213 protein-coding genes, 3 tRNA genes, 1 other RNA gene and 1 riboswitch (2 of these 218 cut by a window edge) are annotated in these 229,187 nt (G+C 70.8%); of the genes, 84 read left to right on the forward strand and 133 right to left on the reverse strand.

Going from position 1 to position 229,187, the window contains the following annotated elements:
- Positions 1-825: the 5' portion of a D-alanyl-D-alanine carboxypeptidase/D-alanyl-D-alanine endopeptidase gene (gene dacB / locus H036_RS21620; RefSeq protein ID WP_017933224.1), read on the reverse strand. The gene continues 516 nt to the left of window position 1, outside the view; 825 of the gene's 1,341 nt are visible here — the first part of the coding sequence; the start codon lies at positions 823-825; the stop codon falls past the left edge of the window.
- 164 nt (positions 826-989) lie between these two features.
- Between dacB and H036_RS0102660 the strand changes: the two genes are divergently transcribed.
- The gene (locus tag H036_RS0102660) at positions 990-1,481 is read left to right on the forward strand and encodes an inorganic diphosphatase (protein WP_017933225.1); all 492 of its coding nucleotides are present in this window, start codon (positions 990-992) and stop codon (positions 1,479-1,481) included.
- Between the two features lie 101 nt (positions 1,482-1,582).
- On the opposite strand, the gene H036_RS21625 is transcribed toward H036_RS0102660, so the two are convergent.
- The 9 genes from H036_RS21625 to H036_RS0102705 form a co-directional block, all read right to left on the reverse strand.
- The gene (locus tag H036_RS21625) at positions 1,583-2,161 is read right to left on the reverse strand and encodes a hypothetical protein (RefSeq protein WP_017933226.1); all 579 of its coding nucleotides are present in this window, start codon (positions 2,159-2,161) and stop codon (positions 1,583-1,585) included.
- Positions 2,161-4,086 (reverse strand): acyl-CoA dehydrogenase family protein, encoded by a 1,926-nt coding sequence (locus H036_RS0102670; RefSeq protein WP_017933227.1) that lies wholly within the window; start codon positions 4,084-4,086, stop codon positions 2,161-2,163. The genes H036_RS21625 and H036_RS0102670 overlap by 1 nt, the downstream gene beginning before the upstream one ends.
- A 48-nt stretch (positions 4,087-4,134) precedes the next feature.
- Entirely contained in the window at positions 4,135-5,469 is a 1,335-nt protein-coding gene (locus tag H036_RS0102675; protein WP_157416949.1) for a C40 family peptidase, read from the reverse strand.
- A 425-nt stretch (positions 5,470-5,894) separates the two neighbouring features.
- Positions 5,895-6,953: a phosphatase PAP2 family protein gene (locus H036_RS0102680; protein ID WP_017933229.1), complete on the reverse strand. Its 1,059-nt coding sequence runs from the start codon at positions 6,951-6,953 to the stop codon at positions 5,895-5,897.
- 10 nt (positions 6,954-6,963) lie between these two features.
- Positions 6,964-7,956, reverse strand: coding sequence for an ABC transporter ATP-binding protein (locus H036_RS0102685; protein WP_017933230.1), 993 nt, complete (start codon positions 7,954-7,956; stop codon positions 6,964-6,966).
- Entirely contained in the window at positions 7,953-9,623 is a 1,671-nt protein-coding gene (locus tag H036_RS0102690) for an ABC transporter permease (RefSeq protein WP_017933231.1), read from the reverse strand. The genes H036_RS0102685 and H036_RS0102690 overlap by 4 nt, the downstream gene beginning before the upstream one ends.
- Positions 9,599-10,696 (reverse strand): thiamine ABC transporter substrate-binding protein, encoded by a 1,098-nt coding sequence (locus H036_RS0102695; protein ID WP_026145732.1) that lies wholly within the window; start codon positions 10,694-10,696, stop codon positions 9,599-9,601. The genes H036_RS0102690 and H036_RS0102695 overlap by 25 nt, the downstream gene beginning before the upstream one ends.
- Positions 10,687-10,795: riboswitch (TPP riboswitch) on the reverse strand. Its footprint overlaps the gene before it by 10 nt.
- Before the next feature lie 66 nt (positions 10,796-10,861).
- A complete protein-coding gene (locus H036_RS24175) occupies positions 10,862-12,094 on the reverse strand; it encodes an HNH endonuclease signature motif containing protein (RefSeq protein ID WP_232421784.1) in 1,233 nt (410 codons plus the stop codon).
- Between the two features lie 341 nt (positions 12,095-12,435).
- Complete coding sequence (locus H036_RS0102705) at positions 12,436-12,864, reverse strand: hypothetical protein (protein WP_017933234.1); 429 nt, start codon at positions 12,862-12,864, stop codon at positions 12,436-12,438.
- A 114-nt stretch (positions 12,865-12,978) separates the two neighbouring features.
- Here H036_RS0102705 and H036_RS0102710 point away from each other — a divergent pair, with 114 nt between their 5' ends.
- Positions 12,979-13,413: a GNAT family N-acetyltransferase gene (locus H036_RS0102710; protein WP_017933235.1), complete on the forward strand. Its 435-nt coding sequence runs from the start codon at positions 12,979-12,981 to the stop codon at positions 13,411-13,413.
- Here H036_RS0102710 and H036_RS0102715 read toward each other — a convergent pair.
- The 3 genes from H036_RS0102715 to H036_RS0102725 are packed head-to-tail and all read right to left on the reverse strand — an operon-like array spanning position 13,400 to position 15,239.
- On the reverse strand, positions 13,400-14,440 hold the full coding sequence (locus tag H036_RS0102715) for an MBL fold metallo-hydrolase (protein WP_017933236.1): 1,041 nt from the start codon (positions 14,438-14,440) through the stop codon (positions 13,400-13,402). The genes H036_RS0102710 and H036_RS0102715 overlap by 14 nt on opposite strands.
- Complete coding sequence (locus H036_RS0102720; RefSeq protein ID WP_017933237.1) at positions 14,437-14,883, reverse strand: hypothetical protein; 447 nt, start codon at positions 14,881-14,883, stop codon at positions 14,437-14,439. Before H036_RS0102720 ends, H036_RS0102715 begins: the two co-directional genes overlap by 4 nt.
- Positions 14,880-15,239 carry a hypothetical protein gene (locus H036_RS0102725; RefSeq protein ID WP_017933238.1) on the reverse strand — a complete coding sequence of 120 codons (360 nt, stop codon included), beginning with the start codon at positions 15,237-15,239 and terminating at the stop codon, positions 14,880-14,882. The genes H036_RS0102720 and H036_RS0102725 overlap by 4 nt, the downstream gene beginning before the upstream one ends.
- A gap of 16 nt (positions 15,240-15,255) precedes the next feature.
- Here H036_RS0102725 and H036_RS0102730 point away from each other — a divergent pair, with 16 nt between their 5' ends.
- Positions 15,256-16,050: a putative protein N(5)-glutamine methyltransferase gene (locus H036_RS0102730; RefSeq protein WP_026145733.1), complete on the forward strand. Its 795-nt coding sequence runs from the start codon at positions 15,256-15,258 to the stop codon at positions 16,048-16,050.
- A 130-nt stretch (positions 16,051-16,180) separates the two neighbouring features.
- Here H036_RS0102730 and H036_RS0102735 read toward each other — a convergent pair whose 3' ends face one another.
- Positions 16,181-17,275, reverse strand: a complete 1,095-nt coding sequence (locus H036_RS0102735) for a PLP-dependent cysteine synthase family protein (RefSeq protein ID WP_017933240.1) — start codon at positions 17,273-17,275, stop codon at positions 16,181-16,183.
- Positions 17,276-17,542: 267 nt separating this feature from the next.
- Here H036_RS0102735 and H036_RS21635 point away from each other — a divergent pair, with 267 nt between their 5' ends.
- On the forward strand, positions 17,543-17,887 hold the full coding sequence (locus tag H036_RS21635; RefSeq protein ID WP_017933241.1) for a hypothetical protein: 345 nt from the start codon (positions 17,543-17,545) through the stop codon (positions 17,885-17,887).
- 69 nt (positions 17,888-17,956) lie between these two features.
- Here the strand turns inward: H036_RS21635 and H036_RS0102745 are convergent, their stop codons facing one another.
- Together H036_RS0102745 and H036_RS0102750 are read right to left on the reverse strand one after the other, a co-directional pair.
- Positions 17,957-19,597 (reverse strand): AMP-binding protein, encoded by a 1,641-nt coding sequence (locus H036_RS0102745; protein WP_017933242.1) that lies wholly within the window; start codon positions 19,595-19,597, stop codon positions 17,957-17,959.
- 5 nt (positions 19,598-19,602) lie between these two features.
- Positions 19,603-21,327 carry an AMP-binding protein gene (locus tag H036_RS0102750; protein ID WP_017933243.1) on the reverse strand — a complete coding sequence of 575 codons (1,725 nt, stop codon included), beginning with the start codon at positions 21,325-21,327 and terminating at the stop codon, positions 19,603-19,605.
- Positions 21,328-21,433: 106 nt separating this feature from the next.
- Here H036_RS0102750 and mqo point away from each other — a divergent pair, with 106 nt between their 5' ends.
- Positions 21,434-22,915: a malate dehydrogenase (quinone) gene (mqo, locus tag H036_RS0102755; RefSeq protein ID WP_017933244.1), complete on the forward strand. Its 1,482-nt coding sequence runs from the start codon at positions 21,434-21,436 to the stop codon at positions 22,913-22,915.
- Positions 22,916-23,019: 104 nt separating this feature from the next.
- Here mqo and H036_RS0102760 read toward each other — a convergent pair whose 3' ends face one another.
- The 3 genes from H036_RS0102760 to H036_RS0102770 all read right to left on the reverse strand — a co-directional run bounded on the left by H036_RS0102760 (position 23,020) and on the right by H036_RS0102770 (position 26,209).
- Positions 23,020-24,405: an FAD/NAD(P)-binding protein gene (locus H036_RS0102760; RefSeq protein ID WP_017933245.1), complete on the reverse strand. Its 1,386-nt coding sequence runs from the start codon at positions 24,403-24,405 to the stop codon at positions 23,020-23,022.
- A gap of 84 nt (positions 24,406-24,489) precedes the next feature.
- The gene (locus H036_RS0102765; RefSeq protein WP_017933246.1) at positions 24,490-25,278 is read right to left on the reverse strand and encodes a sigma-70 family RNA polymerase sigma factor; all 789 of its coding nucleotides are present in this window, start codon (positions 25,276-25,278) and stop codon (positions 24,490-24,492) included.
- 328 nt (positions 25,279-25,606) lie between these two features.
- On the reverse strand, positions 25,607-26,209 hold the full coding sequence (locus H036_RS0102770; protein ID WP_017933247.1) for a response regulator transcription factor: 603 nt from the start codon (positions 26,207-26,209) through the stop codon (positions 25,607-25,609).
- A gap of 99 nt (positions 26,210-26,308) precedes the next feature.
- Between H036_RS0102770 and purU the strand changes: the two genes are divergently transcribed.
- Positions 26,309-27,154 carry a formyltetrahydrofolate deformylase gene (purU, locus tag H036_RS0102775; protein ID WP_026145734.1) on the forward strand — a complete coding sequence of 282 codons (846 nt, stop codon included), beginning with the start codon at positions 26,309-26,311 and terminating at the stop codon, positions 27,152-27,154.
- A 159-nt stretch (positions 27,155-27,313) separates the two neighbouring features.
- Positions 27,314-28,132: an alpha/beta fold hydrolase gene (locus H036_RS21640; protein WP_017933249.1), complete on the forward strand. Its 819-nt coding sequence runs from the start codon at positions 27,314-27,316 to the stop codon at positions 28,130-28,132.
- Positions 28,133-28,165: 33 nt separating this feature from the next.
- Here H036_RS21640 and H036_RS0102785 read toward each other — a convergent pair whose 3' ends face one another.
- From H036_RS0102785 to topA, 10 genes are all read right to left on the reverse strand, one after another.
- On the reverse strand, positions 28,166-28,642 hold the full coding sequence (locus H036_RS0102785; RefSeq protein WP_017933250.1) for an SRPBCC family protein: 477 nt from the start codon (positions 28,640-28,642) through the stop codon (positions 28,166-28,168).
- Positions 28,643-29,040: 398 nt separating this feature from the next.
- On the reverse strand, positions 29,041-29,667 hold the full coding sequence (locus tag H036_RS0102790; protein ID WP_017933251.1) for an RES family NAD+ phosphorylase: 627 nt from the start codon (positions 29,665-29,667) through the stop codon (positions 29,041-29,043).
- Positions 29,664-30,185 carry a hypothetical protein gene (locus tag H036_RS25230; RefSeq protein ID WP_017933252.1) on the reverse strand — a complete coding sequence of 174 codons (522 nt, stop codon included), beginning with the start codon at positions 30,183-30,185 and terminating at the stop codon, positions 29,664-29,666. The genes H036_RS0102790 and H036_RS25230 overlap by 4 nt, the downstream gene beginning before the upstream one ends.
- Positions 30,186-30,187: 2 nt before the next feature.
- A complete protein-coding gene (locus H036_RS24180) occupies positions 30,188-30,481 on the reverse strand; it encodes a hypothetical protein (RefSeq protein ID WP_017933253.1) in 294 nt (97 codons plus the stop codon).
- A gap of 551 nt (positions 30,482-31,032) precedes the next feature.
- Positions 31,033-31,108, reverse strand: a tRNA-Thr gene (locus H036_RS0102805).
- Between the two features lie 103 nt (positions 31,109-31,211).
- On the reverse strand, positions 31,212-32,777 hold the full coding sequence (locus H036_RS0102810) for an alpha/beta hydrolase (protein ID WP_017933254.1): 1,566 nt from the start codon (positions 32,775-32,777) through the stop codon (positions 31,212-31,214).
- Positions 32,774-33,904: a DNA polymerase III subunit delta' gene (locus H036_RS0102815; protein WP_017933255.1), complete on the reverse strand. Its 1,131-nt coding sequence runs from the start codon at positions 33,902-33,904 to the stop codon at positions 32,774-32,776. The genes H036_RS0102810 and H036_RS0102815 overlap by 4 nt, the downstream gene beginning before the upstream one ends.
- A gap of 74 nt (positions 33,905-33,978) precedes the next feature.
- Positions 33,979-34,626, reverse strand: coding sequence for a dTMP kinase (gene tmk, locus H036_RS0102820; RefSeq protein ID WP_017933256.1), 648 nt, complete (start codon positions 34,624-34,626; stop codon positions 33,979-33,981).
- Between the two features lie 9 nt (positions 34,627-34,635).
- Positions 34,636-35,481, reverse strand: a complete 846-nt coding sequence (locus H036_RS21650) for an alpha/beta hydrolase family protein (RefSeq protein ID WP_017933257.1) — start codon at positions 35,479-35,481, stop codon at positions 34,636-34,638.
- Entirely contained in the window at positions 35,478-38,159 is a 2,682-nt protein-coding gene (gene topA / locus H036_RS0102830; protein ID WP_017933258.1) for a type I DNA topoisomerase, read from the reverse strand. Before topA ends, H036_RS21650 begins: the two co-directional genes overlap by 4 nt.
- A 246-nt stretch (positions 38,160-38,405) precedes the next feature.
- On the opposite strand from topA, the gene H036_RS0102835 reads away from it, so the two are divergent.
- Positions 38,406-39,092, forward strand: a complete 687-nt coding sequence (locus H036_RS0102835; protein WP_017933259.1) for a hypothetical protein — start codon at positions 38,406-38,408, stop codon at positions 39,090-39,092.
- 6 nt (positions 39,093-39,098) lie between these two features.
- On the opposite strand, the gene H036_RS0102840 is transcribed toward H036_RS0102835, so the two are convergent.
- Entirely contained in the window at positions 39,099-40,607 is a 1,509-nt protein-coding gene (locus tag H036_RS0102840; RefSeq protein WP_017933260.1) for a DUF7059 domain-containing protein, read from the reverse strand.
- A 194-nt stretch (positions 40,608-40,801) separates the two neighbouring features.
- Positions 40,802-41,140, reverse strand: a complete 339-nt coding sequence (locus H036_RS0102845; RefSeq protein ID WP_017933261.1) for an anti-sigma factor antagonist — start codon at positions 41,138-41,140, stop codon at positions 40,802-40,804.
- 207 nt (positions 41,141-41,347) lie between these two features.
- Here H036_RS0102845 and H036_RS0102850 point away from each other — a divergent pair, with 207 nt between their 5' ends.
- Positions 41,348-43,642: a DEAD/DEAH box helicase gene (locus H036_RS0102850; protein WP_017933262.1), complete on the forward strand. Its 2,295-nt coding sequence runs from the start codon at positions 41,348-41,350 to the stop codon at positions 43,640-43,642.
- A 10-nt stretch (positions 43,643-43,652) separates the two neighbouring features.
- Positions 43,653-43,946, forward strand: a complete 294-nt coding sequence (locus H036_RS0102855) for a hypothetical protein (protein ID WP_157416950.1) — start codon at positions 43,653-43,655, stop codon at positions 43,944-43,946.
- Positions 43,947-43,964: 18 nt separating this feature from the next.
- On the opposite strand, the gene H036_RS0102860 is transcribed toward H036_RS0102855, so the two are convergent.
- The 9 genes from H036_RS0102860 to ssd form a co-directional block, all read right to left on the reverse strand.
- Positions 43,965-44,363, reverse strand: a complete 399-nt coding sequence (locus tag H036_RS0102860) for an Rv3654c family TadE-like protein (protein ID WP_198289874.1) — start codon at positions 44,361-44,363, stop codon at positions 43,965-43,967.
- 8 nt (positions 44,364-44,371) lie between these two features.
- Positions 44,372-44,773, reverse strand: a complete 402-nt coding sequence (locus H036_RS0102865) for a TadE family type IV pilus minor pilin (RefSeq protein WP_017933265.1) — start codon at positions 44,771-44,773, stop codon at positions 44,372-44,374.
- Positions 44,773-44,979: a DUF4244 domain-containing protein gene (locus H036_RS0102870; protein WP_017933266.1), complete on the reverse strand. Its 207-nt coding sequence runs from the start codon at positions 44,977-44,979 to the stop codon at positions 44,773-44,775. The genes H036_RS0102865 and H036_RS0102870 overlap by 1 nt, the downstream gene beginning before the upstream one ends.
- A 219-nt stretch (positions 44,980-45,198) precedes the next feature.
- A complete protein-coding gene (locus tag H036_RS21655; protein WP_232421798.1) occupies positions 45,199-50,661 on the reverse strand; it encodes a glycoside hydrolase family 3 N-terminal domain-containing protein in 5,463 nt (1,820 codons plus the stop codon).
- A gap of 125 nt (positions 50,662-50,786) precedes the next feature.
- Positions 50,787-51,881, reverse strand: coding sequence for an ROK family transcriptional regulator (locus tag H036_RS0102885; protein ID WP_198289875.1), 1,095 nt, complete (start codon positions 51,879-51,881; stop codon positions 50,787-50,789).
- Positions 51,882-51,972: 91 nt separating this feature from the next.
- Positions 51,973-52,713 carry a type II secretion system F family protein gene (locus H036_RS0102890; protein WP_232421785.1) on the reverse strand — a complete coding sequence of 247 codons (741 nt, stop codon included), beginning with the start codon at positions 52,711-52,713 and terminating at the stop codon, positions 51,973-51,975.
- On the reverse strand, positions 52,710-53,474 hold the full coding sequence (locus tag H036_RS21660) for a type II secretion system F family protein (protein ID WP_017933270.1): 765 nt from the start codon (positions 53,472-53,474) through the stop codon (positions 52,710-52,712). The genes H036_RS0102890 and H036_RS21660 overlap by 4 nt, the downstream gene beginning before the upstream one ends.
- Positions 53,471-54,634 (reverse strand): TadA family conjugal transfer-associated ATPase, encoded by a 1,164-nt coding sequence (locus H036_RS0102900; protein ID WP_017933271.1) that lies wholly within the window; start codon positions 54,632-54,634, stop codon positions 53,471-53,473. Before H036_RS0102900 ends, H036_RS21660 begins: the two co-directional genes overlap by 4 nt.
- Positions 54,631-55,704 carry a septum site-determining protein Ssd gene (ssd, locus tag H036_RS0102905; protein WP_017933272.1) on the reverse strand — a complete coding sequence of 358 codons (1,074 nt, stop codon included), beginning with the start codon at positions 55,702-55,704 and terminating at the stop codon, positions 54,631-54,633. The genes H036_RS0102900 and ssd overlap by 4 nt, the downstream gene beginning before the upstream one ends.
- Positions 55,705-55,826: 122 nt before the next feature.
- Between ssd and H036_RS0102910 the strand changes: the two genes are divergently transcribed.
- The gene (locus H036_RS0102910) at positions 55,827-56,639 is read left to right on the forward strand and encodes an HAD family hydrolase (RefSeq protein WP_017933273.1); all 813 of its coding nucleotides are present in this window, start codon (positions 55,827-55,829) and stop codon (positions 56,637-56,639) included.
- A gap of 301 nt (positions 56,640-56,940) precedes the next feature.
- Here the strand turns inward: H036_RS0102910 and H036_RS0102915 are convergent, their stop codons facing one another.
- Entirely contained in the window at positions 56,941-57,669 is a 729-nt protein-coding gene (locus tag H036_RS0102915) for a hypothetical protein (protein ID WP_017933275.1), read from the reverse strand.
- A 35-nt stretch (positions 57,670-57,704) separates the two neighbouring features.
- Between H036_RS0102915 and H036_RS21665 the strand changes: the two genes are divergently transcribed.
- Positions 57,705-58,625, forward strand: a complete 921-nt coding sequence (locus H036_RS21665) for a class I SAM-dependent methyltransferase (RefSeq protein WP_017933276.1) — start codon at positions 57,705-57,707, stop codon at positions 58,623-58,625.
- A 5-nt stretch (positions 58,626-58,630) separates the two neighbouring features.
- Here H036_RS21665 and H036_RS0102925 read toward each other — a convergent pair whose 3' ends face one another.
- Both H036_RS0102925 and H036_RS21670 read right to left on the reverse strand, forming a co-directional pair.
- Positions 58,631-60,157: a class F sortase gene (locus H036_RS0102925; RefSeq protein WP_017933277.1), complete on the reverse strand. Its 1,527-nt coding sequence runs from the start codon at positions 60,155-60,157 to the stop codon at positions 58,631-58,633.
- 173 nt (positions 60,158-60,330) lie between these two features.
- Positions 60,331-61,119 (reverse strand): SDR family oxidoreductase, encoded by a 789-nt coding sequence (locus H036_RS21670; RefSeq protein ID WP_017933278.1) that lies wholly within the window; start codon positions 61,117-61,119, stop codon positions 60,331-60,333.
- 201 nt (positions 61,120-61,320) lie between these two features.
- Between H036_RS21670 and H036_RS0102935 the strand changes: the two genes are divergently transcribed.
- From H036_RS0102935 to acs, 6 genes are all read left to right on the forward strand, one after another.
- A complete protein-coding gene (locus tag H036_RS0102935) occupies positions 61,321-62,439 on the forward strand; it encodes a sensor histidine kinase (RefSeq protein WP_017933279.1) in 1,119 nt (372 codons plus the stop codon).
- Positions 62,436-63,152 carry a LytR/AlgR family response regulator transcription factor gene (locus H036_RS0102940; protein WP_017933280.1) on the forward strand — a complete coding sequence of 239 codons (717 nt, stop codon included), beginning with the start codon at positions 62,436-62,438 and terminating at the stop codon, positions 63,150-63,152. Before H036_RS0102935 ends, H036_RS0102940 begins: the two co-directional genes overlap by 4 nt.
- Complete coding sequence (locus H036_RS0102945) at positions 63,149-63,520, forward strand: DUF4212 domain-containing protein (protein WP_017933281.1); 372 nt, start codon at positions 63,149-63,151, stop codon at positions 63,518-63,520. Before H036_RS0102940 ends, H036_RS0102945 begins: the two co-directional genes overlap by 4 nt.
- A 7-nt stretch (positions 63,521-63,527) precedes the next feature.
- Positions 63,528-65,039, forward strand: coding sequence for a sodium/solute symporter (locus H036_RS0102950; protein WP_017933282.1), 1,512 nt, complete (start codon positions 63,528-63,530; stop codon positions 65,037-65,039).
- Between the two features lie 179 nt (positions 65,040-65,218).
- Positions 65,219-65,845, forward strand: a complete 627-nt coding sequence (locus tag H036_RS0102955; RefSeq protein WP_026145737.1) for an acetate uptake transporter — start codon at positions 65,219-65,221, stop codon at positions 65,843-65,845.
- Positions 65,846-65,967: 122 nt separating this feature from the next.
- Positions 65,968-67,962 (forward strand): acetate--CoA ligase, encoded by a 1,995-nt coding sequence (acs, locus tag H036_RS0102960; protein ID WP_017933284.1) that lies wholly within the window; start codon positions 65,968-65,970, stop codon positions 67,960-67,962.
- A 111-nt stretch (positions 67,963-68,073) separates the two neighbouring features.
- On the opposite strand, the gene H036_RS0102965 is transcribed toward acs, so the two are convergent.
- Complete coding sequence (locus H036_RS0102965) at positions 68,074-69,072, reverse strand: agmatine deiminase family protein (protein ID WP_017933285.1); 999 nt, start codon at positions 69,070-69,072, stop codon at positions 68,074-68,076.
- Positions 69,073-69,086: 14 nt separating this feature from the next.
- Here H036_RS0102965 and H036_RS0102970 point away from each other — a divergent pair, with 14 nt between their 5' ends.
- The 5 genes from H036_RS0102970 to H036_RS0102990 all read left to right on the forward strand — a co-directional run bounded on the left by H036_RS0102970 (position 69,087) and on the right by H036_RS0102990 (position 74,711).
- Positions 69,087-70,781, forward strand: coding sequence for an amidase (locus tag H036_RS0102970; protein WP_017933286.1), 1,695 nt, complete (start codon positions 69,087-69,089; stop codon positions 70,779-70,781).
- A 192-nt stretch (positions 70,782-70,973) separates the two neighbouring features.
- Positions 70,974-72,491, forward strand: coding sequence for a sulfatase-like hydrolase/transferase (locus H036_RS0102975; RefSeq protein ID WP_017933287.1), 1,518 nt, complete (start codon positions 70,974-70,976; stop codon positions 72,489-72,491).
- 32 nt (positions 72,492-72,523) lie between these two features.
- Positions 72,524-72,955 carry a DUF1707 SHOCT-like domain-containing protein gene (locus H036_RS25100; RefSeq protein ID WP_017933288.1) on the forward strand — a complete coding sequence of 144 codons (432 nt, stop codon included), beginning with the start codon at positions 72,524-72,526 and terminating at the stop codon, positions 72,953-72,955.
- Positions 72,956-73,020: 65 nt separating this feature from the next.
- Positions 73,021-74,322 (forward strand): Na+/H+ antiporter NhaA, encoded by a 1,302-nt coding sequence (nhaA, locus tag H036_RS0102985; protein ID WP_017933289.1) that lies wholly within the window; start codon positions 73,021-73,023, stop codon positions 74,320-74,322.
- Positions 74,304-74,711, forward strand: coding sequence for a phage holin family protein (locus H036_RS0102990; protein WP_017933290.1), 408 nt, complete (start codon positions 74,304-74,306; stop codon positions 74,709-74,711). Before nhaA ends, H036_RS0102990 begins: the two co-directional genes overlap by 19 nt.
- 43 nt (positions 74,712-74,754) lie before the next feature.
- Here the strand turns inward: H036_RS0102990 and H036_RS0102995 are convergent, their stop codons facing one another.
- From H036_RS0102995 to nth, 4 genes are read right to left on the reverse strand one after another with little or no spacing between them, the layout of a single operon-like run.
- Positions 74,755-75,930 (reverse strand): MarP family serine protease, encoded by a 1,176-nt coding sequence (locus H036_RS0102995; RefSeq protein WP_017933291.1) that lies wholly within the window; start codon positions 75,928-75,930, stop codon positions 74,755-74,757.
- Entirely contained in the window at positions 75,917-76,591 is a 675-nt protein-coding gene (locus H036_RS0103000) for an NUDIX hydrolase (protein WP_017933292.1), read from the reverse strand. The genes H036_RS0102995 and H036_RS0103000 overlap by 14 nt, the downstream gene beginning before the upstream one ends.
- The gene (locus tag H036_RS24190) at positions 76,588-77,190 is read right to left on the reverse strand and encodes a TlpA family protein disulfide reductase (protein ID WP_017933293.1); all 603 of its coding nucleotides are present in this window, start codon (positions 77,188-77,190) and stop codon (positions 76,588-76,590) included. The genes H036_RS0103000 and H036_RS24190 overlap by 4 nt, the downstream gene beginning before the upstream one ends.
- Positions 77,187-77,942, reverse strand: a complete 756-nt coding sequence (gene nth / locus H036_RS0103010) for an endonuclease III (protein ID WP_017933294.1) — start codon at positions 77,940-77,942, stop codon at positions 77,187-77,189. Before nth ends, H036_RS24190 begins: the two co-directional genes overlap by 4 nt.
- Before the next feature lie 122 nt (positions 77,943-78,064).
- Here nth and H036_RS0103015 point away from each other — a divergent pair, with 122 nt between their 5' ends.
- Positions 78,065-78,742: a Crp/Fnr family transcriptional regulator gene (locus H036_RS0103015; protein WP_017933295.1), complete on the forward strand. Its 678-nt coding sequence runs from the start codon at positions 78,065-78,067 to the stop codon at positions 78,740-78,742.
- Positions 78,743-78,794: 52 nt separating this feature from the next.
- On the opposite strand, the gene H036_RS0103020 is transcribed toward H036_RS0103015, so the two are convergent.
- The 5 genes from H036_RS0103020 to H036_RS25235 form a co-directional block, all read right to left on the reverse strand.
- Entirely contained in the window at positions 78,795-79,721 is a 927-nt protein-coding gene (locus tag H036_RS0103020) for a DUF559 domain-containing protein (protein WP_017933296.1), read from the reverse strand.
- A gap of 164 nt (positions 79,722-79,885) precedes the next feature.
- Positions 79,886-80,704: an MBL fold metallo-hydrolase gene (locus H036_RS25105; RefSeq protein WP_017933297.1), complete on the reverse strand. Its 819-nt coding sequence runs from the start codon at positions 80,702-80,704 to the stop codon at positions 79,886-79,888.
- The gene (locus H036_RS25110; protein ID WP_017933298.1) at positions 80,701-81,558 is read right to left on the reverse strand and encodes an NUDIX hydrolase; all 858 of its coding nucleotides are present in this window, start codon (positions 81,556-81,558) and stop codon (positions 80,701-80,703) included. Before H036_RS25110 ends, H036_RS25105 begins: the two co-directional genes overlap by 4 nt.
- Position 81,559: 1 nt before the next feature.
- Complete coding sequence (locus H036_RS0103035; RefSeq protein ID WP_017933299.1) at positions 81,560-82,021, reverse strand: RidA family protein; 462 nt, start codon at positions 82,019-82,021, stop codon at positions 81,560-81,562.
- The gene (locus tag H036_RS25235; RefSeq protein ID WP_017933300.1) at positions 82,021-82,173 is read right to left on the reverse strand and encodes a DUF4177 domain-containing protein; all 153 of its coding nucleotides are present in this window, start codon (positions 82,171-82,173) and stop codon (positions 82,021-82,023) included. Before H036_RS25235 ends, H036_RS0103035 begins: the two co-directional genes overlap by 1 nt.
- A gap of 32 nt (positions 82,174-82,205) precedes the next feature.
- Between H036_RS25235 and H036_RS0103045 the strand changes: the two genes are divergently transcribed.
- Entirely contained in the window at positions 82,206-83,378 is a 1,173-nt protein-coding gene (locus H036_RS0103045; RefSeq protein ID WP_017933301.1) for a hypothetical protein, read from the forward strand.
- Positions 83,379-83,387: 9 nt separating this feature from the next.
- The gene (locus tag H036_RS0103050; RefSeq protein WP_017933302.1) at positions 83,388-84,194 is read left to right on the forward strand and encodes a maleylpyruvate isomerase family mycothiol-dependent enzyme; all 807 of its coding nucleotides are present in this window, start codon (positions 83,388-83,390) and stop codon (positions 84,192-84,194) included.
- Positions 84,195-84,202: 8 nt separating this feature from the next.
- On the opposite strand, the gene H036_RS21685 is transcribed toward H036_RS0103050, so the two are convergent.
- From H036_RS21685 to H036_RS0103065, 3 genes are read right to left on the reverse strand one after another with little or no spacing between them, the layout of a single operon-like run.
- Positions 84,203-84,697 carry an SHOCT domain-containing protein gene (locus H036_RS21685; protein ID WP_017933303.1) on the reverse strand — a complete coding sequence of 165 codons (495 nt, stop codon included), beginning with the start codon at positions 84,695-84,697 and terminating at the stop codon, positions 84,203-84,205.
- Between the two features lie 54 nt (positions 84,698-84,751).
- Positions 84,752-85,345, reverse strand: a complete 594-nt coding sequence (locus H036_RS0103060) for a YdeI/OmpD-associated family protein (protein ID WP_017933304.1) — start codon at positions 85,343-85,345, stop codon at positions 84,752-84,754.
- Positions 85,345-86,013, reverse strand: coding sequence for a VOC family protein (locus H036_RS0103065; RefSeq protein WP_017933305.1), 669 nt, complete (start codon positions 86,011-86,013; stop codon positions 85,345-85,347). The genes H036_RS0103060 and H036_RS0103065 overlap by 1 nt, the downstream gene beginning before the upstream one ends.
- A gap of 84 nt (positions 86,014-86,097) precedes the next feature.
- Between H036_RS0103065 and H036_RS0103070 the strand changes: the two genes are divergently transcribed.
- Positions 86,098-87,135, forward strand: a complete 1,038-nt coding sequence (locus H036_RS0103070) for an ArsA-related P-loop ATPase (RefSeq protein ID WP_442852432.1) — start codon at positions 86,098-86,100, stop codon at positions 87,133-87,135.
- The gene (locus tag H036_RS0103075) at positions 87,132-88,259 is read left to right on the forward strand and encodes an ArsA family ATPase (protein ID WP_017933307.1); all 1,128 of its coding nucleotides are present in this window, start codon (positions 87,132-87,134) and stop codon (positions 88,257-88,259) included. Before H036_RS0103070 ends, H036_RS0103075 begins: the two co-directional genes overlap by 4 nt.
- An 8-nt stretch (positions 88,260-88,267) precedes the next feature.
- On the opposite strand, the gene H036_RS0103080 is transcribed toward H036_RS0103075, so the two are convergent.
- On the reverse strand, positions 88,268-88,546 hold the full coding sequence (locus tag H036_RS0103080; protein ID WP_017933308.1) for a WhiB family transcriptional regulator: 279 nt from the start codon (positions 88,544-88,546) through the stop codon (positions 88,268-88,270).
- 225 nt (positions 88,547-88,771) lie between these two features.
- On the opposite strand from H036_RS0103080, the gene H036_RS21690 reads away from it, so the two are divergent.
- Complete coding sequence (locus H036_RS21690; protein WP_157416952.1) at positions 88,772-91,159, forward strand: transglycosylase domain-containing protein; 2,388 nt, start codon at positions 88,772-88,774, stop codon at positions 91,157-91,159.
- Between the two features lie 62 nt (positions 91,160-91,221).
- Here the strand turns inward: H036_RS21690 and H036_RS0103090 are convergent, their stop codons facing one another.
- Positions 91,222-91,683, reverse strand: coding sequence for a GatB/YqeY domain-containing protein (locus tag H036_RS0103090; RefSeq protein WP_017933310.1), 462 nt, complete (start codon positions 91,681-91,683; stop codon positions 91,222-91,224).
- Between the two features lie 17 nt (positions 91,684-91,700).
- Here H036_RS0103090 and H036_RS0103095 point away from each other — a divergent pair, with 17 nt between their 5' ends.
- Positions 91,701-92,618 (forward strand): metallophosphoesterase, encoded by a 918-nt coding sequence (locus tag H036_RS0103095; protein WP_017933311.1) that lies wholly within the window; start codon positions 91,701-91,703, stop codon positions 92,616-92,618.
- 57 nt (positions 92,619-92,675) lie between these two features.
- A tRNA-Pro gene (locus tag H036_RS0103100) sits at positions 92,676-92,749 on the forward strand.
- A gap of 233 nt (positions 92,750-92,982) precedes the next feature.
- Here the strand turns inward: H036_RS0103100 and H036_RS0103105 are convergent.
- A complete protein-coding gene (locus H036_RS0103105) occupies positions 92,983-93,567 on the reverse strand; it encodes a TIGR00730 family Rossman fold protein (protein WP_017933312.1) in 585 nt (194 codons plus the stop codon).
- A gap of 166 nt (positions 93,568-93,733) precedes the next feature.
- Between H036_RS0103105 and H036_RS24195 the strand changes: the two genes are divergently transcribed.
- Both H036_RS24195 and H036_RS25240 read left to right on the forward strand, forming a co-directional pair.
- A complete protein-coding gene (locus tag H036_RS24195) occupies positions 93,734-94,909 on the forward strand; it encodes a glycoside hydrolase family 6 protein (RefSeq protein ID WP_017933313.1) in 1,176 nt (391 codons plus the stop codon).
- Between the two features lie 22 nt (positions 94,910-94,931).
- Positions 94,932-95,615 (forward strand): hypothetical protein, encoded by a 684-nt coding sequence (locus H036_RS25240; protein WP_157416958.1) that lies wholly within the window; start codon positions 94,932-94,934, stop codon positions 95,613-95,615.
- A gap of 74 nt (positions 95,616-95,689) precedes the next feature.
- Here the strand turns inward: H036_RS25240 and H036_RS0103120 are convergent, their stop codons facing one another.
- The 15 genes from H036_RS0103120 to H036_RS0103185 all read right to left on the reverse strand — a co-directional run bounded on the left by H036_RS0103120 (position 95,690) and on the right by H036_RS0103185 (position 110,913).
- The gene (locus H036_RS0103120; RefSeq protein ID WP_017933315.1) at positions 95,690-96,745 is read right to left on the reverse strand and encodes an aspartate-semialdehyde dehydrogenase; all 1,056 of its coding nucleotides are present in this window, start codon (positions 96,743-96,745) and stop codon (positions 95,690-95,692) included.
- Positions 96,742-98,034 (reverse strand): aspartate kinase, encoded by a 1,293-nt coding sequence (locus tag H036_RS0103125; protein ID WP_017933316.1) that lies wholly within the window; start codon positions 98,032-98,034, stop codon positions 96,742-96,744. The genes H036_RS0103120 and H036_RS0103125 overlap by 4 nt, the downstream gene beginning before the upstream one ends.
- Positions 98,035-98,078: 44 nt before the next feature.
- Positions 98,079-98,675 carry a DUF5063 domain-containing protein gene (locus H036_RS0103130; RefSeq protein ID WP_017933317.1) on the reverse strand — a complete coding sequence of 199 codons (597 nt, stop codon included), beginning with the start codon at positions 98,673-98,675 and terminating at the stop codon, positions 98,079-98,081.
- Between the two features lie 67 nt (positions 98,676-98,742).
- Positions 98,743-99,339: a recombination mediator RecR gene (gene recR / locus H036_RS0103135; protein WP_017933318.1), complete on the reverse strand. Its 597-nt coding sequence runs from the start codon at positions 99,337-99,339 to the stop codon at positions 98,743-98,745.
- Positions 99,340-99,357: 18 nt separating this feature from the next.
- Positions 99,358-99,732 (reverse strand): YbaB/EbfC family nucleoid-associated protein, encoded by a 375-nt coding sequence (locus H036_RS0103140; protein ID WP_017933319.1) that lies wholly within the window; start codon positions 99,730-99,732, stop codon positions 99,358-99,360.
- 21 nt (positions 99,733-99,753) lie between these two features.
- Positions 99,754-102,000 carry a DNA polymerase III subunit gamma and tau gene (locus tag H036_RS0103145; protein ID WP_017933320.1) on the reverse strand — a complete coding sequence of 749 codons (2,247 nt, stop codon included), beginning with the start codon at positions 101,998-102,000 and terminating at the stop codon, positions 99,754-99,756.
- A gap of 150 nt (positions 102,001-102,150) precedes the next feature.
- Positions 102,151-102,702 (reverse strand): helix-turn-helix domain-containing protein, encoded by a 552-nt coding sequence (locus H036_RS0103150; RefSeq protein ID WP_017933321.1) that lies wholly within the window; start codon positions 102,700-102,702, stop codon positions 102,151-102,153.
- Positions 102,703-102,728: 26 nt separating this feature from the next.
- Positions 102,729-103,802, reverse strand: coding sequence for a peptidase C39 family protein (locus tag H036_RS0103155; protein WP_017933322.1), 1,074 nt, complete (start codon positions 103,800-103,802; stop codon positions 102,729-102,731).
- Between the two features lies 1 nt (position 103,803).
- A complete protein-coding gene (locus H036_RS0103160) occupies positions 103,804-105,561 on the reverse strand; it encodes a dipeptide ABC transporter ATP-binding protein (protein WP_017933323.1) in 1,758 nt (585 codons plus the stop codon).
- Positions 105,558-106,442 (reverse strand): ABC transporter permease, encoded by an 885-nt coding sequence (locus tag H036_RS0103165; RefSeq protein WP_198289877.1) that lies wholly within the window; start codon positions 106,440-106,442, stop codon positions 105,558-105,560. Before H036_RS0103165 ends, H036_RS0103160 begins: the two co-directional genes overlap by 4 nt.
- Positions 106,439-107,410: an ABC transporter permease gene (locus tag H036_RS0103170; protein WP_017933325.1), complete on the reverse strand. Its 972-nt coding sequence runs from the start codon at positions 107,408-107,410 to the stop codon at positions 106,439-106,441. The genes H036_RS0103165 and H036_RS0103170 overlap by 4 nt, the downstream gene beginning before the upstream one ends.
- Before the next feature lie 7 nt (positions 107,411-107,417).
- The gene (locus H036_RS0103175; protein WP_017933326.1) at positions 107,418-109,058 is read right to left on the reverse strand and encodes an ABC transporter substrate-binding protein; all 1,641 of its coding nucleotides are present in this window, start codon (positions 109,056-109,058) and stop codon (positions 107,418-107,420) included.
- A gap of 115 nt (positions 109,059-109,173) precedes the next feature.
- Positions 109,174-110,310 (reverse strand): cation:proton antiporter, encoded by a 1,137-nt coding sequence (locus tag H036_RS0103180; RefSeq protein ID WP_017933327.1) that lies wholly within the window; start codon positions 110,308-110,310, stop codon positions 109,174-109,176.
- Positions 110,311-110,393: 83 nt separating this feature from the next.
- Positions 110,394-110,483: signal recognition particle sRNA small type (gene ffs / locus H036_RS24780), an RNA gene on the reverse strand.
- A 91-nt stretch (positions 110,484-110,574) separates the two neighbouring features.
- A complete protein-coding gene (locus H036_RS0103185) occupies positions 110,575-110,913 on the reverse strand; it encodes a hypothetical protein (RefSeq protein WP_017933328.1) in 339 nt (112 codons plus the stop codon).
- 38 nt (positions 110,914-110,951) lie between these two features.
- On the opposite strand from H036_RS0103185, the gene H036_RS0103190 reads away from it, so the two are divergent.
- The gene (locus tag H036_RS0103190; RefSeq protein WP_157416960.1) at positions 110,952-111,416 is read left to right on the forward strand and encodes a MarR family winged helix-turn-helix transcriptional regulator; all 465 of its coding nucleotides are present in this window, start codon (positions 110,952-110,954) and stop codon (positions 111,414-111,416) included.
- Between the two features lie 82 nt (positions 111,417-111,498).
- A tRNA-Ser gene (locus H036_RS0103195) sits at positions 111,499-111,586 on the forward strand.
- A 108-nt stretch (positions 111,587-111,694) separates the two neighbouring features.
- Here H036_RS0103195 and H036_RS0103200 read toward each other — a convergent pair.
- From H036_RS0103200 to H036_RS25840, 6 genes are all read right to left on the reverse strand, one after another.
- On the reverse strand, positions 111,695-112,909 hold the full coding sequence (locus H036_RS0103200; protein ID WP_157416962.1) for a S8 family serine peptidase: 1,215 nt from the start codon (positions 112,907-112,909) through the stop codon (positions 111,695-111,697).
- Positions 112,900-114,330 carry a type VII secretion protein EccB gene (eccB, locus tag H036_RS0103205; RefSeq protein ID WP_017933331.1) on the reverse strand — a complete coding sequence of 477 codons (1,431 nt, stop codon included), beginning with the start codon at positions 114,328-114,330 and terminating at the stop codon, positions 112,900-112,902. The genes H036_RS0103200 and eccB overlap by 10 nt, the downstream gene beginning before the upstream one ends.
- Positions 114,331-114,342: 12 nt before the next feature.
- The gene (gene eccD, locus H036_RS0103210; RefSeq protein ID WP_036487154.1) at positions 114,343-115,713 is read right to left on the reverse strand and encodes a type VII secretion integral membrane protein EccD; all 1,371 of its coding nucleotides are present in this window, start codon (positions 115,711-115,713) and stop codon (positions 114,343-114,345) included.
- 16 nt (positions 115,714-115,729) lie between these two features.
- Complete coding sequence (locus H036_RS0103215; protein ID WP_017933333.1) at positions 115,730-116,023, reverse strand: WXG100 family type VII secretion target; 294 nt, start codon at positions 116,021-116,023, stop codon at positions 115,730-115,732.
- A 26-nt stretch (positions 116,024-116,049) separates the two neighbouring features.
- Positions 116,050-116,376, reverse strand: a complete 327-nt coding sequence (locus tag H036_RS0103220; protein ID WP_017933334.1) for a WXG100 family type VII secretion target — start codon at positions 116,374-116,376, stop codon at positions 116,050-116,052.
- Between the two features lie 100 nt (positions 116,377-116,476).
- The gene (locus tag H036_RS25840; RefSeq protein WP_017933335.1) at positions 116,477-117,847 is read right to left on the reverse strand and encodes a hypothetical protein; all 1,371 of its coding nucleotides are present in this window, start codon (positions 117,845-117,847) and stop codon (positions 116,477-116,479) included.
- A 51-nt stretch (positions 117,848-117,898) separates the two neighbouring features.
- Between H036_RS25840 and H036_RS0103230 the strand changes: the two genes are divergently transcribed.
- The 4 genes from H036_RS0103230 (at position 117,899) to H036_RS0103245 (ending at position 123,317) form a co-directional block, all read left to right on the forward strand.
- On the forward strand, positions 117,899-121,972 hold the full coding sequence (locus H036_RS0103230; protein ID WP_017933336.1) for a type VII secretion protein EccC: 4,074 nt from the start codon (positions 117,899-117,901) through the stop codon (positions 121,970-121,972).
- A 141-nt stretch (positions 121,973-122,113) separates the two neighbouring features.
- On the forward strand, positions 122,114-122,293 hold the full coding sequence (locus H036_RS0103235; protein ID WP_017933337.1) for a hypothetical protein: 180 nt from the start codon (positions 122,114-122,116) through the stop codon (positions 122,291-122,293).
- Between the two features lie 190 nt (positions 122,294-122,483).
- Entirely contained in the window at positions 122,484-122,804 is a 321-nt protein-coding gene (locus H036_RS0103240; protein WP_017933338.1) for a type II toxin-antitoxin system VapB family antitoxin, read from the forward strand.
- 9 nt (positions 122,805-122,813) lie between these two features.
- Positions 122,814-123,317 (forward strand): LytR C-terminal domain-containing protein, encoded by a 504-nt coding sequence (locus H036_RS0103245; RefSeq protein WP_017933339.1) that lies wholly within the window; start codon positions 122,814-122,816, stop codon positions 123,315-123,317.
- A 7-nt stretch (positions 123,318-123,324) separates the two neighbouring features.
- Here H036_RS0103245 and H036_RS0103250 read toward each other — a convergent pair whose 3' ends face one another.
- On the reverse strand, positions 123,325-124,815 hold the full coding sequence (locus tag H036_RS0103250) for a potassium/proton antiporter (RefSeq protein ID WP_017933340.1): 1,491 nt from the start codon (positions 124,813-124,815) through the stop codon (positions 123,325-123,327).
- 84 nt (positions 124,816-124,899) lie between these two features.
- Here H036_RS0103250 and H036_RS0103255 point away from each other — a divergent pair, with 84 nt between their 5' ends.
- From H036_RS0103255 to H036_RS0103280, 6 genes are all read left to right on the forward strand, one after another.
- On the forward strand, positions 124,900-126,090 hold the full coding sequence (locus H036_RS0103255; protein ID WP_017933341.1) for a pyridoxal phosphate-dependent aminotransferase: 1,191 nt from the start codon (positions 124,900-124,902) through the stop codon (positions 126,088-126,090).
- A gap of 63 nt (positions 126,091-126,153) precedes the next feature.
- Positions 126,154-126,456 carry a WXG100-like domain-containing protein gene (locus H036_RS0103260; protein ID WP_017933342.1) on the forward strand — a complete coding sequence of 101 codons (303 nt, stop codon included), beginning with the start codon at positions 126,154-126,156 and terminating at the stop codon, positions 126,454-126,456.
- Positions 126,453-127,718 carry a hypothetical protein gene (locus H036_RS0103265; RefSeq protein WP_026145739.1) on the forward strand — a complete coding sequence of 422 codons (1,266 nt, stop codon included), beginning with the start codon at positions 126,453-126,455 and terminating at the stop codon, positions 127,716-127,718. The genes H036_RS0103260 and H036_RS0103265 overlap by 4 nt, the downstream gene beginning before the upstream one ends.
- Before the next feature lie 85 nt (positions 127,719-127,803).
- Positions 127,804-128,163 carry a hypothetical protein gene (locus H036_RS0103270; RefSeq protein WP_017933343.1) on the forward strand — a complete coding sequence of 120 codons (360 nt, stop codon included), beginning with the start codon at positions 127,804-127,806 and terminating at the stop codon, positions 128,161-128,163.
- The gene (locus tag H036_RS0103275) at positions 128,163-129,113 is read left to right on the forward strand and encodes a hypothetical protein (RefSeq protein WP_017933344.1); all 951 of its coding nucleotides are present in this window, start codon (positions 128,163-128,165) and stop codon (positions 129,111-129,113) included. The genes H036_RS0103270 and H036_RS0103275 overlap by 1 nt, the downstream gene beginning before the upstream one ends.
- Positions 129,113-130,393, forward strand: coding sequence for a hypothetical protein (locus H036_RS0103280; RefSeq protein ID WP_017933345.1), 1,281 nt, complete (start codon positions 129,113-129,115; stop codon positions 130,391-130,393). Before H036_RS0103275 ends, H036_RS0103280 begins: the two co-directional genes overlap by 1 nt.
- Positions 130,394-130,423: 30 nt before the next feature.
- Here H036_RS0103280 and H036_RS0103285 read toward each other — a convergent pair whose 3' ends face one another.
- Entirely contained in the window at positions 130,424-131,800 is a 1,377-nt protein-coding gene (locus tag H036_RS0103285; RefSeq protein WP_017933346.1) for a vWA domain-containing protein, read from the reverse strand.
- Between the two features lie 67 nt (positions 131,801-131,867).
- Complete coding sequence (locus tag H036_RS0103290; protein ID WP_017933347.1) at positions 131,868-132,800, reverse strand: AAA family ATPase; 933 nt, start codon at positions 132,798-132,800, stop codon at positions 131,868-131,870.
- Between the two features lie 132 nt (positions 132,801-132,932).
- On the opposite strand from H036_RS0103290, the gene H036_RS0103295 reads away from it, so the two are divergent.
- Genes H036_RS0103295 through H036_RS25115 form a run of 4 tightly spaced genes read left to right on the forward strand, consistent with a single transcriptional unit; the run spans position 132,933 to position 136,012 of the window.
- Positions 132,933-133,256 carry a hypothetical protein gene (locus tag H036_RS0103295; protein ID WP_017933348.1) on the forward strand — a complete coding sequence of 108 codons (324 nt, stop codon included), beginning with the start codon at positions 132,933-132,935 and terminating at the stop codon, positions 133,254-133,256.
- 55 nt (positions 133,257-133,311) lie between these two features.
- Positions 133,312-134,004: a response regulator transcription factor gene (locus H036_RS0103300; protein WP_017933349.1), complete on the forward strand. Its 693-nt coding sequence runs from the start codon at positions 133,312-133,314 to the stop codon at positions 134,002-134,004.
- A complete protein-coding gene (locus tag H036_RS0103305; protein ID WP_017933350.1) occupies positions 134,001-135,410 on the forward strand; it encodes a HAMP domain-containing sensor histidine kinase in 1,410 nt (469 codons plus the stop codon). The genes H036_RS0103300 and H036_RS0103305 overlap by 4 nt, the downstream gene beginning before the upstream one ends.
- 11 nt (positions 135,411-135,421) lie before the next feature.
- The gene (locus tag H036_RS25115) at positions 135,422-136,012 is read left to right on the forward strand and encodes a DUF3558 domain-containing protein (RefSeq protein ID WP_157416964.1); all 591 of its coding nucleotides are present in this window, start codon (positions 135,422-135,424) and stop codon (positions 136,010-136,012) included.
- A 101-nt stretch (positions 136,013-136,113) separates the two neighbouring features.
- On the opposite strand, the gene zwf is transcribed toward H036_RS25115, so the two are convergent.
- From zwf to H036_RS0103350, 8 genes are all read right to left on the reverse strand, one after another.
- A complete protein-coding gene (gene zwf / locus H036_RS0103315) occupies positions 136,114-137,568 on the reverse strand; it encodes a glucose-6-phosphate dehydrogenase (RefSeq protein WP_017933352.1) in 1,455 nt (484 codons plus the stop codon).
- A gap of 64 nt (positions 137,569-137,632) precedes the next feature.
- Complete coding sequence (locus tag H036_RS0103320; protein WP_017933353.1) at positions 137,633-138,043, reverse strand: VOC family protein; 411 nt, start codon at positions 138,041-138,043, stop codon at positions 137,633-137,635.
- A gap of 13 nt (positions 138,044-138,056) precedes the next feature.
- On the reverse strand, positions 138,057-139,250 hold the full coding sequence (locus H036_RS21700) for an anthranilate synthase component I family protein (RefSeq protein ID WP_017933354.1): 1,194 nt from the start codon (positions 139,248-139,250) through the stop codon (positions 138,057-138,059).
- Positions 139,247-139,804 carry an anthranilate synthase component II gene (locus H036_RS0103330; protein WP_232421786.1) on the reverse strand — a complete coding sequence of 186 codons (558 nt, stop codon included), beginning with the start codon at positions 139,802-139,804 and terminating at the stop codon, positions 139,247-139,249. Before H036_RS0103330 ends, H036_RS21700 begins: the two co-directional genes overlap by 4 nt.
- A 4-nt stretch (positions 139,805-139,808) precedes the next feature.
- Complete coding sequence (locus tag H036_RS0103335; RefSeq protein WP_017933356.1) at positions 139,809-141,746, reverse strand: phenazine-specific anthranilate synthase component I; 1,938 nt, start codon at positions 141,744-141,746, stop codon at positions 139,809-139,811.
- 53 nt (positions 141,747-141,799) lie between these two features.
- Entirely contained in the window at positions 141,800-143,983 is a 2,184-nt protein-coding gene (locus H036_RS0103340) for a HelD family protein (protein ID WP_017933357.1), read from the reverse strand.
- Between the two features lie 111 nt (positions 143,984-144,094).
- The gene (locus tag H036_RS0103345) at positions 144,095-144,874 is read right to left on the reverse strand and encodes an enoyl-CoA hydratase family protein (protein ID WP_017933358.1); all 780 of its coding nucleotides are present in this window, start codon (positions 144,872-144,874) and stop codon (positions 144,095-144,097) included.
- Positions 144,875-144,896: 22 nt separating this feature from the next.
- Positions 144,897-145,997 (reverse strand): YihY/virulence factor BrkB family protein, encoded by a 1,101-nt coding sequence (locus tag H036_RS0103350; RefSeq protein ID WP_232421787.1) that lies wholly within the window; start codon positions 145,995-145,997, stop codon positions 144,897-144,899.
- Positions 145,998-146,137: 140 nt separating this feature from the next.
- Between H036_RS0103350 and H036_RS21705 the strand changes: the two genes are divergently transcribed.
- On the forward strand, positions 146,138-146,719 hold the full coding sequence (locus H036_RS21705) for an RDD family protein (RefSeq protein ID WP_017933360.1): 582 nt from the start codon (positions 146,138-146,140) through the stop codon (positions 146,717-146,719).
- A gap of 71 nt (positions 146,720-146,790) precedes the next feature.
- A complete protein-coding gene (locus tag H036_RS0103360; protein ID WP_026145740.1) occupies positions 146,791-147,801 on the forward strand; it encodes a matrixin family metalloprotease in 1,011 nt (336 codons plus the stop codon).
- A 38-nt stretch (positions 147,802-147,839) separates the two neighbouring features.
- Here H036_RS0103360 and H036_RS24200 read toward each other — a convergent pair whose 3' ends face one another.
- The 15 genes from H036_RS24200 to H036_RS0103430 all read right to left on the reverse strand — a co-directional run bounded on the left by H036_RS24200 (position 147,840) and on the right by H036_RS0103430 (position 164,733).
- Entirely contained in the window at positions 147,840-148,559 is a 720-nt protein-coding gene (locus H036_RS24200) for a class E sortase (protein WP_017933361.1), read from the reverse strand.
- The gene (locus H036_RS0103370; protein WP_017933362.1) at positions 148,556-149,437 is read right to left on the reverse strand and encodes a class C sortase; all 882 of its coding nucleotides are present in this window, start codon (positions 149,435-149,437) and stop codon (positions 148,556-148,558) included. The genes H036_RS24200 and H036_RS0103370 overlap by 4 nt, the downstream gene beginning before the upstream one ends.
- A gap of 198 nt (positions 149,438-149,635) precedes the next feature.
- Positions 149,636-151,129, reverse strand: coding sequence for a SpaH/EbpB family LPXTG-anchored major pilin (locus H036_RS0103375; RefSeq protein WP_017933363.1), 1,494 nt, complete (start codon positions 151,127-151,129; stop codon positions 149,636-149,638).
- A gap of 81 nt (positions 151,130-151,210) precedes the next feature.
- Positions 151,211-153,787, reverse strand: coding sequence for a prealbumin-like fold domain-containing protein (locus tag H036_RS24205; protein WP_017933364.1), 2,577 nt, complete (start codon positions 153,785-153,787; stop codon positions 151,211-151,213).
- 151 nt (positions 153,788-153,938) lie between these two features.
- A complete protein-coding gene (locus H036_RS0103385) occupies positions 153,939-155,114 on the reverse strand; it encodes an acyl-CoA dehydrogenase family protein (protein ID WP_017933365.1) in 1,176 nt (391 codons plus the stop codon).
- Positions 155,111-157,216, reverse strand: coding sequence for an ATP-binding protein (locus H036_RS0103390; protein ID WP_026145741.1), 2,106 nt, complete (start codon positions 157,214-157,216; stop codon positions 155,111-155,113). The genes H036_RS0103385 and H036_RS0103390 overlap by 4 nt, the downstream gene beginning before the upstream one ends.
- Before the next feature lie 8 nt (positions 157,217-157,224).
- Complete coding sequence (locus H036_RS0103395; RefSeq protein WP_017933367.1) at positions 157,225-158,811, reverse strand: acyl-CoA carboxylase subunit beta; 1,587 nt, start codon at positions 158,809-158,811, stop codon at positions 157,225-157,227.
- The gene (locus H036_RS0103400; protein WP_026145742.1) at positions 158,811-159,974 is read right to left on the reverse strand and encodes an acyl-CoA dehydrogenase family protein; all 1,164 of its coding nucleotides are present in this window, start codon (positions 159,972-159,974) and stop codon (positions 158,811-158,813) included. Before H036_RS0103400 ends, H036_RS0103395 begins: the two co-directional genes overlap by 1 nt.
- Positions 159,974-160,336 (reverse strand): AtuA-related protein, encoded by a 363-nt coding sequence (locus H036_RS25845; protein ID WP_017933369.1) that lies wholly within the window; start codon positions 160,334-160,336, stop codon positions 159,974-159,976. The genes H036_RS0103400 and H036_RS25845 overlap by 1 nt, the downstream gene beginning before the upstream one ends.
- Entirely contained in the window at positions 160,333-161,637 is a 1,305-nt protein-coding gene (locus tag H036_RS21720; protein WP_017933370.1) for an acyclic terpene utilization AtuA family protein, read from the reverse strand. Before H036_RS21720 ends, H036_RS25845 begins: the two co-directional genes overlap by 4 nt.
- Positions 161,630-162,403 carry a TIGR03084 family metal-binding protein gene (locus H036_RS0103410; RefSeq protein ID WP_017933371.1) on the reverse strand — a complete coding sequence of 258 codons (774 nt, stop codon included), beginning with the start codon at positions 162,401-162,403 and terminating at the stop codon, positions 161,630-161,632. The genes H036_RS21720 and H036_RS0103410 overlap by 8 nt, the downstream gene beginning before the upstream one ends.
- Positions 162,393-162,998: a TetR/AcrR family transcriptional regulator gene (locus H036_RS0103415; protein WP_036487160.1), complete on the reverse strand. Its 606-nt coding sequence runs from the start codon at positions 162,996-162,998 to the stop codon at positions 162,393-162,395. Before H036_RS0103415 ends, H036_RS0103410 begins: the two co-directional genes overlap by 11 nt.
- Before the next feature lie 51 nt (positions 162,999-163,049).
- Positions 163,050-163,376: a hypothetical protein gene (locus H036_RS0103420; RefSeq protein WP_157416968.1), complete on the reverse strand. Its 327-nt coding sequence runs from the start codon at positions 163,374-163,376 to the stop codon at positions 163,050-163,052.
- 66 nt (positions 163,377-163,442) lie between these two features.
- On the reverse strand, positions 163,443-163,856 hold the full coding sequence (locus tag H036_RS0103425) for a hypothetical protein (RefSeq protein WP_017933374.1): 414 nt from the start codon (positions 163,854-163,856) through the stop codon (positions 163,443-163,445).
- A 172-nt stretch (positions 163,857-164,028) separates the two neighbouring features.
- Positions 164,029-164,733, reverse strand: a complete 705-nt coding sequence (locus H036_RS0103430; protein WP_017933375.1) for a TetR/AcrR family transcriptional regulator — start codon at positions 164,731-164,733, stop codon at positions 164,029-164,031.
- 129 nt (positions 164,734-164,862) lie between these two features.
- Here H036_RS0103430 and H036_RS0103435 point away from each other — a divergent pair, with 129 nt between their 5' ends.
- Complete coding sequence (locus H036_RS0103435; RefSeq protein ID WP_017933376.1) at positions 164,863-165,789, forward strand: NAD-dependent epimerase/dehydratase family protein; 927 nt, start codon at positions 164,863-164,865, stop codon at positions 165,787-165,789.
- 33 nt (positions 165,790-165,822) lie between these two features.
- Here the strand turns inward: H036_RS0103435 and H036_RS0103440 are convergent, their stop codons facing one another.
- The 5 genes from H036_RS0103440 to H036_RS0103460 all read right to left on the reverse strand — a co-directional run bounded on the left by H036_RS0103440 (position 165,823) and on the right by H036_RS0103460 (position 171,155).
- On the reverse strand, positions 165,823-167,367 hold the full coding sequence (locus H036_RS0103440) for a hypothetical protein (RefSeq protein ID WP_017933377.1): 1,545 nt from the start codon (positions 167,365-167,367) through the stop codon (positions 165,823-165,825).
- Positions 167,342-168,055 carry an ABC transporter ATP-binding protein gene (locus tag H036_RS0103445; protein ID WP_017933378.1) on the reverse strand — a complete coding sequence of 238 codons (714 nt, stop codon included), beginning with the start codon at positions 168,053-168,055 and terminating at the stop codon, positions 167,342-167,344. The genes H036_RS0103440 and H036_RS0103445 overlap by 26 nt, the downstream gene beginning before the upstream one ends.
- 155 nt (positions 168,056-168,210) lie before the next feature.
- On the reverse strand, positions 168,211-169,257 hold the full coding sequence (locus H036_RS0103450) for a transporter substrate-binding domain-containing protein (RefSeq protein ID WP_017933379.1): 1,047 nt from the start codon (positions 169,255-169,257) through the stop codon (positions 168,211-168,213).
- 105 nt (positions 169,258-169,362) lie between these two features.
- Positions 169,363-170,148, reverse strand: a complete 786-nt coding sequence (locus H036_RS0103455; protein WP_017933380.1) for an amino acid ABC transporter ATP-binding protein — start codon at positions 170,146-170,148, stop codon at positions 169,363-169,365.
- Positions 170,145-171,155, reverse strand: coding sequence for an amino acid ABC transporter permease (locus tag H036_RS0103460; protein WP_017933381.1), 1,011 nt, complete (start codon positions 171,153-171,155; stop codon positions 170,145-170,147). Before H036_RS0103460 ends, H036_RS0103455 begins: the two co-directional genes overlap by 4 nt.
- A gap of 108 nt (positions 171,156-171,263) precedes the next feature.
- Here H036_RS0103460 and H036_RS0103465 point away from each other — a divergent pair, with 108 nt between their 5' ends.
- The 8 genes from H036_RS0103465 (at position 171,264) to H036_RS0103500 (ending at position 180,393) form a co-directional block, all read left to right on the forward strand.
- On the forward strand, positions 171,264-172,040 hold the full coding sequence (locus H036_RS0103465) for a GNAT family N-acetyltransferase (protein ID WP_017933382.1): 777 nt from the start codon (positions 171,264-171,266) through the stop codon (positions 172,038-172,040).
- 23 nt (positions 172,041-172,063) lie between these two features.
- Positions 172,064-173,281: an LLM class flavin-dependent oxidoreductase gene (locus tag H036_RS0103470; protein ID WP_017933383.1), complete on the forward strand. Its 1,218-nt coding sequence runs from the start codon at positions 172,064-172,066 to the stop codon at positions 173,279-173,281.
- Between the two features lie 19 nt (positions 173,282-173,300).
- On the forward strand, positions 173,301-174,683 hold the full coding sequence (locus H036_RS0103475) for an NtaA/DmoA family FMN-dependent monooxygenase (protein WP_017933384.1): 1,383 nt from the start codon (positions 173,301-173,303) through the stop codon (positions 174,681-174,683).
- A complete protein-coding gene (locus H036_RS0103480; RefSeq protein WP_017933385.1) occupies positions 174,680-175,792 on the forward strand; it encodes an LLM class flavin-dependent oxidoreductase in 1,113 nt (370 codons plus the stop codon). The genes H036_RS0103475 and H036_RS0103480 overlap by 4 nt, the downstream gene beginning before the upstream one ends.
- Before the next feature lie 27 nt (positions 175,793-175,819).
- Positions 175,820-176,938 (forward strand): LLM class flavin-dependent oxidoreductase, encoded by a 1,119-nt coding sequence (locus H036_RS0103485; protein ID WP_017933386.1) that lies wholly within the window; start codon positions 175,820-175,822, stop codon positions 176,936-176,938.
- A 49-nt stretch (positions 176,939-176,987) separates the two neighbouring features.
- Complete coding sequence (locus H036_RS0103490) at positions 176,988-178,496, forward strand: flavin-containing monooxygenase (protein WP_017933387.1); 1,509 nt, start codon at positions 176,988-176,990, stop codon at positions 178,494-178,496.
- A 136-nt stretch (positions 178,497-178,632) separates the two neighbouring features.
- On the forward strand, positions 178,633-179,664 hold the full coding sequence (locus H036_RS0103495) for an AurF N-oxygenase family protein (protein ID WP_017933388.1): 1,032 nt from the start codon (positions 178,633-178,635) through the stop codon (positions 179,662-179,664).
- Positions 179,665-179,697: 33 nt separating this feature from the next.
- Positions 179,698-180,393 (forward strand): TetR/AcrR family transcriptional regulator, encoded by a 696-nt coding sequence (locus tag H036_RS0103500; protein WP_017933389.1) that lies wholly within the window; start codon positions 179,698-179,700, stop codon positions 180,391-180,393.
- A gap of 43 nt (positions 180,394-180,436) precedes the next feature.
- Here the strand turns inward: H036_RS0103500 and H036_RS0103505 are convergent, their stop codons facing one another.
- Both H036_RS0103505 and H036_RS0103510 read right to left on the reverse strand, forming a co-directional pair.
- Positions 180,437-180,931, reverse strand: a complete 495-nt coding sequence (locus tag H036_RS0103505; protein ID WP_017933390.1) for a hypothetical protein — start codon at positions 180,929-180,931, stop codon at positions 180,437-180,439.
- A 123-nt stretch (positions 180,932-181,054) separates the two neighbouring features.
- The gene (locus H036_RS0103510) at positions 181,055-182,203 is read right to left on the reverse strand and encodes an acyl-CoA dehydrogenase family protein (RefSeq protein ID WP_017933391.1); all 1,149 of its coding nucleotides are present in this window, start codon (positions 182,201-182,203) and stop codon (positions 181,055-181,057) included.
- Positions 182,204-182,290: 87 nt separating this feature from the next.
- Between H036_RS0103510 and H036_RS0103515 the strand changes: the two genes are divergently transcribed.
- Genes H036_RS0103515 through H036_RS0103525 form a run of 3 tightly spaced genes read left to right on the forward strand, consistent with a single transcriptional unit; the run spans position 182,291 to position 186,424 of the window.
- Positions 182,291-182,953 (forward strand): MerR family transcriptional regulator, encoded by a 663-nt coding sequence (locus H036_RS0103515; RefSeq protein ID WP_017933392.1) that lies wholly within the window; start codon positions 182,291-182,293, stop codon positions 182,951-182,953.
- Positions 182,954-183,008: 55 nt separating this feature from the next.
- Positions 183,009-184,220, forward strand: coding sequence for an acetyl-CoA C-acetyltransferase (locus H036_RS0103520; protein WP_017933393.1), 1,212 nt, complete (start codon positions 183,009-183,011; stop codon positions 184,218-184,220).
- A gap of 26 nt (positions 184,221-184,246) precedes the next feature.
- The gene (locus H036_RS0103525; protein ID WP_017933394.1) at positions 184,247-186,424 is read left to right on the forward strand and encodes a 3-hydroxyacyl-CoA dehydrogenase NAD-binding domain-containing protein; all 2,178 of its coding nucleotides are present in this window, start codon (positions 184,247-184,249) and stop codon (positions 186,422-186,424) included.
- Between the two features lie 198 nt (positions 186,425-186,622).
- Here the strand turns inward: H036_RS0103525 and H036_RS0103530 are convergent, their stop codons facing one another.
- From H036_RS0103530 to H036_RS0103540, 3 genes are read right to left on the reverse strand one after another with little or no spacing between them, the layout of a single operon-like run.
- A complete protein-coding gene (locus H036_RS0103530; protein ID WP_017933395.1) occupies positions 186,623-187,378 on the reverse strand; it encodes an amino acid ABC transporter ATP-binding protein in 756 nt (251 codons plus the stop codon).
- Positions 187,375-188,256 carry an amino acid ABC transporter permease gene (locus H036_RS0103535; protein ID WP_017933396.1) on the reverse strand — a complete coding sequence of 294 codons (882 nt, stop codon included), beginning with the start codon at positions 188,254-188,256 and terminating at the stop codon, positions 187,375-187,377. Before H036_RS0103535 ends, H036_RS0103530 begins: the two co-directional genes overlap by 4 nt.
- Positions 188,253-189,134, reverse strand: a complete 882-nt coding sequence (locus H036_RS0103540; protein ID WP_017933397.1) for an ABC transporter substrate-binding protein — start codon at positions 189,132-189,134, stop codon at positions 188,253-188,255. Before H036_RS0103540 ends, H036_RS0103535 begins: the two co-directional genes overlap by 4 nt.
- A gap of 113 nt (positions 189,135-189,247) precedes the next feature.
- Here H036_RS0103540 and H036_RS0103545 point away from each other — a divergent pair, with 113 nt between their 5' ends.
- Positions 189,248-191,254 (forward strand): NADPH-dependent 2,4-dienoyl-CoA reductase, encoded by a 2,007-nt coding sequence (locus tag H036_RS0103545; RefSeq protein ID WP_017933398.1) that lies wholly within the window; start codon positions 189,248-189,250, stop codon positions 191,252-191,254.
- Positions 191,255-191,324: 70 nt separating this feature from the next.
- Entirely contained in the window at positions 191,325-191,738 is a 414-nt protein-coding gene (locus tag H036_RS0103550; RefSeq protein WP_017933399.1) for an HIT family protein, read from the forward strand.
- Between the two features lie 53 nt (positions 191,739-191,791).
- On the opposite strand, the gene H036_RS0103555 is transcribed toward H036_RS0103550, so the two are convergent.
- On the reverse strand, positions 191,792-193,141 hold the full coding sequence (locus H036_RS0103555) for a glycoside hydrolase family 1 protein (RefSeq protein WP_017933400.1): 1,350 nt from the start codon (positions 193,139-193,141) through the stop codon (positions 191,792-191,794).
- 16 nt (positions 193,142-193,157) lie between these two features.
- Between H036_RS0103555 and H036_RS21725 the strand changes: the two genes are divergently transcribed.
- Together H036_RS21725 and H036_RS0103565 are read left to right on the forward strand one after the other, a co-directional pair.
- A complete protein-coding gene (locus H036_RS21725; protein ID WP_017933401.1) occupies positions 193,158-193,829 on the forward strand; it encodes a pirin family protein in 672 nt (223 codons plus the stop codon).
- A 97-nt stretch (positions 193,830-193,926) separates the two neighbouring features.
- On the forward strand, positions 193,927-194,943 hold the full coding sequence (locus tag H036_RS0103565; RefSeq protein WP_157416972.1) for a helix-turn-helix transcriptional regulator: 1,017 nt from the start codon (positions 193,927-193,929) through the stop codon (positions 194,941-194,943).
- Positions 194,944-194,968: 25 nt separating this feature from the next.
- Here the strand turns inward: H036_RS0103565 and H036_RS0103570 are convergent, their stop codons facing one another.
- The 4 genes from H036_RS0103570 to H036_RS0103585 all read right to left on the reverse strand — a co-directional run bounded on the left by H036_RS0103570 (position 194,969) and on the right by H036_RS0103585 (position 201,413).
- Entirely contained in the window at positions 194,969-195,973 is a 1,005-nt protein-coding gene (locus H036_RS0103570) for a DUF2332 domain-containing protein (protein WP_017933403.1), read from the reverse strand.
- A 78-nt stretch (positions 195,974-196,051) separates the two neighbouring features.
- Positions 196,052-197,503 carry an aldehyde dehydrogenase family protein gene (locus tag H036_RS0103575; protein WP_017933404.1) on the reverse strand — a complete coding sequence of 484 codons (1,452 nt, stop codon included), beginning with the start codon at positions 197,501-197,503 and terminating at the stop codon, positions 196,052-196,054.
- A 164-nt stretch (positions 197,504-197,667) separates the two neighbouring features.
- The gene (locus H036_RS0103580) at positions 197,668-199,530 is read right to left on the reverse strand and encodes a penicillin-binding transpeptidase domain-containing protein (RefSeq protein WP_017933405.1); all 1,863 of its coding nucleotides are present in this window, start codon (positions 199,528-199,530) and stop codon (positions 197,668-197,670) included.
- Positions 199,531-199,592: 62 nt separating this feature from the next.
- A complete protein-coding gene (locus tag H036_RS0103585; protein WP_017933406.1) occupies positions 199,593-201,413 on the reverse strand; it encodes a DEAD/DEAH box helicase in 1,821 nt (606 codons plus the stop codon).
- 297 nt (positions 201,414-201,710) lie between these two features.
- On the opposite strand from H036_RS0103585, the gene H036_RS25245 reads away from it, so the two are divergent.
- The 4 genes from H036_RS25245 to mctP all read left to right on the forward strand — a co-directional run bounded on the left by H036_RS25245 (position 201,711) and on the right by mctP (position 204,733).
- On the forward strand, positions 201,711-201,848 hold the full coding sequence (locus tag H036_RS25245) for a hypothetical protein (RefSeq protein ID WP_017933407.1): 138 nt from the start codon (positions 201,711-201,713) through the stop codon (positions 201,846-201,848).
- Positions 201,849-202,058: 210 nt separating this feature from the next.
- Positions 202,059-202,658 carry a YceI family protein gene (locus H036_RS0103595; RefSeq protein WP_017933408.1) on the forward strand — a complete coding sequence of 200 codons (600 nt, stop codon included), beginning with the start codon at positions 202,059-202,061 and terminating at the stop codon, positions 202,656-202,658.
- 180 nt (positions 202,659-202,838) lie between these two features.
- Positions 202,839-203,117, forward strand: a complete 279-nt coding sequence (locus H036_RS0103600; RefSeq protein ID WP_017933409.1) for a DUF3311 domain-containing protein — start codon at positions 202,839-202,841, stop codon at positions 203,115-203,117.
- Positions 203,114-204,733 carry a monocarboxylate uptake permease MctP gene (gene mctP / locus H036_RS0103605; RefSeq protein ID WP_017933410.1) on the forward strand — a complete coding sequence of 540 codons (1,620 nt, stop codon included), beginning with the start codon at positions 203,114-203,116 and terminating at the stop codon, positions 204,731-204,733. The genes H036_RS0103600 and mctP overlap by 4 nt, the downstream gene beginning before the upstream one ends.
- 85 nt (positions 204,734-204,818) lie before the next feature.
- Here mctP and H036_RS0103610 read toward each other — a convergent pair whose 3' ends face one another.
- On the reverse strand, positions 204,819-206,756 hold the full coding sequence (locus H036_RS0103610; RefSeq protein ID WP_017933411.1) for a M3 family metallopeptidase: 1,938 nt from the start codon (positions 206,754-206,756) through the stop codon (positions 204,819-204,821).
- Positions 206,757-206,853: 97 nt separating this feature from the next.
- Between H036_RS0103610 and H036_RS0103615 the strand changes: the two genes are divergently transcribed.
- Positions 206,854-208,140 carry an MFS transporter gene (locus tag H036_RS0103615; RefSeq protein ID WP_017933412.1) on the forward strand — a complete coding sequence of 429 codons (1,287 nt, stop codon included), beginning with the start codon at positions 206,854-206,856 and terminating at the stop codon, positions 208,138-208,140.
- 9 nt (positions 208,141-208,149) lie between these two features.
- On the opposite strand, the gene H036_RS0103620 is transcribed toward H036_RS0103615, so the two are convergent.
- Entirely contained in the window at positions 208,150-208,662 is a 513-nt protein-coding gene (locus H036_RS0103620) for a mycothiol transferase (RefSeq protein ID WP_017933413.1), read from the reverse strand.
- Positions 208,663-208,696: 34 nt separating this feature from the next.
- Between H036_RS0103620 and H036_RS0103625 the strand changes: the two genes are divergently transcribed.
- A complete protein-coding gene (locus H036_RS0103625; protein WP_017933414.1) occupies positions 208,697-209,686 on the forward strand; it encodes a TIGR03557 family F420-dependent LLM class oxidoreductase in 990 nt (329 codons plus the stop codon).
- Between the two features lie 64 nt (positions 209,687-209,750).
- Positions 209,751-210,638, forward strand: a complete 888-nt coding sequence (locus H036_RS21730) for a sigma-70 family RNA polymerase sigma factor (RefSeq protein ID WP_081615436.1) — start codon at positions 209,751-209,753, stop codon at positions 210,636-210,638.
- 4 nt (positions 210,639-210,642) lie between these two features.
- On the opposite strand, the gene H036_RS0103635 is transcribed toward H036_RS21730, so the two are convergent.
- The 3 genes from H036_RS0103635 to H036_RS0103645 are packed head-to-tail and all read right to left on the reverse strand — an operon-like array spanning position 210,643 to position 213,051.
- Entirely contained in the window at positions 210,643-211,554 is a 912-nt protein-coding gene (locus H036_RS0103635) for a pseudouridine-5'-phosphate glycosidase (RefSeq protein WP_017933416.1), read from the reverse strand.
- Positions 211,551-212,471: a carbohydrate kinase family protein gene (locus tag H036_RS0103640; protein WP_017933417.1), complete on the reverse strand. Its 921-nt coding sequence runs from the start codon at positions 212,469-212,471 to the stop codon at positions 211,551-211,553. Before H036_RS0103640 ends, H036_RS0103635 begins: the two co-directional genes overlap by 4 nt.
- The gene (locus H036_RS0103645) at positions 212,464-213,051 is read right to left on the reverse strand and encodes a TetR/AcrR family transcriptional regulator (protein ID WP_017933418.1); all 588 of its coding nucleotides are present in this window, start codon (positions 213,049-213,051) and stop codon (positions 212,464-212,466) included. The genes H036_RS0103640 and H036_RS0103645 overlap by 8 nt, the downstream gene beginning before the upstream one ends.
- A gap of 89 nt (positions 213,052-213,140) precedes the next feature.
- Here H036_RS0103645 and H036_RS0103650 point away from each other — a divergent pair, with 89 nt between their 5' ends.
- Positions 213,141-214,556, forward strand: coding sequence for an MFS transporter (locus tag H036_RS0103650; RefSeq protein WP_017933419.1), 1,416 nt, complete (start codon positions 213,141-213,143; stop codon positions 214,554-214,556).
- Between the two features lie 94 nt (positions 214,557-214,650).
- Here the strand turns inward: H036_RS0103650 and H036_RS0103655 are convergent, their stop codons facing one another.
- From H036_RS0103655 to H036_RS0103665, 3 genes are all read right to left on the reverse strand, one after another.
- Positions 214,651-215,805, reverse strand: coding sequence for a YibE/F family protein (locus H036_RS0103655; protein ID WP_017933420.1), 1,155 nt, complete (start codon positions 215,803-215,805; stop codon positions 214,651-214,653).
- Positions 215,806-216,008: 203 nt separating this feature from the next.
- Positions 216,009-217,346, reverse strand: coding sequence for an alpha-hydroxy-acid oxidizing protein (locus tag H036_RS0103660; protein ID WP_017933421.1), 1,338 nt, complete (start codon positions 217,344-217,346; stop codon positions 216,009-216,011).
- Between the two features lie 16 nt (positions 217,347-217,362).
- Positions 217,363-217,989, reverse strand: coding sequence for a TetR/AcrR family transcriptional regulator (locus tag H036_RS0103665; protein ID WP_017933422.1), 627 nt, complete (start codon positions 217,987-217,989; stop codon positions 217,363-217,365).
- Positions 217,990-218,072: 83 nt separating this feature from the next.
- Here H036_RS0103665 and H036_RS0103670 point away from each other — a divergent pair, with 83 nt between their 5' ends.
- Genes H036_RS0103670 through H036_RS0103685 form a run of 4 tightly spaced genes read left to right on the forward strand, consistent with a single transcriptional unit; the run spans position 218,073 to position 222,469 of the window.
- Complete coding sequence (locus H036_RS0103670; RefSeq protein WP_232421800.1) at positions 218,073-218,978, forward strand: sterol desaturase family protein; 906 nt, start codon at positions 218,073-218,075, stop codon at positions 218,976-218,978.
- Between the two features lie 23 nt (positions 218,979-219,001).
- The gene (locus H036_RS0103675) at positions 219,002-220,108 is read left to right on the forward strand and encodes a hypothetical protein (RefSeq protein ID WP_017933424.1); all 1,107 of its coding nucleotides are present in this window, start codon (positions 219,002-219,004) and stop codon (positions 220,106-220,108) included.
- Entirely contained in the window at positions 220,105-221,247 is a 1,143-nt protein-coding gene (locus H036_RS0103680) for a hypothetical protein (protein WP_017933425.1), read from the forward strand. The genes H036_RS0103675 and H036_RS0103680 overlap by 4 nt, the downstream gene beginning before the upstream one ends.
- Positions 221,240-222,469 (forward strand): hypothetical protein, encoded by a 1,230-nt coding sequence (locus H036_RS0103685; protein WP_017933426.1) that lies wholly within the window; start codon positions 221,240-221,242, stop codon positions 222,467-222,469. Before H036_RS0103680 ends, H036_RS0103685 begins: the two co-directional genes overlap by 8 nt.
- Here H036_RS0103685 and H036_RS0103690 read toward each other — a convergent pair.
- Positions 222,433-223,119 carry an EcsC family protein gene (locus H036_RS0103690; RefSeq protein ID WP_017933427.1) on the reverse strand — a complete coding sequence of 229 codons (687 nt, stop codon included), beginning with the start codon at positions 223,117-223,119 and terminating at the stop codon, positions 222,433-222,435. The genes H036_RS0103685 and H036_RS0103690 overlap by 37 nt on opposite strands.
- 60 nt (positions 223,120-223,179) lie before the next feature.
- Between H036_RS0103690 and aat the strand changes: the two genes are divergently transcribed.
- A complete protein-coding gene (aat, locus tag H036_RS0103695) occupies positions 223,180-223,869 on the forward strand; it encodes a leucyl/phenylalanyl-tRNA--protein transferase (RefSeq protein ID WP_017933428.1) in 690 nt (229 codons plus the stop codon).
- Between the two features lie 113 nt (positions 223,870-223,982).
- On the opposite strand, the gene H036_RS0103700 is transcribed toward aat, so the two are convergent.
- Positions 223,983-224,309: a rhodanese-like domain-containing protein gene (locus H036_RS0103700; protein WP_017933429.1), complete on the reverse strand. Its 327-nt coding sequence runs from the start codon at positions 224,307-224,309 to the stop codon at positions 223,983-223,985.
- Positions 224,310-224,321: 12 nt separating this feature from the next.
- The gene (locus H036_RS0103705; RefSeq protein ID WP_017933430.1) at positions 224,322-225,188 is read right to left on the reverse strand and encodes an Fpg/Nei family DNA glycosylase; all 867 of its coding nucleotides are present in this window, start codon (positions 225,186-225,188) and stop codon (positions 224,322-224,324) included.
- Between the two features lie 52 nt (positions 225,189-225,240).
- Between H036_RS0103705 and H036_RS0103710 the strand changes: the two genes are divergently transcribed.
- Entirely contained in the window at positions 225,241-225,492 is a 252-nt protein-coding gene (locus H036_RS0103710) for a hypothetical protein (RefSeq protein ID WP_017933431.1), read from the forward strand.
- Between the two features lie 31 nt (positions 225,493-225,523).
- Positions 225,524-226,300 carry a glycerophosphodiester phosphodiesterase gene (locus H036_RS0103715; RefSeq protein ID WP_017933432.1) on the forward strand — a complete coding sequence of 259 codons (777 nt, stop codon included), beginning with the start codon at positions 225,524-225,526 and terminating at the stop codon, positions 226,298-226,300.
- Positions 226,301-226,318: 18 nt separating this feature from the next.
- Here the strand turns inward: H036_RS0103715 and H036_RS0103720 are convergent, their stop codons facing one another.
- Positions 226,319-227,257: a TIGR03619 family F420-dependent LLM class oxidoreductase gene (locus tag H036_RS0103720; RefSeq protein ID WP_036487171.1), complete on the reverse strand. Its 939-nt coding sequence runs from the start codon at positions 227,255-227,257 to the stop codon at positions 226,319-226,321.
- 172 nt (positions 227,258-227,429) lie between these two features.
- Between H036_RS0103720 and H036_RS0103725 the strand changes: the two genes are divergently transcribed.
- Together H036_RS0103725 and H036_RS0103730 are read left to right on the forward strand one after the other, a co-directional pair.
- Entirely contained in the window at positions 227,430-228,359 is a 930-nt protein-coding gene (locus tag H036_RS0103725; protein ID WP_017933434.1) for a DUF5926 family protein, read from the forward strand.
- A gap of 113 nt (positions 228,360-228,472) precedes the next feature.
- Positions 228,473-229,187: the 5' portion of a hypothetical protein gene (locus H036_RS0103730; protein WP_017933435.1), read on the forward strand. The gene runs 305 nt beyond the window's last position; 715 of the gene's 1,020 nt are visible here — the first part of the coding sequence; the start codon lies at positions 228,473-228,475; its stop codon lies beyond the right edge, outside the window.

The following is a 229,187-nucleotide window of genomic DNA, read 5'->3' on the forward strand; positions in this document are numbered from 1 at the left end:
GTCGACGATCTCGCGCAGCGGCGGGCTCTGCACCTGGGCCAGCGCCGTCGCGCCGCCGGGCGCGGGCGCCGCGGCGGGCGAGCCGATGACGGTGATCCCAGCGGCGGCGAGAGCGTGGGCGAAGGTCTCGGCGGCATCCGCGGCAGGATCGGCGACGCGGCCGTTCCCGCCGTCGGTGCGGCCCTCGTCGGCCCACAGCGCAGTGATCGGCGAGACCACCCCCTCGGTGATGTAGCTCTTCGGCCAGGAGGGGTTGACGGCCGGGCCGGTGAAGAGGCCGGCGTCGTACTGGACCCGGACGCGGTGGGTGCCCCGCTGCTTCAGCGCGGTCGCGGTCTGCTGGGCGAGCGTGGTCAGGTCGGCGCCCCTCGGGTAGCCGCTGTCGGGCTTGGCGGCCAGCAGCGGGTCCCCGCCGCCGACCAGCACGACCCTGCGTCCGCCGCCGGAGACGACCTGGGTGGCGAACCGCTTCTCGGGGCCGTCCAGCGCCAGCACGGTGGCGGCGGTGAGCAGCTTGTTGGTCGAGGCAGGTACGGCGACGCCGGCGCCCTCGGTCGCGACGGCAGCGCCCGACGTGTTCGCCACCGCCGCGAGGACGTGGTTGCCGAGCGCATCGGTCAGGCCGTGCCGCAGGACGCGGCGTACCTTGCCCGGTGCGAGCGTGCCGCTGGCCGGCTCGGCGACGGGACTCGCCGGGTCGACCGACGGCGGATCGACGCTCAGCGGCTGCGGCGCCGGCGTGGCCGCGACCCGGTCGTGGCCCCGCCAGTGATCGACCCAGCCGAGGCTCCACGTCGCCCCGCCGACGGCCAGCAAGAGCACCATGAGCGCGATCGAACCGATCCGCGGGAGCCTTCGGCGCTGGCCCGAACGTGACACTGGAGACCTCCTGGGAACCTGGGCCTGATCGTGCCAGGAACCAGGGCTGATGCGGATGCGAGCGCCATTGTGGTGGAGAATGACGCGACACAACACCTGTGGAGGCCCCCATGACGCTGACGTTCGACGTCCTCATCGAGATCCCGAAGGGGTCGCGCAACAAGTACGAGGTCGACCACGAGAGCGGCAAGATCCGCCTCGACCGCGTGCTGTTCACCTCGATGGTCTACCCGACCGACTACGGCTACATCGAGGAAACCCTCGGTGGCGACGGCGACCCGCTCGACGCTCTCGTGCTGCTGCCGTTCCCGGTCTACCCCGGCGTGGTGGTCGAGTGCCGACCCGTCGCCATGTACGTGATGGAGGACGAGAAGGGCCAGGACGAGAAGGTCCTCTGCGTCCCCAACGACCCCCGCTTCGACGACATCCAGGACATCGACGACGTCGCCAAGTGGGACCTCGACGAGATCAAGCACTTCTTCGAGCGCTACAAGGACCTCGAGCCGGGAAAGTCCGTCAAGGGCTCGGACTGGGTCGGCCGTGACCTGGCGATCAAGGAGATCGAGGCCTCCTACGAGCGGGCGAAGTCCGCGGGGTACTGAGCCTGCTGCGGCTGCAGCTGCGGTTGTGACCCCTGGGGGTCAGTTCCGCACGTTGATGGGCAAAGCATTGCCCGGTGAGGTGCGGTTGTGACCCCTGGGGGTCATTCCATTTCGCCCAGCCAGCGTCCGAAGACCCGGATGAACTCCGCGTGGGCGGTGGCGGTCGCGTTCCTACCCGTGACGTTCAGCGAGTGATCCGCGCCGGGCAGCTCCAGCACCTCGGCTCCCTGACCCGCGAGCCGCTGCGCGATCGCGGAGTCCCAGGCCTCGTCCGCCGTACCGCCGACGAGGAGCTGGCGCGCGTCGTTGCTCGCGATCCCCTCGGCGACGTCGTCGCGGCCGAGCAGCGGTGTCAGCCAGCAGGACGGGTACGCCGCCCGCGCGGCCTCGGGCGCCGCCAGGCTGCCCAGCGACTTGGCCAGCAGCCGCACCGGCCCGTCGTGGTCGCCGACCGCCGCCGCCAGCTCCGCGCCCGCCCAGTCGACATCCGCCGCGTCGGGCGCCTGCCACCACACCTGGCGCACCCGCCAACCCTGGTCGACGGCGAGCTGGGTGGCGACCGCCAGCAACGGCTTGTCCGGGTGGTAGCCGCGCCCCGGCAGCACGACCAGCAGGCCGGTCTCGTCGCGGTCGGGCCCGAGGTCGACGTACCTGGTGGTGACGGGTTCGGTGTCGCTCATCAGCCGATCAGCTCCTCGGCGCGGAGCAGCTCGCGCGGCACCCCGAATGCGTCTACCAACGTGACGGCTGAGCCGCGCAGCTCGCGACACAGCGCGCCGACCTCGCGCGAGATCGCCTTCGACCGCGCGACGCTCAGCCTGCCGTGCTCGAGGAACCACGCCCTGTCGCTCTCGATCTCGCTCAGTGCGTGCAGCGTGCACACCCGCGTCAGCAGGTCCTTGGCATCGCCCTCGGGCAGCGCGTCCAGCTTGGCGACGAACGCCTCGAGTACCAGCCGCTCCACGTGCGCCCGAGCCGACGCGATGACGTGGTCCTGCACCGCGGAGAAGACCTCGCCCGGATCACCGCCCGCGTCGACGCCGCGCTTGAGCCGCCGGGCCACACCGCCGAGCATGTGCTCCTCGCGGAAGCGCAGCATCGCCAGGTGGTACTCAGGGTCGCGCAGCTCGGCCTCCTGGTCCCAGGCGTCACCGCCCGGCAGCAGGTCGCGGACCCGCTCCAGCAGCTTGTGCGCGGCGGTCCGCTCCAGGACGGTGTCGACGGCCATCGCGGTCACGAAACGGACCGTGCCGAACTGGTCGAGGTCCTCGAACTCGCTCGCGTAGTCGGTCAGCAGACCCTTGGCGACCAGCTGCAGCAGCACCGTGTTGTCGCCCTCGAAGGTGGTGAACACGTCCGTGTCGGCCTTCAGAGCAGCGAACCGGTTGGCGGCCAGGTAACCGGCGCCGCCACACGCCTCACGACACTCCTCGATGGCGCGGGTGGCGTGCCAGGTCGCCAGCGCCTTGGTCCCGGCGGCTCGCGACTCCAGCTCCCGCCGGGCCTGGGTCTCGACCTCCTCGGCAGGCGTGCTGAAGACCTGGTGCAATTGCTCGCGCAGCACCTCCTGGGCGAAGTTCAGCGCGTAGGTGCGGGCGATCAGCGGGATCAGCCGCCGCTGGTGCTGGCCGTAGTCGAGCAGCAGCATCTCCTCGGCGTCACCTGTCCCGAACTGGCGGCGGCGATCGGCGTACCTGGTGGCGATCGTCAGCGCGGACTTGGCCGCGCTGAGCGCCGCGCCACCGACGCTGACCCGGCCCTGCACCAGGGTGCCGAGCATGGTGAAGAAGCGGCGGTTGGGGTTCTCGATCGAGCTCTCGTAGCGGCCGTCGTCGGTGATGTCGGCGAACCGGTTGAGGAGGTTGCCGCGCGGCACCCGCACGCCGTCGAACCAGAGCCGGCCGTTGTCGACGCCGTTGAGACCCATCTTCGGGCCGTCGTCCTCGATCCGTACGCCGGGAGCCGGCTGGCCGTCGACCCGGATCGGAACGAGCACCGCGTGCACGCCGTGCCGCTCCTCGGCGACGACCAGGTTGGCGAAGACCACTGCCAGCTCGCCGTGCCTGGCGGCATTGCCGATGTAGTCCTTGTAGGCGTCCGGAGCGTTGGTGGTCACCACCAGCTCGTCGGTCTCGGCGTCATAGGTGGCGGTGGTGCCGAGCTCGGCGACGTTGGAACCGTGCCCGTGCTCGGTCATCGCGAAGCAGCCGAGCAGCCGGCCGGCGACCACGTCGGCGAGGTAGGCGTCGTGGTGCCGCTCCGTGCCCAGCTGCAGGATCGCCCCGCCGAAGAGGCCGAACTGCACGCCTGACTTCACCAGCACCGACAGGTCGCCCAGCGCCAGGGTCTCGAAGGCCGCGATGGAGGCGCCGACGTCCGCTCCTCCGCCGTACTCCTTGGGGAAGCCGAGCCCGGTGAGACCGGATCGGGTCATCTCCAGCAGCAGGTCACGGACCCGCTCGCGGTAGGCCTCTCGGGGCAGCTCGTCGGCTTCCTGCAGCAGGCCCGCGTGCGGGACCAGCTGGTTGCGGACCTGCTGGCGGACGGAGGCGTCGCGGCCGTCGAGGACGGCAGCCAGATCCGAGGTCACGGCATCGGTGGTCATGCCCCCGAAGGTATCCCGCGACCTGGCAGCGTGAACCCCCGTCGAGGGCTACGGGCGGGCGAAGAAGTTGGGCGCCGTCCAGGAGTACATCGAGACCTCGTCGACGTTCGCGCCGGTGTGCGGCGCCTGGATGATCATGCCGTTGCCCGCGTAGAGCGCGACGTGGTGGATCGAGCTCGGGCTGTCCGTGGTGCCCCAGAAGACCAGGTCGCCCGGCCGCAGGTCGCCGAAGCTGATCGGCGTGGACTCCTCGTACTGAGCCACCGAGTAGTGCGGCAGGTCGATCCCGCCCTGCGCCCAGGCCCGCATGACCAGGCCGGAGCAGTCCCAGCTGCTCGGACCGGCGGCACCCCACACGTACGGCTCGCCGATCTGCGCCCGGGCGAACGCGAGCGCCGAGGCGACGCCGGCCGAGCTGGTGGAGGGGGCCCTGGTGGGCGCGAGGTCATCCGAGGCGCTCGACGAGCCGCTCGATGAATTGCTCGACGAACCGCTCGGCAGGGCGCCGGTCTGCGCGCCCTTCTGCGCGGCCCGCTGTTGAGCGGCCTTGGTTGCTGCCTCCGCAGCTGCCTGCTTCGCAGCCGCCTCGGCGGCCGCCTTCGCGGCGGCGGCCGCGGCGGCGCGCTCCTCGGCCCGCTCCTCGAGCGCCGCCTGCCGCTTGGCCGCGATCGCCACGCTGACGTGCTTGAGCCGAGCGAGCTGCTTGATCAGCTTCGTCTTCTGTACGGCGATCCCGGCCGCCTCGTTCTGCGCCTGCTGCGCAGCGGCCGCGGCCGCGTCCCGCTTCTGCTTGGCGTCGGCCTCGGCCGACGTCGCCTTGGTCTCGGTGTCGGTGGCCTGCGCCGCGGTGACCTTGGCCAGCGAAGCCGCCGCCTGGAGCCGCCCGTACTGAGCGTTGAGGGCGTCCTGCGAGGTATGCATCGCCTGGGTCTGCTGCTGGATCTGGTCGATGCCATCGGCCTTGGCCATGCCGGCCAGCGAGGTCAGCTCGGGGGCGGCCTGGTAGTTGCCCACGACGCTCTGCGCGTAGGCCTTGCGCTGCGTCTGCTGCGCGGCCTGGGCCTGCTTGGCAGCGGTGCGGGCCTGGTCGGCGGCCTTGCGGGCCTGGTCTGCCGCCCACTGAGCACCGTTGTAGGCCTCCGCGGCGATCTCGGCGGTGTCGCCGGCCTGCTGGAGGCGAACGTTGGCGCTGGCGAGCTCGGCGCGGATCTGCCCGACCTCGCCGCGCTTGCTGGTCACCGCCTGCTGGGCCTGCGCCACATCCTGCTTGCTCGGGACCGGCTGCTGCGGCTCCGCCAGGGCCGAGGTCGCCATCAGGCAGGCCGAAGCCAGACCGAGCGACAGCACGGCCGCAGTTCCGAGGGTCCGCTTCGAGGTAGGCACGATGCATGACCGTAGTGCCTCATCAGTCACACGAGCAACAAAAACCCCAACTTTCACAGGAACCATCGGCGTGTCGGATTGACAATCACATCAATGTGATTCCCGAACTACACGGGTGTCATTCGGCCCCCGGCGGCTCCGAGCGGGCAGGGATGCGGCCGCGTGACCCACCGGCAGACACGCACGGTCGAGGCGACGCGCGGCGAACGGCGGGCGGCGAACGGCGGGCGGCGTCGAGGCGCTGCCGGACGACGCGCCGGCGACGAAGGAGCCGTGGCGCGGCGGTAGGCCTGCCTCGCCGGTGCCCGGCGGGCGCCGGGTGGCACCCCAGCAGGCGCTCAGCCGCATGATGACCCGACTCGCCCCGGACGGAAGCCCGACTCAACCCGGACAAAGTCCCGACTCAACCCGGACAGAGACCGGAATCAACCTCGCGCGAGCGCTTCCTTCGCGTGGATCTTCGCGCCCTCAGCCTCCAGGTCGCGCGTGCCCTTGCGCTCGAACTTGTGCCCCGCAGCCAGCCCGCCGACGTAGAAGGAGACCAACGCGATCATGATGCCGGCAACGTCGTCGGAGAGGCTGTGCCAGCCGAAATAGAGCGTCGCCAGCGCAGTGACACCGAAGTTGCACCAGAAGAAGATCCGCAGGAAGCGGTTGTTGACTGTGTGCTGGACCATCAGCGCGGTCAGCATCGTGATGGCGCAGTGCAGCGATGCGAAGCCGGCCACCGACTGCACGGCATCGACCACGCCGTCGCTCCAGACGATGTTCTGCCGCCCATGCACGAGCGCGTTCATCAACTGCCCGGCCGGCGTGTCCGGCTCGCCCTGGTAGATGTACGGGTAGGCGATGCCCGGGCCGACGGTCGGCAGCGCGTAGTAGGAGATCGTGCCCAGCGTCCAGGCGATGCACTGCGAGCCGACGAACCAGTAGCCGTAGGCCAGGTTGCGCGACCAGACGATCCAGATCGTGACGGCGATCGGCACCAGCGGCAGGAACCACAGGTAGACGTACGAGAAGCCGTAGGCCAGGATCCCGTCACCGAAGATGTTCTGCATCACCGCGCCGGGGTGGTGGCCGAACAGGATCGCGGTGTCGATCAGCTCGAGGTCGTGGTCGTACTTCGTGTGGATGATGAACGGCAGCGCCGACTTCATGTTCCGGTAGCCGACGTAGACGATGTAGAAGCAGACCACGCCCAGTCCCACGAGCGTCAGCCGATCGCGGGTCCAGTGCGTGCGCAGCCGCTCCCGGAAGATGTGCGGCATCGCCTTCGGCTTGAACCGCGAGAGCCACAGCGTGCGCGGGATCAGGTCGATGCCGATCGCCGCTCCGAGCAGGATCGGCAGCCGCGCCCAGGAGGGGCCGAGGAAGCTGCCGTCGGGGTCGACCAGGTGGTGGCCGCTGTAGCTCGCCAGCACGATCGCTCCGACGCCGACCAGGAGAGCTGTCCCGATGAGGAGGAGCTGAGCACGGCGATACATGGCCCGCAGTTTACGGAACGATGCTGAGACGGGCCTGTTCGGCGCGAAGGCGTACCCGCTCCCCCGGCCCCGGATGTGCGGTCGTTCCCGCGACCGCGTCCACCTCGCCCACGCCCTCGACGTCGACCACCAGCCGCAGCTGGTCAGGGGTCACTCGTGCCGAGACCACCACGCCCGACAGCGGCCCGTCCTCGGCGAGGACCAGCGCGCTGCGCCGTACGGCGACGGCCACGGGCCCGTCCGTCGCCACACCGGCGGCTGCGCAGACCGCCGCTGCGGCGGCACCGGTCAGCACCCGGGCGTAACCCAGGAAGAGCGCCGTCGCGGCGTCCGCCGGCTGGCGCCACACCTCGGCGACGGGGCCCTCCTGCACGAGGTGCCCGTCGCGGACGACCGCGAGCCGGTCGGCGACGGCGTACGCCTCCTCCTGGTCGTGGGTGACCAGCAGCGCCGTGGTGCCGGCGGCGACGAGGATCGCGCGCAGGTCGGCCGCCAGCCGCTCGCGCAGTCCGGCGTCGAGGGCGGAGAGCGGTTCGTCGAGCAGGAGCAGCCGCGGTTCCACGGCGAGCGCCCGGGCGAGCGCCACGCGCTGTCGCTCGCCGCCCGACAGCGTGCCGGGGAGCCGACCGTCGTAGCCCTCCAGGCCGACCAGGGTGAGCAGCTCGGCGACGCGGCGCTGCCGCTCGGCTCGCGGCGTCCGGCGCAGCTTCAGCGGATAGGCGACGTTGGCGGCCACGCTCAGGTGGGCGAAGAGCTGGCCGTCCTGGAACATCAGCGCGAAGCCGCGCTTGTGCGTCGGCACACCGCCGAGGTCGCGCCCGTCCCAGGCGATGGTGCCTTTCGCAGGCTCCAGTCCGGCGATCGCGCGCAACAGCGTGGACTTGCCCGAGCCGGACGGGCCGAGCACGGCCAGCACCTGACCGTCGGGCAGATCCAGGGAGACCTCTCGGATCGCCTCGACGCCGTCGTAGGCGACCGCGACGTCGCGCAGGGAGAGCGTCACAGCACCCCCAGGCTGGGCACGCGCAGCCGCTCCACGATCAGCATCACCACAGCCGTGGTGGCGGCCAGGACGCAGGAGGCGGCGAGCGCCATGCCGTAGTTCATTGAGCCGGGGTGACCGATGAGGCGGTAGATGACGACGGGGACGGTGGCATTCTCGTCGCGCGCCAGGAAGCTGGTCGCCCCGAACTCGCCCAGCGAGACCGCGAACGCGAAGCCGGCCGAGGCCAGCAGCGGCCGCCAGAGCACGGGTACGTCGACCACGAGCATCCGGCGCAGCGGCCCCGCACCGAGCGATGCCGCCGCCTGCCGCTGGCGGTCGTCGATCCCGGCCAGCGCCGGAACGAGCGTCCGCACCACCAGCGGCAGCGCGACCAGCGCCTGTGCGATCGGCACCAGCCACGGCGAGTCCCGCAGGTCCAGAGGCGGCCGGTCGAGGGTGACCAGGAAGCCGAAGCCGAGCGTCACCGCGGAGACGCCGAGCGGCAGCATGAAGAACGCGTCGAGGGTGCCGCGCACGCGCCGCTCCGCACGGCCCTCGCGGTGGCCCGTCCCCCGCCGGGACACCGACAGGGCGACCAGCAGGCCGAGCACCAGCGCGAACGAGGTGGCGTCGACGGCGATCCGCAGCGAGAGGTCGAGCGCGGTGGTCACCGGTTCGAGCAGCGCCTGGTGGGATCCGGTCGAGGTCAGGGCACGGTAGTTGGCCAGGGTCCAGTGGCCCTCCGTCCGCAGGCTGCCGACCAGGAGCGCGGCCAGCGGCGCGGCCACGAAGATCAGCAGCAGCGCCGTCACCGTCAGCTGCGGCAGGTCCGCGAGCCGGGGACGGCGCGGGCGACTCGGTGCTCGCTGCGTGCTCGCGCGCTGCGGCCGGAGCCGGGCGCCGATGCCCAGGAGCGTGACGACCACCGTCAGCTGCAGCAGCGACAGCGCGGCCGCCCCCTGCAGGTCCAGCAGGTTGGTGGTGAGCAGATAGATCTCGGTCTCGACGCTGGCGTAGCGCAGGCCGCCGAGGGTAAGGACCACCCCGAACGACGTCGCGCAGAACAGGAAGACCACCGATGCCGCGCCGACGATCGAGGGCCGTAGCGCGGGCAGGGTCACGGTGCGAAAGACCGTGAAGGGACCTGCCCCCAGGGCCGCCGCGGCCTCGGCCGGTCGCACGTCCAGCCCCTCCCACGCCGCGCCCACGGCACGGATCACCACGGCGACGTTGAAGAAGACGAGTCCGGCGATGATCGCGGTCGGCGTACCGTCGATCGACAGCCAGCTCAGCGGCCCCGTCAGCAGCTCGCGGAACGCGACGCCGACCACCACCGTCGGCAGCACGAAGGGCACCAGCAGCGCCGCCCGCACCACGCCGCGCAGCGGCAGCGCCAGCCGATGCAGCACGTACGCCGCGGGCAGTCCGAGCGCCAGCGTGAAGGCCGTCGCGACCGTCGAGCTCCACAGCGTGAACCACAGCACCCGGTGCACCCGCGGTCGCCGCAGCACCTCCAGCACGCCGCCGACGTCCCAGTGCCCCTCGGGCCTGAACCCGCGGCCCACCATGCCGATCACCGGCAGCACGAAGAACACCGCCAGCACCGCGACAGGCACGGCGGCCAGCGCCAGCAGGGTGGCGTAGCGGCCCGCGGAGGGGCTCAGCGAGAGGTGACGTCGCTCCACTGCTGGAGCCACTCCTCGCGGTGGGTGTCGATCTCGGTGGGGCTGACCGTCAGCGGCTTGGGCGACTGGATCGCGAACTTCGCCCACTCGGCCGGCAGCGCCGTGCCCGCGACGACCGGGTAGACGTACATCGAGTCGGGGAGCTTGGCCTGCACCTGCGGGGAGAGCAGCCAGTCGACGAATGCCTCAGCTCCGGGGACGTTCTTGGCGCCGTTGAGCACCCCGGCGTACTCGACCTCGCTGAAGCAGGTGTCGAGTAGCGCCTTGGTGGAGGTCTGGCCGTCCTTGACGGTGAAGGCCGGGTCGGAGTCGTAGGAGAGGACGATCGGCCGCTTGCCGTTGCCGCCACCCTGGGTGAACTCCACCTCGTAGGCCTGGTCCCAACCGTCGGTGATCTGCGCGCCGTTGGCCATCAGCTTGGTCCAGTAGTCCTGCCAGCCATCGCCGTACTGCGCGATCGTCGCGAGCAGGAAGGCCATGCCGGGCGAGGACGTGGTCGCGCCCGGCGTGACGAAGAGGTTCTTGTACGCCGGCTTCAGCAGGTCGTCGAGGGACTGCGGTGCCGGGATCTTGTGCGACGCGAACCAGGTGGTGTCGACGTTGACGCACACCCCCGAGTGGTCGACCGGTGTCAGGTGCTGGCCGTCGTCGCCCGCGACGTCGTAGCTGCTGACGCCCGCCGGCAGCGTCGAGGGTGTGTACGGCGCGAACACGTCCGCCTTGAGTGCCCGCGTCGCGAAGGTGTTGTCCACGCCGAAGGAGACGTCGCCGTCGGGGTTCCCCTGGGTGAGGACCAGCTTGTTGGTGAGCTTGCCGGCGTCGCCGCTGGCCCGCACGACGAGGTGGTAGCCGGTCTGCTGCTCCCATTGGGCGACGAGCTTCTTGGGCAGGTTCCACGAGTCGTGGGTGACCAGCACGACATCGCTGATCTTGGGCGCCGTCGAACCACCGCTCTGGCTGGCCTGGTTGGACGGCGTTCCGGCGGGGGTGCTGTCCTCCTTCGCCGAGACCGAACAGCCGGTCGTGGCAAGTAGGACGGCGGTCCCCACCGTCGCGAGCGCGCGCATACGCATTGTTGACTCCCTTCGCCGGTGCTAGCCGGAGCAGGTTCGGAGGGTCTGCGACTCTGCCGTCGCACTCTCAGCCCTTGTCGGGCTCCCCTGTCTGTGTGCGGTAAGCGTAGGCCACCGGGTCGACGCACCTGGTCCGGGCCCGCTCCTCGGCCGCCGCGGAGGGGCTCACCGGCGGCCGTGGAGGGGTGTCTGGATCTTGCGTCGGAAGCGGTAGTCGCCGGTGGCGAGTCTGATAGTTTCGCAGGTCGGGTCGTGGGCTTTGTGGTGGTGGTGGCCGCAGAGGAGGGCCGCGTTGGTGAGGTCGGTGGGTCCGCCTCGGCTCCAGGGATTTTCGTGGTGGGCGTCGCACCAGGTGGCGGGCACGGTGCAGCCCTCGGCGCGGCAGTGCTGGTCGCGGATCTTGAGGGCCTTGCGTTGCGCTGGCGAGAAGAGGCGTCTTGCTCGGCCGAGGTCCAAGGGCTCGGATTGGCCGCCGAGGACGGTGGGGATGATCGCGGCGGTGCAGGCCAGGCGTCGGGTCTCGCCTGCGCTGATGGGGGTGTTGCCGAGGGTGGCGGTGCCGAGGTCGCTGCGCAGCTGGTCCAGCGGGATGGTCACGAGGATGGCGGTGGCGTCCCCGCCGTGAGCCGGGAGACCCTCGCTGCCCACGCACTCGAGGAGCTGGGCGAAGGCGTCGGCGAAGAGCCGGTTGCGTGGCCGGACGCGTCCGTCGGCCTCCAGAGCGGCGACCCTTGGTTGGGCGAAGGCCTCCAGGAGCGTGCGGAGTCGTTCGCCGACGGCTTCGGGGATGATCGCGTGGATCCGGCTCATGCCGTTGCCGTGGTCACTGATCGTCAGGGTCGCCTTCGCCTGCGCCTGATCTTCCAGTCGGCGGATCGCTTCGGCCTCGGCGGCTTCCGCGACCTCCGGTGCGACCACCTCCAACAGATGCGCCGCCAGCTGGCGGAGGTCCTTGGGGCGGTGCTGGGTGGCGAGGTCGCACAGGTGCGCCTCCGCGCGTTCGATCACACCAGCCGGTAGGTCCTCGGGCAGCGCGGCGAGCCCGTCGAGGATGACCCGGGCATGCTCGAGACTGAACCGCCCGTCGGCCAAGGCGGCCCGCACCGCCGGCCGCTGCTCCAGGCCGCCCGCGAGGGCCAGCGCCGCGTGCGCGGCCCGGCTGTCGGCGACCTCTTGGGCGACCAGCCAAGACGCCACATCCCGTGCACCGATCTCCTCGGCCACGTCCTGAGCGCTGGCGAGGACCCGGAGTTCGAGCTCTTCGAGGCGGGCCCGGAGGCGGCGCAGGGCGAGGATGGTGGCGGCTTTGTCGGTGGTGGAGAGGAAGATCGGATTCGCATCCGCAGCCTCACTCAGGGCAGCATCGATCGCGACCACTGTGGTCTGGATCTGATGCATGGTCACCACCCGAGAGAATCGCTTCGAACACGTATTCGAACACTATCAACTCAGATGAGGCCGCACAACCCTCTTTTGAGGGCATGCCGCACGAAATCCTCGCCGTACCCGATCACAAGCGTGGTGGCCCGACGCAACCGATACGAACCCACCCAACCCAGCCAAGACACGTGACCACGCTGGTACCGGCCCACGCTTCTCGTTTGTCTTCAAGGCCCCCGCCAACCGCAGCGCCTCGACAAGCTCGGCGGACGTTGCTCGGCGGGCGGTGTTCGGCGTACGTGGGCGAATCAACGCGCGAAAACTGACCCCTCAACCCGCAGAAACTGACCTCTCGACGGTCACCACGCCACTTCGCGGTCGTCAGGCATCCGCCCGCGCCGCAGGAACACCGCAAGCGCTTCCTCACCGGCCGCGCGGAGGTTTCGCCAGATCGGCAGCAGCTGGACGTCGGCCAGCAGGGGGAAGTCGTGCGGCAGGTGCTCGGCGGCGCGTTCCCAGACCGGTTCGAACATCTGCAGCGCCTCGCCCTCGGCGGCGTCGAGGACGGGCAGCGCGGCCAGACTCGCGAACAGGTCGTTGCCGACGCGGTCCTCCCACTGGTTGATCACCTCATAGGGCACATAGGCGATCGGAACGTCCAGCTCGAAGGCCAGCTGCTGCTCGAAGGAGGAGACCAGCCCCAGGTAGTCGATGATGCGGTTGCGGGCGCGCTGCTGCCCCAGCCGATCACCCCGCGCCTCGCCAGGAGACGCGTCCAGCGCAGTCATGGACCCCATAGTGGCCGAGGGACCGCGCGCTGGATAGCGAAGCGGGCACCTTGCGGCGAATCTTTAGCCATCTCCCAGACAGGGCGGTGGCACGCGTGTGGCACGCTGGCCGGCGTGCTCGTCCTCGCCGTACCGTTCCCCGACCTCGATCCCCGGCACGCGTACGCCGCCTGGCAGCTTCGCCAACGGGTGTTCGTCCTGGAGCAGGCGTGCCTCTATCCCGACCTCGACGGCCGCGACACCGAGCCCGGGACGACGCACGTGCTGCTGCTGACCGACGACGACACCCTCGCGGGCTATGCGCGCGTGCTCGACGACGGCTCGCACTGGCGGATCGGCCGGGTCGTGCTCGACCCGGCCCACCGCGGCCAGGGGCTGGCGGACCGGCTGATGCGGGCAGCGATCGAGGCGGCCGCTGGCAGGGATGTGGTGCTCGACGCGCAGTCACCGCTGGCCGGCTGGTATGCCACCCTCGGCTTCGCCGTCGATGGGCCGGAGTTCGTCGAGGACGACATCGCGCACACCCCGATGCGGCTCACGCGGCGCTGAAGAGGTCTCCCTCGGCAGCGGTGGTCCGGGTCGCCAGCCCACGCGCCACGATTACGTCGAGGTGCGCGAGCGTCTCCAGCACGGCCAGGGAACCGTTGAACATGTCGAGAGTGTCGAACCGGTGCTCGTGGCGGGTCCAGGGCAGCTCGCCGGCCACCTGGTAGGCGGTGGACGGGTTGGCCCGGATGGCCTCCAGCGAGAGCGCGAGCCGATGCTCGTGGTGCTCGAGCAGCTCGTCGACGCGGGCATGCACCGACGGCGCCACCGGGCCGTGAGCGGGCAGCAGTCGCAGGTCGGGCAGCGCACGCATCCGGGTCAGGGACGCCATGAAGTCACGCAGCGGCGTGGCCGTGCTGGCGGGCTCGAAGCCGATGGACGGCGTGATCGTGGGCAGCACGTGGTCGCCGGAGAAGAGCAGCCCGGCGTCGTGGTCGGCGTACACGTAATGACCCTGGGTGTGCCCGGGCGTGTGGATCGCCGCGAGCGAGCGCTCGCCCACCGTGATCGTGGTGTCGCCCTCCAGCCAGATGTCCGGATCGCGCCAGTGGCTCGGGTCCTGCACCGGCCGACCGACGTCGCCCCACCTCTCGATCAGCGCCTGGGCGCCGGAGACCTGCAGGTTGTGCAGCATCGCGCCCTCCTCGCCGCGCTGCACGAGCTCCAGGGTGGCCCGCTCACCCGAGCCGAGCCTGACCGTCGCGCCGACCTCCGTCCCGAGGACGGCCGCGAGCGAGTAGTGGTCGCGATGGACGTGGGTGACCAGGAAGTCGGTGATGTCTCCGACGCCGGCGCCGAGCAGGGCCAGCCCCTTCTCCAGCGCCTCCCGGCCCTCGGGGACCGCCCAACCGCCGTCCATCAGGGTCAGTCCCGAGGGCGTCTCGACGGCGTAGACGTTGACCGCCTTGAGGCCGTCCATCGGCAGCGGCAGCGGGATCCGGTGGATCCCCTCGGCGACCTTCCAGGCGCCCGGCTCGGCCCAGTGCTCCCCGGAGTCCGGCGACACCGCCTTCGACGTCGGCACGCTCATGCCGCGCCCCCTTGGTTCGGTGGAGTCTTCTCGTGTGTCCGATGCAGCCACAGCAACGCGGCGATCGGCAGCGCAGCCGGAACCCAGCCGTAGCCGCCGCCGTAGTCCGACCACACCGACGCGTCCGGGAACCAGTCCTTCTTTACCAGAGACAGCGTCCCGATCACCACGACCCCGGCGAGCTCGACCCACAGCATCACCTCTGCGAGCCGAGGCTTGCCGTGCGCGGCGCGGCGGATCGCGAACCAGCCGACGATGTAGGTGACGGCAGCGACCGCGGACAGGGTGTAGGCCAGCGGCGCGACATGGAACTTCGTCGAGATCTGCACCGCCGCCCGGCTGCCCGAAGCGAGGATGAACAGCGCGTAGAGCGCCATCAGGACCAGGTGCGGACCGCGTTTGGGGCGCAAGGTGCTGCTGGTCGTCGTCATGGCGGTGCTCACCGGGTCATCATCAACCGTACGGCGACCACGGCCGTCGCCAGGGCCGCGACCACGACCACGCCCGAGGACCACGACTCACGCTCCTCGCGCATCGAGCCGAGTGCCACGGGCATGATGCAGACCAGCGCAGCCAGGTAGCCGACGTGGGTCGACATCGACTCCGGCCGATGCCCCTGCAACAGCGAGCCGAGCGCGCCCAGGCCGAGCACGACGCACAGCACCTCCAGGATCCAGGCCATCTGGTCTAGCCAACGCGGCCGGGGAGCACGCAGTGCCAGGCCGAGCCCGGCAGCGAGCGCGACGATGACGGCGTACCCGACGACGATCCAGGCGATCGGTGCGAGCGAGCCGTGCATGGGAGCATCCTTCCCGATGACACACCCGTTCCCCGAACCCGCCGCCACCGCCGCGCTCGTCGCCCGGCTGCGCGCGGCCGGCTGCGTCTTCGCCGAGGACGAGGCCGCTGCGCTTCTGGACGCGGCCGGCACGCCTGACGAGCTCGCGTCGATGGCCGTACGCCGCATCGGCGGGGAGCCGCTGGAGCAGGTCATCGGCTGGGCCGCGTTCGACGGGATCCGCGTGCGGGTGCTGCCCGGGGTCTTCGTGCCGCGGCTGCGCACCACCCTGCTGGTGCGGATCGCGGCCGCGTCCGCCGCTCGGTCCGTCGATTCAGCCGCAACGCGGATCTTCGACATCGGCTGCGGCAGCGGCGGGATCGGCGCCGCGGTGGCGACGCGAGTGCCGGGGGTGGAGGTGTGGGCGGTCGACGTGGACCCGGACGCGGTCGCCTGCGCCCGGCTCAACCTGCCGCCGGAGCGGGTACTGCTCGGCGACCTCTACGCGCCGCTTCCCGACGGGCTCCGCGCCCAGGTGATCTGTGCCAATGCGCCCTACGTCCCCACCGACGCGATCGCGCTGATGCCCCCGGAAGCGCGCGACCACGAGCACCGGGTCGCACTCGACGGCGGGCCGGACGGTCTGACCGTGCAGCGCCGGGTGATCGCCGGGGCCGGTACGCGTCTGGTGGAGGGCGGCTCGCTGCTGATCGAGACCAGCAGGGCGCAGGCGGCGCTGACGGCCGCGGCGGCGACGGCTGCGGGACTCATCGTCACGATCCACACCGACGACGACGTGGAGGGCACCGTGGTCGAGGCCCGCCTGGCGTGAGCTGCGATGAGCAGAAGACGGGAGGTCGTCCACCCCCCACCGGTGGACGACCTCCCGTCGTTGATGAAACGAGCGAGCCTCGGAGCCATGACGCGATTTCGCAGCTTCGCCCAAAAAGCTGCTCAGTGGTCTAGACAAGCGTCAAGAAACCGGTGCTCTCAAAGCGGCCCAGCGCGACGAGGTACGGCGCCAGATCGATGCCGCGGCCGGCGAGCCAGGTGTCGTCGTAGTAGCTCGACAGATACCGCTCCCCGCCGTCGCACAGCAGCGTGACCACACTGCCCGGCTCGGCACGCCGGTGCATGTCGCTGATCACGCCGAGCGCCGCCCACACGTTGGTCCCGGTCGAGGGTCCGACCCGGCGACCGAGTCGCTCGGAGACCCAGCGCATGGTGGCGATCGAGGCGGCATCGGGCACCTGCACCATGTCGTCGACGACCCCGCCGACGAACGACGGCTCCACCCGCGGGCGGCCGATGCCCTCGATCCGCGAACCCGGCGCGGTCGGTGCGACGGAGTCGTCCAGCCAGCCCTGGTAGAACGCCGAGCCCTCCGGATCGGCCACCAGCAGCCGACTGGGCAGCCGCTTGTAGCGCAGGTAGCGCCCGATGGTCGCCGACGTACCGCCGGTGCCGGCGCTCACCACGATCCAGGCCGGGATCGGATGCGGCTCGTGCGACATCTGCTCGAAGATCGACTCCGCGATGTTGTTGTTGCCGCGCCAGTCGGTCGCCCGCTCGGCGAAGGTGAACTGGTCGATGTAGTGCCCGTCGACCTCAGCGGCCAGCGCCCGGGCGGCCTCGTAGACCTGGCCCGGCTCGTCCACGAAGTGGCAGCGTCCGCCGTACCACTCGATGAGCTCGATCTTCTCCGGCGAGGTCGTCGCGGTCATGACCGCGACGAACGGCAGCCCGATCAGGCGGGCGAAGTAGGCCTCCGAGACGGCCGTCGAGCCCGAGGACGCCTCCACCACCGTCGAGCCGGCGTGCAACCAGCCGTTGCACAGCGCGTAGAGGAACAGCGAGCGGGCGAGCCGGTGCTTGAGCGAGCCGGTCGGATGCACCGACTCGTCCTTGAGGTAGAGATCGACGCCGCCGGTCAGGCCTGGCGACCCCGGCAGCGGGAAGTGGTGCAGGTGGGTGTCTGCCGAGCGCTGCGCGTCCGCCTCGACCCGTCGGACGGCCTCGTCGATCCAGGCCCGGTGCTCGTGCGTCTGCTGCGGCATGCCAGCAGCGTAGATCTGACTCCGGCTGAGGGAAGACATAGGTTGCCGGCCGCACGGACGGGAAGGGACAGCGGGCGGGCGTCATCGACGAGGCCGGAGCTCCGTCTCATAAGCGTGAGAAAGAGTCGATGACCCATCTCGCGGGTAGAGACAGCCCAGCTGACCCCACATCCAGCAGCCAGCAGCCAGCACCGGCAACAGCACAGAAGGGAGGGAGCGGCGCTTCCCGCCTCGGATCCGATCCGAGGATCTCGCGCCGCGACTTCAATGACCGACATCGATGGCATCGTCTTCTCCCAGACCCAGATCGCCCGCGGAATGCGCCCGCTGGCCCAGCACGGGACCGTCGTCGTGGGCGCGAACAAGTCCTTCTCCTTGTACGGCACCCAGGGTGACCTGATCGCGCAGGCCCCCGTCGATCAGGTCACCGCGAAGCGCGGGGTCTGGCCGTGGCGCAACATGGTGTTCCTCAACGTCGCGGGCCAGAAGTACAACTGCACGCCGGGCTGGGGCGAGAACCGCTGGAACGGCGCTGTCGGCGTGATGCGGACCAGCGCCGCCAAGGGTCTGGTCGATGCGATCGACTCCGGAGGCCGGCGGACGGCGACATGATCCGTTCCAGGACGAATGGCACCAGCGAGACCTGTTGATGCTCGGTCGGGTCGCTGACGATCGACGCCGTCAGCTCCCGATGCCCAGCAGCTGGGCGCTGCGCTCGCGCATCTCCACCTTGCGGACCTTCCCAGTCACTGTCATCGGGAACTCCTCGACGATCAGCACGTACCGTGGGATCTTGTACGACGCCAGCTTGCCGGTCGCGAACTCCCGCACGGCATCGGCATCGAGCCGGGCGGCACCCGCGCGCAGCCGGACCCAGGCGCAGAGCTCCTCGCCGTACCTCTCGTCGGGGACACCCACGACCTGCACGTCCTCGACGTCGGGATGGGTGTAGAGGAACTCCTCGATCTCGCGCGGATAGATGTTCTCCCCGCCGCGGATGACCATGTCCTTGATCCGGCCGACGATGTTGCAGTAGCCGTCCTCGCGCATCACCGCCAGGTCGCCGGTGTGCATCCAGCCGTCGGCGTCGATCGCCTCGGCGGTCTTCGCCGGGTCGCTCCAGTAGCCCAGCATCACCGAGTAGCCGCGGGTGCAGAACTCTCCCGGCTCGCCGCGCTCCACCGTGTGTCCGGTCACCGGGTCGATCACCTTGATCTCGACGTGCGGATGCACCCGCCCGATCGTCGCCGTACGCCGCTCCAGGTCGTCCTCGACCCTGGTCTGGCAGGAGACCGGCGAGGTCTCGGTCATGCCGTAGGCGATCGACACCTCGCTCATGTGCATGTCGTTGACGCAGCGCTTCATCACCTCGACCGGGCAGATCGAGCCGGCCATGATCCCGCTGCGCAGGCTGCTGACGTCGTACGTGGCGGAGCCGGGGCCGTCCGGGAGCAGCAGCGCCTGCATCGCGATGAACATCGTCGGCACGCCGTAGAGGACGGTGCAGCGCTCGTCCTGCACGGCCTGCAGCGTTGCGGCCGGGTCGAACGCGGGCGCCGGGATCACCATCGTGGCGCCGTGGCTGGTGCAGCCGAGGTTGGCCATCACCATCCCGAAGCAGTGGTAGAACGGCACCGGGATGCAGAGCCGGTCGGCGCCGGTGAGCCTGATCGTCTCGGTGGTCATGTAGCCGTTGTTGAGGATGTTGCGGTGGGAGAGCGTCGCTCCCTTGGGGAAGCCGGTCGTGCCCGAGGTGTACTGGATGTTGATCGCGTCCTCGGGGCGCAGCGTCGCCCCACGGTCCGCGAGCGCGTCCTCCGGGAGCTCGCCGCCCGCGTCGATGAGCTCGGCCCAGTCCGGGCCGTCGAGGTAGATGACCCGCTCCAGCGCGCCCGCCTCGCGGGTCCCCAGCAGCTGCTCGACCATGCCGCGGTAGTCGGAGGTCTTGAAGGACGTGGCCGAGAGCAGCACCCGCATCCCGCTCTGGTCGACCACGTAGGCCAGCTCATGGGTGCGGTAGGCCGGGTTGAGGTTGACCAGCACGATCCCGGCCTTGGCGGTCGCGTACTGGGCGATCGTCCACTCCGCGCAGTTCGGTGCCCAGATGCCGACCCGGTCGCCCTTGGCCAGCCCGAGGCCGATCAGTCCCCTAGCCACCTCGTTCACGGCGTCGTCGAGCTCGCGCCAGGTCCAGCGCCTGTCGCTGGCCACCTCCACCAGCGCATCGCCGTCCGGGTCACGGGCGACGGTCTCCTCCAGGTTCGCGCCGATCGTCTGCTCCAGCAGCGCGGGCTCGGTCTCGCCCCTGGCGTAGGACTCCATCGCCCTCATCCCCTCAGCCCGAAGTCGTCGTCCCGGTACTCGCCGACGGGGCGATCACCTGCCACCTCCTGCTCACGCTGGCGCAGCTCGACGCGGCGGATCTTGCCGCTGATCGTCTTGGGCAGCTCGAAGAACTCCAACCGACGCACCCGCAGGTACGGCGGCAGCTTCTCGCGCGCGAACGCGAGGATGTCGCGCGCCGTCTCCGGGCTGGCGGTGCGGCCCGGCACGAGGACGACGTACGCCTTGGGGACGGCGAGGCGGACCGGGTCCGGGGCCGGCACCACCGCGGCCTCGGCGACCGCGGGGTGCTCGATCAGCACCGACTCCAGCTCGAAGGGACTGACCTTGTAGTCGGAGGCCTTGAACACGTCGTCGGTGCGGCCGATGTAGGTGATGTAGCCGTGCTCGTCGCGGCTGGCGACGTCGCCGGTGTGGTAGTTGCCGCCGGCCATCGCCAGCTCGTTGCGCTCCTCGTCGCCCTGGTAGCCGGTCATCAGTGTCATCGGACGGCCGGTCGGGCCGTCCAGCGCGAGGCAGATCTCACCCTCGCCCGGGCCGTCGACCAGCTCGTCGGTGGCCGGGTCGACGAGCACGACGGGGACGCCCGGAAGCGGCCGGCCCATCGAGCCGGGCACCACCGGCTGGCCCGGGGTGTTGCCCACCGACGCGGTGCACTCGGTCTGGCCGAAGCCGTCGCGGATCGTCAGACCCCAGTGTCGCTCGACCTGGCTGATCACCTCCGGGTTGAGCGGCTCGCCGGCGCCGATCGCCTCGCGCAGCGCTGTCGGGCGCGCCGCGGACAGGTCGGCGTTGATCAACATCCGCCACACCGTCGGCGGCGCGCAGAACGTGGTGACCTGCTCCTGCGCCAGCACCTCCAGCAAGGCGGCGGCGTCGAGCCGGTCGTAGTTGTAGACGAAGACCGTCGCCTCGGCCAGCCACGGCGCGAAGAAGTTGGACCAGGCGTGCTTGGCCCACCCCGGTGAGGAGATGTTGAGATGCACGTCGCCGGGCAGCAGCCCCAGCCAGTACATCGTCGAGAGGTGGCCGACCGGGTAGGAGACGTGGGTGTGCTCGACCAGCTTGGGCCGCGACGTGGTGCCGCTGGTGAAGTAGAGCAGCATCCGGTCGGTGGAGGCGTTGCCCGGGTGCTCGAGCGGGACGTCCGGCAGACGGTAGGCCACCGAGTAGTCCTGCCAACCCGGCGGCGTCGCCTCCGGTACGCCGACAGCGACCCGCAGGTAGTGCCCCGGCACCTGGTCGAACTTCTCGGCGTCCTCGGCGTTGCAGATGACCGCCTTGGCCTGTCCGCGCCCGATCCGGTCGACCAGCTCGGCCGGTCCGACGGCCGTGGTGGTCGGCATGACGACCGCGCCGACCTTGATGATCGCGAGCATCGACTCCCACAGCTCGACCTGGTTGCCGAGCATGACGATGACGCTGTCGCCCTGCTCCACGCCGGACCCGAGCAGGTGCGCGGCGACCTGGTCCGAGCGGCGGGCCAGCTCGTCGAAGGAGTACGCCGCCCGCGAGCCGTCCTCCTCCCGGATCACCAGACCCGGCTGCTGGTTCCCGCGGGCGAACGCGTCGAACCAGTCGTGGCCGAAGTTGAACGTCGGACCCACGTCGGGCCAGCTGAACGAGGCCACCGCCTCGTCGTAGGAGGTGCGCAACCGGAGGAGCTCGTCGCGCGCGTCGCGCAACCGATCAGTGGGCGTGCTGGACATGCCTCATCACTACACCATCGGTGATGCTGGTCACAGCGATCCGTCTGGAACGTTCAGATCGGGGCCCGCAAATGGCCTTGCGGCGCGACAGCCACATAATGAAGAGGTGGACACGCAAGCGGAGACCCGTGACATCGTCCTGATCGGCGGCGGCATCATGTCCGCCACCCTCGGGGTATTGCTGCAGGAGCTCGAGCCGACCTGGCGCATCCGCGTGCTGGAGCGCCTCGACGCGCTCGCCGAGGAGTCCTCCGGCCCGTGGAACAACGCCGGCACCGGCCACTCCGCGCTCTGCGAGCTCAACTACACGCCGGCCAAGCCGGACGGCACGATCGAGATCGCCAAGGCGGTCCAGGTCAACGAGCAGTTCCAGGTCTCGCGCCAGCTGTGGTCCTTCCTGGTCGAGAACGGCCGGATCCCGGACGCGTCCGCGTTCATCCGCACCACCCCGCACATGAGCTTCGTCTGGGGCGAGGCCAATGTCGCCTACCTCAAGGCGCGCCACGAGGCGCTCAAGGACCACCCGCTCTTCGCCGGGCTCGAGTTCAGCGACGACCCCGCGCAGATCAAGCAGTGGGCGCCACTGCTGCTCGAGGGCCGCACCGGCAACGAGCCGATCGCCGCGACGTACCACGCGGCCGGCACGGACGTGGACTTCGGCGCCCTGACCCGCGTGCTGACCGACAACCTCCTGGCCAAGGGTGCGACCGTCGAGTTCGGCGCGGACGTCAGCGACGTGCACAAGACCAACGACGGCACCTGGCACGTCCAGGGCCGTGGCCGCGAGGGCCGATTCCACTACACCGCCGACTTCGTCTTCGTCGGCGCCGGCGGCCGCGCGCTGCCGTTGCTGCAGAAGTCGCGGATCCGCGAGATCCAGGGCTTCGGCGGCTTCCCCGTCTCGGGCGAGTTCCTGCGCACCGACAAGCCCGAGCTGGTCGACCGACACATGGCCAAGGTCTACGGCAAGGCCGCCGTGGGCGCCCCGCCGATGTCGGTGCCCCACCTCGACACCCGCGTGGTCGGCGGCCGGTCCTACCTCATGTTCGGCCCCTACGCCGGCTGGAGCCCCAAGTTCCTCAAGAGGGGCTCCTGGCTGGACCTGTTCCGCTCCATCCGGCCGCACAACCTGCGGCCGATGCTCAAGACCGCCGTGCACAACGTGCCGCTGACGATGTACCTGATCCAGCAGGTGCTGGCCAGCGCGAGCAAGAAGTTCAAGGACCTGCTCGACTTCTACCCCGACGCCCAGCAGGGCGACTGGGAGAAGATCACCGCCGGTCAGCGTGTGCAGGTGATCCGCCCCGACGGCACCCTGCAGTTCGGCACCGAGGTGATCACCTCGCGCGAGGGCATCGCCGGCCTGCTGGGCGCCTCACCGGGCGCCTCCACCGCGACGCCGATCATGCTCGAGGTGCTGGAGCGCTGCTTCGCCGACCGCTGGGCCGACTGGCAGCCGACGCTGACCACCATGATCCCGAGCTTCGGTACGTCGCTGGCCGCCGACCCGGCGCAGGCCGTCGCCACCATGACCCGCACCGCCGGGGCACTGGGCATCGTCGCGCCGCCGAGCAACGTTCACGCCTGACCCTCAAGACAACAGCAGACGCCCTGGCCGCTTGAGCGGCCAGGGCGTCTGTTGTCAGTGGCTCTGTGTCAGTGGCTCTGTGTCGGTGGCTCTGTGTCGGTGGGTCAGGCGGTCGCCCGGCTGCGCGGCCCGCGCAGGTGTGCGGCGACCTCCGCCGCCTGCACTCGGATCTCAGGGATCGCAGTGGTCTCGTACAGCGTGCCCTTGCGCGGCGGGCCGACTGTGAGCAGGCCGGGCACGATCTGCCCGACCGCGTCGAGCAGCTCACCCTGAGGGGTGCAGGACAGGCCGAGCCGCAGCTCGTCGGGGGCAGCCAGTCCGCGGCGCAGCAGGGCGCTCAGCACGGGGTTGGCACTCCGGGTGACGTCGGTCTGCGGGCCGGTGCAGTTGACCACGGCATGCGCCGCCACCTCGGCCTCGCCGATCCGCACCAGCGGGTACGGCGAAGCCTCCTCGATCCCGGTGATCCCACCGCTGCTGACCCGGAGGCGGCCCTCGGCCTGGAACGCGTCGAGCCGAGCCGCGATCTGCGGCGCCATCCGGTGCCGGCGTACCTCCCAGGCGCGGGCGTAGACAGCGAGGAAGCGCTCCCGCTCGGCCAGCGGGAGGCGCGCCCAGATCGACTGGGTCGGTCCGCGGAAGCCGTCCACGACGTGGTGCCAGTTCACCCCGTGCTCGGCGGCCGCCTCGACCTGCTGCTGGTAGAGGTCGGCGAGCTGGTCGGCGGTCAAAGGCCCCGACGGCAGGGCGCTGACCCAGGCCACGCACTGACAATCGATGTGCGCCTGCGGCAGCAGACCGTGCCGGCTCACCATCACGACACTGCGCTGCGGGGCGCCGTCCAGCACGCTGATCGCGGTGTCGATGGCGGTCAGCCCGGTGCCGACGACCACGACCGTGGCGTCGGGCGCGAGCGCCTCGATCCAGGACAGGTTCCACGGGTCCGCGACGTGCCACGGCGCCTCCGGCAGCGGGGTACCGCCGATCGCCAGGTGCCCAGGCGCCTCGTTGCCGTGCGCCAGCACCACGGACGCCGACACGGCAGCCGCGCCGGCGTGGCCACGGACCTCGTAGCCACCCGGCACGGGCGTGATCTCCTCGACCCGCTCCGCGATCACCCGCAGACGGCGGCCGGCGGTGTCGGCGAGACGGTCGCGGAGATACTCGCCGTACTCGCGCCGGGGCAGGAAGTCGGTGGCGCTCAGCTCGCGGCCGGTCTGCTCGGCCCAGGTGAGCAGGTCACCGGGCTCCTGCGGGAAGGCGCTCATGTTGCCCGCCCTGACGTTGAGCAGGTGGCGCGCATCGGTGGTGCCGTAGGCGACACCGGAGCCCAGCCGGCCGGTGGGCTCGAAGACCGTGACGTGCACTCGCGGGTCGGTGCGCAGGAGGTTGAGCGCGGTCAAGGTGCCGCTCGCGCCGCCGCCGATGATCACGACACGGTCGGCGACAGCGGCTGAGGACGCGGGGCGGAGCTCGGCTGCGACAGTCACAGACCTAAGTCTAGTGACTTTATCTGCTTAATCCCAAACATGCCGCTGCCCGGGCGGTTCGCCCGGGCAGCGGAAGTGAAGCCGTCAGGCCGAGACGGCGAGGTCCTGGTCGACGCCCAGCTGCTCGCGCAGCTTCGTCATCACCTTCTTGAGCAGCCGCGAGACCTGCATCTGGGTGACGCCGATCCGCTCCCCGATCTCCTCCTGCGTGAGATCCTCCACGAAACGCAACCGGACGATGAGGCGTTCGCGATCCGTCAGGGAGTGCAGAGCAGGCGCCAGCATCAGCCGAGCCTCGGACGCCGAGTGGTCGGGGTCCTCGCCAGCCAGCAGCTCGCCCAGAGAGGCAGCATCGGACTCGGCGTTGACCGGGGCGTCCAGCGAGAGCGGGGAGAAGCAGCCCTTGAGCATCTGGGCCTCCTGCACCTCGGCCTCGGTGACCCCCAGCGTCTGGGCCAGCTCGGCAGCGTCAGTCGTCTCCTCGCTCATCCGCATCACGTCGGCCTGAAGCTCCTGGACGCGGCGCGGCGGGCGCACCGTCCAGCCGTGATCGCGGAAGTAGCGCTTCACCTCGCCGCGGATGGTGGGCACCGCGTAGACGAGGAAGTCCTCGGCAAGACGGCCGTCGAACTTGTGCGCGGCCCGCACCAGAGCGACGTAGGCGACCTGCTCGAGGTCTTCGAGGGCGATGCCACGATTGGCGTAGCGGGAGGCGATGGCACGGGCGACCGACGTGTTGATCACGATCACCTCGTCGATGATCGCGTTGCGCTCGTCACCGGTCGCGTCGGCAGCCTCAAGGAGGAGTCGGGTGGTCTCACGCCGCCGGGTCTCGCGCGGCAGATCCTGGAGAAGCGTCGCGTTCGTACTCATGGACCCACCCTGCCCGCGCCCTCTCACGACGTAACAGGGCGAGGTCCAAATTCCCCCTCAGGGGTCATGCATGTCGCCCTAAACGCCACCCCTAGGGGTGATGGGGGCCTGGAGAGTGCCGAGCCGCCGCCCCAGCCGAGCCAGCCGGAGACCGGGCTGGCCGGGACGGCGACATCAGGATCAGTGCGGTGTGTCCTGACCTGGTCCCCCCAGGTCACCCGACCGAGCCTGACACCCACCTCAGGTACCACCTGCACCGGTCGGTATTCATCCTGTGGCGGGAGCCACCCGCCACCACCGGGGCGTCGTACGCCGCCGGCGGGTGCCGTCAGGTCCGATCGGGCGGGGCGAAGCCGTTCTGCAGGGCCCATGCCACCGCCTGCGCGCGCGAGCTCGCGCCGATCTTGCGGTAGGCCTGCCTGATGTGGCTCTTGAGCGTGTTGGCACTCAGGTGCAGCCGCTCAGCGACCTCCTGGTTGGAGAAGCCCTGGGCGATCAGCGCGATGGTCTCGACCTCGCGAGGAGAGAGCCCCGCCTCCAGACCGAGCCGCTCCTCCTGGTCGGGCAGCGACTCGCCGGCCGCGGCCAGCTCGATCGCCTCGACCAGCTCCTTGGCCCGGATCGACATCGACACCCAGGCCCTGCAGCCCTTGGCCAGGGCGCGGGCGCGCAGGTCCGGCCTCATGTCGCGGCTGAAGATGACCACCTTCGCGCGGGTGTGGTGGAGCAGGTGCTCGAGGTCGGCGCCCTCGTTCTCGTAGAGCCCGTAGGTGTCGTAGAGCACCACCTCAACCCCGGCCGCCGTGGTCCAGACGCTCGGCAACGCCGTCACGATGACCCGGTCCGGGTAGTCGGCGAGCATGGCGGTCAAGCCGCGAGCCACCACCTCCTGGCGGCTCACGATCGCGAGCCGAACCGGCTGTTCACGCATCGGCGGCATCCATGGTCAGATCGTGCCAGATCGCCACGCCTGACGCGGTGACCAGGGGCCGTTTGGCAAAGCCGACGGGCGCCCCTCATCCTTCTCCCTATGAAGCGCTATGTGATGACCCTGCGCTGCCCCGACCAGCCGGGCATCATCCGGGCGTTCGCCGAAGGCGTGGTCAACGCTTCGGGCAACATCGTCGACAACCAGCAGTTCTCCGACCCGGACTCCGGCACGTTCTGCATGCGCACCGAGTTCGACTCCCCCCTCGAGTCATCCGACGAGGTGGAGCAGCACCTGCTCGCGACGCTGGCGCCGTTCGAGCCGAGCCTGACGCTGCGCCCCGAGTCACTGCGCCGCCGGATGCTGGTGATGGTCTCCAAGTTCGACCACTGCCTGGTCGACCTGCTCTACCGGCACGAGACCGGCGAGCTCCCCGTGGACATCCCGCTGGTCGTCAGCAATCACCCCGACCTGCAGGCCCTGGTCGAGCACCACGGCATCACCTTCGTGCACCTCCCGGTGACCCGGGAGAACAAGGCGGCGGCAGAGGCCGAGCTGCTGGCGCTGGTCGAGGAGCACGACGTCGACTTCGTCGTACTGGCGCGCTACATGCAGGTCCTCTCCGACGACCTGTGCCGCTCCCTCGAGGGACGGGTGATCAACATCCACCACTCGTTCCTCCCCGGCTTCAAGGGCGCCAAGCCCTACCACCAGGCCTACGAGCGCGGTGTGAAGCTGATCGGCGCCACCGCGCACTACGTCACCGCGGCGCTCGACGAGGGCCCGATCATCGAGCAGGAGGTCACGCGGGTGACCCACGCCGCCTCCCCCGAGGCGCTGGTGGCACTGGGTCGCGACACCGAGCGACTCGTCCTCTCCCGTGCGGTGCGCCAGCACGCCGAAGACCGGGTCCTCCTGATCGGACCGCGGACGGTCGTCTTCTCCTGATCCGTTGAGTCGTGGATTTGTCGGCATCGAGTCGTGGATCCATCCGGCCCGAGTAGTCCCGTAGGGCTTCGCCGCGGTCGTGGCCCCGCGTGGTACGCCCTTGTACCAACTCTGGGTTACTGATACAACGTGTATCGGTAACTTTCGAGAGGGATCGACGTGCTCGCTTACGAACGCTTCGGCAGCGGTGAGCCGCTGGTGCTGATCCACGGCATCGGACACCGCCGACAGACGTGGTACCCGGTGGTGCGCAGGCTCGCCCGCGAGTTCGACGTGATCATCCCCGACCTGCCCGGGCACGGTACGACGCCGATGCCGCTGGACACCTCGGTGCCCGCACGCGACGCTCTGCGCAGCGCCTTCCTAGAGTTCTTCAGCAAGCTCGGGCTCGAACGCCCGCACGTGGCCGGCAACTCGTTGGGCGGCCTGATCGCGCTCGAGCTGGGCGAGGACGACCTGGCGCGATCCGTCACCGCACTCTCCCCGGCCGGCTTCTGGGCCGGTCGGCGCGACTTCGCCTACGTGCGCACGCTGTTCGGCTCGGTGCTGGCCGGCGCGCAGCTGGCCCGACCGTTCGCCGGCCCGCTCTCACGCTCGGTCACCGGCCGGATGGCGCTGATGGGTTGGCTCTACGCCCACCCGCAGAACCTCGCGCCCGACATGGCGCTGGGCGACCTGGAGAACCTGGTGCGTGCGCGTTCGACCGTGCGCCACCTGCTCAAGCAGCCCTACACGTTCACTCCCGGTGAGCCGCGCGGCATTCCCGTGACCATCGCCTGGGCGGACCACGACAAGGTGCTGCTGCCCTACCAGGCCCGGCGCGCGCGGCAGATCATGCCGCACGCCACCCATGTCTGGCTGGACCACTGCGGCCACGTCCCGATGCCCGATGATCCCGAGCTCGTCGCCGAGATGATCATCGCCGGAGCGCGCTGCGGCGTACCGAACGATGCCCAGGTGCCCCCGGTCATGTCGTGACCGGAGGCGCCTGTTGGGGATCAATGGTGCGACTCAGGGCCGCGGCCCCGTGTGATCGGCCGGGCTCACCTCGCCGCGCCAGGCCCCAGTGGCGCCGTTCTGCGCCTCGATGAAGTCCTTGAACCTCTCCAGATCGCGCGTCACGCGGTGATCGACCAGATGCAGTACGTCGCCGGCCTTCTCCACGATGCCTTCCGGCTCGAACTCCAGCCGCAGCGTCACCCTGCTTGTGGCGGCATCTGTCGCCGCGAAGGAGACGGTGCCGGCGTTCGTGGTGCCGTCGACAGCTCGCCAGGTGATGCGCTCGTCGGGTGTCTGATCCACGATCTCGGCATCCCACTCCCGGGTGATGCCCGCGATGGTGGCCTTCCAGTGCAGTCGCTTGTCGTCGAGCTGACGCACCTCCTGCACTCCGTCCATGAACTTCGGGAAGCTCTCGAACTGCGTCCACTGGTCATAGGCGGTGCGGACCGGGACATCGACGGTGACGGACTTCTCGATGGTGCTCATCTGCTTCCTCTCGTCGTCGGATGCTTCGCCGGACCGTTACCCCGCATCACAGGGTCACAACACGGGGTCAGGCGCGCGATCGATGTCACATCGACGCGATCCGGGATGCGACAGCCGCGCAGACCAGGCCGCGCGTTTGGGAGGTCAGCGGCACTATCGCGCGCCGTCGAGGTCGCTCCAGACTGCGCGTCGCCGTTCACAGTCATCGATCGGGCATCCATGGCCGAACCCCTTCGTGTCGCGGCCCAGGTTTTCGATCGCTTCGCCGGGAACGTCTAAGGCGCACCGGTCATGTAGGTGGTCGTCGCGTTGAACCCACGACGCGTCTGCCGATCGGCAGGTGCCGCCCGGTGATCACCAAGCGGCGGGTTGGGGTCGCCAATCCGATCTGGAAGGGTTCAGGCCGGCGGCGGGAGAACGTCCACGCCGAGCGGTGCGCACATGTCGATGAGCCACAGCAGGTCGTTCCCGGTGGCGAAGATCCGGGCAAACGTGGGGTCGCGGTCGAACGCGCCCTCGCAGCGGTCGCCGAAGAAGGCGTACGCCAACGTGTCGTTGCACTGCCGCGACATCCAGACCAGGCCGTCAAGACCGGCCCGGTGGGCAGCCTTGGCCCACAGCACCGTCCGGTCGTAGGTCGAGGCGGCGGAGGCGGTCACCTGCTCGGCCGTGACGCGGAGGGCACGCAACCCGAGCCCGTGGAGAGCCCCCAGCCGAAGAGGTCGGCTGGTGGAGAGCCGGCTCATCACCCTTGGCGCGTAGGTGTCATACGGCATCAGCCCGCCGGTAGCCGGGATGTCGTGCAGCAGGCTCTCTGCGACCGCTGCAGGCTGCCCCGCGGCGGCGTAGAGGATCGGCACCGTCGCACCATGCTCGTCGGCGAAGAAGGCGAAGCGGGTGGGTGCACCCTTGCCGGGGTTGAACTCGTACGGGCCGAAGTTGTTGCTGTGCACCCGGTACAGCAGAGCGCCGGACGCCAGGGTCTCGATCTCAGCGTTGAACGGGTGAGGCGGGTTAGGCGTCACCACTCGATATCCCAGGCTCGAGCAGCCACGTCGACCACGATGGCAGGGTCGCTGACCAGCAGGTCGACCGGTCGGCGAGCGTCCTGGCTCTCCCCCGACAGGTAGGTGGTCGGAGCGCAGAGCCACTGGACGATGCCGGTCTCGGAGCGACGGTGCTTCTGGGCGAGATCGTGCAACTGCTCGATCACCGGCAGCGGTTGCCCGTCGGCGTCGAACTGGAAGCCGGGGTAGAAGTTGTTGTTGCCGCGCCGGATCGCCAGGAGGCGTCCGGCGCTACGGGCCGCGGAGGCCAGGTTCCGAGGTGCGCTGGAACGTGACCCCATGCCGCGGCCGACCTCGGTGGCCGTGAACAGACCGAACTCGGCCTGGATGCGGTCGTAGAGGTTGTGCTCCGCCTGGACGGCCCGAGTCAGGGACGGCGCGGCGTAGCCCGGAACGGCCAGCAGCGCGACACCCAGCGCCTCTGCGCTGTCTCGGATGATCTGGTCACTGTGCCGCAGCTCTTCGATCGTGGCCATGGCTACTCCATTTCCGTGCGATTCGTGCACATCCAGAGTAGCGCATGAACCGCACGCCTACGACGAGCCAAGACTGTGCCGCAGCTCTTCGAGGATGAACCCGCCAGCGGTTCCTCGGCGTCGATACCGGTCGGGAAGTCCCGGCCCCGCTTCATCAGACCGATCAGCAAGATGAGGGGTGTCAACGCGAACGCGACGACCATGATCCACATCGTCGAACGAAGTCCGAGCTCGTTGCCGAGCACCCCTCCGATGAGGGCACCCACCGGGATAGTCGCGTAGTTGAGGAACTGCATGCTCACGACCGCGCGGCCCAGCAGGGCTCAAGGCGTGTAGGTCTGGCGAAAGCTGACCTTGAGCACGTTCCCACCGACGAGCGGAAGGGCGACGCGGGTGCCATTGCTGCCGATCGCACTGACCGTCTCTCCGTTCCAAAACAAGCGGAAGCCACGTTGGCGCAGTAGGTGCCTGCGTAGGCGTCGTTCCTCGCTCACGGGTGCGCTGGAAAGCCGTAGCCCACCGACTGCCGAAGTCATCGTCGGCGTGGTCAGGCGGCCGCCACCCACACAGCAACCTCGCTGCTGCCTTCGCGTCGAGGAGGGATTCGATTCCGCCCACGCGATGCGGCCCGACAACGGTCCCGTAGATGCGCACTGCGGTCCTGGCGACGCAGGCCGGTGCTTGCGGGGACCTCGGGGACGAGCGGCTGGAAACGATTGTCCGAGGTCGTCCGAGAATCATCGCCGCTTGGGCCCGTGCCGTCCGCCCGCGATTTCGCCATGCCTAGCGCCACCACTCAACGGCGAAGGGCCCCTCCCCCGGAGGTATCCGAGGTGAGAGGCCCTTGTGGAGCCGTCTGTCGGAATCGAACCGACGACCTGCTCATTACGAGTGAGCTGCTCTACCGACTGAGCTAAGACGGCCTGTCACCCGACGGATCAGGCAACGCCGGAAGTGTAGCGATGCCCGACCTGACTGGCGAAACCGGCGTCGTACCGGTCGCGGGCAGGCGTGGCGTGCCGGCGCTCAGCAGGAGAGGTTGTCCTTCGGGACCTTGCCATCGACCAGGTAGTCCTCGACGGCACTGTTCACACACGAGTTGCCGGCGTTGTAGCCGGTGTGGCCGTCGCCGTCCCGGGTGACCAGCACGCCGGACTCGAGGAGGGTGGCCAGATGCTGGGCCCACTGCAGCGGAGTGGCAGGGTCGCGGGTGGTGCCGATGACCACGATCGGGTCGGCGCCGGGGGCGCCCACCGGCGGGGCGGGGTCATCTGACCTGTCCTTGAAGTGGGAACAGCCGGTCAGGCCCCACGCGAAGACGTCGCCGAAGGTGGGCGAGGCCTTCTCGAACTCAGGCAGCACCGAGGAGACCTTCGCCGTCGAGATCGAGGACGGGTCGTCGAGGCAGGTGACGGCGGGGAGCGCCTCCATCGAGTTGTCGGTGTAGGAGCCGTCGGCTGCGCGGCTGGTGTAGGCGTCAGAGAGCTGGAGCAGCACCGAGCCGTCGCCGGCGAACGCCTGTTTCAGCGCTTGGGTGAGATAGATCCAGTAGTCGCGGTTGTAGAGCGTCACAGCGATGCCGTAGAAGGCGTTGCCTCCCTCCAGCTTGCGGTTGCCGCTGCCCGGCAACGGCTGCTGCTCGACCTGGGTGAGCAGCGCCTTGATCTTGGCCAGGCCGGCGTCGACGCTCGACCCGAGGAAGCAGCTCTGCGAGGTGCTCACGCAGTTCTGGACGTAGGAACGCAGTGCAGTCTCGAAACCTGCGGCCTGCTGGACGCTCAGCTGCTCGTTGTCGAGCGTCGGGTCGACGGCGCCGTCGAGCACGAACCGGCCGACGCGCTTGGGGAAGAGGTCGGCGTACGTCGTGCCGAGCTCGGTGCCGTAGGAGGCGCCGAAGTAGGCGAGCTTGCTCTCCCCCAGCGCCGCGCGCAACACGTCGATGTCGCGGGCCGCGTCGACGGTGGAGATGTGGGCTCCGACAGGGCTCTTGTCGCAGCCGTCGGCAAGGGTCTGGTTCCACTGATCGTAGGTGTGCACCTGGGCGGGCGTGCTCGGCGCCGGGTCCTGGGCAAGGTAGGCATCGAGCTGGGCGTCGGAGAGGCAGTCGATCGGGTCGCTCTCGCCGACGCCGCGCGGGTCGAACCCGACGATGTCGTAGTGATCGCGCAGCGGCGCGCGGAAGGAGTCGCTGGCCGAGGCGGCGTAGTCGATGCCGGAGCCACCTGGGCCACCCGGGTTGACCACCAGCGACCCGATCCGCTCGCTCTTGTCGGCCGCCGGCACCTTCAGCACGGCGAGCTTGATCGTCGCTCCCTCGGGGTGGCGGTAGTCCAGCGGGACGGTGAGCGAGCTGCACTGATCCTTGGAACGACAGCTGGACCACGACAGCCGCTGGTCGTAGAACTTCGCCAGTGCGGGGTCCGGCGGGGTGGTGGCATCGGAGCCGCCAGCCGTGCTCGACGATGACGTGCCCGACGCGGCCCCTGATGCGGACGACTCTGCGGACGGAGAGGAGCCGCCGCACGCGCTCAGCAGGCCGGCCACGAGCACGCCGACAGCTGCCAGGCCGACGAAGCTGCTCGAGCGGCTCATGACGTGCTCCCCAGCGCGACCATCATCGACTCCAGGGCGAGTGCCGGCGGCACGTTGAACTCCATCAGCTGCTCCCTGGCCTCGAAGATCCAGCCGATCCGTCGCAGGTTGAGCTCGGGGGTCGAGGACTCGACGAGCGCGACGACGTCCGTACGGATCTCCTCGTTGACCAGCTGCCCGGGCGCACCGGAGGCCAGCGCGATCGCGTCGCGATAGACGCTGACCAGGTCCATCAGGCCGCGGTCGATCACGTCGCGGTGACGTCGGGTCGCTCGGCGCTTCTGGTCGCGCTCCATCGCCGCCAGGGCAGGCGCATACTCCCGAGGTCGGCGGCCGCGCTCGACCACTCCGTAGGCGGCGTCGAGATCGGCCTTCTCCCGGGCGTCGAGCTCGGAGGTGACGGCATCGGCCTCCTCCTTGGTCACCTCGGTGAGCTGCTGGGCCGCGCGCATGCAGGCGCCAAGCGAGGTCAGCCGACCCGGGAGGGCGACCACCTCGCTGCGCCGGTTGCGGGTGGCCGCGTCGCGGGCGAGGGCCTTGGCCCGGCCGATGTGGCCCTGGCTGGCCCGGGCGGCGTACGACGCGAGCGCCGGCTCCACGCCCTGGCTGGCGACCAGGAACCGGGCCACGTCCTCGGTGGCGGGCGTGGCCAGCGTGACCAGCCGACAGCGGCTGCGGATGGTGGGCAGCACGTCCTCGACCGTGGGCGCGCAGAGCATCCACACGGTCCGCGCGCCAGGCTCCTCGATCGCCTTGAGCAGGGCGTTGTTGGCCTGCTCGGTGAGTCGGTCGGCATCCTCGACGATGAGGATCTGCCAGCGTGCGCCGACCGGGCTGAGGGCCGCCGTGCGGACCAGCTCGCGGACGTCGTCGACGCCGAGCGTGAGCTTCTCGGTGCGGACCACCTTGACGTCGGCGTGGCTGCCGGCGAGCACGGTGTGGCACTCGTGACAGACACCGCAGCCACCCTGGCTGCACTGCAGCGCGGCGGCGAACGCGATCGCCGCGTTGGAGCGGCCCGATCCGGGCGGTCCGACGAAGAGCCAGGACTGGGTCATCCCGTGCCCGTTGACGGCGTTGCTCAGCGAGTCGATGACGTGCCGCTGGCCCACCAGCGAGTCCCACACCGCTCCGTGCTGAGCCTGTCGAAGTGCGCCGTGATGAGCCTGTCGGAGGGGTCCGTCCGGAGCCTGTCGACCGGTCATCGGCGGGCCTGTGCGAGCAGCGGCGTCAGCCGGGCCCGGATCTGCTCATGGATCTCCTGGATCGGAGCGCGGGCGTCGAGCACCAGGTAGTGATCGGGGTCGTCCTTGGCCATCGCCACGAACGCCTCCCGCACTCGTTGGTGGAACTCCAGCGACTCCCCCTCGATCCGGTCCCGACCCTCGAACCTGCCGAGCCCGGCAGCCGGCTCCAGGTCGAGCACGATCGTCAGGTGGGGGCGCAGGTCGCCGGTGGCCCAGCGAGCGACCTCCTCGACCTCGCCGACGTCGAGCGCCCGCCCAGCGCCCTGGTAGGCCAGGGTGGAGTCGACGTAGCGGTCGGTGACCACGATCTCGCCGCGGGCGAGCGCCGGCAGGACCAGCGTCTCGACGTGCTCAGCCTTGTCGGCGGCGTAGAGCAGCGCCTCGGTCTTGTCGGCCAGCGCACCCGTCTCGGGGCTGAGCACGATCCGGCGCAGCTCCTTGCCGACCGCGGTATCGCCCGGCTCGAACGTGAGCACGACGGTGTAGCCCTCGGCGCCCAGCGCCTCGCGCAACAGCTTGGACTGCGTGGACTTGCCCGAGCCCTCGCCGCCCTCGAGGCACACGAAGACCCCACGCTCGGCGTAGACCCCGCGATGACTCATGGCACGACCCTACGGGGTCGCACCGACAGCGCTGAGCCAACCCGTGATCAGGGGGAGGACCGGCTCGTCCTGCCGCGCCCAGCGGAAGTGGTCGATGCCATCCTGCTCGACGTGCACCCGGCTCACGGTGGCCGCCGGCAGCTTGGCGACCAGCGCGTCGACGGCAGCCACCGGACCGAGCCAGTCGCCCTCGATCGACACCGCCAGCACCGGGAGGTCCGTCTCGGCCAGGCCGCTCTCACCGCTGACGAACCGACCGGTGCGCGCCAGCCGGCCCCAGTCGCGCATCACGCCCCGGGCCTCCCGGCCGGCGAACCTCAGCTGCGCGCCCGGGAAGTGGCCGACCACGCGTGCGGCCAGCGGGAAGAGGTACGACGCGGCCAGCAGCCGCGGACCCCAGTGCCGCCAGTGCGGCGTGCTGGCAGCGACCAGGATGATGCCCGCGAGCTCGCCGGGGTGCAGGGCGGCGTACATGACGGCGAGCTGGCCGCCGAGGCTGTGACCGAGCAGGTACGCCGGTGCACCGGGGAACTGCGTGCGCACCATCGTCATCGCTGACTCGAGGTCGTCGAGGAGCTCGGCGTACCCGAAGTCGTAGTCACGCCCGGGGAGACGCCCACCCTCGGCCTCGTGACCGCGCTGTTCGACCACAACGGCGTGGACCCCCGCCGCGGCCAGCGCGGCCGCGAAGGGGCCGTAGTAGCGGGCCCTCATCCCCATCGCCGGTTGCAGCACGACCACGGGGGCGGTAGACGCGCCCGAAGTCGACCGGGCGAGGGTGAGCCTGAAGCTGGTGCCCTCGGCCCGAGTCACCCGCACGTGGTCCAGAGCCGGGGCGACGGGACCGAGGCTCACTTCTTCGTGGCCGTCTTCTTCGCTGTGGTCTTCTTCGCCGCCGCCTTCTTGGTGGTCTTCTTCGCAGGGGTCTTCTTCGCGGTCTTCTTGGCCGGACCCTTCGCGCGCTTCTCGGCCAGCAGCTCGGCCGCCCGCTCGGTCGTGATCGTCTCGATCGCGTCGTCCTTGCGCAGCGTGGCGTTGTACTCGCCGTCAGTGACGTAGGCGCCGAACCGGCCGTCCTTGATCACCATCGGCTTGCCCGAGACCGGGTCGTTCCCGAGCTCCTTGAGCGGCGCGCTCGCGGCCGCCCGGCCGCGGGTCTTGGGCTGGGCGTAGATCTTCAGCGCTTCGTCGAGACCGATCGTCAGCAGCTGGTCCTCGGTGACCAGCGACCGCGAGTCGGTGCCCTTCTTGAGGTAGGGCCCGTAGCGGCCGTTCTGGGCGGTGATCTCCTCGCCGTCCTCGGCCACCCCCACCACGCGCGGCAGGCTGAGCAGCTTCACCGCGTCGTCCAGCGTGATGGTGTCGAGCGTCATCGACTTGAACAGCGAGCCGGTCCGCGCCTTGGCCTTCTTGGGAGCGTCCTCGGGCAGCACCTCGGTCACGTAGGGGCCGTAGCGGCCCGACTTCGCGACGACCTCGAGGCCGCTCTCCGGGTGCTTGCCGAGGTGGATCTCCTCGCCGGCCGGGTTGGCGAACAGCTCCTTGGCCTTCTCCAGGGTCAGCTCGTCGGGCGGCAGGTCGTCGGGCACGTTCGCCCGCTTGCCGGCGGGAGCCCCGTCGTCGCCCGGGCCCTCGATGTAGGGGCCGTAGCGGCCGACGCGCAGCTGGACGCCGCTGTCCGGGCCACCGATCGGGAAGGTGGCCAGCTCGCGGGCATCGATGTCACCGAGCTCGTCGACGAGGGTCTTGAGGCCCGCGATCTTGTCCGAGCCGTAGTAGAACTCCTGCAGCTCGCTGACCCGGCCCTTCTCGCCGCGCGCGATCTCGTCGAGGGTGTCCTCGAGCAGCGCGGTGAAGTCGTAGTCGATGAGCCGGTTGAAGTGCTCCTGGAGCAGCCGCACCACGCTGAAGGCGATCCAGGCCGGCACCAGCGCGGTGCCCTTCTTGTAGACGTAGCCGCGGTTGAGGATCGTGCCGATGATGCTCGCGTACGTCGAGGGTCGCCCGATCTCGCGCTCCTCCAGCTCACGGATGAGCGTGGCCTCGGTGTAGCGCGCCGGCGGGCGGGTCTCGTGGCCCTCGGCGCTGAGGCTGGCCGCGTTGACGGCATCGCCCTGCTCGAGGTTGGGGAGGCGGGTCTCGGCGTCGTCGCTGGCCTGGTCGGCCGCGTCGGTGCCCTCGACGTACGCCTTGAGGAAGCCGTGGAACGTGATCACGCGGCCACTGGCGGAGAAGACGACGTCCTCGCCACTGCTTGCGCCACCGCCGAGACGGATGGTGACCGACTGGCCGACCGCGTCCTTCATCTGGGAGGCGATGGTGCGCATCCAGATCAGCTCGTAGAGGCGGAACTGCTCGCCCGTCAGCCCGGTCTGCGCCGGGGTGCGGAACGTGTCGCCCGCAGGCCGGATCGCCTCGTGCGCCTCCTGGGCGTTCTTGACCTTGCTGGCGTAGGTGCGCGGCGCATCGGGCACGTACTCGGCGCCGTAGAGCTCGCGGACCTGGCTGCGGGCGGCACCGACAGCGGATTCCGACAGCGTGGTGCTGTCGGTACGCATGTAGGTGATGTAGCCGTTCTCGTAGAGCCGCTGCGCCACGCTCATCGTCACGCTGGCGGACATGCCGAGCTTGCGGCTGGCCTCCTGCTGCAGCGTGGTGGTGCGGAAGGGCGCGTACGGCGAGCGTCGATAGGGCTTGGCCTCCACCGAGCGGACGTCGTACGTCGTCTCGCCGAGCGCTGCGACCAGCGCCTCCGCGCGCTGCCGGTCGAGGTGGACCACGCCGCTGGCCTTGAGGGCCCCGGTGTTGTCGAAGTCGCTGCCGCGGGCGATGCGGGCGCCGTCGATGCTGTGCAGCTTCGCCGGGAACATCCGCTGGTCGTGCTTGCTGCCGGCGTCGAAGGTGCCCTCGAGGTCCCAGTAGCTGGCGGCGTGGAACGCGATCCGCTCCCGCTCCCGGTCGACGACCAGGCGGGTGGCGACGGACTGGACTCGGCCCGCGGAGAGGCCGGACATGACCTTCTTCCACAGCACCGGGGAGACCTCGTAGCCGTAGAGGCGGTCCAGGATGCGGCGTGCCTCCTGGGCCTCGACCAGGTCCATGTCGAGCTCGCGCGGGTTGGCCGCAGCGGCCAGGATCGCGGGCTCGGTGATCTCGTGGAAGACCATCCGCCGGACCGGCATGCCCTTCTTCGGCTTGAGCTCGTCGAGCAGGTGCCAGGCGATCGCCTCGCCCTCGCGGTCCTCATCGGTGGCGAGGAAGAGCTCGTCGGCGTCCTTCAGCAGCGACTTGAGCTTGGTCATGTGGCTCTTCTTGTCGCGCGGCACGACGTAGTAGGGCTCGAAGCCGTTGTCCACGTCCACGCCGAGGCGACCCCACGGCTTGTCCTTGATCTTCGCCGGGGTGTCCGCGGCGCTCTGCGGCAGGTCGCGAATGTGGCCGATAGAGGCCTCGACGACATAGCCCGGGCCGAGGTACCCGCCGATCTTGCGGGCCTTCGCCGGGGACTCGACGATCACCAACTTGTGTGCCACTGAGCCTTGCTCCGTCTCCAAGCCGTCCTGCTGCTGCGCTGTCGGTGGACACGGTGTGTTCTGCCCACGGCGAGACACGGTAGCGCGTCTGCCGCAATACCGTGCCCCGCGGTGGTGGACGTGAGCGTCCTCCCGGCACCGGCTGTGACCCGACGCACGTGCGCCCTCCTGCACTGTCAGTGCCCTCTGGCACAGTTCCTCGTGGACGGCGAGACCCACCGATCAAGCACGACTGGAGGTCTTGCCATGCACTACTACGACTGCCCCTGCGACGACTGCCGCAGGCCCGATGGCGATGCGCTCTACCAGCGCGTCCTGAGCGTGATCGAGCGTCTCGAGCAGGAGCTCGAGCGCCCGAAGGTGAAGGAGCACGACAAGGCCCTGCAGTGGCTCCAGGCCGTCTGTGGCGGTCCGGCGGCGGTGCACGCCCTCGACACCGCTCCCCTGCAGGGGCCGGTGTCGCTGCCCGACGATCCGCGCGTCGCCGAGGTCAGCGCGCTGCTGCGCAGCGTCGCGGGGGGCTACTTCGACGCCGAGGCCGAGGTGGCGTTCCTGCGCGGGCTGGCCCGGGTGTGGTCGGTCGACCCGGGTCTGGTCACCGCGCCGGTCACCCCGGCGTACGTCGCTTCCGGGGTCGCCTGGACGATCGGCGAGGCCAACGGCCTGGTCGGGCCCGACCGCCGGGTGACCTCGTCGCGGCTGAAGTACGCGTTGGAGACACCCGGCTCGCCGGTCACCTATGCGCGGCCGATCCGGACCGCGCTCAAGGGCCTGTGGGACTGGCACATCGAGCGGACGTGGCCGGGACCGGCGCTTCCCGCGCTGGGGACGCTCGGCCACCTCGACCTGCTCACCTCGCGCACCCGGGCGCAGCTCCTTCGGGTGCGCGAGCACGCCCTCGCCGCCCGGGCCGAAGAGCGGGCGGCGGCGTGATGCAGGTCAGTCCTCGGTCAAGAAGCCCTCGCGGACCAGCTCCTGTGCGACCGGGAGATAGGTCGCGCGGGTCTCCTCGACGCCTCGGTCCAGGAGCTGGGCGAGCGCGTCCAGGATCTGCCCGAGCGTGAGGTCGCCGTCGCTGGCACCGACGAGGGCCGCCTCGACGGTGTCGGCCTGGCGAGCTCGGCGCAGGCCGCGCTGCTGCCGCAGGACCACCGCACTGGGGTCCTCGGCGCCCGGCGCGCCCAGCGTCTCCTGCTGGATGTCGTCCGGGCGCACCAGGCGGTCGTCGAGTCCGACCTCGGCGTGCGCGGCCTCGCCCCAGGCGGCGATCGCCGGTCCGATCGGCTGCTCGACGTCGTAGGGCCACTCCAAGAACTCGTGACGCGGAGCCTGGCCGCTGCGGTGCAGGTTGATCCAGCCGAATCCGACCGATTCGATCCCCTGCTCCTCGAACCAGTTGAGCCAGGTGTCGTAGCGGTGCCGGTAGTCGTCGATGTGCGCGCCACCGGTCGAGGGGTGGTGACCCGCGTCCTTGAGCCAGAGCTCGACGTAGGCCGCCGGGTCCAGCACCTCTCGCTGGACCACGAAGGCGTCGACCTCCTCCTCCGGCGTGTTGCCCGCAAGCCAGCCGGCCAGACGCTCGTCCCAGGGCGTCCCGTCGTTGATCACCCAGTTGGCCAGGATCTGGCACCAGCCGCCCTCGGCCAGCAGGCCGGGTGCCGCGCGGACGATATCCTCGACGACCCTGTCGCCCGGAAGGCCGGAGTCCCGGTAGACCAGCCGCTCGCCGGTGGCCGGGGAGATCACGAACGGCGGATTGGTCGCGATCAGGTCGAAGCGCTCCCCCGCCACCGGCTCGAAGAACGATCCGTCGCGGACGTCGACCTTGTCGGCCACGCCGTTCAGCGCGGCGTTGAAGCGGGTCACCCACAGGGCGCGCCGGTTGACGTCGGTGGCGACGACCTGGTCGCTGTGGGTAGCCAGGTGAAGCGCCTGGACGCCACAACCGGTGCCCAGATCGAGCGAACGACCGACCTTATGACGCATGGTCAGCTGCGCAAGCGAGGTCGAGGCCGGGCTGATCCCCAGCACGTGGTCGGACCCGACTCGCTGCGGCAGTCCGTCCAGGCCGGGGGTGAGGTCGGAGACGACCCACAGGTTCGCCACGTCCCCGGGCCCGGCGTCTGCCGCATAGGGCCGTACGTCGAGGCGCGCGGCGACCTCGCCCACGGATTGCGCCAGGATGCCCTCGACCGCGAGCTGGTCGACCAGGCCAGGGAGCGCGGCCTCGGCCTGCTCGTGGCTCACCGGCGCCTGCAGGAGGAAGAGCCGCACCAGCGTCTCGAGCGGCGACCCGCCGCGCGTGCGCCGCAGACCCGGCATCGTCTCGTTGCGTCCGAGGGCGGCGTGGGCCAGCGGACCGAGCAGCTCGGCGACGCCGTCGTAGGTGAACCCGGCACGCTCGAGCGTCTCGCGCAGACGGAAGGGAAGGTCGGTCAGGTCGCTCACCCGGCCGAGCCTAGGCGAAGCGAGCGAGGCCCAGCGAGCTTGCTCGTTCGGGCCGAGCGAGCAAGCCCTGTGCGCGAAGCGCGAGGCGACCAAGTGAGCGGCAGCGCGAGCGAGGCACGAGCTCTGGCGCTGGCCGCGAGCCCAGCGCGCTCCGCGCGCTGACGGTGGGCTCCGGGTACGGTCGCGGTCCGGTGTCAGCCGGCCGTCACGGCGGCGTCGGCGGTCTCGTGGATGTCGAAGACCTTGGCGAGGCCGGTGATCCGGAAGATCTTGAGCAGCCGGTCCTGGGTGCACACCAGCCGGAGCGTGCCGTCGTGAGCACGTACCTTCTTGAGGCCGCCCACGAGCACGCCGAGACCGGTGGAGTCGAGGAACTCGACCGCCTCGAGGTCGACCACCAGCTGGTAGACGCCCGCACCGACGAGCTCGGTGATCTTGTCGCGGAGCTTGGGCGCCGTGTAAACGTCGATCTCGCCCCCAACGGCGACGACGGTCGTCGCCCCGACCTCCCGGGTGGCAAGCGTCAGATCCACGTGAGCACTCCTCGATGACGTGTGGCGGGCACGAGCTCAGCAACAGGATGCGCCCGGCGCCCGCGGCCGAAGGCTATGTAATCACGCAACGGCGATACGCGGGTAAGGGTACGGAATACTGCTCGGTAAGCAGCAGGAACCGCCATTGTCAGTGCCGTTTGCCACAATCGATGAGTGGCATCCCTCTCTGCACTGCGCACCCATCAGATGGGCGATCTCGTGCACCGGCTGGCCTCCGCGCCCGGCCGCGATGGCCGCCTGACCCATGTCGAGGTGCTGCCGCCACGCGAGGCAGTGGTCGCGGCGTGGCCCTCGTGGGCGGCCAGCGACGTGGTCGAGGCGTTCGCTCATCAGGGCATCACCCAGCCCTGGCGGCACCAGGTCGCCGCTGCCGACGCGGCCCACCAGGGCCGGCACGTGGTGCTGGCGACAGGCACCGCCTCTGGCAAGTCACTGGGTTACCAGCTGCCGGCTCTCACTGCCATCCGCGATGGCCGGGGGCGCCGTGGCGAGCGCGGTGCGACGGTCCTCTACATCGCGCCGACCAAGGCGCTCGCCCAGGACCAGTTCAGCCGGATCCGCGCCTTGGGGCTCGACGTCCGGGTGACGACGCACGACGGCGACAGCAGCCGCGAGCAGCGCGACTGGACCCGCGACCACGGTGAGTTCGTGCTGACCAACCCCGACATGCTGCACCGCTCGCTACTCCCGGCCCACGAACGGTGGGCGAGCTTCTTCGCGACGCTGCGCTATGTCGTCATCGACGAGTGCCACCACTACCGCGGCGTCTTCGGTGCCCACGTCGCGCACGTGCTGCGTCGCCTGCGACGGATCTGCGCCTCCTACGGCGCTGACCCGACCTTCGTGCTGGCCTCGGCGACCGTGGCCGACCCCGAGATCGCCGGCCAGCGGCTGACCGGCGTGCCGGTGCTGCCGATCACTGCTGACGACTCGCCGCGCGGCACGATCAGCCTCGCGCTGTGGCAGCCACCCCTGACCAGCCACGCCGGGGAGAACGGCGCGCCCGTGCGCCGGGCCGCCTCCTCCGAGGCCGCCGACCTGCTGGCCGACCTGGTCTCCAGCGACATCCGCACCCTCGTCTTCGTCCGCTCCCGCGTCGGCGCTGAGCAGGTCGCGATGACCGCGGCGTCGTTGCTCGCCGAGGTCGATCCCTCACTCCCGGGCCGAATCGCCTCCTACCGCGGCGGCTACCTGCCCGAGGAGCGGCGCGACATCGAGGCCCGGCTGCGCCGCGGCGACCTGCTGGGGTTGGCGGCCACCAACGCGCTCGAGCTCGGCATCGACATCAGCGGCCTCGATGCGGTGGTGATGGCGGGCTATCCGGGTCGCCGGGCGGCGCTGTGGCAGCAGGTGGGCCGCGCCGGCCGAGGCGCCGGCGACGCGCTCGGTGTGATGGTGGCCCGCGACGACCCGCTGGACACCTACCTGGTCACCCACCCGGACTCCCTGCTCGGTACTCCGGTCGAGGCCACCGTGTTCGACCCCGACAACCCCTACGTGCTCGCACCGCAGCTGTGCGCCGCCGCACAGGAGATCCCGCTGACAGAGGCCGACCTGCCGGCGTTCGGCCCCTCGGCACGCGACGTGGTCACGTCGCTCACCGAGAGCGGCCTGTTGCGCAAGCGACCCCGCGGGTGGTACTGGACCGATCGCCGGCGCGCCGCCGACCTGGCCGACATCCGCTCCGCGGGCGGCTCCCCCGTCCAGCTCATCGAGGTCGAGACCGGCCGCGTCGTCGGCACCGTGGACGCCGCCAGCGCCCACGGCACCGCACATCGCGGCGCGGTCTACGTGCATCGCGGCGAGACCTACCTGGTCCAGGAGCTCGACCTCGACGAGCACGTCGCCGTGATCGGTCGCGCCGATCCCGGCTACACCACCTCCGCCCGCGAGGTCACCGACATCAGCATCGTCGCCGAGCACCGGCAGCAGCGCTGGGGCGAGAGCCGGCTCTTCTTCGGCGAGGTCGACGTCAGCCATCAGGTGGTGGCCTTCCTCCGTCGCCGCCAGCCAGGCGGTGAGGTCATCGGTGAGGAGCCGCTGGACCTGCCCGAGCGCACGCTGCGCACCCGCGCGGTCTGGTGGACGGTCCCCGATGCCGCCCTCGAGGACGCCGGTCTGAGCGCTGCCGACCTCCCGGGGGCCGCACACGCCGCCGAGCACTGCTCGATCGGTCTGCTCCCTCTGATCGCCACCTGCGACAGATGGGACATCGGCGGCGTCAGCACCGCCCGTCATCCCGATACCGGAGTGCTCACGGTCTTCGTCTACGACGGCCATCCGGGCGGTGCCGGCTTCGCCGAGCGCGGCTATGAGGCCGCCAGGGAGTGGCTCACCGCAACGCTGGAGACGATCGAGGCCTGCGAGTGCGACGAGGGCTGCCCCTCCTGCATCCAATCGCCGAAGTGCGGTAACCAGAACAACCCGCTCGACAAGCATGCTGCGGCACGCCTGCTGCGGCTGCTGCTCGCTGCGCCGTAGCCTCGCCGTCATGTTGGTCCTCGGCCTGGTTCTGCTCACTGCCGGCGCCCTCGTACTTCTGGCCGGGGTCTTCACCGCAGGCGACTCCGGCAACGCCAGCCTGGTCGGCATCCACCTCGGAGCGACGGCCGTCTTCCTGCTGGGCGTGTTCTCCGGGGTCGCGATCCTCTGGGGCCTCTCGCTAGCCCGGTACGGCGGCAGGCGACAGCTGCGCCAGCGCAAGGAACAGCGTCGTCTGCAGGGGCTCGCCGCCAAGTTGGAGAGGCTCGAGGGCGAGCAGCGCGAAGAGCCCAAGGACGAGTGAACTGAACGCGAGCAACCCTCAGCCTGCAGCCGCCGACGAATCGGGCCCCGCTCGCGCCTGAGCCGACAGGTCGCCATGCGCGCCGAGCCAGGCCGGCCCCGCCACCCGGACGGTGACGACGACATCGCCGCCATCGGCGCGGCACTGGTCGAGCAGCGCGCCGTTGGCCCCGGCGATGGCCGACGCCGCGGCGCAGCCGTCGCGGCCGCGTTGGATAGCCTGCGCCCCGGCCAGCGCCGAGAGGTCGGCCGCCGACTGGGCCCGCCGATGGGCGGCGAACATCGCCTCGACGACACCGAAGGCCGCGGTCAGCAGGAGCAGCAACCCGAGCAGAGCGAGCGCGAGCACGGTGATCGCACCCCGCTCCTCCGGATGCCCACGCCCGGCACCCCGCCCGCCCTGTCCGGCCCGCCTCACGTGAGACCTCACGAGACGCCGCCGGTGCCCTCGGCGGCGGCCACCGCTGTCGCGTGCAGGCGAACGCCCGGCAGGAATCCGAGGAGGCCACCAGGTCCGTGCACCTCGACGCTGGCCTTTGCCCGGACCTGGTCAGCAAGCTCATCGACCGTGATCGAGGTGCCGGCGGGGCCGATCCGCTGGCCTCGACCGATGGCGGTCGCGGGCGCGTCGCCTCGCGCAAGCGCTCGAGCGGTCTCCCGGGCGGCATCGACGGTGCGGACCTGGGCGACGCCGAGGCTCAGCAGCCAGACCAAGCCCAGCACGACGGCGACCAGCACCGGCAGCACCGCCACCAGCTCGGCCGTTGCAGCACCTCGTTCGGCGCGCCGCGTCGCCCACCGGCCGCCGGCACCTCGACCGCCGCGCATCAGATCCCGAGCAACGACATGACGTGGTCGAAGAGCTTGTGCAGCAGCTCATCGCCGAGGCCACCCGTCAGCAGCTTGTAGAGCAGGCCCGCCAGACCGGCACCCGCTGCGGTGCCGACGGCGTACTCGGCGGTGGTGATGCCTCTGTCAGAGCGCTGGTGCCGGCGTGGGCGGCCGGGCAGCCGTGGGGCCTGAGGGTGGATCATCTCGTCCTCCTGGGTTCGGGCCGCGGCGCGGCGTGAGAGGTCCAGATTCGGCGAGTGGGAGCGCTGCCGCGACCACCCATCGAGCGGTTGTGGAGACCGCTTCCCGCGGGGTCGCCTGTGGAGGAGAAACGCCTGCGACTGCCTCCCGGGGAAACGGCAGTGGCCGCCCCGGGCCAGGCCCGGGGCGGCCACCGATCACACGGTCGACCGGTCAAGGATTCAGGGGCGCTTGACCTTCCCGGTCGCCTTCGAGGTCGCCGACGCCGACGCGTAGCCGGTGTGGGAGACGGTGACCTTGACGGTGATCCTCTTGCCCGCCTGGGCCCTGCGGAGGGTCAGCTTCGACCCGGTGGCGCCCTTGATCCGCTTGCCCGAGGCGTACCACTGATACCGCACGGTCACGCCCGGCACCGACCAGGTGCCGGAAGCGGCGGTGAGGCGCTTGCCCACCTTCGCGTTGCCCTTGATCGACGGCGCATGCACCAGCCGGATCACGCCGGCAGCGACCGGCGATGTCATGGCCGAGGTCGCCTTGCCGTCGCCGTACCCGCTCTTGCGGGCCGTGACCGTCACCGTCAGTCGCTTACCCACGTCGGCCGCGCTCGGCGTGTACACCGCTCGCGTCGCTCGGGCGATCGGTCGCCCGGACACCAGCCACTGGTAGGTCACACTGGCTCCGGCGACGTTCCACGAACCCGGCGTTGCGGTCAGCGCGACCCCCACCCGCGGCGTGCCCGCGATCCTCGGCGCCCCCGTGCTGATGAGCGCCGGCGTCGCCGCCGCGATCACCGGCAAGGTGGCCAGCGAGGTGACGGCATCGCTGTCGGCATAGCCGGCCTTGCTCACCGTCACGGTCACTGTGATCGCCTTGCCGAGCACGTCGGGGGTCGGGACGTAGGTCGCCCCGGTCGCACCCTCGATGGCGGCGCCGTCGGCGTTCCACTGGTAGGACGGCGTCACGCCCTGGACCGACCAGGAGCCGTCGTCCGCGGTCAGCGTGGCGCCCACCTGGGGGGTGCCGCTGATCGACGGCAGCGTGCTGTTGGTCGGCGCCGGCGCCTCGGCGGCGGTCACGTCGACCCTCGCCACGCTCGCCAGCAGCTTGACCGCGTCGTAGGCATCGCCCGACTCGAGGTCGTGCTCGGCGTCCGCAGTGGCGGAGACGTCGGCGGCTGCCGGGTCCGCGCCCTGGGCCACGATCGCGCTCTGGGCGAGGTCGCGGGCCAGCGATACGACGGTGTCGGCCTGCTGCAGCTTCGCCGGGCTCAGCGGGTTCTGCTGGGCGGTCTCCACCGAGACGGCATCCACCACCGACTGGTTGACCTGGCTCAGCGCCTGAGCGGCGTTCGCCACCAGCCGCAGCCCGACCTCGTGGTCGGACAGCGAGCCGTCGGAGCCCCAAACATCGGCATCCAGCAGCGCTTGCACGGCCGTCTTGGCCTGACCGGTGAGGTCATCGACCAACCCGGTCAGCCGCTGGCGAGCTGTGTCGGTGCGCAGGCCCCAGCCGTAGGGGAACTCGGGGTCGTAGTTCGCGTCCCCGACGTTGACCGGGATCTGGCTCATGCTGCCGGGCCAGCTCAGCGAGAGCCGTCCGGTGAAGGGCTTGTCGCCGAGCAGCACCGAGGCCACTCCCTCGCCCTCGGAGCCGGGCAGGAAGCCGGCCACGACCGCATCGGCGTTAGGCACGATCGAGCTGATGATCTGCGGGCGACCGGAGACCACCAGCACGACGCACTTCATCACCCCGCAGACGGTGTTGATCGCCTGGGTGTCCGCCGCGGACAGGTTGAGCGTGTGGTTGTTGTTGCCCACATCGCCCTGGCCTTCGGCGTACGGCGTCTCACCGACGACGACCAGACCCTCGTCATAGCCGGTGGTGGAAGCGGAGGCCGTCTTGGAGTAGGTGACGTCGAGGTTGGGCGCATCTGCCTTGATCCCCTCGAGGATCGTGGTGCCGGCGGTCATGCCCTTGCCCGAGCCGCCCTGCCACGAGAGGGTCCAGCCACCCATCTGGTTGCCCAGATCGTCGGCGTTGGAGCCCGCGACGTAGAGGCTCCCGGTCTTGGCCAGCGGCAGCGCGTCGCGGGTGTTCTTCAACAGCACTTGCGACTCCGCTGCCGCCTGCGCGGCGGTTGCCCGGTGAGCGGCGCCCCCGAACTCGTCGCGCTGGCTGGTATTCGTGAACGGCTTCTCGAACAAGCCGAGCTCGAACTTCTGCGTCAGGATGCGGGAGACCGCGTCGTCGATCCGGCTCTGGTCGATCTGCCCGCTCGTGACGCCGTCGGTGATGGCGCTGATGAAGCTGGCGTAGTTCGTCGGCTCCATCGCCATGTCGAGCCCGGCGTTGACCGCCGTGACGGCCTTGGCCGCGTAGGTGGCATCCGGGAGCTGTCCGATCGCCTGCCAGTCGGAGATCAGGAACCCGCTGAAGCCCATCTTCTGCTTGAGCAGGTCGGTGTCGAGCGACTTGTTGGCGGTCATCTTGATCGGCGTCGAGCCGTTGATCGACAGCGAGGAGTAGGACGGCATGATCGTGCCGATCCCCGCGTTGATCGCCGGCACGTACGGCGTGGCAAACAGCGACTCGAACTGCTGCTCCGAAGTCACGTTCGTGACGCCCTGGTCGATCGGGTAGGCACCCGTGCCGGCCTTCGAGGCGTCGTACGTCGTGCCGCCGTCTCCAGCCCAGTGCTTCGCACTGGCCAGCACCTCGTCGGGAGCCGACTTGTCGGTCGGGTCGGAACCCTGGAGACCCTTGACCACGTCGCCCGCGAACGAGGAGACCAATGCCGGGTCCTCGCCGTAGGACTCATAGGTGCGGCCCCAGCGCTCGTCGCGGCTGACGCACAGGCACGGCGCGAACGCCCAGGTCACGCCCGTGGTGCGGGTCTCGGAGGCGGTCTGCTCGCCGATCTGCTCCACCAGCGCGGGGTCGCGGGTCGCGCCCAGGCCGACGTTGTGCGGGTAGATCGTCGCGTTCTTGACGTTGGAGTGCCCGTGCACGGCATCGGCGCCGTAGACCAGCGGGATCTGCAGCGGTGCGGCCAGGGCCTCGCGCTGGAAGTCGTCGATCATGCTGGCCCAGCCGTCGGGAGTGTTGCTCGACGGCAGCGAGCCGCCACCGGACAGCAGCGAGCCCAGTCCGAGCTGGCTGATCTGGCGCGGGTTGGTCATCGAGCCGCGCTCGGCCTGCGTCATCTGACCGACCTTGTCGGCCAGACTCATCCGGCTCATCAGGTCCTGCACGCGTGTCGCGATCGGCAGCGACTTGTCGAGGTAGGGAAAGCCGTGCGCGTCGATCACCACCAGCGGTGCGGTCAGCGGGAGCGTGATCGCGGGGTTCGTGACGGTCATCGGGATCTGCAGCGCCTGCGCCTGCGATGCACCGGGCAGGGTCGGGACGTCGCAGGCCATCGTCGTACCCGACGTCGTGCCGGAGGGGAACGTGACAGTGGTGTTCACGCTCGTGTAGTCCGTGCCGTTGACCGCCGCGGTGGTGCCGGTTGCGCACTTGACCGCGGTGGCGGTGGTGGTCGGGTTGCCCGAAGCGGTGGTGAGCGTGAGTGCCACGTGGGCGGTGTCACCAGCGTTGACCAACGTGATGTCCGGAACGCTCACGCTGACGTCGGTGAACTGCTGCGGCGTTCCGTAGAGGCCGACGTCGTCGACCGAGTACGGCGTCGCGACGGTGCCGGTCGGCAGGTCGAGCGAGATGCCCCAGGTGTTGTTGAGGTCGAGCACGCCGTCACGGGTCGTGTCGCTGCCGTGCTGGAGGGCGTCGTCGGCCAGGGTGAAGTCGGAGAACGGCAGCTGGACGAGCTTCCAGCGACTGCCGCTGCTCCAGTTGTCGCGGAATGTCGCGGTCCAGACCTCGGCGTGGGCCGCATCGGGGCCGCCGTCCTTGATCTCGACCGGGATGACCGCGCCGGTCTCGGCCGTCGCCGGCTCCGTCGACTGGGAGGCGTACCACCAGAACTGGATACCTCGGAAGCTCCTCCAATCCTGCGAGTAGGCCAGGTTGTCGGTCAGCCCGCCGGTGGCACCGGCGCTGCGCTGGTAGCTGCCGGTCAGGACGTGGTTGTTGCTCACCTCGCCACGGTCCTGCGAGCCGACGCCAACGCTGATGCCGTCGTCGGTGCTGAACCAGCCGGTCTGCGCCTGGGCATCACCGACCGCGAACGGCGGCTCGAAGTCGTCGAGCAATGCTCCGCGGGAGTAGAGGCTGAAGTCGTCGAAGCTGTAGTCGCCGGTCGCGCCGAACCCGGTCAGGGTGACGGCGAAGCCGGTGGAGATCGACGGGTTGAACCGGGTCAGGGTGTTACCGCTCTTGGCCTTGAGGTCCTGGAAGAGCACCGTGATCTTGCGCCAGCCGGCGACGTTGTCGACCACGTTGGAGGTGAAGCCCTGCTCGGTGTTGCTGGCGTTGCGGTTGTGCAGCTCGAAGCTGAACGTCTTGCCGGTGTTCTTGCCGTTGAACCAGAAGCTGAACCCGTCGTAGGCCGACCAGTCCATCAGGATGTTGGTGCCGTCGCCGTTCTTCGGCTCATAGGTGAAGCCGAAGTAGCTGCTCGTCTTGGCCACCGTGGCGACCAGGGCGTGGTTGTCGTCGGAGTCACCGGGCACGGTGGCGGTCTGCGCGGACAGCACCGGGTTGTTCGCCGAGCCGTTCGCCCAGACGGCGTACGTCGTCGCCACACCACTCTCGAAGTCGTCGAGCACCTTGGTCTGGCCGGTGTTGGTCAGCGTGCCGCTAGGCGCGATGCTCACCGTCGCACGGGCCAGCGCAGGGGCCACCTCGAGCCCGGCCGAAGGCGCGGAGAGCGCCAGCTGCAGCGTGCGCGTGGGGGCGAGCGGTCCCTCGGCTGTGGTCGGGACGCTCACGTTCGCCGAGGTCGATCCGGCCGGGATCGTGATGTCCTGGTCGACGGCCGGGTAGTCCACGCCGGCCGTCGCCGTACCGTCCGTGGAGCTGACGTGGACCGTCACGTCGTGGTCCAGCGGTGCGGAGAGGATCAGCGGGACCGTCGCCGCAGTGCCCGCCGTGGTGGTGTTGGACAGCGACGCGAACTCGACCTGCGGGGTGTCGAAGGAGCCCCAGATCGAGAACGTGTAGATCGAGTAGCCGTAGTAGTGGCTGCCCCCGACCGCCGCACGGGTGTCGAGGTCCAGACGCACGTAACGGGCCTCGACCGGCGCAGCGAAGGTCGCCTGGTCGTTGCTACCGCCAGTGCCGGTCGTGGTGGTGTAGACAGTGGTCCAGCTGGCCGGGTCGTCCGGGGCCGCAGTGGCGACCTCGATGTGATAGCCCGACGCGTACGCGGCCTCCCACTTGATCGTGGTGCCGCTGATCGTCGCCGGCGCGCCGAGGTCCTCGGTGATGGCAGCGGTCCAGGTGGAGGCAGCGCTGTCGGTCCCGTTGCCGCTCGCCCAGCGGGTGTTGGTGTCGTCGCCGTCGATCATGTTCGACGCCGGGAAGTAGCCGCCGTTGGTGGTGCCGGGGTCGTTCTGGACCTTGTCGGCCGAGATCGTGCCGAACCTCGCCAGGTCGGGTGCCGGTGTATCGGCCGAGGCGGACGGCAGCGTCGCCACGACACCGCTGATCGCCAGGGTGGTGCTCGCCACCAGGGCGGTCATCCCCCGGCGCCAGCGTGCCGCGCGCGCTTGCGTCCTGTGCGTCATCGATCGCACGTGTGTCTCCTTCGTCAACCGCTGTGGGCGCGCGCAACCGATCGGCAGACACGCTTCGGCGCAGTCGACACCAGGTATTTGTCCGGCGCCAGGACAGAGTCCCGTCCGTGGCCGCCTCAGCGGGCCAAGGCGTACGCCGACGGGCTGGCCAAGGCGTTCCAGGCTTGGCAGAGCGCTCGGTCGAGGGCGCCCTGGAGCTCGGAGCGGCGGCCGAGAACGGCTGCCCGCAGGGGTGCGTGGTGGATCCGAGAAGCCAGCGCGTTGTAGCCGGCCGCGATCCGCTCGGCGAAGGGTCCGGGGTCACTGCCGACGCTGCCGCCCAGGACGACCACGTCAGGGTCGACGAAACTGGCAAGCTGGGCGAGCACGCCGCCGAGCGCAGCTCCGGCGGCGTCGATCTCCTCGGCCGAGGCTGCAGGGTCGACCGCCCGGGTGACGACCGCGTCGAGGCACCCGACTCCACCGCAGCGACATGGAAGCCGTGATCCCGGCACCAGCACGTGCCCGATCTCGCCGGCCATGTGGTGGGCGCCGCCGAAGACCTGACCGCCGACGGCCAGCGCCGACCCGAGCCCTTCGCCGACCTTGACGAAGAGCAGCGAGCGGGCGGTATCGTCCTGCATCAGCTCGCCCCACGCGCCGGCGTCGGCATCGTTGTCGACGACGAGCAGAGTGCCGGGCTCGAGTCGCAGCAGGTCGTGCGGGCGGGCGCCGTCCCAGCCGGGCACGTACCCCACCGGCGCGACGACTCGATCGGCGCCGACCACCGGGAACGGCAGTGAGACGCCGGCCGCGACCAAGCGCCGGCCGCGCAGACCGGCACGAGCGATCGCGTCGCCGAGCAGCCTGCGCGCCATCCGGAAGGTGGCCGAAGAGTCGACATCCACGTCGAAATCGATTTCTTGATCGCGTACGACCTCGCCGTCGAGCTCGCTGAGCATCACCGCGATGTGACGGTGGCTCACGTCGATCCCGGCAGCGAACCCCTGCTGCGGCGCCAGCTGCACACGCGATGTCGGGCGACCGCGCCTCACCGGGCCGGAGATTCGGCGTTCGACCAACAACCCCTCGGCGACGAGCTCGGAGACGACCTGCGCCACGACACTGCGGGAGAGGCCGGTGACCTGACCGAGATCACCACGCGTCGAGGCCCCTCCTCGGCGGACCGACTCCAGCAGGGTGAGCCGGGTCGGCGGTTGTGGAGTGGACATGCGGGTGAACAGCTCCGTCGGCTGGAGGCGGTGGAGGTAAAGTGAACCGGTCATGGCCCTGTGACGTCAATCACCATGCCGGGCCAGGCCCTCACCACTGCAGCGTCGTCAGCAGGCCGCCGACCAGCGGCACGATGCCGATCAGCAGGAACGACGGCAGCAGGCACAGGCCCAGGGGCGCAGCGGCCTTCACGCCGACCGCACGGGCCCTCCGCTCCACGTCGGCGCGTGCCTGGCGGGCGAGGTCGTCCGCCAATCGGCCCACGGCGGCGGCGACCGACATTCCGCCCTCCTGAGCGCGGGCCAGGGTGCGGCCCAGCGGGGCGAGCGCGGGATCCCGGCCGAGCGCCGCCCAGCCTGCTGCGGGATCAATACCGAGTCGCATTCTCACCGCGACAGGCCGGAGACGATCGGCGGCCGGACCGGGCAGCGCGTCGGCGACGATCTCCAGCGCTTGGGCGGGCGGTGCGCCTGAGTCGAGGGCCAGCCCCAACAGCCGGACGACATGGGGCAGCTCACTGGCAGCCCTCTCGCGAGCACGTCTGACCGGCATCGGCTCGACCCGTCCGATGCTCGTCCAGGTCAGTGCCGCTGCGACCGGCGCGGCGGCAGCTCCGAGGGGGCCACCGAGGAAGGCGTAGGCGCCTGCACCTGCCGAGCTGGCCAGGAGCCACCGCCAGCGGTGCATCCAGCCGACGTCAGGTGCCGGCTCTCGCGCGTCAATCGGCTCCCGGTCGATGCGGGCCCCACCCGGCGGGCGCAGCGCCAACATGACTGCGCATGCCAGGCACGCCCCCGCGCCCCACACCTGCCACGGTGCGGCGCCAGTCACGGGTTCACCCCGGCCGCGATCCGTTCGATCCAGGCCAGCCCGACCCAGCCGATCAGCAATCCGAGGGTCAGCGCGGCCAGCCCGACCGGCGTGCCGAGCAGGAACGCCCACGGCCGGCCACCGACGCCCGAGCCCATCAGCAGCGCCGCGACCGGCAGCAGTCCGACCAGCCGCGCGGTCGCCCTGGCCGAGGCCAGTTCGCCGATGACCACCTGCCGGGTTGCTGCCCCAGCGCGCAGGTCCAGGGCCACCCGTTCCACCGCTTCCGCCAATCCCTGGCCGGTCCGATGCGAGACCTCCCAAGCTGCGGCAACCATGCGCAGCTCACCGGCGCCAGGCAGGCGTCCGGCGACCTGCCGCAACGCGGCCGGGACGTCGGCGCCCATCCTGAACGCCTCCGCGACAGGACGCAGCTCGGCCCAGTCGCTTGCACACCGGTCCAACGCGGACCCCGGCGGCTGACCGGACGACAGCTCCGCGGCCAGCTGTTCGCAGAACTCGACCAGGCGGGTCGCCACCATCGCGGCGGCCGCCCGACGACCACGCGCACGCCACAACAGCCAGCCGCCCAGCACGACGCCCGCGGCGATGCCCACGAGCGGCCACCACTGTGCCGGCAAGACGAGCACCAGGCCCACCGAGGCCGCCACCCAGAGCCAGTGCGGCTGAATGCTTCTCGCGCCGTCGGGCGCGGGCGGCACCTCGACGAGCAGGGCCGCGGCTGCTGCGGCCGTCAGACCGGCCGCAACGTCCGGGCTCATGAGAACAGCCTGGCGAGCGCCTCGGCAGCCGGTCCCTCGCGCAGCCCGTCGGGCCCCCACGCGACCGCCAGCTCCATCACCACCAGGCCGGCCGGCTCGCGTCGCGGCAGCGCGATCTCCTTGAGTCGGCGTCGACCCTCGTCACGGCCGAGATGCAACACCACGTCGAAGGCGGACGCCAGCTGGCTGTGCGCTGCCTCCCGGCCGAGTCCGGCCGCGAGCGCCAGCGCCTCGATCCGAGCCGGCACGTCGATCGCGGAGTTGGCGTGCAACGTGCCGCAGCCGCCCTCGTGGCCGGTGTTGAGCGCGGCCAGAAGATCGACGACCTCGGCACCGCGGACCTCTCCCACCACGAGCCGGTCTGGCCGCATCCGCAGCGCCTGACGCACGAGCGCGCTGACCTCTACCCGACCGGCCCCCTCGATGTTGGCCGGACGACCCTCGAGACCGATGACGTGCGGGTGCCGGGGACGAAGCTCGGAGGAGTCCTCGACGATGACCAGCCGCTCGGCGGGGTCGGCGAGGGACAACAACGCGGCCAGGAGGGTGGTCTTCCCGCTGCCTGTGCCGCCGGTGATGAGGAAGGCGCGTCGGCTCGCCACCAACCGCCGCAGGAGGTCGGCGCCGGGCGCGGTGACCATGCCGCGCTCGACCAGCTCAGCTAGGTCGAAGGCACGCTGCTGCGGCACCCGCAACGAGATCGCGGTGCCAGGACGCGCCAGAGGCGCGAGGACGGCATGGAATCGGGTCCCATCGGCCAGCCGGACGTCCGCGTACGGCGCCGCGTCGTCCAGCCGCCGGCCCGCGGTGGCAGCCAGTCGCTGCGCGAGGCGGCGTACGGAGGACTCGTCGGGGAACCTCACCGCGGCCGCTTCCAGCCCGGCGCCCCGGTCCAGGAAGACCTGGTCGGGGCCGTTGACCAGTACGTCGGTCACCCCCGGCAGCCGCAGCAGCGGCTCGAGCGGACCGGCTCCCACCACATCCCGGCGCAGCGTCTCGTAGACGGCCAGCACCGTCGCATCGCCGACCGGACGACCCGCAGCTCGCAATGCGTCGGCCACCCGGTGCGGGGTCAGGGGACCGGGGCTGTGCGCCAGCCACTCGCGCACCCTGTCGACCACCTCCGGAGCCAGGTCGAGCCCGGCGCCCGAGAAGCTCATGCCGCCACCGCCCGCACCCGGCAGAGACTCAGAGCCTCCGCCGTCGCCCGCGCCAGCGGACCCCGTCGCGAGCGCAGCGGCCCGAGGCCCAGATCGATCGCCTCGGCCAGACCACGCTGGTCGGTCATCGTGGCTCGCACCGGAAGTCCAACGGTCCGAGCGATGGCATCGGGGCTCACGCCCGTCCCACGTACGACGAGGGCGATCTGCCCGCTGTCCGCACCGAGACCGCCGCCGCGATCCACCAGACTGTCGACCAGTCGCGCCGCAGAGGCGATGCCGGTGATCGAGGGCGTCACCACCACCAGCACCTCGTCGCAGCGACCGATCAACTCGGCGCTGCCAGCGCCCCGCGGCAGGTCGAGCACCACTGTCTGGTGGCCGCGCGCCGCTGCGGAGAGCACTTCGCGCACCGCCACCGGATCGGGCATCGCCGCGCGACCGGCTGCGCCAGGCGCCCAGGACAGCGCACCAAGGGCACCTCGGCGTGGCAACGCCTCGCGCAGCGACCTCGAGCCGAGCCGGCCGGCGGTGTGGGCCAGGTCGGGCCAGCGGACGCCGGGCTTCTCCTCCATGCCGAGCACCCGGTCGACGCCCGGCCCCAGCGGGTCCGCATCGACGACCAGCGCCGGACCGATGTCCGCGGCTGCCTGTCCGAGCGCGCACGCGAAGGTCGTTGCCCCGGCACCACCCGACCCGCTCAGCACGCCGAGAGTGAGGCCGCGACCACCGGGATCATCGCCCAGGTCGGTGAGCAGCGTCGTCAGCCACGATGCGCCGTCGGGCAACTCGACGACGTGCTCGGCGCCGACCGCGAGGCCTGCCCGGAAGACGTCCTCACCGGCCGAACCCCACCCGACGACATGCACCGCGTCCCGCCTCGGCGGCCCCATCCGGGCCAGGCCGACCAGCAGATCGGCACCGACCACCACGGCCGGTGCTCGCGACCACGCCCGCAGGGCGGTCGAGAGGTCACGGGCCACTTCGGGAGCGGCGCCGGCTGCTGCGGCCAGCCGCAGCAGCTCGTCGAGGAGCAGGTCGTCGGCGGTGATCAGGAGCAGTGCTGTCATGTTTGGGAGCGTGCCCGGGACCCCCGACGTACCGAACTCGGGAGGAAGGTCCCTGTGGATCAGGACGCTCGAAGCCGTGATTGTGGACCGAAACTGACCGAGGCGGCACCTACGATGGAGACATGGACCTGGGAAGAACGGCGCCACCGCGCGAGGCCGCGTTCTTCGATCTCGACAAGACGATCATCGCCAAGTCGAGCGCACTGGCGTTCAGCAAGCCCTTCCTGGCCGGGGGGCTGATCTCTCGCAAGGCCATGCTGCGCAGCGTCTACACCCAGTTCGTCTACGTGATCGGCGGCGCCGACCACGACCAGATGGAGAAGATGCGCCAGATGATGTCCGAGCTGGTCACCGGCTGGGACGTCAACACGGTCCGGGAGATCGTCGCCGACACCCTGCACAACGTCGTCGACCCGTTGGTCTACGACGAGGCGGTGCAGCTGATCGAGCAGCACCATGCCGAGGGCCGCGACGTGGTCATCGTGAGCGCCAGCGGCACCGAGGTGGTCGAGCCGATCGGCGCCCTGCTCGGCGCCGACCACGTGGTCGCCACCCGCATGGAGGAGAGCGACGGCCACTACACCGGCACCATCGCCTTCTACGCCTACGCCGAGCACAAGGCCGAGGCGATCCGGGAGCTCGCCCGCACCCGCGGCTACGACCTGAGCCGCAGCTACGCCTACTCCGACTCGATGACGGACCTGCCGATGCTCGAGGAGGTCGGCCACCCGTTCGCGGTCAACCCCGACAAGGACCTGCGTCGGGCCGCCAAGGAGCGCGACTGGCCGGTGCTGGTCTTCACCAAGCCGGTCGCGCTGCGCACCTCGCTCCCTCCCGCCGGCCCCACCCTGGCCGCCCTCGCCGTGGGCGGCGTGGTGGCCATCGGCGGAGTGCTCTGGGCCGGCGCACGGGCACGTCGGCGCCTCGGCGCCTGACGCGCCGTCCGCAACCAGCTTCACCAGCGCATCACCGCGCGTGGCTCATCCCCCGGAACGGGTGGAAGTCAACCCTTGAAGCGCCGGGCAATGCGGCGTAGAACAGAGTCAAGAACAACTTGATACCCACACGTGACCGGGGTACCCACGCGGCGATCTACCCTTCCTACAGGGCGCCATGCCGAGCCGGGAACCAGTCCCGCGGCAGCAGTTGATGATGCACGCTTGGTAGCCCAGGGTCCCGTGTTCGCGGTGGCACTCGATCAGTCGGTCGGGTGCCACCAGCTTGTCTCGGATCGATTCACAACGCCTCACGGCGCAGCGGCGATGCCTCCGCACCGGCGGTGAAGGCTTCTGCGGCGTACAGCAGCCAGGAGTGGATGCCCGTGCGCTGGCCCGACGCGTAGCCGCGCAGGTTGGACTCGTAGGCCTCGCGCAGCGCCAGGTGACCTGCCTCCGGCACCACCAACGAGGTCGGGTCGACGCCGCGCGCCACCAGGACCAGCCGCTCGGCGGCGCGGGCGACGATCCCGTTGTGCGAACCGAACGGAGCCACCGTGGCCAGGTCGGCGTGCGCGATCGAGGCGATGATCAGCGCCGGGGTCGTCTTGTCGGTGGTCAACAGCTCGGCGAGCCCGCGCAGGCGCTCGACCTCGTGCGCCCCGCGTGGTCGGCCCAGCTCCCCGTCCGGAAGCGTGCCGGCGGCAGCGAGGGCGTGCAGCCGGGCGAAGGCCTGCAGCGGCGTCTGGCGCAGCACCGGCACCAGCGAGAGCAGCTCGGCCGAGAACCGTACGGCGTCGCGGGCGATCGCATCTCCCCCGGACTCGCGGACCTCGGCCAGCGTCGAGGCCGAACCCTCGAGCACCGCCGACGCGTGCGCTCCGCGCAGCAACGACTCCCCCGTGATGTCCGGCGCCGTACGCCGAAGGCCCCGATCGCGCAGCATCACGTCGATGCCGTCGCGCGCTCCGGCGAAGGCGGCGGCGACGCCCTCGAGCGACACGAGCCAGGCCAGCGGTTCGTCAGTCACGAGCCCAGACCCTACGCGGCGCTACCCTGAGCAGGATGACCGATCCCGCCCTCTCGTTCGGAACCGCAGCCGCCGCCTATGACCGTGGCCGGCCGCCCTATCCGCGCGAGGCGGTGGCGTGGGCGCTGGGCACGACGCCGCTGCGGGTGCTCGAGCTAGGTGCCGGGACCGGCAAGCTCACCGAGGTCCTCCTCGACCTCGGCCACGACGTGTTCGCCACCGAGCCCGACGAGAAGATGCTCGACGTGCTCTCGACGAAGCTGCCGGACCTCCGCGCCACGGTCGGCACCGCCGAGCAGATCCCCGCCGGCGACCAGCAGTACGACGTCGTCGTCGCCGGGCAGGCGTTCCATTGGTTCGACCCGATCGCCGCGCTGCCTGAGATCAGTCGGGTGCTCGCGCCGGGCGGTCGGCTGGTGCTGCTGTGGAACGAACGCGACGATCGCATCCCGTGGGTGCGCCGCCTCGGCAAGCTGATCGGCCGCCCCGAGCGCGACGTCGATCCCACCGGTGTCATCGACGACTCGGCGATGTTCAGCGCCGTGGAGGAGCAGCAGTTCCGGTTCTGGCAGGTCGTCAACCGCGAGACCATCCAGGACCTGGTGCTCTCCCGCTCCAACGTCACCGTGCTCCCCGAGGAGGACCGCGAGGCCAAACGGGTCGAGGTGCTGGCCTTCTATGACGACTACGGCCGCGGTATGGACGGGATGCAGCTGCCCTACACCTGCCGGGTCTTCCGGTCGGCCGTGCTGGAGCACGCCCGGCCCGCCCCGGCACCCGCCACCTCGCCGATCCTGTTCAGCGAGCCGCCGACGACGGCCCCACCGTCCGGGCCGCCGCCCTCCATGACCGACACCGCCCACCGCCTGCCGCGCGTCGTCGTCAACGGCGTCGGCGCGCACGGCAGGGGTGAGAACGATGGCGGCGACGACCTGATCCTGATCGACTTCCGCTGAGATCCTTACCGGACCGGCACCGCCACGACCACCAGGTTCTGGCGGTAGTGGAAGTGGCCGCCCGGCTCGCTGACGCGTCCAGCGCAGGTCACCAGTTCCAGCCGGTGCGCGCCGGTCGTTCGGAAGAGGCTCGCCGGCAGCCTGTTCCGGTCGTACGCCGTGCGTGAGACCACCTTGAACCGCAGGGTTCGTCCGCCGGCCGTGACCGAGACGATCTGACCGGGCTTGGCGTTGCGCAGGTTCCAGAACGCCCCGGGACGGTCCGACCGGTCCGAGACGTGACCGGCGATCACCGTCGTACCGATGAGCTCGTCGATCGCGGCCGAGGACCTGAGCCACCCGGCGGCGCGAGCGCCCTCGGGCACCGTCATCGAGCCGCGGGAGGAGCCGACGGTCTGCAGCGAGTCGTGGATGCCGACTGCCGGGACCGACACCGCGGACAGGGCGGCACGGCGAGCGTCGACGGGGACCTCTCCGGCGAACCCTGTCGGGATCCGGTCGACGTCAGGGCGCGGACGGTGGGCCGTCACCGGCGAGCAGCGCTTCGCATTGCCGTTCGAGGTGACGACCCAGGCGTAGTAGCCGGGCCTCGTCACCTGCAGCGCCCTCGTTCGGACGGTGCCGTTGCCGCTGGTGAAGCTCACCGCGCCGACCCTCGGCACAGTGGCGCGCACCGGCCGGTGTGCGGTCGGGCCGTAGAGGGTCGCGGAGCCTGAGACGGTCGCGCCGCGAGGCAGACCGGAGACCCGGATGACATCGCGCAGCGAGGTGGCGTGCAGGGTCCCGTCGTGACGCACCCGGAGGGTCACCGTCTGCCTGCTCGGCCCACACGCGAGGTGTGCGTGGGGGCTCGCCGGGAGGACGTCGTCCTTCGGCGGAGCCGTCTGGGGCGGAACGCAGGCCGTGCTGTCGTGCACGCTGCGCCGGTCGATCAGGGTCCACGGCGCCGCCGGCTTGTCGGTCGTCCAGTTCGCGGCGGTCAGGTCGGTCGAGGTGGCCCCGCCGGTCAGGTAGTACACGGTGGTGGCGGGGGTCGCGGCGCTGTCCACGATCACCCGGGAGTCGACGTCCGTGGTGGCGGTCGCAGCACCCGGATCGTGCGTCGACCAGGCGCTCCAGGGACCCCACGCGGTGTACCCGGCGGTCGTGGTGATCTTGGTGGCGTTGTATGCCACGATCACGTTCGGGCCGCCGTACGCGGCCAGCGAGATCGTGCCCTGGCCGAGGTAGGCCGCCGGGACGCCCGAGGGCCCCCACACGATGTTGATGATCACCGCCGGGATGACGTACCAGGTCCCGCTGTCGGCCTTCACCCACTGGCCGGCGACCGCTTGGCCGCGGACGTAGGTGGTCCCGCCGTCCACGAAGTTCCAGCCCCGGATGCTCTTGATCTCCTCCGAGCCGTAGAGGGGCGTGCGCGCCCGCGTCCGGTACTCGGGATGCGACACGGCAGCCACGCCCGGAACGACCTTCTCGTAGCGGAACTCCTCGTGATCGGTCGCGCACGTGCCACCGGTGATGGCAGCGTGCACAGGAGCGACTCCGAGAAGCGCTCCGACAATCCCCATGATGAGGCCAAGCCCCATTGCCAACTGCTTGTTCATTTATTTTCCCCACGTCGAGTGCTTCGAGGTGAGTCTTTGCAGCAGTTGGGCTCGGATCGGCCAGGGGTGCGGCGTTGTACCCCAAAGTGGGGTCGAGCCGCTCAGACGCTGCGCCAGTCCTCCGACTGCAGGTCGTGCCCGTGCGCGGCCATCAGCATCAGGCCCCCGTCGACGACGTACGAGGCACCGGTGACGTACGCCGCGCGCGGGCTCGCCAGGAACCCGATCACCGAAGCCACCTCGTTCACGTGGCCGGGCCGACCGGTCGGGTTGCCCGGCCGGGAGGTCGCGTAGGCGTCCTGCTCCTCGGTGCCGGTCATCTCGGTGGCGATCTCACCCGGAGCCACGGCGTTGACGGTCACGCCGTGCTCGGCCAGCTCCAGCGCCATCACCTTGGTCAGGCCGCCCAATCCGGCCTTGGCCGAGCAGTAGGCGGCTGCCCCGTAGCGCGGGACGTGCTCGTGCACGCTGGTGACGTTGACGATCCGGCCACCGCGACCGGCGTCGACCATCCGCTGCGCCGCCCGCTGGGCAACCAGGAAAGGGCCGTCGAGGTCGGTCGCCAGCACCTGGCGCCAGCGCTCGTAGGACAGGTCGAGGACCCGATCGTTGTGCCCGGTACCGGCCACGTTGACCACGACGCCGAGGCCGCCGAGGCGGTCGGCGAGGCTGTCGACGACATCACCGGCGTGAGGACTGGCGGCGTCGTACGGCTCGACGAAGGCGCGCTGTCCACGCTCCTCGACCGCGCGCACGGTCGCCAGCAGGGCCTGCTCGTCATGGTGGAAGGTGAGGCCGACGTCGTATCCCTCGGAGGCGAGCAGCGCAGCGGTAGCGGCGCCGATACCCGAGTCGCTGCCGGTCACGATCGCGAGTTGCGGATGGCTCATGCAAGCCCGGTAACCGCGGCCCTGCGGGGTTAACGACGCTCGATGGGACCGGTCGGTGTCGTCGGGCGACTTCTCGGGCGCCTCGACAAGCTCGGCGTACGTAGCTCGGCGGGCGCGGCCCGGCGAACCTGACCCCTCAACCCGCAGAAAGTGACCTCTCGACGCCGGGAACGCGACGAGGTCTCAACTAGCCTGTGATCCATGACACGCTGGAGGCGGCGCCACGGCCACCTCGGCACCGAGGCGGACAGGGCGACATTCCGGACGCTGCACACCGCCTCGCTGATGACCAGCGCCCTACGTGAGGGCCTGACCCTCACCTCAGCGGCAGACTCCGTCAAGCACCTACGCTCCCTCGTCGCCGCGCCCGCGGTCGCGCTGACGGACACCGAGGCGCTGCTGGCGTGGGACGGCGGGGCGGTGCAGCACGAGCAGCACGCCGCCCAGCTCGCCCGCGACGGCATCGCGGACGGGTCGACGACGGTGCGCGACCACCGGGAGTTCCGGTGCGGCAACCCGGCCTGCGACATCCGGCACGCTGTGGTCTCGCCGCTGACGGTGGAGGACCGGGTCGTCGGCACGCTGCAGGTCTTCACCGCGCGCACCTCCGCGATCCTGGTCCGAGCCACCGACGAGCTCGCGCACTGGGTCAGCGGGCAGCTCGAGCTCGGCCAGCTCGACGTCTCCCGGTCACGCCTGATGGAGGCCGAGGTCCGGGCGCTGCGGGCACAGATCAGCCCGCACTTCGTCTACAACAGCCTGACCGCGATCGCGAGCTTCGTCCGGACCGATCCCGACCGCGCCCGCGAGCTGCTGCTCGACTTCGCCGACTTCACCCGCTACTCCTTCCGCCGGCTCGGCGACTACACCACGCTCGCTGAGGAGCTGCAGTCGATCGAGCGCTACCTCGTCCTGGAGCAGGCCCGGTTCGGCGATCGGCTCGGCGTGACCCTCCGTGTCGCCCCCGAGGTGCTCCCCGTGACCATCCCGGTGCTGAGCCTGCAGCCGCTGGTGGAGAACGCCGTACGTCACGGGTTAGCGCCGCGACCCGACGGCGGCACCGTGCAGATCGTGGCCCGCGACCTGGACCGGGAGGCGGTGATCACCATCGAGGACGACGGCGTCGGTGGCGATCCCGAGCGGATCCGGCGCGTCCTGGCCGGGGACGCCAGCCTCGACTCGGTCGGGCTCTTCAACGTCGACGAGCGGCTGCGATCGACCTTCGGCGACGACTACGGCCTCGTCGTGGAGACCGCCCCGGGGGCCGGCACGAAGGTGACGGTGCGGGTCCCCAAGTACGCCCACGGAGTCCGCCCATGAGCCTGCGCGTCCTGATCGTCGACGACGAGCGCCCCGTCCGCGACGAGCTCACCTACCTGCTCGAGCGCGACGACCGGATCGCGTCGGTGACCGCCGCCGACTCCGGCACCGAGGCGCTCCGGCTGCTGCGCGAGCATGACGTCGACGCGGTCTTCCTCGACATCGCCATGCCCGGACTCTCCGGCCTCGACCTGGCCGCGGTGCTCGCCCGCTTCCGCACCCCGCCGCGGATCGTCTTCGTGACCGCGCACGCCGAGCACGCGGTCGACGCCTTCGACCTGCACGCCGTGGACTACCTGCTCAAGCCGGTGCGCGAGGAGCGCCTGCGCGAGGCGGTACGCCGGATCACCGACGTCGGGGGGACCGCGCCCCAGGACGACACGATCGCGGTCGAGCTCGGCGGCGTCACCCGGCTGGTGGCCCGCTCGACGGTCGTCTACGTGGAGGCCCAGGGCGACTACAGCCGGCTGCACACCGCCAGCGGCAGCCACCTCGTGCGCCTGCCGATCTCCAGTCTGGAGGAGCGCTGGCGCGACACCGGATTCATCCGGATCCACCGCTCGCTGCTGGTCTCGCTGCGCCACGTCGACGAGATCCGCGAGGACGACGGCCACGTCGCCGTCATCGTCGACGGCCGCGAGCTGCAGGTCAGCCGGCGACACACGCCGGCACTGCGCGAGCAGCTGCGGCGTACCCGTCGAGGTGACGCGTGAGCAACACCAACCCGGCTCCTCGGGTTCGCGTGACCGCACCGGCCGCCGGCCGGCCGCGGCGAACCACCGTGGCCCGTGAGATCGATGCGCAGAGCCCGGTCGGCGAGGTCTACATGCGCTCGCTGGTGCGCAGCCAGCTACGGCTCGCCCTCGGGCTGCTGTTCGTGCTCGTGCTGACGGTGGGCGCTCTGCCCCTGCTCTTCGTGTTCGTGCCGTGGCTGCAGCACGGCCGGGTCCTCGGCGTACCCCTGGCGTGGCTGCTGCTCGGCGGCGGCTGCTACCCGGTGATCATCGCCCTGGCGGTCGTCTACGTACGCCGCGCCGAACGCAACGAGCGCGCGTTCCAGGACCTGGTCGGGCCCCGGTGACCACCCGGTGAGCGCGAACGCCATCGCCGCCCTGGCGGCGCTGCTGGTCTCGGCGCTGACGCTCGCCGTCGGCGCGTTCGGTCTGCGGCTGGCTCGCACCACCAGCGACTTCTACGTCGCCTCGCGCGCCGTCGGGCCGGCGACCAACGCCGCCGCGATCAGCGGGGAGTACCTCTCCGCCGCGTCGTTCCTCGGGGTCGCCGGGCTGGTGATGGCGAGGGGCGTCGACATGCTCTGGTACCCGGTCGGCTGGACCGCCGGGTATCTCGTGCTGCTGCTCTTCGTGGCCGCTCCGCTGCGCCGCTCGCGTGCCTACACGCTGCCGGACTTCGCGGAGTTCCGGCTGGAGTCGCAGCGCGCCCGCACCCTGGCCAGCGCACTCGGCGTACTGATCGCGGTGCTCTACCTGATCCCGCAGTTCCAGGGCGCCGGACTGACGGTGCACGCGCTGACCGGTGCGCCGGCCTGGATCGGGTCGACCGCCGTCGCGGTGGTCGTGCTGGCCAGCGTGGTCGGCGGCGGGATGCGCAGCATCACCTTGGTGCAGGCGGTCCAGTACTGGCTCAAGCTGGCCGCGCTCCTCGTCCCGCTGGCGTTCCTGCTCACCACCCGCCACGGCGGAGCGCCCGGGGCCGCGGCCCGCTTGCACAGCACCGACTGGCTGGAGCCGATGCGTGGCCCGCACAGCCTCTACCTGACCTACTCGCTGATCGTGGCGACCTTCCTCGGCACGATGGGGCTGCCGCACGTGGTGGTCCGCTTCTACACCAACCGGGACGGCTTCGCGGCCCGCCGCACCACCGTCACGGTGCTGGGCCTACTGAGCGTCTTCTACCTGCTGCCGCCCGTGTACGGCGTGCTCGGGAGGCACTACCTACCCAGCCTCAGTGCGACCGACGCGACCGACACCGCGGTCCTCGACCTACCGGGCAGCGTCTTCGGCGGGACCACCGCCGACCTGCTCACCGCGGTGCTCGCGGCCGGCGCGTTCGCGGCGTTCCTCTCCACCTCCTCGGGGCTGGTCCTCTCCATCGCGGGCGTGCTCGGGCAGGACGTCCTGGGCCACCGGTTCGGCGGGGTCGCCGCCTTCCGGATCGCCGCCACCATCGGGGCGCTGACCACACTCGCGCTGACCTTGCTCTCCCCCGGCCTGGCGGTGGCGCACGCGGTCGAGCTCGCCTTCGCCGTGGCCGCCTCGACGTTCGCGCCGATGCTGCTGCTCGGCATCTGGTGGCCGCGCCTCACCGCGGCCGGCGCCATCTCGGGGATGGCCGTCGGCGGAGCGCTCTCCACCGCCGCCGTGGCGATCGGGTTGAGCGGGCGCAGCTACGGCGGGCTGGGCGGCGCCATACTCTCTCAACCGGCGCTGGTCACCGTGCCGCTCGCCTTCGCCACCATGGTCTGCGTCTCGCTGGCCACCGCGCGACCGTTGCACGTGGCCCGGACGATGGTGCGGCTGCACACGCCGGAAGCCGTGATGGTGGACCGCGGCGGATTCCGGGCGCGCGGCGCCGACTGAGCCGCCGCTCGTCGCAACGAAGACACCGCTCGTCCCGTGTGACGCAGCGCACACCGCAGGCTCGGCACCGTCCGGCGATGCCGGCACCCGCACCTGTAGTCGCGGCCGCCACGACCTCATAGCGTCGTGATGCCCGGGCATCCGGGATGGTCCAGTCCTGCATCTCGAAGGAGCACGACATGTCCAGCAACTTCAGCACCGAGCACCCGGCGGAGGCGCCCGTCTCGCGGCCCCTCCCGGGCGCTCACATCGCAGATCCCGCTCCGCTCGGGCTGGCTGCGTTCGCCCTCACGACCTTCGTCCTCAGCTGCGTCAACGCCAACATCGTTCCGCAGGCCCTCGTCGGCGGCGCACTCGGTCTCGCGCTCGCCTACGGCGGCATCTGCCAGTTCACCGCCGGGGTCTGGGAGTTCGCGAAGGGCAACACCTTCGGCGCCACCGCGTTCTGTTCCTACGGTGGCTTCTGGGTCTCCTTCTGGTGGCTGGCCGAGAAGGACCTGGCCAAGCTCGGCCCCGACGGCTACAAGGTCGTCGGCGTCTTCCTCCTCGGCTGGGCGATCTTCACGGCCTACATGACAGTCGCCGCGACCCGGGTCTCCGGTGCGGTGCTCGGTGTATTCGCGCTGCTGACCGTGACCTTCGCGGTCTTGGCGATCGGTTGGTTCGACAAGGAGTCGTCGAGCTGGATCAAGGTCGGCGGTTACCTCGGCATCGTGACAGCGGCCGTCGCCTGGTACACCTCCTTCGCCGGTGTCACCGCCTTCACCTTCAAGCGCCAGGTCCTTCCGGTGGGACCGCGCGCCTGAGCCGGCACCCGCACACCGCGACCCGCCTCTTCGTCCACCGCCGGTCCGCCTACGCCACCTTGGATCTTCGGGCCTAATGTGGCGTAGGCCACCTCTACCGACCCGCACCGGGAAGTGATCACGTGAGTACTGCTTCATCAGACGCTGGGAACCTGTCCAACCTGCTCCACGAGAACCGGCGCTTCGATCCGCCGGCCGAGCTCGCCGCGAGCGCGAACGTCAAGGCGGAGGCGTACGACGAGGCCAGCGCTGACCGCGACGCGTTCTGGGCCAAGGCCGCCGACCGGCTGACCTGGGCGCAGAAGTGGGACCGGGTGCTGGACTGGGACAACGCGCCGTTCGCGAAGTGGTTCGTCGGCGGCCGGCTCAATGCCGCCTACAACTGCGTCGACCGGCACGTCGAAGCCGGCAACGGCGAGCGGGTCGCGATCGACTGGGTCGGCGAGCCGGTGGGCGATGAGCGCACCATCACCTACGCCCAGCTCAAGGACGAGGTCTCCCAGGCAGCCAACGCGCTGACGGCCCTCGGCGTCGAGACCGGCGACCGGGTGGCGATCTACATGCCGATGATCCCCGAGGCGATCGTCACCATGCTGGCCTGCGCCAGGCTCGGCGCCCCGCACACGGTGGTCTTCGGCGGCTTCTCGGCCGAGGCACTCGCCAGCCGGATCGAGGACTGCCAGGCAAAGGTCGTGGTCACCGCCGACGGCGGCTACCGTCGCGGCGCTGCGTCCGCGCTCAAGCCTGCGGTCGACGAGGCCCGCGAGATCGCGGCCCGCGCCGGGCACGAGGTCGCCAAGGTGCTCGTGGTCCGGCGTACGGGGCAGGAGGTCGCGTGGGACGGACCCGAGACCGGCGGCCCCGACGTGTGGTGGCACGAGACCGTCGCAACCGCCTCGACCGATCACACCCCGGAGGCGTTCGACGCCGAGCACCCGCTCTACGTCATGTACACCTCCGGCACCACCGGCAAGCCCAAGGGCATCCTGCACACCACCGGTGGCTACCTGACGCAGGCGGCGTTCACGCACTGGGAGGTCTTCGACCTGAAGCCCGAGACCGACGTCTACTGGTGCACCGCCGACATCGGCTGGGTCACCGGCCACTCCTACATCGTCTACGGGCCGCTCGCGAACGGTGCGACCCAGGTCCTCTACGAGGGCACTCCCGACTTCCCCGAGCGCGGCCGCTGGTGGCAGATCATCGAGGAGAAGAAGGTGACGCTCTTCTACACCGCCCCGACCGCGATCCGCTCGTTCATGAAGCAGGGTCACGACATCCCCGACCAGCACGACATGTCGAGCCTGCGGATCCTCGGCTCGGTCGGTGAGCCGATCAACCCCGAGGCCTACGTCTGGTACCGCCACGTCATCGGCGGCGACCGCACGCCGGTCGTGGACACCTGGTGGCAGACCGAGACCGGCGCCATGATGATCAGCCCGCTGCCAGGGGTCACGCACGGAAAGCCCGGCTCGGCGATGACGGCACTGCCGGGCGTGGGCGCCGACGTCGTCGACGACGAAGGTCACCCCGTGGCCAACGGCTCAGGCGGCTACCTTGTGCTCACCGAGCCGTGGCCTTCGATGCTGCGCACGATCTGGGGCGACGACCAGCGCTACGTCGACACCTACTGGGCGCGCTTCAAGGACCAGGGCTACTACTTCGCCGGTGACGGCGCCAAGAAGGACGAGGACGGCGACCTGTGGGTGCTGGGCCGCGTCGACGACGTCATGAACGTGTCCGGCCACCGCCTCTCCACCACCGAGATCGAGTCGGCCCTGGTCTCGCACCCCTACGTCGCCGAGGCGGCCGTCGTGGGCGCCACCGACGAGGACACCGGCCAGGCGGTCGTCGCCTACGTCATCCTGCGCGAGGGTGCACCCGAGAACTGCGAGAAGGAGCTCTCCGACCACGTCCGCAAGGAGATCGGCCCGATCGCCAAGCCCAAGCGGATCATGGTGGTGCCCGAGCTGCCCAAGACCCGGTCGGGCAAGATCATGCGGCGCCTGCTGCGCGACCTCGCCGAGGGCCGCGGCGTCGGGGACACCACCACGCTGGCCGACTCCTCGATCATGGAGCTGATCGCGGCGGGACAGGCCCAGGCCACCGACGACTGACACGTCGAGAGGTCACCTTCCGCACCTCGAGAGGTCACCTTCCGCACGTCGAGTGTCCACCTCGCAGGTGGTCGCCCGGTACGCCGCCGACCACCCGCGAGGTGCTCGCCCTCAGCGCGGCGAGGGCTGCTGCTGGGTGATGCAGTGGATCCCGCCGCCACGGTCGAACAGCGGACGGGCATCGACCGTGACGACGTCGCGGCCCGGGTAGGCCTCCCGGAGCACGGCGAGGGCGTCGGCGTCCCGGGCGTCGTCGAACGAGCAGGCGATGACGCCGCCGTTGACCACCAGGTGGTTGACGTAGGACCAGTCCACCCAGCCCTCGGCATCGCGCAGCGTGCTCGGGGCGGGCAGCTCCACCACCTCGAAGCGCTCGGCCAGGAGTGCGTGCAGCGACCGGCTCACCTCGTGGTCGGGGTGGGCGGGGTCCTGCTGGGCGTGGAGCAGGACGCGGCCCGGTGCGGTGAACGTCGCGACGATGTCGACATGGCCGCGGGTGCCGTACCGCTCGTAGTCGCGGGTCAGCCCGCGCGGGAGCCAGAAGACCTCGCTCGCGCCGATGGTCCGGGTGAGCTCGGCCTCGACCTGCTCCTTGGTCCAGTCCTCGTTGCGGCCCTGACCGAGCTGCACGGTCTCGGTGACGAGCACGACGCCGGTGCCGTCGACGTGGATCGCGCCACCCTCGTTGACCATCGTCGAGCCGATCCGCGGCACGGCCGCCGCCTCGCAGACCCGGGCGCCGATCAGCTCGTCGCGGTCCCAGGTCGCCCAGTCGCACTGGCCCCAGCCGTTGAAGACCCAGTCCACCCCTGCCACCGAGCCGTCGGCCTGGTGCACGAACGTCGGGCCGATGTCGCGCATCCAGGCGTCGTTGAGCGGCGCCTCAAGGATCTCGATCTCCGGCGCGAGCAGCCTTCGGGCGGCGGCGGCCTCACCGGGGTCGACCACGACCGAGACCGGCTCGAACGCGGCGGCCGCGTTGGCGACGGCCGCCCACGTCGACCGTGCCTCCTCGGCATCCTCGGCGGTCTCGCCGAGCGAGTAGCCGGGGGCCGGGAAGGCCATCCAGATCCGGTCCTGAGGCGCCCATTCGGGAGGCATGATGCTCATGGCACCATCCTCCTATGTTCGATGTCGTCGAAGCGACCATCCCCCACCTGCGCGGCGCTCTCGAGGCCGGCGAGGTCACCGCCGTCGAGCTGGTCGAGGCCTATCAGGCCCGCATCGCGGCGTACGACGCCTCCGGGCCACGCCTCAACGCAGTCGTCGTCGCCAACCCGACCGCGCTCGAGGAGGCCCGCGCCTCCGACGAACGGCGGGCGCAGGGTGCGGTCCTCGGGCCGCTGGACGGCATCCCCTACACGGCCAAGGACTCCTACTTGGTGCGCGGGCTGACCGCCGCTGCCGGCAGCCCCGCCTTCGAGCACCTCCTCGCCCAGCGCGATGCCTTCACCATCGAGCGGCTCCGCGGTGCCGGCGCGATCTGCCTGGGTCTGACGAACATGCCGCCGATGGCCAACGGCGGCATGCAGCGCGGCGTCTACGGTCGCGCCGAGAGCCCCTACAACGCCGACTTCCTCACCGCGCCCTTCGGCTCCGGCTCCTCCAACGGGTCGGGGACGGCGACCGCGGCCAGCTTCGGCGCCTTCGGCCTGGGCGAGGAGACCTGGTCCAGCGGCCGGGGTCCGGCGTCCAACAACGCGCTGTGCGCCTACACCCCGTCGTGGGGCGTCATCTCGGTGCGCGGCAACTGGCCGCTGGTGCCGACGATGGACGTGGTGGTTCCGCAGACCCGCACGATGGTGGACCTGCTCGAGGTGCTCGACGTGGTGGTCACCGACGACGCCGAGACCCGTGGCGACTTCTGGCGCGTCCAGCCCTGGGTCGAGATCCCCGCGGCGAGCGCGCTGCGCCCCTCGTCGTACGCCGCCCTCGCGGAGGGCCGCGACCTCGCCGGCGTCCGCCTCGGGGTGCCGCGGATGTACATCAACGCCGACGAGGCTCCCGACGGCGTCGGCATCGGCGGTCCGACCGGGCGCCGGATCGAGACGCGACCCTCGGTGATCGCGCTGTGGGAGGCCGTTCGTGCCGACCTCGAGGCGGCCGGCGCCACGGTCGTCGAGGTCGACTTCCCGGTGGTCAGCAACTACGAGGGCGACCGGCCGGGTGCACCGACGATCAAGACCCGAGGCCTGGTCAGCCCGGAGTACCTCCGGAGAGAGATCGTCGACCTGTCCGCATGGGCGTGGGACGACTTCCTCGCCGCCAACGGCGACCCGGCGCTCGACTCGCTCACCCAGGTCGAAGGCGCGACGATCTTCCCGCACCCCGAGGGTGCGCTGCCCGATCGCTACACCGGCTTCGACGACGACATCGCCACCTATCCCGAGCAGGTCCGCGCGCATCCCTACGCGGCGCTGACCGACATCCCCGAGCTCGAGTCGGGGGTGCACGCGCTGGCCGAGACCCGACGGGTCGACCTTGAGGAGTGGCTCGACGGGCTGGGTCTCGACGCGGTGCTCTTCCCGGCGGTCGCGGACGTCGGCCCGGCCAACATGGACGTCGACCCCGACTCCGCCGACCTCGGCTGGCGCAACGGCGTCTGGGTGGCCAACGGCAACCTGGTCATCCGCCACCTCGGCATCCCGACCGTGACGGTGCCGATGGGCACGATGTCCGACATCGGCATGCCGGTCGGGCTCACCATCGCCGGCCGTGCGTACGACGACACCGCGCTGCTGCGCCTCGGCGTCGCGATCGAGGCGACCGGCCAGCGGCGTACCGAGCCGTCCCGGGCGCCTCGACTTCTCGCCCCCTGACCACCCCGAGAGGTCACCTTCCGCAGGTTGAAAGGTCACTTCCACGCGGCGAGAGGTCACATTCCGCGCTGGACGTGACCACTCGACCCCGAGAAAGTGACCTCTCGACTTTGGTGGCGAAGGCTGAGCGGTCGCTGTCCATTTCCTGTTACACTAGTAATTCAGTCTTGTTATAAGTATACGGGGGAACGGGTGAGGTCGCGCGCAACACTGGCCACGCTGGCCGTCGGCGCGTTGGCCGTGAGCGGCCTCTTCGGGCACACCGCCCGCAAGCCGCAGCCGGTCGCGGCCTCCCCCTCACCCAACATCCTGCTCATCACCGCCGACGACCTCGCGGTGCATGACCTGGACTACATGCCCAACACCCGACGGCTGCTTGCCGATGAAGGCGTCACATTCAGCGACGGCATCGCCCCCACGCCGTTGTGCGTCCCGGCTCGGGCGAGCCTGCTCAGCGGGCAGTATGCGCACAATCACGGCGCCCGCACGATCTCGGGCCCGTACGGCGGCTACCAATCCTTCGACGACCACGACACCATCGCCACCGCCCTGCAGGAGGCGGGCTACCGGACGATGTTCGCCGGCAAGTACCTCAACGGCTACGGCAAGGACGGCACCGAGTTGGTGCAGCCGACCGGCTGGAACCAGTGGCGGGCGACGGTGGACCCCTCCACCTACCGCTTCGTCGACCCCAAGATGAACATCGACGGGGTACTGAAGCGCGAGAGCGGCTACACCACTGATGTGATGACCCGGCAGTCCGACAGCATGATCGGAGGCGCCGCCAAGGTCCGGAAGAAGACCGGGCAGCCGTGGTTCGAATGGCTCAACTACGTCGCGCCGCACGTCGGCGGCCCGGCCGGGCCCGATGACCCGGTCAAGCGCTATGCGGGCACCGATGCGGCGTACAGGGTGACGGTCCCGGCCGCCCGCGACCGGAACACGCTGCGCGACGTCCGGCTGCCGACGACACCCGACATGTTCCCGGAGGACACCCATGACCTGCCGCCGGGATCGCCGCGGCACAAGCGGTTCACCCAGCAGCAGAAGGACGCGCTGCGGATGGTCTACCAGCGCCGGCTCGAGACGGTGCTCAGCCTGGACCGCGCGGTCGGTCACGACGTCGCCACCCTGCGCCGCACCGGCCAGTTGGCGAGCACGCTGATCATCTTCACCTCCGACAACGGCTACACCGTCGGCAGCAGCAACATCAACGGCAAGCTGTGGCACTACGACCCGATCATCAGCATCCCGGTGCTGATGCGCGGGCCGGGCGTCCCGCGGGGCACCACCACGCGGACGCCGATCACCAACCCGGACATCGCCGCGACGATCCTGGCGGCCGCCCACGCGACGCCGCCGCGTCCGCTGGACGGCGTCGACCTGTTGCCATGGCTGGACCGGCCGGCGCAGCTGCGCGTCATCCCGATCGAGGCGTGGAAGCTCGCCGACGGGTCCCAGCAGCTCTACTGGGGCGTGCGGGCGGGCGCCTGGACCTATGCCCGGCTGCGGGGTGGCAACGAGCTCTTCGACCGGAGCACCGACCCCTACGAGCTGCGCAACCTGGCCGCCGATCCCGCCTACCACGTCACGCTCGTGCGGTTGCGCGAGCTGGCTCGGCGCTACCGCACCTGTGCTGGCGACACCTGCCCGAAGACCTTCACCCCGCTCAAGACTCCGGACCAGCTCCCGCAGCAGGGGGCGACGTGAGCGTGTGGCACGAACTGAGTCACGATCCCCGCGTGGCCGGGGCCGCCGCGCTGCGCGCCAGCGACGCGGACCGCGACGTCGTACAGACCCTGCTCAGCAACGCGTACGCCGATGGCCGTCTCACGCCGGTCGAGCACGGCCAGCGCGCCGCCGCGCTGGCGCGATCCAGGACGCTCGGTGACCTGCGCGGGCTCGTGGTCGACCTGGTGCCGGAGTGGGAGGACGATGCGGATGACCACGTCGACACGGTTGCCGGTGCGGGCTCCGACAGGGGTGCGGAAGCTCCGCCGAGCCCCGACCGATCCTCGCGGTGGCGTCGGCTGCCCGGGTTCCTGGTGCCGTCCGCCGCCTGCGTCCTGCTGTGGCGCTTCGCTGCGCACGGGCTGTTCTGGCCGCTGTGGGTGATCCTCTACACCGGCCTGCCGCTGCTGTGGCCGAGCGGGATGCGGCTGCGGCGCCGGTAGGCTGGGCATCGGTGTGCCGGGAAGTCTGGTCGGCGGTCAGCCGTCGCACGCCCGAAGGAGCCACGTTGCCCGCAACCCGACCTCGCAACCTCTTCGCCCGAGGCAGCTGGCTGGAGTCCTCGCGCGCGGCCGAGATCCTGCGTGCGGAATCCACTGGCGGGCTGCTGCTGATCGCGGCGGCGACGCTCGCACTGATCTGGGCGAACAGCCCCTGGCACAGCTCCTACTTCCGGTTGCACGACTTCGCCGTCGGCCCGCACGTGCTCCACCTCCACCTGACCCTGAACGAGTGGGCCGGTGACGGCCTGCTCGCGATCTTCTTCTTCGTGGCCGGCCTGGAGCTGAAGCGCGAGTTCGTGGCGGGCGACCTGCGCGACCCGCGGCGGGCGGCCCTCCCGGTGGTCGCGGCGGTCGGCGGGATGGTGGTGCCCGGGCTCATCTACGTCGCGATCAACCTCGTGCACCCCGACGGCGCACCGGTCGGGTGGGCGATCCCGACCGCCACCGACATCGCCTTCGCGGTCGCGGTGCTGGCAGCGATCTCGACCCACCTGCCGAGCGGACTGCGGACGTTCCTGCTCACCCTGGCGGTGGTCGACGACCTGCTCGCGATCGTGGTGATCGCCGTCTTCTACAGCTCGTCGCTGCGCCTGGGCTGGCTGGTGGTCGCGCTGGTGCCGCTCGTCGCCTTCGGCGTGCTCGTCCAGCGCCGGATCTGGAACGACTTCCTGCTGGTACCTCTGGCCGCCGCAGCCTGGGTCTGCGTCCACGCCAGCGGCATCCACCCGACGGTCGCCGGCGTGCTGCTGGCCTTCACCGTGCCGGTCCGGCGCCGCGACGGGACCGACGGCATGGGGCTGGCCGAGCACCTCGAGCACATCAACCGGCCGATCAGTGCGGGCTTCGCCGTACCCGTGTTCGCGTTCTTCGCCTCCGGCGTCGCCGTGGGCGGCTGGCACGGGATCACCGAGGCGTTGCAGGACCCGGTGACGCTCGGGGTCGTGCTGGGCCTGGTCGTCGGCAAGTGCGTCGGGATCACGCTGGCGACGTGGCTGTTGGCGCGGTTCACCTCCGCCAAGCTCGATGACGAGCTGGCGTGGATCGACGTGATCGGGATCGCGATGCTCGGCGGCATCGGCTTCACCGTCTCGCTGCTCATCGGCGAGCTCGCTTTCGGACGCTCGGTGCAGGGTGAGCACGTCAAGGTCGGGGTACTGCTCGGGTCTCTGATCGCCGCCGCGCTGGCAAGCATCCTGCTGCGGGCCCGCAACCGGGTCTATCGCCGTATAGGGTCAGCAGAGCAATCAGAAGAGCAGGCGAACCACCGCACCGAGCCCGAAGGAAGCGCATGGCCACCGAACCCGTGAAGGCAGCAACCGAGGAGCCCACCATCGGCCGGCTGGTGGCCGACGCCAGCCGCGACATCTCCACCCTGGTCTCCAAGGAGATCGAGCTGGCGAAGTCGGAGCTCAAGGTCAGCCTGACCGCGGGTGGGGTCGGCATGGGCCTCTTCGCCGGCGCTGCGTTCATCCTCGTGCTCGCCATCATCATGTTCTCGATCGCGCTGGCCTACTTCATCAACTGGAACGGCAAGGGCCTGGCGCTGCACTGGGCGTTCCTGATCGTCTTCGCCCTCTACGTGCTGCTCGCCGCGCTGCTCGGCTTCCTCGGGGTGCGGAGCGTGAAGAAGGTCAAGGCGCCCGAGCGGGCGATCGCGCAGGGCAAGCAGATCCCGCGAGCACTCAAGGGCAAGTGACCCCGACTTCGTAGAAATGGCCGCCGAGCCTGCGAAGTCGGAGTCAGCTGGCGCAGCCGCCGGTCGAGACGTGGTCCGTGAGCCCGACGGAGTTCGCGGCGGTCGCCTTCACCTGGCCCGCGGTCAGCGCATAGCCGGTGTCGGGGTCGGTCACCGAGGCGGCGAAGACCACGCCGGCGACCTTCCCGTCGGCATCGATGATCGGGCCGCCCGAGTTGCCCGGCCGGATCAGGCCGCGCAAGGAGTAGACCTCGCGGATGACCGTGCCGCTGCCGTAGATGTTGGGCGAGCGCAGCCGCTGCTCGGCTCGCAACCGGCCCGCCTCGAGGTCGAAGGGACCGTCCTGCGGATAGCCCAGGATCGCCACGCCCTGGTGGGCCTTGAGCCCGTCGTCGAAGGACAGCGCGGGGAGGTCACCGCTGTCGAAGCGGAGCACGGCGAGGTCGAGCTCCGGGTTGTAGGTGACCACGGTGGCGTTCTGCGTCGTACCGCCGACGAGCACCGTCGGGTGCGACACACCTGCGACCACGTGCGCGTTGGTCATCAGGTAGCCCGGCGAGATCAGGAAGCCGCTGCCCTCCACGCCGCGGCCACACGAGCTGGCGCCGCGCACCTTGAGCACGCTGGCACCTGCCTTGATCACGTCCGGGTCGTTGCGCAGCTTGCTCGGGACGGGGCCGACCTTGACGATCCGCTCGGGGGCGAACGGCTCCAGGTAGCGCGGGAAGAAGCTGGTGCCGACGACGTTGTTGAAGGTCTGCAGACCCTTGCTCGCCTCCTGCGGCAGGACGCCGTTGACGTGGCTCAGCACGGTGGAGGTGCGGACCAGGTTCGTCAGGCCGTTGATCCGCGTGCCGGTGACAGCGACGCCGAGCGCCCAGGCGACCAGCAGCACCGCCGCGGCCGAGAGCATCGCCCCACCGAGCGCGTCGACCACTCGGACCGGCCGCCAGGTGATCTTGTCGCGGACACGGGAGCCTGCGTACTGGAAGAGGCCCTGGCCGATCGAGGCGGCCAGGATCACGATGAACAGGGCCCCGAGGGAGACCCACATCGACGGGTTGGCGTTGCCGAGCGCCTTGGGCGCCAGCCACACCCCGATGAGGCCGCCGAGCAGCAGCCCGGCGGTCGCGAAGGCACCCGTGACGAAGCCCTGCCAGTAGCCGGAGAGCGCGTAGGCCAGGACCAGGACGATCAGCAGCCAGTCAAGGACGTTCACGGCCGGTCCTCCCCTGCAGCATGTAGTCCGGCAGGTCGACGACCGGCGCGTCCGGGAGGTCGCCGAGCCAGCCGACGTACTCGAAGAGCCGGGCCACGATCCCGCCGGTGAAGCCCCACAGGATGACGTCCTTGTCCGGGCCGATCATGAAGCCGGGGCCGACCACGTCGGGGTTGCGCGGTGAGCGCACCCGGATCCGGTGGGTGGGGTCGAGCAGCTCCGAGATCGGCACCCGGTAGACCGCGTGCACCTCCTCCAGGCTGCGCACGCTGACCGGCGAGGGGTCACGCCACCAGCCCACCACGGGCGTCACCACGTTGTTCGACGGCGGGAGCCAGAGCTCGGGCAGGTCGCCGAGGATCTGTACGCCGGAGGGCAGCAGGCCGGTCTCCTCGTAGGCCTCCCGCAGTGCGGCCTCGTGCGCCCCCTCCCCCTCGTCCAGGCCGCCGCCGGGGAAGGAGACCTGGCCCGGGTGGGAGCGCATGGTGTGAGCGCGCTCGGTGAGCAGCAGGTCCGGGCCCGACTCGCCCTCGCCGAAGAGGATGAGCACCGCCGACTGGCGGGCGTCGTGGTCCTCCGGTGGCAGGAAGCCGGTCAGGTCGGAGCCGTCGATCGTATCCAGGGCGTGCTTGATCGGGTCGAGCCAGGAGGGCGGGTTCACAGAGTGATCCCGAGCTGCTTCTGGATCATCGCCTTGACCTCGTCGACCGAGTTCAGACCGCCCACGATCGGGCCGGTGAGCTTGCCGTCGGCGGAGAGGAAGAAGAACGACGGATAGTTGTGGATGCTCATGTCGGTGCCCTGCAGATCCCCACCCGGGTCGGCGAGCAGCGGGTAGGTCACGCCCCACTTGATCGCCTTGCGCAGGGCCACGCCGGGGTAGACGTCGGTGGAGTCGATGCCGAGGAGCGGCACCTGGTCGCCGTACTGCTTGTAGAAGGCGGCCAGCGCCGGCATCTCCTCGCGGCACGGCACGCACCCGGCGTACCACAGGTTGATCACGAGTGGGCCCTTGAGCGTCGACAGGTCGACGCTGGTGCCACCGCCGAGGCACTTGAGCGTGACGTTCGCCAGCGTGCCGCCCCGCGTCTGCGGCTTGGGGCAGTCCGCCATGTCGGACTTGGCCTTCATCGCGACCATGTCAGGGGCTGCCACATCCACCTTGGACGGCGGCGGCGCCGTCAACTTGGGTGCCCCGCAGGCGGAGAGGAGCACGACGGAGAGCACGGCCACCAGGGCCGCGGCGAGCGAGCGCTTCAATTGCGGCCCTCGGTCCGGACCAGCGCCGCCGCCACGATCGGGTCGGTGGGCCCCGCGCCGTACGCCGGGCACAGCTTCGCGACCGGGCAGGCACCGCAGGCCGGCTTCTGCGCGTGGCAGCGCCGGCGCCCATGCCAGATCAGGTGGTGGGAGAGCATCGTCCAGTCGCGCTTCGGGAAGAGTGCGCCGACCTCGTGCTCCACCTTCACCGGGTCGGTGTGCTCGGTCCAGCCGAAGCGCCGCGCGAGCCGCCCGAAGTGGGTGTCGACCGTGATCCCAGGGACGCCGAACGCGTTGCCGAGCACCACGTTGGCGGTCTTGCGGCCCACCCCGGGCAGCTTGACCAGATCCTCCAGCCTGCCGGGGACCTCTCCGGCGTACTCCTCCACGAGGGCGGCCGATAGCCGCAGCAGGCTGTCGGTCTTGGCCCGGAAGAACCCGAGCGGACCCACGATCTGCTCGAGGTGTGCCCGGTCAGCCGCTGCCATCGCCTTGGCGTCGGGGTAGGCGGCGAAGAGGGTCGGGCGCACGGCGTTGACGCGCTTGTCGGTGGTCTGCGCCGACAGGACGGTCACGACCAGGCACTCGAAGGCGTTGTCGAAATCGAGCTCGGCCCTGGCGTCGGGATAGGTCTCGGCGAGGATCCGGTCGATCTTGCGGGCACGCCGGACAAGGCTGGTGGGGGGCGGCGGGAGGATCGGCGCGGCAGGCACGTTGGCAAGAGTACGGCGCGCCACCGACAGCCCGCTCATCTGCAGGCGCGTTCACACCGGTAGGCTGTCCGCGAGCAGACTTCCACTTAATGTGACAGATTCCATCGATACGATGCGCAATGACGCACACCGGCTCGTGGGGGACCAATAAGGAGATTGGCGTGGACAACGACGTACTCCGGCAGGCGCCGCTGTTCAGCGCACTCGACGACGAGTCGATGGAGGCGCTGCACGCTTCGATGTCGGAGACCAGGCTCCGCCGAGGCGAGGTGCTGTTCCACGAGGGCGACGCGGGCGACAAGCTCTACGTCGTGCTCGAGGGCAAGGTGAAGCTCGGTCGCACCTCCTCCGACGGCCGGGAGAACCTCCTCGCGATCATGGGCCCCGGCCAGATGTTCGGTGAGCTCTCGCTCTTCGACCCGGGCCCGCGCTCGGCGACCGTCACCGCCGTCACCGATGCCAGCTTCGCCTCGCTGTCCCACGAGGACCTGCTCAAGTGGCTCGACGGCCGCCCGGTCGTCGCCCGTGGCCTGCTGGCCCAGCTGGCCGGCCGGCTGCGCAAGGCCAACGACGTGGTCGCCGACCTGGTCTTCTCCGACGTGCCCGGCCGCGTGGCCAAGGCGCTGCTCGACCTGGCCGACCGCTTCGGCCGCACCGCCGACGACGGTGTGCACGTGCACCACGACCTCACCCAGGAGGAGCTCGCCCAGCTGGTCGGCGCCTCCCGCGAGACGGTCAACAAGGCGCTCGCCGACTTCGCCGCCCGCGGCTGGCTGCGGCTCGAGCCGCGCTCGGTCGTGATCATGGATGTTGAGCGGATGGCGCGCCGGGCGCGTTGATTCGGGGGATTCGCAGCGTCGAGTCGGGGATTTTCCAGGCTTGATTCGGTTATCAGAACCGCCGATTCCTGTACGCCGGAGCCAGCGCTCGCCTGAGACAGCCGAGCCACGTTTCTAGCGCTGCGCCGGTGAAGTCTCCGGTGCGCACCACGATGACGGTCCAGCCGCGGTCGCGGAGCCAGGCGCGGCGCTCTTCGTCGTACGCGCGTTGCTCGGCCGTCATGTCGTGGAAGTCGACGCCGTCGTACTCGACGCAGACCTTCGAGAGCCGGTAGCCGAAGTCGAGCCGGTAGGTCGGCACCCCGCCGACCTCGATCCACACCTGTGGCTCGGGCAGCGGCAGCCCCGCGTCGTGGATCGCGAGATAGGTCCACGACTCCCGAGCCGACTCGATCCGCGGATCGACGAGCCGGACAAGCTGGCGCAGCTGTCGCACCCCTCGGCGCCGCCGGAACCTCAGGATCTCGGTCTCGAGGTCGGCTGGATCGAGCTCATGCAGTCGGGCGAAGGCGTTGAGCGCGGCGTATGCCTCGCGACGGCGGAGATGGCAGCCCAGATCGAGTGCTGTGCGCAGGGGCGTCGTCACCTGCACGCCATGGACGATCATGACATCCTCCGGCGCGAGATCCCGTGTACGGCCGTCGACGCCCGAGCGGACGCTCGGCTCGTGCCCGCGCAGTGCACACACCTCCACCGCAGGCAGGATCTCGTGCTCCTGGTAGAGCAAGGTGTCGACGCCATGGAGCCAGGCTGCGGTCCGGTCGCAGACGATGTGGTCGGAACCGAGCACGAGGGCCACCGCGGCCGCGCGGAGCTCGATGGAGTCGGCCACGTGTGCTCCGATCGCGACGCCCGCCACGATGCGCCGCAATGACCCGTCCGCGACGCCCTCGACAAGGCCGTGCCGGGTCAGACCGATCCGCGTGAGGTCGCAGGTCCGGAAGGGCTCGCCGAGCGAGTCATGCTCCATCTCCGTCATGACTCGAGCCTGGCTCCGCGGGGCCCTCGCCGCCACGGCGCCAGGACGACCTGTGGACGGGGCACATTCGGAGACGTCCTGTGGATGGGTTACGCATGCCGCCTCAGACAAATCCCCGATCCGACACTGCGGAAATCACGATTCGGACCTACGAAAGTCACGAATCAGCGGCGGAGGTAGACCAGCTGCGCCCGCACCGACAGCTCCGCGGCGCCCCACAGCACCGGGTCGACATCGGCGTACACGATCTCCACCACCCGGCGCGGGAGGTCGTCTTCGCCCACCTCGGCAGGCAGTACGCCGAGGGCAGCCTCGACCTGCTCGAGCCGCGAGCGGCGGTGCGCGATGTAGTAGTCCAGGGCCGCGAGCGCATCGCCGATGACCGGGCCGTGGCCGGGCCAGATCGTGGAGACCTCCCGCGAGGCCGCGAGCGCGTGCAGCCGATCGAGCGAGTCCAGGTAGGCGCCGAGCGCGCCGTCGGGGTGCGCGACCACGGTGGTGCCGCGCCCGAGCACGGTGTCGCCGGTCAGGACCGCACCGTCGGCCGGCACCCAGAACGACAGCGAGTCGGCGGTGTGGCCCGGGGTCCCCACGACGCGGACCTCCAGGCCGTCGACCTCGATCACGTCGCCCTCCCCCAGACCCTCCGAGCCCAGCCGGAAGGACGGATCCAGGGCGCGCACCGGCGCGCCGACCCGCTCGGCGAGCTCGCGCGCGCCCTCGGCGTGGTCGGAGTGGTGGTGGGTGAGCAGCACGACTGCCACCTCCCCCGCAGCCTCGACCACCGCATCCAGGTGGACGGCGTCGGAGGGCCCCGGGTCGACCACGACCGAGCGGCGACCGCCCGGCTCGCGCAGCACCCAGGTGTTGGTGCCGTCCAACGTCATGATGCCGGGGTTGGGCGCCAGCAGGCAGCGGCCGCGCTCGCCGTACGAGCCTCCCGACCAAGCGCCCAGGTTGCCCTCGTCGCCGGCAGCGCTCACAGCCGGCCCCGCGCCTGCAGCAGCTCCCGGTGGCGGGGCATCATGGAGAGCCGCTCGCCCTCGACGGTGGGCGTGAACATCTCGATACGGCGTGTCGCCGCCTCGGCGAGCAGCTCGGCAGGGTCGGCGTGCTGCGCCACGTCCAGGCAGGTCAGGTACGTCGGCGGCATCATCGCCAGCGTGCCTTCCTCGGCGGCCGCGACAGCGGCGCCGGCGGACATCCAGCGCACCGAGACCGACTCGGAGGAGACGTCGCGGGTCACCTGACCGGCAGGCAGCGCCGCGACGAAGAACCACGTGCGGTAGCGCCGTGCCTCGAAGACCGGCGTCGTCCAGGCGGCCCACGCGCCCAGCAGGTCCGAGCGCAGCACCAGGCCGCGGCGCTCCAGCAGCTCCGAGAGCGACCGCGAACGCTCCTCCAGGGCCACCCGGTCGGCCTCCCAGTCGTCGCCGCTGACGTCGGCAACGACGTCCGATGCGGACGTGCCGGCCAGCAGGACGCCGCACTCCTCGAACGTCTCCCGCACCGCAGCGCACACGAGCGCGCGCGCCTTCGCCTCCTCGCAGCCCAGCCGCTCGGCCCAGACCGCTGGCGAGGGGCCCGCCCATGGCGTCTCCTCGGCCGCGTCGCGGGGATCGACCCCACCACCGGGGAAGACCGACATCCCGGCGGCGAACGACATCGACCGCTGGCGGTTGAGCAGGTACACCTCCGACCCGCCCGCGCCGGGACGTGCCAGCACGACGGTGGCGGCATCGCGAGGCTCGACAGGCGTACGGCGCCCGTCGGCGTACTCCGCCGCCTTCAGCACCGCCTCTGGCGGCAACGCCACCGGCGGCAGCGGGATCGCCACCTCAGCCGACCTCGACCAGGATCTCGACCTCGACCGGGGCATCCAGCGGCAGGACCGGGGCGGCGACCGCGGAGCGCGCGTGCACGCCGGCGTCACCGAACGCCTTGCCGAGCAGCTCGGAGGCGCCGTTGGCGACACCCGGCTGACCGGTGAAGTCGGGCGTCGAGGCCACGAACGCGACCACCTTGACCACCCGCTTGACCTTGGACAGGTCACCGATCTCGGCCTTCACCGCCGCGATCGCGTTGAGCGCGCACTGCTGGGCACACTCGTAGGCCTCATCCGGCGTGACCTCGGCGCCGACCTTGCCGGTCGCCATCAGGGCACCGTCGCGCATCGGCAGCTGGCCGGAGGTGAAGACGTAGTTGCCGGTGCGCACGGCCGGCACGTAGACAGCGACCGGCGGCGCGACCGGCGGCACTGTCAGGCCCAGCTCCGCGAGCCTCTCCTCGGGGGTCGTCATCACTGCGCCGGACGCTTGAAGTAGCCGACCAGGTTGCCCGAGCCGTTGTCGGTGATGGTGACGAGCTCCCAGCCGTCCTGGCCGAAGTTGTTGAGGATCTGCGCGGCGGCGTGGTTGAGGATCGGCGCCACCTGGTACTCCCACTTGGTCATGTCTGGCACCTTACTGCTCTAGGGTTCCCGACGTGACCGGCCCCGCGCCCGCCCCCGACGAGCTGCCGCCGGAGCGCACCGACGACGAGACCGCACCTGCCGCGGTCGTCGCCGTGCTGATGCCGCTGGTGCTCGCCTTCGACACCGTCCGGGCGCTCGTCCTGACGCTTCGTCGAGCGATCGTGGCGGGCGGTAGCCGGGTCCTGCGTCCCCTGGCGCGCTCGCTGGTGGCCGTACGACGCCGGCTCGGACTCGCTCTCCGCAGGATCGCCCACGCACTGGGCGGCACCGGCCGCTGGGTCGGCCGTTGGATGGCCCACGGCCTCGCCACGACGTGGCGCTGGCTCTCCTCGGCGTACCGCCTCGTCGCGGAGGCATGGTGGTTCGTGGTCGATCAGCTGGTGGTGGCGGTGACAGCGGTCGGCCGCGTGATCGCAGCAATGCTGCGCCGGCCCGCGCGGCTCCTCGGCCAGGTGGTCCGGGCGACCCTCGCTGCGGCCCTGGCCGCCTTCCGCGTCGTCTGCCGCTTCGCCGCCGCGGCCGGTCGCGCGCTGCGCCTGATCGGCCCAGGTCTGCTGAACCTCATCCGCCTCCTCACCCACATCGTCGCGCGCCTCGTCGTACGCCCGGTCGGCCTCGGTCTCACGATGATCTGGCGGCTCCTGCTGATCCCGCTGCGCGGGATCGCTCGCCTTCTGCGCGCAGCCGGCCGTGCGGTGGCTGGCGCGATCACCGGGCTAGGTCGTCACCTCGCGCTCCTCGCGCGCCTCGGCGCCGTGATCCTGGCGCGTCTCGCCCGTGCCATCGGCCGCCTGCTCTCGCTCCTCCTCGGCTGGATCCCGGCCGCCCTCGCGGCTGCAGGTCTGCTGCTCGGCACGATCGTCGCGGCCGTCGCCTCCGTCCTCGCCCGAAGCATCCGGGTGGCTCGTCGCGCGCTGAAGCGGCTGCTGTGGCCGCCGGTGCGGTGGTTCCTGACGGGTGTTCGGGCACTCATCCGGCTCCTCACCCAGCTCCTGCGCGGCCTGCGCCGCATCGTGCTGTGGCCCGCGCGCCGCATCGCCCAGGTGGTCAGGACCGCCGGCGGGTTCGCCCGCCGGGCGGTCTCCGGTGCCGTCGACCACGTCATCATGCCGATGCGGCGGGCCCGCAGGTCGGCCGCGTCACGGATCCGGAACGTCCGGGACAGCCTCCGCGTTCGGCGCTAGGTTGCGGTCATGACGGATCTCCAGGAGTACGTCGAGGTCTGGTGGCACTCGGTCGGCGACTTCGTCGAGCTGGTCGCCGCCGTACCTGCCGACGAGTGGTCGTTGCCGACCGACCTGCCCGGGTGGGACGTGCAGGCTGTCGTCTCGCACGTCGCGCATCTCGAGGGGGTCCTCGGTGGCGCTCCCGAGGAGAAGGCGGAGGTGCCGGAGCTGCCGCACGTCGCCGGACCGATGGGCCGGTTCACCGAGATCGGTGTGATCACCCGCCGCGACGTCGAGCCCGCGGTGATCGTCGAGCAGATCCGCAGCTACACCGCTGCCCGGCACGCGGATCTCACCGCCACCCCGCCCAGCGATCCCCGCGCGACGGCGCCGGGCCTCTTCGGCCTGATCGGCTGGACCGACCAGACCCTGCTGCGCAACCGGCCGCTGGACATCTGGATGCACGAGCAGGACGTCCGCCGCGCCACCGGCCGCCCCGGCAACCTCGACTCCCCCGGCGCCCGGCACAGCGCCGACTACCTGCTGGAGAGCCTCGGCTTCGTCCTCGGCAAGCGGCTCAAGGCCGACCCCGGCACCACCCTCGTCGCGTACGTCGAGGGCCACCGGCCCACCGCCGTCACCGTGGACGACTCCGGCCGTGGTGTCCCGCTGGCCGAGCCGCCGAGCGACCCCGACGTCACGCTCCGGATGGATCGAGAGACCTTCATCCTGCTGGCCGGCGGACGCCGCCCGACCGCGACCGACAACGTCGCCGTCGAGGGCGACCGCGACCTCGCGGCCCGCTTCCTGGCCGCGCTGGCCGTCACGCCCTAGGCGGGCCCTCAGACGGAGTCGATGATCGCCTGTCGGCGAGTCGCGTACTCGCCCTCGGTGATCACACCGGAATCCTTCAGCTGCTGAAGCTCGGCGAGGCGCTCGGCAGCCGGGCGAGGCGGCGGACCTGGGGGCTCAGCCACGGTGCTCGGCGCGGCCCTCAGGCTGGATGCGAGGTAGGCGGCGCTGAGCCCGTTGTCCTCGAGCAGAGCGACGGAACCCGCGGCGGCCTCGTCGAGCCCTGCTTTGCGGGCCAGGCCGCGCGCCGCCCTGACCCGGTAGATCGTGGTCCCGAGGCCGAGGCAGATGACCAGCACGACGATCACCGGGAACCATGCGGGGATTCCGGGGCCAGAGCCGTAGCCCTGGTTGACCATGGTGCAGGACGGATCGCCGTCGCAGAGGTCGTCCACATCATCTGCAAACGCCAGCACCGGGGTGGCGACCAGGAACAGCGCTGCGACGGCGAGCGCGCCGAGGATGCGCTCAGTGGCGACCTTCATGGCGACACCGTAGGAGATCCCACCCTCACCGACAGCCGAATCGGATCATCGTGATCAAACGGGTCGTCGCTTCTGCGGGTGCGGCGTCTCGCCGCGCGCGAGCATCGCCACGAAGGAGTCGATCCGTCGTGCCCGAGCCTCCTCGCCCTTGATGGCGGTCAGCCGGTGGTAGAGGGCGTAGCGGTTCTGCGAGGTGAGCACGTCGAACATCGCCCGCGCAGCCGGCACCGCCGCGATCGCGGCCGCCAGGTCCGCCGGGGTCTCCGCCGTGGCCGGGCCCTCGTAGGCGGCGTCCCAGCGGCCGTCGGCTCGCGCCGCCTCCACCGCCGCCTGCCCGGCGGGCGTCATCCTGCCCTCCTCGCCCAGCCGCTCCACGTGGCCGACGTTGCGCAGCGACCACCGGCTGCGCGGACCGCGCGGCGTGGTGCGCTGGAAGGTCGTCTGGTCGTCGCGGCGGCGTACTTGACCGTCGATCCAGCCGAAGCACAGGGCCTCATCCAGCGCCTGGTCGTAGGTCAGCGAGGTGATCGTGCCGCCCTTCTTGGTCAGCACCAGCCACACCCCGGGCGAGGTGGCGTGGTGCTCGACCAGCCAGGTGCGCCAGGCCGCGGCGTCGGGCAGCAGCAGCTCCGGGAGCTCGATCGCCATCAGGCCGGCTCGAACGCGCAGAACTCGTTGCCCTCGGGGTCGGCGAGCACCGTCCAGGCGATCTCGTCGTCCTGTGGGCGCAGCACCGTGGCCCCGTCACCGAGGAACAGGCCGAGGTCGGCCGCGGTGACATCCCAGTGGATCCGGTTCTTCACCGTCTTGGGCTCGGGCACGACCTGGAAGACCAGCGCCTCGAACGGCGCGCCCACGATGTCCACGACCGAGGAGAACTCCTCCTCGTGCTCCACCCGCGCACCGAGCACGTCGGCCCACCAGGTCGCCATCCGCTCCGGCTCGCGGGCGTCGACCACGACCTCGTAGAGCCGGTAGGCGGGCACGGTCTCGCGCTCGAAGACGCAGAGCTCGCCGCCCTCCGGGTCGCGCAGCACCTTCCATCCGAACGAGGTCAGGTCAGCCGGCGTCGCGCCCAGCGCCACCACGTCATCGACCGACCTGGCATGGACATCGAGGTGGACACGCTGCTTGACCGAGACCGGCTCAGGGACCTCGTTGACCCAGATCGCCTGCTGCTCGGTCGATCCGGAGAGCAGCAGATCGCCGTCGTCGAGCGTCTTCGCCTCGAGCCCGAGCACGTCGGCCCAGAACCGCGCGAGCCGTCCGGCATCGTGCGCATCGATGCACAGATCCTTGAACGTCGCGAGTGCCATGGAACGAACCTACGCTCGGACACCGACAGTCCTGGCTAGGCGATTGAGCGAGCCGGAGCGAGCTTGCTCGTTTCCGGCGAGCGATTGAGCCAGCGGCGCGCAGCGCCGTCTACATTGACCCCCATGACCGACTGGCCGCGCGTGCAGCTCCACGTTGTCACCGGCAAGGGCGGCACCGGCAAGTCGACGGTGGCCGCCGCCCTCGCCCTGGCCCTCGCCGGCGAGGGCAGGAACGTCCTGCTCTGCGAGGTCGAGGGGCGCCAGGGCGTGGCCCGGATGTTCGACGTCGATCCCCTGCCCTACGCCGAGACCCGCATCGCCACCGGCCTGCGCACCGGCCCCGAGGAGCCGGGCAGCGTCTACGCGCTGCACATCGAAGCCGAGGCGGCGCTGCTGGAGTACCTGCGGATGTACTACAAGCTCGGGCCGGCTGGGCGGGCGCTGGACCGCTTCGGGGTGACCGAGTTCGCCACCACGGTGGCCCCCGGCGTACGCGACGTGCTGCTGACGGGGAAGGTCTTCGAGGCGGTGCAGCGCAACAGCCGCAACAAGGGCGCACGGCAGTACGACGCGGTCGTCCTCGACGCGCCGCCGACGGGCCGGATCACCGCGTTCCTCAACGTCTCCGAGTCCGTGGCCGGGCTGGCCAAGGTCGGCCCGATCAAGAACCAGGCCGACACGATGATGACGCTGTTCCGCTCGCCGCGGACCGCCGTGCACCTGGTCACCCTGCTGGAGGAGATGCCGGTGCAGGAGACCGCCGACGGGATCGGCGAGCTGCGCGGGGCCCGGCTGCCGGTCGGCGGCGTCATCGTCAACCAGGTCCGCCCGCGCGACCTGCCCCAGGAGGCGCTGGCCGCGGCCCGCAAGGGCAGCCTGGATCGCGCCGAGATCGGCGGCGACCTGGCCGCCGCGGGGCTCCAGCCCTCCGACGAGATGATCGAGGGGCTGCTGGCGGAGGCGGCCGAGCACGCCGAGCGGCGGGCGCTGGAGGACGGCCAGCGCACGGTGGTGCAGGGCCTCGGCGTACCGACATACGAGCTGGAGCGGGTGGCCGGCGGGATCGATCTCGGGGGTCTCTACGAGCTGGCGGCCTCGCTCAAGCAGCAGGGGATGGCATGAAGAACGAACTCGACATCGACGGCCTGCTGGACGACCGGCAGACCCGGATCATCGTCTGCTGCGGCTCCGGCGGCGTCGGGAAGACGACCACCAGCGCCGCGCTCGCGCTGCGGGCGGCCGAGCGCGGGCGCAAGGTCGTCGTCCTCACCATCGACCCGGCCCGCCGGCTGGCGCAGTCGATGGGGATCGAGCAGCTGGACAACACCCCTCGCCCGGTCCCGGGGGCTTCGGAGGGCGAGGGCAGCCTCGACGCCATGATGCTGGACATGAAGCGCACCTTCGACGAGGTGGTGCTCAGTCAGGCCACCCCGGAGAAGGCCGAGCAGATCCTGCACAACCCCTTCTACATCGCGCTCAGCTCCAGCTTCGCCGGCACCCAGGAGTACATGGCGATGGAGAAGCTCGGCCAGCTCTACCGCGACGCCGAGGCGAGCGGGAGCTACGACCTGATCGTGGTCGACACGCCGCCGTCGCGCTCCGCGCTGGACTTCCTCGACGCCCCCGAGCGACTCTCCAGCTTCCTCGACGGCCGGTTCATCCGGATGATGCTGGCGCCGGCCCGAGGGCCGGCCCGGCTGATGTCGGCCGGCTTCTCGCTGGTCACCGGCGCGCTGAGCAAGGTGCTGGGTGGGCAGTTCCTCAAGGACCTGCAGATGTTCGTCAGCGCGCTCGACACCGTCTTCGGCGGCTTCCGCGCGCGAGCCCAGCAGACCTACGCCCTGCTCCAGGCCAGGGGTACGGCGTTCCTGGTCGTCGCGGCGCCGGAGGACGACGCGCTGCGCGAGGCGGCGTACTTCGTCGAGCGGCTGCAGGGCGACCGGATGCCGCTGGCCGGCCTGGTCGTCAACCGCGCCGCGGTCTCCGACCACACCGACCTGTCCGTCGCTGCGGCGATGGCCGCGACCGAGCGGCTCGGGGCCGAGAGCGTGACCGCAGGCCTGCTGCGGATCCATGCCGACCGCGAGCGGCTGGTGGCGCGCCAGCGCACGCTGCGGCAGCGCTTCGCCGCCGCACACCCGCAGGTCGCCAGCGTCGTCGTGCCGGCGCTGGCGGGCGACGTGCACGACCTGGACGGCCTCCGCGAGATCGGCCGGCTGCTCGCCGGGGCTCGCGCGGAGGACTGATGCGGCCGTCAGGCGGGCGTGTGATCCTTGATCCGCGCCGCCTCGAGCACCGATCGCCACGACGCGGACGGCTTGCGACGCAGCAACGCCCGGCGCTCACGCTCGGTCATGCCGCCCCAGACGCCCCACTCGATCTGATTGTCGAGTGCCTCGGCGAGGCATTCGGTGCGCACCGCGCACCCGCTGCAGACCTGCTTGGCCTTGTTCTGCTCGGCACCTCGCACGAAGAGTGCGTCCGGCTGCTCGACTCGGCAAGCCGCCTTGGGTGTCCAGTCTTCAACCCACATGTTGTGTCCCCAGATGAAATTCGAACCGGGTGCGTGTGTCCCCACGACCACGCGACCGGCCTGTTACCCGTGGGGTAAACCTAAGGGCCACCTGAACGCCTGCCCAGACTCTTTTCGACTCACGTGTCATAGTCCGATATGACTAGACGTCTAGGCCGTCCGCTTAGGTAGGGCAGTGCGCCGCGATCACCGCAGGATCAGGGTCTCCCAGGTACCCTGAGCGGCATGTCTCAGCAGGTCCCGCCTTCTCGCGTCCTCAGTCACCTGGGGGTGATGGCGGTGCTCGCCGTCGTACTCGGAGTGGTGGTCGCGGGTATCGCGATCCCCTTCGCCGGCATCGCCGGCATCAGTGCACGTCAAGTCGCCAAGGCCGTCGACGACCTTCCGGCGACCTTCGACACCGGGACGCTGCCGCAGACCACCCGGATCGTCGACGCCAACGGCAACCTGATCACCACGCTCTACGACCAGAACCGGGTCTACCGGCCGCTCGACCAGATCTCGCGGAACATGACCCAGGCGATCGTCTCGATCGAGGACTACCGCTTCTACCAGCACGGTGCGATCGACCTGAAGGGCACGCTGCGCGCCTTCGTCACCAACCAGGCCAACAGCGGCACGGTCCAAGGTGGCTCCTCGATCACCCAGCAGCTGGTCAAGCAGACCCTGCTGACCCAGGCCGAGGAGTCCGGCAACAAGAACGCCATGAAGGCCGCCACCGCCGACACCTACGCCCGCAAGCTCAAGGAGCTGCGCTACGCCATCGCGCTGGAGCAGGCGCACAGCAAGGACTGGATCCTCGAGCGATACCTGAACACCGCCTACTTCGGTGACGGCGCGTACGGCGTCCAGGCCGCGGCACGGCACTACTTCAACGTGAACTCCAACCAGCTCACGGTCAAGCAGAGCGCGCTGCTGGCGGGTCTGGTGAAGAACCCCACCGGCTACGACCCGACCAACTTCCCCGACGCCGCCGTCGCTCGCCGCAACGTCGTGCTCGACCGCGAGGCGCAGCTGCACGTCATCACCAGCGACCAGGCCGACGCGTTGAAGCAGAAGAAGCTGGGCCTGCACGTCCAGAGCTCGCAGAACGGCTGCGTGAACGCGACCGCGCCGTTCTTCTGCGACTACGTGATCAACTACCTCGAGCGCGACCCGGACCTCGGCAAGACCGTCGATGCGCGCAAGAAGCTGCTCACCTCCGGTGGCCTGACGATCCACACCACCCTGGAGTCACCGAACCAGCGCGCCGCGGACTCCTCGCTCGCCAAGCACGTCTATCCGACCGACAACGCGGTCGGCGGCATCGCCGAGGTCGAGCCGGGCACCGGCAACGTGCTCGCGCTCGCCCAGTCCCGGCCGATGGGCAACGCCGCCAAGAAGGGCCAGACCTACATCAACTACACGATCCCGCAGGAGCTCGGTGGCTCGGCTGGTTTCCAGGCGGGGTCCACCTTCAAGCTCTTCGTGCTGGCCAGCGCCATCGAGGATCACATCCCGACGTCGACGAAGTTCAACTCGCAGTCCCCGATGACGTTCAACCAGGCCGACTACAAGAACTGCGCCGGCGCGCCGCAGTGGGGCGGACCCTGGGTGGTCCACAACGAGACCGGCACCGGCATCTTCGACATGTACAAGGCCACCCAGCTGTCGATCAACACCTACTTCACCCAGCTGGAGCGGCTCACCGGCATCTGCCAGCCCTTCGCCCTGGCCAAGCAGATGGGTGTGGACCTGACCGACCCCGACGGGGATCCGCAGACCCGTGCGGGCGCGGAGCGGACGCCGTCGTTCACCCTCGGCATCCCGAGCGTCAGCCCGCTGGAGATGGCAGGCGCCTACGCCACCTTCGCCGCTCGCGGCGAGCATTGCGACCCGCGGCCGGTCACGGAGATCGACGACGCGGCGGGCACGCCGATCAAGACCTACGCGAAGTCCTGCAAGCAGGTCATCCCGGACTGGGTCGCCGACCAGGTCAACGACATCACCCAAGGTGTCCAGCAGCCGGCGAACGCCCGCAACGAGGGCCACGCCGGTTTCGGGTACGAGCTCGGTCACACCAACCTCCAGACCTCGACCGGCGCGGTGATCCCCTCGGCGGGCAAGACCGGCACCACGCAGTCCGATCGCTCGGTGTGGTTCGACGGCTACACGCCACAGATCTCGACCGTTGCCATGATCGCGGGCGCCAATGAGCAGGGCACTCCGATCTCGCTCGACAACGTGGCCGTGGGCGGTTATGTGCACAGCGAGGTGTCCGGTTCCGGGTTCGCCGGTCCGATGTGGGCCGACGCCATGCACCCGATCCAGTCCTCGCTCGACCCGGTGCCGTTCCATCCCATCAATGTCGCCGCGGAGACGGGTGTCAGCGCCAGCATCCCGAGCGTCGGCGGCCTGAGCTACAAGGCGGCTGAGCAGGCCTTGGAGGCCGCGGGCTTCCACGTCGCGCGCGGTTCCGCCGTCGCCTCGACGTACGCCGCCGGGACGGTCGTCTACGGCACGCCCTCGGGCACGGCGCCGACAGGCTCCGTCATCATGCTCTACACCTCGACCGGGCACGCGCCCGCACCGCCGAAGCAGCACAAGAAGGCGAACCACAAGAAGGGCCGCTAGGCGACGCGGGATCGACGCCGGGGGCGCCGGCCTCCGGCTGTACGTCGGGACCCGCGCCGGCCTCAGGCGCCGAGCTGGCGGCGTACCTCCGCGGCGACGGCGCCGCCGTCCGCACGTCCCTTGACCTGCGGGGTCACCACGCCCATCACCTTGCCCATCGCCTTCACGTCGGCGGCGCCGGTCTGCGCGATCGCCTCGGCGACCAGGTCGCTGATCTCCGCCGGCGTGAGCTGCGCCGGGAGGTAGTCGGCGAGCACGGCCGCCTCCGCCTTCTCCTTGGCGGCCTGCTCGGGGCGGCCGCCGTCGGCGAACGCCGTCGCTGCCTCGCGGCGCTTCTTGGCCTCGCTGGAGAGCACTCCGATGACCTCGTCGTCGGAGAGCTCGCGAGCCTGCTTGCCGGCGACCTCGGCGTTGGTGATCGCGGTGAGCACCATCCGCAGCGTGCTGGAACGGATCTCGTCGCGCGCCTTCATCGCAGTCGTCAGGTCGGTGCGGATCGTCTCCTTGAGGGTCATGAACAGCATTGTGGCAGGGTTGAACCATGCGGCTCCGCTCGGTTTTCGGCTCACTGGTCGGCGCGGGCGCACTCGCGGGGGCCGGACTGACCGCCTACGCGGCCTGGGAGGCCCGCCAATACACCCTGCGCGAGGTGACGGTGCCGGCACTGCCGCCGGGTGCGGACCCTCTCCGGGTGCTGCACCTCTCCGACATCCACCTGATCCCGACCCAGCAGCGCAAGCTCGACTGGCTGGCCGGCCTGGCGCTGCTGCGACCCGACCTGGTGGTCGACACCGGTGACAACCTCTCCCACCAGCGATCCGTGCCACCGCTGCTGGAGGCGCTCGGCGGGTTGCTGGACGTGCCCGGCGTGTTCGTGCACGGCTCCAACGACTACTTCGAGCCGAGGTTGCGCAACCCGTTCCGCTACCTGCTGCCGGACGACGGCAAGAGGCACATCAACGTGCCGCAGCTGCCCTGGCGAGACCTCACCGCCCGCTTCACCGAAGCCGGCTGGACCGACCTGACCAACCGCACCGCACGGCTGAGCGTCAACGGGCTCGACATCGCCTTCGCCGGCGTCGACGACCCGCACCTGGGCTACGACCGGCTCGACAAGGTCGCCGGACCGGCACCGGCCGACGCGGACCTCCGGCTCGGCATCACCCACGCCCCCTACCTGCGGGTGCTGGACCGCTTCGCCGAGGACGGGTACGACGCGATCCTCGCCGGCCACACCCACGGAGGCCAGGTCTGCCTGCCGCGGCTCGGTGGCGGCGGCCGGGCGCTGACCACCAACTGCGACATCGACCCTGCCCGCGCCCGCGGCCTGCACTTCCACCAGGACTCCTGGCTGCACGTCTCCGCCGGGCTGGGGACCTCGCCGTACGCCCGGATCCGGGTCGCGTGCCGACCCGAGGCGACCCTGCTGGAGTTCGTCGCACGGCCCGATTACAGATGACCTGCCCGCCTCCGCTATGCTCCGGTGCGTTGCAAAACGCGCAAGCGGGATGCGATTCGGGGTGTGGCGCAGCTTGGTAGCGCGCTTCGTTCGGGACGAAGAGGCCGCAGGTTCAAATCCTGTCACCCCGACCCTGTGATGTCTCAGGACATCGGAAGACCCGGACCTACGGATGTGGGTCCGGGTCTTGGTCATTTCGGAGTTGGCGGGCTGGTCGCCGAGAGGTGGCCGAGGCGAGACAGATCCCGCACGTGCGCGATGTTTCCGCCCCGATTCGGGTCAGCGGCGTGCCATATCCCGCACCTGCACGGTCTGGCACCACCACGCCCGTACGACCCACGCACCCCCGACAGGCAGGGCCGCCTCAGCCGCGCAGCTTGTCCCCGAAGCTCGCGCCGATGCGCCCGGCGAGTCCGGTGAGTGCCTCGTCGAGCGTCGCCGCGACGACGGCGTCGTCCAGCGCGCTCTGCCGGACGAAGCCGGCATCGACCATCCCCTGCAGCGCGTTCAGCAGCGGCGTCCAGAAGCCGCCCGCGTTGAAGAAGCAGACCGGGTCGTCGTTGAAGCCGATCTGACGCCAGCTCCACATCTCGATGATCTCCTCGAGCGTGCCGATGCCGCCGGGCAGGCAGAGGAACGCGTCGGCGTACTGGGCCATGAGGGCCTTGCGCTCGTGCATCGTCTCCACGACGCGCAGCTCGGTCAGGTCGTCGCGCCCCCACTCGCGCTCCACCATCGAGCGCGGGATCACCCCGATGACCTCGCCGCCGGCGTCGAGCGCGCCCTGCGAGACCGCGCCCATCAGGCCGAACCCGCCCGCGCCGTAGACGAGGCCGATGCCGCGCTCGGCCAGACCGCGACCGACGTCGTACGCCGATCGGGCCAGAGTCTCGTCGTGGCCGGGTGCCGAACCGCAGAAGACCGCCACGCGGCGGAGCCGGGAGTGCACGGAGCACAGCGTACGGCCCGGCCGCGCACGGCCGCCCCTGCAGCGACACCGAAGGTTGACCGGATTCGGACATCGGGGAGCCTCAGGACCGTCCAAGGACTCCGATGTGTTCGCCATCTGAGACGTTCGACTCAGGCCAGCGGGTCAGATCGCCGATCCTCGTGAGGTGAGAAAGCGCTTCACCGCCCTCGTCACCGGTCTCCTGGCCCTCGCCCTCTGCCTCGTCGGCATCGACGCCGGCACCGGTGCGGACGCCCAGCCGGCCAACGCCCGCGCAAGCGCCCGCGCCAAGGCCGTGACGTACGACGTCGACATGAGCGGCGCACCACTGCCCCAGAATCCCGGCAACCCGCTCGCCGGCGGCCGGTGGTCGGTCAACACCGGCTACTGGGACAGCCTGTATCCGGCGTACGCGGCCGCGACCGGCACCGACCGTGCCTACCTGGCCAAGTCGGCGCTGCAGCCACGGGCACTGTGGTTCACCATCGGCAACTCCGCCCACCGGCCGACGGCTATCTCGTCCTACATCGCGCAGGAGCAGGACGGCGACCCCAGCGTGCTGGTGCAGCTGGCGATCTTCGGCATCTGGGGGTTCAAGGGCGAGAGGAACCGGACCAAGCACAAGCTGACCGCGAAGGAGCGGGCGACGTACCGCTCCTGGATCGACCAGGCCTCCGCCCAGATCGGCTCCTCCCGCGTCGCCATCGTGCTGGAGCCGGACCTGGCGCTGGCCGCGAAGCGGTCCGACCTGGCCAAGAAGCAGCGGACCAAGGGCCTGGCGGCGCGCCAGGGCCTGACCCGGTACGCCGCCCAGACCTTCGCCGCCCGCAACCCGCAGGCGGCGGTGTACCTCGACGCCGGTGACGCCGACTGGCTCAGCACCAACCAGGCGGTCACGCTGCTGCAGAGCTCCGGGATTGCCTACGCGCGCGGTTTCGCCCTGGGCGCCACCCACTACTCCGCCACCCAGGCCGACATCGACCACGGTGCCGCGATCGCGGCCGCCCTGGCCGCCAAGGGGATCCACCGCCACTTCGTGATCGACACCGCCGACAACGGTCGGCCGTTCACCTACGGCCAGTTCTACGCCAAGCACCCGCACGGCTTCTTCGACAACTCCGCACCCTGCAAGAAGCCGACCGCGACGGTCTGCAACGCGCTCGGCGTCCCGCCGACCTGGAAGGTCACCTCGACCTCGCTGCCGCTCAGCGCCGCACAGCGCAGCACCGCCGCGCAGCTCGTCGACGGGTACCTCTGGTTCGGCCGCCCGTGGCTGCGCAACCAGGCGACCCCGTTCGTCAGGTCCAAGGCCATCCGCGCCGGGATGTACTCGCCCTTCTGAGGCGAGGTGAGAGACTCCTCACATGGGGTCAGACGCCGAGTCCGAGGCGAAGCTCGCCGCACCGAAGCTGTTCGGACGCAAGAAGCCAGCCCGTACGCCGGAGGCCGCCACCGAGCACGCTCCTGACGTGGGTAGCTCCGCTGAGGCCGCGGCAAGCCCCGCAGAAAGCCCCGCAGAGGCGGCCAAAGCCGACGACACCCCCGTCCACGCAGCCGTGGCCACGCAGCCGCGCGCGACCGAGCCACCGCGCCCAGCGCGGACCGGGTGGCCAGCGCGGACCGGGCGGGCGCGCTCCGGCGTACCGAGGCCGTCGGGGATGCCCGCGATCACCGGGATGCAGGCGGCCGCGATCACCGGCCTGCTGGTGGGTGCGTTCCTGGTGCTGGCGACGTACGGCGCCCTCAACCTGTGCTCGACCGTCCGCGGCGCCTCGACGTGCGGCGGCCGGGCCGGCTTCCCGCTGCTGCTCGCGATCGGACTCGTCGCCGTGGTGGGCGGCGGCACCCTGCTGCGGGCGTTCCGGGTCACCTCTCCGATGGGCGACAGCTTCCTCGCCGTCGCGCTGGTGACGGTCCTGGCGGTGCTGTTCCTCAACGACCACTACGGGGCGTGGTGGATGATCCTGGCCGTGCCGGCGCTCACCATTGCGGCCTACCTGCTGGCGCACTGGGTGAGCGCGACCTACATCGACCCCGTCGACGACTGACGCCGAGTCATCAGAAATGGCCGCCGAGCTGGCACTTAAGTGCAAACTCGGCGGCCATTTCTGCAAAGACGCGGTCAGAGGCGGGCGGCGACGATCTCCGCCAGCTGCACGGTGTTGAGCGCGGCGCCCTTGCGCAGGTTGTCGTTGCTGACGAACAGCGCGAGGCCGCGGTTGCCGGGCACGCCCTCGTCCTGCCGGATCCGGCCGACGTAGGACGGGTCCTTGCCGGCGGCGTAGAGCGGGTTCGGGACATCGGCCAGCTCGACACCGGGGGCGTCGGCCAGCAGCTCGACGGCGCGCTCGGGGGTCATCTCGGCACCGAACTCGGCGTTGATCGCCAGCGAGTGACCGGTGACGACGGGGACGCGCACGCAGATGCCGCTGACGCGCAGCTCCGGGATGGAGAGGATCTTGCGGGACTCGTTGCGGAGCTTCTGCTCCTCGTCGGTCTCGTTCAGCCCGTCCTCGACCAGGGAGCCGGCGAGGGGCACGACGTTGAACGCGATGTTCGCGACGTACTTCTCCGGCTCCGGCATGGTGACCGCGGACCCGTCGTAAGCGAGCTCGCGGGCCTTGTCGCCGGCTGCCGTCACCTGCGAGACGAGCTCCTCGACCCCGGCCACGCCGGAGCCGGAGACGGCCTGGTAGGTCGAGACGATCAGCCGCTCGAGCCCTGCGGCGTCGTGCAGCGGCTTGAGCACCGGCATCGCCGCCATCGTGGTGCAGTTGGGGTTGGCGATGATGCCGCGGCGCGCCGAGATCACGCCGTCCATCGCGTCCGGATTGACCTCGGAGACAACAAGCGGGATCGCCGGGTCCTTGCGGAAGGCGCTGGAGTTGTCGATCACGACGACACCTGCCTCGACGAACGTCGGCGCCAGCGCGCGCGAGGTGGTCGCACCCGCGGAGAAGATCGCGATGTCCAGACCGCTCGGGTCGGCGGTCGCGGCGTCCTCGACCACCACCTCCCGGTCCCCGAACGGGATCGTCCTGCCGGCACTGCGTGCACTGGCGAAGAAGCGGACCTCGCCGATCGGGAAGCTCCGGTCGAGCAGGATCTGTCGTACGGCGACGCCGACCTGGCCGGTCGCGCCGACGATGCCGATGTTGATCGGGCGGGCGGCACTCATCGTCCGGTACCTCCGTAGACGACCGCCTCGATCTCGTCGGTGCCGAGGGCGAAGGCGGCGTGCGCGGCGTTGACCGCGTCCTGGACCTGGGTCTCGGAGACGACGACCGAGACCCGGATCTCCGAGGTGGAGATCATCTCGATGTTCACCCCGGCGTCCGAGAGCGACTCGAAGAAGCGCGCCGAGATGCCCGGAGCCGAGCTCATGCCGGCGCCGACGATCGAGACCTTGCCGACCGAGTCGTCGTACTGCAGGCGGTCGTAGCCGACGTCGGCCTGCAGCCGTGCCAGTGCCGTCATGGCGGTCTGGCCCTCGCCGCGCGGCAGGGTGAAGGAGATGTCGGTCAACCCGGTCGCCGCGGCCGAGACGTTCTGCACGATCATGTCGATGTTGACCTGGGCCTCGGCCAGGGCTCGGAAGATCGCGGCGGCCTCACCCGGCTTGTCCGGCACGCCGACGACCGTGATCTTGGCCTGGCTGCGGTCATGCGCAACGCCGGTGATGATGGCAGCTTCCATGGTTCGGTCCTCGTTCGTGTTGGACGCTGTGACGTCTTCGGCCCTGACCACCCAGGTGCCCTCCTTCTCCGAGAAGGAGGACCGGACGTGGATCGGCATGTCGTAGCGGCGGGCGTACTCGACGCAGCGCAGGTGCAGGATCTTGGCGCCCTGGGCGGCCATCTCCAGCGTCTCCTCATACGAGATGCGGGGGACCTTGCGGGCGCGCGGCTCGATGCGGGGGTCGGCGGTGAAGATGCCGTCGACGTCGGAATAGATCTCGCACACGTCGGCGCGCAGCGCCACCGCGAGCGCGACAGCGGTGGTGTCGGAGCCGCCGCGGCCCAGCGTGGTGATGTCCTTGGTGGTCTGGGAGACACCCTGGAAGCCGGCGACGATCGCGATCGCGTCCTCCCCCAGCGCTGTCTCGATCCGGCCCGGCGTGACATCGATGATCTTCGCGCGGCCGTGCTCGGCGTCGGTGATGACGCCCGCCTGCGAGCCGGTGAAGGAGCGCGCCTCGTGGCCGAGGTTCTGGATCGCCATCGCGAGCACGGCCATCGAGATCCGCTCGCCGGCGGTCAGCAGCATGTCGAGCTCGCGGGCCGGCGGCAGCGGGGAGACCTCGTTGGCAAGCTCGATCAGATCGTCGGTCGTATCGCCCATCGCGGAGACGACGACCACCACCTTGTGGCCCTGCTTCTTGGCGTTGACGATCCGCTGCGCCACGCGCTTGACGCCGGCAGCGTCAGCGACGGACGAGCCGCCGTACTTCTGGACGACAATACCCACGTCAAGAATCCTCGGGGATGTGCAGGGGAAGGGCCACCGAGATTCTACCGGGGCAGCTCGGCGTCGCCCTCCAACATCTCATTGGCCGCAGCGACGTCCTCGTCCTCACCGGTGAACGGCTCCGCGTCGAGCCGGTCGTGGGCGACCACCATCAGCAGCGCGTTGAGGACGGCGCCGGCCAGGTTGCCCCAGTTGTTGACGTAGCTGAACTGCCACCACCACAGCGCCTCGTCGACGTCGCCACGGCGGAAGTGGCGCAGACCGTTCTCCAGGTCGGCCACGATGCTGGTGACATCGTCGGAGATCTGGCTGATCACGATCTCGGGCTCGTAGGGGTCGAAGACGAAGCTGTAGGTGTCGACGTTGTCCAGGATCCCTGCCAGGCCCAGCCGCAACTCGTCGACGTCGGCCTCCTCGCCGACGTCGGGCTGATACTCCTCACGCGGCTCGAAGTCCTGGTGTGCGCCCAGCCGCGCGCCGGCGAGCAGGACCTGGCTCACCTCGAGGAGGAGCAGCGGTACGGCGCTGCCTGCGTTGCCCTCGGCCGCGATCGCCCGGACCGCGATCAGGAAGCTCTCCACCGAGTCCGCGATCTGGGTCGAGAAGTCCTCGCCCTCGCTGGTGGTCACCGTCGTGGTCATACCCTCGTCAGCCTTCTTTCCTTGCGCCCGGCCCTGAGCCTGGTCTTGCACCTGGTCTTGCATGTGGTCACTCTGCGGACCTTCGACCGACGAATGCCCGTCCGAGAGTGACCTCGTCGGCGTACTCCAAGTCTCCGCCCACAGGTAGCCCACTGGCCAGTCTGGTCACGCGCAGGCCGAGCGGGCTCAGCTGCCGGGTGAGGTAGGTGGCGGTGGCCTCGCCCTCGAGGTTGGGGTCGGTGGCGAGGATGACCTCGGTGATGGTGGTGTCGTTGAGCCTGCCCAGCAGCTCGCGGATGCGCAGCTGGTCGGGTCCGATGCCGTCGATCGGGCTGATCGCGCCACCGAGCACGTGGTAGCGGCCCTTGAACTCGCGGGTGCGCTCGATCGCGACCACGTCCTTGTACTCCTCGACCACGCACAACACGGTCGGGTCGCGGCGCGGATCGCGGCAGATCCGGCAGGTCTCCTCCTCGGAGACGTTGAAGCAGATCGAGCAGAACCTCACCCGTTGCTTCACCTCGACCAGCACGGTGGCCAGCCGCTGCACGTCGGCCGGGTCGGCCTGCAGCAGGTGGAACGCGATCCGCTGCGCGCTCTTCGGCCCCACACCGGGGAGCCTGCCGAGCTCGTCGATGAGGTCCTGGACAACGCCCTCGTACAACTTCTGCCTTCTTCTCTACTACTGGAAGCCGAGCTGGCCGGGGGTGCCGCCCTGGCCGAGGCCACCGGTCAGCGGTCCCAGCGCCTGGCCGGCGAGCGCGTCCGCCTGCGACTTGGCGTCGCGGTAGGCGGCGACGATCACCGCGGCGAGGTCCTCGAGCTCGTCAGGGTCGTTGCCGTCGAACTCCCCCTGCCGGATCTCCAGGCCGACGAGCTCGCCGACCCCGTTGACCTTGGCCTTGACCGCGCCTCCGGCGACGGTGCCCTCGACGAGGGTCTCGGCGAGCCGGTCCTGGGCGGAGGCGAGCTGCTCCTGCATCTGCTGTGCCTGCTGCAGCAGGGCGTTGAGGTCCAGGCCTCCGCCGCCGAGTGCGTCGAACGGGTTCTGCGTCATGTCGTGCTCCCTCGCTGCTGCCTACTGATGGCGGATCTCTTCGATGATCTGGGCGCCCAGCTCACGCTGGAGCAGCTCGGCCCCGCCGAGCTGGTCCTCCTCGAACGGCTGGTCGTCCGGCCGTACGTCGGCATCGCGAGCGGCCAGCTCGGCGGCCGCCCGGCTCTGCTCCTCGGCATGGTCCGGGACGCCGCTGCCCACGCGGGTGGGCTGGATCGCCTCCCGAGCGGCACGCGAGGCGTCGTAGGAGGACGTGGGCTGCGCCGCCTGGCCCACCGCCTGGCCCGGCTCGTCCCACGGGGGCGGCGCGTCCTGGGCCGAGGGCTGAGGCGCCTCGTCGGGCTCCGGCGGCACGCCGTGGTCGTCCCACGGAGGGGGCTCCGGCGCGGTCTGCGGTGTCGGCGCGGGCGCCTGGGCCTGCTGTGCCTGGGGCCCGTGCTGAGCCTGCGCCTGCTGGGTCTGCGGCACGGCGCCACCGGGCGCGGTCCCCTGGTCGACGATCGCCTCGATCCGCCAGCTGGCCCCGATCGCGTCGGTGATCGCCTGCTTCAGCGGCGGCTCGTGGTTGCCTCTGGTGAACTGCTCACGCAGCCCCTGGGTGGCGAAGCCGATGGTGAGCACGTCGCCCTCCAGCCCCATCACCTGGGCGTTATGGCTGACGAGCGTCCAGGTGGCCTTGCGCAGCTGGCTCAGCTTGCTGACGACCTCGGGCCACAGGCGCCGGGCATCCACGACGCTCATCCCGCCAGAGGAGCCGGAGGATCCGGAGGAGGCCGGCGGCGCGGCGGGCGCGGCTGCGGCAGGTGCGGCAGCAGGCTGGTGCACCGGGGCGGGCTGCTGCGCGGGGGCTGGCGCCGGCTCGGTAGCGGCCGGCGGAGCGGGCTGGGGCGGCGACGGTCGCGAGGCCGGCTCCGACGAGGCAACCGGCTGGGCGGGCCGGGCGGCGGGCGCCGCCTGTGCGGCCGGCCGGACCTGCTCATCGCTGGGCGCGCCGACGGACGGCCGCAGCACCGGCCGGTCCTGGGCGGGCGGCGCTGCCGGGGCGGCAGGGGCCGGGGTCGGCACACCGGTGACCGAGAGCCGGCGCTCGACCCGGTCCAACCGGGCAGCCAGGCCGTCGACGCCGTGGTCGGCGCCGGGCAGCAGCACCCGGGCGCAGATCAGCTCCAGCAGCAGCCGCGGTGCGGTCGCACCGCGCATCTCGGTCAGGCCGGTGGCGACCAGGTCGGCGGCCCGGCTGAGGTCGTGGGCGCCGAAGCGGGTCGCCTGTGCGACCAGGCGCTCCCCCGCGTCCTCGGCGACGTCGATCAGACCGGTGGCGGGCGCGTCCGGGACCGCGGAGACGATCACCAGGTCGCGCAGCCGGCGCAGCAGGTCCTCGGTGAAGCGACGGGGGTCCTGCCCGGTCTCGATCACCTTGTCGACCACGCCGAACACCGCCGCACCGTCACCGGCCGCGAACGCGTCGATCACCTCGTCGAGGAGGCTGTCGGGCGTGTAGCCGAGCAGGCCGGCCGCCAGGTCGTAGGTGACTCCCTCTGGGCCGGCGCCGCCGAGCAGCTGGTCCATCACCGAGAGCGTGTCGCGGGCCGAGCCGCCGCCGGCGCGCACCACGAGCGGCAGCGCCGCCGGCTCGACCCGGACCTGCTCCTTCTCGCACAGCTCGGAGAGGTAGGCGGTCAGCAGTCGCGGCGGGATCAGCCGGAACGGATAGTGGTGGGTGCGCGAGCGGATGGTCGCGATGACCTTCTCCGGCTCGGTGGTGGCGAAGATGAACCGCAGGTGCTCCGGCGGCTCCTCGACCAGCTTGAGCAGGGCGTTGAAGCCCTGCGTGGAGACCATGTGGGCCTCGTCGATGATGTAGACCTTGTAACGGCTCCGCACCGGGGCGAAGAACGCCTTCTCCCGCAGATCGCGCGCATCGTCGACGCCACCGTGCGAGGCCGCGTCGATCTCGATCACGTCGATGCTGCCCGGGCCACCCCGAGCAAGATCACGGCACGAATCGCACTCGCCGCACGGGTCGGCGATCGGTGCCTTCTCGCAGTTGAGCGTCCGCGCCAGGATGCGCGCCGAGGTGGTCTTGCCACAGCCGCGCGGGCCGGAGAAGAGATAGGCGTGGTTGACCCGGTTGTTCGCCAGGGCAGCGCGCAGCGGCGTCGTGACGTGCTCTTGGCCGATGACCTCGGCGAACGTCTCGGGCCGGTAGCGGCGGTAGAGGGCGAGCGGCCCCGGCGAGCCTGCCCCCGACGATCCAACGGAGTCCACGCCTGAACAGTAGACGACCGAGTGAGCGACAGCGCGAGCGAGGAACGAGCTCGGGCGCTGGCCGTGAGTGAGGGAGACAGCGCGCGGAGCGCGCTCACGACCGCCCCTGACAGCCGGTAGGCGGCGGTCACCAGCGGGCAGGCCGCGCCCTCACTCCGTCGGCATCGACACGATGGTGAGGAGACGGGTCGGCTGCGAGCCGACGGCGTACGCGTGCTCGGTCTCGGCCGAGAACCGGACCGCCTCCCCGCTGCGCAGCTCGACCACCGCGCCGCCCACCTCCAGCTCGAGCGAGCCGGTCAGCACGTAGGCCCACTCCTCCGAGGCAAGCCCGTGCGGGGCGCTCTCGTGCCGGTGCCTGGCGGGGAACATCGACTCGTAGAGCTCGAAGCGCCGCCTGTCGGTGGAGCCGAAGAGGGTGCGGGCCGCCACGGTCGCAGCATCGCCCTCGAGCGGGCCGAGCACCTGCGGGTCGTGCAGCGGCACCCGGCTGAGGTCGGCGAAGGACATCCCGAGGGTCTGGGCCAGCCCCGCCAGCACCTCGACCGTCGGGTTGGCCAGGCCGCGCTCCAGCTGGGAGAGCAGCGCGGTGCTCAACCCCGACCGGGCGGAGAGCTCACGCAGGCTCAGCCCAGCGGTCCGCCGGCCATACTTCAGGTTCTGCGCGATCGCCGCGCGAATCTGGTCGGCCGCCTCGCTCACCCGTCACTCCTGCACGCTCTCGGTGTTCACTGAGCCGCGACGATCACCGCAGCTCGGTACGCAGGGTGCCCGTACCAGGCCAGCTTGTCCAGACTTGCCGACGGGATCGGCAGGTCGCGGCCGTCGACGTAGGTCTCGCCAAGGTGCGCGTCGGTCCACGGGTCGTGCGCGAGGAACACATCGCCGACGACGTCGTGCACGGCGATCCAGTGCGGGCAGCTGTCGGCGTGCATGCCCTGCTCGTCGATCAGCACCAGCGGGATCTCGTCGCGCTCCACGGCGCGGCGCAGGTCCCGCACGTCGTACGCCGTCGCGTCCGGGGCGAGACCGCGCTCGGCCAGCTCGGTGCGGAAGCCCTCCTGGATGAAGCGCCGCAGCTCGCGGCTCTCCTCGTTGGCCGCCAGCTCGAGCAGCGTCGGCTCGGTGGTGGAGAGCAGCACCCGTACCGCGGCACCCTCATCCGCGGCCGCCAGGCCCAGCCCGAGCGGGTCGCAGCCGTCGCCGGTGGTGGCCCGCCGCCACAGCGCGAGCTCGCGGTGACGATCGGGTTCGCCCTCGAGGCCGAGCCCGGCCAGGGCCATCTGCAGCGCGGCCGGTCCGCAGGTGAAGTCGGTGGTCTGCCGCATGTAGGGCAACCGCCGTCGCGGTCCCGCCTCGCGCCAGCGCACCTGCCCCCCGGGCAGCCGGTCGGCGGAGGTGACGGGGGCACCCCAGCGCGGCAGCGCCATCTCGACGTACCCGCGCGCGAGCGAGCGCTCCCAGCCCGCGTCCCGCGTCCAGAACTCCCGCTTGACCGCCACCGCGCCCTCGGACCAGGCCCGCTGCTCCACCGCGTCGAGCAGCGCCGCCTCGTCAGCCGGGGTCTCGGCGATGACGTCGACGAGCTTGCGGTAGGCCGTCAGCGGCCGGTGCACCTCGAAAGCCGTCGCGACCCGGCGCCCGGCCCGGGTGGCGACCACCAGCGTGCGGACCTGGGCGGCCCCGGCGCGGTCCCAGCGCGTCCGGACCTCCTCGGGCAGCTCGGCGGTCCAGGGGGCGGCGACGCTCAACGCGCCGAGCACCGGGAGGAGCTCGACGTGGGGCGTGGCAGGGAGGTTCATCTCAATCCTCGGTGCGATGGGCGGACGGAACGGAGGCCAGCAGCCGCTGGGTGTAGTCCTGCTGCGGTCGGGCCAGGACAGCGTCGGTCGGACCGTGCTCGACGACCCGGCCCGCCCGCATGACGTAGACGCGCTGCGAGACCTGCCGCGCCACGGCCAGGTCGTGGGTGATGAAGAGCAGCGTCAGGTCGAGCCGCTGCTGGAGGTCGCGCAGCAGGTTGAGCACCTGCGCCTGCACCGACACGTCCAGCGCGGAGACCGACTCGTCCAGGACCAGCAGATCGGGCTCGACCGCGAGCGCCCGGGCGATCGCGACCCGTTGGCGCTCACCACCGGAGAGGGCCTTCGGCCGTCGACGCGCGTACGCCGCCGGCAGACCGACCAGCTCGAGCAGTCCCTCCACCAGCTCCGCAGGGCGGCCGGCCGCGCGGAGGGTCTCGCGCAGGGTGGTGCCGATGGTCAGGCCGGGGTTCAGCGCCGAGTAGGGGTCCTGGAAGACGATCTGCACCCGCTGCGCTCGTCCGTCCGCTCCGCCGGCCAGCTCGATGCTGCCACTGTCAGGGTGCTCCAGGCCCACCACGCAGCGTGCCAGCGTCGTCTTGCCGGATCCGGACTCACCCACCACGGCGACGGACTCGCCCTGGGCCACCTCGAGGCTCACGCCGTCCAGTGCCGGGGTCTCGGTGCCGTGGAAGCGCCTGGTCAGGTCGGCGACCCGCAACAGCGGCACCGCCCCGGTCGCCCCGATGACCTCACCGGTTTCGGGGGACTCGACAGGCTCGGGCCGAGGGCCGTCGACCGTCGGACCGACCGGGTCGTCGAGCACCTCACCGGTCCGCACGCACGCGGCGGCGTGACCCGGGCCGATCGCGACCAGCGGCGGCGCGGCCGCCACGCACGCGTCCACGGCCAGCATGCAGCGTGGGGCGAACGCGCAGGCAGCGCCGACGTCGTACGGCTGCGGGACCGAGCCCGCGATGCTCGCCAGCCTGGTGAGCTGGCGGTCCAGGGGAGGCTCGCAGCCCAGCAGCCGGGCGCTGTAGGGGTGGCCAGGGGTGTCGAGCACCGCCGCGGCCGAGCCCTGCTCGACCAGGCGGCCGGCGTACATCACCAGGATCCGGTCGGCGCGGCTCCGTGCGACGCCGAGGTCGTGGGTGATCAGGATCAGCCCCATGTCGCGGCTGCGCTGCAGCCCGGCGATGAGGTCGAGCACGTCCTTCTGGGTGGTCACGTCGAGCGCCGTCGTGGGCTCGTCGGCGATCAGCACCTGCGGGTCGGCGGCCAGGGCTGCCGCGAGCGCGACCCGCTGGCGCATGCCGCCGGAGAGCTCGAAGGGGTACTGCCCGGCGACCCGCTCGGGCAGCCCCACCTCGGCCAGCAGCGTCGCCACCCGCGCCGAGCGTGTGCGCCGCGACCCGGTCAGCCCCCAGCCGATCTGGTCACCGCAGCGGTGCACCGGCGAGAGCGAGGTGAAGGGATCCTGCAGCAGCAGTGCGATGCCGCCGCCGCGGATCCCGCGCCAGCCAGTCTCGCCGGCGGCCAGGTCCAGCTCGCGTCCGCCGAGGAGCATCGTCCCGGCGGCCCGCACCCCGGACGGGAGCAGCCCGGTGAGCGCCTTGGCGGTCATCGACTTGCCGGAGCCGGACTCGCCGACGATGGCCACCGTCTCGCCCGGATCCAGGGCCAGGTCGACGGGCTCGACCAGCCTGCCGCGCGGACCCAGCACGGAGAGCCCCGTCACGCTCAGCAGCGCACTCACCGCTCCACCGCCTCGGAGTTGAGCCGGCCCTCGAGCCAGTCACCGACCAGGTTGACGGCTGTCGCGGTCGCGATGATCAGCAGGCCGGGCACGATCGTCACCATCGGGTTGGACCCGAGCAGGTCGCGGCCGTCGGCGAGCTGGCGCCCCCAGTCCGGCGTACCGGGCGGGACACCGAGGCCGAGGTAGGAGAGCGAGGAGAACGCGACCAGCGCGAAGGCCACGTTGAGCAGGGCGTTCGCGACCACGATCGGGAGGACGTTGGGCGCGATGTGCCGGAAGAGCACGCGCGGCCCGGAGATGCCGCTGACCCGTGCGGCCTCGATGTAGGGCAGCGGCCGCTGCTCCATCACCGCCGCCCGCACCAGCCTTACGTCGGAGGGCGAGAACAGCACGATCAGCACCACCGCCGTCACCCAGTAGCCGCCGCCGAGGACCCCCGCCACCACGATCGCCAGCAGGGTCGCGGGCAGTGCCAGCAGGAGGTCGGTGTAACGGCCGGCCAGGAAGTCGAGCGACCCGCCGCGGTAGCCGGCGGTACCACCCAGCACGACGCCGATCAGCATCGAGCCGAGCGCGACCAGGATCGGGCCACCGAGCGCGGACCTGGCCCCGGCCAGGGAGAGCGCCAGCACGTCGCGACCGAGCTGGTCGGTGCCGAACACGTGTCCCTCGACACCGGTCCCGACCGGTCCGAGCGCGACGTTCTGCGTCAGCGCCCAGTCCATCACCAGGGGGTGCAGCAGGGCGGCGATCACGACCAGCGCGAGGACGACCATCGCGGCGATCACCGTCAGCGGCGGACGGCGAGCGGCCACGGTGCGAGGCGTGCCAGAAGTGTCAGGAGTGCGCGGTGTGCGCGCTCGGGTCAGCATGCTCATCGGTGGCTCACCCGCCCCCGCAACCGCGGGTCGACGAGCAGGTAGACCACGTCGACCACCACCGCGCTGAGCGTGACGATGAGCCCGACGGCGAGGGTCAGCGCCTGCACGACCGGGAAGTCCTTGAACTCGACCGCGTCCTGCATCAGGGCGCCCGCGCCCGGCAGGGCGAAGGTGACCTCGACCAGTACGGTCCCGCCGAAGAGATAGGCCAGCAGCAGCCCGAGGCTGGTCACGATCGGGACCGCCGCGTTGCGCAGGACGATCCGCAGTACGGCGCCGCGCCCCAGCCCGCGACTTCGAGCGAAGACGACGTAGTCGGCGTCCAGCTCGCGCGCCACCGCCGCTCGGGTCAGCTTGACCACGAACGCAGCCAGTCCGATCGCCAGCGTCAGCGCCGGCAGCGCCAGGTGCCACAGCCCGTCGAGCAGGCCGTCACCGGTGCCGTAGAACGGGAACCAGCCCAGCCAGACGGCGAAGACGTAGAGCAGCAGCAGGCCGACGGCGAAGGCGGGTGCGCTGACGCCGAGCACCGAGCCGCTGACCAGGATCCGGTCCAGCCAGCTGCCTCGGCGTACGGCGCAGGCGATGCCGGCCGCGACACCACCGACCACCGAGAGCACGAAGGCAAGCCCGCAGATCGCCGCGGTGACGCCGATCCGGTCGCGGATCAGGCCGCCGACGGGCTCACCGGTCCGGATCGACCGGCCGAAGTCCCCGTGCAGGGCCGCCCGGAGCCAGCCGGCGTACTGGACGACGAAGGGCTGGTCGAGGTGGTACTGCCGTCGTACGGCGGCCAGCGACTCGGGCGTCACCTGCCGGTTGCCGAGCAGGTTGCGCGCGATGTCGCCGGGCGCCCAGTAGATCAGGCTGAAGACGACCACGGAGAGCACGAACAGCAGCGCGACCGCACCCAGCAGTCGGCGCAGCGTGTAGGCCACCAGCGGCCGCGCCCGGCCCTCGCTCACGGGGTGCTCACTTGGCCGCGTAGACCGAGCCCGGCCAGTTCCCGAGCAGCGTGTACGACGAGTAGTCCTGCACGCCGATGCTGTCCCGGAAGGCCGTCGTGGACTGGCCGTACCAGAGCGGTGCGTAGGCGAGGTCGGCCGCCTGGGCGGCCTGCGCCTGGATGATCAGCTGCGCGCGCTTGGTCGGGTCGGTCTCGGCGGCCTGCTGGGCGAGCAGCTTGGTGACCGCGGCGTTGGAGTAGCCGGCCGGGTTGCCGTCGGCGAGGAACCAGCTGGCCAGCTCGGCGGCGTCCCCGGTGGTGTTGAAGTACCACATGTACGCCAGCGGCTTGTTGGTCTCGGCCAGCCACTGGTCGATCGAGCGCTCCTTGACGTTGATCGTGATCCCGAGCGGCTTGAGCGCGTCGGCGAAGGAGAGCGCCGCGGTGCCGAGCTGCGGGCCGGTGTTCGGGTAGGACAGGTCCACGCTGAACCCGTTCGGCACCGAGGACTGCGCCAGCTCGGCCTTCGCCTTGGCCAGGTCGAAGTCGTACTGCGGGATGGCCTGCAGCTGGGTGGTCGCCTGCTCGGGTGTCCACACGCCGCCGAACTGCTCGGGCGTGGAGAGGCCGAGGGCGACCTGGCCGTGACCCTTGAGGATGCTGTCCACGATCGTCTTGCGGTCGATGGCGTAGGCAACCGCCCGGCGTACGTGGGGGTCGTCGAAGGGCTTCTGCTTCAGGTTGAGGATCAGCCCGACCCAGGAGCGGTCGGCAGCGGAGACGACGCGGGTCTGTTTCGAGCCCTCCCACTGGCTGACCTGGGCGAGCGGGACGTTGAGCGACATGTCCGCCTTACCTGACTGCCAGGCCAGCAGCCGGGTGCTGTCGTCGGGCACGAACTCCACGCTCACCTCAGCGACCTTGGGGGCGGTGCCCCACCAGGCGTCGTTGCGGGTCAGGGTCAGGTGGGAGTCGGGCTCGAAGTCGGTGACCTTGTAGGGACCGGAGCCGATGGGCAGCGCTGCCTTGGTGCCGACGTCCTTGCCGTGCTGGCTCCAGTAGGACGCCGGCATCACCCACAGGATGTCGGTGTTCGTGGTCGCCCACAGGAACGCCTGGTCGGCGGTCTTGGTCGTGATGGTGACCTCGTCGGCGCCGGTCTGCTTGTAGCCGGCGAGGTTGGACCAGTACGAGCCGGTCGCGGTCGAGATCTTCGGGTCGGAGGCCGCCTTGATCGAGGCGACCACGTCCGCCGGTGTGACCGGCGAGCCGTCGTGGAAGGTCGCGCCGGCACGCAGCTTGAAGACGTACGTCGTCGCGTTCGGCTGGGTCCAGCTCTCGGCGAGGGCCGGCACGATCTTGCCGGTGGCGTCCACGCCGGTCAGCGACTCCAGCACCGGGGCTGCCAGGTAGTAGTTGAGGATGCCGCTCTCGATGCCCGGGTAGAGGTTCGAGAGGGTGCCGGGCAGGGAGACCCGCAGCGAGGCGATCGCCTTGCCGGTGTCGACGCCGGCGCTGGCGTTGGCGCTCGACGTGCTGGCGCTGCCGGGTGCGCCGGAGCCGCATGCCTCGAGGAAGCCGACCAACGAGAGCGCGCCGGCGCCCAGTCCGAGGCCCTTGAGCAGACCGCGGCGGCTGAGGGCCCGGTCGGGGAGAGCAGGGGTCATCAGGGGGCTCCTCTGGCAGCGGGGCGAACGTTTCCGTCTACTAAGTAGACACAAATGATGAGGTTTAGTTAACGCTACCGCAAGCCCTCAACCGCGTGACTTTCGTCCTGCGGGCTCAGCGGACCATCCCCGATCGGGCCGCGACACCTCCTCCGACCACCGCCAGCGCGATGGTCACCAGCGCACCGAGCATGAGCGCGGAGGCCTCCCCTGCCCGGAGTACGCCGAGCTGGGTGCCGACCGTCGCCGCTGCGACAGGGACGCCGAGCTGGGCGGCCGCGAGCAGGCCGAGCGGGACCGGCTGACCGAGGAGGCGGCCGCCGATGACGTGGGTGAGGGCGGCACCGACACCGAGCGCGATCCCGAGCCCGATCATGCCCGGATGGGTGCCGAAGTCGCGCAGGTCCAGACTGGCGCCGAGCCAGATGAAGAACAACGGCCCGAAGAAGCCCTCGGTGAGCGCGAACAGCTGCTTGGCCAGCCGGCGCGGCTCCCCTATCGCGGTCACGGCCAGGCCCAGCGCGAAGCCGGCCAGCATGATCGAGACATGGGTCCGCACGGCCAGGGCGGCCAGGGTGAACAGGATGACCAGCTGGACCCTCAGCTCGACCGCGAAGAGCCGGCTCTCGGAGACGGCGTGCACACGACGGCGTACGCCGTTGCGCTCGAGGTGCCGCAGCCCGAGATAGGCGACGATGGCCGCGGCGATCACCGCCACCGCCCCTCCCGCCGCCCGGAGCGCGTGGTGCGGGTCGATCACGAGCGGCAGCGCCACGATGCACGCCGAGTCGGCGACGGCGATCTGCGGCAACAGGCCGAGCACCTGCGGGCCGACGAGGCCGATCGAGTCCACGATCGGCAGGATCAGGGCCGCGCTGGAGGAGGCCAGCAGGACGGCATAGAGCGCCGCATGCGGTACGCCGAACGCGAGCGCGGCCAGCCAGCCGCCGAGGACCGCCAGCAGGCCGACGGCGACCGCGCGAGCCAGTCCCCTGCGCAGCGCCGGACGAAGCGCCGGATCGCGGACCGGCACGTGGGTGCCGGCCACGAACATGACCAGGGCGAAGCCGATGTCGGCGAGGAAGGTGAAGGTCGGATCGGTCGAGTCGAGGTAGCCGAAGCCGGTGCGACCGATGACGATGCCGGCGATCAGCTCACCGAGCACGACCGGCAGGTGCCAGCGCCGCGGGAGGGCCAGTGCTGGGCCGAGCAGCCCGATCAGCACCACCACGGCCAGCTGCGTGAACGTCATGGCCGGACGCTAGACCCTCGTCGCACCGGCCGGGTCCTACCGGGAAGACGGAGGCGGGGCGGAGCAGGCGGGGATGGAAATGCAAAGGCCCCCCACGTACCCGACAGAGCTCTCCTACCCTTGCTGCCTTCCGGCCCTGGGGGATTCGGCGAGATGCCGCCACATGGGGGGTTGCGGAGGAGTCTAGGTGAGGCTGCCGCCGTCACCCAACCCGGCGTCGATCCTGGACCGAGTTTGCCGAAATGGCCGCCGAGTCGGCACTGCTCAGCGCAGCACCAGGAACAGCCCGATCGCCGTCGGCAGCAGGCCCAGCAGGAGCCAGGCGTTGCGCGGATCGTGCCGGTGGATGGCCTGCCCGGCGATCACCGCGGCGACGCCGAAGAGCCCGGCGATGATGCTCAGCCCGATCTGGCCGCTGCGCTGGTCGGTCATCAGCGCAGCGATCACGATGCCGACGCACAGGTGCGCGATGGTGAAGACGGTCAGCACCGAGAGCACCCAGCGCTGCACGTGGGTGAGCGCCTTGTCGTTGACCGGGCGCACGGGGTTGTTCGGATCCATCAGGTGACGCGGGCGCTTGACCGGCTTCTGCGGGCTTTCCACGTATTAATTTGTACACCAACTATTGGTACACTCACAAAGTGACGTCCAAGACACCTCCCCCGGCGCTCCCCGGCGTGGAGGACCCGCTCGCCCTCGACCAGCAGGTCTGCTTCGCCTTGGCGATCGCCGCTCGCTCGGTGATCTCGCTCTACCGGCCCGTGCTCGAGCCGCTGGGCCTGACCCACCCGCAGTACCTGGTGATGCTGGCGCTGTGGGAGCGCGAGCCGCGACGCGTCGGAGAGCTGGCCGGCGCGCTCCAGCTCGATCCCGGCACGCTCTCGCCGCTGCTCAAGAGGCTGGAGTCCGCGGGCTATCTACGTCGTGAGAAGGATCCGCAGGACGAGCGGGCCCTGGCCGTCGTCCTCACCGAGCGGGGCCGCGCGCTTCGCGAGGACGCGCTCGCCATCCCACCGACCATCGTGGAGCGGCTGGGCATGCCGGTTGAGGAGCTGCTCGACCTGCACCGCCGACTCACAGCGGTGATCGCCGCCGCCACCGGCTGACGCTGCGCGGCGGATCGCTGCGAGGCGGGCCGCTGCGCCGCCCGATTTCCGGCGACTGTCACGCACCGGTAAGGTACGCGACGGATCTGTCGCCTAGTGGCCTATGGCGCTCGCTTGGAAAGCGGGTTGGGTTAACGCCCTCGGGGGTTCGAATCCCCCCAGATCCGCCACCAGAAGAGCCCCTCCTCGGAGGGGCTCTTCTGCGTCCTGTCGATGGCGCCCGTCGATCTGGGTCGGCCAGCGGTTCTGATGGCCGCGAGCCGAGCGCCGGCTGACTCCTACGGTCGCCGCGGAGGCATCCGGCCCCGCCGCGACAGCACCGGCCGCAGCACCAGCGCGAGCAGCAGCGCTCCCCCGCCGAGCAGCCCCCACCAGACCGACAGGTGCCGGGTGCCGGCGAGCACGTCCGGCCGCGCCGGCGGGACTGAGGCCCGGTCGTCCGGTGCCGCCACGGCGTCGGTGGACTGTCGGCCCGAGGGCATCAGCGTCAGCGGCCGGGTCAGCGCCTGGTAGGCCTGCACGATCCCGGCGCCGGCGAAGTCGGTGCGCACGTCGGTCCGGCCCGAGGCCGTGTCCTCCAGCCGGGCGACGAGCTCGGCCGCGCTCGCGTGCGGGTACGCCGAACGCAGCAGGGCCAGCACCCCGCTCACCTCGGCTGTGGCCCACGACGTGGCCACGTCGCTGAGCAGGCACGGCGACCCGAGCAGGCTCAGCGTGCGGAGCCCCGCCGTCGGCGCACTGATGTCGGTCGCGGAGTTGGCCAGCACCGCGGCCGCGGTGTCGCCACCGGGCGGCGCGACCGCGCTGACGCCGACAACTCCGTCGTACCCGGCCGGGAAGTAGCGCGTCGCGAAGTCCTCGCCGCCGACGTAGGCCGACGGCACGCCGGACGCCTGCTGGACCCGGTTGCCGGTGGAGGCGACCACGACCACGCCGCGCTCGCGCAGCGTCGCGATGTCGGCGGCGACCTTCGGGTCGTCGCCGATCTCCAGCGATGCGTTGACGATGGAGACGTCCCACTCGGGATGCGCGACCAACCCGTCGAACGCGGACCGCACGCCCGCCGCTGACACCTGCGGGCCACCCGGAGAGTCCTCGGGGGAGTAGACGCGGAGATCGAGGATCCGGGCCGACGGGGCGATGCCGGCGATGATCCCGGCGACGGCGCTGCCGTGGAAGTACTCCGGGGTGCCTTCCGCGCTGCCGGCCGCCCGGGTCACCCCAGCGCCGACGCCGGAGTCGACCACCGCGACGGTGACCTTCGCACCCGGCTGCGTACCGCGAGCGCGTAGCCACTGCTGGGCCTGCGGCACACCGATCTGTTCCAGCGGCCCGTGCGCCGGGACGTCGAGCAGCGTGGAGCCGCTCGGCTGGGTCGCCGAGACACCGCTGCACTCCGGCAACCGGTCGGCCGCCTGCGCCGGGGCCCCGGCCACCAACGGCGTCAGGACGAGCGTCGCCGATACTGCCAGTGCGGCGGATCTCAGGAGCACGATCCGGCCCCGGTGCCGGCTGTGCTCTCGGCCTGCGGCGGAGTCTCCGGCGAGCACAGCGCCAGCGCGCTGGAGAGCGGAACGCCCGCGCCGAGCACCTTGATCCAGGAGTCCGGCACCAGCGGCGCCCGGTAGCTGCCGAACCCGAGCCTGGCCAGCGTCTGCTCGTCCTGGATCGGATAGGCCTTCGCCCGGTCGTCGACGATCCAGACGTTGCTGCTGGTGGTTTGCCCCCAGTCACCGCTGCGCACGAGCGCGCCCGCGCCGGGGTCGGCGACCGGATCAAGTTGGCCGGCGTCGGGCGAGGACCAGGCACTACCGTGCGGACCCCCCGCCAGCAGCACGTACGGCGCTGCGCCCGCCTTCGCGACCAGCTCGCCACACGCAGGACCGTCGAGCGACTGCAGCGTGGCAGTGGGCCACTGGGCGTCCGCCCAGGTCGGGGCGACCTGCGCGACGCTGGGGAGCTGGCCGGTGCCGGCTTCCCGCGGGCCGTTGGGGGTGAGCTCCGCGGTGATCGTGTAGATCGCTGCCGCGAACGCATCCAGCGGCGCTGGTCCGTCGGCGGTGAGTAGGAAGACGCGCTTGGTGCTCGTCACGGTGGCGAAGTCGCCGATCCTGGCGTCTCCGGCGATGCCGCCCTGGCCGGCGTAGGAGACCGGCTGACCGACCCGTGAGCCCAGACCGAAGCTGGCGAATCCGAGCGTGCCGCCCGCCGGGAAGAGCGCGAGCCAGCTGTCGGACACACGGGCGGCCTGCGCCTCCTGCGGCAGGCCGACGGCTTCAAGCAGGTTGTCCTCGCCGCGGATCCTCGGCACCTGATAGCGCCAGGCATGATGGTCGGCGCCCACGGCCACGACCCAGAACGTCTTGCCGTCCGCTGTCACGGTGGTCCCCGACCCGGCGGCGACGGAGACGGCGGGTCGGCGGGCGACGGCGACTGAGGCGCCCGCACCGTCCGCCGTACAGGCGGTCCAGCCGGACTCCACGAACACGCTCTCCGTGGGGAGCTGCTGGGGCGCTCCCAGGATGCCGATGTCGTCACCCGGGATCCGGCCGTCGAGGGTCTTCTGCGACACGATCGTGGGCGTGACGTGGGCCCCCAGGATGAGCTGGGCTGAGGTCACGTTGATCACCGGCCGCAGCGCGGCGCCCTGCGCGGTGATGACGTAGCGCTCACCGGTCTGCTTGGAGATCACCAGACCGGGCTTGTCCCAGTCGGTCTGGGTGCGCGGCGCGAGCACCGAGGCGATCGCCGCACCGGCGACCAGCAGCAGGGCGAGTGCCGCGCCGCCGACGATCGTGCGACCCGGCCGGGACGGCTCGACCTCGCGGCCACCGGGCGCTCCGGAGAGGAAGGCCGTCACCAGCCGGCGGCGGCTGAAGGCATGCGCCTCGACCAGGTCCTTCTTCGTCGTCATCGCCGACCGGCCTCAGACCGAGACCGAGCCGAAGACGCCGCTGGCCAGCACCAGCAACGGGAGCAGCAGGATCAGCGAGGCCGACTCGGCCACGTCGCCGAGCCGACCACGACGCACCGACGGCGTCGCGGGCAGCATCGTCGTGGCGAGCACGACGGCACCCATGGCAGCCAGCACCACCGCGGTGGTGGGCCGCCAGGACGGGTGCAGCCACAGCGCTGCGACCGCGGTGACCGCGAGCGCGAGCACCCCGAGAGCGAGGCCGACGAGCACCTCGCTGCCGGTGCGGTACTGCCGGGTGCGGAGCATCACCGCTGCGCAGGCAGCGACCGCCAGGAGGGTGCCCCACAGTCCGAGGCTGACCGCGAACGGCGCCACCAGCACCAGCAGCACCCCGACGGTGGCGGAGATGCCGACCAGGATCTCGTGGGCGATGCGTGCGTCCGCGGCGACCCGGGACGGGTCGATCGTCGCGGGGTCGGCGGTGATGTCCTGCGGGGAGTAGAGCCGGTCCACGTCCGTCGAGGTCATCCCCAACGCGAGCCACGGGAGGACGCCGCCGGCGAGCACCACCACGACCAGCACGACGGTCAGCACCACCGCTGCGTCCCAGTCCGTGGCTCGTACGACGAGGCCGACGGCGAGCAGGGTCGCGCCGACGACGGCTGCGGGCAGCAGCAGGGTGCGGCCCTCGACTGCGAGGCCGAGCAGGCCGATGAACCCGACCAGAAGAACGGCGCCACCGGCGGCGGCCAGCGGCACGCCGAGCACCTCCTCGCCAGGTCCGGCGGCACTCCAGGCGAGCGTGAAGCCGCCGACCGCGCCGTAGACGGCGGCCAGCCACGCGACCGCGACCGAGGCTTCGGGCTCCCGCTCAGCGCGTGAGAGCACGACCGCGGCACCGATCAGCACCACCGCGACGACGCCTGCCGCGACCCCGGCGAGCCGCGACTCGTGCTGCACCAGCAGTGCGACGGCGCCCAGCAGCAGGAACAGCGCGCTCGCGACCAGGGCCGTCATCCGGCTCTGCTCGGGCTGCCAGGGCTTGAGCTCGCGCTCGACGACGTCGGTCATCGCCTCGACGACGTCGTCGTAGACCCGGGGGGTGGGCTCCTCGACACCGGCGCTCAGGGTGAGCACGCCACCATCCTCGATGCCCTGGCTGATCAGGCCGGAGTCGAGGGCGAGCCGGCGACCGTCCGGCAGGACGAGCCGGTAGCCGCCGTAGACGGTCGCGGCGTCGAGGAGGCCGACGCTGCGGGCGAGCTCGGGAACGAGCTCCGCAACGGGCACAGCGCCGGGCAGAACGAGATCTACCCGGCGCGTGCCTGAGGCAACCGTGACGCGGACCAGCCCGGAGGCGGCCGTTGGCGCTTGTGTCATCGAGGAGGCGTGCGGATCAGAAGAACCCAGCGGCCTTCTTGTCACCCGCCGCGTAGTTCTCGCGGGAGGTGAGCACGTTGTTGTGGGCGTCGGTCATGATCTGCTGCATGTCGGCGATCTGGGTCGTCCACTGCGCGTGCGCGGTGTCGAACGCCTCGCGCGACTGACCCTCCCAGCCGGCGCCGAAGATCTTCTCGAGGTTGGACTTGAGGTCGTCGAGCCGTGACTGGATGGAGCCGTTGGCGGTCTTCATGTCGGTCGCCATCTGCTCGAGGTCGGCACCGGCGACGCGGATCGTCCCGTCAGACATGTCGTGTCTCCTTCTCTTCGGGAGGCTCAGCCGAGCCGGCCGGCGATGTTCTTGTAGTTGGACGACTCGTCGGAGTCGACCTGGGTGCTGTTGGTGTGCGTGGCGCCGATCGCGTTGGAGAAGTTCGTCAGGATGTCGACGATCTTCTTCTCCTTCTCGTGCCACGCGTTGTGGAACTCGAAGAACGCGTTCGCACCGGCTCCCTTCCAGCTCGCCACCATCGGCTCGATCTGTCCGCGCAGGCTCGCCGCGATCTGATCGAGGTCGCTCTTGGCCGAGGCGACCTCCTTGGCAGCCTGCTCGAGGACGCCACCGCCCTGGTTCACCACGCCACCGCCGTTGGGACCACTCATGGTCTCGTTCCTTCCTGGCGGTAGGCCGCCGGATCGAAGAGGTAGTTCGTTCCGGATCCCGATCGTCCGGACATTCGCCGTATTCCCGGGGGTTGCGGTGCTAAACACCGAAGTGCGATTCCCACAGGGCCCGGAAGAATCCCGTCGCCACCACCAGCAGCGCGAGCGTGCCGGCCATCGCGAGCGCCTCCGCGAGCTCCGCGCGGGCGGACCACCACGCCGAGCGCCAGCCCCGCCCGGTGGCCACCGCTGCAGCCAGTACGCCGAGGGCGACGGCGATCGCGACGCACACCACGACCACCGTCTGGGCTCCCCCGAGGCCCGGCAGCAGCGCCACCAGGTCGCAGACCAGACACCACAGGCCGGCGGCCCGCAGCAGCCCGCGCGGCAGCGCGTGGCGATAGCTGCGCGCGGTGAACAGCAGCGAGATCCCGCCCAGGCCGACCATCAGCCGCGCGCCGATCCGGTCGATGGGCAGGTCGGCGCTGGTCAGCAGCAGCGGCGCGCTCAGCAGGCACAGCACCAGCACGGCGGCGGCCGCCGCCTGCACGATCCGGGCCCCGCGTGCGGCGACGTCCGCCACCGCACCGACCGGCACGATCGTGCGGCCGCGCCGTCCGGGCTGAGCGCGGGCCGACCAGGCGCTGACCGCCAGCCGCTCGAGGTCGACCAGGTAACCGTCCGGCACGTCGATGGCCTGCGCGGGCACCACCCGTGCTCCCACCACGGCCGCCGCGAGCAGCACCGCCCAGACCACGCGTGGCGCGAGGTCGAGCAGCGCGGCGCCGCAGCTGACCACGAAGACAAGAGTGCCGGCCACGATCCAGACCCGAAGGGCCTCCTCGGCGCGTCGGTCGAAGGCGCGGGCGACGGCGGCCGTGACGGCAGCCGCCAGTGCGCCGATGCCGATGATCGTCGGCAGCCGCTCGGGCGCCGGGTCCCACGCGATCGCGTAGGCCGCGGCACCGGCCAGGAACGGCGCGACCACGGCCCGCCGCGGTGCCAGTCGCCCGGTCGGCACCAGCCCGGTGAAGGCGCCGAGGAGCAGCAGCCACACCACGGCGTCCTGGCGCGCATCGCCCAGCCGAGGTGCCAGCCAGCCGGCCACGACGCCCGCGGCAGCGGCGAGCGCGACCACCAGCGACGACACCGCACCGGGCGGGTCGTCGGCCTGAGCCGCCAGCGCGTCGCGCCACAGCGCGCGCCGGTGCCGGTCGGCACGTGCACCGACCGGCTCGGCGACGACCAGCAGGTCACCGGAGACCAGCCCGCGGCGGCTGAGCACGTCGTCCGGCGTCAAGGACTCGCCGAGGGGCGTGAGCAGGGGTGGGACGTGGGCCAGCCCGAGCTGGGCGGCGTACTCCCGAGCGAGGTCCATCGCTGTCGCATCGGGCGGGACGACCAGATCCACCGCGCCACGGGTGCCGTGCACGGTCAGTGCGAGGCTCCCTGCGATGCGTCCGGCGGTCACGGCGCACTACTACCCAGGTTTCGAGCGCCTGAATCAGGGAAGTGCAACGTCGTGAGTTCTGCCCTCTCGCCGGCCCCGTCCACACTGCGTGGAGGCCGCTCGGACGAGCCCGAGCTGCCCACCGGCGAGATCGTCCTGCAGCCGCCGCCCCCGCTCGACCAGGCCGAGGGCAGCAGCGGTGTGCTGATGAACGCGATCCCGATGCTCGGCAGCCTCGGCTCGATCGTGCTGGTCGCGACGATGGGGGGCACCGGGCAGGGCGCGGGCGGGCGGCAGTACATCTCCGCGGGCATGTTCCTCTTCGCCACGATCGGCTTCATCGTGGTCCAGATCGACCGGCAGCGGAAGCAGAAGCAGCAGAGCGTCGGCGGGCAGCGCACCGACTACCTGCGCTACCTCGCCTCGGTCCGCGAGACCGCCCGCAACGCCGGCGACCAGCAGCGCCGCGCCCTGACCTGGCACCACCCCCGTCCCAGCTCGCTGCCCGCGATCGCTGAGGAGCGCTCCCGGCTCTGGGAGCGCGGCGTGTCCGATCCCCGCTTCCTCCAGGTCCGGTACGGCGTCTGTCACCAGCCGCTGTCGCTCAGCCTGGTGCCACCCGACAGCGCGCCCATCGATCAGGTCGACCCCGCGGCTGCCTCCGCGTTGCACCGACTTCTGGTCGTGCACCGGCTGCAGCCGGACCTGCCGGCCTCCCTCGACCTGCGGGCCTTCGACAAGATCGAGATCTGCGGCGCGGAGGACACCGCCCGCTCGGCCGCGCGGTCGCTGATCTGCGCCGCGACCGCGTTCCACTCCCCCGAGCAGCTCGTCGTCGCCGTGCTCACCACCGAGTCCCAGCGCGCGCATTGGGACTGGGTGAAGTGGCTCCCGCACGCCCAGAGCACCCGGGAGGCGGACGCGGTCGGGCCGCGCCGGATGGTCACCACCTCGCTCGACGACCTGGCCGCGCTGCTGCCCGCCGACCTGGTCGACCGGCCGCGGTTCGGGTCCGACGACCGCATCCTGACCCCTCACATCCTGGTGGTCGTCGACGGCGTCACCGTCCCGCCGGGGAACCACGTGCTGCCACAGGACGGCGTCCACGGGGTGACGGTGCTGGACCTGCCGGCGCACTGGGACGAACTGGTCGATGCCAGCTGGCTGCGGCTGCAGATCGAGGGCGAGCGGAGCACGGATGGCGTTGGCGACAGCGTCGGTGGCGGTGCCGATGAGCACAGTGTGGCGGCGTCGGTGCTGCGGGTCCGTGCCGAGCCGGTCCGCGTCCGACTCGACCAGTGCGACCAGGCGGTGGCCGAGGCGTTCGCCCGGCGGCTGACACCGCTGCACACGGTCGCCGCCGGTGCGGCCGAGGCCGGCGAGGCGGAGCTCACCGGCCCCACCGACATCATGGAGCTGCTCGGGCTCAGCGACGTACGTGTCCTGGACCCGGCGGTGTCGTGGCGGCCCCGACCCACCCGCGACCGACTGCGGGTGCCGATCGGCCTCGGCGACAACGGCGCACCGGTGCACCTGGACATCAAGGAGTCGGCGCAGCAGGGCATGGGCCCGCACGGGCTGGTCATCGGCGCGACAGGCTCGGGCAAGTCGGAGTTCCTGCGCACGCTCGTGCTCGGGCTGGCCCTGACGCACTCCCCCGAGCAGCTCAACATGGTGCTGGTCGACTTCAAGGGCGGCGCGACGTTCGCCGGGATGGCGCAGCTGCCGCACGTCTCGGCGGTGATCACCAACCTGGCCGGCGAGCTCACCCTCGTCGACCGCATGCAGGACGCGCTGTCGGGTGAGATGGTGCGCCGTCAGGAGCTGCTCCGCGAGGCCGGCAACTTCTCCTCGATCAAGGACTACGAGCGGGCCCGTGCCGGCGACCCGTCGATGCCGCCGCTGCCGTCGTTGTTCATCGTCGTCGACGAGTTCTCCGAGATGCTCTCGGCCAAGCCGGAGTTCATCGACCTGTTCGTGGCCATCGGCCGGCTGGGCCGCTCGCTCGGGCTGCATCTGCTCCTCGCCTCGCAGCGGCTCGAGGAGGGCCGGCTGCGCGGCCTCGAGTCACACCTCTCCTACCGCGTCGGCCTGCGCACCTTCTCGGCGCAGGAGTCCCGCGCGGTCCTCGGCGTACCGGACGCTTACGAGCTACCGGCCGTGCCGGGTCTGGGTTACCTGAAGCCCGACCCGACCTCGATGGTGCGGTTCAAGGCTGCCTACGTCTCCGGGCCGCCCTCGGGCGCCGCACGCGTACGCCGCGACGAGGACGGCGGCGTCACCGGCATCCTCCCGTTCACCATCGCCGCGGTCCGCGGCCTCGACCCGGTCGACGACCGTGCGCTGCCGGCGGCCGAGGACGTGCCTGCGCCGCCTGTCACCGACGACTCGCTGCTCGACATCGCTGTAGCCCGGATGACCGGACACGGCCTGCCGGCGCACCAGGTCTGGCTGCCGCCCCTCGACGTACCTGACACGCTGGACGGTCTGCTGCCGGACCTCGTGACGGATCCGACGGCCGGTCTCACCTCGCCCGCGTGGCGCGGGACCGGCGCTCTGGTCGTGCCGCTCGGCACGGTCGACCGGCCACACGAGCAGCGCCGCGACACGCTCAGCGTCGACCTCGGCGGGGCGGCCGGCCACGCGGCGGTGGTGGGTGGCCCGCGGTCGGGCAAGAGCACCCTGCTGCGGACGTTCGTCGCGTCCCTGTCGCTGACCACGACGCCCCTGGAGACGCAGATCTTCGTGCTCGACTTCGGCGGCGGCACGTTCGCTCCGATGGCCCGGCTGCCGCACGTCGCCGGCGTCGGTACCCGCAGTGAGCCCGATGTGGTGCGCCGCATCATCGCCGAGGTGCGGGGCGTGGTCGATCGTCGCGAGGCCTACTTCCGCAGCGCCGGCATCGACTCGATCGAGACCTACCGCACCCGGCGCCGGCAGGAGTCGGCGCAGGGCAGGGCCGACGACGGGTACGGCGACGTCTTCCTCGTCGTGGACGGTTGGGCAACGCTCCGCGCCGACTTCGACGACATCGAGATCGAGCTGCAGCAGCTCGCCCAGCGAGGGCTGACCTTCGGCTTCCACCTGCTCACCTCGGCGACGCGCTGGGCCGACTACCGCGCCGCGATGCGCGACCTGCTCGGCACCCGACTCGAGCTGCGGCTGGGGGATGCGACCGACTCCGAGATCGACCGCAAGGTCGCCAGCCTGGTCCCCGCCGGCCGGCCCGGTCGAGGTCTGGTTCCGCAGAAGCTGCACTTCCTCGGCGCGCTGCCGCGGGTCGACGGCGACCACCGCTCCACGACGCTCGGCGACGGCGTCGAGGACCTGATCGAGCGGGTGCGGACGGCGTGGACGGGCCCGGAGGGGCCGAAGCTGCGGCTGCTGCCCGAGCAGATCAAGATCGACGACATCCGCGCCGCGGCCGGCGTCAGCGACGACGACCGTGGCAGTCGACTGCTGCTGGGCATCAACGAGCGCGACCTCGCGCCGGTCGGACTCGACCCGGGCAGCGAGCCGCACCTACTCGTCTTCGGCGACGGCCAGTCCGGCAAGAGTGCGCTGCTGCGCGCCTACGCACGTGAGGTGATGCGCACGCGCACTCCGAAGCAGGCCCAGCTGGTGGTCGTCGACTACAGACGCTCGCTGCTCGGCGAGATCCCCGACGAGTACCTGCTCAACTACCTCACCTCCGCCGGCCAGGCCGGGCCCGCGCTCAAGGATCTGGCCAGCTATCTCGAGAGCCGGCTGCCCGGCCCCGACGTCACGCCCGAGCAGCTGCGCAGCCGATCCTGGTGGACCGGCGCCGAGGTGTTCGTGCTGGTCGACGACTACGACCTGGTCGCGACCCAGCAGGGCTCGCCGGTGCACGCGCTGCAGCCGCTGCTCGCGCAGGCCCGCGACACCGGGCTGCACCTCGTGGTTGCGCGCCGCGCAGGTGGCGCCTCCCGCGCGCTGTACGAGCCCGTCATCCAGAGCATGCGCGACCTGGCCATGCCCGGTCTGCTGCTCTCCGGCGACCCGTCGGAGGGTCAGCTGATCGGCAATGTCCGCGCCGTACCTGCTCCGCCGGGTCGCGGTCGGTTGATCACCCGCGACAGGGGTACCGACGTGGTGCAGCTCGCTTGGGCGGAGCCCTCCCTCTGAAGCGGTCTAGACCGATAAGTCATGTAAGTTGAATGACTTTGACTGGTTTGGTCATCTACTTGTAACGTTCCAACAACCTTCTGGCGACTTTCGTGGACCACGCTTGAGTCACCAACCCGCATTCACGACAGGAGGGCCGAGATGGAGAACCCCACCACGACCGAGACGGTCGACGAGCTGGACCGCGTCACCGCACAGCGATTCAGCCTTCGCGAGCGTCACGCCAGCGCGCTGGCCAAGCTGATGGAGGAGCGCGACGACCTGCGTGGCACCTATGCCTTCGCCGATCTCGTCGACGACTCCCTGCGCTGGTCCGCCTGAGCCACGGCTCAGATCGGCAGCGACACACCAAGGCCGGGCCCGTTACGCACGGGACCCGGCCTGACGTGTCTCGGGGCGTCCTGCGAAGGCCTGTCCAGCCGACCTCCTCGCACGACGTCCGCAGCGAGCGCGCGGACCGAGAGGAGCCGGTTCAGGACCGTCCCGGGCGAGGTGGCGCTAGGGTCGAGAGGTGATCTTCAAGCGCGTCGGAGCGAGCCGCCCCTATCCCGATCATGGGCTGGCGGCCAAGGACTGGGCGGCCCTGCCGCCACGCCAGCTGCGGCTCGACGAGCTCATCACCACCAAGGACACGCTCCAGCTCGGTTCGCTCCTCGACGAGGACTCCACGTTCTACGGCGACCTGTTCGCGCACGTGGTCGAGTGGCACGGCGAGTACTACCTCGAGGACGGGCTGCACCGGGCGCTGCGAGCCGCCCTCCAGCAGCGGCTGGTCCTGCACGCGCGGGTGCACACCGTCACAGACGAGGTGGCGGCTGGCCCGAGCGCCTAGGATTCCCGCGTGCTGACCGGAGCCCGGACCCTACTGACCCTCGCGGTCGTCGCCCTTCTCGTCGTGGTGATCGGCGGTTGGGGTTGGGCGATGCTCACCAAGCCCTTCCCGAAGAAGGCGGACGCACCGGTGTGCAGCTCCGCCAGCGTGCAGGCCGGTGACCACGTCTTCCCGGCACAGGTCACCGTGACCGTGCTCAACGCATCGCGTCGTGAGGGCCTGGCCGGGCGCACCATGACCGCACTGAAGGACGGGGGCTTCGCGACCGGTCGCTCCGGCAACGCGGCCAGCGGCACCAAGGTCGGCAGCGTGCAGATCTGGACCGACAACCCGAACAGCCCCGCCGTACGGCTGGTCGCTGCCTGGCTGCCGGGCGCCAAGGTGGTGCGCAGGACGGTCGCCGAACCCGGTGTCGTCGTGGTGGTCGGGGACAAGTTCGGCGCGGTCGGCACCGGGCCGAAGTCGATCACCGCGTCGGCCAACGCGACGATCTGCAGCCCCACGCTGAGCTAGCGGCGCCTCACAGCGACCTGACCCAGCCGGCCAGCCGGCCGTGCCGGGACACCTGCCGCAGCCGCCGCTCGGTCCGCTCCCGCAAGGCCCGTGGCGTCACCACGAGCAGGTCGTCGCCGTGCTTGAGCACCGTGCGCAGCTCCGCCGGGATCGAGTCGCCGTCGCGGATGACCATCGAGACGGAGGATCCACGCGGCAGTCGCAACTCGCCGACCTCGACGCCGTGCAGCCGCGATCGCGGCGTGATGGTGATCTGCAGCAGGTCCGCGGCGATCCGCTCCAGCACCGCCACCTCGAGCTCGAAGGCACGTGGGTCGCGCGGCTGGATCAGGCCGAGGAACCGCGCCACCAGCGGAAGCGTCGGCGCGGTGACCAGCGTGTAGACGACGACCAGCACGAAGACCAGGTCGAAGAGCTGCAACGCCCCGGGTACGCCGTCGGCCAGGGGGATGGTCATCAGCACCACCGGGACCGCGCCGCGCAGGCCCGCCCAGGACAGGAAGGCCCCCTCACGCGCACTGAGCGGCTGGACCACCATCGCCACCAGCACCGCCAGGGGTCGGGCGATGAAGGTGAGCAGCAGACCGGCGACCAACGCCTTGCCGACGATCGACCACTCCAGCGTCGACGGCGAGAGCAGCAGCCCGAGCATCACGAACAAGCCGATCTGGGCCAGCCAGGCGACCGCCTCGGCAAAGCCGCGGGTGACCTGCCGGTGCGGCAGCTCGGCGTTGCCCAGCACCAGCGCCGCGACGTAGATCGCAGCGAAGCCGCTGCCGTGCAGAATGGAGGCGCCGGCGTCGGCGAGGAAGCACAGCGCCAGCACGCTGAGCGAGTAGAGCCCCGAGGACGGCAACGAGACCCGGCGCAGGATCCATGCGCCGGCGAGGCCGACCAGCAGCCCCGCGACCAGACCCAGCACGAGCTCGCCGGCCACGATCAGGACCACCACCCACCAGGAGTGGTCGTGCACCGTGCCGGCGGCGATCAGCGTCACCAGCACGACGGTCGGAGCGTCGTTGAGCCCGGACTCCGCCTCCAGCGCGCCGGTCAGCTTCCGCGGCAGCGGCACCACCCGCAGCACCGAGAAGACCGCGGCGGCGTCCGTCGGCGAGGTCACCGCGCCGAGCAGCACGGCCAGCTCCCAGGGCAGGCCGAGCACGTAGTGCGCGCCGACAGCCATCACGCCGACCGAGACCGCGACCCCGATCGTCGCCAGCGACATGCCGAGCCGCATCGAGGGCCGCAGCACCCGCCAGGAGGTGGTGACACCGCCCTCGGCCAGGATCAGTGCCAGTGCCGCGAAGCCGAGCGAGTGTGCCAGCTCCGCGTCGTTGAAGTGGATGCCGAACCCGGCGTCTCCCAGCGCGACGCCCATCAGCAGGTAGACCAGCAGCGAGGGCAGCCCGGCCACCGAGGTCAGCCGCACCGCCAGGATCGCGCACAGCGTCACGGCAGACCCCACGAGCAGGAACAGGTCGAGCTCGTGGACGCTCATGTCACCTTGCTTCGGCAGGCCAGTTGGACGAGGGCTGTCGCGGGCGGCGGGATGCCAGCCTAGCCAGAGTCCTAACGTGGGCCCATGGATGTCCGACTCCCCCGCCTCCAGGTTGCCCAGCGGGCGAACGTCCCGCCCTTCCACGTGATGGACATGATCGAGGCGGCGACCCGTCGCCAGCGGGAGTGCGGCGATGTCCTCAGCCTGCTCGCCGGACAGCCGCTCAGCGGGGCGCCCGGGCCGGTCACTGCCGAGGCCGTCCGGCTGCTGCAGAGCGGCGACCCGCTCGGGTACACCCAGGCCACGGGCATCGTGGAGCTTCGCGAGGCGATCGCGGGACACCATCGGCGTACGCACGGGGTGGCGGTCGACGCCGACGATGTGGTGGTGACGACCGGCGCCAGCGGTGGCTTCCTGCTGGCGTTCCTGGCGGCGTTCGAGGCGGGCGACCGGGTGGCGATGGCACGGCCCAACTACCCCTGCTACCGCAACGTCCTCACCGCGCTGGGCTGCGAGGTGGTCGAGCTGCCGACCGGGTCGCAGACGCGGTTCCAGCCGACGCTGGAGCAGCTCGAGCAGGTGCCCGACCTCAAGGGCGTGGTGGTGGCCAGCCCGGCCAACCCGACCGGCACCATCATGCGGCCCGAGGAGCTGGCCGCGATCGCAGCCTGGTGCGAGCGCAACGGCGTGCAGCTGATCTCGGACGAGATCTACCACGGCATCGAGTACGGCACCGAGGACAACGGGTTGGCCAGCACCACCAGCGCCTGGGAGACCAGCCGCGAGGCGGTGGTCTTCGCCAGCTTCTCCAAGTACTTCTCCATGACCGGCTGGCGGATCGGCTGGATGCTGGTGCCACAGCGGCTGCGGCGCGCCGTCGACGTGCTCACCGGCAACTTCACCATCTGCCCGCCGACCCTGGCGCAGCGGGCGGCGGTGCAGGCCTTCTCGCACGAGTCCTATGCCCAACTGGACGGACACGTCGCGCGCTACGCCGCCAACCGCACCCTGCTCCTGGACGGTCTTCGCAGCCTCGGCATCGATCGGCTGGCGCCCGCGGACGGCGCCTTCTACGTCTACGCGGACGTCAGCCACCTCACCGACGACACGATGGCGTGGGCGCGCTGGCTGCTGGCCACGCACGGCGTCGCGCTGGCGCCGGGGATCGACTTCGACACCGAGGCGGGGCACCGGTTCGTGCGGATGAGCTTCGCGGGGGACGGCGCCGACATCAGCAGCGCGCTCGACCGGTTGTCCACAGCCGTGCGGAGCTGACGTTTCCGGCCCTCAGGCGCGGGCAGGTGTCGAGCAGGACGGCACGACCCGCAAGGAGGAACCATGTTCGGAGACCCAGCCGCGATCCGTGCCCTCGCCCACGCCCTGCGCCGGCGAGCAGACGAGATCCACGACCTCGCCGACCAGCTGGTCGCTGCCGCCGAGAACACCGCTTGGCAGGGCCTTGCCGCCGACGCGATGCGTGCCGCGACCCGGCACAGCGCAGGCGGCCTGCGGCATACGGCGGCTTTGCACGAGGACGCCGCCGAAGCCCTGGAGAGGCATGCCCGTCGGGTCGGCGTCGTGCACGACGCCCTCGACAGCGCGGTGCACGCGCTGTCGCACGCGCTCGGGGCGCTGGGATGAGGCCCCCGGTCGAGCACAGTGAGCTGCGGGAGGCGCACGTCACCGGCGTGAGCGGCGGCGAGGCGCTCGCCGCGACGTACGCCGATCTCGACCTCCTCGCGACCGGCTTCGCGCACACCGGGCTGCGCCTGCTGGGCTGGTCCAGGCTGCCCACCGAGACGCTGCTCGACCCCGACCTCCTGGCCTCGGCGGCGTTCGCACCGCTGAGCTTCGCCCGGGTCGAGGGTGCGCTCGTCGCCACGCTGGTCGGCACGGAGTCGCTGCCGGTGGTGGCAGCCGAGTGGGAGACGCTGGCCTGCGCGGTGGCCGGGGCACGGGAGAGCATCGAGGCCGTCGACAGCGGCGAGGTGCAGCGACTGTGGCTCGACGCCAAGGAGACACTCCTTCTGGAGGCGCCCGATCTGCCGCTGCGCGACCAGGCCGGGCTGGCGCTCGGCGGGGCGGCCGGCCTGCTCACCGCAGGACTCGGCGTCGGCGGTGTCGCCAGGTTGACCGGGCGGCTGGACGGGCTCCACGGCCCGGAGACGGCGGCGCTCACCACGCGGTTGCCACTGACGGTCGCAGGGTCGGACCGACCACCTCGGAACGTCGCCGACCTGGTCGGCCATCTCGGCGAGCTGTCGGGCTCGGACCCCGCTTACGACGGTGTTGTCGAGGTGCAGACCCTGGTGTCGGCCGACGGCACCCGGCGCCATGTCGTCTACCTGCCCGGGACCGATGACATGAACCCGCTGAGCAGCGACGGCCAGGTCCGCGACATGCAGGAGAACGTGCGGCTGCTCGCCGGTGAGCCGACCGCGTACGGCGCCGGAGTCCTCGCCGCGATGCGGGATGCAGGCATCCGGCCCGGGGAGCCGGTGCTGCTGGTCGGGCACAGCCAGGGCGGCATGGAGGCGGTGGCGCTGGCCTCGCACCCGACGCCCTACGACGTGACCAACGTGGTCACCCTCGGCGCACCGACCGCGCAGGTGCACCACTATCCGCCGGGCGTGCACGTGCTCTCGCTGGAGCACGAGGGAGACGTGGTTCCGCTGCTCGCCGGCCCGGCCCCGGCGTCGGCCCACCACGTCACGGTGCGCTTCGACTCCGGCATCGAGGGCGTGGCCGGCAACCACTCCTTCGAGCACTACACGGCAGGCGCCGCTGCCGTGGACACCTCCACCGATCCCGACGTGGCCGCCAACCGGGACACCCTCGACGGCTACCTGGATCCGGGGCAGGAAGCGCACGGCCAGCTCTTCCAGATCACCCGAGACCGGTAGGCGCGACGTGCGTGCCAGCGCCTCGCCGACCCTCATACCGAGCCGCCACGTTTCGCAAGCACCGCGCACGGGAAGGAGCCGGAGCATGTACGGCGACAGCGAGGTGATCCGCGCCCACGTCGGACGGCTGCGGGAGCAGGCAGGCGACATCCGCGCCGAGGCCGACCGGCTGGTCTCCCGGAACGAGTCGGTGCTCTGGCCCGGCCGTGCCGCCGAGGCCCTCCGGGCACGCATCCGCGACAGGGCGGTCTCGCTGCGCGCCACCGCCGAACGACACGACGAGGCGGCCGACCTGCTCGAGCGCCACCTGGTCGAGGTCGAGCGTCGCAAGGAGGCCATCGCCGCCACCGAGCGCCGCGCCGACTCCCTGGCTCAGGAGGGGCGGCTCCCGGCCACCACCCTGCCGTCCCCAGGCCGCCGCGAGTGGCTCGAGGTGGAGCTCTGATGCCGACCATCGACCTGGGGGTCGCACCTCCGACGCCGGCCCCCGTCGACCGCGTCTGGGCCGACCTGCCACGCCGTGTCGGCCTGACCCTGCCCGAGCTGCGGCTGCTCGCCGAGACCCTGACGGCACCACTGCCCTTCGACCTGGTGACGCCCACGGTCGATCAGGGCGGCGGCCTCTCCGCGAGGCTGGGACTGAACCCGACGGCCACGCAGGACCAGGCGTACGCCGAGGTTCTCGCCCGGCTCGGCGACCCGGCGCAGTCGCTGCATCGCCGGGGACTGCTCATGCCGTCCGGCCCTGACGCCGCGACCGGCGTCGACCCGGGCATCGCCGGTGCCCTCGGCCTGCTCGCCGCGCCGACCGTGGCACTCGACCTGGACGTCGCCGTCGACGGTCTGAGGGCGCGCGCCTGGCACCGTTACCGCGACGGCTCGGTGGCCACCCTGGCGACCAGTGACGGGCTGGTCTTCGAGCTGGCCTGGTTCGCCGCCGCGGCCTGGCCGGCCGAGCTCGGCCGGGTCGCGGCGCTGCCCGATGAGACCCGCCGGCGCTCCTCCCTCGTGCCGACGACGCTGCGGGTGCCCTGGCAGGTCGCCGCCGCGTCCGCAGAGGCGATCCGAGCGGGCCGACCCGAGCTGGTCCCGGTGATCGCCGGCGACGCCACCTTGGGCACGGTCCTGACCGCGCTGGCCGGTGAGGCACACGGAAGGGTGCGCGCCATGGTCTCGACGGTCCCGACCGCCTCGGGTGCCGCCCAGCCACGCGCCATCGGCGTCGCCGCCTGGACACTGCTCGCCGACGGATGGCACGCGCTGCGCCCCCATCGCGCGAGCGAGCCCGACGATCCCACCAGCGCCACCGGCGGCGACGACCGCCTCGAGGTCGTCCGGGTCGAGGCCGCCGATCTCGCCGCCGAGCTGGCGCCGCTGCTGGCGGAGGTGGCCTGATGTCGAGCGGCATGGATGAGGCCACCTACGAGCGGATGCTCCAGGTCGCGGACGGCTTCGACGCGGTCGGGGAGCAGCTGCGGGCCTGGTCGCGGACCGGCCAGGACGTTCTGCGCGACCCCGACGTGACCGAGTCGGCCGAGCTCTCCGACAAGACCTACGACGCAGCCGTCGAGTCGATCGAGGCCGCGTCGCTGGGACGCGGCGGGCTGCTCGGGCGTTCGTTGGAGATGGACGCCGACGCCCTCGCCGTACGGGCGACCGTGCTGACCTATCGCTGGATCGACGAGCTGCAGACCGCCGCCTACCGCTCGCTCGGCTCGATCGCCGGACGGGCGATCGGGTTCCTGGCGCCGGAGGTGGAGCTCGGCGGCTCCCTGGTCTCGGCCGGGATGATCGAGACCGACGCCCTGGATCGCGACGGCGTCGCCGCCTACCTGGGCGAGCTCGCCGCGGCCAACCCCGAGCTGATGGAGCACATCACCTCGGGTGGCGGCGGCCTGCTCGACAGTCTGCAGCTGCGCAGCATGCTCACCTCCGGGATGCCGGCCGGCGAGGAGCACGTGGCCGCAACAGCCGGCGGCCTGCGCGCGATCGGCATCGCCCCGCTGCACGTCGATGTCGGCGCTGCCATCCGCGACACAGCGGCCGAGCTGATCGCGGAGCCGTTCGAGGCGGAGGGAGCCTCGGCCGCCGACGACGGCGAGGCACCGCGCGGACTGACCGACCTGATCGCCGCCCTGGAGCAGGCCACCACCGCCGTCACCATCAGGCTCGCCGCGCCCGGCCGCTACATCGTCTACCTGGCCGGCCAGCACGTCGGGGAGCGACGGCTCCGGCTGGTCACCGCCCCCACCGGCTCCTACGTCGTCGAGGCGGCCCGCAGCATCGCGGCGGCGGTCGAGCCCGGCGCGCGCGTGATGCTTGTCGGTGCTGCCGCCGGCGGCGCCACCGCGACGGCACTCGCGGCGACACCGGTCGAGGAGTTCGTGGTCGACCAGGTGGTCACCGTCGGGGCGCCGGCGGCACAGGCCACCCGTGTCCCGGAGACCACCCGCGTCCTCGCGCTGGAGGATCGCAACGACCCGGTGGCCCTGCTCGGCGGCCTGGTCAATGCAGGCGCGAGCCACCGGCTGACGGTGGTCTACGACGCCGATGCTGCGGGCACGGTGGGCAGTGCCGACCGGCATCTCACCGGCGGCCGTCAGGCCGACTCCGCGAACCACCCGGAGCTGGTCGCCGAGCTCGACCGGATGCGAGAGCTGGGCTACCTGGCCTGAGCCGTGCGCTGGCAGCCTGGCCGAGTGCCGCTAGGCGAGATCCTTCACGAACTCCGCGAGCTGGGTCAGGTTGCGGCACTCCACCATCGGCACGAGGGCGCCGTAGCGCGACGCGACCGAGTCCCCGGTGTCCCACTGCCGGCGTACCTCCGGATTGAGCCACCACTGGTGGCGCGTGCGGTCGACCATCTCGCGCAGCGCCGGCATCGAGAGGTCGGCGTAGTTGGAGCGGGCGTCACCGAGGATGAGCAGCGAGGTCTTCGGGGTCAGCGCATCGGCGTGCGACTCCACGAAACGGCTGAACGCCCGCCCGTAGTTGGTCCGGCCCATCCGCGCCGCGTGCGCCGAGGAGGCCACCAGCCCGGTCATCACGTCCACCAGGTCGGCGCCCGGCCGGAACTGGTCGGTGACCTCGGTGATGTCGTCGACGAAGGTGAAGGCCCGCACCTTGGTGAAGACCTCACGCAGGGCGAAGACCAGCATCAGCGTGAAGGTGGCGAAGTTGGCCACCGAGCCGCTCACGTCGCACAGCACCACCAGCTCGCTGCGGTGCGGGCGTCGCGGGCGGTGATGGGTCTGGATCGGGACGCCACCGGTCGCCATCGACGCCCGGACCGTACGCCGGAAGTCCAGCGGGCCGCGTCGCCGCGAGCGCTGCTCGCGCGCCAACCGGGTGGCCAACCGCCGCGCCAGCGGATAGAGCTCGCGGCGCAGGTCGTCGAGGTCGGCTCGCCGCATCTGCAGGAAGTCGAGCCGGTCGATGGTGGGTCGCACGGTGACCTGGGCGATGTGATCGGGACCCTTCTCCTCCGCGATCCGGCGGCGCGCATCGGCCTCCACCATCGCCACGTAGGAGCCCGTACGCCGCGACGCCACCCGCTCGGCCTCCTCCTCGGACCAGCCGTGCCGCCTCAGCCCGTCGATGAGCTTGGCCGTCAGCTCGTCGGTGGAGAGCCGGCGCAACGCGGTGTAGGACGACCAGGACGAGAGTCCCGGGCCGCGACCGGGCATCGCTCCGAACCGGCCGACGGCCTCCGCAGCCAGCTCACGCAGCCGATCCACGTCGTCGGCCTCGAGAGCCGCCAGAACCTCCTCCTGCAGAGCAGCCAGGGCCCCGGCATTGTCCGCAGACGTCGAGAGGTCACCTTCTGCGCGTTCAGAGGTCACCTTCTGCGCGCCGTCGCCGATCAGCCGGGGGAAGTAGAGCTCGAAGAGCGCGTCGAAGGTGAGCCGCTGGCTCTGCCGCTTGACCACCGTGGCGGCGTACACGTCGCGCACGGTCGTCCGCGAGGACCAGCCGACCGCTCCCAGCGCTGTCACCGCATCCAGGTCCTCGGAGAGCGAGACCGGCATCCCCGCCCCGCGCAGGGCCTCGAGGAACGCGATGTGCCGGTCGAGCAGACTCATGGACGCACCTGACCTTCCGCACCCCGGACCGGCGTGTCGCGGTAGGAAAGGTCAGGTGCCTGCGCGCTCATCGGAACGGGTGGGCCGAGGTGGTCGAGGAGTTGCGGGGGGAGGCATCGCGCAGGGCCCGGCGGGCGCGCTCCTGGTCCGAGACGTGCTTGAGCACCACGCCCAGGGTCGCGTCGATGGCCGCGGCATCGAGGGTGTCGCGCTGCAGGGCGATCAGGGTGCGGGCCCAGTCCACCGACTCGGCGATGGAGGGCGCCTTCTTCAGCTCCAGCTCGCGCAGCCGCGCCACCACGTCGACCAGCTGGCCGACCACGCCTTCGTCGAGATCGGGCACGTGCCGGCTCACGATCTCGCGCTCGCGCTGGGCCGACGGATAGTCCAGGTGCAGGTAGAGGCAGCGCCTCTTCACCGCCTCGGAGAGCTCCCGGGCGGCGTTGGACGTCAGGACGACGAACGGGCGCCGTACGGCGGTGATCGTGCCGAGCTCGGGGATCGTCACCTGGAAGTCGCTGAGCACCTCCAGCAGCAGGCCCTCGACCTCGACGTCGGTCTTGTCCACCTCGTCGATGAGCAGCACCGTCGGCCGGTCCCGCCGGATCGCTGTCAGCAGCGGCCGGCTGAGCAGGAACTCCTCGCTGAAGATCTCGTCGTGCGCGTCCTCCCAGCTGGCCCCGCCCTCGGCACCCTGACCGAGGCTCTGGCTGGCCTGGATGCGCAGCAGCTGCTTCTTGTAGTTCCACTCGTAGAGCGCCCGGGCCTCGTCGAGTCCTTCGTAGCACTGCAGGCGGACCAGCTCGGCGTCCGTCGCCCGGGCCACCGCCTTGGCGAGCTCGGTCTTGCCGACGCCTGCCGGCCCCTCGACCAGCACCGGCTTCTCCAGGGCCCCGGCGAGGAAGGCGGTGGTCGCTGTCGCCTCGTCGGCGAGGTAGCCGGTCGCACCCAGGCGCTCCAGAGCGTCGGCGGGTGAGCTGAACCAGGCGGTAGCGGACATAGCTGCATCCTGCCCGAGGAGCGGTGGGGATGGGGCGGTGTCCACGCGCTCGGGGTGCGATTTCGACCCCTGGGGGTCAAAACCGCGCCCCGAGCCGCGTCACGTCCGGGCCCGCTCCTCGTTGAACACTGCGTGCAGCCGTTCCGCGGAACCCTCGGCGGCGTCAGGGGCATGGCCCTGGTCGCGCTGCTCGTCATCCCGGTGACCGCGGCGACGGTGGTCTCGGCCGCCCCGGACACGCCGGACGGATCGGTCACCGCCGCCCTCGCCGGCGACCTGGTCGTGCCCGCGGCGCAGGCGCCCGAGCACTGCCACGGCGCCGGCGCCCTCGTCCGTACGCCGCACGGGCACCTGCGAGCGGTGAGCCTCTCCCGCGGGCTGCTGACCTACGAGCGCAAGGCTCCGGGCAGCTTCGTCCGGTTGTGCCTCCCAGCTCCCGAGGGATCGACACCTTAGGTTTCGTGAGCCGCGCTCTCAGCGCCGACTCAGTGACAGGTGGCAGAGTGACACCGTGAGCACCGTGAAGTCCCGGGTCCTTGTCGTCGATGACGACAAGGCTGTCCGCGAGTCCCTGCGCCGGTCGCTGGAGTTCAACGGGTACGACGTCGTCATGGCCGCAGACGGAGCCGAGGCGCTGGCAGGGATCTCCGCCGCCGCGCCCGACATCGTCGTGATGGACGTGATGATGCCGCGCCTGGACGGCATCGAGACCACCAAGGCGCTGCGCCAGGCCGGCAACGACCTGCCGATCCTCGTCCTGACAGCGCGCGACGCCGTCGGTGACAGGGTCGAGGGGCTCGACGCGGGCGCCGATGACTACCTCACCAAGCCGTTCGCACTCCAGGAGCTGCTGGCGCGGATGCGGGCGCTGCTGCGCCGCGCCGTACCGACGGAGGGTGGCGCCGACGAGGTGCTCAGCTTCGCCGACCTGACCATGAACACCGCCTCGCGCGAGGTCACTCGAGCAGGCCGCGCCATCGAGCTGACCCGCACCGAGTTCGCGCTGCTGGAGATGTTCCTGCGCCGCCCCAAGCGGGTGCTGGAGCGCTCCTTCATCCTCGAGGAGGTCTGGGGCTACGACTTCCCCACGACCGCCAACTCGCTGGAGGTCTACGTCGGCTATCTGCGACGCAAGACCGAGGCCGAGGGCGAGTCGCGCCTGATCCACACGGTGCGCGGCGTGGGGTATGTGCTGAAGGAATGACCATCCCGCATCCGACCTGGCTGCGTGGGCGTTCGCTCGCCAGTCGGGTCACGATCCTCACGACGGCGGCGGTGGGGCTGGTGGTGGCGTTGATCGCCATCGGTGGCTACATCACCGTCCGCGCCCAGCTGCAGTCGACCTTCGACGACTCGCTGAGCCAGCGCGCCCACACCGCGGCCGAGGCGCTGCAGGTCAATCCGTACTCGGGTACCGCCTCGATCCCGCCGTGGGCGCTGGGCGCCGCAGACCTGCGGATCGCTATCTACAGCTCGAACGGGAAGGTCGGCCTGCCGACCAACGACACGGCTCCATTCCCGGCGCTCGGCGCCCCGGAGCTCGCGGTTGCCAAGGGCCAGTCGATCCAGAGCCTGCGCACGCGAACGGTGGGTGACACGACCTACCGTGTCATCGCCGTACCGCTGCCACACAGCCCGGGGAGCGCCCTCGTGCTCGCACAGTCGATGTCCTCCCAGGAGCACGTGCTCACCAAGCTCGGCCTCCTGATGCTGGCGTTGGGCATCGCCGGTGTCATCGCCGCCGGCTTCGCCGGCTGGTTCGTCGCCAACGGCGGCCTGCGGCCGGTCCGCCGGCTCACCGCCGACGTCGAGCGGATCGCCCGCACCGAGGACCTCACACCGATCCCTGTCGAAGGTGACGACGAGATCGCCCGGCTCTCGGTCTCCTTCAACGACATGCTGATCGCCTTGGCCGCCTCCAGGGATCGGCAGAAGCAGCTGGTCGCCGACGCCGGCCACGAGCTGCGCACGCCGCTGACCTCGATGCGGACCAACATCGACCTGCTCACCCAGGCCGGCGCGTCCTTGGAGCCGGCGCAGCGCGAGGAGCTGCTCGACGACGTACGCGCGCAGATGGAGGAGCTGACCACCCTCATCGGGGACCTCGTCGAGCTGGCCCGCGACGAGCCGCTGCCGCCTGTGGTCGAGCCGGTGGAGCTGCCGGAGGTCCTCGACCACGCCGTCACCCGAGTACGCCGTCGCGCGCCCTCGGTCACCTGGCAGATCGAGGCGGACCCGTGGTGGGTGGTCGGCGAGGCCCCCGGCCTGGAGCGGGCGATCACCAACCTGCTCGACAATGCCGCGAAGTGGTCGCCCGAGTCCGGCACCGTGCACGTCACGCTGCACGGCGGCGTCCTCACGGTCGACGACGAAGGCCCGGGGATCCCCGAGGACGACCTGCCCCACGTGTTCGACCGGTTCTACCGCGCCACCGAGTCGCGCTCCATGCCCGGCTCGGGGCTCGGCCTGGCGATCGTGCGCCAGGTGGTCGAGCGTCACGCGGGCACGGTCTCGGCCAGCCGCTCGCCGTACGGCGGCGCCCGGCTGACCATGCGCGTGCCCGGCTCGCCCTCGCCCGCGCCCCGCACCCAGCCCGTGGAGGTCTCGTGAAGCGTCGTGTCGTGTCCGTGCTCTCAGTGCTGCCGTTGGCGGTGCTGCTGGCGGGGTGCGGCGGTTCGTCGAACGACGCCTCGCCCACCGCGACCGGCGCCACGACCGGCGCCACGTCGGGTGCCGCCTCAGGTGCCGCCTCGGGTGCCGCCTCGCCGAGCGCTTCGGCGACCGCCGCTGCCACGTTCAACCCGTGCGACAGCCTCTCGGCCGCGAAGATCTCCCAGGCCCTCGGTGAGAAGCTGACGATCAGCAAGGGCACCGCCGCGACGCCGCGCTGCGCCCTGCTGCCGGCCAAGAAGAACGGCCCCACGTTCGTGATGTCCTACCTGTTCTTCGACGGCGGGCTCGACGCCGCCTGGAAGACGCTGACCGACAAGCCGGCCGGCACGGTCACCGAGCCGGAGGTGCCCGGCGCGGACGCGGCCAAGCTGGTCGTGCAGCGCAAGAAGAGCGGCTACGTCGTCTCCGCGTTCCTGCAGAACGGCAGCCTCATCCAGTCGCTCAACGGGGTCGCGCTTCCGCCGTACGACGCCAAGGGCATGGCGCGGGCGACGACGGAGATCCTGGCGCAGCTGTCCGCAGGGGCTCCCGCGAGCTGAACGACGGTTTTGCCCCCTGAGGGTCAGAACCGAACGTTGACGGGCAATGCTTTGCCCCCCAGCCATCGGTTCTGACCCCTGGGGGTCAAGACCGCCGGACCTCAGCCGCGCCGGTTGGTCGTCGTGGGCGTTTCGCGCCACGACCGCTCGAACGGTAGCCGCCAGGCGTGCGGCGCGATCAGCTGGTGGATCGCGTTGGGCCCCCACGAGCCGGGCGCGTAGAGCCGCACCGGCGGTGGGTTGTCGAGCAGCGGCTGGGAGACCTCCCACAACGTCTCGATGCCCTCGGCGCTGGTGAACAGTGTGTGGTCGCCGCGCATGGCGTCGTGGATCAGCCGCTCGTAGGCCTCCAGCACGCCTGTCGAGGACGACGTCTCGGAGGTGGCGAACTGCATGGAGAGCTTCTCCAGCTTCATGCCCGGACCCGGCCGCTTGCCGTAGAAGGAGAGCGACATCTTCGACTGGTCGGCCAGGTCGAAGGTGAGGTGGTCGGGCCCCTGCGTACCGGCGTTGGAGCCCGCCGGGAACATCGTCAGCGGGGGCTCCTTGAAGGCGATCGAGATGATCCGCGCACCTTCGGCCAGCTTCTTGCCGGTGCGCAGGAAGAACGGCACGCCGGCCCAGCGCCAGTTGTCGATGATCACCTTGAGCGCGATGAACGTCTCGGTGTCGGAGTCGTCGGCGACCTCGTTCTTGCCGCGGTAGCCGGTGTACTGGCCGCGCACCACGTTCTTCGGGTCGATCGGCCGGATGGAGCGGAAGACCTTGTTCTTCTCGTCGCTGATCGGCCCCGGCGCAAGCGAGGTCGGCGGCTCCATCGCCATGAACGCCAGGATCTGCATCAGGTGGGTCACCACCATGTCGCGGTAGGCGCCGGTGCCCTCGTAGAAGGCGGTGCGCCCCTCCAGACCCAGCGTCTCCGGTACGTCGATCTGCACGTGGTCGATGAAGTTCCGGTTCCAGATCGGCTCGAACAGACCGTTGGCGAAGCGGAAGGCGAGGATGTTCTGCGCCGCCTCCTTGCCGAGGAAGTGGTCGATCCGGAAGATCTGCTGCTCGGCGAAGACCTCGTGGATCTTGGCGTTGAGCACCTTCGCCGAGGCGAGGTCGGTGCCGAACGGCTTCTCCATGATGATCCGCGCACGGTCGACCAGGCCGGCCTCCTCGAGCTGCCGGATCACGTCGAGCGCAGCCTTCGGCGGCACGCTGAGGTAGTGCAGGCGGCCGATGGTCCGGCCCAGCGGCTCGAGCTGGCGCTCGGCCTCGCGGACCCTGTCGGCCAGGGCGTGCGGACCCAGGCCGGTCGGCACGTAGGCGAGCATCTTCTCGAACGGGGCCCAGCGCTTGTCGGTCACCTCGCCCTTGCCGAACTCCTCACACGCCTGGCGTGCCAGCTTGGCCCACTGCTCGGTGTCGATCTCCTCCAACGAGGTGCCGACGATCATCGCGTCGCGCAGCAGCCCGGCCTCGAAGAGCCGCAGCAGGCCGGGCAGCAGCTTTCGCTTGGCCAGGTCTCCTGTCGCCCCGAAGAGCACGATGACGTGCGGCTGCTCCATGTCTTCCACGGTAACCATCGCTGTTGCCTGCCTACTTCTCGCGTCGGAAATCATCGGGTGAACCTCACAGGTCCTGTTCGGGCCAGGCGAACAGACAGAAGGTGTGGCCGCTCGGGTCGGTGTAGACCCGTAGCGGCTCCAACTCGTCGTCGCTCCGGTCCATCCGCACCTCGGCTCCCAGGCTCAGTGCGTGCTGGTGCTGCGCCTCCAGCTCCTCGACGCTGTCGAGAAGGAAGTCGAGGTGGAACTGCTGTGGCACGGTCGGGTCCGGCCAGGTCGTCGGCGTCACCGACTCGGCTCGCTGGAAGGAGAGGCGCTCACCCCCTGGACCGACGATCGATCGCCAGTCCTGGTAGTCCTCCGCCCCGACCTCGAAGCCGTCGGGGTAGCTCCACCCCAGCAGCGCGCGGTAGAACTCCGCGAGCTGCGGCACGTCCGTCGTGTCGAGCACGACATTGCGCAGGTGGATTCCCATAGCGACAAGATTGTCACAGGCCCAAGGCGTTGAGGAGCCGCGCCGCCTTCCAGCACGTCTCGGCGTACTCCTCCTCGACGTCGCTGTGCACCGTGACCCCGCCACCGGTGCCCAGCGTCCAGGTGCGGCCGTCCGGGCTGGTCATGCTGCGGATGACCACGCCGAGGTCCGCCGCGTCGCGGGTGAGCCAGCCGAAGACCCCGGCGTACGCGCCTCTGGGGGTGGCCTCCAGCCGATCGATCAGCTCCATCGTGCGCAACTTGGGAGCGCCCGTCATCGAGCCGGCCGGGAAGAGGGCGTGTACGGCATCGAGAGCGTCCAGGCCGGGGCGGAGGGCACCGCGCACGGTGGTGACGAGTTGGTGGACGCTGGCATAGGACTCGACCGCCATCAGCGCTGGCACCTCGACCGTCCCGGGCTCGCAGACCTGGGAGAGGTCGTTGCGCAGCAGGTCGGTGATCATCAGGTTCTCGGCGCGGAAGCGCGGGTCGGTGCGCAGCCGTTCGGCGTTGGCCGCATCCTCCTCCGGCGTCGAGCCGCGTGGCGTGGTGCCCTTGATCGGCTTGGTCTCCACGACACCGTCGCCGATCCGGGCGTAGCACTCCGGGCTCGCGCTGATCAGCCAGGCGCTCGCGCACCGGACGCCGGGGGTGTCGTGCACGAGCATTCCGGCGTACGACGTGGGCTCCAGCGCCGACCAGAGCTCGCCGGGGGTGCGGCTGGTGGTGCCGGCGATGCGGTAGGTCAGGTTGGTCTCGTAGGTGTCGCCGGCGTGCAGTGCCTCCTGCACCTGGGCGAACGCTTCGCGGTAGGTGCCCGGGGCTCGGTCGGCGGTTTTGACCCCTGGGGGTCCAACCCGAAGGCTGGGGGGCAAAGCTTTGCCCGACAACGTGCGGTTTTGACCCCTGGGGGTCAAAACCGCCGACCCCTCGCACAGCACCAGCACCGCATCCGGAACACCCGCCGAGGGCCGCGCGGGCAGGTCACGGCGGCAGGCGTAGCCGAGGTAACCGGCGGCCGTCAGGCCCTGGTCGAGAAGCCCACGCAGCACCACCCATACGTCGTCGCCGACCACCTCGGTGACGACACCGCCGGCACCGCTGGCTCGATGCAACCGCACCTCACCCGCGGCGGCGGAGTAGGTCAGCGACAGCTCCGCCTCGAAGCGCCGGCCGGCGACCTCGACCCAGCGGTCGGGAGCGCTCATCGCACACCGGCGAGGAAGTTGGCGACGATGGCCGCGCCGTACTCGGACAGGATCGACTCGGGGTGGAACTGCACGCCCTCGAACGGCAGCTCGCGGTGTCGCACGCCCATCACGGTGCCATCCTCAGCGCGCGCCGAGACCTCCAGCGCAGGCGGTACCTCGACGGCGGCGAGGGAGTGGTAGCGGATCGCCCTCATCGGGGACGGTACGCCGTAGAACACCCCGCGGCCGTCGTGCGACACCACGGCGACCTCGCCGTGCGCCGGTCGTACGCGCTCGACCCGGCCGCCGGCCGCGACGACGATCCCCTGCATGCCCAGGCAGACGCCGAGCACCGGCCGATCCGCGGCGGCGAGGACCGCACGGCCCACGGCGAAGTCGTGCGGGTCATCGGGCCGTCCGGGGCCGGCCGAGAGCAGCACGTGGGTGAAGTCCGCCAGATCCGCGAGGCCGACCTCGTCGTGCGGGACCACGTCGGGCAGCGTGCCGGTGACGGCGGCGACCAGGTGAGCCAGGTTCTGGGTGTAGGAGTCGTGGTGATCGATCACCACCACTCGCTCAGTCGAGGAGGAGCCCACTGACGAGGTCGTGCAGGATGTCGTATCCGCGCTCGGTCAGGATCGACTCCGCGTGGAACTGGATGCCGCGGTAGTGCGGCCCGCTGATCGCGTGGATGTCGCCGGTCTCGGGGTCCGCGTCGACGCTGACGCCCTCGGGCAGCTCCGCGTCCCCCGCTCGTCCTGAGCCTGTCGAAGGGACGCGGCCCACGAACGTGTTGTAGAAGCCCACCCGCTCGGTCCGCCCGGCCAGCCGCACCGGCGACTGCGTGCCCTGGAAGACGATGTCCTTGTAGTGCAGGCCGATGCCCAGCCGGTGGCACAGCGCCTGGTGACCGAGGCAGACCGCCAGGAACGGCTTCTTCGCGGCCAGCAGCTCGTCGACGGCGGCACGCAGCTGCGCCATCTTGGGGTCGGCGTCGTCGCGCGGGTCACCCGGACCGGGGCCGACGATGACCAGGTCGGCACCGTCGAAGGCGCCGGGGCGGTAGTCCTCGTGCCGGACCACGGCCGAGGTCATCCCGAGCACGCCGAGGATGTGGCGCAGCATGTTCACGAAGTCGTCCTCGCCGTCGAGGATGACCACGTGCTTGTCGCGCAGCCGCGGGTCGGGCGCGGAACCGCGCTGGTCCGCGAGCCAGAACGACGAGAGCCGCCGGTTGCGGGCGTTGAGCTCGATCAGCACGTCCTCGTCCACCACCAGCTCGGCCACGTTGACGGTCGAGGCGGGTGCGGGCGCGACCAGGCCGAACGCACCGAGGATGCCGCCCGCCTTGGCATGGGTCTCGGCGACCTCGTAGGCCGGGTCGCTGTCGCGCACCAGCGTGGCGCCGGCGCTGACCTTGAGCCGGCCGTCGAGGGAGACGTCGGCGGTGCGGATGACGATCGGGCTGTCGACCACCGGCTCACCGGCATCGTCGCGACCCAGGATCGCCAGCGCGGCGCCGTAGTAGCCGCGGCCCTCGGGCTCGTAGGCCTTGATCAGCCGGCAGGCGTTCTCGACGGGCGACCCGGTGACGGTGGCGGCGTACATCGTGTCGCGCAGGATCTCGCGCGGGTCGCGGGTCGAGCGGCCGGCCAGGAGGTACTCGGTGTGGATCAGCCGCGACATCGGCTTGAGGAACGGCCCGAGCACCTGGCCGCCCTCGGTGCAGATGTCGCACATCATCTTGAGCTCCTCGTCGACGACCATGAAGAGCTCGTAGATCTCCTTCTCGTCGCGGAGGAAGTCCAGCAGCTGCGGCTTGAGCTCGCCGGCGGCCTGTGCTCTCGCGGGAAGGCGGAACGTCCCCGAGATCGGGTTCATCCGTACGTCGCCGCCACGCACGGAGACGTGTCGCTCCGGCGAGGCGCCGATCAGGTAGCGGTCGCCGGTGAAGAAGACGTAGGTCCAGTAGGCACCGCGCTCGCGCTCGAGCAGGCGACGGAAGACCGCGAGGGCCTTGGCCGTGTCCCAGTCGGCGACGGTCGCACGGTAGTGACGGCCGATGACGAGGTTGGCGCCCTCGCCCTGACCGATCTCGTCCTCGATGATGCCGCGGACGATCTTCTCGTACTCCTCGTCGGTGGTCTCGAACCCACCGCGGTCGGTGAACTCCACCGGCTGCTCGTCGATCGCCGCGATCACCTCGGCGACGCTGAACTCGTGCTCCTCGGCGATGTCCACCACGACCAGCGGCGTACCGTCGTCGTGCGCCTCGAAGCCGCGCTCGGCCACCTGCCGGAACGGGACCGCCACCAGCCGATCGGCCACGTGGCCGTCGTTCGGCGTACCTGTCTCGAGGGGGACGTCGAGGATCGAGTCGGCCTCCCAGCGCGTGCCGCCGATGATGCCGACGGTGTCGCGGTCGCCCGCTCGGGTGGAGCGTCGGATGATGGCCCACGCCTCGTGCCCTGTGATCGCCTCGATCGCGGTCCGGGCATCAGTGTGGGTCGTCATGGGGCAAGGCTAGGCGACCGCGTCGGGCGGGGTCACATGCCGTCCATGGGGGGTCACGAGATCGTCGTCAGCAGCTGGGTGGCCCGCGTCAGCACGACGTAGAGCGTCGCCCTACCGGTCGGGGACTCGTCCTCGATCTCCTGCGGCCGCACCACGACGATCGCGTCGAACTCCAGCCCCTTGGTGTCCAGCCCGGTGAGCACCACGATCCGGTCCTCGCCACTGGGCACCGACTGGGCGTCGCGGGCCGCGGCCACGGCACCGGGCGCGTGCGCGGCGACCTCCGGCCAGGAAGCGAGCCAGCCGTTGACCTCGCCACGACGGGCCACCGAGACCACGATGCCGACGGTGCCCGAGACCGCACCGGCGAGCCGGACGACCTCGGCGCGGACGGCCGCCTCGAGATCGGGTACGTCGACCAGCTCCACCGGCGGCTCACCCGTCGAGCGGACCGCCGTCGGCAGGTCGGCGTCGAGCCCCACCCGGGCCGCGTAGGCCGCGGCGTACTCGTAGATCTCGGCGCTGTTGCGGTAGTTGGTCGAGAGGTGGAACTCGTGCACGACCTTGCCCTCGAGCGCTGTCGCGCGCGCCTCGGCCGCCTCGGCCGGGATCGGCCACGACGACTGCGCGGGGTCGCCGACGATCGTCCACGAGGCGGTGCGGCCGCGCCGGCCCACCATCCGCCACTGCATCGGCGTGAGGTCCTGCGCCTCGTCGACGAGGACGTGCGCGAAGGGGTCGTCGTCGATCCGGTAGGACGGCGGCCGCCAGCCCGGGCCGGTCGCGAACTCGCGGTCCGAGGCCGTCATCAGCTCCGCGACGTTGATGCCCAGCTCCTCGTCGCGCTCGTCCACCGCCGCCTCGGGCACGTCGCCGATCGCGTAGCGCAGCTCGTCGAGCAACGGGATGTCGTCGATGGAGAGGTCCAGCCCGGCCGGACCTGACGAGCCCCACGACTTGACCAGCAGCGCCTGCTCGTCACTGGCCAGGATCCCGTCCGAGACCCGGGCGAGCAGCTCGGGCTCGACCAGCCACCCCAGCACGGTGCGCGCCTCGAGCGGCGGCCACCAGGCGTGCACGAAGTCGAGGAAGGTGGCGTTGTCGAGCATCTCGTCCTCGAACGCCTCCTTGCCGCGCTCCCGCCCCCGCTCGCCGCGGACCTGCCGCCAGAGCGCGTCGAGGAGCGCCTGCGGCACCCGTCGGATCTGCTGGTTGCGTCGGCCGCCGCCCATGAGCTGGCGCCGCAGCTGACTGAGCTTGCCCTGGTTCAGGGTGAGGACGTCGTCGCGGTAGAAGATCCGGAACTCGGTCGGCGAGCCGGGCACCTGCTGGCGGGCCGTACGCCGCAACACCTCGGCCATCCGAGCCGAGCCCTTGATCTCGGCCACGGCGGGCTCGTCGTGCCGCGTCGCCCGGACGCCGTCGACGACCTCACCGAGCGAGCGCAGCGCGACGGCCGTCTCACCGAGCGAGGGCAGCACCCGGGCGATGTAGTTCATGAACACGCCGGAGGGCCCGACGACGAGCACGCCACCGGTCTCGTACTTCCGCCGGTCGGTGTAGAGCAGGTAGGCGGCACGGTGCAGCGCGACCACGGTCTTGCCGACGCCGGGGCCGCCGGAGATCGAGACCACTCCCTTGGCAGGCGCGCGGATCGCCTTGTCCTGCTCGGCCTGGATGGTGGCGACGATGGAGTGCATGGTGCGGTCGCGAGCTCGGGAGAGCTGCGCCATCAGCGCGCCCTCGCCGATGATGGGCAGCTCGGCCTCGCCGGGCCACGCGGCGTCGTCGAGCAGCTCGTCCTCCACGCCGACGACCGTGCGGCCCTCGTTACGCAGCACCCGACGGCGTACGACGCGCTGCGGCTCGGCGGCGGTGGCCTGGTAGAACACCGCAGCCGCCGGCGCGCGCCAGTCGATCAGCAGGGAGTCGCGGTTCGCGTCGCGCAGCCCGATGCGGCCGATGTAGCGGGGCTCGGGGTCGAGCTCCGGGTTCATGTCAAGGCGGCCGAAGACCAGCCCCTCGTGGGCCGCGTCGAGCTGGGCGATGCGACGCGCGGCCTGGAACACCATCGCATCGCGCTCCACCAGACCGCCCTCGTGGCCCAGCCGGCCACGTGCCTGTCCCTCCGCGGCCAGCTCCTGCGCGGCTCGCGCCGACTCCTCCAGCTGGACGTAGACCCGGTCCACGAACTGCTGCTCGTGGCCGATCTCCTGCTGGACCAGATCCTCACTCAACGCTGTGTTCCCCACGTCTCGCGCCATCGCCGCCCGGTCGCGGACGGCAAGCAGAAGACTCTACCGGCAGAGGCTGAGTGATGGCTCATCACGGTAGGAAAGTGGCCGGTGCTACTTCCCGCGCGAGAGGAACGCCAGCATCGCCGCGCGGGCCGCGTCGGAGCCGAACAGCCGCGCGGAGAGCTGGGTGACGTCCTCGGCGTGGGCGTCGATGGTGGCGAGCAGGTCGCGGTTGAGCAGCCGCTTCGTCTCCCGGAGTCCCTGCGACGAACCGGTGGCCAGCTCGGCGCACACGCGGGCGACCTCCGCGTCGAGCGCGTCGGGCGCGACGACGCCGGTCACCAGACCCATGGCCATCGCATCGGCGGCGCCGAACCTCTCCCCGGTCAAGAAGGTGTACGCCGCGGCACGCGACGTCAGCCGCGGCAGCACCGTCAACGAGATCGCCGCGGGCGCCAGGCCGAGCTTCACCTCGGTGAGCGCGAAGCTGGCCGCCTCGGACGCGATCGCGATGTCCGCGGCTGCCACCAGGCCGATCCCCCCAGCCCTGACCGCACCCTGCAGGCGGCAGACCACCGGCTTGGAGTGGCTCACGATGGCCCGCTGCAGCCGCACGATCGCGCGCGGCCCCTCCGTGCTGTGTCCAGCGCCAGGGGAGGCCGCCGATGCCTCCGAGAGGTCGGCCCCGGAGCAGAAGACGGTGCCGGTCGCCGCCAGCACGACCACCCTGACGGCGTCGTCGTTCTCCGCGCGCTCCAGCCGCTCGTACAGCTCGCCGACCAGCTGTGCCGAGAGCGCGTTGCGGTTGTGCGGTGAGTCCAGCGTGACGGTGGCGATGGCGTCGGCCACCTCGTAGTGGACCAGCTCAGGCCGTACGGACTGCTCAGTCATCCCTGCACCGTAGCGGGGAGGCTCAGGCCTCGGGCTCCTCGTCCTGATCGGGAAGATGCGGGTTGTCGGCGAAGTCGTCGTGCCGGATCCTGATCCGGCGCGTCTTGGCCAGCCAGGACGGGTCCATCACGATCTCATGGGTGTGGCCGTCGCGACCGTCGAAGGTGACGGCCACCGTCTCGAAGCCCTTGTGCCGCTGCATCAGCGCATAGCCGGCGTACGCCCGCCGATCGGCCTCGGTCAGGTCCACCCGATCGGTGAACGGGGTCAGCAGCGCCCGCGGCCACAGTCGCCGGGCGATGACGACGTTGACCTCGATGCCGAGCACACCCATCACGGAGCCGATGTAGAGGAGACCGATCAGACCCAGGACCAGCGCGAAGGTCTGGTTCATCCCGCCGCTGGTCGCCTGGATGACGTGCTCGACGTAGTAGGCGCCGATCCACTGCAGGAACTGCCACATCAGCGCCAGCGTGAACGCTCCAGGAGCCGCGTTGCGTAGCGGGTGGTCACGCGTGGTCGCCAGCCGGAACAGCAGCGTGAGCATGCAGCCGATGATCAGGAACGACCCGAGCTGGATCGCCCAGCGCAGCCATTCGGTGCCGTGTGAGCCGATCACGTTGGTGTGCGAGCCGACGGTCGCCAGCACCGAGACGCCGAGCACGGCGAAGCCGGCGGTCGCCAGCAGGACCAGCGAGCGCAGTCGCAGCAGGAACGGGTTGGGCCGGCTGTTGCGCGGCACCGACCAGGCCGTGTTGACGGTGTTCTGGATCGCCTGGCCCAGCCCCATCGCGCCGTACGTCGCGGTCAGGGCGCCGAAGACGATCGCACTCGTCGAGCCGTGCAGCTCCTTGCGGCCCAGCTCGTCGCCGATGATCGGAAACTGCCGTAGTGCGGAGTTCAGCACCTCCTCCTGCAGGTGCGGATTGCCCTGGAGCAGGAAGCCGAGGATCGAGGACCCGAGCAGGAGCAGCGGGAAGATCGCGATGAAGGCGTAGTAGGTGACGATCGCGGCCAGGTAGTTGCCCTGGTCGTCGAAGAACTTGTAGATCACGCCGAGCGGGAACGACACCGGAGTGAACTGCCGCTGTGCGCGGTCCAGTGTCTGCACCACCCCCGCCACGGGAGCAGGTTAAGCGCTATAGGGCACCCCGCCCTAGCCGCGCGGCGGAGTGGCGCTCCGGCACCGGGAATCCGGGGACGCCTTGCGGCTGCCCGAGTACGCCGACAGGGTGGGAATGATCAGCACACGAGGGGGACCAGATGAGCTACCAGACACCACCACCAGATCCGTACGCCTACCAGCCTGCGCCGCAGCCGCCCATGGCCCAGCCGCCGGTCTACGGCTATCCGGTCGAGCTCCCGCGGGCGGCGTACGCCTCCTGGATCAAGCGGGTCGCGGGGCGTCTGCTCGACGGGCTCTTCGAGCTACTGGCGGCCATTCCCATGCTGATCGGTCTCGGGGTCCTGTTCGGGACGGCCGACTATCACACCGAGTCCGACGGCACCGACAGCATCCACATCACCCACGCCGGCGGCACGATCGGGATCGTGCTCATCGGGGCCGGGTTCATCTTCATGATCGCCTTCGGCATCTGGAACGTCTTCGTCCGCCAGGGCCACACCGGCTACACCCTCGGCAAGAGCGTGGTCGGGATCAAGCTGGTCAAGCAGTCGACCGGCCAGCCGATCGGCGCCTGGCTGTCCTTCGGGCGCCAGATCCTGCACACCGTCGACGGCGCGCTGCTCTACCTCGGTTGGCTGTGGCCGCTGTGGGATCGCAAGCGGCAGACCTTCGCCGACAAGATCGTCGAGACGGTGGTGCTCAACACGCCGAAGCGGTAGCGCGCAGCGACTGACGTCGCGGCTCACCTGACGGCAGCGCGTGCCGATGGGGCGGCGAAAGGAGTCGCCCCATGCCTCGCCGCCGCACGACGTACGCCGCCGCCGTCCTCGCCACGCTCGTCCCATTGGTGTCCGGGCTCCTGGTCGAGCCACCGCGAGCAGCGGTGGCCGCGGTCGGCGCCACGCAGCACCGGGTGGCGGTCAGTCTGACCGCCGTATCGGGCAGGGTGCGGCTGAACCGGCACGCGGGCATCTCAGGGACCGTCACCGACGTCGGCACCGGCCAGCCGCTCCCGCGCGTACGGGTCACCCTGCAGCTGCGCAGCCGGCACGGCTGGGCGACGCCGCCCGGCGCCACCGGCCTCACCGGCCCCGGTGGCCGGTTCGCGATGAGCGCTCCGACGTACTTCTACGGCCGCCACTCCTTCCGCGTGCTGGTCTCGGCACAGACGAACGGACGCGACGCCGTCGTCGTACCCGCTGCATCGCCGGTGCGGTCGGTGAACGTGCCGGTGCCCTATCCGGCCGCTGGGCGGGCGGGCGCGAGACGACTCAGCGGGAGTCGCTTCGATCCTTGCACGCCGATCCCCTACCGGATCAACTACGCCGGAGCGCCGCGCAATGCCCGGCACCTCGTCACGGTCGCGCTGGCGAAGGCACGCGCCGCCTCGGGCCTCACCTTCGTCTACGCCGGCTCCTACTCCGGCGTCCCCTTCAGCGGTCGACACAACAACGGGCTGCCCGCGCGCGGGATCGGGTTCGCCTGGGCGACGTCGCGCCAGGTCAGCGGACTGGCCAGCGGCGCGGTGGGGTTCGGCGGTGGTGGCTGGGCGGTCAACGACCAGCAGATCACGTCGGGTGTGGTGATCGACCGGACGTACCACTTCCACAAGGGCTGGACCGGGCCGAACTCGATCGGCGGCCTGCTCCTGCACGAGCTGGGTCATGCTCTCGGGCTGGAGCACGTCAAGGACCGCCACCAGGTGATGTACCCGCTCGATGTCGGGGCACCGAGCGGGAACTACAACCGCGGAGACATCAGCGCACTGCAGCGGATCGGGCTCGATGCCGGCTGCCTGTGACCGGGCCAGGCGGCGCGGCCGCCCCGCCGTCGGCGCCGTCAGCGTCGGGCCGCACGCTCCTCGCGGTCCGAGGACTGGCCAGGCAAGGTGGACGCGCTCGACGCGACGCTGCGCTCGAGGACTCCGAAGGCGATCATCCGGTTGTCGGTGTGGAACAGCTCGGCACACGTCGTCAACGTGATGAGGTGCTCCCCGGGTCGTTGCGGCGGCTCGACCCCGCCCTGCGGGTTGTGCGGGAGGGACGTGGTCACCCACCTCGTGGTCATCGGAACGACCAGATCGGCCCCACCCGTGACCAGTCGGTAGTCGTAGGTCCGGTCGCGCGTGACGATCCTGATCAGATCACCGACCCGAAGCTCGGGCATGTCACGCAACGGCTCACCGTGGGTCACGCGGTGGGCGGCAAGGGCGTAGTTGCCGACCTGACCCGGTCCCGCCGAGCCCGGGAAGTGGCCGTACCCGACGGCGAGGACGCTGCTGTCGGTCCCCTCGAAGACCGGCACCTTGTAGTCCGACCCGAACCGCGGGATCTCCACGATCGCGTCGGCGCGTCCGAACCGCGTCCTCACCTCGGCGGTCTTCGTCGTCGTCCACCCGGTGTCGATCTGCTGCAGGGCCTGCTCACGATGGTGCACCGAGACCCAGGTCGTGCCCCAGAACTGCCAGGCGACGTAGGACAGCAGACAGACGCCGACGAGGACGGCCGTCGCTCCCGTCCAGAACCCACCGCGACGCCATCGGTCGCCGTACGCGCTCATGACGTCGCCTTCGCCGGCGCGACCGACGTGCGCCGAACGCCCAGGGGGCTCGTGAGGAGGAGCAGGACGAGGAGCCCACCTGCGCCTTCCAGGGCCCACCAGGGGAAGCCGACGTGCGGGCGGCCGGTGACCACCGCGGACTGCTGCGCGGCGGCCGCGGCGGGCGGGACGCGCACGCCTCGCACCAGCAGACGATGCGAGTTCACGCCGATGGGTGTGCAGGTGACGAGGGTGAGGTAGTCCTTGCCGGGCGTCGGAGCGAGTGACTCGGTCTGGCTCGGCAGGACGGTCTTGATCTGGTCGACACGGTAGGTGAGCGTCTGGTCGAGCACCGTCACGGTGATCTCGTCGCCGAGCTTCGCCTTGTGGAGGTTCGTGAACAACGTCGAACCGACGATGCCGGAATGGCCGGTCAGCACGCTGTGCGTGCCCGCCCCGCCGACAGGGAGCGCGGTGCCGTAGAGATGGCCTACGCCGCGGTCGAGGGTCTCCGCTGCCGTGCCGTGGAAGATCGGGAGGCTGACGCCGATCGACGGTACGGCGACGACACCCATCATGGACTCCGGACCGACATCGAGGGTGCGGAGGTAGTCGTCGACCTGGGCTCCCTGGGCTGTCTGCCTACCCGCCCCCGACGCGCTGTAAGGGTCTTGCAGTGGGCCGGCCGGCAGATGCTCGTTGTAGTCGTGCGCCGCCTGCAGCATCTCCTGGATACGTGCCGGCGGCAGCGAATGGACGGTGTCGACGTAGGCACCCACCGTGGCTGCGTGCGCGCGGTCGGAGAACCAGGTCGCCGCACCCGGATACAGCAGGACACCGAGACCGGCGGCGGCGATCAGGACGACGAGTGCGCGCCGGATCGTCCAGGCGGTGAACATCGTCCATCGACTCCATAAGGATCGATGGCGCCCGCTCACACGCCGCGGCGGTGAGCTGATCACCTGACTGGTCACGGTGTGTGGCTTTCTCTTCGTGGTGAGGGGGAAGGGCCACGCTGAGGGGCGGGGACGACAACCCGAAGTCGTCGCCCCCACCCGGGCGCCAGCGGCGCCCTCAGCGGGCCGTGATGCTCTCGATCAGGCGGTGGCGCGCTTGCGCGTCGCGCCGATCACCAGGGCACCGAGGAGGAGCAGACCGCCACCGAGGTAGATGAACAGGCCACCCGGACCACCGGTGAACGGCAGGGTGAAGCCGGCGTTGGCGGGCATGTTCTTCACGGTCAGGTCGACACCGACGGCGCTGGTCGCAGCGGTGACGTCGAACTTGATCGGGTCGGCCAGCAGCTCGTAGCCGGCGGGCGCCTTGACCTCCTCCAGCCAGTAGTCCTGGTACCCCGTGGCCCCGGGGGCGACGGTCGCGCCGTTGGCGTAGTCGGAGTAGCGCAGACCGGAGATGGTCACCGTGCCGTCGGCGCCGGCGGTGAAGGTGGTCGCTCCGCCGAGTGAGATCGGGTTCGTGCCTGCCTCGGCGTCGGCCTGGGAGGCGTAGACGCTGAAGACCGCGCCGGGAAGGGCGGTGCCACTGCCGTTGGTCTTCAGCACCGTGATCGAGCCCCACTTGGTGTCCACCGGCGGGCTGACGACGGGGCCACCGGGCTGACCCGGAGTCACGCTGTAACTGCCCTGGTTCGGGTAGAGCACGGCGGTGTTGGCGATGTCGCCGACCGCGTTGACGGTGGTGCCGACCTTGACGACGACCTGGCTGGTGTTGTGCGCAGCGAGGATGGCGCGGCCCGAGGCAGTGAACTCCACGGTGACGGTGTTGGTGGCGGAGTCGAGGGTGGCCGTGTAGTCGGTGCCCTTGACCAGCGTCGTCCCGTCGGCGAGCGTGGCGGTGGCGTTCACGTAGGTGAGCTTGGTGTCGAGCTTGTCGGTGACCTTGTAGCCGTCGATCGAGGACACGTTCGGGATGTCCGCGTTGACCGTCCAGGTCACCGTGTCGCCCAGCTTCACAGCGCTCTGGTCGGTGACGGTCTTGGTGACGTTCGTGACCGCGTTCTTCGGGTAGACGTTGACGTTGTAGAGCCACGCGTTCTCGTTGGTCGGGTCGGTCAGCGGCACCGACACCAGGAACGGCGCGGACGGCGTAGCACCGGCCGGCCAGGAGGTCTCGCTGACCAGGTAGAGACCCAGCGGGAGAGCGCTCAGCGACGCCGAGCCGTCAGCACCGGTGGTGACCGGCGAGCCGGAAGCGGTGCTGAGACCGTAGCCGGCGCTCGTGATCGAGCCGGAGGCGTTGGCCGGGTTGAAGGTGCCGCTCAGGGTGTTGGCGTTCTGCCAGCCCTGGTTGGTGGTCAGGTCGATCCCGGTGACCTGCTGGACGCTGAAGACCACGCCAGCGATCGGGGTCAGGCCGGTGGTGTCGACCGCGGTGCCGTTGTGGGCAAGTGCGGTCGGGCTGTCAGGCGTGGCGAACTTGTGGATGTTGATGGAGCCGGTCTTGGTCGAGTCGGGCAGCGACTGCGACGACGACGCCGCGCCGGCGGGACCGGCCAGGCCGAGCATCGCGAGGCCGATGGCCGCGATCCCGATGAGCAGCACCCGCAGGCGCCCCGTGGTTGCAATGGTCATGCGTGTTTCTCGTCTTTCGGTGAAGAGTTGTGCGTGGTCGATGTCCGGCGCCGACAGGTTGCTCGCGCCGCGATCAGGTGCTTACGTGTCGGTGCGGTGCTTGCCCACCCGCCTCTTCGCCAGGGCGTCGGAGGCCGAGCGACGCCGCAGGATGAGGAGGACCAGACCGGCCGCGATCAGAAGGAGCGCGCCGACGAGCGCGAAGGCCTTCGTCCCGCTGCCACCCGCCAGCGGGAGCGTGAGCGGTTGAGGATCGTGGACGGTGATCTCGGGTGCCCCGCCCGTAGCCGTCCCGAGGGAGGCGGTCGAGTTCGCTCCGCCGACGAGCGTCACGGTGCCGTCGGTCGCGACGGTGAACCGGATCGGCTGAGCAAGGAGCGTGTAGTTGCTCGGAGCAGTGGTCTCGGTCAGCCAGTACGTTCCCGGCAGCAGCCCGGTCATCTTGAACTCGCCGGTCTGTCCCGAGACGGGCTGGACGCCGCTCGCGACGGTCGCGCCGGGCGCACCGCTGGCGTCGGCCTGGAGCTGCCACTGCGAGCCGCCGAGGGAGACGGTGGCGCCGCTCTGGCTCTGACCGACCTTGTGCAGATAGACGTCGGCACGGACGGCCGTGTTCGTGATGGTGCACGAGATCCGGGCGGCGGCGACCGGCGTGATCTGCAGGGACGCGCCGAAGGCGGCGTTGGTGGGCAGACCGGTCTGGATGCCGGAGGCGTCCGTACAGGTGATCGTCTTCGTGTAGTTGGCCAGCGTCGTCGTGCCGGCGGCAGCCTCAGTCAGGTAGTAGCTCGTGCCGGCGGTGGCGGTGACCGCCCCGGTCGTGCCGGATCCGGTGCTGACGGTGCTGCCGGTGCCGGTCGTGGTCGAGTTGGTCAGCGGGTTGGCCACAGGTCCGGTCGCCGAGCCGGTGTGGATCGCCACCGTGAACTGGTCGGTGTCGGCAGCGCGGGCGCTGCCGAGCGCCTTGGTGAGCGTGATCGTGGGCGCCGACGCACTGTTGGTCAGCGTGCAGGTGATGTTGGCGCCGATCGCGGGGGTGATCGCGTTGTTGCCCGTGTAGGCGGCGTTCGTCGGCAGGCCCGTAGTGCGGCCGGTCGAGTCCACGCACGTCAACGTCGCGTTGTAGAGCGATAGGTCGGCGCCGTTGATCCCCGACTCGGTCAGGTAGTAGGTCTTGGTCGAGGTTGCGACGTAGGTGCCGGTCGTGCCGGTGCCGGCGGTGACAGTGGATCCGGTGCCTTGGGTCGTCGCATTGGCGGTGCTGCTGACGACGGCACCCGTGCCGGACCCGGTCCGGATGGCGACGTTGAACTGATCACCGGACTTCGCCCGAGCTGAGCCGAGTGCCTTGACCAAGGTCAGGCGCGGGTAGAGGAACTGGACGGTGCCGGGGTCGCCCGGGAGGAGGCCGGAGAGCGTCATATTGGCCGGATTGGACGGCGAGTTGGTGTAGGTGTTCTCCGTGGCCGAGGTGACGTTGGCGGTGATCGTGCAGGAGGTTTGGTTGAGCCCCAGATCGCCCCCGGTCACCGTGATCGTGGAGCCACCCGTCGTACCGGTCTTGCTCAACGCCGCGCCAGCCTGCTGCGCGCAGGTGCCGCCGAAGGTCGTGTTGGCCAGGGTCAAGCCGGCCGGCAGGTTGTCGACGAAGCCCCAGTCGGTCTTGGCCATCAGCTCCGAGGTGTTGGTGATCGTCAAGGTGAGCACGGAGGTCTGAGTGGGCTCGACCAGGGCCGGCGAGAGAGACTTGTCGACGATCGGGGTCACGTCCACGATCTGCGGCAGGTCGAAAGCGACGTCGTTGCCCGATCCGGTCGTGGTGGCGTTGTAGAGGGATAGGCCGAGGGACACCGTGCCGGGCGGGACCTGGATCGCAGCGGACTGCAGCTTCTGGATCTGGACGTCCCAATTGGTGAGGTCAGTGCACGGATTCAGGCCTGAGCCGAGCACGGTCGACGTGCCCACGCCTGCCGCGTTGTAGGTGATCAGGCTGAACGTCTCGCTCGCCCTGCCTGCGGCGGGGCAGTTCACCTCGGCGAAGTAGGCGGAGACGGCGTAATAGTGACCGGGGATCGCGGTGATCGAGTTGGACTTGGTGGTCTTGAACTCCGTGCCCGCGGCGATGGTGCCCGACGTGGCGTTCGTGTACTCCGAGAGAGCTTGGTTGCTCGCGGCCTGAGTCGCGCTCTGACCCTGCGCCAAACCCAGTTGTTTGGCCATCTGCTGGATCTGTCCCCATCCGGCCGGCTGGTTGTTGGCACAACCTCCATCTCCTGAGGGGAGGGGGGTGGAGGAATTGAGGATCCAGCCGTCGCACTGGTTGCCTGCCGGGGTGTAGGGCGTGTCGGCGGTGTAGGTCTGGTTCGCCGCCGCCGCGCCGCCGGTGTAGTTGAGGATCGAGATCGCCCCGGCGGTCGCGTTCTGGTTGGAGAAGTCCTCGGTGTAGACGGGTGTGCCGGGTGCCGGGACTCGTGCCGCCGCAGGCACCAGGTCGGCGGTGACGCCCTGGGCCGTGCCACCTGGCATGCCAGCGGAGGCGTTCGACAGGATGAACGCAGCGACCACGCCGGCGACCACGAGCAGGTTGAGCGACAGCGTGAACCGACGGCGCGCTGAGCCGAAAACACGGCCTTGCCGCCACCGCAGACGGCCCGACACGACGCGACCAACGTCGCTTAGATGAAACATTCTTCCCCCGATGCACAGCACTGATACATCGGAGAGACGGTGTGCCACGCCGACCATGACGGGACACGTTGAATTCTTTACTGTCGAGCGCTCGCCCGTGTGGAGGTGGCTACCGCCGGGGTCAGTAGGACTTGGGCAACCCGAGGGAGTGCATCGCGACGAAGTTGAGGATCATCTCCCTGCTCACCGGCGCGATCCGCATCACGCGCGAGGCGGCGACCAGCGCTCCCATGCCGTACTCCTGGGTGAGGCCGTTGCCCCCGAAGGTGTGTACGGCGGTGTCGACGGCGAAGCACGAGGCCTCGGCGGCGGCGTACTTGGCCATGTTGGCGGCCTCGCCCGCCGCCAGGTCCTCGCCCGCGTCCACCAGAGCCGCCGCCTTCTGGGTCATCAGCCGGGCCAGTTCGACCTGGATGTGCGCCTGGGCGAGCGGGTGCGCGATCGCCTGGTGCGCGCCGATCGGGGTGGAGAAGACCGTCCGCTCCTGGGCGTAGGCGGCAGCCCTGCCCAGCGCGAACCGAGCCAGGCCGGTGGCGAACGACGCCGCCATCACGCGCTCCGGGTTGAGGCCGGCGAAGAGCTGCACCAGGCCACCGTCCTCGTGCCCGACGAGCGCATCCGCCGGCAGCCGTACGTCGTCGATGAAGACCTGGAACTGCAGCTCCGGCGAGACGAACTCCATCGGGATCGGGGTGAACGTGAACCCCGGCGCGTCGGTGGGCACCACAAAGAGGCAGGGCTTGAGCTTGCCGGTCTTCTGCCCACTCTCGTCGACAGTCTCCGTGCGCGCGACGACCAGCACGTTCTTGGACTCGTCGAGACCGGAGATGTAGATCTTGCGACCGTTCAACACCCAGCCGTCGCCGTCACGGCGCGCGGTGGTGGTGATGTTGTGCGAGTTCGTGCCGGCGTCGGGCTCGGTGATCGCGAAGGCCATCGTCTCGGTGCCGTCGGCGATCCCCGGCAGCCAGTGCTGCTTCTGCTCAGCGGTGCCGTACTTGGCGATCACCGTGCCGCAGATCGCCGGGCTGACGACCATCAGCAGCAGGGGGCAGCCAGCGGCGCCGACCTCCTCCAGCACCGCCGCGACGTCGCCGAGACCGCCCCCACCCCCGCCGTACTCCTCGGGGAGGTTGACGCCCAGGTAGCCGTTCTTGGCCAGCTCCAGCCACAGCTCGGTGGTCTTCTCGCCGGCCCGGGCCTTGGTCAGGAAGTACTCCTGGCCGTACTTGGCGGCCAGCTTCGCGACCGCCTTGCGGAGCTCGACGCGCTCCTCGGACTCGGTGAAGTCGTTCATGCCTGATCCTCTTCCCTGGCGCCTTCGGGCGCTGTGTCCACGACGGCGAGGACTGCCCCGCCGTTGACCTGGTCGCCGACGGCGACGTCGAGCTCGGTGACGGTGCCGGCGTGCGGCGCGGCGATGGTGTGTTGCATCTTCATCGCCTCCAGGACCAGCAGCGGCTGCCCCTCCGCGACCACGTCGCCCACGCCGGCGTGCACCGCGACCACGCTGCCCGGCATGGGTGCCAGCAGCGAGCCGGCGGCGACCCTGTCGGACGGGTCGGTGAACCGCGGCAGCTTGCGCAGCGCGACGTGGCCCAGCGGCGAGTCCACGTCGACGTGGATCCCGTGGGCGTCACTGACGCTGACGTGGAACGTCCGGGCGACCCCCGCCACGGCCAAGGTGACCTCGTCCGGACCTGCCGCCAGCACGACGACGTCGTCGCGGTCGGCATGCTGCGGCACCCGGCCGCCCCACCACCGCACGGCGATCTCCGGCACGTCGTTGGTCGAGCCTGCGCCGCCCTGAGCCTGCCGAAGGGTCGAGACCACGAACGTGGTCAGCTGCGGCTGCGAGGGCACGTTGCGCCAGCCCGCCGGGATCCGCGCGTGGTACGCCGAGGCCGACCGGGCCCTTTCGGCCAGCGCGACCGCAGCCGAGAACGCACCGAGCTGCATCGCGTCCTCGTCGACGGCCGAGAAGCCGGCGACGACGGCCGGGTCGTCGAGCCAGGTGGTGTGCATCCGGCCCTCGAGGAACACCTCACTGCGCAGCAGCCCGACCAGCAGGTCCCGGTTGGTGCGCAGCCCGTGGATCTTGGCGCCTGCGAGGGCACCGGCCAGCCGCCGCGCCGCCTGCTCGCGGGTCGGCGCCCAGCAGATCACCTTGGCGATCATCGCGTCGTAGAACGTGCCGATCTCGTCGCCGGCGACGACGCCGGAGTCGAGCCGCAACCCGCCACCGACCGTCGAGCCTGTCGAGACGAGCTCGAACTCGGCGCTCACGCCCGGGATGTCGAGCGCCGTCAGCAACCCGGTCTGGGGGGCGAAGCCGGCGGCCGGGTCCTCGGCGTAGAGCCGCACCTCGACCGCGTGACCGTTCGGGCTCCCCGGACGCCGAGCTTGTCGAGGCGACTGCCCCTCGACAAGCTCGGGGAACGCCTCACGTCCCTCGGGGAACGCCTCACGTCCCTCGGCCACGGCTAGCTGCAGCTCGACCAGGTCGACCCCGAAGACCTCCTCGGTGACCGGGTGCTCGACCTGGAGCCGGGTGTTCATCTCCAGGAAGAAGAACCGGTCCTTGGCCTGGTCGTAGAGGAACTCCACCGTGCCCGCGCCGCGGTAGTCGATCGCCGCGGCGGCGAGCCGGGCGGCGGTGTGCAGCGCCACCCGGGTGTCGGCGGGCAGACCGGGGGCAGGCGCCTCCTCGATCACCTTCTGGTGCCGACGCTGCAAGGAGCAGTCGCGCTCGCCGAGGACCAGCACCTGGCCGGCGCCGTCGCCGAGGACCTGGACCTCGACGTGGCGCCCGCTCTCGATGAAGGGCTCCACGAAGACGGTGCCGTCGCCGAAGGCGGACTCGGCCTCGGCGCGCGCCTTGGCGATCTCGCCCGGCAGCTCGGCCAGGTCCCGGACGATCCGCATGCCGCGGCCACCACCGCCGGCACTGGCCTTGACCAGGAGCGGCAGGTCGTCGGCAACAGCGGTGTCGGGGGTCAGGTCGCCGAGCACCGGTACGCCGGCGGCAGCCATCAGCTTCTTCGCCTCGACCTTCGAGCCCATCTGCCGGATCGACTCCGGCGAGGGCCCGACCCACGTCAGGCCTGCCTCGATCACGGCGTCCGCGAACTCCGCGTTCTCCGAGAGGAACCCGTAGCCCGGGTGGATGGCGTCGGCACCGGCCGCCCGGGCGGCGGCGATGATCAGGTCGCCGCGCAGATAGGTCTCGGCCGGGGCGTTCCCCGGCAGCCGTACGGCGGCATCGGCGTCCCGCACGAACGGCGCGCGCGCGTCCGCGTCGGAGTGCACCGCCACCGTGCCGATGCCGAGGCGGCGGCAGGAGGCGAAGACCCGGCGAGCGATCTCGCCGCGGTTGGCGACCAGGAGCTTGGTGATCATCACGGCACTCACATTCGAAAGACGCCGAAGTTGAGGTTGCCCTCGATCGGCTGGTTCTCGATGACGGACAGGCAGATGCCGAGGATGGAGCGGGTGTCGCGGGGGTCGATCACCCCGTCGTCGTAGACCATCCCGGAGAGGAAGTAGGGCAGCGACTGCTCCTCGATCATCTGCTCGACGAAGGCACGGGTCTGGGCATCGGCCTCCTCGTCGAACGGCACGCCCTTGGACTCGGCGGCGGCCCTGGCGACGATCGACATCACGCCGGCGAGCTGCTGCGGTCCCATCACCGCCGACTTCGCATTCGGCCAGGTGAAGAGGAAGCGGGGGTCGTAGGCGCGACCGTTCATGCCGTAGTTGCCGGCGCCGTACGAGGCCCCGATCAGGATGGAGATCGAGGGCACCGTCGAGTTGGAGACGGCGTTCACCATCATCGCGCCGTGCTTGATGATGCCGCCCTGCTCGTAGTCCTTGCCGACCATGTAGCCGGTGGTGTTGTGCAGGAAGAGCAGCGGCGTGTCCGAGGCGTTCGCGAGCTGGATGAACTGCGTCGCCTTCTGCGCCTCCTTGCTGAACAAGATGCCCTGCGCGTTGGCCAGGATGCCGATCGGACGGCCGTGGATCCGCGCCCACCCGGTGACCAACGAGGGGCCGTAGAGCGGCTTGAACTCGTCGAAAGCGACCTCGTTGCTCTCCGAGGGGCCGTCCACCATCCGCAGGATCACCTCGCGCGGGTCGAACGGCTCCTTGAGGTCGGTCGGGATGATGTCGAGCAGCCCGTCGGGGTCCAGCAGCGGCTCGGCGTACGCCGTTCCCTGAGCCTGTCGAAGGGCCGAGACTCCGCGCTTGGTGATGTTGAGCCGGGCCACGATGCGGCGCCCGATCCTGATCGCGTCGCGCTCGTCGACGGCGAGGAAGTCAGCCAGACCCGAGGTGGTGGCGTGCATCTCCGCACCGCCCAGGGCCTCGTCGTCGGAGACCTCACCGGTGGCCATCTTCACCAGCGGCGGACCGCCGAGGAAGACCTTGGCGCCCTTGTCGACCATCACGATGTAGTCGCTCATCCCGGGGATGTAGGCGCCACCGGCGGTGGAGTTGCCGAAGACCAGCGCGATCGTCGGCTGCTTGCGGGCGCTGGCCCGGGTGAGGTCGCGGAAGCCCTTGCCTGCCGGGATGAAGATGTCTTTCTGGTGCGGCAGGTCGGCTCCCCCGGACTCGACCAGGGTCACGACCGGGAGGTGGTTCTCCTCGGCGATCTGCATCGCCCGGCCGGTCTTCCTCATCGAGATCGGGTTGATCGTGCCGCCCTTCACCGTCGGGTCGTGCGCCACGATCATGCACTCCACGCCGGAGACGACGCCGATGCCGGTGACGGTCGACCCGCCCACCGGGAACGGGCTCCCCCAGCCGGCCAGCGTCATCAGCTCCAGGAACGGCGCGCCCTCGTCCAGCAGCAGCTCGATCCGCTCGCGGGCGAGCAGCTTGCCGCGCCGGTGGTGACGCTCCATGTACTTGCCGCCGGCGTTGACGGCCTTCGCCTGCTCGGCGTCGAGGTCGGCGAGCCGGCTCAGCATCGCGGTCCGGTTCTCACTCATCAGGCATACCCCAACAGCTTCGCGGCCAGGTCGGTCATCACTTCGGTCGCTCCTCCTCCGATGGGCAGGATCCGGGTGTCGCGGTAGTGCCGCTCCACTTCGGTGCCGTGCATGTAGCCGGTGCCGCCGTGCAGCTGCACCGCCTGGTCGCAGACCCATTGACCCGCCTCGACGGCGGTCTGCTTGGCCAGCGCCGCGCCCGCCAGGAGAGACGGACTCAGACCGGCCTCCTGGGTGCCGCCGGCGTCGTACTCCCGCACGATCGCGTGGGTGTAGGCCCTCGCCGCCTCGATGCGACGGTGCATCTCGACGAGCCTGTGCCGCACCACCTGGCGCTTGATCAGCGGCTCGCCGAAGGTGCTGCGCTCGCGCGCGTGATCGACCGTCAGCGCGAGCGAGCGAGCGGCGATCCCATAGGCGTGTACGGCGAGGGCGATCCGTTCGGTCACGAACGCCTCGGCGATGTAGCCGAAGGCCGCGTCCTCCTCGCCCACGAGGTGGCTGAGCGGCACCCGGACGTCGCTGAAGCCGAGCTCGGCGGTGTCCGAACAGTGCCAGCCCATCTTGGCCAGCCGCCGGTCCACGCTGAAGCCGGGCGAGTCCTTGTCGATCACCAGCAGGCTGATGCCGCCGGCGCCGGGGCCGCCGGTGCGCACCGCGACCGTGACGAAGTCGGCCCGTACGCCGCTGGTGATGAAGGTCTTGCCTCCGTTGACGACGTAGTGGTCCTCGGGGTCCGAGCCTGTCGAGACCCGCGCCGCCCGCGTGGTCAGGTGCGCGACGTCGGACCCTCCGCCCGGCTCGGTGATCGCGAGCGAGCCGATCTTCTCCCCGGCCAGCGTCGGCCGCACGTAGCGGTCGATGAGCTCCGGTGAGCCGTGCCGGGCCAGGTGCGGCAGCGCGATACCGCCCGTGAACAGCGCCGCGAGCAGGCCGCTGGAGGCGCCCGCGGCAAGCATCCCCTCCTGCAGCGCGGTCACGTCGGCGAGGGTGCCGCCCTGGCCGCCGAGCTCCTCGGCGAAGCCGATCCCCAGCAGGCCCTGCTTGGCCGCCGCCAGGTGCAGCGCGCGTGGCACCTCGCCGGCGTCCTCCCACTCCTGCAGCGAGTCGACGACCTCGCGGCGGGTGAACTCGGCACCGAGCTCGAACAATTCCGGACTCATCACTGCGAAATCCCCGACTCGACGAGGGCGTCGGGGATGACGACGTACCGGCTGCGCAGCCACTCGCCCAGCGCCTTGGCCTGCGGGTCGAAGCGCACCCCCTCGGCCACCCCGGCGCCGAGGATGCCGTGGATGACGATGTTGATGCCGCGCAGGTTGGGCAGCGGCACGAGGTCGATCTCCAGCTCCGCGGCCTCGGGCAGGAGGGTGCGCACCCAGTCGACGGTGACGGTCGTCAGCAGCCAGTCGACGGCCGCGTCGGGGCGTCCGGCCGGGATCCACAGGCCGATGTTGGCGTCGCCGCCCTTGTCGCCGGAGCGGGCGTAGACCAGGTCGCCGAGTGGCCGGGCGGTGGCGCTCACGCGATCACCTCCGTGGTGCCGTCGGGCAGGTGGACGGTGTGGTGGACGAGCTCGCGATCGACGTACGTCGGGGTGTAGACGCCGTAGGCGCTCGCCTTGCCGGGAGGTGCGGTGACGTGGAACCCGGCGTAGGAGGCGAGCACCAGCTCGATCGCGGGGCCGGTGAACGCCCGGCCGACCGCTGCCTCGTCGCTGGACCAGACCGTCAGCCGCTGCAGCACGGCCGCGCCCTCCTCGGTGGGCGAGTCCGGCGCCGGCGCACGCCAGGTGGACCAGGACCGCTGCAGGTCCGGCAGCGCCGCCTCGACCTGGGCGCGCAGCAGCTCGGCCTTGCGCTCGATGTCCAGCCCGGTGAGCACGAACTCGACCTGGTTGCGCCAGCCCCCGAGCCGGTTGACCGCGACCTTGAGCCGTGCCGGCGGCTCGCTGCCCCTGGTGCCGCTGATCTCGACCCTGTCCCGGGCCAGCTGCCGCAACGAGATGGAGGTGAGGTCGGTGGTGACATCGGGGTTGAGGTAGGTGCTGCCCTGGATCTCGTAGAACAGCTGAGCGGTGAGCGTGTCGACGGTGACCAGGCCGCCGGTGCCGGCGTGCTTGGTGATGACGGTGCTGCCGTCGGCCGCGATCTCCGCGATCGGGAAGCCGAACGGTTGGGCCGGGTCCTCGACCAGGCCTGCGTCGATGGCGTCGAAGAGCCCGGCGAAGTTGCCGCCGGTGGCCTGGGTGCCGCACTCGATGACGTGCCCGGCGACCACCGCGCCTGCGAGCCGGTCGTGGTCGCCCCGATCCCAGTCGTGCCACCAGATCGCCGGGCCCATCACCACCGCCGCATCGGTGACCCGGCCGGTGACGACCACGTCGGCGCCCGCCGCCAGGGCCCGGGCGATGCCGAAGCCGCCGAGGTAGGCGTTCGCGGTCAGCGCGTCGGGAAAGTCCTCGAGGTGGCCGCGGACGTCGTCGCCGTCGACGTACGCGATCCGGGCGCCGGTGCCCAGCGCGTCCAGGGCCTGCGCCAGACCGGCGGGGTTGAGCCCACCGGCGTTGCTGACCAGCCGCACGCCCTTCTCCAGGGCAAGAGCGAGGCAGTCGGCGGCCTGGGCGAGGAAGGTCTTCGCATAGCCGAGCGACGGATCCCGCATGGTGTCCTTGCCCAGGATCAGCATGGTCAGCTCGGCGAGGTAGTCGCCGGTCAGCACGTCCAGCGGACCGCCCTCGAGCATCTCGCGCATCGCGCTGAGCCGGTCGCCGTAGAAGCCGGAGCAGTTGCCCACCCGGATGGACCGCTTGACGGATTCAGCCACGGGGACGCCCCTCTCCTGCGGGCCCGGCGAAGGCCTGGGCGATGCCGAGCCACTGCGCGGCGTCGGCGCCCTGGGCGACCAGGTCGGTGTCGTCGCGGTGCACCCGCTGGGTGACCAGCCGGGCGAAGTCCCAGGCCGAGCCCGTCACGGACTGCGCTGCGGTCTCCGGCCCCCAGTGCCACGTCTCGCCGCTGGGCGCGAGGAGCTCGACGTGGATCTCCTCCTCGGGCGGGTCCAGGGAACGGACCGAGTAGGCGTATCCGCGGGTCCGTATGCCGAGGTGGCAGACGTGCCGGATCCGATCGGTCCGCTCCGCGGGCAGCCCGAGAGCATCGCGGACGTCGAGACCGTGTGCCCAGGTCTCCATGAACCGAGCCGTGGCCATCGAGGCCGGCGACATGGGCGGGCCGAACCATGGCAGCTTGCCCTCGACCTGCCGCAGGGCCGACGGCAGTGCGGCCCGGGCGACGTCCCAGCGGGCCAGCAGCTCGTTGGGCGGCGCGGCACCTCCCGCGAGTGCGGCGCTGTCGACGAAGCCCGCCACATCGGCCAGCGCCGCCTCGAGCAAGGCATCCCAGGCCGCCTTGTCGGTGGCGGCTGCAACCGCGCACTCGTCGGTCCACGCGAGGTGCGCGATCTGGGTGGCGACGTCCCAGCCGGCGGCGGGCGTCGAGGTACGCCATGCCTCGTCCGGGAGGTCTGCGACCACAGCCCGAAGCTGCTCGCTCTCGGCGGCCAGGTCGGCCAACAGCTCCTCAGGAACCATCACCGGTCTCCTTCTCCAGGACCTTGGCCCACTCGTCGAGGATCCGGCCGCGGCGCTTCGCGTCGTCGGAGAGCGTGTCGGCCAGGCCGAGCCCGCGGCACAGGTCGAGGGTCGCCTGGATCAGCTCGCGCATTCCGGGCGCCGACTCGTCGGCACCGAGCAGCTCCACGGTGATCCGGTGGGCCTCGCGGCCGATCCGGCGCTCCAGCGGCGCCACCGCGGCGAGCAGGTCAGGGTCGGTCCGTGCGGCCACCCACAGCTCGAGCGCGGCTTGGAAGCCAGGTGAGGTGAAGTGGTCGGCCAACATCTCCAGTACGCCGCGGGTCTTGGCGCCCTGATAGCTCGCCACGGCGGCGCGGAGCTCGTCGGCCCGGCCGGCCATCACGTGCTCGACCGCGGCCACCACCAGGGCGTTCTTCGTCGGGAAGTGATGCAGCTGTGCCCCGCGGCTCACCCCCGCCCGAGCGGAGACCAGCGTGGTGGTGGTGCCGGCCCAGCCACGCTCGGTCAGCACCTCGACGGTCGCCTCCAGGAGCCGCGCCCGCATCAACCGGGTGCGTTCCTCCTGGGGCACGCGCTGTGTGGTCGCCGTCACCCTGCCAGCCTGGCTCGGATCTAACAAACAGTCAAGACTGCCTTTTAATTGCTAGCCCGGTTGCCGCAGGTCCCAGTGCGATAGGTAGTCGGGATGGCGGCGATAGGAGTGGGCGACCCGCAACAGGAATCGCTCGACCTCGTACGCACTCGGCGGCGCTGCCCAGAGGAAGGCCTCCATCTTCCGGACCTCGTCCAAGAGGCCCTCGAGCCATCCGGCACGCAGGGGATCAGCATGCGCCCGGCTGACCTGATCGGCGATCCGAGCCTTCACGAAGACCAGCAGCGGCTCGACGTCCGGGCAGGGGCCGGGCCTGCTCACCGCCACCGTCCGGTCCCCCATGCCGACAGCGCGCTCGACCGGACGGCGTGGACCCACAACTTCACGCCCTATGTCTAGGGCCGCGAACTGAATCGGGACATCACCGATCCTGAAACGATGCTGTTAAATCTCGGCCGCGCGGCGGCGTCTCACCCGCCCGGAAGCGCCGCGCTTCCGCAGCCGGAGAACCGACCCTGCCAGCACGATCGCCTGGACGCCGCCACTGATGCCGACGCGGCGACGGCCGCTATCGAGGCAGGCCTTGTCGGCAGCGGTAGTGACTCCGCTGGCCAGTGCCGTCGACAGTGCGTCCATCGTGCAGTTGGAACCGTCGATCTTGGCCGCGTTGATCCACAGATTCGCGGTCACCAGACCTGTTCCCACCACGGCGGCTGCCAGCGACACGGCGATCCAACGGCTCAGAGCGCGTCTCCGGAACGCCGCGACGACCAGCCACAGCGCCACGACCGACGTGCCGAGGCCGAGGGCGATCCACATGGCGGCGTAGATCCACCCGCTCGAGTCCGGTGCGTCCATGGTTGCTCGGCTTTCGTGGTGGAGGCCGCAGGTCACGGCCGCCAGGACGGGTCCTTGCCGCCGGGCCGATCCTGCAAGCCCTGGACCATGCGTGCGCCGAACGTAGACGCCGGACCGCATCCGGCGCAGCAGAATCGGCTGAGTCCGCAGTCCGCGAGGGTCTCCGCGGCTCTCAGGCTCGGTCGGTCAGACCGACCGTCTCGGCCAGCACCCGGAGCTGGTGCTCGAAGAGCGCGGCCGGGTCGCCGAAGGTGTCGGGGCCGTACTGCCCGAAGACCTCGAAGCTGATGCAACCGAAGAGGGCCGCCCACGCAAGCACCCCGCGCGCCAGCACCTGGTCGGGCAGGTCCAGCCCCAGCTCCGCCCGTACGGCGACGAACGCCTCCGCCAGTGAGCCGGGCACCGGCGGGCCTTGCGGCACCTGGATCGCTCCGGCGGCGTACGCCTGTGCCCAGAGCTGCACGAGCGCGCGGACCACCCGCGTGCCCGGCTCGGTGGTGCGCTCGGCGGGCGCGTGGTAGCCGGGCACCGGGCTGCCGAAGAGCAGTGCGTACATCGCCGGCTCACCCACCGCCCAGGCGCGCACCGTCGTGCCGATCGCGCTCAGTCGGGCACCGAAGTCGCCCTCCTCGACCTTCCCGAGAGCGCTGTCGACCGCATCGCCGAGCTCGTCGTAGCCGGCGACGACGAGGAGGGTGAGGAGCTCGTCGCGACTCGCGACGTAGCGGTAGACCGCGGAGGAGACCACGCCGAGGTCGCGCGCCACCGCGCGCAGGGACAGCGCCGCAGCGCCCTCGGTGCTCAGGTGCTGGCGGCCGATCCGGACGATGTCGGCCATCGTCTGGGACCGTGCCCGGTCGCGCGGCGTGCCTTCCATGGCTCCATCCTGCCGCGAGAGAGCGTCTGAAGCAAATGTGAGCACTGCTCTTGAGTTTCTTCCCGACAAGGCGCATGCTCGAAACCGAGAGCACTGCTCTCGCCAATCCGAACCTGAAGGAGAGATCCCATGAGCAATGTCGTCATCGGAGCCGGTCCAGTCGGCACCACCGTCGCCCTCCAGCTCGCCGCGGTGGGCCGCCCGGTCACGCTGTTGACCCGCTCGGGCAGCGGCCCCGAGCACGCGCTCGTCGAGCGTCGCCGTGCCGACGCCAGCGACGCGGTCGCACTCGACGAGGCGTTCGCCGGCGCAGACGCGGTCTTCGACTGCATGCACGCCTCGGCCTACCGCGCGGACGTGTGGCGGGCCGAGCTCCCCCGCGCCGAGCACGCGGTGCTCGAGGCCGCTGGTCGTGCCGGCGCGGTGGTGGTCTTCCCCGAGAGCCTCTACTCCTACGGCCACGTCTCCGCCCCGATGACCGAGACCAGCCCGCGCACCGCCGACTTCGGCAAGCCCGGCATTCGCACCGAGCTGCTGCACGCTCGCGAGCGCTCCTCCACCGCGACGGTGAGCGTGGTGGCCTCCGACTTCTACGGTCCGGGTGTGCTGATGGCCCATGCCGGCGAGCGGATGGTGCCGACGGTCCTGGCCGGCAAGACGATGCGCGTGCTCGGCGACCCCGACGCGCCGCACTCCTGGACCTACATCCCCGACCTGGCCGCCGCGATGATCCACGCCGCCGACGACTCCACGCTGTGGGGCGAGGTGCTGCACGCCCCCACCGCCGCGCCGCTGAGTCAGCGCCAGCTCGTCGGGCTCTACGCCGAGGTCGCCGGCGTACGTGCGCCGAAAGTCGCCGCCATCCCGACCTGGCTGCTTCGTGCCGTCGGCACGGTCCACCGCGACACCCGCGAGATCGCGGAGATGACCTACCAGTTCGACCAGCCTTTCGTGCTGGACTCCCGCGCGAGCGAGGCCCGCCTCGGCCTGTCGCCGACCCCCATGGCCGAGGGAGCCCGCGAGACGGTCGCCTGGTGGCGAGCCCGCGGAAAGTGACCTCCCGGCCGGCGGAAGGTGGCCTCTCGGCCGTCATAGGGCGGCGGCGGTCACCACCCGGGCGCGGATGACGGGGTCGACCCACGCCACGGCCGTACGCCGCAAGCGCAGCGCCGACCAGGCGCCCAGCACCACGGCGACCGCGATCGTCACGACCGGCGTCCCGTCCCGCGCCAGCGTGGAGAAGATCAGTGAGGTGAGCGTGGTGGTCAGCGCGAGCCTGCTGGAGTAGGCCACCATCGCCATCGGCGGTGCCGGCGTCGACCGCGCGGTGTGCAGATCGACCGGGTAGGGCCGCGCCTGCGCCCAGCGCAGCGAGGCGGAGAGCACCTGGCCGAGCACCACCAGCCAGCCGGCGAGGACGGCGGTCGCCTCGCGGGCATCCGGCACGCCGGCCCGCAGGCAGCCGATCCCCACCGTGATCGCCGAGGCCACCGCCAAGAACTCCAGGCACACCCACGCCCGTGCGGTGAACACCGCCCGAGGCCCGATCGGCAGCGACTCGCGCCACAGCCCACCGCGGCCGTCGAGGCACCACGCGTTGACGGCGAAGAGCAGCGCGCCGCCCGAGGCGACCAGACCAGGCAGCAGGACCAGCTGTGGCCAGGTCAGTGCACCGGCCACGGCGACCACGCCCGGACCGACCGAGAGGATCAGCAGCCCCCGCCGGACCGGCACCGCGCGCCATACCGAGGCCCTGTCGATCCGCACCAGCATCGCCCACGCCGAGCGTGGCATCGGGCGCGGGAGGTGCAGCGCAGAGTCCACGTCGTGCTCCTCGCGCGGGGCCAGCCGGGCGCACAGATGGGCCGGGATCGCGCCGAGCACCACGGCCACGAGCAGCAGCGCCAGCTCGGCGGCGACGGTGAGCACCCACCGGCCGTTCGCGCCGTCCACCAGGCCGACCACGAACCACCGCGTCGGCAGCGCGTCCAGCAGCGGACCGAGCCTGCCGGTCAGCTGCAGCCACGCCGCCAGCACCCCGAGGAGCAGCGCGCCGACCCGGACCACGGCGATGCCGTGTGGCAGGCGGCGTACGCCCTCCACGGACCAGGCTGCGGCCTGGGCGATCGCCGTCGCGGCAGCGATCCACAGCAGCACGCCGACGGCCGCCGCGGCCGTGCGCGCGGGTCCGAGACCGAACGCGGCGGTGCCGAGCAGGGCCCACGACTGGAGCAGCCAGGCGACACTGAGCGGCGCCAGCAGCAGCGCACCGAGATGATCGGTGGTGGGACTGACCGGATAGGCGACCAGCTGCTCGCGCGAGACCAGCTCGCGGCCGCCGCCGGAGGCGATCGCGGCCACCAGGCTGAGGAGCTGGAAGCCGGCGAAGGCGGCCGGTAGCAGGGTGAGCGCGTCTCGGGCGCGGCCCGCACCGGGAGCACCCGCCCCCGGCAGGTACGCCGGCACCACCGTCGCAGCCAGCGTGAGCGCGAGGAACGCACTGCCGATCAGCAGCGTCCGGCGCCGCGAAGCGGTGGCGGCCCGGAAGCGCAGCAGGTGTCCGAGGTCGGCGACGGCACGGCGCTCCAGCGCCAGGATGCGCGGCAGCTCAGTCGAGGAGAGCCCGGTAGGCACGCGCACCCTCCTCGCCGGCCATGTCCCGGGCGGTCAGGGTGGCGACCCGAGAGCCGCCGCGCAGCACCGTGACGCTCGAGCACGCCTCGACCGCGAGCTCACGCAGATGGGTGGAGACCAGGATGCAGGCGCCCCGGGCCCGGGCGTCGGCGATGACGTCCAGGGTGGCCTCCACCCCGATCGGGTCGACGCCGTCGAACGGCTCGTCGAGCAGCAGCACGTCCGGCTCGTGCAGCGCGGCCAGCACCACCGAGAGCCTGCGGCCCATCCCGTGGGAGAACCCGCTCGTGACGCGGTGGGCGACGTCGCCGAGCTCGAAGCGCTCCAGCAGCTCGCGTGCGCGCGGCTCCCAATCGGGGATCCGGCGCAACCGGGCCGCCAGCTGGAGGTGCTCCCACGGCGTCGCGCGGGGCACGAGGCCGCCCACATCGGGGCAGTACCCGACCCGGCGCTTGATGGCGAGGGGTTCGCGGCGTACGTCGATGCCCTTGACCCGCACGTCACCGTCGGTCGGCGGTACGACTCCGGCCAGCACCCGCATGGTGGTGGACTTGCCGGCGCCGTTGCGGCCCAGCAGCGCGGTGGAGTAGCCGGGATAGGCCTTCAGGTCCACCCCCGCGACCGCCTCGACCTCCCCGAAGCGGACGCGCAGACCGCGCACCTCCACCACGGGGGTCACCTCGTTCACTCCCTCATGATGCGGTCGAGACGTCACTTTCCACCCGTCGAGAGGTCACTTCCGGCGCAGAAATGGCCGATCGGTCAACCCGCCCAGGACGTCGGTACGCCGGCGGCCCCGCGATCGGTCGATCGCGGGGCCGCCGGTGTCGTCTCCAGCAGGTGTCAGGAGTCGCTGAGCGGCAGCCCCGGCGGGTTGATCTGCGAGGTCGGGAGAGCCTCGTTGGACAGGTTGTACGCCGCGAGCCACTTGGCGTACTGGCCGTTCTTGATCAGGTAGTTGATCGCGTCGGCCAGCGGCTGGGCGAGCCCGTCGCCCTTCTTCGTGGTCGCCGCGATCAGGCCCTGCAGCGATGCCCCGGCGCCGGAGTAGGTGCCGGCGGTGGCGACCTCCTTCGGCGTGCCCTTGGTGATCGACTCCTGATAGGCGATGCCCGGGTTCGGGCCGAAGTAGCCGTCGATCTGGCCCGAGGACAGCGCAGTCCAGGCGGAGGTGTCGTCGGCGAAGTACTTGACGTCGATCGTCTTGCCCTCCTTCTTCAGCAGGTCGCGCCAGTGCAGGAGGATCTTCTCCTGGTTGGTGCCCGAGCCGACCGCGATCTTCTTGCCGGCCAGGACCTCGTAGCCCTTGGGGTCGTTGCGGTCGAAGGTCCAGGTCGTGCCCTTCTTCACCGCGAGGGCCAGGTTGTCCTGGCGGTAGGAGGCGAAGTCGTACTTCTCCTTGCGCTCCTCGGTGACGGTGATGTTCGAGAAGCCGACATCGTTCTTGCCCGAGTCGATCCCGACGAAGAGGTTGTCCCACGTCGAGTTGTTGATCACCGGCTTGAGGCCGAACACGGCGGCGATGAGGCGACCGAGGTCGGGCTCGGCGCCGGTGAACGTCTTGTTGTCGGTGCCCACGTAGGCCAGGGGCGGGAAGCCGGACGGCAACGCCCCCTCGCCGATGGTCAGCTTCCCGCTGTTCACGATCGCGGCCGGCAGCTCCTTGCGGATGGCCGCCACCTCGGGCACCGAGATGGCGGTCGGCGTGTACTGGTCACCGGCAGCCGTGGCCACCTGGACGGTCGCGGTTCCGCCGGCGGTGGCAGGGCTGGCGCCCGCGGCGGCGTCGTCCGACGCCGAGCTGCTGCCGCAGGCGGCGAGGGCCAGGGTGAGCACTCCGGCGGACGCAGCCGCGCCGAGGCCGCGGCGGAAGGGTCGGGCGATGGACATGGTTCTCCTCAGGTTCGGCCCGCCGGCCCTGTGCCGGTCGGGTCTGGTGGGGTCTAGGGGGTGCAGGTACGGGTGCAGGTGCGGTGGCGGCGAGGTCAGGCCGGGTCACAGGACCTTGCCGAGGAACTCCTTCGTGCGCGCCTCGACCGGATGGTCGATCACCTGACTGGGCGGCCCCTGCTCGACGATCACGCCGCCGTCGATGAAGACGACGTGGTCGGCGACCTCGCGGGCGAAGCCGATCTCGTGCGAGACGATCACGAGCGTGCGACCGTCGGTGGCGAGCTCGCGGATCACCGCAAGCACCTCGCCGACCAGCTCCGGATCGAGCGCGGAGGTCGGCTCGTCGAAGAGCAGGATGTCGGGCTGCAGGGCCAGGGCGCGTGCGATCGCGACCCGCTGCTGCTGGCCGCCGGAGAGCTGTCGCGGGTAGGCGTCCCCGCGCTCGCCGAGTCCGACACGGGTCAGCAGCGCGATCGCCTGGGCGCGCGCCTCCTCCTTGCCGGCGCGCTTGTGAGCCAGCAGCGGCTCGGCGACGTTCTCGGCCACGGTGAGGTTGGGGAAGAGGTTGAAGCTCTGCGCGACGAAGCCGATCCGGGTGCGCTGACGACGGATCTCCTTCGGCGGCAGCTCGTGCAGCCGGCCGTGCTTCTCGTGGACGCCGACCAGCTCGCCGTGGACCGCGACGTACCCGAGGTCGAGGGGCTCGAGGTGGTTGATCGCCCGCAGCAGCGTCGACTTGCCGGAGCCGGAGGGGCCGAGGATCACGGTGACGCCGCCGGCGGGCAGCGACAGGTCGATCCCGCTGATGACCTCGACGCCCGCGAACGCCTTGCGCGCGTTGCGGATCTCGACGGCAGGGCTCGGCGGTACGGCGGTCAGCGCACTCATCGGACACCCCCGCTCGAGCCGATGTTGCCGAGCCGGAACTGCAGGTCGCCGAGCTTCGCACGCACCTTCTGGAGCGGCGTCAGCGGCAGCGTCCGGACCGCGCCGCGGGCGAAGTAGCGCTCGACGTAGAACTGCACGATGGTCAGGGCCGCGGCGATGACGAGGTACCACGCGACGCCGACCATCAGGATCGGCACGACATCTTGCGGATGCGTGCTCTCCAGCTGGTTGACGATGCCGAACAGGTCCACCAGCGAGACGAAGTAGACCAGCGACGTGCCCTTCACCAGTCCGACGAGCTGGTTGACGTAGCCCGGGACGATCGTGCGCAGCGCCTGTGGCAGCACGACGCGACGCAGTCGTCGCGTGGTCGGCAGGCCGAGCGCGTTGGCCGCCTCGATCTGTCCCGGGTCGACCGAGAGGATGCCGCCGCGGATCAGCTCCGCAGCGAAGGCGGCCTCGTTGAGGGCCAGGCCGATCAGGCCCCAGACGAACGCCGACTGGATGGCTGTCGTCTCGTGCGAGAAGAGCGTCGGCAGCAGCGGCAGCTTCAGCCCCACATTGGGGAAGAAGTATGCCGAGTTGAACAAGATGATCAGCAGCACGTTGAGCGGCAGCGAGCGGAAGAACCAGATGTAGAGCCAGCTCAGGCCACTGAAGAGCGCGTTGTGCGACAACCGCGCCAGTGCCAGCACGATGCCGCCGACCAGCCCCAGTACGGCGCTGAGCGCCGTCAGCTCGAGCGTCATGTAGACGCCGTGGCGCACCACGTCGAGGGTGAAGTAGTGGCCGAACTTGGCCCACTCCCAGGCGTCGTTGTGGGCGATGTTCTGGACGAGCTCGAAGAGCAGCGCCAGAACGACGACCGAGGCGACCCACCAGCCGTACTGCCGCCGCGGGCTCACCGGCCTGCTCGCGAGCGCGCTGGCGGCTTCACCGCTCAGCGGGGCCGGAGCGGGTCTCTCCGGGTCGAGTGTCGCCGTGTCGACGGCGCGGACGCTGCTCATGTCTCACCTTCCGGGTGGGTCTTGAACTGGTTGCCGAACGTAGGTGTTTCCGGTGTATGTTGTCAATGTAGATCAGATTTCTAGACAAACATTAGATCGAGGCTACCTGTGACAGTCGTCGAACCAGCGCCCGACCGGGCCGCTCCCGCCAGCCCCCTCCCCTCGCGCACGATCTCCGCCGACCACCTCCGAGACCGCCCCAGCGACATCTCGGTGCTGGACAACCCCGCCTGGCACGCGCTGACCGGCCCACACGCCCGCTTCGCGCAGCGGCGCGGCGACGCGGTGCGCTACCAGCCCGACGTCTCGGTCTTCACCGCGCTGCCCGACGGCGCGACCGAGCAGGACTGGCACGACCTCGCACAGCTGGTCGGCCCTGGCGAGGTCATTCCGGTCACCGGGTCCACGGTGGTCCCGCCGGCCGGCTGGGAGGTCGTCGAGAGCGGCAAGGGCGTGCAGATGATCGCCGAGTCGCTGGCGCCGCAGCCCGATGCCGAAGCCGTGGTCCTGGGCGCCTGCGACGTACCGGAGATGCTGGCGCTGGTCGAGCGCACCAAGCCCGGTCCGTTCAAGCCGCGCACCGTGGAGCTGGGCACCTACCTCGGCATCCGCCGGGACGGCCTGCTGATCGCGATGGCCGGCCAACGACTGCGACCCCCCGGCTGGACGGAGATCAGCGCGGTCTGCACCGATGCGGACTTCCGCGGCCAGGGCCTCGGCGGCCGGCTGGTCCGCGCCGTCGCGCACGACATCGTCACCCGCGGCGACCGCGTGCTGCTGCACGCCTCAGCGGCAAACGCCACCGCCATCCGCCTCTACGAGCAGCTCGGCTTCGTGCTGCGCAAGCACACCAGCTTCGTCGCCCTGCGCACCCCGCGCGCCTGACCCCTACCCGAACCAGGATCACCATGACTGAGCACCTTCACCTCGCCGTCGCCCTCGACGGTGCCGGCTGGCACCCCGCCGCCTGGCGGGAGGACGACGCCCGTCCCGCCGATCTGCTGCGCCCCTCCTACTGGGTGGATCTGGTCCAGGAGGCCGAGCGCGGCCTCCTGGACCTGGTCACCATCGAGGACGCACTGCGGCTGCAGTCCGAGGACCCGTTCGTCCCCGACGAGCGCACCGACCGGGTCCGCGGCCGCCTCGACGCCACCCTCATCGCCGCGCGTGTCGCGCCGGTGACCAGCAACATCGGGCTGGTGCCGACCGCCGTCGTCACCCACACCGAGCCGTTCCACCTCTCCAAGGCGATCGCCACCCTCGACTACGCCGCGACCGGACGTGCCGGCGTACGGGTGCAGGTCTCCGGCCGCGCCGACGAGGCCGCGCACTTCGGTCGCCGCCAGCTCGAGCCGCTCAGCTCGACCCGCGAGCTGGACTGGTCCGACCCCGAGCTGCGCCGCCGCGTGACCGAGGCCTTCGACGAGGCCGCCGACTACGTCGAGGTGCTGCGTCGGCTCTGGGACAGCTGGGAGGACGACGCCGAGATCCGCGACGCCGCGACCGGCCGCTTCATCGACAACACCAAGCTGCACTACATCGACTTCGAGGGCCGGCACTTCTCGGTCAAGGGGCCCTCGATCACGCCGCGGCCGCCGCAGGGCCAGCCCGTCGTCGCCGCGCTCGGCCACGCCGACATCCCCTACCGCCTGATCGCCACCTCCGCCGACCTCGGCTTCGTGACACCGCACTCGGCCGCCGACGCCGCTGACATCGTCGGCCGGATCCGTACGGCGCAGGCAGCGGCCGGCCGCGCCGAGGAGACCGTGCACGTCTTCGGCGACCTGCTGGTCGTCCTCGACGACACCGACGAGGCCGCCCACGCGCGCAAGCGACGACTGGACGAGCGCGCCGGTGCCGAGCTGACCAGCGACGCCGAGATCTTCGTCGGCACCCCGGCCGGGCTCGCCGACCTGCTCCAGGAGTGGCAGGCCGCCGGCCTGACCGGCTACCGACTGCGTCCGGCCGCGCTGCCGCACGACCTGGTCCGGATCACCGAGGGCCTGGTGCCGGAGCTGCAGCGCCGTGGCGCCTTCCGGACGTCGTACGCGACCGACACGCTGCGCGGCCACCTCGGCCTGTCCCGCCCCGCCAACCGCTACGCCACCACCGCTCAGTCCGCCTGAGCGACACACAGGAGCCATCATGACGAGCAAGCCGCTCAAGCAGGTCCACCTCGCCGCCCACTTCCCGGGCGTCAACAACACCACCGTGTGGAGCGACCCGGCATCGGGCAGCCACATCGAGTTCGAGAGCTTCAAGCGCTTCGCGCAGAGCGCCGAGCGCGGCCGTTTCGACTTCCTCTTCCTGGCCGAGGGCCTGCGACTGCGCGAGCAGGGCGGCCAGATCTACGACCTCGACGTGGTGGGCCGACCCGACACCTTCACCGTGCTCACGGCACTGGCCGCCGTCACCGAGCACCTCGGCCTGACCGGCACGATCAACTCCACCTTCAACGAGCCCTACGAGGTGGCACGCCAGTTCGCCAGCCTCGACCACCTCTCCGAGGGCCGCGCCGCCTGGAACGTGGTGACCAGCTGGGACGCCTTCACCGGTGAGAACTTCCGCCGCGGCGGCTACCTTCCGCAGGACCAGCGCTACGAGCGTGCGCAGACCTTCCTCGACACGGCCTTCGAGCTGTGGGACTCCTGGGGCCCCGAGGACGTGCTCGCCGACAAGGACAGTGGCCGGTTCCTCGGCTCGGCGAGTGCCGGCACCTTCGGTCATCACGACGGCCACTTCGACATCGAGGGCCGGTTCAACGTGCCGCGCAGCCCGCAGGGCCGCCCGGTCATCTTCCAGGCCGGCGAGTCCGAGCAGGGCCGGGAGTTCGCCGCGGCCAGCGCGGACGCGATCTTCTCCCGCTACAGCCAGTACGACGAGGGCCGGGTGTTCTACGACGACGTCAAGGGCCGGCTGGCCAAGTACGGGCGCTCCCGCGACGAGCTGCTCATCCTGCCCGCCGCCACCTTCGTGCTCGGCGACACCGACGAGGAGGCCGCCGAGGCCGCCCGCGAGATCCGCTTCCAGCAGGTCTCGCCGGCCACCGCGATCAAGTTCCTCGAGCAGCTGTGGAACACCGACCTCTCGACGCACGACCCGGACGGCCCGCTGCCGTCGTTCGACCCGGTGGAGAGCGACGTCGACGGCCTCATCTCGCAGGGCCGCGCGAGTGTCCGGCAGCACCGGGACCGACTCGACGCCGCCGCCAAGTGGCGTGCCAAGGCCGAGGCCGAGGGACTGACCACTCGCGAGCTGATCGTGGAGGTCACCGGCCGACAGGCGTTCGTGGGCACCCCGCAGACGATCGCGGAGACCATCAACCGCTTCGTCCAGGACGACGTCGCCGACGGCTTCATCCTGGTCCCGCACATCACCCCGTCGGGCCTGGACCCGTTCGTGGACAAGGTCGTCCCGATCCTGCAGGAGCTCGGCGTCCACCGCACCGAGTACGACGGCAGCACGCTGCGCGACAACCTCGGTCTCGCCCACCCGGACCGGCCCGAGGCGAAGCGGGTCAGCGCATGAAGTTCATCACCATCTCCCTGATCGTCCACGCGGCCGACCCGTTCAGCGGGAAGCAGAAGTCGACGCACGAGCGGTTCCGCGAGGTGGTGGACAACGCGATCCTGGCCGAGGAGCTCGGCTTCGACGGCTTCGGCGTCGGCGAGCGGCACGAGCGGCCGTTCATCTCCTCCTCACCGACGGTCGTGCTGAGCCACATCGCCGCCCGGACCGAGCGGATCCGGCTCTTCACCGCCGTCACCACGCTGAGCCTGCTCGACCCGGTGCGCGCCTACGAGGACTACGCCACCCTCGACCACCTCTCCGAGGGCCGGCTCGAGCTGATCATCGGCAAGGGCAACGGCGCCGCCCAGCGGGACCTGTTCAACGTCACGCCCGAGGACCAGTGGGATCGCAACGCGGAGTCCTACGAGGTCTTCCGTCGGCTGTGGGCGGACAACCGGATCACCTACGACACCAAGTTCCGGCCGCCGCTGTTCGAGGCCGAGGTCTGGCCGCGGCCCTACCAGCGGCCGATCCGGATCTGGCACGGCAGCGCGACCTCACGTGAGTCGGTCGACCTGGCCGCCCGCTACGGCGACCCCCTGTTCTCGGCGAACGTGACCAACCCGATCGACCCCTACGCGGAGCTGATCGAGTACTACCGCGAGCGCTGGGAGCACTACGGCCACGATCCGGAGCTGGCCACGGTCGGCGCCGGAACCGCCGGGTTCTACACCGCACCGACCAGCCAGGAGGCGCTGGAGGCCTACCGGCCGGTCTTCGCCTCCTACCTCGCCTTCCAGGCCAAGCTCGGCGCAACCCCGGTCTTTCCCACCTTGGAGGACTTCGCGGAGCGGAGCTCCGCGCTGATCGGCAGCCCAGAGCAGGTGATCGACAAGGTCGGTCGCTACCACGAGCGCTTCGGCCACACCGTGCTCCACCTCCACGCCGACGCCGGCGGCCTGACCGATGAGCAGCACCGCGCGTCGCTGGAGCTGTTCCAGTCCGACATCGCGCCGGTGCTGCGGCGCCAGATCCCGGACCCGCCCCTGGGCTGGGGCCCCGGTCCGCTCGTCGAGGACCAGGTCGACCCCGGCAACGTGCCCGCCCCGTTCACCGTCACCGGCTGACACCAGCTTCTTCGAAGGGAACCATCCGTGCCAACACCGCTCTCCGTCCTCGACCTGGTGCCGGTCTCGTCCGGCTCCAACGCCACCGAGGCACTGCATCGCACCCTCGACCTCGCCCAGCAGGCCGAGCGCCTCGGCTATGCCCGCTACTGGGTCGCCGAGCACCACCTCAACCCCGGCGTCGCCGGCACCTCGCCGGCCGTCGTCCTGGCCTTCCTCGCGCAGGCGACCAGCACCATCCGGCTGGGCTCGGGCGCCGTCCAGATGGGCCACCGCACCGCGCTCTCGACCGTGGAGGAGTTCGGCCTGCTCGACGCGCTGCATCCCGGCCGCTTCGACCTCGGCCTCGGCCGCTCCGGGGGCAAGCCGCCGGCGACCACCCAGCCCGCCGGCGAGGCGTTCGTCGGACGCACCCCCGAGGGCCTGCTGATCCCGCCGAAGTTCTCCTATGCCCACCTGCTCGCCTCACCCCGTCTCGCCCTGCAGAAGCGGCTGCTCACCCTCCCCGAGGCCCAGTCGCAGGACTACGCCGAGCAGGTCGACGACGTGCTCGCCCTCATCGACGGCACCTACAAGTCCCCCGAGGGCGAGGAGGCGCACGTCATCCCCGGCGAGCACGCCGAGCTGCAGCTGTGGATCCTGGGCAGCAGCGCCGGCGAGAGCTCGGAGGCGGCCGGCCGCCGCGGGATGCGGTTCGCCGCGAACTACCACGTCGCCCCGGCCACGGTCCTGGATGCGGTGCGCTCCTACCGGGCGGCGTTCCAAGCATCGGCCGAGCTGCCCGCGCCGTACGTGCTGATCTCGGCCGACGTCGTGGTCGGCCGGTCCGAGGAGGAGGCCCGTGAGCTGGCCACCGGGTACGACCTGTGGGTGCGCAGCATCAGGACCGCCGAGGGCGCGATCCCCTTCCCGACCCCGGAGGAGGCCGGACGCTGGGAGTGGAGCGACGCCGACCGCCAGCTGGTGCAGGACCGGGTCGACACCCAGTTCGTCGGTACGGCGGCGCAGGTCGCCGACGAGCTCGAGGCGCTGCAGCAGGCGACCGGGGCCGACGAGCTGCTGGTCACCACGATCACGCACGGCCACGAGGACCGGGTGCGCTCCTACGAGCTGCTCGCCGAGGAGTGGGCACGCCGCGGGCGCTGATCTCCGTTCCCTCTCCCGCCGCTGGCTACTGGTGGGTACGTTGTCTCCCATGAGCGAGCACGTCGACGTCCTCATCATCGGAGCCGGCCTGTCCGGCATCGGCGCGGCCGCGCAGCTCCGGCAGGGTCTGCCCGAGCTGTCGGTCGCCGTGCTGGAGGGCCGCGAGGCCAGCGGCGGGACGTGGGACCTGTTCCGCTATCCGGGGATCCGGTCGGACTCGGACATGTTCACGTTCGGTTTCAAGTGGCACCCCTGGCCCAGCGACCAGTCGCTGGCCGACGGCCACATGATCCTGGACTACCTGCACACCATCGAGCAGGAGTACGGCGTCGACCGGCTGATCCGCTACCAGCACACGGTCACGGCCGTCGACTGGGACACGGCGGCCAAGCAGTGGACGGTCACCGCGACCACGCCCGAGGGCGAGAAGCGGTTCACCACCAACTTCCTGTGGGCGTGCGCCGGCTACTACGACTACGACGAGGGCCACAAGCCGGAGTTCCCGGGGCTGAGCGAGTTCGAGGGCACGTTCGTGCACCCGCAGCACTGGCCCGACGACCTGGACTACGCGGGCAAGAAGGTCGTCGTGGTCGGGTCGGGCGCCACCGCGGTCACCCTGGTCCCTGCGATGGCCGAGCAGACCGAGCACATCACCATGCTGCAGCGGACTCCGACGTACATCATGTCCCGGCCGGCGAAGGATCCGCTCGCCCGCCTACTCGGCAGCACGCTGGACCGGGTGCCGGACTCCGTGCCCTTCAAGCGGCTGCGCGAGAAGGCCGGCTACGAGGCCACCCGCTGGGCCAACATCCTGCTCCTGGTCGGCTCCTACCAGCTGTCCCGCCGCAAGCCGGAGCTGATGAAGCGGATGGTGCGCAAGAACGTCGTAGAGCAGCTCACCGCCCGCCCCGGCCAGCCCGGCATGAGCGAGCAGGAGGCGGAGGCGTACGCCGCCAAGCACTTCTCCCCGCCGTACGACCCCTGGGACCAGCGCCTGTGCGTCGTGCCCAACGGCGACCTCTTCCGGGCGATCCGCAAGGGCAAGGCCAGCGTCGTCACCGACCGGATCCGGACCTTCACCCCCAAGGGCATCGAGCTGGAGTCCGGCGAGACGCTCGAGGCCGACATCGTGATCAGCGCGACCGGGCTGAAGATCAAGCTCTTCGGCGGTGTGAAGGTGCACGTCGACGGCGAGCCGGTCGACATCTCGACGTCGATGTCCTACAAGGCGCTGATGCTCAGCGGCGTGCCCAACTTCGCGTTCACCATCGGCTACACCAACGCCTCGTGGACGCTGAAGGCCGACCTGGTCGGCGACTTCGTGGTCAGGATGCTGCAGCACATGCGCGCCCGCGGCTTCACCGAGGCACTGGTCGAGCGCGACCCGAGCGTCGAGGAGCGGCCGTTCATGGACCTAGCCTCGGGCTACATCCAGCGAGCCGCGGAGGCGATGCCGCGTCAGGGCGACCGGGCGCCGTGGATGCTCAAGCAGAACTACCTGAGCGACCTGCGGGTCATGCGCCGCGAGGTCGAGGACGGCGTCATCCGCTTCTCCTGACCGACTTTGCAGAAATGCCGCCGAGTCCGCCCCTAGAGGTGCGGACTCGGCGGCCATTTCTGCAGATTCGGCGGTCTATGCAGGACAGCGTGTCCTGGTTACCCTGAGGGCACCAACCGAGACTGGAGGTGGCCCGATGGCACCGGTGACTCTTGCCAAGCGTGTGATCGGCGGCGGCGTGCGCACCGCCGGGGTGGCGATGCCGTTCCGGCCCCAAGGCAAGCAGCCCTACGCGGAGACCCTGCGGACCCTGTCCGAGGCGTCCGTGGAGCGGTGCTTCAACGCGTTCAGGGACGTCCCGTGGGACGACCCGGCGTACGCACTCACCGAGGACGACGAGCGCTGGATCCTGCCGAGCGTGGACCCGTTGGGCGCACACCCGTGGTACCAGGCGCTCCCCCGCGAGCGGCAGATCGAGGTCGGCAAGCATCGTCTGGCACTGGTCACCAAGATCGGCTCGCAGTTCGAGCAGCTGCTGCTCCAGGGCGGCTCCGGCTTTCTGATGCGCACGCCCAACGGCAACCCGGAGTTCCGCTACTTCATGCACGAGCTCACCGAGGAGACCCACCACATCCAGATGTTCCAGGAGTTCACCAACCGGGTCTGTCCCGAGGTGACCGGGGCGCCGCGGTGGCTGCTCAACGCGATCCCGCTCGTGGCACAGCTCGGCTGGCTCAGTCCGACCATGTTCTTCACCGTCATCCTGGCCGGCGAGGAGCCGATCGATCACGTGCAGAAGGACCTGATGCGGCGCGGTGGCGGGCACCCGCTGATCAACCGGATCATGCAGATCCACATCGCCGAGGAGGCCCGTCACATCGGCTTCGCGCACGCCTGGCTGGAACACCACGCGCCCAACCGCGGACCACTCGCCCGCGCCTGGCTGGGCATCATGTGGCCGGTCTCGCTGCGACTCGGCTCCGACGCGATCCTGGTGCCGAGCAGGGCGGACCGAGAGTTGATGGGCGTTCCGGACCACGTGGCCAAGGAGGTCTGGGGCGACAGCCTGCAGGCGCGCAAGTTCCGTCGCGACCTCTTCTCCGACATCCGCATGCTGGCCGACGATCTCGGCCTGCGCACACCGCTGACCCGCTGGTCGTGGCGGCTGTGGGGCGTGGACGGCCGCCCGGCACGATTCCGCGCGGAGCCCACCAGCGCGGCCGCCTGACGCTGCACCTGATCCTGACTACCCTGGTCCGTCATGGACGGACGGTCGACCCGCTGGGCAGAGCACAACGACGCTCAGCGTGAGCGCATCGTCGCCGCCGCGATCGCCCTGTACGACGAGGGCAGCATCAACGCATCGCTGCAGGAGATCGGTGCGCGCGCTGGGCTGAGCCGATCGGTCCTCTACCGGCAGTTCGAGGACCGGCGCGACCTGCAGCTGGCGGTGGAGCGCCACGTGTTGGACGACCTGATGGGCCGGCTGACGGACTCGCTCGTGCTCACCGGCACGATCCGCCAGGTGCTGCGCCGGGTCGCCTCGACCTACATCGACTGGGCCGCCGAACACCCCCGGCTGCACCAGCTCGCCGACCTCGACGCGGCCGTGGACGGCCCGCTCAGCCAGGCGATCGATCGGATAGCCGGCCAGATCGCCGGGACGCTGGTGCAAGGCTTCCGGCTCGGGGGCGCCGAGGTGAGTGAGGCCGACGTCGCCGCGGCCGACCCGCTGGCGCACGGCCTCGTCGGGGCGGTCTTCGCGACCGTCCGGCGCTGGCTCCAGTTGGGTGGCAAGGTGCCGGACGCCGAGCATCTGACGGACCTGGTGGTGGAGAGTGCCTGGGCCGTCATCGACGCACGGCTGCGCGCCTATGGACAGGCCCTCGATCCGGACGCGCCGATCGGTGCCCTGCTCCCACCCGGCCAGCCGACCCTCAGCGACCCACGTCGCTGACGAGCCGCTCGAACGGATCGCTCCAGGGGGGTCGGTGGCCGCGTCAGCGGGTGTCGCGCTTCGCCTGCCGACGCGCTCCTTCGGCCCGCGTGGAAGCGTCCTTCTTCAAGCCACCCGTGGTCTTCTTGGCGGTGCCGGCGATGCGCTCGGGCGCCGGGGCAGCGTCGGGGCGGCCGAGCTCCGGTCCACTGTCCCTGTCCTGCCTGGCGGCAGCCAGACGCTCGGCCCGGAGCTCGGCGGAGGCCTGACGAGCGAGGACCTCGACGCGGGCGCTGACCTGGGCGAGCGCGTCTTCATAGACCTCGGCCCGGTCGCGAGCGCGGGTGTTCTTCGGGTGTCCGGCACCGCGGCCGCCGTGGTCCTCGATGCCCGCGGCGGCCTGCCGTCGGTAGTTCTTGACGGACTTGTTGCGAGCGCGACGGACCCGCTTGTGGAGCTTGAGGAGCGCGTCCTCGTCGAGCTCAGCCATGCGCTCGGTCTCGATCTCGCGGAGCAGGTCCTGGTCCTCGGCCGGCAAGGAGTTGATCAGTGCACGCATCGGAGCCTCCCTGATTCCAGGCGCCGGCCAACCAGCCGGACTGACTCATCTTGACAGACGAATGCCCGATCGTCGCCGGTCGATTCTTCCGGTCGATCTCTCCGCCCGAGCCGCGCCCGCGGGTCAGACGCCGAGGAACCGACCGATGATCTCCTTCTGGATCTCGGTGGTGCCGCCGTAGATCGTCTGGATGCGGCTGTCGACGTACGCCTTGGCGATCGGGTACTCGTTCATGTAGCCGTAGCCGCCGTGGATCTGGACGCCCGCGTCCACGATCTTCTTCTGCAGCTCGGTCGTCCACCACTTCGCCATCGAGGCCAGCGAGGTGTCGACCTCGCCCGCGTTGAGCTTGGTGATGCAGTCGTTGACGAAGACCCGGGCGATGTGTGCCTCGGTGGCCATCTCGGCGAGGACGAATCGGGTGTTCTGGAAGGCGCCGATCGGTCGGCCGAACGCCTCCCGGGTCTTGGCGTAGTCCAGGCACAGCTCGAGCACTCGCTCGATCGCCGCGACGGCGATCGTCGCCACCGAGACCCGCTCACGCGGCAGCTCGGTCATCAGGTGGACGAAGCCGCCGTTGAGCTCACCGAGGAGATTCTCCTTCGGCACCACCACGTCCTCGAAGACCAGCTCGGCCGTGTCCTGCGCCTTGAGCCCCATCTTGTCGAGGTTGCGGCCGCGGCTGAAGCCCTCCATGCCGCGCTCGACCACGAGCAGCGAGATGCCGTGGGCACCTTTCTCGGGATCGGTCTTGGCCACCACCACGACCAGGTCGGCGTTGATGCCGTTGGTGATGAAGATCTTGGAGCCATTGAGGAGGTAGTGGTCGCCCTTGTCGACCGCAGTGGTTCGCACACCCTGCAGGTCCGACCCCGCGCCGGGCTCGGTCATCGCGATCGCGGTGATGGTCTCCCCGCTGACGCAGCCAGGCAGCCAGCGCCGCTTCTGCTCGTCGGTGCCGAGGGTGTTCAGGTAGGGCACCACGATGTCGTTGTGCAGCGAGAAGCCCAGGCCGCTCGCCCCGATCCGGGTGATCTCCTCGGTCAGCACGGCGTTGAAGCGGAAGTCGTCGATGCCGGGGCCGCCGTACTCCTCCGGGACGTCGAAGCAGAGCAGCCCCGCCTCGCCGGCCTTCGCCCACACCTCGCGGGGGACGATGCCGTCCTTCTCCCACTGCTCGTGGTGCGGAGCGACCTCCTTGTCCAGGAACGCACGCGCTGTGGCGCGGAAGTCTTCGTGCTCCGGCTCGTAGATCGACGGCTTGGTGGGCATGGTGCTCCTTGCGTGTACGGCGAACGACACGAGAACTGTGACAGCACAACTGTCATGTTTCAAGGGATCGGAGTAGGGTCCCGCGGCATGGCGCAGACCGAATCCGACACGGCGACCACGGCTTCGACCACCCGCCCAAGCGAGGCGTCGAACGAGGCCGCCACCGGCATGCTGACCGTGGACGAGCTGGCCGAGGCCACCGGCGTCTCGGTGCGCAACATCAGGTACTACGCCAGCCTCCGACTCCTGCCGGCGCCCGAGCGCCGCGGCCGGGTCGCCTACTACGGACCCGCGCACCGCGCCCGCCTCGACCTGACGGTGGCGCTGCAGGAGCACGGCTTCACGCTGCAGGCGATCGAGCGCTACCTCGCCCGGCTGCCCGAGGACGTGACCGTCGAGGACCTCGCGATGCAGCGGGCGATGATCACCTCCTGGACCCTGCCCGACGCCGACGAGGTGCTGCGCGACATCGGCCGCGAGCTGCGCCGGCTGGGACTCTCCCGTGACGCGCTGACCGCGGCGCACGAGCTCACCGAGCGGCACCTGGATGCGCTGGCCGGCGACCTGCGGGTGCTGCTGGAGGACGAGCTGCTGGACCCGTGGCGGCGTACGCACCACTCGCCGGACGAGGTCGCCGTGCTCGAGGAGGGCCTTCCTCGACTGCGCGGCCTGGTGGTGCAGTCGGTGATGATCTCGTTCCAGAACGCGGTCAACCGGACCATCGGCCGGAGCCTGCGCAAGAGCGTGTGACCTGCGCTACCCACCCGGCGGTTGACGCTTACAGTATTGGTGTCACAATCGACTCATGGCAGAAGCATTCATCTACGACCACCTGCGTACGCCGCGTGGTCGCGGCAAGAAGACCGGCGCCCTGCACGAGGTCAAGCCCATCGACCTGGTCGTCGGCCTGATCGACGAGTTGCGCAAGCGCAACCCCTCGCTCGATGTCGAGCGCATCGATGACGTCGTCCTCGGCGTCGTCAGCCCGCTCGGCGACCAAGGTGGTGACATCGCCAAGGCCGCCGCGCTGCGTGCCGGCCTGCCGGAGACCACCGCCGGCGTCCAGCTCAACCGCTTCTGCGCCTCCGGCCTCGAGGCGGTCAACCAGGCAGCGTCCCGCGTTCGCGGCGGCTTCGAGGACCTGATCATCGCCGGCGGCGTTGAGGCCATGAGCCGCGTGCCGATGGGCTCCGACGGCGGCGCCTGGGCGATGGACCCGGCCACCGCGCTCGCCACCGACTTCGTGCCGCAGGGCATCGGTGCGGACCTGATCGCCACCGTCGAGGGCTGGAACCGCACCGACGTCGACACCTACGCCGCGGAGTCGCACGCCCGCGCGGCGGCGGCCTGGGAGGCCGGCTACTTCAAGGATGCGGTCATCCCGGTCGCTGACCTGAACGGGCAGCTCGTGCTCGACCGCGACGAGCTGGTGCGCCCCGGCACCACTGTGGAGGGCCTCTCCGGCCTCAAGCCGAGCTTCCTCCAGCACGGTCAGGAGGCCGGCTTCGACGACGTCGCGCTGTCCAAGTACCACTGGCTGGAGAAGATCGACCACGTCCACCACGCCGGCAACAGCTCGGGCATCGTGGACGGCTCGGCACTGATGCTGATCGGCAGCGAGGAGGTCGGCAAGGAGCTCGGCCTGACCCCGCGCGCGAAGATCATCTCGGCCGCCGTCTCGGGCGCCGACCCGACGATCATGCTGACCGGTCCCGCCCCGGCCGCCCGCAAGGCGCTCGCCAAGGCCGGCCTGACCGCCGACGACATCGACCTGTGGGAGATCAACGAGGCCTTCGCCGCCGTCGCGATGCGGTTCATGCGGGACATGGACATCAGCCACGACGTCACCAACGTCAACGGCGGCGCCATCGCCATGGGCCACCCGCTCGGCGCCACCGGCGCGATCATCCTCGGCACGCTCGTCGACGAACTCCAGCGCCGCGGCCTGCGCCGCGGTCTCGCCACGCTCTGCGTCGGCGGCGGCATGGGCATCGCGACCATCGTCGAGCTCGTCTGACATCACGGATAGGCATACGAAGAGACATGACTGACCAGAACGCCGTCCAGTACGACATCGACGCCGACGGCATCGTCACCCTGACCCTGGACGACCCCAACCAGAGCGCCAACACCATGAACGAGCTCTACGCGAGCTCGATGAAGGCCGCTGTCGAGCGCCTCTACGAGGAGCAGGACACGATCAGCGGCGTGGTGGTCACCTCCGCGAAGAAGACCTTCTTCGCCGGCGGCGACCTGAAGAACATGATGTCGGCGGGCCCCGAGCACGCCGCGGAGATCTTCGCCGAGGTCGAGGGCATCAAGGCCACCTTGCGCAAGCTGGAGACCTTCCCCAAGCCGGTCGTCGCCGCGATCAACGGTGCCGCCCTCGGTGGCGGCCTTGAGATCGCGCTGGCCACCAACCACCGCATCGCCGTGGATGGCCGCTACGAGATCGGTCTGCCCGAGGTCACCCTCGGCCTGCTGCCGGGCGGCGGCGGCGTGACCCGCACGGTGCGGATGTTCGGCATCATCACCGCGCTGACCGAGATCCTCGGCACCGGCGCCCGCTTCAAGCCCGCCGCGGCGCAGGCCAAGGGCCTGGTGAACGACCTGGTCGCGACCCAGGACGAGCTCGTCCCGGCCGCCAAGGCGTGGATCAAGGCGAACCCCGAGGAGGCCGCCCAGCCCTGGGACAAGCCGGGCTTCAAGCTGCCCGGCGGCAGCCCGTCCTCGCCGTCGTTGGCCGCCTTCCTGCCGGCACTGGCGCCGATCCTGCGCAAGCAGCTCAAGCAGAGCGACATGCGCGCCCCCAAGGCGATCCTCTCGGCCGCCGTCGAGGGCGCCCAGGTCGACTTCGACACCGCGTCGCGGATCGAGTCGCGCTACTTCGTCTCGCTGGTCACCGGCCAGCAGGCGAAGAACATGATCCAGGCGTTCTTCTTCGACCTCGGCTCGATCAACTCCGGCGCCCTGCGCCCAAGCGGTGTCGAGAAGTACATGCCCACCAAGGCCGTCGTCCTCGGCGCCGGCATGATGGGCGCCGGCATCGCCTACGTCCTGGCCCGCGCCGGCGTCGACGTCGTCCTCAAGGATGTCGCGATCGAGTCGGCCGAGAAGGGCAAGGCCTACACCGCCGGCCTCAACGAGAAGGCCGTCTCGCGCGGCAAGCTCAGCCAGGAGAAGGCCGACGAGATCCTCGCCCGGATCACCCCGACCATCGACCCCGCCGACGCCCAGGGCGCCGACATCGTCGTGGAGGCCGTCTTCGAGGACGTCACGCTGAAGCAGAAGGTCTTCAACGAGGTCATCCCGTTCCTCGCCGAGGGTGCGCTGCTGTGCTCCAACACCTCGACGCTGCCGATCACCGAGCTCGCCAAGGGCATCGAGGGCACCGACGCGGCCGGCCGCTTCATCGGTCTGCACTTCTTCTCGCCCGTCGACAAGATGCCGCTGGTCGAGATCATCCGTGGCGCGGAGACCTCGGACGAGGCGCTCGCCAAGGCGTACGACGTCACCCTGGCGATCAAGAAGACGCCGATGATCGCCAACGACTCGCGCGGCTTCTACACCTCGCGCGTCATCGGGACCCAGATCGAGGAGGGCCTCGCGCTCCTGCTCGAGGGCCAGCACCCCTACTCCATCGAGCGTGCGACCACGCAGGCCGGCTACCCGGTCGGCCCGCTGCAGATCGCCGACGAGCTCAACATGGAGCTGATGGTCAAGATCGCCAAGACCACCCGCGACGCGAGCGGTCAGACCGAGCTGACCGTCACCGAGCACGTCTGTGGCCGGATGATCGAGGCGGGCCGGCCCAGCAAGCTCAAGGGCGCCGGCTTCTACGAGTACGCCGAGGGCAAGCGAGGCTCGCTCTGGTCAGGCCTGTCCGGGCTGTTCCCGATCGCCGAGGAGCAGTACTCCCTGCAGGACATGAAGGACCGCATCCTGTTCCGCGAGGCGATCGAGACCGCCAAGACGTTCGAGGAGGGCGTGGTCACCTCGGCCGCGCACGCGAACATCGGCTCGATCTTCGGCATCGGCTTCCCGCCGGCGACCGGTGGTGCGGCCCAGTTCATCACCGGCTACGAGGCTGCTGACGGCTCGATCGGCATCGACGCCTTCCTCAAGCGCGCCGACGAGCTGGCCGACACCTACGGCGAGCAGCTGCGCCCGACGCAGTACCTGCGCGACATGGCGGCCAAGGGCGAGTCCTTCTCCGCCTGACGTCTGCGGCGGAGCGCATGCTGCGTCGTCGTCGCTGAGTCGAATCGACCGTGGCCCCGTGGGAGTGATCCCGCGGGGCCGCTGTCATGTGAGCCTGGGACCCCTCGACAAGCTCGCGGGGCGTAGCTCGGGGGCGTCGTTACACACGCCGAGCCTGTCGAGGCGTCAGAGCACCCGCACGCCGAGCCTGTCGAGGCGTCAGAGCACCCGGGCGAGGAACTCGCGGGTGCGCTCCTCGCGAGGGTCGCCGAAGAGCTGCTCCGGCGGCCCCTGCTCGAGGATGCGGCCCTTGTCCAGGAAGCAGACAGAGGTCGCGACCTCGCGGGCGAACGCCATCTCGTGGGTGGCCAGGATCATCGTCATCCCGGCGGCCGCCTCGGCGCGCACGATCTCCAGCACCTCGCCGACCAGCTCGGGGTCCAAGGCCGCGGTGATCTCGTCGAGCAGCAGCAGCCGCGGCCGCGTGCACAGCGCCCGCACCAGCGCGACGCGCTGCTGCTGACCACCCGAGAGCGCATCCGGGTACGCCGCGGCCTTGTCGCCCAGACCGAACCGCTCGAGCAGCTCCAGCGCGCGCGACCGGGCCTCCCGCTTCGACACGTTGTGGACCAGCGACTGCGCGAGTGTGCAGTTGTCCAGCACCGTCAGGTGCGGGAAGAGGTTGTAGGCCTGGAACACCATGCCGATCTCGCGGCGTACGGTCCGGGGGTCGACGCGCGGGTCGGAGATCTCCGTGCCGTCGAAGGCGATCACGCCGTCCTGGATCTCCTCCAGGAGGTTGAGGCAGCGCAGCAGCGTGGACTTGCCCGACCCGGATGCGCCGATCAGGCAGATCACGTCGTGCGGTGCGACCGAGAGCGAGATGTCGTGCAGCACGACGCGGTCGGCATAGGCCTTGCGGAGGTTCTGCACCTCCAGGAGCGCGCTCGTCGAGCCGTTCGCCGTCTGACTCATCGACCCTGCTCCCGTCGGATCTGGCGCAGCATCAGCCAGTCGGTCAGGCGGGTCAGCGGCACGGCCACGATCAAGAAGTACATCGCGGCGACGAACAGCGAGGTGCCGTTGAAGTGGTAACCCTGCCAGTCACTGGCGGCGCGCATGGCCTCCCAGACGCCCACCACCGAGATGAGCGCGGTGTCCTTCTGCAGCGAGACCAGGTCGTTCATCAGCGGCGGCACCGCGCGGCGGACGGCCTGCGGGAAGACCACCCGCCACATCGCCTGGGTCCGGGAGAGGCCGAGTGCCTCGGCGGAGGACCACTGCGTGGGATGCACGGACAGGATGCCGGCGCGCAGCACCTCCGCGACGTAGGCGCCGTAGCAGAGGGTGAGCGCGATGCAGGCCAGCCAGAACAGGGACGTCGGCACGCCGTTGAGCTGCAGGGCCGGTACGCCGACGCCGATCAGCACGATGACCAGCAGCGAAGGCACCCCGCGGAACAGGTCGGTGTAGACCACCGACACCACCCGCAACGGCGCCAGCCACGGTGAGCGGGACTGGCGGCACACCGCGACCAGCGAGGCCAGTACCAGCACGCACGGCTCGGTGACCAGGAAGATCCGGATGTTCATCCAGAAGCCGCGGCTGACCGAGGGGAAGGAACCCTTGAAGTCCGACCAGGACAGGAAGTAGCTGCGGAACGCCGGCCAGCCGGGTGAGGTCAGGAAGACCGAGAGCACGGCACCGAGCACCACGATCGTGACGACCGTGGCCAGCACGGCGCGGCGTACGCGCATCGCACGGGCGACGCGGGCACGCTCGACCTGGCGCGGGCTCGGGGTCCAGCCCTGACCCATGCCGGAGTCAGGGCCCGTGACGGCCTCTGTGCTCACTTCAGTACCGGCACGCTCTCCATGTTGGCGAGCCACTGCTGCTGGAGCTGGTCGAGGGTGCCGTTGGACTTCAACGTGGCGAGCGCCGTGTTGACGCAGGTCACCAGCGGGTTGTTCTTCTCGAAGAGGAGGCCGAACTCCTCCGGCTCACTGTTGGAGAACCGGCCGGCGACAACGCTGCCCTTGATCTCGCTGGAGATGTAGTCGGCGCTCGGGAGGTCGGTGACCAGACCGTCGATCTGGCCGTGCAGCAGGGCCTGCTTCGCCTGGTCGTCGGTGTCGAAGACCAGCGGCTGGCTGCTCGGCTGGACGTCGTCGCGGATGGCGGTCAGGCTCGTCGTCGCGGTCTCGGCGCCGAGCTTGAGGTCCTTCAGGCCGGCCAGGCTGGAGGCCTTGTCCTTGTTCTTCGCCAGCGTGATCACGGCCTGGTCGGCGGTGTAGTAGCCGTCGGAGAACGTGACCACCTTGGCGCGGTCGGGCGTGATCGAGATCTGGTTGATGTCGAAGTCGAACTTCTTCGCGCCCGGCGTGTAGGAGCTGTTGAACGACTCCTTGGTCCAGTTCACCTGGTCAGCGGTGAAGCCGAGCTGCTTGGCCACCGCGTAGGCGACCGCCGACTCGAAGCCCTGACCGTTGCTCGGGTCGTTCTTCTTGAACCACGGCGCGTACGCCGGCGAGTCCGTCGCGATGGTCAGCTTGCCCGCGTCGTAGAGGTGCAGGTCGGCGGGCGCGCAGGAGGCGGCGCTCGCGCTGGCCGTGCCGCCGGCCGACGGCGAGTCACCAGCGTCGGAGGCGGAGTTGTTCTTGGCGGAGCAGGCGGCCAGGCTCGCGGCGGTCAACACGACGGCGACGAGGGCAGCGGAGGAACGCAGGCGCATGGCGGCATCGTACGGCGCGAGCAGTATGTCTACCCATTCGCTCACCCTTCTACACCTGCGCCGTTCGACACACCGCGCTCGCCGATTCAGTTACTAGCAAGTAACCTCTGCGCATGGCGTACGACCACCTGCTGTCCCCGATCACCATCGGCGACCTCACCCTGCGCAACCGCGTCGTGATGGGCTCGATGCACACCGGTCTGGAGGACCACGTGCGGGACATCCCGAGGCTGTCCGCCTACTTCGCCGAGCGCGCTCGTGGCGGCGTCGGCCTGATCGTCACCGGCGGCTACGCACCCAACAAGCGCGGCTGGCTCAAGCCGCTGGCCGCCGAGATGAGCTCGCGCCTGCACGCGGCCCGGCACCGCGAGGTGACCGCCGCGGTGCACGAGGAGGGCGGCGCGATCGCACTGCAGGTGCTGCACGCCGGTCGCTACGCCTACGTGCCGTGGTCGGTCTCGGCCAGCGCGATCAAGGCACCGATCAACCCGTTCAAGCCGCACGCGCTGTCCACGAAGGGCGTGGAGAGCACCGTCAGCGACTTCGCCCGCAGCATCGCGCTGGCCCGCAAGGCCGGCTACGACGCGGTCGAGATCATGGGGTCGGAGGGCTACCTGATCAACCAGTTCCTCGCCGAGCGGACCAACCAGCGCACCGACCGCTGGGGCGGTACGGCGAGCAACCGGCAGCGCTTCCCGGTCGAGATCGTCCGCCGCGCGCGCGAGCTGGTGGGCGCCGACTTCCCGATCATGTTCCGGCTCTCCCTCATCGACCTCGTCGAGGGCGGCCAGACCTGGGAGGAGACGATCGACCTCGCCTACGCGCTGCAGGACGCCGGTGTGAGCGTGCTCAACACCGGCATCGGCTGGCACGAGGCCCGTGTGCCCACGATCATCACCCAGGTCCCGCGCGGCGCCTGGCTCGACTTCACGGCGCGGCTGCGCTCGGAGGTCAGCGTGCCGGTCTGCGCCTCCAACCGGATCAACACCCCCGAGCTGGCCGACGCAGCGATCGCCGAGGGCAAGGCCGACCTGGTCTCGATGGCGCGGCCGCTGCTCGCCGACCCGGAGTTCGTCGCCAAGGCGGCGCAGGACCGCGCCGATGAGATCAACACCTGCATCGGCTGCAACCAGGCCTGTCTCGACCACGCCTTCAGCAACAAGGCGGCATCCTGCCTGGTCAACCCGCGCGCCTGCCGCGAGACGACGCTGGTGCTCTCGCCGGTCCGGACCAGGAAGCGGGTCGCGGTCGTCGGCGCCGGTCCGGCCGGGCTCTCGGCCGCGGTCTCGGCCGCCGAGCGCGGCCTGGAGGTGACGCTGTTCGAGAAGGGCGAGGAGATCGGCGGCCAGTTCCGGCTCGCGATGGCGGTGCCCGGCAAAGAGGACTTCACCGACACCCTGCGCTACTTCGGCCGTCGGTTGGAGGTGCTCGGCGTCGACGTACGGCTCAAGACCGAGGCGACCCTCGCCGACCTCCAGCAGTACGACGACGTCATCGTGGCCACCGGTGTCGCGCCCCGCGTCCCCAGCCTCGACGGAGTCGACCTTCCCGGCGTGGTGTCCTACGCCGACGTGCTCTCCGGCCGGGTCGACCCCGGCCAGCGGGTCGCGGTCATCGGTGCCGGTGGCATCGGTGTCGACGTCTCCACCTGGCTCACCCAGGAGCACCCGGAGACGCTCGACGAGTGGATGGAGCACTGGGGCGTCGGCGACCCGGCGTACCACCGTGGCGGGCTGGTCGAGCCGGCACCGCGCACTCCGGCGCGCCACGTGACCCTGCTGCAGCGCAAGACCACCCCGATCGGCATCGGGCTGGGGAAGACCTCCGGCTGGGCTCACCGCGCTCGCCTCAAGCAGGAGGCAGTGCGGATGGTGAGTGGCGCGGCGTACGAGGGGATCGAAGCCGGACCCGAGGGCGGGCTGGTGGTGCGCTACCGGGTCGACGGCGAGCCGCAGACGCTGAGCGTCGACACCGTGGTGCTGTGCGCCGGCCAGGAGTCGGTGCGCGATCTGTGGGTGGAGCGGGCCGGCTGGCACCTGATCGGCGGCGCCGACGTGGCCGCGGAGCTGGACGCCAAGCGGGCGATCGAGCAGGGCACCCGGGTCGCCGCCGCGCTCTGAGCGGATCGTTGCACGAGGCGCTCGAGGCGCCTCGACGGGCTCGACGACCCGTGCCGATAGTCTCGAACGCGTGGACTGCCTCTTCTGCGCGATCGTGGCCGGTGACATCCCCTCGACGAAGGTCTACGAGGACGAGCTGACCTATGCGTTCATGGACATCTCGCCGGCTTCCGAGGGCCACCTCGTCGTGGTGCCGAAGCGGCACTCCAAGGACATCTTGGAGATCGGAGCGGACGACCTCAACGCCGTCTTGCTGACCGGCCAGCGGCTCGCCCGCCGGGTCACCGAGGTGCTCGGCGCGGACGGCGTGAACCTGCTCAACAACCGCGGTGAGCACGCCTGGCAGACCGTCTTCCACTTCCACCTGCATGTCATCCCGCGGTACGCCGACAAGTCCCGCGACCGGCTGCAGCTGCCGTGGATCCCCGAGCCCGGGGACCTGGACCAGATCAAGGCGACGGGTGCGAAGCTGGCGCTGGGATAGTCCGGGGCGCAAATCAGGGGCTACCGATCGGTAAGGCTGATTTCCGCCCCGGACTACCCCAGCAGGTGGTGCTCCTGAGCCGCGATCACCCCGGCGTACCAGTCGAACGAGCGCTTCGGCGTGCGAGCGCCGCTGGCATGATCGACGTGGACCAGCCCGTAGCGCTGCCGGAAGCCCTCGTCCCAGTCCCAGCCGTCGAGCAGGTGGCCGACGTAGTAGCCACGGACGTCGACACCGCGGCGGCATGCTTCCGCGACCGCCTCGAGGTGACCGGCGAGGAAGTCGATCCGGGGCTGGTCGTCGACCACGCCGTGCTGGTCGGGTCCCATCCCGTAGGACGCACCGTTCTCGGTGATCACGAACGGCGGAAGCGCGGCACGGAAGCGCGCGCGGGTCAGGACCAGCCACTCGCGTAGTGCCGAAGGCACCACCGGCCAGTCCATGTCCGTGGTCGGGTAGCCGAGCAGCGGTGTCATCTGGAACGGCAGCTCGCTCTCGCTGTCCTCGGCGACCGCGGCCACGCGCCAGGGGTGGTAGAAGTTCACGCCGTAGAAGTCGAGGGGCTGCCGGATGGTGGCGAGGTCGCCCTCCTCGACAATCTCCTCGGCGAGCGGCAGCAGGTCCACCGGGTAGCGGCCGAGCAGCATCGACTCCAGGAACAGCCCGTTCCACAGCGTGTCGATCAGCTTGGTCGCGCCGACGTCGGCCGGGTCGTCGGAGGCCGGCCACATCGGGGAGTGGTTGTTGGCACAGCCGATGTCGTGCGCTCCGGCCTCACGCAGCGCGATCACCGCGCGGCCATGGGCGACCAGCAGGGTGTGCGCTGCCGCGGCCGACCCGAAGACCAGGTCCCGCCCCGGCGCCCATCGGCCGGTGCCATAGCCCAGATAGGCGACTGCGTTCGGCTCCTGGATCGGCACCCACGAGGCGACCCTGTCCGCGAACCGCTCGCCGAGAAGCGCGGCGTACGTCGCGAAGGCCTCGATGGTGGCCCGGTTGAGCCAGCCGCCGTCGTCCTCCAGCGCCTGCGGGAGGTCGTGGAAGTAGAGGGTGGCGACCGGAGAGATGCCGGCGTCGAGCAAGGCGTCGAGGTAGCGGTCGTAGTGGTCGACGGCCTTCGGGTTCAACGGCCCGCGGCCCGCGGCCTGGAAGCGCGTCCAGGGGAAGGAGAACCGGTGAGCACCCACTCCCAGGCGACGCAGCAGGGCGACGTCCTCCGGGTAGCGGTGGTAGCTGTCGCAGGCCGACGCCGCGTCGCTGCCGTCCAGGATCGCGCCCGGGCGACGCGCGAAGGTGTCCCAGATGCTGGCGCCGCGCCCGTCCTCGGCGACGGCGCCCTCGACCTGGTACGCCGCCGCGACGGTCCCGAACCGGAAGCCCGCTGGGAGCTGAGGTGCAACCACAGGCACAATCTTCCCTGTGACGGTCGAGATCCGCCGAGGAAACACCCGATTCATGGAGCGCGTCGGCGCAAGAGCCACCTGGCACGCGCTCTCCTTCGGCGAGAACTACGACCCGGACCGGCTGCGGCTGGGGCCGATCGTGTGCCACGACGAGCACCTCCTGGGTCGCGGCCAGGGCTTCACCAGCCACCGGCACGAGGAGCTCGAGATCGTCACGTGGGTGATCAGCGGCTCCGTCGTCCACGAGGACACCCTCGGCTCGTCGGCCACCGTCACGCCCGGCACCGTCGGCCACCTCACCGCTGGCACCGGGGTGTCGCACAGTGAGCTCGCGGCCGCACCCCAGACGCGGTTCGTGCAGGTCTGGCTGACACCGGACGAGCCGGGTCGGACTCCGGCGTACGCGACGGCCGAGGCCGCCATCGTGCCCGGCCGGCTGTGCGAGGTGCTGCGCCCGACCGACGGGGCGACCTTCTCGGTCGCCCGCCTGGCCGCCGGTGAGAGCGTCAGCGTCCCGCCCGCGACCCTGCGCCACGTGTACGTCGCCACCGGGGCGCTGCTGCGCTCCTCGCTCGCGGAGCCGCTCTCGCAGGGCGATGCGTTCGTGATCGACGGGGAGGACGGGCAGGCCCCGATCGAGGTCACCGCGGCCGTCCCGACCGAGCTGCTGGTGTGGCAGTTCCGATGAGGTGCGCGTGCGCCGGGGCTGCCGGGATGCGGCCTGCTGTTTTAGACCAAACCGGCCCCCGCGCCGGGGCCGGCGTGCCAGGGTGAACACTGTGTCGATGACCGACCCGACGAGGCCTACGGCGCCACCGCCGCACGCGACCCCGCCGACGTTCGCCGGACCGGTCGCCCCCGCCTGGTCGCTCGCGCGCGCCGGCCGGATCCGTCTCGCCGTCGACGAGCTGCACCGGCTGCAGCGACCCGAGACCGCGGCCACGCTCACCTCCCCGCAACTCGCGCTCACCGCCCTGCTCCAGGTCGAGCTCGACCTGGCCGCCGGCGAGGTCGCCGCCGCGACCGGGCACCTCGGACCGCTCACCGCGCTGAGCGGCGAGGTGGAGGAGCTGGCCGCCGAGCTCGCCAGCGGCGACGCCGCCGCGGCGTACGGCGACCATGCGGTCGCGCGTGACCACTTCCTGGCAGCTGGGGCGCTCCCGGGTGCCGGCGAGACCCTGCTCCGGCCGTGGTGGGTCGGCGCCGTACCGGCCCTGGTGCGGACCGGGCGCCGCCGCGAGGGCGCCGAGCTCGCCCGCGAACACGTCGCTCGCGCCGAGGAGACCCAGGACCCCTTCACGCTCGCGCACGGGTTGCGCGCCCTGGCCACCGCCGACACCAGCCGCGACCCGCTCGGCATGCTCCGGCGCGCGCAGCAGCTGGCCGGCCTGTCGGGCAGCCAGCGGCTCGCCGCCCAGCTCGACACCGACGTCGCCGCGCTCACGATCCTCTCCCCCGGCGCCACCGGACCGGAGATCGTGCCGATGCTGCGCAGCGCGGAGACCTACGCCGGCGAGGAGGGCCTGTGGCCTCTGCACGCCCGCGTGGTGGCGTTGCTGGCCAGGGTCGGCGAGGCGGCACGGCCGCTGGCGGGCCGGGCTCTCGACGTACTCACTCCTGCCGAGCAGCGCGTCGCCAAGCTCGCCTCGAACGCGCTGACCAACCGCCAGATCGCGGCCGAGCTCGGCGTCAGCGTCAAGGGCGTGGAGTGGCACCTGTCGCGGGTCTACCGCAAGCTCGGCATCACCTCGCGGGAGGCCCTGGTCGTGCTGCTGGGCGACGAGGAGCCCGACGCTCGCTGAGCCCTGCGGCCGAGGTGGCCGACGCTCAGCCGAACCAGCGCATCGAGCGGCCGTGCCCGTGGGTGTGCGCAACAGCCCGGCCGTCGATGCCGAGCACGAAGGTCGGCTTCTGCTCCGGGATCTCGGGACCGGTCGCGGTCACGCTCGGCAGCACCCGCTTGCTCTCGTTGCTGACCCAGTGGCAGGCACCGTCGGCGACCAGGCCGCGCACGAGCCGGTCGAACCGCTGTCGGTCGTCCGGCGTGAGGTAGGCGATCACGGCGCTGTGGAAGACGATCACCGTGCCGTGCGCGGCCGCGCGCTCGACCACCGCGGGCAGCTCGGTGAGCAGGTCGCCGGCGACCAACTGCGGCGGGTCGGCGCGGGCCACCCGCACGGCCTGACGCAGCCGCGTACGCCGCTCCTCGTGCTCAGGCCAGATCAGCTGCTCCAGCCAACCCATCTGGTCCGCATCGGCGACATCGAGCGGGTGCAGGTCGATGCCACCGCGCCAGCCGACCTCGGGGATCCGCGCCGGCAGTGGCGCCGGACCCTTGACCCGGCACGCGAGCCGTGGCTCCTCGCCGAGCAGTACGTCGCCCTCGTCGGTGTGCCAGGCATAGCCCCAGCGCTCGGGGTAGAGGCACAGGCCGGCCGAGGCGCCGACCTCGAGCAGGGCGAGCGGACGAGCCGGATCCGCCTGATCGGCCGCGATCCGGCCGAACGCCGGCACCAGGGTGGCCAATCGGCCGACCTCGTTGGTCTGGGTGGCCCGACTCAGGATGGTGGCGCGGATCGGGCCGTCGACACCGTCGGCGAGCAACGCCTCGCGCAGGCCCTGGTAGGGACCGGGAGCAGGTACGCCGTGCCAGCGTGCGGCGGCGAAGACGAGATTGGGCTGCTGCTTGATGCCGGGCAGCGTCCCGATCCACGCCAGCACCTCCGCGTCCGCGGCCACCGCCTCTGCCCACGCACTGAAGGTCGGCGAGTCGGTGCCCACGTCGCGGGCGAAGTCACGGTAGGCATCGACCACGTCGGCGTACGGCTCCATGACCGCAGGCTAGTGCGGCGGTGACCCGGTGGTGACCCGGCGGTGACCCGGCGCCGCCATCAGGCCGCTGTCATCCGCTCAGTGGTCCGCGGGCAGCGCGACGTACGTGGTGTCGAGGTACTCCTCGATCCCCTCGAACCCGCCCTCGCGCCCGAAGCCGGACGACTTCACCCCGCCGAAGGGCGCGGCCGGGTTGGAGATCAGGCCGGTGTTGATCCCGACCATGCCATAGGCCAGCGACTCCGCCAGCCGGATGGTGCGGGCCAGGTCGCGGGTGTAGGCGTAGGAGGCCAGTCCGTACTCGGTGGCGTTCGCGCGGCGAACGGCCTCCTCCTCGTCGGCGAAGGTGCTGATCGGTGCGACCGGGCCGAAGATCTCGTGGCTGTTGATCTCCGACTCCGGGTGAACGTCGACGAGCACGGTCGGTTGGTAGAAGAAGCCGGGGCCGTCGGGCGACGTACCGCCGGTGACGAGGGTGGCGCCGTCGTGAATGGCGTCGGTGACGAGCTGGTGCACGGACTCCACCGCCTTTTCCTCGATCAGCGGGCCGACGTCGACGCCGTCGTCCTGACCGCGCCCGACGGTGAGGCGGCCCATCCGGTCGGCGAGCTTCTGCGCGAACTCCCGCGCGACGTCCTGATGCACCAGGAAGCGGTTCGCAGCGGTGCAGGCCTCGCCCATGTTGCGCATCTTGGCCACCATCGCACCCTCGACGGCGGCATCGAGGTCGGCGTCCTCGAAGACCAGGAACGGCGCATTGCCACCCAGCTCCATCGACATCCGCTGCAGCTGGTCGGCGGACTGCCGCACCAGGATCTTGCCGACCGGCGTGGAGCCGGTGAAGGAGACCTTGCGCAGCCGGTCGTCCTCCATCAGCGCCTTGCTGAGCTCGGCGGCGCGGGTCGAGGGGATGAGGTTGAGGACGCCCTCGGGCAGACCCGCCTCTGTCAGCACCTGGGCCAGCGCGAGCATCGTCAGGGGCGTCAGCTCAGCCGGCTTGACGACCATCGTGCAGCCGGCCGCGATCGCCGGGCCGATCTTGCGGGTGCCCATCGCCAGCGGGAAGTTCCACGGCGTGATGAAGAAGCACGGCCCGACCGGCTTCTTCACCGTCAGCAGCCGACTGCCACCGGCGGGCGCCTGCATCCAGCGGCCGTGGATCCGCACCGCCTCCTCGGAGAACCAGCGGAAGAACTCGTTGCCGTAGGACACCTCGCCCTTCGCCTCGGCGACGGTCTTGCCCATCTCCAGGCTCATCAGCTCGGCGAAGTCGTCCGCACGCTCGTTGATCAGCTCGAAGGCACCTCGCAGGATCTCGCCTCGGGCGCGCGGGGCGGTCCGCGCCCACTCCTCCTGCACCGCGACAGCAGCATCGAGGGCCTCGATCGCGTCGTTCACCGAGGCGTCGGCGACGCGCGCCAGCACGGAACCGTCAGCAGGATCGAGTACGGCGAAGTCCTCGCCGCCCTCCGCCTCCCGCCACGTCCCGCCGATGAACAGTCCGCGCTGCTGAGGTCCGACCAGATCCATTCCACTCATGCTTCAAGAGTCGCACTGCGGACCAGGTATTCGACAGCATGGCGCACGGCGTTGCATCATGTGTTCGTCGACTTGAGGAGGGAGCACTCCGCATTTCGATGGGCCCCTCACTGACCCCATGCAGCGGGGGGCCTCCCCGATTTCCGGGTGCCTGCTCAGTGCACCTGCTTCGACGCGCCACGCAAGAAGCCCTCGACGACGGGACCGGCGGTCTGGGCGCCGGTGACGCCCTCGTCGACGTAGACCGCAACCGCGATGTCGCCCTGAGCGGCGATCATCCAGGCGTGCGTGAGCCTCTTGCCGCCGCGGTCGAACTCGGCGGTGCCGGTCTTGGCGATGACCGGCTTCCCCGGGATGTCGGCCAGGCCGAGACCGGTCCCACGGGTGACCACCGCGCGGAAGATCTCCTTGAGCTGCGCGTCCTCCTTGGCGGTGATCGCCCTGCCGGCCGGCTTCACCTCGGTGCCGTCGATCAGGCGCGGCACTGTCGAGGAGCCCGCCTGGATGGCTCCGATGACGCTGGCCATCACCATCGGGGAGGCGAGCACCTTGCCCTGGCCGATCATGTCCGCGGCCTTCTCGGTCTCGCTCGCGGCCGGCGGGACCTGACCGAAGAAGGCCGGGAAGCCGGTGTCGTGGTCCACGCCGAAGCCGAGCGAGGCCGCCGCAGACGCGAGCGCGTCGCTGGAGACCTTGTCGCGCTGGCTGATCACCGCGGTGTTGCACGAGTTGGCGATCGCGGTGGACAGCGGCACGTTGCCGGTGGCGCCGGCGGGATAGTCGGAGTCGTTGGTGAACTTCTTGCCATCCACGGTGGTCTCGTTGGTGCACGGCACGATCGAGCTCGGGGTCATGCCGGCCCGGAGGAACGCGAGCGAGTCCACCGTCTTGAACGTCGAGCCCGGTGGCATCCGGCCGTAGGTGGCGAGGTTGAGACCGTTGTTGCCGGGCCCGTTGGCGGCCGCCAGGATGTCCCCGGTGCTCGGCCGCAGCGCCACCAGCGCACTGGCCGGCTTCACCCCGGCGAGCAACTTCTCGGCGAGATTCTGCAGCTTCAGGTCGAGGGTGGTGGTCAGCGGCCTGCCGTCGACCGGGGGCGCGTCGAAGACCTGCGTCACGGTGCCGTCGCCGGCCACTCGGTCGACGATGGTGCCGGGGGTGCCGCGCAGCTGGTCGTCGTAGCGCGCCTCGAGGCCGCTGATGCCGGCGACGTCGCCGGCCCGGTACTTCGCCGGGTCCTTCTTGACCATCTCGGCGGTGACCGGTCCGACCGCGCCCAGGATCGGCGCTGCGAAGCTCTTCGTCGGCGCTAGCGGGGAGTCGGTGTGGACCACGCGCGCTCCCGGGATGGTGGCGACCTGGGCGGCACTCACCGGAGCCTGCCCCGCCCGATAGGTGATCGCCTCGACGAACTGCTTGTCTCCCGCCGCCTTGACCAGCTTGGCGTAGGCGTCCGGATCGATGCCGAGGCGCTGGGCAAGCCGCCGGGCCGAACGCACGGCCTTCGCGCGGCCCGACACCTGCGCCATGTCGATGCCGAAGACCACGACCGGGCGACTGGTGACGAGCGGCTGACCGCCCGCGCCCAGGATGTCACCACGAGCGGGCTCCTCGGTGACCGCCTTGAGCACCGCCTTGGCGTCGGTCAGCGTCGGGCTGACCACTGTCGGACTCCAGGTGACCGGCCCATCCGCGCCCTTGGCCGACACCTTGGTCGTGTAGGTCCACGACCCACCCCGCAGGGGCCAGCTCCACCGCAGTGCCGTGCCGACCGCCTTGACCTGCGGCTTGACCCCGCCCATGCCTGCGACGATGCGCTGGTAGTCAGAAGCGGCCCCGGCTGCGGTGCTGCCGGTGGCGAAGTGCACCTGGTCGAAGCGGAAGTCTCCGGTCAGGGCCCCGGCGAGGACGGCGACGTTGCTCGCCCGATCGGGCTCGTTGGGGTGCGGCGTCCCTCCACCGCCCCCGCACCCGGTGAGCACCAGGAGGAGAGCAGACCCGAGAATCACGCGCTTCATGTCCCGGTTTCTACCAGGAGACCCCGACAGCCGTCAGGCTGCCGGGGCCAGAAGCGATGTGGTCAGCTCTTGTGACGCGGCTTCTTGCGCGGGCTGTCCGAGCCCTCGTCGGAGCCGTCGCGGTCGTGGGACCGGCCGCGCGGACGGTCGCCGTACTCGCGCCGCGGGCCGCGTCCGCCGAAGCCGCCCGCAGAGCCACCCTCGTCGAGGCGCAACTCGATCAGCTTGCCGCTGATCCGGGTGTTCTCCAGCGCGGCGTAGGTCTCCGGCGCCAGGTCGGCGGGGAGCTCGACCAGTGAGAAGTCCGGCCGGATGGAGATGTTGCCGAAGTCGCCGCGACGCAGGCCGCCCTCGTTGGCGATGGCGCCCACGATCTGGCGCGGCTCGACGCGGTGACGCTTGCCGACGTTGATCCGGTAGGTCGCCAGCGGCTGGCCGGTCTGACGCGAACGAGTACTCTCTCGCGGACCCCGGTCGCCGCGCTCGCCACGCTCACCCCGGTCCTCGCGCTGCCGCCGCTCGCGCGGGGCCGGCTCCGGCTGGTCCTCGAGCAGCAGCGGGACCTCGCCCTGGAGCACCACGGCCAGGGCCGCGGCGACATCGACCTCGGGCACGTTGAACTCGTCGACGTAGTGCTGGACCACGTCGCGGAAGAATTCGACCTTGGGCTGCTCCTGGAGCGCCTCCGTGATGGCGTCGTCGAAGCGGGACAGACGCGTCGCGTTGACCTCGTCGACGCTCGGCAGCTTCATCTCGGCCGGCGCGGCCTTGGTGTGCTTCTCGATCGCCTTGAGCAGGTAGCGCTCACGGGGGGTGACGAACGAGATGGCATCGCCCTTGCGGCCGGCACGCCCGGTGCGGCCGATGCGGTGCACGTAGGCCTCGACATCGGTCGGCAGGTCGTAGTTCACGACGTGGGAGATGCGGTCGACATCGAGACCGCGGGCGGCGACGTCGGTGGCGACGAGGATGTCCAGCGAGCCGTCCTTGAGCTGGTTGACCGTCCGCTCGCGCACGTTCTGGGCGATGTCGCCGTTGATCGCCGTCGCGGTGAAGCCGCGAGCACGCAGCTTCTCCGCCAGCGTCTCGGTCTCCGACTTGGTGCGGGTGAAGACGATCATGCCCTCGAAGTTCTCGACCTCGAGGATCCGGGTCAGCGCGTCCACCTTCTGCGGGTAGGACACCATCAGGTAGCGCTGGGTGATGTTGGCGTTCGTCTTGGTCGCCGACTTGACCGAGATCTCCTGCGGGTCGTTCAGGTAGCGCTTGGAGAGGCGCCGGATCTGGGCCGGCATGGTCGCGGAGAAGAGCGCGACCTGCTTGGTCTCGGGGGTGTCGGCCAGGATCGTCTCGACGTCCTCGGCGAAGCCCATGTTGAGCATCTCGTCGGCCTCGTCGAGCACCAGGAAGCGCAGCTTCGACAGGTCGAGGGTGCCCTTGTCGAGGTGGTCCATGATGCGGCCTGGGGTGCCGACGACGATGTGCACGCCGCGACGCAGCGCGGTCAGCTGCGGGCCGTAGCCCTGACCGCCGTACACGGGCAGCACGCGCACGCCCGGCATGCTGGCGGCGTAGCGCTCGAAGGCCTCACACACCTGCAGCGCGAGCTCGCGGGTCGGCGCGAGCACCAGCGCCTGCGGCGCGGAGGTGTCGGAGAGGTTGAGGTTGGACAGGATCGGCAGCGCGAAGGCGGCCGTCTTGCCGGTGCCGGTCTGGGCCAGGCCGACGACGTCGCGGCCGGCCAGCAGTGGCGGGATGGTGGCGGCCTGGATGGCCGAGGGGTTCTCGTAGCCGGCGGCGGTGACCGCGGCGAGAACGGCATCGGCGAGGCCGAGCTCGGCGAAGGTCGGCGCGGGCGCGGTGGTCTCGTCGGTGTTGCTCACCCCACAAAGGTAGAACCTCCGCGCGGGGTTCGGTCATTCGTGGGCGCGGTGCGCCAGGTCACAACCTGTTCGACGCGGGGTGTCGACCTGCTATAACCGCGCACCCGTGCGCCGTCACGAGCCGAGCGCGGAGGGCATCACCAGGTCGTGCTCCCGCGGGCGGTGGAGCGAAACACGCCGATTCCGCCGCGATTCCGGGTGCCAGGTGGAGCGACGCCAACGAATTTCGGCGTTCGCTGGCATTTGTCGGGGAGGGGCGCTACCTTTGGTGAACAGATGGTGAACAGGAGGTGTCTCATGAAGGAATCCAAGGTGTCCAAGCAGCAGCTCACGCTTCGCTGGGTCCCGGTCGTGGACGCGAAGGGCCGCACCCGCTTGGAGGCGGTCTGGATGACCGACATCCAGCTGCACGCGCACTCGCCGCACGCTGCCTGATCCGACCCCGTTGATCCGCCGCTGATCCACTGTCGGCCTGACGCATGCGGGCCCGCGCCTCACGGGCGCGCCGCACCCAGAGTCGCGACTCCCGCCCGGAGTCGCGGCTCTGTCGCGTTCACCAAAGATTTTCCTCCCGAACGGGAATGAATCGGGCCCGACGGTCGCTAAGGTAATCAACGTTTCAACTACCGCGATCTGGGAGACATCATGGGCATCTTCAGCAAGAAGTCGGACGCCACCGCCGAGACCTTCGACGCTCCGACCACCGCCATCGACGACATCTCGGGCGACTACACGCTCGACACCGCGCACACGCACCTGGGCTTCAGCGCCCGGCACGCCATGGTCACCACCGTCCGTGGCTCGTTCCACCAGTTCGAGGGCACCGCCCACGTCGACACCAAGAACCCGGCCGCGTCCTCGGTCTCGATCACGATCGACGCCGCTTCGGTCGACACCGGCAACAAGGACCGCGACGGTCACCTGCTCTCCGGCGACTTCTTCGAGAACGACGCCCACCCCCACATCACCTTCAAGTCCACGAACGTGGCCTTCGACGGTGAGACCTGGGAGGTCACGGGCGACCTGACCATCAAGGGTGTCAGCCACCCCGTCACCGTGCCGTTCGAGCTCACCGGCTCGGCCAAGGACCCGTTCGGCAACACCCGCGTCGGCTTCGAGGGCGCGACCACCATCAACCGCTCCGACTGGGGCCTGACCTTCAACGCCGCGCTCGAGACCGGCGGCGTGCTGGTCTCGGAGAAGATCAAGCTCGAGTTCGACATCTCGGCGATCAAGACCGCCTGAGTCTGCTCAACGCCTGCGAACGGGCGCGGATCCTCATCGGATCCGCGCCCGTTCGCGCTTCCGGCGCCGGTCACCGCGGCACAGCCACCGGTGGGCGCATGGAAGACCGCTCATCGGGTGACAGGCGGGACAAGTGTGACTACGGTCACGCTGGTCATCGCTCTGACTCGGAGGTGAGCAATGTCGACTCGTTCCACCCCTCTGTGGATAGCGGTCGGGATCCTGCTGCTGCTCGCGGCGGTCCCCCCGCTGGTGGTACCGGCGTACACCAGGATCGATCCGACGCTGTGGGGGTTCCCGTTCTACTTCTGGTTCCAGTTCCTGCTGGTGCTGTTCGCGGCGCTGTGCACCTCGATCGCCTTCCTCGTGGCCCGCGAGGCCTTCCGTCGCGACCGCGCGGCTCGCGGGCAGGCGCCGCGCGACGGTGACGCCCCTGGCAACGGCGGTGAGCCGCTGTGAACGGCGTCGCCTTCGGGGTCTTCCTGTTCCTGTTCCTGGTCGTCACCGTGCTCGGCTTCGCCGCCGCGCGCTGGCGACGGGTGAGCCGGCTCGACAACCTGGACGAATGGGGCCTGGGCGGCCGCGGCTTCGGCACGTTCATCGCGTGGTTCCTGATCGGCGGCGACATCTACACCGCCTACACCTTCATCGCGGTGCCCGCGACGCTGTACGCCGGTAGTGCGACGGGGTTCTTCGCCGTTCCCTACACGATCATCATCTATCCGCTCGTGTTCGCGTTCATGCCGCGGCTGTGGTCGGTCTCGCACCGGCACGGCTACGTGACGCCGGCCGACTTCGTGGAGGGGCGCTACGGGTCGAAGGGCTTGGGACTCGCGGTCGCCATCACCGGGATCGTCGCCACCATGCCCTACATCGCGCTGCAGCTGGTCGGCATGCAGGTGGTGCTGCAGGTGATGGGCCTGCAGAGCAACAGCGACAACTGGTTCGTCAAGGACCTGCCGCTGTTCGTCGCCTTCATCATCCTGGCGGCCTACACCTACTCCGCCGGACTGCGCGCTCCGGCGCTGATCGCCTTCGTCAAGGACACGCTGATCTACGTCGTGATCATCGTGGCGGTGATCTACATCCCGCACCAGGTCGGCGGCTGGGGGCACATCTTCGAGACCGTGCAGAAGGGCTTCACCGACTTCAACACGCAGAACGCGGATGCGATCGCGGCGAAGCAGGCCGCTCCGAAGGCGATCATGCCGGGACCCACGGGCCACTGGGCCTACGCCTCGCTCGCGCTGGGATCCGCGCTCGCGCTGTTCATGTACCCGCACTCGGTCACCGGTGTGCTCTCCACCCGCAATCGCAGCGTGATCAGGCGCAACGCGGCGCTACTGCCGGCGTACTCCTTCCTGCTGGGGCTGCTCGCCCTGCTCGGTTTCGTGGCGATCGCCGCGGGCGTCAAGGTGGCCAACCCGCAGCAGTCGATCCCGCAGCTGTTCGAGAACCAGTTCCCGGCGTGGTTCGCAGGGGTCGCGTACGCCGCCATCGTGATCGGTGCGCTGGTGCCGGCGGCGATCATGTCGATCGCTGCGGCGAACCTCTTCACCCGCAACATCTACAAGGCGTACCTGAAGCCCGCCGCCTCGCCGACCGAGGAGGCGAAGGTCGCCAAGCTGGTCTCACTGGTGGTCAAGTTCGGTGCGCTGCTGTTCGTGCTGGCGATGGACAAGAGCTTCGCGATCAACCTGCAGCTGCTCGGCGGGGTCTGGATCCTGCAGACGTTCCCGGCGATCGTGGCCGGGCTCTACACCCGCTGGTTCCACCGCTGGGCGCTGCTGCTGGCCTGGGCTGTCGCGATGGCCTACGGCACGATCACCGCCTACCGGACCGCCTCTCCGACCCAGCGCCACTTCGGCGGGTCGGTGGCGAACTTCCCGTTCACCAACACCGGGGTCTACATCGCGCTCACGGCGTTCGTGATCAACGTGGTGGTGGCGGTGCTGGCGACAGTGGTGCTCCGAGCGCTGCGCGTGCCGGATGGCGAGGATCGCACGGTCGCCAGCGACTACGTGGCCGACCTGGGAGACGCGCATGTCGAGCCGGAGCTGAACCCGCTGACCTGAGTTGTGACTGCACGTTCGCCGCGTGCACGTTCGCCGAGCCTGTCGAGGCGCCTCGACAGGCTCGGCGGACGGATCAGCCCGCCCGTCAGCGGGCGAGCCAGTCCGCGTATGCCGCGAACGTGAACGGCCGCCCCAGGAAGTCCTCGACCAGGTCGGCAGCATCCTTGGACCCGCCCGGGGCGAGCACGGTGTCGCGGTAGCGGCCGGCGACGTCGGTGTCGAAGAGGTTCTCGGGGTCGAAGGCACTGAAGAGGTCCTTCGCGATGACCAGCGACCACTGGTAGGTGTAGTAGGCCGAGGAGTAGCCGCCGAGGTGACCGAACGACGCGTAGAAGTGGGTGCCCTCCAGGTACGGGAACGGACCGTAGCGATCCATCAGCTCGACCATCCGTGCGGTGAGGTCGGCCGGCCGCTCCTGGTGGAACCAGTACGAGACGGCGGCATACATGGTCTGGGTCTGGGTCAGGTAGCCCTTGCCGAACTCCTCCGCGGCACGCATCTTGGCGACCAGCTCGCCCGGGATCGGCTCGCCCGCCTCGTTGGTGGCGAAGGAGGCCAGCACGGCCGGGTCCCACGCCCACTCCTCCAGCATCTGCGAAGGCGCCTCGACGAAGTCCCACTCCGTGGCCACGCCGGAGAACCGGGTCCACTCGCCCTGGCCGCCGAGCACGTGGTGCACCAGGTGGCCGAACTCGTGGAACAGCGTGACGACGTGGTCGTGCTCCATCAGGTGGCGACTGAAGTTGCAGACCAGCACCCCCTCCGCGACCGACTTGCCTGCCACACCGGGCGCGAGGTCGAACTGGGCCGCGTGCTTGTACTTCCCCTCGCGGGGATGCAGGTCCAGGTGGATCCGGCCCAGCCGCGCGCCGTCAAAGAGGCGCACCACGTCATAGGACGTCACCTCCTCGTGCCAGACCGGCGCATCGACCTCGTCGTACCTGACGCCGAAGAGTCGCCCCGTCACCTCCAGCAGGCCCGCGCGCACCTTGGCGAAGTCGAAGTAGGTGCGGACCAGCTGGGTGTCGAGGTCGAAGCGCTCGGCGAAGACCAGGTTGCGGTAGTAGCTGGCGTCGGCGAGAGCGACCCGCTCCGCGTCGGGTACGTCGCGGCGGTAGCGCTCGAGCAGGACGGCCAGGTCCCGCTCGCCCGGCTCGCGGGCGGCCTCGGCGATCTTCTCGACGAACACCGGGATCGCCTCGCCGGAGGCGATCATCTTCACCTCCGCGTCGAAGGAGGCCCAGTCGGGGTAGCCGAGCGTGGTGGCGTACTCGTGCCGGAGATCGAGCATCTCGTGCAGCACCGGGTCCGACGCCGGGTAGCCGCGGTTGAGGTAGACGCGGCGCAGGTCGGTCCGCAGCTCGGCGTCCTCGGCGTAGTCGAAGACCGGCAGCGAGTCCGGGTAGTCGGTGGTGATGGTGACCAGGCCGTCGTCGTCGACAGGGTGTGAGGCGATGAAGTCGGCCGGCAGCCCACCGAGGCGGTCGGGCGAGACCCGCACCGTCCGTACGTCGTCGCGCGCGATCCGGGAGAACTCCTGGTCCAGCTCGAGGAGTCGCTCGTTGATCTCCTGAAGCCGGGCCCGGGTGGCGTCGTCCCGGTCCACGCCCGCCCGGCGGAAGTCGAGCAGGATCTTGTTGTGGAACCGCTCCGCCAGCGGGTCCAGACCGGTCATGTCCAGGCCGGCGAAGACGGCGTAGAGGCCGGCGTCCTGGGCGAGCGCTGTGGTGAGCCTCTGCACGCCGCTCTCCGCTGCCTCGGCCTCGGTGCGCACCGCCTCGACCGGATGCACGTTGGCGAGCAGGCTCGCCATGCCGGAGGTGCCGTGCAACGCCAGGGTCACGTCGTCCCAGATCCGCAACGTTGCCAGCGCGTCCCGCGGCGGGTTGGTGCGGAGCTCTTCGGCGAGCTCCTCCGCGCGGGCCAAGGCCTGCTCGTAGCGTTGCCGGACCCAGGCCTCGGCGGACCCGGCGGACTCGGCGTCGGGCAGGACGAGGGGCTCGGGGGAGGTCGGCGACGTCATGGAGACACCCTGCCACGCCGGGAGATCGTGTTACCCCGGCCACGACCTCCGCCATCGATTCCGGGAGTAAAGCCGCCTCGACGTAAGTTGTGGCACCGTGGTCAACCTGCGCAGCCTCGTCGCCGACACCCGACCCCTGCGCCAACCACACGTCCGGCGGCTGTGGATCGCCATGATCGTGACGATGGTCGGCGCCCAGCTGACGGTCGTCGCGGTTCCCGCGCAGATCTACGCCGACACCGGTTCCTCGGCGTACGTCGGGTTGACCGGCCTGTTCGGGCTGGTCCCCCTGGTGATCTTCGGCCTGTACGGCGGAGCGCTCTCCGACCACTTCGACCGACGCCTGATGATGCTCATCTCGACGGTCGGCCTGATCGGCACCAGCGCGCTGTTCTGGCTACAGTCGGCGATGGGCAACTCCAACGTGTGGCTGCTGCTCAGCCTCTTCGCGGTGCAGCAGGCGTTCTTCGCGGTCAACTCCCCCACCCGCGCGGCGATGCTGCCCAAGCTGCTCTCCCCCGAGCTGCTTCCTGCAGCGAACTCGCTGTTCATGACGGTCATGCAGGCCGGCGCCATCGCCGGACCTCTCGTGGCCGGCGTGCTGATCCCGGTCACCGGCTACACCTACCTCTACCTCATCGACACCCTCACCCTCTTCGCCACGCTCTACGCCGTGGTGCTGCTGCCGAGGATGCCCGTCGAGGGCGCGGGCGCCAAGGTTCCGGGCCTGCGCTCCGTGCTGGACGGGTTCGTCTACCTGCGCACGCAGCCGGTGCTGCTGATGAGCTTCGTGGTCGACCTGATCGCGATGATCTTCGGCATGCCGCGCGCGCTCTACCCGCAGATCGCGCACGAGTCCTTCCTCGGTCCCGCCGACGGTGGCATCGCCTTCGCGCTGCTCTTCGCCGCGATTCCGGCCGGCTCGGTCGTCGGCGGTGTCCTGTCGGGGTGGATGTCGCGGGTGGAGCGCCAGGGCCTGATCGTGCTCGGCTGCATCACGGTGTGGGGCGCTGGCATCGCACTGTTCGGCGCGACCCTGTGGGTGACCCCCAACCTGCGCATCCCGATGCTGATCCTCGGCCTGTTCTTCCAGATGGTCGCCGGCGCCGCCGACGTGGCCTCGGCAGCGATCCGCGGCTCGATCCTGCAGTCCGCAGCCGACGACAACGTCCGCGGCCGACTCCAGGGTGTCTTCACCGTGGTGGTGGCCGGCGGGCCCCGGATCGCCGACGTCGTGCACGGCGGCGCGGCGGCGGTGGTCGGCACCGCGGCGACCACCTTCGGTGGCGGCGTGCTGGTGATCGTCGGCATGGCGCTGTGCGCGGTGCTGGCGCCGACGTTCGTGGCCTACCGGGTCAAGCGACCGGATCCGCTCAACGTCTGAGTCGAGCGATCAGACGCCGGCGCGCTCCACGATGCCGCGCACGTAGTTGGCCTGGCCGAGGTGCTGGGCATCGTCCTCGAGCACCGAGACCAGCCGTACGCCGAGGGTCACCGGCGGGTCCCAGCGATCGTCGACCACCTTGTCCAGCTCGGTGTCGACGACCGCCTCCAGGTAGCGCAGCGTGGCCTCGTGGGTGGCGCGCAGGTAGTCGGCCAGCAGCTCGGCGCTGGCCCGCACCTGGCCCACCTCGTCCGAGCTCTGCCCGTAGCCGGTCGCGCCGACGTCGAACGGCAGCCCGAACCTCTCGGCGTACCCCTGCGCGGTCCAGACCTGCTCGTGACCGGCGACGTCGGCGACCTGGGCGTCCTGGACGCGGGCCAGGTGCCAGACCAGCCAGGAGATGGTGTTCGCCTCCGGGTCGACCCGGTAGGTGAGCTGGGCGTCGGTGAGACCGTCGATGACGGCCGTGCCACCCTCCGCGATGCGCCCGAAGGCGTCCTTGAGCAGCTGTGCAGGACTCATGTCCCTGACGGTAGCGCGGGGGTACAGGGGCGGCATGACGAACTTCGGCTACACCCTGATGACCGAGCAGAGCGGGCCACGCGAGCTGGTGGGCTACGCGCAGCGCGCCGAGGAGGTCGGCTTCGACTTCCTGCAGAGCAGCGACCACTACTCGCCCTGGCTGACCGAGCAGGGACATGCGCCGTACGCCTGGGCGGTGCTGGCCGCCGTCGCGCAGGCCACCTCGCGGATCGGCCTGATGACCTACGTGACCTGCCCGACCATGCGCTACCACCCGGCGGTGGTGGCGCAGAAGGCCGCGACCCTCGGGCTGCTCAGCGAGGGGCGGTTCACCCTGGGCCTGGGCAGCGGCGAGAACCTCAACGAGCACACCATCGGCGTCGGCTGGCCCGGCCTGGAGACCCGGCAGGACATGCTGACCGAGGCCATCGAGGTGATCCGGGCGCTCTTCGCCGGCGATCTGGTGACCTATCGTGGCGAGCACTTCGACGTCGACTCCGCCCGGCTGTGGGACCTGCCCGAGGAGACGGTGCGGATCGCCATCGCGTGTGCCGGTGAGCGGGCGGTCGAGGCGTTCGCACCGTACGGCGACGATCTCATCGCCGTGGAGCCGGAGGGGCAGCTCGTGTCCGCCTGGAACGCCCAGCCCGACGCGCTGGAGATCGGCTCCGGAGCCCGGGCGATCGGGCAGATCCCGATCTGCTGGGATCGCTCCGAGGAGGCGGCGATCGAGCGGGCGCACCGGGAGTTCCGCTGGTTCGGTGGCGGCTGGAGCGTCAACGCGGACCTGCCCACGACGGCCGGCTTCTCGGCGGCCAGCCAGTTCGTCAGGCCCGAGGATGTCGCCGGCTCGATCCCCTGCGGACCCGACCTCGACCGGATCGTGGAGGCGGTGAGCGCCTTCTGGTCGGCCGGGTTCACCGACATCGGGCTGGTGCAGGTGGGAGACGAGGGACAGCAGCGGTTCCTGGACGAGGCTGCGGGTCCGCTGCTGGAGCGGCTCCGGGCCGCAGCGCCGTCCTGACGTGTCCCGTCCTGAGGTGTGATGTCACGTTTCGCTCCGCTCGTCCGTCGAGGACGATATGAGCGTGAACGAGAGCGAGCTCGGAGCCCGGTTCGAGACGGAGCGACCGCGACTGCTGGCCATCGCCGGCCGGATCCTCGGGTCGCCGGTCGGCGCCGAGGACGTCGTGCAGGAGGCGTGGCTGCGGCTGGGCGGGTCGATCTCGACCGGCTCCACCCCGGAGGGGCCGGACAACGTCGCCGCCTGGCTGACCACCGCCGTGACCCGGCTGTGCCTGGACCAGCTGCGCAGCCGCCGGCACGTGCAGCCGACCGACGAGCTGCCCGAGGAGCCGGACCCGGCTGCCGGGCCCGAGGCGGACGCGATCCTGGCCGACCGCGTGGACGCGGCGATGCTGGTCGTCCTGCACACGCTCTCCCCGATCGAGCGGGTCGCCTTCGTGCTGCACGACCTGTTCGGCGTGCCGTTCGACGAAGTGGCCGCGACCCTCGGCCGGTCGGACGCGGCAGTGCGCCAGCTGGCGTCACGGGCGCGGCGCCGGCTGCGAGGTGCGGACCTGGAGGCGGAGCGGCGCGAGCACGGCGCAGTCGTCGACGCGTTCCTGGATGCCGCGCGCGGCGGCGACCTGCCCCGGCTGCTGTCGTTGCTCGCCCCCGACGTCGCCCTGCACGCCGACCAGGCGGGAGCGGCGATGGGTGCCGACGTACGGGTGGGTCAGGAGGCCGTCGCGGACCGGTTCAACGGCGCGCGCGGGGCGATGCCGGTCACCGTCGACGGCTGGGCCAACGCGGCCTGGGTGCACCACCGCGAGGTCAAGGTGGCGTTCCTGTTCACCGTGGTCGACGGGCTGATCACCGACATCGACATGGTCGCGGACGGCGCCTCGCTGGAGCTGATGGACATCTCCGGTACGTCGAACCCGAACACCGGCCACTCGACCGACGCGAACTGACCTCTCAACCCGCCGAAAGTGACATCTCGGCAGCGATCTGGGCACCGAGCCTCGCGTTCGCCTTCACCAGCGCGATGTTGGCCGTCAGCGAGGCCCCACCGGTGATCTCCACGATCCGCCCCAGCAGGTAGGGGGTGACGTCCTTCCCGGTCACGCCGAGACGGTCGGCGTCGCCGAGCGCCTGCTCGATGATGACGCCGATCTCCTCGGCCGGGATCTCGTCCTCGACCGGGATCGGGTTGGCCACCACCACCCCGCCGGGCAGGCCGAGCGACCACTTGGCGGCAAGCACGGCGGCGACCTCGGTGGGACCATCGACGCGCATCGGGGCGGCGAAGCCGGACGAGCGGGAGTAGAACGACGGGAACTCGTCGGCTCCGTTGACCAGGACCGGCACGCCCAGGGTCTCCAGTGTCTCCAGGGTCAGGCCGATGTCCAGGATCGACTTCACGCCCGCCGAGACCACGGCGACCGAGGTCTGGCCGAGCTCGGTGAGGTCGGCGGAGATGTCGAAGGAGGTGGCAGCACCTCGATGCACGCCGCCCAGACCGCCGGTGACGAAGACCCGGATGCCGGCGAGGGAGGCCAGCCGCATCGTCGAGGCCACCGTGGTGGCGCCGTGCTGGCCGCGCGCCACGACGTACGGGAGGTCGCGCACGCTGACCTTGACCACGTCGGGCGAGGAGCCGAGCAGCTCGAGCTCGGCATCCGAGAGCCCGATCTTCGGCACGCCACCCAGGACGGCGATGGTCGCCGGCACCGCGCCACCGGCACGCACGATCGCCTCGACCTCGCGGGCCATCGCGACGTTCTGCGGATAGGGCATGCCGTGGCTGATGATGGTCGACTCCAGGGCCACCACCGGCCGGTCGGCGGCGAGCGCGTCCTGGACCTCGGGGGCGATCTCGACGTTCACAGCATGCTCCTGATCAGCTCATCGGACAGGTCGGTGCGCACGGTCGAGCGCGAGGTGATGGTGAGCGCCGCGGCCGCGTGCCCGTAGCGCGCGGCCGCCAGTGGATCCTCGCCGCGCAGCAGCGCATGGCAGAAGGCGCCGAGCATCGCGTCGCCAGCCCCGGTCACGTCGATCGGATCCACCTCCGGCGCGCTCAGCGGGAACCGGCCGTCGGGACCGTCGAGGATCGAGCCGTCCCGCCCCAGCCGCACCCACACAGCAGGTACGCCGAGGGCATGGAGCCGCTCGATCGCGTGATCCACCTGCGCCAGGGTGCGGGTGGGCAGCCCGGTCAGCGCCGACAGCTCCGCCTGGTTGGGGGTGACCAGGTCGATGCCGTGGCCGACGGCCGAGCGCAGCCGCTCGGCCTTCGGCACGCTGACCGGGTCGAGGATCACCGTCACCTGCGCGTCCCGGGCGACCTCGACAGCGTGCTCGACCGTCGCGGGCAGCAGGTTGCCGTCGAGCACCAGCAGAGCGGCACCGCGGATCAGGCCGGCGGCCGCCTCCACGGCCAGCGGGGAGATCTGGTCGGTGGCTGCCATGTCGGCCACCGCCACGACGAGCTCGCCGGTGGGCGAGAGGATCGCGGCGTACGTGCCGGTGGGCACCGGGCGCTGTCGCACGTGGGCGACCTCGACGCCTGCCTCATCGGTGTGGGCGAGCAGCTCCACGCCGAGCGGGTCGTCGCCGACCGCGGAGATCAGGTGGCAGGGGGTGCCGAGCCGGGCGATCACCTCGGCGATGTTGCGGCCCACGCCGCCCGGCGAGAGCTGCGAGGAGCCGGGATTGCTGCTGCCCAGCACCAGGTCGGTCGTCGACTGGGCGTGCAGGTCCATATTGGCGCCGCCGATGACGACGACGTAAGGATCACCCATGCGACCAGCCGTGGTCGCGGATCGCCGCCTCGACGCTGCCGTCGTGGTGCTGGACGCACGCCTCGACCAGGCGCGCCAGCGGACCGCTGGCCCCCTCGAAGGCGTCGATGGCGAGCAGCACGTTGAGAAGCATGCCGTATGCCACGAAGTCGCGGACCTTCTCCTCGCCCCAGCCGGTCTCGAGCAGGGTGTCGAAGATCCGGCCCATGCCGTCGCGCGCGGCCGCCCCGATCTCGGGGACGCTGCTGGCCGAGAAGCCGTGCATGAGCACGTGCAGGAAGTCACTGTCGGCGAGCAGGCCGGTGTAGGCGTGGCCCATCCGTTCCTTGTCGTCCTCGCTGTCCGGATCGAAGGGCTGGGCCTCGAGCACCGCCCGGAAGGCCGCCTCGATCCGGTCGCACGCGCGCCCGAAGACGGCGAGGAACAGGTCGAGCTTGGTGCCGAACATCCGCACCACGTAGGGCTGGCTGACGCCGGCCTCCTTGGCCACGGTATCGGTGCTGGTGCCGGTGTAGCCGCCGTCGGCGAAGGCACGCGTCGCGGCTTCGAGGATCAGCGCTCGGCGCTCTTCTGCAGGCATCCGGACATTCACGCTTGACATGTTATCAGTCGATTACTTACGGTCTTACGAGGAAGTAATCATTCAATGCCAACAACTCAGGAGGAGCGATGAGCACCCTCACCGATCGTGACGGCGAGGCGTCGCCCGGGCTCGCCGGCGCCGTACGCCGCGTCCCGCTGTGGCTGACCATCGCCGCCGTCAGCCTGCCGATGTTCATGGCGACCCTCGACAACCTGGTGATGACCAGCGCGCTGCCGGTCATCCAGCGCGACCTGCACGCCAGCGTGAGCGACCTGTCGTGGTTCATGAACGCCTACACCCTCGCCTTCGCCACCTTCATGCTCCCGGCCGCGACCCTCGGCGACCGGATCGGCCGGCGTCGGGTGATGCTCGCCGGCATCACCGTCTTCACCCTCGCCTCGATCGGCTCGGCACTCTCGGACTCCTCGGGCACGCTGATCGCTGCGCGGGCGGTCCAGGGCTTCGGCGCCGCCGCGATCATGCCGCTCTCGCTCACCCTGCTCGCCGCCAACGTGCCCGACCGGCTGCGCCCGGCAGCGATCGGCATCTGGGGCGGCGTCTCCGGGCTCGGGGTCGCGCTCGGTCCGGTCGTCGGCGGCGCGGTCGTCCAGGGCATCAGCTGGCAGGCGATCTTCTGGCTCAACGTGCCGGTCGCCGTGCTCGCGATCCCGCTGGTGATCACCACGGTCAACGAGTCCCGCGGCACCTGGCAGCGGCTCGACCCGGTCGGCACGCTGCTCCTCGGAGGCGCGGTCTTCGGTGGCATCTGGGGCATCGTGCACGGCAACGGCGACGGCTGGTCCTCGCCGCAGGTGCTGACACCTCTGATCGTGGCCGCGCTGCTCGTGCCGGCGTACGTCGCCTGGGCCCGGCGTCGTCGCGACGCGGTGCTGCCACTGCGGCTCTACGCCTCACGCAGCTTCTCGGTCGCCAACCTGGTCTCCCTCGGCTTCACGGTCGGCATGTTCGGCGCGGTCTTCCTGCTCTCGCAGTACCTGCAGGTGGTGCAGGGCTACACCCCGCTGGGCGCGGGCGTGCGCACGCTGCCGTGGACCGCCGCACCGATGGTGGTCGCGCCCATCGCCGGCGCACTGACCGGCCGGATCGGGGCGCGCCCGCTGATGCTGGTCGGACTCGCCCTGCAGGCAGGTTCGCTGGCGTGGTTCGCAGCGCTGACCGAGAACGGCTCGGCGTACTCCTCCTTCGTGCCTCCCCTCGCCATGGCCGGCGTCGGGATGGGCCTGGTCTTCCCGACCCTCTCCACCTCGGTGCTGGACGGGCTGCCGGAGAGCGACTTCGCGATCGCCAGCTCGGCCAACTCGACCATCCGGGAGTTCGGCGTCGCGCTCGGCATCGCCCTGCTGACGGCCGTGTTCCTGGGCAACGGCGGCCACATCGCTCCCGACGGCTACGCCGGCGCGATCGGGCCGGCACTGCTCACCGGTGCGGCTGCGGTCGCCCTGGGGTTCGTGGCGGCGCTGTTCGCTCCGCGTCGTCGCTGAGGCGCCCGCGCCCCGTACGAAATGGTGGCCGACTCCGCGTGTCGGCCACCGTTTCGTACGGGGCGCGCATCGGTGGGCGCGCCGGCGACACCCGCTAGAACAGATCAGGCTCGACGCGGACCGGCCCCGGCACCGTGAGCGCAGCGACCACCGTCGTCAGGGGTACGGCGAGGACCAGCCCGATCGCACTGACCAGCGAGCGCACGATCTCCTCGGTGATCTGCTCGGTGCCGATCAGATCGGTCAGCGGACGGTTGTAGAGGTTGATGATCAGCAACGTGGTCAGCGCCGTGCCGGCGTAGGCGAAGACGATGGTGTAGATCGTCGAGGCGATGTGGTCGCGGCCGATCCGCATCGCACCGGCCCACAGCCGCCAGCGCGTCATCTCCGGCGCCGCGGCGCGCAGCTCCCAGACCGCACCGGCCTGGGTGATGGTGACGTCGTTGAGCACGCCGAGCCCCGCGATGATCACGGTGCAGGTCATCAGGCCTTGGAAGTCCAGGTTGCCGACGGTGGAGGTGAGGATGCTGGCGCCCTCGTCGCCCACACCGGTGAGATGGGTCGCCTGCACCACGACCAGTCCCAGCAGCGCTGTCACAGCGAGGCCGCCGAGCGTCCCGGCGAGCGCGGCCGAGGTGCGCAGCGACGGGCCGTGGGTGAGGTAGAGGACGACGTACATGATCGCGCCCGCTGCGACCAGGGCGACCAACGGTGGGGAGTGGCCGCTGAGCAGTCCCGGCAGCAGCCAGCCGCCGATGACCAGGCCGCCGAAGGCCAACCCGACGAGCGCCAACAGTCCCCGGACGCGAGCGACGGCGACCACGACCAGGATGAAGAGGCCGAGCAGCACCCAGAGCACGGTGGAGCGGTCGGTGGCGAAATACGCGTACGCCGCCGGCGTGGTCCCGCTGGCGGGCGTGACCTGCAGCTGCACCCTGCTGCCGTTGCTCAGCCCGGAGTGGGTGACCTCCGCGGGGACCGGCACCAGCACCGTGCCGGAGGCCTTGCCGTCGACCCGCACCTCGAGGTTGCCGCAGGTGTCGCTCTGCGTCCCGGCGTCGGCGCAGGCCGGCTGCACCTTCTCCACCGTCGCGTGCGGGAACGTCACGCCCGGCGCGGCGAAGGCCAGGCTGTGGGAGAGCTGGCGGACGGTGCCGCGGTCGGGCCAGAGCCCGATGACGCCGACGACGATGGCCACCGCCACCACCGCGAGCGTGCCGAGCAGCGCGAACCGTGCGGTCGGCGACACGGCGAGGTCCGGGGCCGGCCCGTGACCGTGACCATGTCCGTGACCGTGCGAGTCCCGATGCGCGTGCCCGTTCGAATGCGCGGAAGCGTTCCCGGGAGCGCTCTCCCCCGCCGGCCCGCTGTGTCGTCCCCGAGGATCGGCACGCCGCTTGCCGCCCTTGTACGCGCCCGCGCCGCTTGTGCCGCCGTTGTCGCCGGTGCCGCTCATGCCGCTCCGGCCAGCACGTGCGGGCCGAGGTCGGCGGCCGTGCGTACGCCGACGAGTCCCAGGGTCAGGTCGAGCTCGGCCAGGAGGTGCTCCAGGACCGCCCGGACACCTGCCTCTCCGGCGAGCGCCAGACCGTAGACCCACGGCCGGCCGACCAGCACCGCGCGGGCGCCGAGGGCGAGTGCCTTGACCACGTCGGCACCGCCGCGGATGCCGCTGTCGAAGAGCACCGGCACCCGGCCGTCGACCTCCTCCACCACCCCGGGCAGCGCCTCCAGCGAGCCGATCGCGCCGTCGACCTGACGGCCGCCGTGATTGCTGACCACCAGTCCGTCCACGCCGTGCTCGAGGGCCAGTCGAGCATCCCCGCGGTGCTGCACGCCTTTGACCATGATCGGCAGCCGGGTCATCTCGCGCAGCCGGGCGAGATCGGCCCAGGTCAGGTCGGAGCGGGAGAAGACGTCGAGGAACGTTTCCACCGCCGCCCGCGGACGCGGGTCGCCCAGCCCGACCCGGCGCCGACCCGAGCCCGATCCCGAGCCCGATCCCGGCGCGGCCTCGGGCCAGTGCCGGCGCATCGAGCTCAGGGCTCGGAGCGCGGCCGGGATCTGCCGCAGGCTCGGCCGGACCTCGCCAGCATCGGCCGACGCACCCCGACCCTGAGCGGGCGTCGCAACGCGCCCCTCGACGAGCGCCCGGAACGCGGGGTCGGAGGTGTACTGCGCGATCCCCTCGGCCCGCGCGAAGGGCAGGTAGCCGAGATCAAGGTCGCGGGTGCGCCAGCCGAGCAGGTGGGTGTCGAGGGTGACGACGATGGCGTCCGCCCCGATCGACTCGGCCCGCTGCACGAAGGAGCGCACCACGTCCTCGTCACGGCTCCAGTAGAGCTGGAACAGCCGCGGCGTGGCGCCGAGGGTCCGCGCGGTCTCCTCCATCGCGACGCTGCCCTGCGTCGAGATCACCATCGGGACGTCGAGCTCGCGCGCGGCTCGCGCGACGGCATACTCGGCGTCGGGGTGGGCCATCTCCAGCACCCCGATCGGGGCGAGCAGCAACGGCGAGGAGAGCCGGCGGCCGAGCAGGTCGACGGACAGGTCGCGCTGCTCGACGTCGACCAGGTAGCGCGGCACCAGCCGCACCCGGTCGAGCGCCTCGCGGTTGGCCCGCACGGTGCTCTGCAGCCCCGCCCCGCCGTACACGTAGGACCAGGCCTCGGCACTCATCCGGCGCTGGGCGGCGGCCTCCAGCTCGTCGTACGACGTCGGCACCGTGGGTCTGGTGCCGAAGAGTCCGGCGCGATAGATGCGGCCCTGGATGTCACGACCCGTGCTCATAGGAGTGCTCGCTCGCTCACGCGAGCACGGTACCGAGGTCCGCCCCGGTGACACCTGTGAAGAGCCTGACGCAGCGCGCTGTCATCGCCTCCGCGCTCTGATCCGGGTGGTCGACCCACCAGCCGACCAACGCGTCGAAGATGCTCATCCAGACCCGCACCAGCGCGGAGACGTCGAGCGGGTCGCTGATCCCGACCAGTGCGGCCAGCTCTCCCACGCCCTCCTCGGCCAGCGCGGTGATCCGGGCGGTGTAGGTCGCCATCACCTCGGCGACCTCGCCCTCGGCCGGAGCGGTCGGGTCGAAGATCAGCCGCCAGACCCAGGGCTGTGGCTCGAGCAGGTCGAAGACCCCTTCGAGTGTGCGCAGGCCGCGTTCGAGGCCGACGACGCCACTGCGAGCGATCACCTCCATCTCGACGGCGAGCTGCTCGCCGGCGCGGCGCAGGCAGGCGCTGTAGAGCCCCTCCTTGGAGCCGAAGTAGCTGTAGACGAGTGGCTTGGAGATGCCGGCGGGCTCTGCCACGGCCGCCACGGACGTGCCGGCGTACCCGAGGGTGCCGAAGAGGCGGGTGGCAGCCACCAGGATCTGGGCCTCGCGGTCGGCACGCGGGACACCCTTGGTTCCGGCGTTGGAGCGAGGCATGGCGAAAGCCTAGCCACGGCATATGACCAGGAGGTAACTTACTCCAAGGTCATATTGCGATGGAGGTTACTGTCGTGCGCGAGATGCTCGATCCAATGAAGAACCCGGTCACCTATGCGGTGCCGTTCTTCGTGCTGGCGATGCTGGTCGAGCTCGCCGCGCTGAAGTGGCTCGACCACGACGACACCCCGTGGTCGGCCGCGACCGCACGCACCGGCTACCTGGCCAAGGACGCACGCACCTCGATCCTGATGGGCGTCGGCTCCCTGGTCAGCACCACCGCGATCAAGGCGGCGATGTTCGTGGCGTACGTCGGAGCCTGGACCTACCTCGCACCCTGGCACGTCCCGAGCACCTGGTGGGGCGTGCTGATCAGCGTCGTCGCGGTGGACTTCGCCTACTACTGGAACCACCGCTTCGTGCACCGCGCACGGGTCGGCTGGGCGGCGCACCAGGCCCATCACTCCTCGGAGTACATGAACTTCTCCACCGCGCTGCGACAGAAGTGGAACCCCTGGTTCGAGTTCTTCTTCTTCCTGCCGCTGCCCCTGCTCGGCTTCTCCCCCGTCGGCATCTACCTGGCGTTCTCGATCAACCTCGTCTACCAGTTCTTCGTGCACACCGAGACGATCACCACCCTGCCCCGTCCGGTCGAGCTGATCTTCAACACGCCCTCGCACCACCGGGTCCACCACGGCTCCGACCCGATCTACCTGGACAAGAACTATGCGGGCATCCTGATCGTCTGGGACCGCCTGTTCGGCACCTTCCAGCGTGAGCTGCACCGTCCGCGCTACGGCCTCACCAAGCAGGTCGACACCTACAACCTGATCAAGCTCCAGTACGGCGACTACGCCGCCCTGTGGCGCGACGTCCGCACCGCGCAGACCTGGCGGGACCGACTGGGCTACCTGTTCCGGCCGCCGGGCTGGGAGCCCGCGGAGCGCGCGACCGCTCCGCACCGACAGGTCTCACGCCAGCCGCTGTAGGGGTCCCCTGTCACAATCCCTCCATGAGGCGCCGGCTCTATGTCCACGTGGGTGCCCCGAAGACGGGGACGACGTACCTGCAGAACCGACTGACCGCCAACATGGCCGCCCTCGCCGAGCACGAGGTCCACTACGCCACCCGCGGGCCGCTGGCGACGCCGAGCCTGTTCCAGTTCCGAGCCACGCTCGACCTGCTCGGCCGCACCGACTGGCGTGGGCCGATCGCGAAGTCCGACGGCGCCTGGGAGACCCTCGCACGCCGGATCCGACGCAGCAGCGGGACCGTGATCCTCAGCCACGAGATCCTGGCCGGCGCCCGGCCCAAGCATGTCGCCCGACTCTGGCAGGACCTCGACGTCGGCAACTCGACCGAGCTGCACGTCGTCTACACCGCCCGCGACCTCGCCCGGCAGCTGCCCGCGGCCTGGCAGGAGGGCATCAAGCAGGGCCAGCGCTGGACCTTCGAAGGGTTCTTGAAGCGGTTCCAGGCGGAGCGGATGTGGTTCTACCAGGCGTTCCGGTTTCCCGGGGTGCTGACCACCTGGGGCGCCGACCTGCCACCGGAGCACATCCACCTGGTCACCGTCCCGGGCGTCGACGCCTCCGTCCCGCGCGACGAGCTGTGGCGCCGGTTCGCCTCCGCCTGCGGCTTCGATCCCGCCTGGGGTCCGCGCGACGGCGCCCGGTCCAACCGCTCGCTGGGCATGGCCGAGACCCAGGTGATCCGCCGGCTCAACCGTCGGCTGGAGCGCTCGCAGCGCCCGGGTGGCACCTACGACAGCCTGATCCGGCTCATGCTGGCCGAGTCGGTGCTGGTCAACCGGGAGTCCGACCGGGTCCGGGTCCCTCCCGCGCTGCATCCGTGGATCGCCGAGAAGACCGAGCGCTGGATCGAGTGGGCAGTGCAGAGCAACATCGACGTCGTCGGTGACCTCGACGACCTGCGACCGCCGGCTCCCGATCCGGAGGTGCCCTGGCACAACCCCGACCGGGTCCGGCCCCGGCTCCAGCTGCAGGCAGCGCTGGACGCGCTCGCTGCCATGACCGACGAGGCCGCCCGACGCGAGGATCCCGACCTGACGCTCGGCGCGAAGGTGAAACGAGCCCGGCAGCGCCTGGTGGGCCAGTGAGCCGGGCGTCCGCCTGGGTCGCGCACCTGCGAGGCGGCGGCATCACGCCGTGGCGCGCGTTCCGCGACGGGATGCCCGACACCGGTCCGCCACCCACCGACCCTGCGGGCGTCCCGGGCGCCCAGCAGCTGGAGGCGCTGCGTCGTCTCAACCAGGCCGGGCGCCCCTCGCCCGCCCTGGTCGAGCGGGTGCTGTCCGGTGACCTCGTCGGCCGCGGTCGCGGAGACCTCGGCCTGGCGGGCGAGGCACAGCCCCACTTCGGTACGCCGCCGGTCGACCCGGCCGACCTCCCCGTCAACGAGCTGCTCCGGGTCCTGACCGGCCTGCTCGCCGAGGACGTGGTCCGCGTAGGCGTTCCCCCGCGGCCGGCCGACCAGCGGCCCCGCTTCCGGCGGGTGCGCTACCGGCTCGGCGGCGACCCGTGGCTCGCCGTACCCATGCGTGCGGAGCTGACCCGGCACGGCTTCCCGCCCGGTGGCGGCCGTGCCGTCACCTACCTGGTCGGTCGCGACCTGGGCGGCATGCTGGTCGATGCCTGGACGCGTCGAAGCCTGACGGACGGAGCGGCCGGATGGGAGACGTGGCTGACGAAGCTGCGTCGCGCCGACCGCCTGCCCCCGCGCGCCGACCTGATGCGCCAGGCGCGCTGGTGGGAGCGCCGGGTCGGCCCGCAGAACGTCCGGATCGTCACCGACGCGGCGCTGGTCCCGACGATCCTGGGCGTGGACCTTGCGCTGCCGCAGCCGCCGGTGCTGGCCGCCGACGCGCTCGACCTGGCGCGCCGGGTCTCGCCACTGGTCGGGCTGTTCGCCGGGCCGGGCCAGCGCGAGGAGCTGATGCTCCGTGGACTCGTGCCACGGCTGGCGCGGACCGACGGCCTGCCGCTCGCGGTGCCGGAGCGCTTCCGGCAGTGGGTCGAGCGGCGAGCCCGGCTGGTGTACGAGGAGCTGACCGGCTGTGGCTACGCTGTGCTCGGCGATCCGGCCCTGGTCCTGGGCGGACCCGGCACCTCCGACCGGCCGGGGTCCGCGGGCGGCCCGGGCACCTCGCCGTCGGAGCAGGCGGTGCTGGGGCTCGCGCTCCGGACCCTGCTCGAGAACGACCCCCACTCCCACGTGGAAGGAGCCTGGCGTGGCTGAGCGCGTGTTGCTGCACGTCGGCACCCCGAAGACCGGCACGACCTACCTCCAGGACGTGTGCTTCCGAAACCGACCGCTGCTGGAGGAGCACCGGATCCTCTACCCGGCCGAGCGGTTCGACGCGCACTTCCTGGCGGCGCTCGACCTGATGCGGCTGCCCTGGGGCGGGCTGGAGGAGCAGGCCGTCGGCGCCTGGGACCGGCTCGCCGCGCAGGTGCGCGCCTTCGACGGCACCGCGATCATCAGCCACGAGATCCTCGCCCGCGCCACCCCGGCACAGGCGCGGCGAGCGCTGGCATCGCTCGGCCACGGCGACGGCACGACCGAGGTCCACCTGATCCTCTCGGTGCGCGACCTGGTCCGGCAGATCCCGGCCGAGTGGCAGGAGAACGTCAAGCACCGCACCACCACCTCCTACGCCGACTTCCTCGCCGAGCTGCGGGAGCCGAGCCGCAGCGGCCTCATCGGCTCCTGGTTCTGGGCCGTGCAGGAGCTGCCGGACATCGTGGATCGCTGGCGCGCCGGTGCCGGCGACCACGGCCTGCCCGCGGACCGGGTGCACCTGGTGACGGTGCCGCCGCCGGGCAGCCCGCGGGACCTGCTCTGGGAGCGGTTCGTGGAGACGTTCGGACTCGGCGGGATCGACCTCGACCTCGGCACCGACCGCGCCAACGTCTCCCTCGGCGTGCCGGAGACCTACCTGCTGCGCCAGGTCAACCTGCGCGCCAACGACCAGGTCGAGCCGGAGGACTACCGCGAGCTGGTCCGCGAGGTGCTCGCGCACCGCACCCTCTCGGCCCGCAGCGGCTCACCCCGGCTGGCGCTGCCGCCCTCGGCCTTCGACTGGGTCTCGACACTCACCGACGACTGGGTCGAGGAGCTGAGCAGCCAGGGGTACGACGTGGTCGGGTCGCTGGCAGACCTCAGCGGCGCCCGCCCTGCGGCGTACGCCGATCCTGATGCGCCGGACCTGACCCAGGTCGTGGATGCCGCTGCCACCTCGATCGTGGCCCTGGTCAACGACGTCGGCCGCTGGCGGGCCAACGAGGCCCGCCTGCACGCCGAGATCGCCGACCTGCACGGTCAGCTCAGCCGGGCCCGGATGAACCCGGCCTACCGGTTCAAGGAGCGTCTCTACCGGGTGCTCACCAAGGGCCGGACCGGGCAACGCGTGCTGGACGCCTACTACCGGGCGCGGGGCAGCAGCTCGCGGTTGGCGTAGCGGCCGACCCGCCAGGTCACGTAGCCGTCGGCGCCCGCGCCGACGACACCGCCGACGACCGGGATCTTGCGGCCGACGCTGATGGCAAGCCGCTTGCCCGCCAGCCGAGCCACCATCTCCGAGGCGACCAGCTGGGTGATCACCCGGTCGAGCTGCGGATCGGCGACCGGGGCGGTGGCCACAGCCATCGGCGGTGCCGGCAGCTTCTTCGACTTCACCAGCGCCTCGACCCGCTCGCGGCCCAGGATGCACTCGAGGATGGCGTTGCGGGTGCGCATGTCCTCCAGGTTGTAGCCGCGCAGGTGCGCGATGCCGGCCACCATCCGGCACTGGATCAGCGCGAGCCCGGCGATGTTGGTCGGGATGGTGAAGGCGGCCGTCATCAGGCCGCCGACGTTGGTGACGAAGCCGCCGGCCCCGGCGTAGGCGACGTGGTTCTCGATCACCTCGTGCACCGCCTTGTCGCGGTCGCCGTGCTGCTCCTCGAGCTGCTTGTCGGCCGCGGCCGCCGCACCCGGCAGCGGGCCGACCCCGACGATGGCCCGGTTGAGCGCGTGCAGCACGAACGAGCTGGTCACCCCGGGCGCGAGCTCGATCGCCTTCGGGGCCAGGACCGTGCCCAGCGTGGCGGCGAGCTTCTTCGACTGCATGGCCCGATCCTACGAAGCGGCCCCAAGCACGCCGACGCCCAAGGGCGGTAGTTTCAGGCCGTGCCGATCGAGCCCTCCCGGACGCCGTGGATGCTGCCCGACCTGCGCTCTCCCAGCCTGGAGGCGCAGGTCGACGACATGGTGGCCGTCGGCGCCGACCTGGCGCCCGGGACGCTGCTGGCGGCGTACCGGCTCGGACTCTTCCCGATGCCGGGCGACGTGCCCGGGGAGCTGCTGTGGTTCTCGCCGGTGGAGCGCGGGGTGCTGCCCCTGGACCCGGACGCCGAGTTCGGCGGGGTGCGGGTGACCAGCTCGCTTCGCAAGTCGATGAAGCACCTGGAGATCCGCCTCGACACCGCGTTTGTGGACGTGGTGCGGGCCTGCGGCGATCCGAAGCGCGAGGGCGGATGGATCAACCAGGAGATCATCGAGGCGTACGCCGAGCTGCACCGGCTGGGCTGGGCGCACTCGGTCGAGGCGTGGCGCGACGGCGAGCTGGTCGGTGGCCTGTACGGCATCGAGATCGGCGGGCTGTTCGCCGGCGAGTCGATGTTCCACCGAGCGCGTGATGCTTCCAAGGCGGCCCTGGTCGGCCTCGCCCGAGCGCTCGCGGCCGCCCCCGGCCCGCGGCTGCTGGATGTGCAGTGGCAGACCGCTCATCTCGCATCGTTGGGCGTGATCGAGGTGCCGCGGGTGGAATACCTGGAGCTGTTGGACGACGCGTTGGGGTCGCCTGCGGCGTTGGGGTAACACGCTGTTTCGGGGGGTAACACGTTGTCCGCCCCAGGTAGACGGTCGTCAGAACGGCCGACTACCCAGGTGTAACAGCGTGTTACCCCAAGCGGAAGCGGCAGACGAGCGCCTCAGACGACCTGAGGGGCCTGACCGCTCTCACTCACCATCGCTCGCCCAGCGGCGGCCCAGTCGAGCATCCCGCCGGCTAGGTTGACGGCCTCGTGACCGTTCGCGGTCAGCCACGCCACCGCCTGCGCGGAGCGCCCGCCGACCTTGCAGGCCACCAGGAACTGGCCCTCGGGCACCTCGTCGATCCGCGCCGGGAGCTCCGAGAGCGGGATGTGCAGGGCGCCGTCGATGTGGCCGGCCTCCCACTCGAAGTCCTCGCGCACGTCGAGGACGGGGACCGGCAGCGGGTCGGGTACGCCGGAAATCTCCACGGTGGGGATGCTCATCAGGGTCTACTCCTACTTCAACAGCTTGGACATCCGGCGGTCGGCAAGCGGCTTGCCACCGGTCTGGCAGGTGGGGCAGTACTGCAGCGACGAGTCCGCGAAGCTCACCTCGCGGACGGTGTCACCACAGACCGGGCAGGGCAGCCCGGTGCGGCCGTGCACGGCCATGTGCGACTTCTTCTCGCCCTTGAGCTCGCTGGCGGCCAGCCCGGTAGAGCGTGCCACCGCGTCGGCCAGGGTCGACCGCAGGGCGCTGTAGAGCGTCGTCAGCTCCTCCTCCGAGAGCGAGTCGGCCGGCTTGTACGGCGACATCCGCGCCGCGTGCAGGATCTCGTCGGAGTAGGCGTTGCCGATCCCGGCGATGGTGCCCTGGTGCCGCAGCACGCCCTTGAGCTGCTTGCGGCCGGCCTCCTGCAGGATCCTGGCGAACACCTCCTGGGTGAAATCGTCGTTCATCGGCTCGGGACCGAGCGTGGCGATGCCGGGCACGTCCTGCGGCGCGCGCACGACGTACAGCGCCAGCGACTTCTTGGTGCCGGCCTCGGTGATGTCGAGCCCCTCCTCGGAGTCGAGCACCACCCGGGCCGCGAGCGTCGACTTCGGCGAGGGCTTCGGCGGGATCGTGGGGACCTCGTCGCGCCAGCGCACCCACCCCGCGCGGGCCAGGTGCAGGATCAGGTGGATCCCGGAGGCCTCGATGTCGAGGAACTTCCCGTGCCGGGTCACGTCGTCGACCAGCGTGCCCTCCAGCGCCGAGAGCGGCGGGTCGAAGGTCTTGAGCGCGCTGAACTGCGCCAGGTGGATCTTGGTGATGGCGCGGTCCTTGAGCCGACCACGCAGGTCGACGGCGAGCGCTTCGACCTCGGGCAGCTCGGGCATGAGCCCGAGTCTAGATGCGGCGTGTGCGGCCGGCTTGCCTAAGATCTCCCGCGTGAACCAGCCCGAGGAGAACCGCGTCGAGTGGGCTCCGGCGATCCCGCTCGCGTTCGCCGCCTTCCTGATCAGCGTCTTCTTCTGGCCGGTCGGTGCCGTGCTTGCGGTCGTGGCGGTGGTCACCATCGTCGTACGCGCCCGTCGTCGGGAGTGGACCGCGCTGACCTTCGGGTGCCTGGGCGTGGTCCTCGGGACGGCCGTGTTCGCCTTGTTCATCACCTTGACGAACCTCACCGGCGGGTTCCGCTGAGATCGGCTGGAACCTCAGCACAATGAATGTCATGAGGCCCCAGGTCGTCGCACACCGCGGCGCCAGCGAGCAGATCGCCGAACACACCCTCGGGGCGTACGTCGAGGCACTCGACGTCGGTGCCGGGGGCCTGGAGTGCGACATCAGGCTGACCTCCGACGGCCAGCTGGTCTGCGTGCACGACCGCACCTTGCGTCGTACGGCGCAGACCGAGGGACTCGTCTCCGAGATGTCCCTGGCCGAGCTCGAGGAGCTCAACTTCGCCACCTGGAAGAAGGGCCAGTCCGGCGAGCAACCCGACCGCGACGACCGGCTCGACCGGGTGCTCACCCTGCGCACGCTGCTGCAGACGGTGCGCGACTACGACCGCCGCGTGGAGCTGGCCATCGAGACCAAGCACCCCACCCGTTACGGCGGCCTCACCGAGCGCAAGCTGGCCGAGCTGCTGCGGGAGTTCGGTTGGGACCGGCCGGGCTCGCCGGTGCGGGTGATGTCGTTCAGCTTCACGGCGCTGCAGCGCATGGAGCGACTGACGCCGTCGGTGCCGCTGGTGCAGCTCATCGACCGCGCGCAGTACTGGCCGACCCTGCGCCGGATGGTCTCGCCGCACTGGATCATCGGTCCCGGCATCAGCGAGCTGCGCGACCACTGGCGCTTCGCCCGGCGGCTGCTGCTGGACGAGCGCCGGCTGCACGTGTGGACCGTCAACGAGGACGATGACCTCGAGCTGTGTCTCGACCTTGGCGTGGAGGCCGTGATCACCGACCGGCCCGGGTACATGCTGAACCGGCTCTCGCGGCTCGTCTGACCGGCGATCAGACCGCGATCAGACGGCGAACCCTTCCGCGCGGCGCATCACCTCGCGCAGGAACGTCGGCAGCTCGGCCGGGTCGTCGATGAACTGCGACGGCTTGACGCAGAACGTGGTGAAGCCCTGCTCGATCTGCTCGGCGATCGGTGCCATGGCCGCGCCCAGGTCGGCGCAGGAGTCGTCGTCGGCGAAGGTCGCACGGGTCCCGCCGACCATCTCGAGCTGAGCCGGGTCTCGGCCCGCCTCGGTCAGCGCCGCGCGGAGAAGGTCCAGATCCGCAGGTGTCGGAGTGCCGAACGGGTGGAAGCCGTGGCCGTAGCGCACCAGCCTGTCCAGCACCGGGCCGTGCACGTGCTGGCCGCCGAACCACATCCGCGGTCCCTCGGGTCGGTACGCCTTCGGCTCGAGGTAGACGTCGGTGAAGTCGAAGAACTCGCCGTGGAAGCTCGCAGGACTCTCCCGCCAGACCGTCTCCAGCACGGCGAGCTGCTCATCGAGGATCCGGCCGCGGCGGCCGAACGGGACGGCGAGGGCGGCGTACTCGTCCCGGCTCCAGCTGACGCCCGGCTGGACCACCAGCCGGCCCTCGGAGAGAAGGTCGAGGGTGCCGAGCTCGCGGGCCAGCAGCAGCGGATGACGCAGCGGCGCCAGCACCGCACTGGCGACCAGACGGATCCGTGAGGTGGCCGCGGCGATGGCGCTGAGCAGGAGCAACGAGCTGGGCCACGGGGTCGCTGGATCCTGGTTGCCCGGCGCGGCATAGGCCCGCGGGTTCGCCATCACACCGTGGGCACCGGCGTCCGGACCGAGCACCACGTGCTCGCTCAGCATGACCGCATCGAAGCCCGCGTCCTCGGCCTCACGGGCCCAGCGGACCAGGGCGGGCAGGTCGCGGCCGTCGGCCAAGGTCCAGTTCTCGCTGAGGATGAGCAGCATCCTCGGGGCAGCAGACATCGGGACTCCCATCGTTTGGATACGAACAATATGGCCGGGTGCCACCGCCGACAACCGTCCGCCGCTGTGCCGTCTAGGCGACCAAGTGAGCGGCAGCGTGAGCGAGGGACGAGCTCGGACGCTGGCCGTGAGTGCGGGAGCCAGCGGGCGAAGCCCGCTAGGCTGTCGGCCCGTGGCCAAGAAGAACCGCACCAAGAACGCACCCGCTGAGACCGAGGGTGGCATCAGCCCCCGTGCCGCCTGCCCCTGCGGCTCCGGCAAGCGCTACAAGGCCTGTCACGGAGCCCCCGGCGGCGCCGGCGTGTTCGTCGCCCGGCCGTTCGAAGGGCTCCCCAACGAGTGCGACCTGGTCGCCCTGCGCGAGCTGGTCCCCTCCGCCACGGTCGCGCTGACCATCAAGGGCCACGAGGACACCCCCGTCCAGCTCGGCACGCTGCTGCCGCTGGCCGCGCCCGCGATGCGGCGCGACAGCGGCCAGGTCTGGGCCGGCCTGCAGGTCCAGCACAACTTCGGTGACGTCTCCCGCGAGGTCGCGGCCGTGCTGGTCAAGGCGCTGGAGGCCGACGAGTCCGGCATCGTCGGCCTCACCGAGGCGCCCGGCGAGGGTCCTCGCCTGCAGGACCTGGTCGCCGACACCGAGCTCGCCGTGAAGGTGCACGACGGCTTCGACTGGTGGATCGCCGACGTCGAGGACCGGGAAGGCCTTGAGGGCGCGCTCCAACAGGCCAACGCCGCAGCGCTGCCGACGGCTCGGCTGGCGTCGGTGGAGGCGGCGTACTGGACCTCGACCGGCACCAAGGAGCACCTGCGCTGGGTGATGCCGGAGCCCGAGGACGCGCTGCTCACCGCACTCGCGCGGCTGCACCTCAGCGGCGAGGACGTGATCGTGCCGGGTGCCCGCTTCATCGGGATGTTCCGCACGCACGGCCTGCTGGCGCCGGTCTGGGACCTGCCGCTGGGCACCGGCGCCGAGGCGCTCGAGGAGCCGGCGGTGGCCTTCAAGGCGGCACTCGACGCCGCGCTGGCCGACACCTCCGAGCCGAGCTCCGAGGTGCGCGCCGCACGTGCCGGACTCGCGAACCGTCAGGTCACCATCCGCTGACGGCGACCGTGGAGTGAGATGCGCATCAGGTGCGCATTCCGCTCCACGGTTGCCTCTTCCGCAGGGCCTGAAGCGCCATGGTTCGGCGCTCTGCCTGCGGGAAGTCACTGGGAGTGACGCCCGCTGAGCTCTCCGCCGCGAAGGCCGCCGCACGTCCCGACGCTGCCGACCGCGGCTGCGCGCTCGCCGCGACGCGGCAGCTGGAGGTCGACCGGTTCCGGCAGTACGGCGTGGTGACCCGTGCCCAGCTCAACGCGGCCGGCCTGCGTCGCCACGACATCGAGCGGCTGCTGCGTCGCCGCAGCCTCCGCCAGGTCCACGGTCGGGTCTACGTCGACCACACCGGGCCGCTGTCGCTCGACCAGCGGATCTGGGCAGCGGTGCTGGCGTGCGCACCGGCCGTCATCTGCGGTCCGACGCTGCTCTCGCCCGACCCGACGGCGCCGATCATCCACATCGCGGTCGACGCGAGCCGTCGGCTGACCCCGCCCGACGGTGTTCGGCTGCACCGCGTCCGCGGCCTGGACGCGATGGCACAGTGGCGGACCGAGCCACCGCGGATGCGTCGGGAGGATGCTGTGCTCCTCCAGGCCGGGGTCGCCGAGGACGAGCTCGAGGTCGTCCGACTCCTCACCGATGCCGCCCGCACCCGGACGATCGGCGCCGCCCGCCTCCGCACAGCCTTCCCCCGGCATCGTCGGATCCACCGTCGCGCCTTCGTCGGCGTGCTGCTCGACGATCTCGACGCAGGAGTGAACTCGGTTCTCGAATGGGGCTATGTGGAGCGGGTGGAGCGCGCCCACGGCCTCCCGGCTCCGACCCGGCAGG

The organism is Nocardioides sp. Iso805N (assembly GCF_000364605.1).
In the GTDB taxonomy this organism is placed as follows: Bacteria; Actinomycetota; Actinomycetes; order Propionibacteriales; family Nocardioidaceae; genus Nocardioides.

Bases quoted from the DNA above. Each gene is read 5' to 3' on its own strand.
- H036_RS0102660 (WP_017933225.1), top strand. From the start codon at position 990: ATGACGCTGACGTTCGACGTCCTCATCGAGATCCCGAAGGGGTCGCGC.
- H036_RS21625 (WP_017933226.1), bottom strand. From the start codon at position 2,161: ATGAGCGACACCGAACCCGTCACCACCAGGTACGTCGACCTCGGGCCC.
- H036_RS0102670 (WP_017933227.1), bottom strand. From the start codon at position 4,086: ATGACCACCGATGCCGTGACCTCGGATCTGGCTGCCGTCCTCGACGGC.
- H036_RS0102680 (WP_017933229.1), bottom strand. From the start codon at position 6,953: ATGTATCGCCGTGCTCAGCTCCTCCTCATCGGGACAGCTCTCCTGGTC.
- H036_RS0102695 (WP_026145732.1), bottom strand. From the start codon at position 10,696: ATGCGTATGCGCGCGCTCGCGACGGTGGGGACCGCCGTCCTACTTGCC.
- H036_RS24175 (WP_232421784.1), bottom strand. From the start codon at position 12,094: ATGCATCAGATCCAGACCACAGTGGTCGCGATCGATGCTGCCCTGAGT.
- H036_RS0102705 (WP_017933234.1), bottom strand. From the start codon at position 12,864: ATGACTGCGCTGGACGCGTCTCCTGGCGAGGCGCGGGGTGATCGGCTG.
- H036_RS0102715 (WP_017933236.1), bottom strand. From the start codon at position 14,440: ATGAGCGTGCCGACGTCGAAGGCGGTGTCGCCGGACTCCGGGGAGCAC.
- H036_RS0102725 (WP_017933238.1), bottom strand. From the start codon at position 15,239: ATGCACGGCTCGCTCGCACCGATCGCCTGGATCGTCGTCGGGTACGCC.
- H036_RS0102730 (WP_026145733.1), top strand. From the start codon at position 15,256: ATGACACACCCGTTCCCCGAACCCGCCGCCACCGCCGCGCTCGTCGCC.
- H036_RS0102735 (WP_017933240.1), bottom strand. From the start codon at position 17,275: ATGCCGCAGCAGACGCACGAGCACCGGGCCTGGATCGACGAGGCCGTC.
- H036_RS21635 (WP_017933241.1), top strand. From the start codon at position 17,543: ATGACCGACATCGATGGCATCGTCTTCTCCCAGACCCAGATCGCCCGC.
- H036_RS0102745 (WP_017933242.1), bottom strand. From the start codon at position 19,597: ATGGAGTCCTACGCCAGGGGCGAGACCGAGCCCGCGCTGCTGGAGCAG.
- H036_RS0102750 (WP_017933243.1), bottom strand. From the start codon at position 21,327: ATGTCCAGCACGCCCACTGATCGGTTGCGCGACGCGCGCGACGAGCTC.
- H036_RS0102765 (WP_017933246.1), bottom strand. From the start codon at position 25,278: ATGAGTACGAACGCGACGCTTCTCCAGGATCTGCCGCGCGAGACCCGG.
- H036_RS0102770 (WP_017933247.1), bottom strand. From the start codon at position 26,209: ATGCGTGAACAGCCGGTTCGGCTCGCGATCGTGAGCCGCCAGGAGGTG.
- purU (WP_026145734.1), top strand. From the start codon at position 26,309: ATGAAGCGCTATGTGATGACCCTGCGCTGCCCCGACCAGCCGGGCATC.
- H036_RS0102785 (WP_017933250.1), bottom strand. From the start codon at position 28,642: ATGAGCACCATCGAGAAGTCCGTCACCGTCGATGTCCCGGTCCGCACC.
- H036_RS25230 (WP_017933252.1), bottom strand. From the start codon at position 30,185: ATGGCCACGATCGAAGAGCTGCGGCACAGTGACCAGATCATCCGAGAC.
- H036_RS24180 (WP_017933253.1), bottom strand. From the start codon at position 30,481: ATGCAGTTCCTCAACTACGCGACTATCCCGGTGGGTGCCCTCATCGGA.
- H036_RS0102810 (WP_017933254.1), bottom strand. From the start codon at position 32,777: ATGAGCCGCTCGAGCAGCTTCGTCGGCCTGGCAGCTGTCGGCGTGCTC.
- tmk (WP_017933256.1), bottom strand. From the start codon at position 34,626: ATGAGTCATCGCGGGGTCTACGCCGAGCGTGGGGTCTTCGTGTGCCTC.
- H036_RS0102835 (WP_017933259.1), top strand. From the start codon at position 38,406: ATGCACTACTACGACTGCCCCTGCGACGACTGCCGCAGGCCCGATGGC.
- H036_RS0102850 (WP_017933262.1), top strand. From the start codon at position 41,348: ATGGGCGATCTCGTGCACCGGCTGGCCTCCGCGCCCGGCCGCGATGGC.
- H036_RS0102855 (WP_157416950.1), top strand. From the start codon at position 43,653: ATGTTGGTCCTCGGCCTGGTTCTGCTCACTGCCGGCGCCCTCGTACTT.
- H036_RS0102865 (WP_017933265.1), bottom strand. From the start codon at position 44,773: ATGCGCGGCGGTCGAGGTGCCGGCGGCCGGTGGGCGACGCGGCGCGCC.
- H036_RS0102870 (WP_017933266.1), bottom strand. From the start codon at position 44,979: ATGATCCACCCTCAGGCCCCACGGCTGCCCGGCCGCCCACGCCGGCAC.
- H036_RS21655 (WP_232421798.1), bottom strand. From the start codon at position 50,661: ATGACGCACAGGACGCAAGCGCGCGCGGCACGCTGGCGCCGGGGGATG.
- H036_RS0102885 (WP_198289875.1), bottom strand. From the start codon at position 51,881: ATGTCCACTCCACAACCGCCGACCCGGCTCACCCTGCTGGAGTCGGTC.
- H036_RS21660 (WP_017933270.1), bottom strand. From the start codon at position 53,474: ATGAGCCCGGACGTTGCGGCCGGTCTGACGGCCGCAGCAGCCGCGGCC.
- H036_RS0102900 (WP_017933271.1), bottom strand. From the start codon at position 54,634: ATGAGCTTCTCGGGCGCCGGGCTCGACCTGGCTCCGGAGGTGGTCGAC.
- ssd (WP_017933272.1), bottom strand. From the start codon at position 55,704: ATGACAGCACTGCTCCTGATCACCGCCGACGACCTGCTCCTCGACGAG.
- H036_RS0102910 (WP_017933273.1), top strand. From the start codon at position 55,827: ATGGACCTGGGAAGAACGGCGCCACCGCGCGAGGCCGCGTTCTTCGAT.
- H036_RS21665 (WP_017933276.1), top strand. From the start codon at position 57,705: ATGACCGATCCCGCCCTCTCGTTCGGAACCGCAGCCGCCGCCTATGAC.
- H036_RS21670 (WP_017933278.1), bottom strand. From the start codon at position 61,119: ATGAGCCATCCGCAACTCGCGATCGTGACCGGCAGCGACTCGGGTATC.
- H036_RS0102935 (WP_017933279.1), top strand. From the start codon at position 61,321: ATGACACGCTGGAGGCGGCGCCACGGCCACCTCGGCACCGAGGCGGAC.
- H036_RS0102940 (WP_017933280.1), top strand. From the start codon at position 62,436: ATGAGCCTGCGCGTCCTGATCGTCGACGACGAGCGCCCCGTCCGCGAC.
- H036_RS0102955 (WP_026145737.1), top strand. From the start codon at position 65,219: ATGTCCAGCAACTTCAGCACCGAGCACCCGGCGGAGGCGCCCGTCTCG.
- H036_RS0102965 (WP_017933285.1), bottom strand. From the start codon at position 69,072: ATGAGCATCATGCCTCCCGAATGGGCGCCTCAGGACCGGATCTGGATG.
- H036_RS0102970 (WP_017933286.1), top strand. From the start codon at position 69,087: ATGTTCGATGTCGTCGAAGCGACCATCCCCCACCTGCGCGGCGCTCTC.
- H036_RS0102990 (WP_017933290.1), top strand. From the start codon at position 74,304: ATGGCCACCGAACCCGTGAAGGCAGCAACCGAGGAGCCCACCATCGGC.
- nth (WP_017933294.1), bottom strand. From the start codon at position 77,942: ATGAGCGGGCTGTCGGTGGCGCGCCGTACTCTTGCCAACGTGCCTGCC.
- H036_RS0103020 (WP_017933296.1), bottom strand. From the start codon at position 79,721: ATGACGGAGATGGAGCATGACTCGCTCGGCGAGCCCTTCCGGACCTGC.
- H036_RS0103035 (WP_017933299.1), bottom strand. From the start codon at position 82,021: ATGACGACCCCCGAGGAGAGGCTCGCGGAGCTGGGCCTGACAGTGCCG.
- H036_RS25235 (WP_017933300.1), bottom strand. From the start codon at position 82,173: ATGACCAAGTGGGAGTACCAGGTGGCGCCGATCCTCAACCACGCCGCC.
- H036_RS0103050 (WP_017933302.1), top strand. From the start codon at position 83,388: ATGACGGATCTCCAGGAGTACGTCGAGGTCTGGTGGCACTCGGTCGGC.
- H036_RS21685 (WP_017933303.1), bottom strand. From the start codon at position 84,697: ATGAAGGTCGCCACTGAGCGCATCCTCGGCGCGCTCGCCGTCGCAGCG.
- H036_RS0103060 (WP_017933304.1), bottom strand. From the start codon at position 85,345: ATGGCGATCGAGCTCCCGGAGCTGCTGCTGCCCGACGCCGCGGCCTGG.
- H036_RS0103065 (WP_017933305.1), bottom strand. From the start codon at position 86,013: ATGGCACTCGCGACGTTCAAGGATCTGTGCATCGATGCGCACGATGCC.
- H036_RS0103075 (WP_017933307.1), top strand. From the start codon at position 87,132: ATGAAGAACGAACTCGACATCGACGGCCTGCTGGACGACCGGCAGACC.
- H036_RS0103080 (WP_017933308.1), bottom strand. From the start codon at position 88,546: ATGTGGGTTGAAGACTGGACACCCAAGGCGGCTTGCCGAGTCGAGCAG.
- H036_RS21690 (WP_157416952.1), top strand. From the start codon at position 88,772: ATGTCTCAGCAGGTCCCGCCTTCTCGCGTCCTCAGTCACCTGGGGGTG.
- H036_RS0103090 (WP_017933310.1), bottom strand. From the start codon at position 91,683: ATGCTGTTCATGACCCTCAAGGAGACGATCCGCACCGACCTGACGACT.
- H036_RS0103095 (WP_017933311.1), top strand. From the start codon at position 91,701: ATGCGGCTCCGCTCGGTTTTCGGCTCACTGGTCGGCGCGGGCGCACTC.
- H036_RS25240 (WP_157416958.1), top strand. From the start codon at position 94,932: ATGGGGTCAGACGCCGAGTCCGAGGCGAAGCTCGCCGCACCGAAGCTG.
- H036_RS0103120 (WP_017933315.1), bottom strand. From the start codon at position 96,745: ATGAGTGCCGCCCGCCCGATCAACATCGGCATCGTCGGCGCGACCGGC.
- H036_RS0103130 (WP_017933317.1), bottom strand. From the start codon at position 98,675: ATGACCACGACGGTGACCACCAGCGAGGGCGAGGACTTCTCGACCCAG.
- H036_RS0103140 (WP_017933319.1), bottom strand. From the start codon at position 99,732: ATGACGCAGAACCCGTTCGACGCACTCGGCGGCGGAGGCCTGGACCTC.
- H036_RS0103155 (WP_017933322.1), bottom strand. From the start codon at position 103,802: ATGAACCTCCCTGCCACGCCCCACGTCGAGCTCCTCCCGGTGCTCGGC.
- H036_RS0103165 (WP_198289877.1), bottom strand. From the start codon at position 106,442: ATGAGCATGCTGACCCGAGCGCGCACACCGCGCACTCCTGACACTTCT.
- H036_RS0103175 (WP_017933326.1), bottom strand. From the start codon at position 109,058: ATGACCCCTGCTCTCCCCGACCGGGCCCTCAGCCGCCGCGGTCTGCTC.
- H036_RS0103180 (WP_017933327.1), bottom strand. From the start codon at position 110,310: ATGACGTTCACGCAGCTGGCCGTGGTGGTGCTGATCGGGCTGCTCGGC.
- eccB (WP_017933331.1), bottom strand. From the start codon at position 114,330: ATGACGACGAAGAAGGACCTGGTCGAGGCGCATGCCTTCAGCCGCCGC.
- eccD (WP_036487154.1), bottom strand. From the start codon at position 115,713: ATGACACAAGCGCCAACGGCCGCCTCCGGGCTGGTCCGCGTCACGGTT.
- H036_RS0103215 (WP_017933333.1), bottom strand. From the start codon at position 116,023: ATGTCTGACGGGACGATCCGCGTCGCCGGTGCCGACCTCGAGCAGATG.
- H036_RS0103220 (WP_017933334.1), bottom strand. From the start codon at position 116,376: ATGAGTGGTCCCAACGGCGGTGGCGTGGTGAACCAGGGCGGTGGCGTC.
- H036_RS0103235 (WP_017933337.1), top strand. From the start codon at position 122,114: ATGGAGAACCCCACCACGACCGAGACGGTCGACGAGCTGGACCGCGTC.
- H036_RS0103250 (WP_017933340.1), bottom strand. From the start codon at position 124,815: ATGAGCGTCCACGAGCTCGACCTGTTCCTGCTCGTGGGGTCTGCCGTG.
- H036_RS0103255 (WP_017933341.1), top strand. From the start codon at position 124,900: ATGGATGTCCGACTCCCCCGCCTCCAGGTTGCCCAGCGGGCGAACGTC.
- H036_RS0103260 (WP_017933342.1), top strand. From the start codon at position 126,154: ATGTTCGGAGACCCAGCCGCGATCCGTGCCCTCGCCCACGCCCTGCGC.
- H036_RS0103265 (WP_026145739.1), top strand. From the start codon at position 126,453: ATGAGGCCCCCGGTCGAGCACAGTGAGCTGCGGGAGGCGCACGTCACC.
- H036_RS0103270 (WP_017933343.1), top strand. From the start codon at position 127,804: ATGTACGGCGACAGCGAGGTGATCCGCGCCCACGTCGGACGGCTGCGG.
- H036_RS0103275 (WP_017933344.1), top strand. From the start codon at position 128,163: ATGCCGACCATCGACCTGGGGGTCGCACCTCCGACGCCGGCCCCCGTC.
- H036_RS0103280 (WP_017933345.1), top strand. From the start codon at position 129,113: ATGTCGAGCGGCATGGATGAGGCCACCTACGAGCGGATGCTCCAGGTC.
- H036_RS0103285 (WP_017933346.1), bottom strand. From the start codon at position 131,800: ATGAGTCTGCTCGACCGGCACATCGCGTTCCTCGAGGCCCTGCGCGGG.
- H036_RS0103290 (WP_017933347.1), bottom strand. From the start codon at position 132,800: ATGTCCGCTACCGCCTGGTTCAGCTCACCCGCCGACGCTCTGGAGCGC.
- H036_RS0103305 (WP_017933350.1), top strand. From the start codon at position 134,001: ATGACCATCCCGCATCCGACCTGGCTGCGTGGGCGTTCGCTCGCCAGT.
- zwf (WP_017933352.1), bottom strand. From the start codon at position 137,568: ATGGAGCAGCCGCACGTCATCGTGCTCTTCGGGGCGACAGGAGACCTG.
- H036_RS0103320 (WP_017933353.1), bottom strand. From the start codon at position 138,043: ATGGGAATCCACCTGCGCAATGTCGTGCTCGACACGACGGACGTGCCG.
- H036_RS21700 (WP_017933354.1), bottom strand. From the start codon at position 139,250: ATGAGCGCTCCCGACCGCTGGGTCGAGGTCGCCGGCCGGCGCTTCGAG.
- H036_RS0103335 (WP_017933356.1), bottom strand. From the start codon at position 141,746: ATGACGACCCACACTGATGCCCGGACCGCGATCGAGGCGATCACAGGG.
- H036_RS0103345 (WP_017933358.1), bottom strand. From the start codon at position 144,874: ATGACTGAGCAGTCCGTACGGCCTGAGCTGGTCCACTACGAGGTGGCC.
- H036_RS21705 (WP_017933360.1), top strand. From the start codon at position 146,138: ATGAGCTACCAGACACCACCACCAGATCCGTACGCCTACCAGCCTGCG.
- H036_RS0103360 (WP_026145740.1), top strand. From the start codon at position 146,791: ATGCCTCGCCGCCGCACGACGTACGCCGCCGCCGTCCTCGCCACGCTC.
- H036_RS24200 (WP_017933361.1), bottom strand. From the start codon at position 148,559: ATGAGCGCGTACGGCGACCGATGGCGTCGCGGTGGGTTCTGGACGGGA.
- H036_RS0103370 (WP_017933362.1), bottom strand. From the start codon at position 149,437: ATGTTCACCGCCTGGACGATCCGGCGCGCACTCGTCGTCCTGATCGCC.
- H036_RS0103375 (WP_017933363.1), bottom strand. From the start codon at position 151,129: ATGACCATTGCAACCACGGGGCGCCTGCGGGTGCTGCTCATCGGGATC.
- H036_RS0103385 (WP_017933365.1), bottom strand. From the start codon at position 155,114: ATGAACGACTTCACCGAGTCCGAGGAGCGCGTCGAGCTCCGCAAGGCG.
- H036_RS0103390 (WP_026145741.1), bottom strand. From the start codon at position 157,216: ATGATCACCAAGCTCCTGGTCGCCAACCGCGGCGAGATCGCTCGCCGG.
- H036_RS0103395 (WP_017933367.1), bottom strand. From the start codon at position 158,811: ATGAGTGAGAACCGGACCGCGATGCTGAGCCGGCTCGCCGACCTCGAC.
- H036_RS0103400 (WP_026145742.1), bottom strand. From the start codon at position 159,974: ATGAGTCCGGAATTGTTCGAGCTCGGTGCCGAGTTCACCCGCCGCGAG.
- H036_RS0103410 (WP_017933371.1), bottom strand. From the start codon at position 162,403: ATGGTTCCTGAGGAGCTGTTGGCCGACCTGGCCGCCGAGAGCGAGCAG.
- H036_RS0103425 (WP_017933374.1), bottom strand. From the start codon at position 163,856: ATGGACGCACCGGACTCGAGCGGGTGGATCTACGCCGCCATGTGGATC.
- H036_RS0103430 (WP_017933375.1), bottom strand. From the start codon at position 164,733: ATGGAAGGCACGCCGCGCGACCGGGCACGGTCCCAGACGATGGCCGAC.
- H036_RS0103435 (WP_017933376.1), top strand. From the start codon at position 164,863: ATGAGCAATGTCGTCATCGGAGCCGGTCCAGTCGGCACCACCGTCGCC.
- H036_RS0103450 (WP_017933379.1), bottom strand. From the start codon at position 169,257: ATGTCCATCGCCCGACCCTTCCGCCGCGGCCTCGGCGCGGCTGCGTCC.
- H036_RS0103455 (WP_017933380.1), bottom strand. From the start codon at position 170,148: ATGAGTGCGCTGACCGCCGTACCGCCGAGCCCTGCCGTCGAGATCCGC.
- H036_RS0103460 (WP_017933381.1), bottom strand. From the start codon at position 171,155: ATGAGCAGCGTCCGCGCCGTCGACACGGCGACACTCGACCCGGAGAGA.
- H036_RS0103470 (WP_017933383.1), top strand. From the start codon at position 172,064: ATGACTGAGCACCTTCACCTCGCCGTCGCCCTCGACGGTGCCGGCTGG.
- H036_RS0103475 (WP_017933384.1), top strand. From the start codon at position 173,301: ATGACGAGCAAGCCGCTCAAGCAGGTCCACCTCGCCGCCCACTTCCCG.
- H036_RS0103480 (WP_017933385.1), top strand. From the start codon at position 174,680: ATGAAGTTCATCACCATCTCCCTGATCGTCCACGCGGCCGACCCGTTC.
- H036_RS0103490 (WP_017933387.1), top strand. From the start codon at position 176,988: ATGAGCGAGCACGTCGACGTCCTCATCATCGGAGCCGGCCTGTCCGGC.
- H036_RS0103495 (WP_017933388.1), top strand. From the start codon at position 178,633: ATGGCACCGGTGACTCTTGCCAAGCGTGTGATCGGCGGCGGCGTGCGC.
- H036_RS0103500 (WP_017933389.1), top strand. From the start codon at position 179,698: ATGGACGGACGGTCGACCCGCTGGGCAGAGCACAACGACGCTCAGCGT.
- H036_RS0103505 (WP_017933390.1), bottom strand. From the start codon at position 180,931: ATGCGTGCACTGATCAACTCCTTGCCGGCCGAGGACCAGGACCTGCTC.
- H036_RS0103510 (WP_017933391.1), bottom strand. From the start codon at position 182,203: ATGCCCACCAAGCCGTCGATCTACGAGCCGGAGCACGAAGACTTCCGC.
- H036_RS0103515 (WP_017933392.1), top strand. From the start codon at position 182,291: ATGGCGCAGACCGAATCCGACACGGCGACCACGGCTTCGACCACCCGC.
- H036_RS0103520 (WP_017933393.1), top strand. From the start codon at position 183,009: ATGGCAGAAGCATTCATCTACGACCACCTGCGTACGCCGCGTGGTCGC.
- H036_RS0103525 (WP_017933394.1), top strand. From the start codon at position 184,247: ATGACTGACCAGAACGCCGTCCAGTACGACATCGACGCCGACGGCATC.
- H036_RS0103530 (WP_017933395.1), bottom strand. From the start codon at position 187,378: ATGAGTCAGACGGCGAACGGCTCGACGAGCGCGCTCCTGGAGGTGCAG.
- H036_RS0103540 (WP_017933397.1), bottom strand. From the start codon at position 189,134: ATGCGCCTGCGTTCCTCCGCTGCCCTCGTCGCCGTCGTGTTGACCGCC.
- H036_RS0103545 (WP_017933398.1), top strand. From the start codon at position 189,248: ATGGCGTACGACCACCTGCTGTCCCCGATCACCATCGGCGACCTCACC.
- H036_RS0103565 (WP_157416972.1), top strand. From the start codon at position 193,927: ATGACCGACCCGACGAGGCCTACGGCGCCACCGCCGCACGCGACCCCG.
- H036_RS0103570 (WP_017933403.1), bottom strand. From the start codon at position 195,973: ATGGAGCCGTACGCCGACGTGGTCGATGCCTACCGTGACTTCGCCCGC.
- H036_RS0103575 (WP_017933404.1), bottom strand. From the start codon at position 197,503: ATGGATCTGGTCGGACCTCAGCAGCGCGGACTGTTCATCGGCGGGACG.
- H036_RS0103580 (WP_017933405.1), bottom strand. From the start codon at position 199,530: ATGAAGCGCGTGATTCTCGGGTCTGCTCTCCTCCTGGTGCTCACCGGG.
- H036_RS25245 (WP_017933407.1), top strand. From the start codon at position 201,711: ATGAAGGAATCCAAGGTGTCCAAGCAGCAGCTCACGCTTCGCTGGGTC.
- H036_RS0103595 (WP_017933408.1), top strand. From the start codon at position 202,059: ATGGGCATCTTCAGCAAGAAGTCGGACGCCACCGCCGAGACCTTCGAC.
- H036_RS0103600 (WP_017933409.1), top strand. From the start codon at position 202,839: ATGTCGACTCGTTCCACCCCTCTGTGGATAGCGGTCGGGATCCTGCTG.
- H036_RS0103610 (WP_017933411.1), bottom strand. From the start codon at position 206,756: ATGACGTCGCCGACCTCCCCCGAGCCCCTCGTCCTGCCCGACGCCGAG.
- H036_RS0103620 (WP_017933413.1), bottom strand. From the start codon at position 208,662: ATGAGTCCTGCACAGCTGCTCAAGGACGCCTTCGGGCGCATCGCGGAG.
- H036_RS0103625 (WP_017933414.1), top strand. From the start codon at position 208,697: ATGACGAACTTCGGCTACACCCTGATGACCGAGCAGAGCGGGCCACGC.
- H036_RS0103640 (WP_017933417.1), bottom strand. From the start codon at position 212,471: ATGGGTGATCCTTACGTCGTCGTCATCGGCGGCGCCAATATGGACCTG.
- H036_RS0103645 (WP_017933418.1), bottom strand. From the start codon at position 213,051: ATGCCTGCAGAAGAGCGCCGAGCGCTGATCCTCGAAGCCGCGACGCGT.
- H036_RS0103650 (WP_017933419.1), top strand. From the start codon at position 213,141: ATGAGCACCCTCACCGATCGTGACGGCGAGGCGTCGCCCGGGCTCGCC.
- H036_RS0103660 (WP_017933421.1), bottom strand. From the start codon at position 217,346: ATGAGCACGGGTCGTGACATCCAGGGCCGCATCTATCGCGCCGGACTC.
- H036_RS0103665 (WP_017933422.1), bottom strand. From the start codon at position 217,989: ATGCCTCGCTCCAACGCCGGAACCAAGGGTGTCCCGCGTGCCGACCGC.
- H036_RS0103670 (WP_232421800.1), top strand. From the start codon at position 218,073: ATGCTCGATCCAATGAAGAACCCGGTCACCTATGCGGTGCCGTTCTTC.
- H036_RS0103675 (WP_017933424.1), top strand. From the start codon at position 219,002: ATGAGGCGCCGGCTCTATGTCCACGTGGGTGCCCCGAAGACGGGGACG.
- H036_RS0103690 (WP_017933427.1), bottom strand. From the start codon at position 223,119: ATGCAGTCGAAGAAGCTCGCCGCCACGCTGGGCACGGTCCTGGCCCCG.
- H036_RS0103700 (WP_017933429.1), bottom strand. From the start codon at position 224,309: ATGAGCATCCCCACCGTGGAGATTTCCGGCGTACCCGACCCGCTGCCG.
- H036_RS0103705 (WP_017933430.1), bottom strand. From the start codon at position 225,188: ATGCCCGAGCTGCCCGAGGTCGAAGCGCTCGCCGTCGACCTGCGTGGT.
- H036_RS0103715 (WP_017933432.1), top strand. From the start codon at position 225,524: ATGAGGCCCCAGGTCGTCGCACACCGCGGCGCCAGCGAGCAGATCGCC.
- H036_RS0103720 (WP_036487171.1), bottom strand. From the start codon at position 227,257: ATGTCTGCTGCCCCGAGGATGCTGCTCATCCTCAGCGAGAACTGGACC.